Here is a 223,385-nt window from a genome sequence, read left to right on the forward strand (position 1 = left end):
CGCGTACGAACTCGCCGATTCGGAGCGGCTGGTGCGGCTCGCGGAGGAGCGCAACGTCAGTCTGGCGGTGGGCTTCAACCGGCGTTACGCGCCCGGGTACGCGCAGTGCGCCGACCACCCGAGGGAGCTGATCCTGATGCAGAAGAACCGCATCGGGCTGCCCGAGCAGACACGCGCGATGGTCCTCGACGACTTCATCCATGTCGTCGACACGCTGCGGTTCCTGGCGCCGGGGCCGATCGACGACGTGAGCGTGCGGGCGCGTGTCGAGGACGGGCTGCTGCACCACGTCGTACTGCAGCTCGCCGGGGACGGCTTCACCGCGCTCGGTGTGATGAACCGGCTGAGCGGTTCGGCGGAGGAGATCCTCGAGGTCTCGGGTCAGGACACCAAGCGGCAGGTGCTCAACCTCGCCGAGGTGATCGACCACAAGGGACAGCCCACCGTGCGGCGCCGCGGCGACTGGGTGCCGGTGGCCAGGCAGCGCGGTATCGAGCAGGTGACGCTCGCCTTCCTCGACGCCGTGCGCGCGGGCAAGGTGCTCAGTGCCCGGGATGCGCTGGCGACTCATGAACTGTGCGAGCGGGTGGTACGGGCGGTGGAGGAGCAGGCCGCCGCAGCCTGAGCGCGCGTGCGCCCTCCGTCGCGCACAGGGCTGCCAGCACCAGCAGGGCCGCGTGCACCGGCCATTCTCCGAACCGGACGTACGGCGTGACACCCCGTGCCAGCGGCACCTCGTACACCATCGTCTTGCTGGCGTCCGTGCCGAGCCGGGAGCCGACGCGCTCGCCGCTCGGGCCGTAGACGGCGGAGACGCCGGTCAGCGTTGCGTGCACCATCGAGCGGCCGGTCTCGGCGGCCCGCAGTGCGGCGAGTGAGGCGTGCTGTTCGGGCGCCCAGCTCTTCTGGAAGCTCGATGTCGAGGACTGCGCGAGGAGTACCTCGGCGCCGTCCTGGGCGAGATGGCGGCTCATGTCGGGGAACGCCGACTCGAAGCAGACCATCGGGCCCACGCGCAGCCCGTTCCCGACGTTCATCACCACCTGCTCGGTGCCCTGCCTGCGGTCCTCGCCCGCCGCCTTGCCCACCGAGGTCGCCCAGCCGAGGACACTGCGCGCGGGAACGTACTCCCCGAAGGGGACCAGCCGCATCTTGTCGTAACGGTCGCCGGTCGGGCCCCCGGGTCCCACCAGGACCGAGCTCTTGTAGATGCCGGGCCGGTCGGAGCGGCGCGCGTCGACGTTCACCAGGAGGTCGGCGCCCGTGAGCCGTGACAGTGCGGCGATCCGGTTCGCCAGGTCGGGCCGGTCGGCGAGGTCGAAGCCGACGCTGCTCTCGCCCCAGACGATCAGGTCGAGGTCCTGACCGGCGAGTGTGCGGGTGAGCGCCTCCTCGCGTGCGAAACGCTGGTCGGCGCCGTCGATGACGCCGGGCTGTACGACGGCGACGCGGACCCGGCCGTCCACGTCGGGGCGCGGCGACCACACCCAGGCCGCCGAGGTGGCGGCGGCCGTGGCGACCAGGCCGGCCACGGCGGGTATTCGGGCCTGGCGTACGGAAACGAGTACGGCGACGGCGACGTTGACCGTCACCACCAGGAAGCTGAGCAGCCACACCCCGCCGACCGAGGCGAGCCGCAGCGCGGGGTCCACCTGCCACTGGCTCGACCCGAGCAGGCCCCACGGGCCGCCCAACCCCTGCCAGGACCGGACGAGTTCGACCATCAGCCAGCCGGACGGCAGCACCACGAGGGCGGCCGCGATCTGCCCCGGCGAGGGCACACCGCCGAGGAACCGGCGCACGAGCCAGCCCCAAGGGGCCCACAGCGCGCCGAGCAACGCGGCTATGACCAGCGTGAACACATGCAGGCTCGGCAGCAGCCAGTGGTGCACCGCCAACATGAAGCCGAGCCCGCCGAGCCAGCCGTCGTACGCGGCCCGCTTTGCCGTCGGGGCCGAGCGGACCAGCAGGATCCAGGGCACGAGGGCGACGTACGCGAACCACCACAAGGAGGGGGCGGGGAAGGCGAACACGGGCAGCGCGCCCGCCAGAGCGGCGACGACGCCGCGGCGCCAGGGGGAGACGAGCCAGCGCTCACGCCTGTTCATCCTGAGCCTCCCTCCCCGGTGCGTGCCTCCAGTGTGCGCGCCGGGGACGATCTCCGACAGGGGGTATCGGCTCGGGTGGCGACTGTTCTCGGTCAGGGCGCTCGGGTGGCGGCTGTTCACATCCTTCTGCGCCGCCGAGGGCTCAGGACCCTCAGGTGGCCGCGGGCTCCTGACGTGTCTGGGAGGTGCGACGCCACTTCTCCTGGACGATCACCTCGCGCAGCCGCCAGCCGTCGTGCGTACGCACCAGCCCGAAGGCGTAACGGCCGCCGCACACGAAGTCGGGCGCGGTGGAACCGTCGTCATGTCCCGTGAACCTCATCGGATTGATGTAGTCCGCCTGGATTCGGGCGGTGTCGCCGGTGTCCTGCTCCAGCTGCCCGAACCGAACGCGCCGGTTGACGATCAGGTGCTGGCGCATGGGGAACAGTTCCATGCTCTGGGAAAGCCATACCGCGACCTGCACGGCGTCTCCCTCGATTCCGCCGGCCGAGCGGTAGTCCGCACGTCCGTCCGGCGCGAACAGCCCCCGGTACGCCTCCCAGTCTCCGTCGTCCACGGCCACCGCGTACTCGGTGACGAGTCCGTCCACGGCGAACCGGTCCATCACGGTCGCGAGCTCCACACGCTGCGTCATTTGATCAGTGTTGGCCACGGGGCCTGCCACGCCAAGGGGCTAAGCGGTGATATTCAGGAGCCGTCCACCTCTGTGTGCGTGAGACCGGTGGCTTCGCCGAGCGGCAGGACTCCGTTCTCCGACCGCTGTTGAGCGGCGTAGCGCGAACGCTCCGGCCGGTACTCGACAAGTACGGGGTGTGGCCGTGGTCGAGCGGCTGCGGAAGGGGACCCGATGGAATCGGACGACGACGATCTGCTGACGCGCTCGGCACGTGACCCGGCGGCCTTCGAGCCACTGGTCGAGCGCCACGCCGGTGTACTGCACGGCTATCTGGCCCGCCGGGCGCCCGCCGCCGCGGACGATCTGCTGGCGGAGGTCTGGTTGCAGGCCTACGCGAGCCGCTCCACCTTCGACGCCGACCGTGGCACGGCTCGTACCTGGCTGTTCGGGGTGGCGAGGAACGTACTGGCCGCGCACTGGCGGCAGAACGGGCGGGAACAGCCGGGAACGCCCGGTGATCGTGCCGACAGCGACCCGTGGCAGGGGGTCGACGAACGGCTGGACGCCGCGGCGGTCGCGCCGTTCCTGCGGCACACGATCGCCGGACTTCCGCACGTGGAGCGCGAGTTGCTGCTCCTCGTCGCCTGGGAGCGGCTCACCCCGACCGAGGCCGCGGCCGCGGTCGGAATCCCCCCGGGCACCGCAAGATCCCGCCTGCACCGTGCCCGTGCACGGCTGCGTGCGGCACTCGCACCGACCAGTGCCGGCACCCTCAACCGGACAGGAGACCTCGCATGACCACGACCGAGCCCGATGTCCTCGACTTTCCCGGCGCAGAGACCCTTGAGGCCGCCGGGCGGGTGGATCCGCCGAGCACGTCGACCGTCGCAGCCGCGCAGGCCGCGGTACGGGAGGCCGTGGCCCGTGACATGGCGGCAGTCCCCCGGCGGCGGCGTGGCGGCGTCCGGCGCCGGTCCGCAGTGGCCGCCTTGGCCGTGGCGGCGGTCACCGCCGCCGTCCTGGTGTACCCGACGGTCTCCGTCGACGGCGGCCCGCCGGCCGCGAGCGCGAACGCGGCGGCCTTCTTGCAGCACGTGGCGGACGCGGCGGCGGACGAGAGCAAGCCCGCCACCGACGTCCCGTACTGGAAGGTGCGCGTCCGCTACACCCACCCGGGCGGGAAGGCCGACATCCAGTCGACCTGGTTCAGCCGGACCGCCGTCATCCTCGAACAGGGCCCCGGCGGGCGGGACTCGGGGGCCTGCCGCGACGGCTTCTGCTACTTCCCCGAGCCCCGGGGCATGGTCTGGACGATCGGGAAGACCAAGCTGACCTGGGACGAACTCGGCAAGCTGCCCACCGACCCGGCGGCCCTGAAAACCCGCCTTCTCGGCGACTCGGCAGGCAGCACGGCCACGACCGGGAATCTCCACAACAGCATCGTGCAACTGCTCGCCACCGCACCGTCGAGCCCCCAGTTGCGCGCGGCCCTGTTCGAGATCCTGGCCGGGATGGACGGCGTACGGCTCGTCGGCCCGGCCAAGGACAGCGCGGGACGGCAGGGCACGGCCGTGGAATGGCAAGGCCCGGAGCTGCACCACCGCCTCATCGTCGACCCTGACACCAGTGACGTCCTGGAACACCAGGAGAAGGGCGCCGTCACGGGCGGGGCATGGCTCGGCACGACTTATCTGTCCGTGGGGCCGGCCTGGAAGCTTGGCTGACTGGTCTTCCCGGCCAGGGGCAGGGTCGGACAGGGCCCGGTGCACGAATCCTTGTGCACCGGGCCCTGTCCGTGCCGTCACCGGTCCGGAGCAGAACACCCGCGTGCCGTCCCGGAGTCGGACAACTCGGCTGTGTGGCAGTCCAGTTGCCCGAGGAGGGGCCGTACGTCCTCTACGGGGACGTGCTCGCGCATCTGCGATCGTGGGGCGATCCGTTCGCGCTGCGAGGAGGCACTTATGGCACGTTCTGTCACGGTGGTCACGGGCGGTGGTCGGGGGATCGGTGCCGCGACCTGTACGCGCCTCGCGGCGGACGGGCACGACATCGCGTTGGGATACGTCAGTGACGGCGCCGCCGCCGAATGGACCGCCACCGCCGTCCGGGGGGCCGGGGCGCGCTGTGTCATGGTCCGTATGGACATCTCCGACGAGGCCGATGTGGAGCGGTTGTTCGACATGGCGGCGGACCGGCTGGGGCCGGTGACGGGGCTGGTGAACAACGCCGGGGTGACCGGCCCGCCCGGCAGGCTCGCGGACGCCGACCCCGCAGATCTGCGGCGGGTGGTGGAGGTCAACCTCCTGGGCACGCTGCTGTGTTCGCGCCGCGCGGCCCGTTCGATGGCGGCCTGGGGGAGCGGAGTCATAGTGAACGTCTCGTCGGCGGCCGCCACCCTCGGCAGCCCCGGGGAGTTCGTCCACTACGCGGCCAGCAAAGCGGCTGTCGACGCACTGACCATCGGCCTCGCCAAGGAACTCGGCCCCGACGGCATCCGCGTCAACGCGGTCGCGCCGGGAATGGTCGACACCGAGATGCACGCGACGATGGGTGACCCGGGCCGGGCCGATCGCGCCGCGTCCGCCATTCCGCTCCGCAGGGTCGGCCAGGCCGAGGAAATCGCCGCCGCCATCGCCTGGTTGATGTCACCCGACGCCTCTTACACGACGGGGGCGGTGCTGCGGGTGTCCGGAGGGCGGTGAGGTCCGGAGTGTTGCGGCTCGGCGGTTCGAGCGTGTGGTTCGAGTGTGTTCCGGCTCAGCGGCTCGAGCGCCGCCGCATCGGCGACGTCACGCCGCCTCGATGACCTCGCCGCGTATCGCCTTGGCCCACTCCACGACCAACAGCTCGTACTCCGCTCGCTCCTGCGCCGAGAGGGAGCCGCCTGCGCGCATCCACAGCGCGCGAATCTGTTCGTTCACCGCGGCGGCAGACCGCACGGAACCAGAGGGCATTAAATCGGGGGACATGGGTGCAAGCCTAAGGGCATGGACTGACAGTGCGCTACCAGACGGCTACTCAGGCCGTATGTGGTTGGTCACGGCCGCCGCGTTCACTGTCGCTCGGCCCAGCTGCGGGACCAGTCAAGGAGGGGGCCCATCGCGGTCACCAAGTCGTCGCCGAGCGGGGTGAGATGCCAGGAGGAGTGGGCGGTTGACGTGGTGATACCCGCCTCGCGGAGTTCCGTGAGGCGGGTGGACAGGACGCTGGAGGACATGTCGTCGCAGCGGCGCTGGAGGTCGCGGAAGCCGATCGGGTCCCCGCCCCGGTGGAGTTCCCAGATGACGCGCAGAGTCCAGCGCCGCCCGAGGAGGTCCAACGCCGCCATGATGGGGCGGCCGCTCGTCGAGCCGCGCACCGGGCGGCCGGGTGCCGGGGTGTCGACTGGCGGGGAGTCGGTTGTCGGGATACCGGCGGCGGAGTGCTGGGGTTCGGGTGGCGTGGTCAAGTGGGCGCCTCTCGCGGGGAGTTGCTCACTTCCCACCCTTGCGCTTCGATTTCAGAAGCGCAAGGGTGCTGGGCATGAAGCAGCGCATCGACGGCGTGACGCCGCCCTACGAGCCCGAGACCGACCGCGCGTTGCACAGGTGGATGCCGCCCGGCGTCACCCGTGAACCCCTGATGCTCTTCAAGGTCCTGGAACGCCACCCCGAACTGGCCTCGCGCATGCGGGCGTTGGGCGCGGGCCTCCTCGTCCACGGCCGGCTCGCCGATGCCGACCGCGAACTCGTGATCGCCCGCGTCACCGCCCGCTCCGGATGCGCGTACGAGTGGGGCGTCCATATGGCGGCGTACGCCGAAACGGCCGGACTCGGCGAGGGGCAGGTCACCCTCACCGCGACCGGCGAAGCTGACGACCCCGCGTGGTCCGCCCGGCAGACGGCCCTGCTGCGTGCCGTGGACGAACTCCACGCCACCTCGCAGGTGAGCGACGCGGCGTGGAGCGGGTTGCGGGAGCATCTCGACGAAAGCGAAGTCCTGGAGCTGCTGGTCCTCGCGGGCTGGTACCGGACGATCGCGTACGTCGCGAACGGAGTGCGGATCGAGGGGGAACCCTGGGCGCTCGCCCTGCCGGGGAGTTGAGCCGACAGCACCGCCGACTCGACGGTGACGTGCTGGAGTTGGGCGGACAGTCAGCCGACTCTGCGGTGACGTGCTCGAACCCCGGCGACGCTTGGGGCCCGCCGGAGCCGAACCGTCAGCCCGCCGACTCCGCCGCGTGCGGGCTGAGCGCGCCCGTCGTCACCAGCACGATGATGAGGATGCCGAGCGCGATGCGGTAGTAGACGAACGGCATGAAGCTCTTGTGCGAGATGAACTTCATGAACCAGGCGATGACGGCGTACCCGACCGCGAAGGCGATGACCGTCGCGAAGGCCGTCGGGCCCCAGTCGACATGGCCGCCCTCGCTGGCGTCCTTGAGCTCGAAGAGTCCGGAGGCGAGTACGGCCGGCATGGCGAGGAGGAAGGAGTAACGGGCCGCCGCTTCACGGGTGTAGCCCATGAACAGGCCGCCGCTGATGGTCGCGCCGGACCGGGAGACACCGGGGACCAGGGCCAACGCCTGGCAGAGGCCGTAGAGCAGGCCGTCCTTGGTGTTCAGGTCCTGCAGTGTCTTGCGCTCCTTGGCGGCCCGGTGCTTCCCGCCCGCCTCGTCGCGGGCCGCGAGCCGGTCGGCGATGCCGATGACGATGCCCATCACGATCAGCATCGTCGCGGTGATCCGCAGATCGCGGAACGGCCCCTCGATCTGGTCCTTGAGCGTCACCCCGAGCACGCCGATCGGGATCGAGCCGACGATCACCAGCCAGCCCATCTGCGCGTCGTGATCGCTTCGCATCGCCTTGTTCACGAGCGAGCGGGACCACGCCGAGATGATCCGCGCGACGTCCTTGCGGAAGTAGATCAGTACCGCGGCCTCGGTGCCGAGCTGGGTGATCGCGGTGAAGGCCGCACCCGGGTCCTCCCAGCCTGCGAACGCCGCTGTCAGACGCAGATGCGCGCTGGAGGACACGGGAAGGAACTCGGTCAGCCCCTGGACGAGTCCGAGGATGAGGGATTCAAACCAAGACATGAAGTTACGTGGTCCCAGAACTGATCGTGGAAGGGGCGACGGGCATACCGTGCCGCTGATCGCGGTGATCACGGGTGGTGTTGAGGGCAGCGTAGCGTCCCCGTCCGACAGTCCCGGCACAGGGGTTTCGTAGCCGGACGGGGCGGGAGCGGCCCGGGGGCGTCCCGTGCCGCCGGAAGACAGGGTTCTCGGTGTTGACCGGCGGCTGGACCGGCGCATACGTTTCAGCAGGCGGGAAAGCGCTTGCTGCCTCCGGAGTCAGTCCGGGTGTCATCATGCGTTGGCCAACGTCTGACGACCGCGTCCGATGGAGTGCTGATCACGAACATGCCCACACCCAGCAACGACACCAGCCCCGAGACCTCCCCGAACCGCCCCGCGGCCCCGTTCGACGGCCGTCGTATCAGGGCTGCTGTCATCGGTACGGGCGCCATCGCGCGCGGGAGTCATGTCCCCGCGCTCGCCCGACTCGCCGAAGAAGGGGAGACGGAGATCGTCGCCGCGGTCGACATCGCCGAGGACGCGGTTCGGGAGTTCTGCGCGGAGGTGGGCATCCCGCACGCGTACACCGACCTCGACCGCATGTTGGAGGAGCAGCGGCCGGATCTGGTCGTCATCTGTACGCCGCCGACGCTGCACCGCGACCAGACCGTGGCGGCGTTGCGGGCCGGAGCGTGGGTGTGGTGCGAGAAGCCGCCGGTCCCGACACTCGCCGACTTCGACGCCGTCGAGGCGGAGGAGGGGCTCGGTGGGGGCCCGTACGCGGCGATCGTCTTCCAGCACCGTTTCGGGTCCGGCGCACGCCATGTGAAGCGCCTGATCGCCGAGCAGGCCATGGGGCGTCCGCTCGTCGCGCACTGCCAGACGACCTGGTACCGCAATGCCGCCTACTACGCCGTCCCCTGGCGCGGACGCTGGGAGACCGAGGGCGGCGGGCCCGCGATGGGGCACGGCATCCATCAGATGGATCTGCTGCTGGATCTGATGGGGCCGTGGAGCGAGGTGCGCGCCATGGCCGGAAGGCTCGTGCACGACGTGGAGACGGAGGACGTGTCGACCGCTCTCGTCCGCTTCGAGAACGGCGCGCTGGCGACCGTCGTCAACAGTGTCCTGAGCCCGGACGAGGTCAGCCGTATCCGCATCGACTGCGAACGCGCCACCGTCGAGCTCACGCACCTGTACGGGCACAGCAACGACAACTGGCGCATCACCCCGGTTCCGGAAGCGCCGGACGCGGACGTGGCGGCCTGGCGGGACTTCGGTGCGGACGTGCCGAGTTCGCACCTTGAGCAGCTGCGGGACCTGGTGGCGAGCATGCGTGCGGGCGAGCGGCCGCGCAGCAGCGGCGCCGACGGACGCACCAGCCTGGAACTGATCACCGCGCTGTACAAGTCGGCGTTCACGGACACGACCGTCCGTGCCGGGGAGATCGGTCCGGGGGATCCGTACTACACGGCTCTGCACGGGGGTGCGGCGGGCTGGGCGCCCGCGGGTTCCCAGGCGTCCGAGGTGTCTGAGGTGTCTCAGGGGGTGTCGGCATGACCACGCCCTCGGAGGGTGGCCTGCGTATCGTCCACGCGCACGGCGAGAGCATCACCATCAGTGAAGTCGGCACCGGTGTCGAGCTGTTGAGCTACGTCTACCGTCCCGAGGCGGCGTGGGAGGCCCCGAAGCCGTATCTGCACCCGCTCAGGACGCTGGCGAACAACGTTGTCACCGACTACCGGCCCAACGACCACCGCTGGCACAAGGGCCTCCAGATGACGGCCTCGCACCTCTCCGGCCAGAACCTGTGGGGCGGCAACACATACGTTCACGGAAACGGCTATGTCGAACTCCCAGAGCGCGTCGGGTCGATGGCGCACGTCGCCTTCGACCGGGTGGACTCGGACGACAGTCGCGCGGTCATCGTGGAGCGGCTCACATGGCATCCGTACGACGGCGAACTGTGGGCCGACGAGGAGCGCCGGATCGAGGTGCACGACGTCGATCCGGAGTCGGGTTCCTGGGCGCTGACCTGGACCACCGCGGTCACCAACCGGCGCGACGAGCCGCTGCGCTTCGGCAGCCCGACCACCGCGGGACGTGAGATGGCGGGCTACACGGGCCTGTTCTGGCGCGGACCGCGGGCCTTCCGGGACGGGCGGATCATCGGGCCCGACTCCGAAGGGCCCGGACTGATGGGGCGGCAGGCGCCGTGGCTCGCGTTCTCGGGGGAGTACGACGGCTCCGACGGACACGCGACGATGGTCTTCGCGCACGCCCCCGAGAACGACCACTCCGGGGAGGCCGGCGCCCACCCGGCCCACTGGTTCGTACGCAACGAACCCTTCGCCGCCGTCGCCCCGTCGCTCGCCTTCTACGACGAACTGGAGCTGGCACCCGGCGACACGCTCACCCGCCGCTACCGGGTCGTCGTGGCCGAGGGGGTTTGGGAGCGCGAGGAAGTCGCGAAGTACCTGGAGGAGCACCCGTGGTGAGCGGGCAGGAGGTACCGGGCACGGCGGCAGTCCAGGGCTTCGACGGGCTTCCGGGGGCCGTCGCCGTCTCGCACCTCCGCGTCTACGACTGGCCCGCGGCAGACGGCGTCTGTGGCGGAACTCCTCATATGCACCTGACCTGTTCGGAGGCGTACGTCGTCACCGGCGGGCGCGGCGCGGTACAGACGCTGACGACGTCCGGGTACGAGGTGACGCCGCTCGTGCCCGGTGCCGTCGTGTGGTTCACGCCCGGCACCATCCACCGGCTGGTCAACGAGGACGATCTGCGCATCACCGTCCTCATGCAGAACAACGGGCTGCCGGAGGCGGGGGACGCCGTCCTCACGCTGCCGCCGCGGTACCTGACCGACGCCGAGACGTACGCGGCCGCTACGGCCATCCCGGCCGACGCGCCCGAGGAGGAGCGGGAGCGGGTCGCCCGAGCCCGGCGCGACCTCGCCGTCGAGGGCTACCGGGCGCTGCGTGACGCGGACGGACCCGAGCCGCTCGCCGAGTTCCACCGGGCCGCGGCCGCGCTGGTTCGGCCCCGGCTCGCCGAGTGGCGCGAGCGGTGGCAGCGGGGTGCCGAAGCTGCCGCCGCGGCTACGGGGCACCAGCTCGACCGTCTGGAGCGGGGCGACGCGTCCCACCTCTCGGACGCTGTCGTACGGGCTGAACAGCCGTCCGCGTACGGCCGGTTCGGGATGTGCGGACGGCTCGATGTCTACGACGTCCATAAGGGGACGCACTAGACCCGCGACGTCTGCAAGGAGACGCGTGAGGCCTGTCGGTAGGGGCGCCCCTGCGTCGTAGTCGTCCGCTACGCCGCCGCAGGACCCGTCACGGTCCAGCCCGGGGCCTGCGGGTGCGCCATCAGGTCGTCGTGTTCGACTTCCTTGCCGCACTCCCGGCAGACGACCTGCGGGACCAGTTCATTGCCGCACGTGTGCTCCAGGACCATGGGCCGGAAGCCGTCCTCCTGGAGATGCCGGTCGCCCCACGCCATGAGCGTGAGCAGGACGGGCTCCAGATCCAGCCCCGCCTGCGTGGGCAGGTACTCGTAGCGCTTGGGGCGATCGCTGTATTCGACCTTCTTCAGCACGCCGGCGTCGACGAGCCGTTTCAGCCGGGCGGTCAGTACGTCGCGCGGGGCACCGATGTTGCGGACCAGCTGGTCGAAGCGCGTGGCGCCGAGCGACACCTCGCGCAGCACCAGCAGGGAGTACTTCTCGCCGACCAGGGCGAGCGTGGCGGCGATCGAGCAGGGGCGGGCGTCCTTCATGCGCCCAGTCTAGTGGGTGGGTTGGTTGTTCCAACCCACTGAGCTACTCTTGAGTCACTTAGCGGGTTTGAAAAGCAAACTCTATGGGTTTGGAGATCAGACATGCGTGACGCCGTGATCGTCGAAGCCGTACGCACCCCCGTCGGCAAGGGCAAGTCGAACGGCGCCCTCGCCCATGTCCACCCCGTGGAACTCCTCGCCCACACACTCCGCAGTCTCGTCGAGCGCTCCGGAGTGGACCCGGCGCTGATCGACGACGTCATCGGCGGCACCGTCGACCAGGTCGGCGAGCAGGCCATGAACACCACTCGGTACGCCGTGCTCTCGGCCGGCTTCCCGGACGCCGTGCCCGCGACCACGGTGGACCGTCAGTGCGGCTCGTCGCAGCAGGCCGTGCACTTCGCGGCGCAGGGCGTCATGTCGGGCGCCTACGACATGGTCGTCGCCTGCGGCGTCGAGTCGATGAGCCGCGTCCCGATGTGGTCGAACGTGCCGGCGGGCAAGGACCCCTTCGGCCCCGGGGTCGCCGAGCGCTACCCGGAGGGCCTGGTGCCGCAGGGCATCAGCGCCGAACTCATCGCCGCCAAGTGGGGCATCTCGCGTGAGCGTATGGACGCGTTCGCGGTCGGCTCGCACCAGAAGGCGGCCGCGGCCTGGGACACCGGTCTGTTCGACGCCGAGGTCGCGCCCCTGGACGGGCTGACTCGCGACGAGTGCGTCCGGCCCGCCAGCAGCACGGAGATACTCGCCGGGCTCAAGCCCGCCTACTACGACCCCGGCTTCGGCGAGCGTTTCCCGCAGATCGACTGGTCGGTCACCGCGGGCAACGCGAGCCCGATCAACGACGGCGCGTCGGCCGTGCTCATCACGTCGAGCGAGACCGCTGCCCGCCTCGGCCTGCGCCCGATCGCCCGCCTGCACAGCTTCGCCGTCACCGGCTCCGACCCACTGCTGATGCTCACCGGCGTCATCCCGGCCACCGAGAAGGTGCTCCGCAAGGCGGGTCTGACCCTCGACGACATCGATCTCTTCGAGGTGAACGAGGCCTTCGCGAGCGTCGTCCTGGCCTGGCAGCAGGAGACGGGCGCCGATCTGGCCAAGGTCAACGTGCACGGCGGAGCGATCGCGATCGGCCACCCGCTCGGCGCGAGCGGCACGCGTCTGACGACCACCCTCGTCCACGCGATGCGCGCCCGAGGAGCCCGCTACGCGCTGCAGACGATGTGCGAGGCGGGCGGACTCGCCAACGCGATGGTCCTGGAAGCCGTGTAACGCCGGGTCTGACGACCGCGGCAGTGCGCCTCGGCGGGCGCGCGTCCCACGGCAGCGCCTCAGTGACCGGCGCCGCAGCAGCGTCTCAGCGGCCGGTGCCGCAGCAATGCGTCAGTGGCCGCGCAGGTGGTGCCGCTTGCGCCAGGCCACCACAATCCCGACGAGGGTCGGTACGGCGATGAAGGCCATCGCGATCAGGAAGGCGGGCGAAGTCGGCGCCGAGGCCTGGGCACCTGCGACGACGTACGCGGCGGTGTTCGGGATCGTGCCGAGCGCCGTCGCGAGGAGGAACGGCAGCCAGCCCATGCGGGAGACGGCCGCGCAGTAGTTGGCCGCCCAGAACGGGATGCCGGGGAACAGCCGGGCCGCCATCATCGAGCGGAAGCCGTGGCGGCTGAGCTGCCCGTCCGCCGCCTTGAGCCAACGGGCGCGAAGGAGCGGTCGCAGCGCGTCCTGCCCGAGCAGCCGACCGAGCCCGAAGGCCAGTCCGCCGCCGAGCACCGTGCCTCCAATGGCGGCGGCGAGGCCCAGTTGGGAGCCGAAGAGGGCGCCCGCGGCGAGGCTGAGAAGCGGCCGGGGCACGAACGCGACCGTGACAAGCCCGTACGCCGCCGCGAAGGCGACGACCGCCGCGGCACCGTTGAGCTGTGGCGGCCAGCCGTCGGAGAGCAGTCGCTGCGGTTCGAACAGCAGCACGCTGGACGCGGCCCCCGCGAGCAGCACCACGAGCAGGGAGAGCCGCGACCAGGGCGACAGCAGGGCTCGTGTGCAGCGGGCGGCAAGGCTGGTGGGCGCGACGGCCGGACCTGTTGGTGCGGCGACGGCGATCTCCGCGGCGATGGCGAACTCCGTCGCGGCGGCGAGCTCTGAAGCGGCGGCCGGGGGAGTGGCCGTGGCGGTGCCCCCAGAGCGATTGGTGGCATCGAGCATCCGGTGACACTAACCGACCGACGTGTGTGATCGCCGTATGGTTCGTCTCATGGGCGTCACAGCTTCGGGAACGTCAGGTGCGCCGTTCGAGGTGCCGAACAGCGTCCTTGCGGACACCCTGTTGGAGCGGCTCACCGCCACCTACGCCGCGGCGGCCGATCCGGAACGGGCCGTGTCGATGCGCGCCTACATGAAGGACATCGCGCCCTTCCTCGGCCTGACCACACCCGAGCGCCGCGCCCTGTCACGGACCGTCCTCCTGAGCACGGCGCGCCCCGACGAGGCCGACTGCACGGCGCTCGCACTGCGCTGCTGGGAGCTGCCGGAACGCGAGTACCACTACTTCGCCGTCGACTACCTGCGTCGTCATGTGAAGCGCCTTTCGTCCGGCTTCCTGCCGGTGGCACGGCACCTCGTCGCCACGGTCTCCTGGTGGGACACCGTCGACGCACTCGCCTCCCACACGGTGGGGGGCCTGGTGGCAGCCGATCCGAAGCTGAAGGCCGACATGGACGCGTGGATCGAGGACGAGGACCTGTGGGTCGCGCGTACGGCCCTGCTCCACCAGCTCCGCTACAAGGACGCCACCGACACGGAACGCCTCTTCGGGTACTGCCTCCGCCAGTCCGGACACCCCGACTTCTTCATCCGCAAGGCGATCGGCTGGTGTCTGCGGGAGTACGCCAAGACGGACGCCGAGGCGGTACGGGACTTCCTCGCCAGGGAGCGTGGGAGGTTCGCGCCGCTGTCCGTGCGCGAGGCTCTGAAGAACATCGGCCCCTGAAGCCTTCTTACGCACCATCGGAAACACCCGCCTCCAGGACGCGTCCAGGACGCGAAAAACCATTCGACGTCGGCAGAGGCGTCGGCGAAGATCTCCTCATGTTCCGGTACGCCTTCTTCCTCGCAGCATCCGCAGTCGCGGATGCGCCGAAGGCTGCCGTCCCGATCATCGCGGCCGCTGTCGACGGCGCCCGAAGCTGACCCTTCCCGGATTGTCCGGCGGACCCCGCAGGGGGAGGGTCGGCAAGTCCTTGGGGGTCCCCGTTCCGGCCCGTAAAAACGCGCCGGGGCCATCACTCAGCTCCGCTGACATGAAGAGGCTTCGAGGTACAGCCATGCCCAAGACGGCTTACGTGCGCACCAAGCCGCACCTGAACATCGGCACCATGGGTCACGTCGACCACGGCAAGACCACCCTGACCGCCGCCATCACCAAGGTTCTCGCCGAGCGCGGCTCCGGCACCTTCGTTCCGTTCGACCGGATCGACCGGGCGCCGGAGGAGGCCGCGCGCGGCATCACCATCAACATCGCGCACGTCGAGTACGAGACCGACACCCGGCACTACGCGCACGTCGACATGCCGGGCCACGCCGACTACATCAAGAACATGGTCACGGGCGCGGCCCAGCTCGACGGGGCGATCCTCGTCGTCTCCGCGCTCGACGGGATCATGCCGCAGACCGCCGAGCACGTGCTGCTCGCCCGGCAGGTGGGCGTCGACCACATCGTCGTCGCCCTCAACAAGGCCGACGCGGGCGACGAGGAGCTCACCGACCTCGTGGAGCTGGAGGTCCGCGAGCTGCTCTCCGCGCACGGGTACGGGGGCGACTCCGTGCCGGTCGTACGGGTGTCCGGTCTCAAGGCCCTTGAGGGGGACCCCCGTTGGATGTCGGCTATCGACGCGCTGCTCGACGCGGTGGACACGTACGTGCCCATTCCGGAGCGGTACCTGGACGCGCCGTTCCTGTTGCCGGTCGAGAACGTGCTCACCATCACCGGGCGCGGGACGGTCGTCACCGGGGCGGTCGAGCGAGGCACGATCCGGGTCGGCGACCGTGTCGAAGTGCTCGGCGCCACCGTCGACACGGTGGTCACCGGCCTCGAGACCTTCGGCAACGCCATGGTTAGCGTATCCACCCCGTAGCGGCGGCACACTGGGGCCAGCACTCCCCTTTTCCTTTGGCCTGGTCATGGGCTAGATCACCAGCCAAATACCCGCCTGATGGTGCGTCACATGGCTTCGTCAGGCGGCATCCTCCCGCAGGACACCCCGCCTCGTCGGCACGGTGCCGCCGGACGGCCAGCCGCCGCCGTGCCCCGTTGCCACGCATCCCGCGCACTCCGTGAAGCCACCGGAGAAGTAGCGCCAACTACCGCAGCGCAAAACGCTATTGCTTGCATAACTTTCTTGTTCATGAGATAAACGTGGATTCATGCCGCACCCCTGCTGAGGGATAGGGGTGCGGTCTGGATATAGAAGCCAGGCCCAAACTGAGTGAGGGCTTGGTAATGACAGAAAAGATAAAGGTTGACTCTGAGCACCCCACGATGAGTCTCCACCATCCCGACAGTCCACGTGACGGTGACTACTCCTTCTACTCGCTGGAGGATTTCCACGAGTGTATGAGGTCGAGCCGACGGAGTGAGCCAAAGTCGTTGATGTTCGAGGCGTGTGGGTCGCTTAACGACACGGACGAGATCAACCGCTTTCCACTCCGCATTGTTCCCACCAGTCTCCGCGTTGTCTTCAGTTGGGATGTCGAGGAAGACCTGCCCTGTTACGAGTTCGAGGGATGGGTAGTCGGGAACTACCCAGAGAAAATTTGGGTCTTCGGTATCCTGTACACCGGGATTGAAGGTCAGCTCGAAGAGGGCCATATCATCCGCCTCCTCAAGGGCGAAGAGGCTGGCACTACGCCCGTCCCTCTCGGCTGGATGTAAGCAGTAATACGCTCAATATGAGGAGTCGTGGTCAAGAACTACGGCTCCTCTTTATCTAGCCACGCAACATCTAGCCACTCAACAAGTTTCCGATCTCCAGCACCTACTTCCTCATTCCATTGGACTATAACCCCAAAGGGGTAACGGGCCATCGGGTCGGGGAACGAGTAAATGCTGCGGTACTGACCCGATTCCAATGCGTTGAAAATCAGCCTACGAGGGTAGCCGACTGCACTAATCTCAACTGGTTTGGGGCTTGAAATCTTCACCAAAATCTCGCCCTTCATATCGAACGCCGGTGTCACCACCAGTCGATAGTTTTCGTCTCCGGGCCGGGCACACAGACTGCGGTCGCAACGGGGGTAATATACGTCGTAATCGTACCTGGGCAATGTCGGTGACGTACGGGGCACGATCAGAACCGGGTGAAATTCTCGATGACCACCCGAAAATTCCTCCATTTTGAAAGTGCTGAAAATTGAGGTGTATACGGCGGTATCTCCGACTGGCGTGTCAAATATGTAATTGAGGTCTCTTGCCATTTTTCCGTACCAGGGGATCAAATAGAAGCCGTCGTCCTCGAAGGCTTCAAAATTCCGAAGTATGCGCACTGTGCAGTTGACGGAGGACCTTTGGAGTCTAACTCCCAATGGTGACTCGTCATCGTCCACAAATTCATACTCGACTTCAATTTTTTCAAATGCCACCGGACTCCGGCGCGCTATTAGAGTGCGAGCTAGAATCAGCATGAGCTCTGTTTCGGGCCCCGTGCGTCGCCGCATAGTGCTGATTGTGCAATTGAGTTTCAGCAATCCGATTGCATCTTTCCTCCTTTCTTTGGCGCTTGTTTTCCATGCGATCTCCACCTCGTTGAGAAGTATGGAAATGGCTTCGCATACCTGTTCGGCCTCTCTGTCTTCCCAAACCCGTCCCTTCGTCAAGACTTTCTGTGGTCTGGTTATCGCTGCAATCGCGCGCCTAACCGTCGCGCAGACTACTTTTAACTGTTCAGCTTCATTGCTTGAGGCCTTAAGGCGAAGCTGAACTTGAGGAAGCTCCAGCAAGGGGCCCAGTCCTGTGACTGATTGGTATTGAAGGCCTCCCTCTCTGCTAACGGCATCCTGAAGCGCGGTCGCGAGTTGCCGCGCCGATGAGTCGTCATCCCAGTCCCTCATATGTCCGTGCCTCCACCAACGCTCACGCCTCTTGCCAACCACTTGCCAGCCCCAACAGACGGGAGTGGTCGACTGGTTACAGAGAGCGTCTCACTAGGGACGCCGACCAGGAAGACCAACGGAAGGAAGCACACATGAGCCAACACGAAGGCCAGCACGACGACGAGGAGTGGGAGCGGCTCCGCCGCCTCTTCCAGCAGTACATGGAGGAAGTACGCACGCACCACGAGTTCATAAAGATCGTTGGCGGTGTCGACGACGAGGCCAAGCGGATCATGCACGAAGTCGAACTCGGGTGCGCATGGCTGTACCGCCACTGTGTCACCGACCCCGCCGGGTTCGATCAAGCCGCGTAACTGACTCCACCGACGCGCCGGAGTAGGTAGCTGCCGGCGCGTCGGTGCAGGGGAAGAGAAGCGAAGAACTATCTGCGGTGAAATCGTCACCGCAACACATTTGGATCCACGTGGATCCACGAGGTTAATGGAGGCTCCCTATTGGAAGAAGACGAACTCGATGTGTCCGCAGACGACACCAGTTGGGAGGAATACCGACTAGAGCAAGAGATGAAGAAGCAAGCAAGGTTCGAGCGGTACATCGCCAGTCGCCGCAAAAAGGGTGGCGACAAGTGGCAAGACTTCCTAGAGAAAAAGAGGAAAGCGCATGGACATCGAGCGATACCAACCCGCGAACCACGACCTCATCCCGATGCGGGCGGGAGCACCACCGCAGGAGATACGAGCCCTGGAGCGGACAGCTCGGGCAGCAATCTTCATGACCCGGCTGGAGATAGCGATTAAGGCGCTTCGCCTAGACGCCCTGTACCGGCTGTACGAGGTGCAGATAGAGAAGCACATCGCCATGGGTGAGCGTATCGCTAGCGAGATAGTCAAAACCGACAACCCTCTCGTGATTGATGCCCTCACCAAGGTCTTCGACGAATGGGAGCGCAACAGTACCCGCGCCATCAGCGGGGGGATGAGCTTCTGATGCTGCTATTCGGGATCATCGGGGGCTTGTTCATGAACTTCGGCAAGCTCATCATTGGCATCGCGTTTTGGGTCATCGTCTACCTCGTGTGGGATTGGCTAGCCCAAGACGCCAGGGTCGAGAAGGAAGAGGAGCGTCGGGCTATCGAGAACATGGCCTATGCGCGCGACCTCGCAGTGAAAAGGGTAGTTGGCGACGAGCAAGCCGTCCTCCAACGTCTCTACGATCTGGAACGCGAAGCCCAAGAGAAAATAGATCGTATTATGGGTGAGTGATTCTAGTTTGGTTCGACATAGCTGTCACTTTAAGCGGCCTGCTCATTGCGGGCCTCTTCACTACACGAAGTTGGGGGCAGCACCAGTTGGACACAAGCCACGTCACATACCACCTCACCTTTCCGCGCGACCTCAAGCACGACGATGCCGCATTACTCTTCACCTCGCTCCGGGGGCTGTACCGTCCCGTGCGTCATGTCGGTGAGCCCTTCGGTCGCAACACCCTGGCGTTTGAAATCCTGGCGACGCCCACGGGCATTCACTACTTGCTCAGCTTCCCGCCGAACGTGGCGGACATCGTGCGTAGCCACCTCTCCGGCGTCATACCCGGTATCCGGGTGGAGGAAATAGCCCAGCAACCCCGGCGCTGGAACTACGCCGTTGAGCTCGAACACCACGATGTCATCGAGGAAGACGAGCACGGCACCTTCAAGGAGATCGAGCCCGACCCCAAGCTCATCCCGACATTGCTACGCAGCCTTACCGGCTTGCACGAAAATGAAGCCGTCATCGTGCAGTTCGTCATGACGCCCGTTGGCAGAGTCATCAACCCCAAGAAAGACTCTGCCTTCTGGGTGGTGGGGCGGTTGGCTGCATCCGGTCACGACATCCGGGCAAAAGCTCTTCTGCGCCATACCCTCTCGGCCTACGGCGGGTTGCAGGTCTTCAAGGCCCGCCGCCTGCGGCCGGAGTGGGTAGCACGTATTAACAACCGATCGGCCCCGACAGTACGGTGGCCGGGACTACTCAAGGCGCACACCCTGGCTGTGGTGTGTGCACTACCCATCGCCTCGCCGCAAGTACCGGGACTAACCCTCGGCCAAAGCCGTAGGTTGGCAGCCGGCCGCGACATGCCGCGGGACGGTATCCGGGTGGGAGTAAGTAACTACCCCGGCGATACTCGCGACCTGACGATGTCGGTGGATGCGCTCACACGCCATATGCACGTCCTAGGAGCCACGACTACCGGCAAGACGACCGTACTAGAGAATCTGTTTCTTCAAGCGATTCAGACGGGCTCTGGTGGCGTCTTCATCGACCCGCACGGCGATGCGGCCAACAACATAGTTGACCGCATCCCCCACCACCGACTCAGTGATGTGGTGTGGTTCAACCCGGCGGACGCTAGCCGCTCGATCTCGCTCAACGTCTTCTCCGGCGACCCGTACATCGTCATGGACCAAATCCTGGCCGTCTTCGACAAGTTGTATGACATCCACCGCTTGCCCCAGACGGCCGACGTGTTGCGGTCGAGCGTACTCACCCTCGCTCAAGCCGGAATGACCCTCATGGACATACCCGCGCTGCTGGGAGTAGATGCCGCCTCCAACACCTTCCGGCACAAACTGACGAAGGACTTGGACGACCCAGCACTAAAGAACTTCTGGCAGTGGTACGACAGCCAATCCCCAGCCCGGAAGCTCGACGTCACCGCCCCCGTGTTGCGGCGGCTGCGGGCCTTTGAAGTCCGGCCGAACCTGCGGGCCTGTCTCGGGCAAGCCGGGAGCGGCCTCGACCTTGAAGCCATCATCCGGCAGCGCAAAATCCTGATCGTCTCACTCAGTAAGGGCCAGCTCGGCGACGAGACGTCCCGACTGTTTGGCTCATTGCTCGTCACGAAGCTATGGCAAGCGGTGCAGGGCCGAAGTGCCATACCTGTACCCGAGCGCTCGCCCTTCCCCGTCTTCATTGACGAGTTCCAGAACTACATCAACATCCCCACCAACTTCGCCGATGCCTTGGCGGAGTCATGTAAGTACGGCGTTGGCTTCGTGCTGGCGCATCAGTACATGAGTCAACTCTCGCCCAATATTCGGGACTCCATCATGCCTAACACCCGCTCTAAAATCGTCTTCCCCTGCTCGGCCGCTGACGCACTCATCATTGCGCGGGAGTTGGCGTGTGAACTCACCGCCGCCGACTTCCAGACCCTCGACAAGTTCGAGGTGGTGGTGAAGCTCGACGGCGGCGCGGCAGCTACCGCCAAAACTTTCCCATCCACTCCGGCGCTGGGAACCCGGGGAGTAGTGATTGAGAAATCGGATAGCCGGTACGGCCGGAGCATTGATGAAGTACTCAGCGATCAGCAGAAAAGGCAGGGCCAGACAGCCACGGCGGCGGCCCCGGAGGTGGCTTGGTGACTGTATGCATCGCTGTATGGATCGGTGTATGGATCGCTAGACACCCCATAGGGTCGCTGGCCTGCGTGGACGGGATCGGACGCGGCCGGACTGGGGGCACCTGGTGACTCCCCATCCCCCACTCTCCCCCCGCCACCTGTCCATCGTCCAAACCGTCCTCGACTTCCACCAAGTCACCACTAGCCAAATATCTAGACTGCACTTCTACCGGGACGGCACTGACCGGTCACGCCCTACCCGGGTGCAACGCACTCTGAGAAGCCTCGTACAAAGGGGCGCGATAAAGCGGATGCCGGGGGTGCGTTGGGTTGGCGGCTTTGAAGGTGGCAGCGGCGGCTATGTCTACGTACCGCCGACGAGCGCGGCCCGTTCCCGCCGGATGCACACGCACGACATCGTTGAGCTCCGGGTACAACTCGCCATGGCCGAACACGACGGACTGTGTGGCCCGGTGGCCTTCCACTCAGAAGAGCAATCCGCCCTGACGGTTGGTATGACGCCCCTTCGGCCGGACGCCCGGGTGCAAATTCAGCTCGGCGACAACCTGCGGGACTGCTTCATTGAAGTAGACGAGGGTAGCGAGTGGGGCCAAAAGATCCCCGCAAAGCTCCGGGCCTATACCGCCGCACACCAACAGTGGACGGAAGGGAGGTTCCCCGCCGTTGTGTTCGTCGTGCCCGACAGTACGCGGGCAAGTTACATCCAGCGAAAAATTAAAGACCATGGCGGCGCGGACTTGTTCCGCCTGACTCAACTTGACGACGCCGCACAATACCTCACCACCTAGGAAGTTGGGCTAATTCGTATCTCATCCAAAGGAGTTGGACACAACTGACACAATGTCACATTTTTAGTATGCTCGAACTGCGGCCGAGAGAAGGGAAACCTTATGGCTGACTCTCCGCCTGGCCGCAGTTGGGCGCGGCTAGGTTTTGGTGTAGGAATCGTGGCCTCGATTGCCGCGAACGTCGCCCACAGTTACCTCAAGCCAGCCCACGCGACGGCAACTTGGACGCCGCAAGGTGGGGCCATAGCGGCGGCGGCATTCTGGCCCGTTGCGCTACTTATTTCCATTGAAGTAATCTCTCGCGTCAACTGGCCGGACGGTTGGATGTGGAAAGTCGTGCGGCACGGTGGCCTAACTGCCGTTGCTGGGATTGCCGCCGTGATCTCCTACCGCCACATGTCGTCGCTCCTGGCGTCGTACGGTGAAGACCCCGTGAGCGCGGCAATCGGCCCCCTGGCCGTCGACGGCTTCATGGCCGTCTGCTCTGGTGCTTTGCTCGCCATCGGGCACGTACAGGCGCGGCAGGCGGCCCAAGATCAACTGCCGCAGATTGCCGCCCCCGGGCCCCCGCCCGACCATGATCGAATGCCGCCGCCGACCGTGGCCCAAGCGGCAGTTGATCTTGAAAAAGTAGTCGAGTCCCCGCAAGATCACTTGCCGCTTGGCGCAACTGACTCCACCCAGGAGCCGGAGAGGGTACCCGTTGCCGCGCCGGAAGTGCCGCCGCCGGCTGATACTCACTCCGGCATTCGGTGGCACCGAAGTGGCCCCAAGCAGCAACGTCCACACGCCGCTGGGCGGCAAGGAGAAGCCCAACAGGCCTACCTCCGCAGCCTCGACAGTGGCAAGCCGCTCACGGGCAAAGAGCTTGGCGACCTCTTCAGCCGAGGAGAACGATGGGGCCGCGACCGCATCGCCGAGACCAAAGCGCCACCGGAACCCGAGCCCGAGAAGCAACCCGCCGCCGCCTCGTAACGAGGTTGTGGCACCGACCCCGCTCATCCAGAGCGGGGTTTCGCTTGTCCTGGTGGGGAGTGAGTAGCAGCCGGCGGGCGCTCCTACTGGCGGCCGCGGGGGTACTCACTGGGGCCGCCGACCAACGACCAGCGGTACCGTGACGGCCCAACAGTTGGCAGTACCCCAGGGGGCGGACATGGCAGAGAAGCGCGAGCGAGTGTTCAACAAGCACTTGGAGTTGCCAGACGGCCGCAAAGTCCGAGTGACCGCATACGACGATGGCTCAGTGCGCTTCGTGCTCGGGGGTGCCCCGTACGTCATCCAAGAAGCGTTCTTGGGCGGCATGGGCAATGACGGCATTGTGATGCTGTCGCCGGGCGGGCAAGGCAGTGCGGCCATGCGCGGGAAGGTATCGGCTCCCGACGAACAACTTAGTTGAGTCCGGGGCAGTGCTTGGCACAGACGCGGAGGTGTCGTTTGAATATTGCAGCGCTGGTTCTGTCGATCACGGCTGTTGTCGTCTCTGTTCTGGTTTCCATTCGACAACTAACCCTTGCTCGCCACTCCAACACTTTGCCCGTTGTCATTGATCTCTTCCGCGAGCATCGGGGCGACGACCTCACTGATGCACGAGCCTTTGTGTACCGGGAGCTTGATACCTTCGATCTGTCGCAGGGCTTAAGCGGCCTTCCAGAAGATAAACAAAACCTCGTACGCGACCTTGCATGGTTCTACGACAACGTTGGAGCCCTGGTTACTCACAGCGTTGTTGACGTGGAGCCCGTCTCTGGCTATCTGGGAGGTTCCGTTATTCTGATGTGGGAGAAGATGGAGCCACTCATTCAAGCCGAGCGAGCGAGGCGGAATCCTTCTCTAGAGAATTCTCAGCGTTGGCAGGTGTACTTCGAGAACCTTTACCATCTCGTGCGAGAGACGCCACCAACGAAAGCCAGGTCGTCCGCGAAGCGGTGGCGGCTTCCGGAGTAGCAGGTGCTTATGCGGCTCGCTTGCCTAAAAAATCCTCTTCGCTCAGACCTGCTTGCAGCACGATGGAATGAAACGTACCGAGTCGTAAATTCTTGCGCCCCATTGGCACGATGACGGTAAGGCTCGGGGTGCCATCTTTGCGGTACTTCGCATGGGAGCCCTTTTGCTTCACAAACTGGAAGTCGTGCCGCAACAGAACCTTGCAGGCAAACGCGGACGAGGGTGTCTTAGGCACCCTGTAACGTGAGCTTAGTCAGCTTAGCTTGGTGGACGGGTAAGACCTCGCGCTCGGTCTCGTCCTCGAAGTAGAGCTCTAACGCTTCACGGATGTTGTCTAGCGCCTCGCGCTCTGTTGTGCCATCGCTGGCAACGTTCACGTTGAGGCATTGAGCAACATAGCCGTCATCTTCGCGGTAGATGACTACTTCAAGTTGTAGGTCTTGAGCTGACATGGCTATACCCTATTAATATTCGCAGCATAACATGTTGGCGCTTTTGTATCGAGCTTAAGCGGGACGGCTTGTAAGGCGCTGTGTGTTGACAAAGAGCGTGGTTTATTGTCTCGCCCGTCTTCCCTTACAAGCCGTCTTGAGTTCGGGCAGGGACGGACAACGGGGAGTGGAAACCTAGACGGCCCGGGGTGCAGTCCCCTGCTCTCTCAGGCACAGCCAAGCGAAGTACTTACCCCTGTGCTTGCCGCTCTCCCTAGCCAAATCCGCCCAGCGTTCGACGTTAACGCCCTTCCAGGCTTGTTTGTAGATGAAGCCGTTTACGGCTACCCCGAGCTTGTGGGCTACCCGCTCGACGGTTTCCACCACTGTCACGAGCTTGGACAGATAATCGGTTGTACGCTCCCAGGCCTTCCTTGAGGCTGCCGTGGCAAACCAGTTGGCGGGGGATGTCTTTGTCGTGGCTATCTGTGCAAGATTGAGGAGCTTGTTCAGGTGGCCTTCGCGAATGAGCATCCGGTAGCGGTTTCGTTTGGCGGTTTGCCAGTACTCCGGGCCAGTGATGAGAGCTTCGATTTCCGCCGGTAGTTCTATAGAAGGGTTGTTGGTTTTAACAACCAGTTCTTCTATAGAACGGGGGGCCGGGTGTTGGTCGAGCTTGCTGCGTGTGGCGTTGAGGGCCGCATAGCGTTGTTGTAGGACTGCACTTGCACTATTCATGTCGTCTCCGTTTTGGGCGCACCTAAGAAGCCTGTATGCAGGCTGGTGCTGGTTGATTCGGTTACGGACGACGGCGTACCGCGCGGAGTTGCCGCCCCAAAACTCGGACCAAAAAGAGAAGGGCCCCTGATTGCTCGGGGGCCCTTCAACAGACGGCGCGACTTGTAGTTGAATCAAGTTTAACACGCCGGTTATGCAAGTCAACACCTTAAGAAGAGGTACTGGTTACGCAACACACAAAAGCCACCGAGTTTTGGTAGCTAATGCGCGAAATAACTACAAGTCGCGCGATAGCTTACTGCCAGCATAATGGTAATGATTACAACAATCAAGCTTATGTTTGGAGCGTGAAGGGCTAAGCGCCTCGCCGCGTAAGGTACTCATCGAGTGCCAGGCCAATTACATCTTGGATGTCAGCCTTGTGCGCCGACGCGAAGCTTTTTGCTCGCTCAGCAAGTTCGGGCGACTGCCTAGAATTGAGCTGCACCTTAAGCTCGGTCTGTCGTGACGGCGGCATTGCAAGGTCGGGTTCGGCGGCGGCCAGACTCTTCTTTGTCGGTTTATTCGGCTTTGCCTCCACCCTCGGACTGTTTGCGGCCTGGGCGGGTTTGGGGGCTGGAGCGAGTTCAAGCGGCTTGTCTTGCTGCTCGTCCATCGGCGTCATGAAGTCGAGGGGTTTGAGTCCCCCGGCTGGTGAGCGATCGTCAAGCATGTCTGATTTGAATTTTTGTCTAGCCACGTTCTAAGTACTCCGCTAATTTTCTATACGCCATGGCCGGCTGCGATTCAGGGGCATACGCGGTAATCGGTTGGTGGAATGCTTGAGCCTCCCGTACGCGCACAGTCTGCATCACCACTACAGGCAAGAGTAGGTCTCCATACTCGGCATTCAACTTCTTGAGCATCGCCTCGCCAAACTTCGTCCCCTGCTGGTATTTGGTCACGATGATTGCCCTTACGCGCATCTTTGGGTTGAGTCCGTCCTCTACCACCTTCCGCACGCTCGCTAGCGTGGTCTCTATCGTCTCCCAGTTAGCAATGTCCGCCTCGGTAGGCAGTATCACTTCGTCCGCGTAAACGTGTCCGAGGGTGTGCATGAAGCTCTCATGGCCTGCCGTATCAATGATGACGAAGTCGTAATCGTCTTCCACCTCGGCGAGTCGTTCCTGTAAGGCGTGTTGGCGGCGTGCCATAAGGAGGGCTGGCTCTGCATAGCCGAGATTCTCACTACCAGGGAGGATGTCGAAGTTCAGGTGGCTCAATTGGACGATTGCATCGCGAGTCTCAAGCAATTTTCGAGGGGACATTAGGACGTCGTATACGGAATGATTAAGCTCTCCGAGCCGCAGACCGACGGCCTTAGTTAGACTGGCATTGGCGTCGAGGTCTGCAACGAGTACCCGATACCCCATCCGGCCGAGCTCTTCCGCGACGCTGCCGGTTGTTGTTGACTTGCCTGCACCCCCCTTGCGGTTCAGTGTTTGAAGCCGCCGAGTGGTGCTTGTCTTCTTCGGGTGGCGCGGAGTGGGATTATTTTTGTCGTACTGCTCTTGAGCCATTTGTGCGCCAGTTAATATCCCCAGATTAACAATATTCGGCGCGTAGCTCAATAGCTACCTATATCGCTAGCCCTCTACATAGCTAGCGATATAGAAATCTAGCTAGTTAGTCACGTCGCTAGCTATCTTGCTATGTAGCTAGCTAGCAAGATAGCTAGCTAATGTGCTATTCTGGAAATGAAGTATTGAAAAGGATATACCCGCTATGCAATCCCAAGAAGAATTACTCAACGCCTGCAAAGCCTTCGTAACAGCACGCACCGGCCTCGACGTACGCACCTGCCGCGCGACGAGTGGGGGAGCGTGGCTCACGCTCGCGGCCCGCCTCATGGCCAGCGACGAGCAGGCCAGGCGCACCCGTACGACAGCCCAACGGCTCCGCCGCTACCACGCGCCCGTACGAGCCGCTAGGGAAGCCGCCGCGGCTTAACCCACTCAGACCCACGGCCCGAGAAGGAACACGCCTTCTCGGGCCGCTGTACACGCGCCGGCAGGGGACTACTCACTCACACAGAAGCACCCCCGCCGCTGGAGCAGAGCTCAGGACACCTCGGGGTAGAGCGTCCATGTACAGCGGCGGGGGTGCGTATGAGGGCGGAACTACTGCCTACTTGAGGCTGTGGTGTCGCTCGACACGTCGTCCAGGGCGTCAAGGCCATCGGTAATGCGTTGCAGCAACGCGGTATCGGCGGCGGAGTAGTGCCGGTGGCCTCGTCGGACGCGCGGCATCTCCACCCGTGGCTTTGGGAGCGGGGGAGTCTCCTCGGGTGGGATAGCAGGCGCACCCAACTCCAGTTCTGCCCAGACGACTTTGCCACTGGCTCCGGCGTTGTACGTGCCCCACCGACGACTCATGGCCTCAATCAGAACGAGCCCGCGCCCACTCTCGGCACCTGGTTGCCACTCCTGCACGACGGGTGGGTTGGGGTCGCAGTCCCAGACCTCCACGAACAACCGGCGGTCATACGTGCGGAGTTGCACCGCCACGAGGTTGAGGCTGGGTAGCTCCGGTCGAGTCGGCCGAGTACCGACAACCCCGGTCGCGGCAACGGCGTTGGTGACGAGCTCACAGGCGAGCAGCTGCGCCACGTAGGAGTAGTTGTCGAGCTGCCAGTGCCGCAGAACGTGTCTGACGAACCACCGGGAAGAGGGCACCGCCAACTCAACGGCGGCAAGGTGGAGACGGTCGGTAGCGGGCGACTTATCCATGGGCGAGTCCTTGCCGTACGCGGTGCATCGTGTGGGGGTCGTTGGAGAAGGAGACCGGGCCGCCGGTACGCGGCGGCGGTAGCTGGAGCTCGTCGGCACTGGACACGACGTCGGACGGCACCGGATGGCCGGGAAGTATGAGCTTGGCGTAGACGCTCTTTCCCGACGTTGGCGTCGGGTACTGGTAGCCCCACTCGGCGCTCAGCGCTTCTACGAGAAGCAGGCCGTGACCGCCAATGACGGTGGGGGAGGGCACACGGCGTACCGGCGGCGTGCGGTCATGGTCGTACACATAGATGAGCAAGTACTCGGGCGTACACCAGAGGGTTAATACGCAGCTCTGCGACGACCGAGTCGTCGCCCAGGGTGGCGGAGCGTCCGGCTTCTTGGTGTGCCGGACGGCGTTTGTGACCAGCTCAGAGATGACGAGTAAGGCGTCGTTTGTCGCTCCCTCTGGGATGGCCCACTTGCGGAGCACATCCCGCGCATGGGCGCGCGCCCACCTTGCCGCCGTGTCCTCGCAGGCCAGCTCAAGGCGGCTGTGCTGCGGTGAAGGGTGGTTCGACACGATCTAGCCCCCAACGTCCGGGGTCGGCTGTTACGTTGTTTGCACGAGTCTCCTCTGTTGCCACGATCCCGCGCAATAGCATCATGCCATGCAATTGCATGGGCGCTTGCTACGACGACGGATTGTGACGACACTGGTCGGTATGACGACAACTAGCCCAGTGGTGCGCCGCAGGCGTCTTGGCCTGGAGCTTCGTGCGCTCCGTGAAGCCGCTGGGCTCAAGGGAGACGAGGCCGCGAAGCGGTTGTCTTGGAGTAACTCCAAGTTGTCGCGCATCGAGCTAGGACGTACTCGGGTGACGGCGGCGGACGTCGCACAACTGGTCGAGCTGTACGGCGTGAAAGACCAGGCGCGGAAGGATGAGCTGGCCCGCCTGGTGCGCGAAGCCAACCGCAAAGGCTGGTGGCAGCTCTACAGCGACATTCCGTACTCGACGTACATCGGGCTGGAAGCTGAAGCCACCACGCTCCTGACGTATCAGCACGTCATCCCGGGGCTCTTCCAAACGGAGGAGTACGCCGAAGCGATTAACCGCGACACCATCGCGGGAGCGACCGACGACGCCCTCGACCAACAGCTAGAAGTACGGATGCAACGTCAGGCCGTACTGACGAAGCGACCCGAACCCATGGAAGTCCGCGCCGTGTTGGATGAAGCGGCACTCCGGCGGGTGGTCGGCGGCCCGGACGTGATGCGGGCTCAGTTGCTCAAGCTGTTGGAGCTGGGCGACCTACCCAACGTCATCATCCAAGTAATCCCGTTCTCTGCCGGAGCACACCCCGGTACGAGGGTGGGAACGTTCGTCATCCTCCAGTACTCCCATCCCGCTGACCCCGATGTGGTGTACGTCGAGAGCGACAGCGACCCCTACCCCGACCGCGAGGGCGACGCCCAGCGGTACGGCCTCATCTTCGACAACCTCCGGGCGAGTGCCATGAGCGTTGCCGGAACCAAAGCCATGATTCAGAAGCTGGTGGACGAGCAGTGATAGAGAGGAAGGTGCGGGCAATGAACGTTGACCTCACCCGCGCCCAGTGGCGCAAGGCCCGCGCAAGTCAGGGCAATGGAGAGTGCGTTGAGGTGGCTTTCGTGGAGGAAGCCGTAGCGATGCGCGACAGCAAGGACCCCAGTGGGCCGGTACTGCTGTTCACCCCGGCCAAGTGGAGCGCCTTCACGGGTGGCGTCCAGGCGGGGGAGTTCGACAACTGACTCGGTAGGAGCTGCAAGAGAAGCCCCCGGCCGGCGCGATCGGTCGGGGGCTTCGTTGTGGGCTCAGTTGGCGCTTCCAGACGGGACGCTGCTGCCACGCTCTGTGTGAACGTCTCAACACGGGGCGTCGTCAGACGTCTTCCGCAGCCGGGGTGTTGCACCCACACTGGGGCGACGCAGGCGTCTGGTACTACGCTGAGTAGCGACTTATACTCACTAGGTAATGGAGCGTAAAGCGAAAGTGAGGCAGTCGTGAACGACGGAGGAGAGTAGGCCGAAGCGTGAATGAAACAGCACCAAGCGCAGGCGACGATGATGACTCTGGTGATGAACGTAAGGTACGGCGATGGATCGCAAGATTCCTCGCCTACCTTCTTTTGTTGCCTGCGGTCTTCTGCTACGTCGCTGCGCACCTTTGGTTTCCATCGGGTGAGACCCACAGTGCTGCGATAGCACTTGGTGAGTCTTTCCTCGTCGCTTCTGTCCTCGGTATCGGTGGAGACTTCTACCTCAAACAGAAACTGAGCGAAGCTTCGGAACGTAGGGGCATTGCGCGAGCGCTCGCGGAGACGTTTGGCTTCCTCGACCCGAACCAGCCGCCTGAGCTTAAAAGCGCCGTAGAAGACTTCGCCAACGAGAAGCTCTACTACAAGTGGACGCGATGGAGAATGACGTTCGACTGGGTGGATCCTGAAACTAAGGAGATTCTTGCCCTGCGGCTCGACTTGTCGGGAGAAGGGGTAGCGCTTGCTAGGGCTGGGTTGCGGTTCAGAAAACCGCTGTGGATCCTTCGATCTGTGGACGGCTTCCAGTCGGCGTATACCTACTACAGCTTGCACTGCCCCCAGAGCGACGTAAACGTCGATGAAGACGAGGAGGCCATCAAGCCCTTCTCGCCTGAAACTAAGGCGGGGGACAGTCGGGTGCTCCTGGAACATGCGGATCTCATCAATGCCAAGAGTCCTGCCGGGGTTATTGCCTATCAGAATAAATTCTCGATGTTGAGACGCGCTCGCATGTATCGTCATTCTACGGACTACGTGCCACTCGCGCACGGAACATTCGCTATCGCTTTTACCCTTGAGTTCGATGGGGACGCCCTCCCAGACTTGACGGTGTCCGCTTTCACGCCCAAGAGTTCCCAGAATGACGAGGAGTGGGTGTCCCACGGGCGGGAGACTGACCCCAGGAAATTTTCCTGGTACAACGTCACGCCGAACCAGGCGACAATCGTGAGCTGGCGTCGCAAGGATGACGCTCTAGGAAGTTCGGAAGCGGATCTGGCTGGACAGAGCGAATCGCAGTAGCGCCAACTCTGCTCCGTGCGGCCCACGCCGGCCCCGGAGTACTGTCCAGCACTCCCGTCTGTCAGTACCGCCCACTATCCTTGCTGATGCCGTGTTAGGCAGACGCACTGCTCCGCCAGGACTACCGAACCGGCTTCCTACGTCGGCGCTCACAGGCGGGTGGTCACATGTCTTTTGGCGAGGTTGACGCGGCGGGCAACATCTTCGAGAAGACATGGTGGTTGCTTCAGTCGGGTTGGCGCTGGGGCAAGCAGACGGTGCAAGGCGACCACAGCACTATTGCCGGGTGCGGCGGGATGGAACGCGACTACTCCCAGCGTTTCGTAGCGCGGGTTTGTGTCGCACCTACCCGCGCGGTGAAGCCGGTACCGGCTGTCGATCTGGCCGCCCGCGCCCTAGTGGTGGCGCGCGAAGTCTTCGGCGATCTGCCGTACATGGTGGACTACTCCGGGGAAGACCTGGTGCGCTTTGTCGTCATGGACGACGGCGGCGAGTTCGGCCCGTTCCAGCGTCACCAGCTGGAGGTGTTCGGCTCCGGCCTGCTCGACCTCCACTGGGGGTTGCACATGGCCGTGGTAAACGAGGTGGCCGACCCGCTACCACTGGCCGAGGTGGTGGCCGTCATTGGGCGGGTTCACAGGGTGGTGCAGGGGAGTGTGTATCGCAATCTGTACCGGAAGCGGTGGAGTGAGAAGCGCCGCCGGCATGACTGGCGCATCGGAGTAAGTGGCCGCATCAGCACCATCAAGGGGCAAGTTGTGTGGCAGACCCTCGACGTCCCGGGCTCCGACTCCTTCGCCCGAGCCGAGAGGCGCTACGCCGACTGTCCGCGCATCGGCTTTGCCGCGGAGCGTCTTCTCTCGCGCAAGCCGGATGAAGCGGCCATCACCATCGTGCGGCCGGTGCTGGAAGAGTTGCTCATGCACGCCGGGTACCTCGACGTGAAGGGTTCTGTGGCGGCCATCGTCGCGCACCACCAGTTGGATGCCCCGCCAAGGCCAGCGCTGGCGTAGGTCGAACCTCCGGCCAACTGGTGCCGCCGGAGGTTCGAAACGGGCGTCTGGCTACTGCTGTTCCTCCAGCCATCCAATGATGGCTCGCCGACACACCTGGTGAGCTTCGCTGGCAAGCTGGTATTCGGAAGACGGCTTGGGGTGGTGCCACCCAAAACCGACTTCTTCGTCGGCGCTGAGCAGTGATGTGCCGTGGGTGAGGTCGGAGCGCTTGTCGTACAGCAGCTTTCGAGTCTTGCGCTCGTCATCGTCTTCTGTGTTCCGCATCGGGGCGTAGCGGTCAATGAAGCACCGGAAGTAGGCAGTTGGTCCGGCGAGGTGGGCATTGCACTGTGGGCACCGCTCCCGATGGGGAGCGTATTTGAGCATGGCCTCGACAGCTTGTACCAGGGACTGGAAGTGAGCTGACTTGGATACGTCCCAGACTTCCCGCGCGTGGTGAAGCCAGTAGGCGGCGCGGAGTAGACGGGCGCGATCGTCATCGCCAAGCCGCATGAAGGTGTCGAGCTTTTGCTCCAAGTCCTCGGGTAGCACTAGTACTTGGTTTTCACGGATGCCGCTTGGCATAGTCGCCACCAACTCAATAGCGGGTAGGTCTCCCTGCTGTGACAGCTCGTCGGTGTACGTCTCAAAGTTAGGGATGAAGTAGGTCTCTTGCGCCCACACGGAGCGCATGGCCCCGGGCGTAGCGTCCAGCACCCATTGATGCCGTGGATTGCGCGGGGGCACGCTGAGACCCGGCACGAGGAGAGACAGCAGCAAAGCAAGCTGTCGCGGCTCCCGTAGCGCGCGCATGTTCCTCAGCTGCCAGTCAGGGGAGCTATCGAACTTCACCTCAAAGACGAGTGGATGGTCGCCCAACTCGACTGGGGGCCGGGGTGCTTCGTCCGGGGCGCGCTGAATCACGAGCTTATCCCGGTACCGCCAGTAGCCCTCTGTGGGTACGTGCGCGAACAGAACCACGCGGCGGACAAGGGGAGTCGCCGGAGCAAGCAGTGTGGATTTAACCCTCTGCTCGATCAGCGCGAAGGTTTCCTCAGTGAGACTTGGCCCCGGCACGATGGCACGCAAGCCGCCCTTCCTGAAGTAGTGAAGCGTCAGGGCTGGCGAATCGGCGCGCGGGAAATCCACCTGTAGCTCAGACGTAAATTGCGACTGCGGCACGACGTTGGAAATAGCCCATGCCAACTCTTGTGGGTCAACAGTGCGCATACCCAGCCGTCGTTCAACCTCCGGTTTGCTCAGTTTGGTCATGGGCGGAGTGTACGTCGGTGTCCCATTTGAGCACAACGGGTTTTCTTTATCCGCGTTGTCCCAGAACCTTGTCGTAGTCGAACTTTTGGAACGGGGCGCTTGTAATCAATTTGCCAAATAGCTACTCTCTGAATAGATGGAAGATCGATCACTAGCCGAAGAGATCGAAGCGCTGAGGAAAAGGGAACACCCCGTCCGGAGAGTTGTTGTTGGTGCACTATCGATAGCGGTCTTGCTAGGTGGTGGTGTCTTCGCGTTGGCGGGTCGGCACGATGACGGGGACGTTGAATCGGCCTCTTTTACGCCTGCCCCTGCGGCTAGTTATTCACCCACTCCAGCGCCCACCACTCTGCCTACTCCAATGCCAATCAGTATGCCTCAAGCGGTAGCAGCGGCACCGACACCGGCCGGACCGAGTATGGAGGAGGTCGAGGCGAAGGAATGCATAAGCACCATCGACAACGCGCAGGCCATGGCAAAGAACTACAATGCAATGTTCTTTGACGCCTGGCACAGTTGGAACCGAGATTTTGCGGGCCGGTACGACTCCCCAGAGGCAGCAGAGAGCAAGCAATTCTATAAGAACCACATCAAGAAACTGTTCGCTGACGTCATTAGCTCCGCCGACCCGGGAATGAAGCAGGTCTGTCGCTCGTCTACTTCATTGGCCGACATTTTGATTATGCCAAACTACGACGCATGGTAGGCAGTGAGGTCGGGACAGGCGACCGCGTCGCGCAATACTTATTGGAAACCAGCGGAGTGAGTACCTGACCCGGTCACCCTGCTTGCCGTCAGCGGCGTGATGGTCGTGGCCCGTAACTGCCTTTAGATTGCTCTCTTCCACCTATGGTCGGTGCTCTTGTCGTGAGCGGGCACAGTTCGCTATCGTTGCTGATGCCGTGTCAGGAAGTGCAACACAACTGAGGGGGCAAAGACTTGGAGATGACTAGTCTTATCCAAATTGGGGCACCAAGTGCTGTTGCCATAGCTACGGCCACCGGACTGATATTCGGGCGCAGACACTTTCGGTTGAGCGGCCCAATCCCGGTAGCCACTATCTGTACTGGTAAGTGGGATGGCCGTAATCTGGAGCGGCTGCAAACGATGAATAATTGGGTCTATCTTAACCCGCAGTACCCTGACCTTGATGATGATTTCGATCTGAGCGAATCAATGATCGCTCTGACTATCCATAATGGGGGGCGAACCGCTTTTTCTATCGCGGGGTGGACTTATTCCCTGAATGGCCAGGTATGGGAAATCGGCCCCAGGACGTTCCGCGAAGGGGCCGTTTTCCCATGCAGGATCGATTCGGGGGACTCGAAGCAGTGGCTTATCGACGAGGTAAGTCTTGCTCGGGAACTTAACGGGAGCTGGTGGGATACCGTGAGGCACCCACCTTGGATGCTAAGAAGACGCACGAAATTCAAAGTTCAATTCAGGGCGGAAATCGGCCCCGATCAACACAAAGCGACGAAGCAGAAGGTATTCGCTTACCTGGAAACGGATTGACATTTTCACCGTCATTGCTTAGAATATTCTATTCGCTTCCTTCTTGTCCCTGGCGAAGTGGGGAGCAGTGCGCCTGGCCCTATCTTGGGCCCAGTGGACTGTTCGCCACTTCCGGTGAACCCGCTTGTGCGGCCAGTCCTCCAGCAGGGACAAGTAAATGCAAATGTCACACCGCGGCAACTTTCTCAAACGGCGCCGGTTGAAGTTGATGCGCACTGAAAGGCGCGTCAACATTGCTTGCATATCAGTGACGTTGCTCTGGTGCGTAATGTCACTCTTCTGGTACTGGCGTAATCCGCAGTCCCAATTGGCAATGTTCCTCATATGCGCCTTGGGCTTCCTCGTCCTCTGGTGGGCCGCGTGCTACGTCGCCCTGTCATCGCTTAACAGGGAGATTCAGGCCATCTTCGGTATGGGAGAGAAAGGCCGCGAGAAGTAGTCCTACTCGCCTCTCGGCCGCCGACCTAACCCGTTGGCGGCCTCCTCTTTTGCTCTAGCGTCGCACAATGGATCTTTTATGACCTTTGAGCTCGACCGATCAAACACCGTATAGAAACCACGAGTTTTTCTTGACGGCTTCTACTTACTGTGTCGTGACCTAGTAGCGATGTATGCCGGCATGCCCTCACTATCTCCGAGCGTCAAGAGTGAATTAGATGCCTCTTGACTATTTTTGTTAATAGTTCAAAATAAATCATGCACCAAGACCATTCCCCAAACCCCTGAGAGGGGTATCAATGGCACGGCGCGTGATAACGATTGACGACATCGACGGCAAGACTGAGGCCGCCGAAAACGTCGTTTGGGGGCTCGACGGCGAGTGGTATGAGCTCGACCTCTCCGAAGTCAACGCCGCCAAGATGCGCGGGCTTCTCGACCCCTACAAGGCCGCTTCTCGTCCCACATCTGCGCCGCGCAAGTCGCGCAATGGCGACGACACCCAGGCCATGCGCGAGTGGGGTATCCGTAACGGATTCGTCGTGAGCGACAAGGGGCCTATCCCCGGCGACCTGCGCCAGGCATACGAGAAGGCGCAAGCCACCAACGGCGGCACTGCCACCAAGTAGTGACCGCTACATAAAAAGCTGGCTGTAGGTTCCGCGAAGCGTCCGGAACCTACAGCCTTTTTACTTATTCCCGGGCAGTCGAGTAGGTGGGTAGACGCCGGCCACGCGGAAAGCCCGCCCGAACCAGAGTGCTTACTCCGGCCCGGACGGGCTGTTGCTCGGTTTTACGTCCCGAGTAGACGTTAAATCCTGTTGGCGGTGCCGGTACTCCAGATACCGCCGTTGCTGCCGTACACGACGAGGTTGCCGTCGTTCTGAAGCAGCAACTTGTGCGGGCCGGGGCCACCAAGTCCGGTAGACCAGATGGCACCGTGTGCGTAGAGCACGAGGTTGGCGTCACCCTGCTGAAGCAGGCCCTCGACGCCACTGCGGCCACCGGTACCGGTTGACCAGATGACACGCTTGCCCGGGGCCCAGAGAACGAGGTTGCCATCGCTCTGCATGAAGAGGGTGTAGCGGAAGTCGGCCGACCTCATGTACTGGCCGGGACGAAGCCACTGGTTGTCGGTGAGCTGAGCGCTCCCGATGTAGCTGCCGCCGGTGGTGCCTTGTCCGGTGCCGGTACTCCACATCGCCCCGGCGTTGGAGTTGTAGGCAACGAGGTTGCCGTCTTCCTGCATCTTCAGAGAAGCGCCCCCTGAAGAGCTCGTATTGGTGGCCCAGATGGGGCCAACGCCGTTCTTGCCGTACAGCACGACGTTGCCGTCCGCCTGAGCGAGAAGGCAGTCCACTGACCGCCCACTTGTTCCGCTCGACCAGATCGGCACGTACCCGGGGCCGTAGGCCACGAGGTTGCCATCACCCTGGAGTGCGAGTACGAAGCGTCCGTCGATGGACGTGAGGTACTGGTTGGGGTACATCTTCTGGCCGGGCGTCAGTACGTCGCGGCCGAGTGAGGCCATGGTGGAGGCGCTGCCGCCTGTTACCGGGATGGCACTTGCGGCGGTGGCCCGTGAAAGGTCGCCGCTCATGATGCCGAGGGCCGGTGAGACGGTGTCGGCCAAGCCGGAAGCGCGTTCGTTGCTGCACGACTCGAACCACACCTTGATGTCCTGCGGGGCAGCGGGTGAGGTTATTGCCGCGATGTTCAGGGCCCCTGCGTTCTGAGCGAGCCTAAGGAACTGACTCATGCGGTCGAGGAACGGGTGTGTACTGTCCGGCGGAACAGTAAGGCCGAGGCACATATCGTGCTGAAGCGCAGACTGCGCTACAGCTGAGACATTGCAATCCGTGAGGTACCTGCACAGGATGCCGCCTACAGACGCAGCGGTCACTATCCGTCCGACGGTTACGTTGGCGACTACGGCTGCGCTGATCTCGGGGGCTAGGAAAAGCCCGACAATGCCTGAGGCTAGCCCGGCGTTCTTATTGACAACCTTCCACGTGGCATCGCGGCCGTAGCGGATTTCGAGGCCGTTCGGTCCGATGTAGGACTCCATTGAGCGGTCGGCGTTGTATGCCGGTATGCCGCTGGCATTCCCCGGCAATCCGACATTGACCAACTGGTCGGCAATGCACGCGGAGTCGCACAGAGTGGCGGCGTGGGCCGAACCGACTGTCGGTACGATCATGAACAAGCTCACAAGAGCCGCCACGATGTACTTGATGACACGGCGATGCATAAGCACCTCCCGAGTGTCGGAATTCAAGAGGATTTCTCTTGAATTCGAGGGAATTTCCCTCGGGTGGGTATTATGGGCCGCTATTGCCGTTTAGTCAATAGTTTTAATTTCTCCGCATCGCTTTGTGCCCTGCATTGGGTTGCCAGTCACCTTCGATTTAACCGTGGGTCGGTTAGGTGAATCAGTGATACTAGCCCCAGCGATACGGCAAGCCACAACCACTCGGCCGCCTCGCCCCGACTCGTCCAGAGTTTCAGGGTAGAAATCACCAGTGCGCCGGATACGAACAGAGGCATGAAGATAGCTGCCGCAAGCGAAGCCGAGGATGGGCGCTTGGTGCTTTTTAGCTCTCGATATAGATCATCACTAGAACGCACGACTAATAACAGCAGCACGGCGAAACCAAGCGGATCAAGAAGATGTTTGATCTCAAAAACTATTCCGCCAAACCAGAAAAGCACAAAGAGTATGTACCACAGCACTCGATGAGTGCGGGCGTTGAATTCGACATTAGGGAGTAGGTGGAGTTTCATATAAGTACGGCTATATTAACACGAATTACCGCAAATGAAATTCCATGGCCTTTATTGAGAACCGGGGAAGTAGTAGAAACCGTGGCGGCAGTCGCCACGTTGCCAGGGACTTACCACCCACTCCCGCCGTAGTGCCGGACAGTGGAAACCATGCAGACCACCACACACCTACTCCCCAACGTCGCCGCCCAGTTCGTGGGTGGCGCTTCTGTCCGCCGACCTTGATATAGCCGCCTGGGCTCGCCGCTCCCGCACCGACCAGGGACTACCCGAGAAGGTTCAAGACCCGGACACGATTGCGGCCCTGGCTAACCTCGTCCGCATCGCACTGGATACGGAAGAAGCCCGCCAGGGCCGCGATGAAGCGTGGAGCGTTACACCTTCCACTTGATCTCTATGTACTCCGGGTTGAACTTGTAGCCGCGCCACATGCCGCGCCCGGACGTTGCGGGGTGCACTATGACGCGCTCAACTACCAGCCCCACGACGGCACTCCGCCAGGCCAAACCGGCCGTTGCCCAGGCTTCCCGCAACGTCTGATCTGCCGGGATGAGTGCCAACGTCTGAGCGTCTTGGTACTCGCTGAGTGCTTCCCGCGCTTCGTCTACGGCGGCGGTAGCAATGCCCTTGGCTAGGGCGAACTCTTCCCGCGTGAGCAGGTCGTTGGCGTAGTCGGTGACGAGCGACTTTTGTTTGGCCTTGCGCCGCTCGAACTCCGTCACCAACGCCCGTACCGTCGTCTCGTCCGCTGGTGGGGCGAGGGTGACAGCCACCCTCGGGTCGTCGAAGACGTGCAAGACGGCTTCTGTGACCAGGAGTTCGAGCGGGTCGGCGGCACGGTACAACTTGCCGCACCCAATAGTGCCGCCGTGGCCGTCCCCCGCTTGGCAGCGGTAGCGACGTTGGGCCACACGGTCTTTCTCGGCCGTCCGGCCAGCACCCGTCATCTTGCTACCGCACCGGCCGCAGTAGGCCGCCCCGGTAAGCACGTACTTGCGCGCGGGCTTCCCCTTGCGGGTACCCCGCGAAGCGGCGGCCGTCCGGCGGGCTTCCATCTGGTCGTACTGCTCACGGGTGAGGATGGCAGGCCAGACCGCCGGGTACTCCACCCCGTTGTACTCACGTACCCCGATGTAGCGCTTTTTGAGGAGTATTCGAGACAGGTTTTCCGTGCGCCAGAGCAACCCTTGGGCGCTGGGGACGCCCCGGGCGTTGAGGTCGCGCACGATGTCACTGACGGTTTCGCCGCTGATGTAGCGCTTGGCGCACTCCCGCACGATGGCGGCTTCGCACTCTCGGAGCGTCTTGCCGTCCGACTCGTAGCCATACGGTCGCTTGCCGCCGTGGTTCTTGCCTTGTTGGGCGTTCTTCTTCTGCTTGCGCTTCACCCGCTTGGAGATGCGGGCGGCTTCCAACATGGCGTTGTTCACGGCGTTGATGGCAGCGTGTACGCCCTCCTCTGTTGAGAGGTCGTAGCAGATGCCGTCCGTGGTTTGGATGCGCCGGAGTGCTGTTGTCTCCGCCATGCGGATGAGGGACAGCAACTCTTCCAGCCGCCGGTACAGGCGGGGTACCTCAGTGATGAGGATGTTGTTGACGCGGCCGGACTTGACGGCCATGAGAAGGCGCTCGTAATCCGGGCGCGGCTTCTTGCTGAACTTGGATGCACCGATGTCGTTGTCGGAGTAGGTACCGACTACCGGCCAACGGTTGTCGTTGGCGTAGTCCTGGCACTCCGCGATTTGGATGCGGACGTTTTCACTCTCACCGCTGCGATCTTCACTGAGTCGCGCATAGATGGCGGTGTTGAGGAAAGATACGGGTACTTCGGCTAGTAGGGTCGGCATGGGTGGGTGCTCCCTATTGTACGGATTCGGGAGCGTTCGCCTAGATGTGCATTTCGGTGCAAAAGCCGCGCTCTGACCTCCTGTTGAGCCTCGCACCTGCCGTGATCTGCTCCCCGCGCTGGGGTGCTTTGGCTATACGTGGCGAAGCCGATGGACGAGGCGCAGGCCGGGGACAACGTGGCGCTGCTGCTGCGTGGGGTGCCCCGCGACGCGGTTCGGCGCGGGCACATCGTCGCCGCGCCCGGCAGTGTCGTACCCAGTCGCCGGTTCTCGGCGCAGGTGTACGTGCTGTCGGCGCGGGAGGGTGGACGTACGACGCCCGTGGCCACCGGGTACCGGCCGCAGTTCTACATCCGTACCGCGGATGTGGTCGGCGACGTCGACCTCGGTGAGATCGCCGTTGCCCGGCCCGGTGACACCGTCACGATGGCGGTGGAGCTCGGGCGGGATGTTCCGCTGGAGCCCGGTTTGGGGTTCGCGATCCGTGAAGGGGGTCGGACCGTGGGGGCGGGGACGGTGACGTCGGTCGGCTGACGGGGTTCGGGTGCCTGCCCGGGAGGGCGGGCCCCCGCTCTCCCGTACCCGGGGTGGGGGGGGGCGGGGTCGTGGGTTTTCGCCCCCTCCGCCCCTGCCCGTCCCGTACCTGGGGGCTCCGCCCCCAGACCCCCGGTCGCCCGAAGGGCTCGTCCTCAAACGCCGGACCGGCTAAGAGATCTCCCCCGGCCGGAGCTGATGGAGCATGGCGGCACAATGGACCCGTGGACGACGAGCCGATACCCGTGACGCGGGACGTGGATCACGGGACCGCCAAGCTGATGCCGGATGTCGACCGGAAGCGGGCGTGGCTGCTGACGGTGGACGGGGCGCCGCAGTCGTACGTCGATCTGGACGCGCCCACGCATCTGGAGTTCGAGTACGCGCGGCGGCTCGGGCATGTGGTGGACACGGTCACGGAACCGGGGCTGGCGCTGGACGTGCTGCATCTCGGCGGAGGCGCGCTGACACTGCCCCGCTATGTGACCGCGACGCGGCCCGGGTCGAGGCAGGACGTGGTGGAGGCCGACCTCGGCCTCCTCACCCTCGTTGCCGAGCATCTGCCCGTGCCCGACGGCTCGGGAATCGCGCTGCACGGTGCGGACGCCCGCGCCTGGATCGAGGACGCCGTACCAGACTCCGTCGACATCGTGATCGCGGACGTCTTCGGCGGCTCGCGCGTCCCGGCGCATCTGACCTCCGTGGCGTACGCGCGGGCGGCCGAGCGGGTCCTACGTGCCGACGGCGTCTACCTCGCGAACCTCGCCGACGCCGCGCCCTTCGCCTTCCTGCGCTCCCAACTCGCCACGTTCGCGGCGGTGTTCGAGGAGCTGGCCCTGATCGCCGAACCGGGCGTGCTGCGCGGCCGCCGCTTCGGCAACGCGGTGCTCGTGGCCTCCCACCGTCCCCTCGACACGGCGACCCTCGCCCGCCGCACCGCCTCCGACGCCTTTCCCGCGCGTGTCGAACACGGCCCCGCACTGCGGGAGTTCATCGGCAAGGCGCAGCCCGTACGGGACGAGAACGCGGTCCCCTCACCCGAGCCGCCCGACGGCGCCTTCAGCATCGGCTGACCCCGGCACCCGGTTCGGCGTGGATGTCACCTGCGCCAGCGGCTTCGTCCGCCACGCGCAGTCGACGCACCGACGGAGTCAGCCGTCCAGCTCAACCAGCAAGCCACGAATGCGCCGTTCGATCTCGTCGCGGATCGGACGGACGGAGGCGACCCCCTGCCCGGCTGGGTCGTCGAGCTGCCAGTCGAGGTAGCGCTTACCGGGAAAGACCGGGCAGGTGTCGCCGCACCCCATGGTGATCACCACGTCGGAGGCCTGCACGGCCTCGACGGTCAGGACCTTCGGCGTCTCGGCGGAGATGTCGACGCCTACTTCCTTCATCGCCTCGACGACCGCCGGGTTGACTGTGTCGGCGGGGGCGGAGCCGGCCGAGCGGACTTCGACCTTGTCGCCGGCGAGATGGGTGAGGAATGCGGCAGCCATCTGCGACCGCCCTGCGTTGTGAACGCAGACGAACAGTACGGATGGACGCGGGGCGGGAGTGCTCATGGCGGGTGTCTTTCCGGTCAGGGTGTTCAGCGGGCGGAGGGGGCGGCGAGTTCGGTCTCACCGCGAGGAACGACGACGTCGGTTTCAGCGGGAGCCGGTCGGCCGAACACCGCCACCATCAGGCCCAGGCCGACCGCGGCCCCGACCAGTTGGGCAGCGATGAACGAGGTGACGGAGGCCGGGGCGATCCCCGCGAACGTGTCGCTGAAAGCCCGGCCGATCGTCACCGCCGGGTTGGCGAACGACGTGGACGAGGTGAACCAGTACGCGGCGCCGATGTAGGAGGCCACCGCGACCGGCGTGAAGGTGACGCGATCGGTCCGGGCCAGACCGAAGATCAGCAGGATGAGCCCAGCGGTCGCAACGATCTCGCCCAGCCACAGGTGGCCGGCGGAGCGGTCGTGCGCGGACCACTTCACCAACGGTTCGGCGAACATCGCATTGGCCAGCACAGCGCCGCTGATCGCCCCCGCGATCTGAGCAGGGACGTAGACGGCCACATCCCGCGCGCTGAGGCCGTCGCCACGTCCGCGCCCGACGAACCAAGCGGCAAGCGTGACGACCGGGTTGAAGTGGGCGCCGGAAACCGGCCCGAGCAGCGTGATCAGCACGCCCAGGCCGAAGACGGTGGCGAGCGAGTTGGCGAGCAGCTGCACTCCGACGTCCTGTGACAGCTCGGTCGCCTGGATGCCGGAGCCGACCACCACCGCGACCAGCGCGGCCGTCCCCACCGCCTCAGCCGCGGCACGCCGTCCCAGCGAGGCACTCACGCGGGCGCCCCGGCGGGCTGAGGAGCTGTCAAGAACGCACCCAAGCGGTCCAGGACACCTGGCAGCGCCCAGTAGTAGACCCAGGTCCCACGGCGCTCGCAGTCGATGATTCCGGCCTGGCGCAGCAGCTTGAGGTGATGGGAGATCGTCGGCTGAGACAGCTCGAACGCAGGCGTCAGCTCACACACGCACACCTCGCCGCCCTCCCGCGAAGCGATCATCGACAGCAGTCGCAGCCGTACGGGATCGCCCAGGGCCTTGAACACCTTCGCCAGCTCGGTGGCCTGCCCCTCATCGAGGGGCGCGGTGGCCAGCGCCTGGCAGCAGCCGCCGTCCGTGCCCTGGCCGAGCACCTCAAGTTCTTGTTTCGACATTCCTCTATGTTGACGTTTTTCGATTCAAGGCGCAAGGTTGCATCGACGAACGTCAATACAGGCCGCTCGGGCCTTGCCAGGCCCGTCATCCAGGAGTGAGTCATGAGCGAGCAGTCCACCGATCTGCGCGAGACGGTCCGCCGGCGGTACGCCGCGGCAGCAGTGCAGGTCACCGAGGGCGGTACCGCCTGTTGCGGACCGCAGCCGGTCGAGATCGACGAGAACTTCGGCTCCACCCTCTACGCCGCCGACGAGCGCGATGCCCTGCCCGCCGAGGCCGTTGCCGCCTCCCTGGGCTGCGGCAACCCCACGGCCGTCGCAGACCTCCACGAGGGCGAACGCGTGCTCGACCTCGGCTCGGGCGGCGGCATCGACGTGCTGCTCTCGGCCCGCCGCGTCGGCCCCACGGGCAAGGCCTACGGCCTCGACATGACCGAGGAGATGCTCGCCCTGGCCCTCACCAACGCGAAGAAGGCGGGCGCGACGAACGTCGAGTTCCTCAAGGGCACCATCGAGGCCATCCCGCTCCCCGGGAACACCATCGACGTCGTGATCTCCAACTGCGTGATCAACCTGTCCACCGACAAGGCCTCGGTGTTCGCCGAGACCTATCGCGTCCTGACCCCCGGCGGTCGGATCGGCGTCTCCGACGTCGTCGCCGATGACGCCCTCTCCGCTGCCCAGCGTGCGGAACGCGGCGACTACGTCGGCTGCATCGCGGGCGCCCTCTCCTTCACCGAGTACCGCGAAGGCCTCGAAGCGGCAGGGTTCACGAACATCGAGATCGCCCCCACGCACTCCGTCGCCGACGGTATGCACTCCGCCATCGTCCGCGCCACCAAGCCGGTCGAAACCCCCGCCGGTGCGGCGGAATCGGAAGCCGGCTGCTGCGGCGTCAGCGCCTACTGCACCCCCGCCGAGACCTCCGTCGATCCCACCAGCACAGTCGCCCAGGCCAAGGCCGCCTCGGGCTGCGGCTGTCAGGACTAGCGGACGCTACTGCCGTCCGGCAGTTGAGATCACGTCTCCGCGCGGCCCGCGACTCATCCCGTCGGTTCACCGTGCAGCCGTACCGTGCCGAGGATCTTCTGCACGGTCGCGTCGGAGACCTCCTCGGACACGCCCTTGGCTCCGTAGAAGGTCCAGGACACGAAGTCGTCCGCCGAGTTCTTGAAGGCGAAGGTGGTCGCCTTGCCGTCGGAGTCGCACTTGTCCTTCTTGGGGACGCCGGACGAGTACGTCGTCACGAGGCTGCCCTTGATGCCCGAAGCCGTCGTGTAGGCCTTCGGCTCGCCGATCGTGAGCAGCTTCTTCGAGGCGTCCTTCTGGTCCGTGTAGCCGCCGAAGACCCACCAGGCCGAGTCGTTGCGCGCGACGTCGTCGGTGTTCTTGGCGCCGCTCTGCCCCTTGGTGCCCACGGCTGCCAGCGCCGAGTCCTCCTCGTAGCCGTCCTTGTCGGCGTCGGAGGTGCACCACTTCTCCTGGAGGAAGGCGGGAGCGGACATGCCGATCAGTACGGAACCGTCGCCCTTCGCGTCGTCCTCGAAGCCGATGAACGTACCGGGAGTCTGGACCTCCCACTCGGCCGGAACGTCGAACGCCGTGCCCCACTTGGGGTTGACCACGACCTTCCAGCCCGCGATCGTCGCCTTCTCCTCGTCGCCGCCGCGCGGATTGTCGTCACCGCCGCTCGCGCTCGGCGACGTGGAGGCGGACGCCGTGGTGGTGGGGGACTTGGACGGGTCGCCACCGGCGTTGTCCTCCTTGTCGCCGCCGAGGACGAGGAAGCCGGTGACACCTGCGGCGATCACCACAGCGGACGCCGCGACTATCGCCGTGATCTTGGTCTTGTTCCCTCCGCCGCCCCCGGCACCCGAACCGCCGGGCGCTTGCGGCGCCCCGAGAGGCTCCGATGGAACGCCCCACTGAGGCTGCCCCGGCTGCTGTCCGTACGGGTTGGGCTGCGGATACCCCGTCTGCTGGTATCCGGGCTGTTGGTACGGATTCGGCTGCTGGTACCCCGGCTGCTGGTACGGGTTCTGGTCCTGCGGGTTCTGCTCGCCCCCGGGCGGCTGCTGTCCTGGCCACATGGGCCCTCACCTTAGTGCCGCCTGTGACTCGTTTCGGTCACTGTGTCTCGTCAGCCATGTACCGGATCAGGAGTCCGACGGGGCGTCATGGAGACGTACGGTGGCGAGAATTCTCCGTACCGTCGAGTCCGGCACCTCGGCGGACACGCCCTTGGCTCCGAAGAACTCCCACGACACGATGTCGCCGGAGGGGGCCAGGAAGGAGAACACGGCGGCCTTCCCGTCCGTGGCACACTTTTTCGATTTCTTCACACCCGCCGACGAGGCGGTGGCCAGACTGCCCGCGATACCGGACTTCGTCGTGTACGACTCCACCGCACCGGCAGTGACCAGCTTCTTGTCGGGCTGGGTGTAGGCGCCGTAGACCCACGTCGCCGCGTCGTCGCGGGCGGCCTCCGCGGGGCTCTTCGCCCCGTTGTTGCCCTTGGTGCCGACGGCCGCGAGCGCCGAGTACTCCTCGTGGCCGTCCTTGTTCTCGTCGGAGGCGCACCACTCCTCCTTCAGGAAGGCGGGGGCCGCGACGCCGATGAGGGGCTTCTCCTCGGGGTCGTCGTCCTCCGCGACGTAGGTGACCCAGCTGGTCGACTTCAGCGCCCACTCCGGGGGGACGTCGAACGCGATGCCGCGCTCGGGGTTCACCACGGTCTTCCATCCGGCGACGGTCGGCTTCTCGTCGTCGCCGGTTCCGCGTGGATCACTCGCCGGACTCGACTGTTGGGACGGGGAGTTGGTCAGTTGGGGAGCGGCTTCGTCGTCCTTGCCGCCGCCGAGTACGGCGAATCCGGTCACCCCGGCCGCGACCACGACGGCCGCCGCCGCGACGATCGCGACGACCTTCGTCCGCCCGCCGCCGTCTCCCGGCGGGGGTGGGGCCGTAGTGCTCGCGGGGACCGTCGGCGCGTTCCAGGGGGCCGGGGGCTGTTGGTACGGGTTGGGCTGCCCGTATCCGGGTTGGTGATACCCCGGCTGCTGATACGGATTCGGCTGCTCGCCGTGCTCGGGACTCCGCTGATTGTGCGGACCCCGCCCGCCCCCTGGCGGCTGTTCTTCTGGCCACATGCGGCGCAACGATACGGCGATCATCGACCGGTACTGGTCAAGAGTTGCTACTCGTGGGTAACATGCTGGTTATGAGCGCAGACCAGATGTCGATCGGCGAGATGCTCGCCGCCACCGTGCCGATGGCCCGGACGCTGAACCTCGAGTTCGTGGAGACCACGCCGGAGAAGGCCGTGGTGGCCCTTCCGGACCAGGGCGATTACCACAACCATGTCGGCGGGCCGCACGCCGGAGCGATGTTCACGCTGGGGGAGTCGGCGAGCGGGGCGATCGTCCTCGCCGCGTTCGGGGAGCAGCTGTCGCGCGCCGTGCCGCTCGCCGTCAGCGCCGAAATCGCGTACAAGAAGCTCGCGATGGGACCCGTCACGGCCACCGCGACGCTCGGCCGCCCCGCCGTCGACGTCATCGCCGAACTCGACGCCGGCCAGCGTCCCGAGTTCCCCGTCGCCATCGCCATCCGGCGCGGTGACGGAGCGGTGACCGGCGAGATGACCGTCGTCTGGACGCTGCGCCCGAACAGCTGAGCCGAGCGTCATGCGTGGAGCCCTGGCCCGGGAGTACGGCAGTACTCCCGGGCCAGGGCTCCGGTAGCGCGGGGGTTGCACCGGTCGTGTCGCCGTCCCGCGCGCGGGACGTGTTGGGTTACGCCCTCGACGGCCGCACGAACCAGCGCGGTGACGGCTGAGGTCGCGTCTCGCCGTCGTACGGGGCCGCGTCGAGTACACGCGTACGACGGACACCGGCACTTCGCTCACGCCGGTCATCGATGCCACTGAGGCGACCCCTGAGCCGTACTCCGCACGAGTCCGCCGGCGTCGCCGCGAGGCCACGGGCGGCCCACCGCCCGCCCGTCCCGTTCGCTTCTTGTCGCGCCGCCCGGCTTTTCTGTTCACTTCATTGACACGAGTCACCTCCGGTCATAGTTTTCGCGCCGTACCCGTGGTGCCTGACGGCGTGTCAAGTCGGCTCTGACGCATAGTGCGTTCAAGGGCCGAACGCGAGCGCCGTCGGCACGTGTACATGCGGTCCACAACGACGTGCCCGCGCACCGAGGGAGTGACGGCTCATGTCCCACACCTTTTCCCGGCGATCGGCCCTGCGGCTGCTGGGCGGCGCCATCGCGGTCGCCGCGGCGGCCACTACCGGGTCTGCCCCGCTCGCCCATGCGGAGAGCAGATCCGGCGCCGGCCCTCGCGTAGAGGGTTTGATCAGCAAACTCACACTTGACGAGAAGATCTCCCTGCTGCACGGAGCCACCGACCCCGCCTCCCTCGGCCAGGCCGGATACGTGCCCGGAGTCCCCCGCCTCGGCATCCCCCCGCTCCGCCTCGCCGACGGCCCTGCCGGTGTCCGCGTCGCCCGGCACGCGACAGCCCTGCCCGCCCCCGTCCTGCTCGCCTCCGCATTCGATCCCTCGCTCGCCCGCCGCTACGGCCAGGTCATCGGGCGCGAGGGCCGCGCCCTCGGCCAGGACGTGCTGCTCTCCCCGATGGTCAACCTCATCCGGACCCCGTACGCGGGCCGCAACTTCGAGACGTTCAGCGAGGACCCGCTGCTCTCCGGCGACCTGGTCGCGGCCGAGATCCGCGGCATCCAGGGCGAGGGTCTCATCGCCACGGTCAAGCACTTCGCGCTGAACAACCAGGAGAAGGACCGCATGTCCGTCGACGTGCGGGTCGACGAGCAGACCATGCACGAGGTCGAACTGCGCGGCTTCGAGGCGGCCATCGGGGCCCGCTCGGGCGCGGTGATGGGTGCGTACAACAAGGTCAACGGCACCTTCGCCTGCGAGAACAAGGCGCTGCTCACCGACGTCCTGCGCGACCGGTGGGGATTCGAGGGCTGGGTGATGACCGACTGGTTCGCCGCCCACAGCACCACGGCCGCGATCACCGCGGGCCTCGACATGGAGATGCCGGACGGCACCTACTTCGGGGACGCGTTGAAGAAGGCCGTGCAGAACGGCGCCGTCTCCGAGACCTACGTGGACCGGGCCGTACGCCGCGTCCTCGCGGTGATGGACCGCTTTGGGCTGCTCGACGGCAGCGCCCCGCCCCGCCCCGCCCGTGACGCGAAGGCGGGCGCGGCCGTCGCCCTGGAGGTCGCCAAGGCGGGAGCGACGCTCCTGCGCAACGAGCGCCGGACCCTCCCCCTGACCGGCGGCAGCATCGCGGTGATCGGCCCCACCGGCTCCCTCCCGTTCGTCAGCGGCGGCGGCAGCGCCCATGTCGTCCCCGACCGCGCCGACAGTCCCCTCGACGCCATCAAGTCCCGCGCGGGACGCGGCGCGAAGGTGTCGTACGCGCTCGGCGAGGACCTCTTCGGGAAGGCGATTCCCAGTGGCGCGCTCACTACGGGCGTCGACACCGAGGCCCAGGGCGTCGCCGCCGGGCAGACCTGGACGTACGAGGGGACGCTCACGGTCGCGGACGCCGACGACTGGACCTTCGTCATCCACTACTCGGGCGAGCGGCCCAAGGTGTTCGTCGACGGCGAGGACCTCTTCCCCGTCGCGCCCGGCTACGGCGAGTTCTTCCAGGGCGGACTCGTCACCGCCGCCCCCGACGGCCTGTCCGTGCGCCGCAAGACGCTGAACCTGGCCAAGGGCGCGCACAAGGTGGAGATCACTGCGAAGGGCGGGACCGGCGGGCAGCTCTTCCGGCTGCGGCGCAGCACCGGCGCGACCCGCGCGCAGGACGTCGCCGAGGCGGTCCGAGCCGCGCGAGCCGCGCACAGCGTCGTCCTCTTCGTCTACGAGGACGCGACGGAGGGCCAGGACCGTACGACCCTCGCGCTCCCGGGCCACCAGTCCGAGCTGATCGAGGCGGTGACGGCGGCGAACCCCCGTACGACCGTCGTCCTGAACACCTCCTCCTCGACCTCCATGCCCTGGCTGCGGCGCACGGCCGCTGTGCTCCAGATGTACTACCCGGGCCAGGAGGGCGCGGCCGCCACCGCCGCCGTCCTGTTCGGCGACTGCGACCCCGGCGGACGCCTCACTCAGTCCTTCGCGGTGGACGACGACCACCATCCGGTCGCCGGCGATCCGCTCCGCTATCCGGGCGTCGACGGCACGGAGGAGTACTCGGAGGGCATCCACGCCGGCTACCGCTGGTACGACGCCGAGGGTGTGCGCCCGCTGTTCCCCTTCGGGCACGGACTCTCGTACACCTCCTTCGCATACGACGACCTGCGCGTACGCCGGTCCCGTCGCGGCCTCGAAGTGAGCTTCACCGTGCGCAACACCGGGCGGCGCGAGGGCGTCGAGGTCCCACAGGTCTACGTCGGCCCGTCTTCGGGTCTGCAACTCGACCAGGCGGTGCGGGTGTTGGGCGGATACCAGCGGCTCAGGCTGCGGGCGGGGGAGCGGCGCCGGGTCACCGTGGTCGTCGAGCGGCGCACGCTCTCCTCCTGGGACACGAAGCGGCACGACTGGGTGCTCGGCACCGGGCGCCGCACCCTGTGGGTGGGGGCGTCGTCGCGGGATCTGCGGCTGCGGACGACCGCGGAGGTGAGCGCGTGATGCGTCGACTGCTCGTCGGGCTCACCGCCCTCGCGGCCGTTCTCGCCGTCCCCGTGCCCGCCCAGGCAGGGGGCAGGCCGCACGCTCTCGTGCGAACGGACGCGGGCTGGGTCCGTGGCGAAACCACCGCCGAGGGGCGGCAGTTCCTCGGCATTCCGTACGCGCAGCCGCCCGTCGGGGGCCTCCGCTGGAAGAACCCGAAGCCCGTCGAGCCGTGGAAAGGTGTGCGTACCGCACGGGACTTCGGCAACCGGTGTGTCCAGACGGCGAGTTGGGACCCCGGCTACGAACAGCCCAGCCACACCGAGGACTGCCTCGACCTCAATGTGTACGTCCCCGAAGGCGCCGGACGGCGTCCGGTGATGGTCTGGCTGCACGGCGGCGGGCTCACCGCGGGCGCCGGTGAGGACATCGTGCCCGACACCTTCGCCCGGCAGACCGGCGCGGTCGTCGTCACCGTCAACTACCGCCTCGGCGCGATGGGTTTCCTCGCCACGACAGGGCTCGACGGCGAGGCGCGCGACGGGGTCTCCGGCAACTTCGGCATGCTCGACCAGCAGGCCGCGCTGCGCTGGGTTCGCTCCAACATCGGCCGCTTCGGGGGCGATCCGGGCCGTGTCACCATCGCGGGCGAGTCGGCGGGCGGCCGCTCTGTCTGTACGCAGATGGCCTCGCCGACCTCAAAGGGCCTGTACCGCGCGGGAATTGTCGAGAGCGGCGCCTACGCGAACTGCGCGGCGCGCGCCCACGGGCCGGCGGTCGAAGCCGGTGCGGCCTTCGCGAAGAAGGTGGGCTGCGCCGATCTCTCGCTCGCGTGCCTGCGCGGCAAGTCCTCCGCCGAGATCCTCGCGGCGCAGGCCGGCTTCGACTGGGGTCCCGTCGTCGGCGGCGACTTCCTGCCCGTGCAGCCCTTCGAGGCGTACGCGAAAGGCGCGGCCTCCGGGGTTCCCGTACTGAACGGGGCGAACAAGGACGAGGGCCGGATGTTCGCCTTCGCCCAGTTCGACGCGGGCGGGACGCCTCTCACGGCCGAGCGGTATCCGGCCGTGGTGACGGACGCCTGGGGCGCTGAGCTGGGCGAACGGGTGATCCAGCGCTACCCCCTCGCCAACTACCCCTCTCCGACCACCGCCTACGGCACCGCCTTCGGCGACTACCTGATGGCGTGCCCGGCGCTCCGGCTGAACGGCGCCCTCGCGACCCGCGGCCCGGTCTACTCGTACGAGTTCGCCGACCGCACCTCCCCGCCCTTCGCCTCCCTCCGCGAACTGGACACGGACTTCGACTTCGGGGCGACCCATGTCAACGAGGTGCAGTACCTCTTCAAGCACTTCGGGCTCCAGACGCCGCTGAACGCCGAGCAGCGGGTGCTGTCGCGGCAGATGGTGCAGTACTGGGGGTCCTTCATCCGCGGAGGCGTGCCGCGTGCGGACGGACAGCCCGCGATGCCCGACCGCTCCGAGCTGGTGCTCTCGCTGCGGACCGCGTCCGGGGGCGGGAACTCCCTGAGCGCGACCGTCCATCAGGAACACCAGTGCGACCTGTGGGACGCGGCCGTACTCCGCTGACGGGTAGGCTTCCCGGCGTGCGCGCGGCTTGCTTCGCGCGCACGCCGGGAATGCAGGTACGCGAACGGGAGGATCCGGCGTTGCACGTCCAGGAATGGCTCGAGACGGTGCCCGCGGTCGCCATCTACGCACTGGTGGGGCTGGTCATCGGCCTGGAGAGCCTGGGCATCCCGTTGCCAGGCGAGATCATCCTGGTCTCCGCGGCGCTGCTCTCCTCGCAGCACGGCGGGATCAACCCGGTCATCCTCGGTGCGTGCGCCACCGTGGGCGCGATCGTCGGTGACTCCATCGGCTACGCCATCGGCCGCAAGGGCGGACGACCACTGCTCGCCTGGCTGGGCGCCAAGTTCCCCAAGCACTTCGGCGAAGCGCACATCGCGACGGCCGAGCGGTCCTTCGAGAAGTGGGGCATGTGGGCCGTCTTCTTCGGCCGCTTCGTCGCCCTGCTGCGGATCTTCGCGGGCCCGCTCGCGGGCGTGCTGAAGATGCCGTACTGGAAGTTCCTGATCGCCAACGTCCTCGGCGGGATCATCTGGGCCGGCGGCACCACCGCGGTCATCTACTACGTGGGCGTGGTCGCCGAGGACTGGCTCAAGCGCTTCTCGTACCTCGGTCTGGTCGCCGCGGTGCTCATCGGGCTCGCCTCGATGCTGGTCGTGCGCCGCAAGGCGAAGAAGGCGGCGGCCCAGCACGAGGCGGCCGAACGCGAGGCGGCCGAGCCGGGCGCCGTCCCGGCACCCGCCGCCGACTGATTCGAACCGGACCAGACCAGCAGACCGGCCCGGTTCACGCCGGGCCGGACCCGGTCACTTCTCCTCGTGCACCGCGCGGTGCGTCTTCGCCCGCTCCACGTACCAGGCGCCGTTCAGCGAGATGCCCTCGCGCTCCTCGTCGGTCAGCTCCCGCTTGACCTTGGCGGGTACACCCGCGACCAGCGAGCCAGGGGGCACCCGCATGCCCTGCGGCACCAGCGCCTGCGCGGCCACCAGTGAACCGGCGCCGATCACCGCGCCGTTGAGGACCGTCGCGCCCATCCCGATCAGGCAGTCGTCCTCGACGGTGGCGCCGTGGATCACGGCGTTGTGCCCGACGGAAACGCGCTCGCCGACCGTGAGGGGGAAGCCCGGGTCGACGTGGAGCGTGCAGTTGTCCTGGATGTTGCTGTCGGCGCCGACGACGATCGGACCACCGTCGGCGCGCAGCACCGCGCCGTACCAGACGCTTGACCCCGCGTGCAGGGTCACCTCGCCGATCACCACGGACATCGGGGCCACGAAGGCATCCTGGTCCACCTTCGGATCCTTGCCGCCGATCCCCGCGATCAGCGCCTGCTGCGTCATCACCGTCTCCTCCTCGTCGGTACTCCGGCACCGTATGCCATCGGTGCCGGGCCGGGTGGGGCGAAGATCACAGCCGTACGACCTCATCGGCGCACGAGGTGCTGAGTACCGTGAGCGGGTGCCCACGAGCAAGAACACGTTCTCATCATGGCGGCGCCACCTCGCTCAGCGTGCCGTCCACGCGGGCTGGGCCTGGGTGCAGCGCACGGGCGCGGTGACGGCCGAACACCCGGGACGGCTCCGCTTCGGCGCGATAGGAACGAGTACCAGGCTGGCCTTCCCGCTCGGCACGGTCTTCGGCGAACCCTGGATCCACCTCGGCTCCCACTGCATCGTCGGCGAACAGGTCACGCTGACCGCCGGTCTGATGCCCGACCTCGACCTCGGACCCGACCCGATCCTGCGCATCGGCGACGGTGTGGTGCTGGGCCGCGGCAGTCACGTCATCGCCGACACGACGGTCACCATCGGCAGCGACTGCTACTTCGGGCCGTACGTGTACGTCACGTCCACGAACCACTCGTACGACGATCCGCAGGTGCCCATCGGGAAGCAGTGGCCGCGGATGGAACCGGTGGAGATCGGGCCGGGCTGCTGGATCGGGACCGGGGCGGTGATCCTGCCGGGCGCGCGGATCGGGCGGAACGTGGTGGTGGCGGCCGGTGCGGTGGTACGAGGTGAGGTGCCGGACCACGCGGTCGTGGCGGGCGCTCCCGCACGGGTCGTACGGCGCTGGGACCCGGTGAACGGGTGGCAGCCGCCGCTGCGGACCCCGGCGCCGGTGCCGATCCCCGACGGGGTGACGCCGGAGCAGTTGTCGGCGCTGTCGGGGCTCGACGAGGAGACGGCGGCGCGCCTGGCGGAGCTGGACCTGGAGTCTCAGGGCGCGCCCGGGGACGTACGCACCGAGACCTGACTCAGCCCGTCGCCAGCAGGACCGTGCCGACCAGGGCGAGGCCCGCGCCCGCTGCCTGGACGCCGCGCAGCCGTTCGCTGAGGATGCCGCGGGCGGCCAGGGCCGTGACCACCGGATACAGCGAGGCGAGGACGGCGGCGACGGTGACCGGGCCGTGCTGGGCGGCGATGGAGTACGTGCCGTTGGCCGCGACATCGGCGAGGCCTACGAAGGCGAGCGCGGGGAGCAGGGCCCAGGGGAAACCGCCCTCGGGGAGGGCCCGGGCGCCGCGCTTCACGGAGACGAAGAGGGCGGTGCCGCCCGCCGCCACATTGGTCACGCGCTGCACGAACAGGGCGAGGAAGAGGCCGGTGAGGCTCGTCGACGCCTCCGCGATCAGCGACATCACCGCGCCGAAGCCGAAGGCGGCGAGGAGAGTGAGCAGTACCGCCTGCCGCTGCACCGGGGCGCCCCTGAGCTGCGGACCGCCCGCCAGCAGGACGCCCACGACGGCGACCGCGATGCCCGCGAACTGGAGCAGCCCCGGGCGCTCGCCGAGGACCAGGCCCACGCCGACCGGTACGGCGACGCCCAGGGAGCCGAGCGGCGAGACGACGCCCATCGGGCCGAGGGCCAGCGCCTTGTAGAAGGCGAGCATCGCGACCGGACCGACCAGGCCCGCGGCCACCGCGAACCACAGCTGCGGGCCGAACTCGCTCCAGCCGCCGGTGGCGAGCACGACCGTGCCGAGGACGGTGGCCGCGATCGTCTGCGAGGCGACGACCACCGTGAGGGCGGGCATACGTCGGGTCAGCAGCCCTCCGCCGAAGTCGGCCATGCCCCACAGGAGGCTGGTGGCCAGGGCGAAGAGTGCTGTCACGGGGTGCCTCGCAGTACAGTTCGGTGAACGATCCGGTGCACTACACAATAGTTCACTGTATTGAACTCTGTCATTCAAAATATTGGACGGAATGTGTCGGACCTCGACCTCCTGACCCAGTCCCTGGCGCGCAACGTCAAGCGCTGGCGCACCGAGCGCGGCTTCACCCTGGACACGCTCGCCGCCCGCGCCGGAGTCAGCCGCGGCATGCTGATCCAGATCGAGCAGGCCAGGACCAACCCCAGCCTCGGCACCGTCGTCAAGATCGGCGACGCGCTCGGCATCAGCATCACGACCCTCCTGGACTACGAGCAGGGCCCCAAGGTCCGGATCGTCCCGGCGGACCAGGCCGTACGGCTGTGGCACACCGACGCCGGCAGCTACAACCGGCTGCTCGCGGGCACCGAGGCGCCGGGACCGCTGGAGATGTGGGACTGGCGGCTGATGCCGGGCGAGAGCAGCCCCTCCGACCCGCATCCCACCGGCACCGTCGAACTCATCCATGTCACGGAGGGCGAGCTGACCCTCACCGTCGACGGCGCCGAACACCGCGTCCCGGCGGGCGCCAGCGCCTCGTTCGAGGCCAACACCCCTCACACGTACGGCAATGACGGCGATGTGCCGATGGAAATGATCATGACGGTGTCGGTACCGGGCGTGCACTGAGACACCCGACCGGGCGCTCGGGCACGGCTGTTAGCGTGCCGTCATGCGCGCACCCATCGGAGACTTCGACCACGCCACACCCGCCCCCGACTGCCTCGGCGAACTCATCGGCCCGGTCGCCGACGCCGTACGCGACTGGCGCGGAGACATTTCCGCCGACCAGATCGTCTATGTGGACACGGACCCCGACTGGGCCGACACCGCGACCTTCGTCGAGCACTACGGCAAGGAACTGCTCGACCAGTCCGCCAACTGCGTGGTCGTCGCCGGCAAGCGCGGCGGCGAGACCACGCTCGCCGCGTGTGTCGTCCTCTCCGCGACCCGCGTCGACGTCAACGGTGTCGTCCGCCGCCAACTCGGCGCCCGCAAAGCCTCGTTCGCACCGATGGACATCGCGACCGGGGAGACCGGCATGGAGTACGGCGGCATCACACCCATCGGACTCCCCGGCGACTGGCCGGTGTTGGTCGACTCGGCGGTAGTCGACCTGCCGTACGTGCTGGTCGGAAGCGGACGGCGACGCGGGAAACTCCTGGTACCGGGCAAGGCGTTCGCGGAACTGCCCAATGTGGTGGTGCTGGAGGGGCTCGGCGTCGCCTGACGGTGGGTCAGGCGGTGGTGTGATGTGCCAGCGTCAGGTGGGGGTCGCTCTCGCCCGGTGCCGGGGTCGGATCGGCGTGGACCAGGGCCGCGGTGAGCTTGGGTACGGCGTGCAGCAGGGCGTGTTCGGCCTCGACGGCGATGTCGTGGGCCCGGCGCACGCTCACCTCGCCGTCGACCACGACCGCGACCTCGGCACGCAGCCGGTGCCCGATCCAGCGAAGCCGCAGCTCACCCACCCCGCGCACGCCCGGCACCTCCCGCAGCGCCGCCTCGGCCCGGTCGACCATCGCCGGGTCGACCGCGTCCATCACGCGCCGGAACACCTCGCGCGCGGCGTCGCGCAGCACCAGCAGAATCGCGGCCGTGATCGCCAACCCCACGAGAGGGTCGGCGAGTTGCCAGCCGAGTGCCGCGCCGCCCGCGCCCACCAGGACGGCCAGTGAGGTGAATCCGTCCGTACGGGCGTGGAGTCCGTCCGCCACCAGCGCGGCGGAGCCGATCTCGCGGCCGACACGGATGCGGTGGCGGGCGACCCACTCGTTGCCGATAAAGCCGATGACCGCGGCGACGGCGACGACCGGGATGTGGTGCAGCGGCCGGGGGTTCAGCAGCCGGTCGACCGCCGTCCAGGCCGCGAAGGCGGCGGACGCGGCGATCGTCAGCACGATCACGATCCCCGCGAGGTCCTCCGCCCGGCCGTAGCCGTAAGTGAAGCGCCGCGTCGCCGCGCGGCGGCCCAGCACGAAGGCGATCCCGAGCGGTACGGCGGTGAGGGCGTCGGCGGCGTTGTGCACCGTGTCGCCGAGCAGGGCGACCGACCCCGAGAGCACGACAACGACCGCCTGCGCGGCGGCAGTTGCCCCGAGAACGACCAGCGAGACCCAGAGGGCACGCATGCCTCGGGCCGACGACTCCAGGGCGGGGTCGAGTTTGTCGGCGGTTTCGTGGGAGTGGGGGGTGAGGAGGTGGCGTAGGCGGTGCCAGGGGCGGTGGCGGTGGGGGTGATCGTGCTTGTGGCCCTGCGGCGAGTTGTGGTCGTGGTCGCGACTGCGGCCGGGCGGCGAATGGTGTTCGTGGGAGTGGCCGTGGGTGTGCTCGTCGCTCACGTGGGTCCCCTTCGGGCGCGCGGGAGTGGACGCGGCGGTGTCCACGGGACCATTATGTGCGTATGAGCGCACGCATGCACCTATCACCTGCACATGATGCGCATCCGCGCACCCCTGACGAGGACCAGTTCGCGCTCGCGGCGGAACTCCTCGCCCTCCTGGGCGACCGGACCCGCCTCGCGCTGCTCCATGCCCTGACCGGCGGAGAAGCGGACGTCACGACACTCACGGAAGCGTGTGGAGCCGCTCGGCCCGCGGTCAGCCAGCACCTGGCCCGGCTCCGTCTCGCCGGGCTCGTGAACACCCGCAAAGAAGGCCGCCGAGTGATCTACTCACTCGGCGACGGCCATCTGCGCCGGGTTGTCGACGAGGCGTTGAGCCTCGCCGACCACCGCATCAACGACCGCCCGGCTCACGACTGAGCGCTACGACCGGGTCGGCGTCGGCGTCAGAAGACGTGGGCCGTGTCGTCCTCGCCCTCCTCCAGCAGGTTCGCCGCCTCGCCCACGACGCTCGGGTCGGGGCTGCCGACGACCTCCTCGTCCTTGTCGGTGTAGTCGAAGCGGGCGAGGACGCTGCGCATGGCCTCGACGCGGGCCCGCTTCTTGTCGTTGCTCTTCACCACGGTCCAGGGCGCCTGCTCGGTGTCCGTCTCGCGGAACATCGCGACCTTGGCGGCGGTGTAGTCGTCCCAGCGGTCCAGCGAGGCCAGGTCCATCGGGCTGAGCTTCCACTGCCGTACGGGATCCACCTGGCGGATCGTGAATCGCGTGCGCTGCTCGCCCTGCGAGACCGAGAACCAGAACTTGATCAGGTCCACGCCGTCGTCGACCAGCATCCGCTCGAAAGCGGGCGCCTGCCGCATGAAGCGCCGGTACTCGTCGTCCGTGGCGAAGCCCATGACACGTTCGACACCGGCGCGGTTGTACCAGGACCGGTCGAACATCACGATCTCGCCCGCGGTCGGCAGATGCTCCACGTACCGCTGGAAGTACCACTGGCCGCGCTCGCGCTCGGTCGGCTTCTCAAGGGCCACCACCCGCGCACCACGCGGATTGAGGTGCTCGGTGAACCGCTTGATCGTGCCGCCCTTCCCTGCCGCGTCCCGTCCCTCGAAGACGATGACGAGCCGTCGCCCGGACTCCTTTATCCAGCTCTGCAGCTTCAGCAGTTCTATCTGCTGGAGCCGCTTGTGCCAGTCGTACTCCTTGCGCTCCATGCGCTGCGGGTACGGGTAGTTCTCCCGCCAGGTGTCGACCGGGCTGCCGTCAGGGCGGATCAGTACGGGGTCGTCGTGGTCGCTGTAGTCGACCCGCATCCCCGCCATCAGTGGCGTCATGTCAGCCTTCCCTTCTCCCGGTGCGTCAGTGTCGGTGCCCGGCTTCAGTGCCGGGCGACAGTTCCGTGCGTCAGTTCCGGTGTCAGTGGAACTGCGGCACGATCAGGTAGATTCCGTACGCCACCACAGCCGCGCAGGCCAGGAAGCAGAGCCCGGCCTGGGCGAACCCCAGGGTGTCGGTGCCGCCGTCGCCATCGCGCGCGGACTCGACCCGGGCGAGGCCCAGCACGCCGAGGGCGAAGACGACGACCACTCCGACGGTAACTCCCGTGCTCACCGCGGCAACCTCGCCGAGTGCGCTCCAGTCGACATTCATGTCCAGAAATCTCCGTGGTTAGGCGGCCGCGCCGACATCGGCCGGCGTCGCGCTGCGGATGGTGACCTCGTGGGCGTCGTTGACGTTGTTCGCGCTCACCGGGTTGCGGCGCGAGGCGATCACGATGGCGGCCGCGACGGCCAGGGCGACGAGGGCGATCACCACGGTGCCGACGGTCCCGCCGTTCGTCACCACGCTCGCCGAGACCCCGCCGACCAGCGCAGCGGCCGGCAGGGTGACCAGCCAGGCGATCACCATGCGGCCCGCGGTGCCCCAGCGGACCTCGGCCAGGCGCCTGCCCAGACCGGCGCCGAGGATGCCGCCCGAGCAGACCTGCGTGGTGGAGAGCGCGAAACCCAGGTGGGCGGAGGTGAGGATCACAGTCGTGGAGGCCGCCTCGGCCGCGAAGCCCTGAGGCGACTGGATGTCGGTGAGCCCCTTGCCCATGGTGCGGATGATCCGCCAGCCGCCCAGGTAGGTGCCGAGCCCGATGGCCAGACCGGCCGACGCGATCACCCATACCGGGGGACCGGCGTCGTGGCCCAGCGCCCCCGCCGAGATCAGCGTCAGCGTGATCACGCCCATCGTCTTCTGGGCGTCATTGGTGCCGTGCGCCAGCGAGACCAGTGAGGCGGAGGCGATCTGGCCGAGGCGGAACCCCTTGGTCACCGACTTCTCGCGGGCTCGTGCGGTGATCCGGTAGGCGAGGTAGGTGGCCAGCAGAGCGGCGATGCCCGCCACGAGGGGGGAGGCCACGGCCGGGATCAGGATCTTCTGGACCACCATGTCGAAGTGCACGCCGTTTTCGCCCGCGCCGACCCACACCGCCCCGATCAGTCCGCCGAACAGGGCGTGCGAGGAACTGGAGGGAAGCCCGACGAGCCAGGTCATCAGATTCCACAGAATCGCTCCGACCAGCCCCGCGAAGATCATGCCCGGTGTGACCAGTGTGTCGTCGACGATGCCGCCGGAGATCGTCTTGGCGACCTCGGTGGAGAGGAAGGCCCCGACGACGTTCAGAACTCCGCTGATCAGGACCGCTGTTCTCGGTTTGAGCGCACCTGTGGCGATGGACGTGGCCATCGCGTTCGCCGTGTCGTGGAACCCATTGGTGAAGTCGAATGCCAGCGCCGTGACGATGACGACCGCCACGAGGAACGTGATGTGGTCCATTCCTTGATGGAAGCAATCGCAGCTGTACACATGGCGAACCGGAGGCAAAGGCTACGTATGGCGGTGTAAAGGTGAGCGTGTGTTTGCGGTCGGGTCGGACCAGGTCGCGCTGTCGCAGGCCAATCGCTTGCCGTGATCGTCAACTGGTCGTCAGGATGGGGGCATGCCTGCCTTCACCGCTCCCGACGGGACCGAACTCGCCTATCACGTCCTGGGCGAGGGCGAACCGTTGCTCTGCATACCCGGTGGCCCGATGCGCGCCTCCGCCTACCTCGGCGATCTCGGCGGACTGTCGAGGCACCGTCGGCTGATCGTGCTCGACCTGCGGGGCACCGGCGCCTCCGGCATCCCGGCCGACCCGGCGACGTACCGCTGCGACCGGCAGGTCACCGATGTCGAGGCCCTCCGCGCGCACCTCGGACTGGAGCGCGTCGATCTTCTCGCGCACTCGGCGGGCGGCGACCTCGCCCTTCTCTACGCGGCCCGGTATCCGCGGCGCGTGCGCACCCTGACGCTCGTCACCGCCCGTGCGCGCGCCCTGGGTGTCGACTTCACCGAGGAGCACCGCCGGGAGGCGGCCGCGCTGCGCAAGGCCGAGCCCTGGTTCGCGGATGCGAACGAGTCGTACGAACGGATCTGGGCCGGTTCCGGGACCGACGCCGACTGGGATGCGGTCGCCCCGTTCTTCTACGGCCGTTGGGACACGGCGGCCCAGGCGCACGCGGCGAGCGACGTCGAGCAGTCCAACGAAGAGGCCGCGGAGCTGTACGCGTCCCCTGCTGCCTTCGACCCGGCCGGGGCCCGGGCCGTCGTCGCGGGGTGGGACGCGCGGGTCCTGCTCCTCGCGGGCGAACTGGACAGTGGCCCGCTTCCCCGCGTCGCGGACGCGATCGCCGAGTTGTTCCGTGCGGCCGAGACGGTCGTGCTGCCGGGCGCGGGTCACTTTCCGTGGCTCGACGACGCCGGCCGTTTCGCGGAGACCGTCAACGCGTTCCTCGACCAGGGGCACTGACCCCTCAGGTCAGCCGCAGGTCGATCCATTGGACCGTCTCGCCCGGCAGCGAGTACCGCTCGATCTCGACGAACCCGTGCTTCTCGGCGAACCGCAGTCCGTCCTCGTTGGACGCCAGAATGCACGTCTCGATCACCTCGGCACCCAGCTCGCGCGCCTGACTGAGGCCGCGTCCGTAGAGCTCCTCGCCGAAGCCCTGCCCGCGGTGCTCGGCGAGCACACGGGCGATCACCGTGACGGTGGCGGTGTCGTCCGCGGGCGGACGCACCGTCGTACAGCCCACTAGGACATCACCGAGATACGCGACCTCGAGGCGGTAGCGCTGGGCGCGCTCCCACGCGTCGTCGAGGGACATCGCGGCGGGCGGGACGATCACATTGTGGACGTACTGCCAGTCCTTGAGACGGGCCTCGTCGTCCGGCTGCTCGATACGAAGAGTGGGCACCGGAGCAGGAGACCCGGGAGCGGCGACCGGTGTCAACTGGGTTCGCCGCTCACGGCAGTTGAGGGTCCGCGCAGTCGGAGCAGTCGTTGCATCCCGCGAGCCGGGCCGGTCAGCCGAGCCTCGGTATCTCGATTGCGGGGCAGCGGTCCATGACCATGTCGAGACCGGCGGCGCGGGTGCGCTCGTACGCGGCTTCGTCGATGACGTCGAGCTGGTACCAGACGGCCTTGGCGCCGATGGCGGCGGCTTCGTCGGCGACGGAACCGGCGAGTGCGCTGTTGACGAAGACGTCCACGACGTCGACTTGGAAGGGGATCGCTTCCAGAGAGGGGTATCCCTTTTCACCGAGGACCGTCTCGGCCTTCGGGTGGACGGGCACGATGCGCTTGCCGAAGCGCTGGAGGACGTCGGCGACGCCGTATGCCGCGCGCCGCTGGTTCGTGGACAGGCCCACGATCGCCCAGGTGTCGCCGAGCTCGGTGAGGATCTTGCGGATCGTTGCTGAGTCGCCGTACACGCTTGGCCTCCGTGGGATTCATGCAAGGGCTGCTGTGCCCGACAACAGCGGGCGGAGCGCGGTGATTCCTCGGTCGCCGTTGATCACGAACTGACGCCGCGTCCTCACATCGCCGTGCGCCTTCCATGTATGCGCACTTCGCCTCGCGGGCGGAGGTCGTCGACGCGGCGATGAGCCGTGCCATCGACCGGGGCAACGAGGTACTGGGCGCGGTCGGCCTGACCGGTGACCCGCTGCTCGCCCTGGCGCGGTACGTCGAGGCCGGCTGGCACCTGGTGGACCAGGCGCGGGCGCTGCTCGTCGCTGCTCAGCGGGAACTCTCCGCCGGACGCATCCGTGAGCTGCATGCCGGCCCCGCCGCCCGGGTCGAGGCGCCGGTCGCCCGGGGCCGCGCCGAGGGGGCCTTCCGGACGGACCTGCCGATCGCGTGGATGATCAATGTCCTGCACGCGGTCATGCACAGTGCGGCGGACGAGATCCGCGCCGGCCGTCTCACTTCCGAGCGTGCCGCCGACCACATCACGGCCACGGTGCTCGCCGCCTTCACACCGCCGGGGAAGCCGGTACCCGAGACCGGCGGCGGAGCGTAGCCCCATCGTCCCTCGCTGAGAGCCGCCCCCCGGGTCCTCCGGCGGCCTGTCGGACCGACTGAGCCGCGGTCGGCGTACGAGCGCCCCGAACTCGCATGTCCGGGCGGACCGTCAGAGCACGCCCGGCGGCGCCTACGAGGTCGACCCGAACTCCTGCTCGTTCTCGAAGCGGTCGGCGGTCCGCTCAGTGCGCCGGGGGCGGGCGAGAGCGCGCCGGCCCAGGGCCACGCCGATCAGACCCAACGGAATGGCCGCGATGGCTCCCACCATCCCGTTGCCTGTGCCGGGGCCGCCACTGGAGGTGGCCAGGTGCAGCGCCGCGAGGGCCGTGCCGACCAGGCCCGCCGCCATGGCCGACATGGCGGCGGTACGTGCGTTGCCGACGCTGATACGGCCGGCGACGCGGGTCAGGGCCAGCCAACCGATGGCCACGCCGATCAGCCCCACCCCGAGGGCCAGGTTGGCCCCGGTCCGCCCGTCGCCGATGACTCCGCCCTCGGCGGCCACCGTCAGGACATCTGTTGCGCTCACGCCGCTCTCCTCCTTCTTGCGTGCCAAGTTCCGTGGTTCCGCTGTCCCTTGAGCGTGCCTGCCGACGGCACGGCCGGTCGTCCGGCAGGCGCGGTCTCTTCGGACTGCCGTCGACGCGGCAGTCGACTACCGCACACGCGGCAGGCGGCGGGCAGGTACCGCGGGCGCGGTAGCCGGCCGCTCCTCCGCGGGCCGGACTCGCCCGCAGCGGCGTCCGGTTAGGGTGCGCGCATGGACACAGGGCGTTTTCGTGTCCCGGCCGGTGTCATGGACTGGGTGATTGCCGTCGGCGTGGCGGCACTGCTGCTGGGAACCGGGTTGTCCGAGCGGCAACCGGCCGGGGAGCGCGAACTGTTCGGCGCCGTGCTGCTGGCGGCGGGCGGTCTGGCGCTGATCGCGCGTCGCAGGGCTCCGATTGCCGTGCTGGCTGTCACCGGCCTGTGCGCGGTGGGGTACGAGGCGGCCGGTTTCGAACTGCTGGCCGTCCCGTACCTGGTCGCGGTGTACGGCGCCGTGCGGGCCGGACACCGTGCCCTGACGGTGGCGGCATCCGTGTCTCTCCTCGTCGTCCTCCCTCTCACTGCGCTGGTCTTCCGCGACGGTCCGGCGCGCGAGGCGTTCGCGCAGGCCCGGAACGTCCTGGAGATCGCCTGGCTGATCGCCGCCTTCGCCGCCGGGGAGGCGCTGCGGCAGGCCGAGCGGCGGGCGGACGAAGCCGAGCGCACTCGCGAGGAGACCGCTCGGCGCCGCGCCGACGAGGAGCGGCTGCACATCGCGCGGGAGCTGCACGACTCCCTCACCCACCAGATTTCGATCATCAAGGTGCAGTCCGAGGTCGCCGTCCATGTGGCCCGCAGACGCGGCGAGCAGGTGCCCGAGGCGCTACTGGCGATCCAGACGGCCGGACGGGAGGCGACCCGGGAACTGCGCGCGACTCTGGAGGCCCTGCGCGACGACGACACCACCCCGCCGCAGAGCCTCGAGCACGTACCGATACTGGTGGAGCGCGCCCGTTCGATGGGCCTGGACGCAACGCTGACGATCGAAGGGCCCCGGCAGGACGTGCCGGCCGCCGTGGGCAGGACCGCCTACCGCATAGTCCAGGAGGCGCTGACCAACACCGCCCGGCACGCCTGCGCCACCACCGCGGCGGTCCGGATCGAGTACCGGCCCGACGGGCTGTCCGTCCAGGTGGACGACGACGGCAGGGCCGCCCCCGATGACGCCCCCGCCCACGGCCTCGGGCTGCTCGGCATGCGCGAACGCGTCACCGCCCTGGGCGGCCGGCTGCGCGCGCAGCCGCGCACCGGGCACGGGTTCACCGTCCAGGCCGAACTCCCCGTGGAGCGAGCATCATGATCCGTGTCCTGCTGGTCGACGACCAGCCGCTCATCCGCAGCGGCTTCCGCGCGCTGCTCGACCTCGAGGACGACATCGAGGTGGTGGCCGAAGCCGCCGATGGCGACGAGGGGTTGTCGCTCATCAAGGAGCATCTGCCCGACGTCGCGCTCATCGACATCCGGATGCCGGTCATGGACGGCATCCAGGCGACCCGGCGCATCGCCGCGGACCCGGCCCTGGCCGGCGTGCACGTCGTCATACTGACCAACTACGGCATGGACGAGTACGTCTTCGAAGCGCTGCGCGCCGGCGCCGCCGGGTTCCTGGTCAAGGACATCGTGCCGGAGGACCTCCTGCACGCCGTACGAGTGGCCGCCCGCGGCGACGCTCTCCTCGCCCCGTCCATCACCCGCAAGCTGATCCACCGGTACGTCACCCAGCCGCTCCCCGCCACCAGTGCCGCGCTGGAGGAGCTGACGAGCCGCGAACGCGAAGCGGTCGCCCTGGCAGCACGGGGCCTGTCCAACGGCCAGATCGCCGAGCACATGGTGATCAGCCCGATGACCGCGAAGACCCACATCAACCGGGCCATGACCAAACTCCGCACCCGCGACCGTGCCCAACTCGTGGTCCTCGCCTACGAATCCGGGCTGGTCACCCCGCGCAACCCCTGAAGGCAGGGCGCCGGCCCAGGCCGCCCTGCGATTCCCGCCGGGCCCCTCGGTGCGGTGCGGCCGCGCCCCGGCGCTGTCCGGAATGGGTCCCACCTCCCTGCGTGCGACGTCCCGCACGCCTAGGCTCACGCTGTGCTGCGTATCACCGATGTTCGAACGGGCGAGCCCACTGATGCCGTCCGCGCCCGACGGGCCCTGGCCCGTGTACGGGTGCATGTGCCGACGGCCGACACATCCGCGCTGCGGGTGCTGCTGGTCGCCGACGTACTGGCCCGGGCCCTGGAAATCGGCGGGACCCCCGCCGTCACCGCGGCCGACCCACCCGAGGAACTCCGGGTGCGCGCCGACGCACTCGGCATCCGCCGCGCCGAAGCCGGTACGGCCGGCGCGGGCCCGGCCCTGCACGTGCTCGTGCAGGGCGACACCGCGCCTGAGGACGACATCCGGATCGAGGTCGCCCCGGTCACCGGCACGGCCGATCCGGCACTCCTGCGCATGATCCTGCTCGCGACCCCGCGCCGGGAGCCCGTCGACCTCGCCACCGCCGACCTCGAAGGCGCCCGGGAGACGCTCGCGCGCTGGCGGAAGGCGGTCGCCACCTGGGCGACCCGGCCGTCCAAACCCGTTCCCGAAGCCGTACGGCAGGAACTGCGGGCCGCATGGGAGGACGACCTCGACGTGCCCGCCGTACTCGAGGTGCTGCGGCGCGTGGAGAGCGACGAGGGCATCCCGGACGGCGCCCGCTTCGAGACGTACGCCTACGCGGACCGTCTCCTCGGGCTCGAACTCACCCGCGACATCGGGTCGGTGCGGTGATCACGCGCGCGGGAGCCGGCCCGCTGCGCAGGCTCGTCGTCCTGCGGCACGCCAAGTCCGCCTGGCCGGTGGGCGTGGCCGACCACGAGCGGCCCCTCGCACCGCGCGGCCGCCGCGACGCCCCGGCCGCCGGACGCGCCCTCGCCGAAGCGGACTGCCTGCCGGACCTCGCGCTGTGCTCCACCGCCGTACGGGCCCGGCAGACCTGGGAGTTGGCCGCCGCGCAGTGGGGCACCCCGCCGCCCGTGCGACTGGACGGGCGGCTGTACGGGGCCGACGTACCGGAGTTGCTGGAAGCCGTGCGTGAAGTCCCGGATCAGGTGGCCACGTTGCTGCTGATCGGGCACAACCCCGGCCTGGAGGAGCTGGTCCTCGAACTGGCCGGTGACAGCCTCGACGGCGCGCTGGACGACGTACGGACGAAGTTCCCGACCTCGGCCGTGGCCATCCTCGCCTGGCACGGCGCCAACTGGGAGGAACTCGCCCCCGGCGCAGCCCTGTTGACGGACATGGCCGTGCCGAGAGGCAAGAAGAAGGCCTGAGGTTCAGCCCACGTGGATCCGGGGCCTGCGCTCCGGATCCGGCTCGGCGCGGCGGAGCACCTCGCGGGTGACCGGGGCGACCTCGCCGTCGCCGAAGACGAGGAAGCGTACGAGGTGACTCAACGGGTTGCCCTCGGTCCAGTTGAAGTACGCGTTGGGAACCTCGCCGGTGCGCTCGCGCAGTTGCATCAGGACGGCCGCGATGGTGTTGGGCACGGTGGCGCCCTCGACGCGCAGCCTGCGTACGCCGTGCTTCTCCTCGCCGTGCACGGTGAGGTCGGCGGTGAAGTCCGAGGAGTCCGTGACGAAGACCTCCAGGAACAGCACCGGACGCCCGTCGGGGATGTGGGTGTGCTCGCGCTGGCTGTACTCCTTGGCGCGGTACTCCCGGGTGGTGTGCTCCTGCGGCTCGTTGGCGATCAGCTGGAGCGGCCCGCTCGCCGCGGCCTCGTCGATGAAGTGGGCCGCAGCCTCGTCGAACGTGACGTCGGCGGCGCGCAGTTCGAAGGCGCGACGCACCCGGGACGCGAACGAGGTGAGCAGGATCGCGAGAATGAAGATCCCCGCGATCTTGATGCCGTCGGGCCGCTCGATGACATTGGTGACCAGGGTGTACGCGAAGACCGCGGTGATCGCGCCGAAGCCGATCGTGGCGCCCCGGTGGCCCCGCTGGTGCACGGCGACCGTCGAGGCGAAGGACGCGGACAGCATCAGGACGAGCACACCGGTCGCGTACGCGCCGCTCTGGTCGTCGACGTTGGCGTTGAACCACAGCGTGATGAAGACCGCGGCCGCCATGAAGACCAGGACCAGTGGGCGCACGGCCCGGCTCCACTCGGGAGCCATGCCGTAGCGCGGCAGATAGCGCGGTACGAGGTTGAGGAGCCCGGCGAGCGCGGAGGCGCCGGCGAACCAGAGGATCGCGATGGTCGAGATGTCGTAGACCGTGCCGAAGGCCTCACCGAGGTGCTCGTGCGCGAGAAACGCGAGCGCACGGCCGTTCGCCGAGCCGCCGCTCTCGAACTCGTCCTGGGGGATCAGGATGGTCGTCGCCAGGCTGGAAAGGAGCAGGAAGCCGCTCATGATCACGGCGGCCGTGGTGAGCAGCTTGCGGGTTTCGCGGATCCGGCCGACCGGCTTCTCGTACGTGTCCGTCGAGTCGCCCTTGACCTGCGGCATCACCGCCACGCCCGTCTCGAAGCCGGACATGCCGAGTGCCAGCTTCGGGAAGACGAGCAGTGCCACGCCGACCATCGCGAGCGGCGAGGAGTGCTCGGCCGTCATCATGTCCGTCCAGTCGCCGATCTTGACCGGGTTGCTCAGCACCTCCCACGCGGAGGTGGCCAGAACGACGACATTAAGTGCGAGATACGCCGTCACGAGGACCACGGCGATACCGATGGCCTCCTTGAAGCCCTTCAGGAAGACCGCACCCAGACCGGCGACCAGGACGAGGGTGATCCAGACGTTCCCGCCGTGCATCCAGTGCGGAGCGAAAGGATTCTCCACGACGTGCGCGGAGGCGTCCGCAGCCGACAGCGTGATCGTGATCATGAAGTCGGTCGCGGCGAACCCGAGCAGCACGAGGACGAAGATCTTCCCCGACCACCAGGGCAGCAGCCGCTCCAGCATCGCGATCGAACCCTCGCCGTGCGGGCTCTCGTGCGCGACACGGCGGTACACCGGCAGCGCGCCCAGCAGGGTCAGCGCGATCAGCACGAGCGTCGCGAGCGGGGAGAGCAGTCCGGCCGCGAGGGCGGCGATACCCGGCTGGTAGCCGAGCGTGGAGAAGTAGTCCACGCCGGTCAGACACATCACGCGCCACCAGGTGTGGCCCTGGTGCTCGGCGTCCGGGGTGGCGTGCGGGCCCGGGTGACGGGCCGACCGCTCGCTCAGGCCCTCCAGGAGCCACGCCCGCCAGCGGGGCGTGGCGGCGGAGGGTCCGGGATGGCCGGGCGCGTCCGAGTCGGAACTCTCCACCTGAGTGCCGGTCATGCTGCGATCTCCCTGCGATCGGTAGGGCCGGCGATCCGGCATCGGTCGAACCGTTCCCCGGCCTGGGCCTTGTGGGCAACGACGAGCGAGTATCCACCACCTCCTTGTGCACACGTCGGCCGGGGCGACCGTGCGCGGATCCGGCGTGCTCCACGCGCGCGTGCAGCACATACGCTGGCGTGATGCAGGACGAGTACCGCACAGTGGCCCGCGTGGGCGTGCACGAGACCGAGGTCAACCGCTCCCGTTTCCTGTGCGCCCTCGCCCCGGCCGCCACCGAGCGGGAGGCCCAGGACTTCATCGCCGGCATCCGCAAGGAGCACGCCGACGCCACCCACAACTGCTACGCCTACGTCATCGGAGCCGACGCCGCCGTCCAGCGGGCGAGCGACGACGGCGAACCCGGCGGCACCGCGGGCGTCCCCATGCTCCAGATGCTGCTGCGCCGCGACATGCGGTACGTCGTCGCCGTCGTCACCCGCTACTACGGCGGCGTCAAGCTCGGCGCGGGCGGACTGATCAGGGCGTACGGCGGTTCGGTCGGAGAGGCCCTGGACACCCTGGGGACCCTCACGCGCCGCAGGTTCCGGCTGGCGACGCTGACCGTCGACCACCAGCGTGCGGGCAAGGTGCAGAACGATCTGCGCTCCACCGGGCGCGAGGTACGTGACGTGCGTTACGGCGAGGCGGTCACGATCCAGATCGGGCTGCCGGACGCGGATGTCGAGTCGTTCAAGGCGTGGCTGGCCGATGCCACCGCAGGGACGGCCGGGTTCGAACTGGGCGGAGAGGCGTACGGGGACGCGTAGGCGGGGCACACGGGCCGATACGGGAGTAGCCGCCCGTGATGTCTGACGCGGCCGTCGGTGGAGCGCGTGCCGGAGAGGTCTTCTTCCCGGACGCATGGAGGCTGTGGGCCACGCGTCACTCGAAGAGCCGTCGTCTCTGCGCGCGGGCCGTCAGACGGTGGCGGCCGGCGGGATCCACCGGTGGGTGCGGGGTGCAGCGCTGGAGAGGCCGTAGTCCTTCTTGAGGGTTTCGGGGATCGCGTAGTGCATGACGCGTCCACGGGTGAGGGATGACAGCTCGAGGACCGTGGTGAGGTGGCCGAGGCGGTCCAGGGCCCAGGCGCCGAGCGGGGAGCGGTCCTCAATGGTCTCCAGGACGCCGAGGACGTGGGGTACGGCCCTGACGACGGTGTCCCACGATGTGCGCGGGACGTGTAGCCAGTCGGCGCAGGTGTCGCCGATGAGGTGGCGGATGAGGGTGGAGACGATCGGGTCGAAGAAGGTGCCGGGTACCACCTCCTCGTAGAGGTCGATCAGCTGCCGGGTCAGATGCGTGCCCTCCTCGGAGGGCCCCATGTGCCGGACCATGTACAGGTCGAGGAACCCGCGCGCCTCGTCGAGAGTTCGGGGGACGGCGTCCTGGTCGACGCCCAGCATGGCGCCGACGACGCGCCACGCGTAGTAGTACGCTTCCGCGCCCTCGGCCGACATGTGAATCCCGAGGCGGTGCAGGCTGTCCAGGACGAGCAGAGAGAAGAACATCTGCCCGCCGATCATGTCCTCCTGGCAGATCGGCGTTCCGTGGGTCGCGGCGTCCCAGCGGTTTTCGCGGGTGAGGTGGTGGCGGATGGAGGCGTGCAGGAGGCGGACCTTCTGGGCGGCGGGGATGAAGCGGCTGCCGGCCTCGAAGGCGTCGGGCTGCATCAGATGGACGGTGAACTGGCCGGTCTCCGCCATCCGTTTGGACGGGTACTTCAGGCCATGGGTGGCCGACAGCAGCTTCGCCACGTGCGGGACGAGGTAGCAGGCGGGCATGGCGGCGAAGGACAGCGCGGTGGAGATGTGCACGTTGTTGTCGATGAAGAACAGCCGGGCCTTCTCCATCTCCGCCCAGTCCACCCAGGCCGGCGGCGTGCCGGTGGCTTCCAGGTACTCGCGCGCGACATCGGGCAGTCCGTCCGGGAGGGGAGCGCCGGCGGTGGAGACGTAGCGCATCAGGGTGTTGAACTTTCCCACCTCCCCCCGTTCGAAAAGCTCGGCGACGGTGGCATCGGCGAGTTCGTCGCCGGCCTGCCGCAGGGCGTCCATCGATGCGTCGGTGTAGGTCATGGCAGGGTTCCTCGTCTTCCTCGGGATCGTCCACGACAGGCGGGAGGGGCGGCGGACCGGAACGACACGAGCCCGTGCCACTCCGATGCGAGGGTCAGGACAGGCGTACCGCCGCGGAATGCGCCAGCGCGGTCAGTCCGCCGGCGGCGTGCGCCGGGAGATCCAACTCATGGAGGGCGTCAAGAGCCTCCTCGACCCGCGCTCCGATCATGTCCTCGATGCGGTCGGGCGCCCTCAGCCGACGCATCACCTCGCGGACCGCGTCCAGCCCCTCCCCGACCAGGTCGTCCCGGCCCAGCAGGGAGTTCAACAGTTCGCGCTCCGCGTCGTCGGCGAGACGCCAAGTCTCTGCCAGCAGGGCCGTGGGCCGGCGACCGCGCACATCGTCGGCATTGGCCTTGCCGGTGTGCTCCGGGTCTCCGAACAGCCCGAGTAGATCGTCCCGGAGCTGGAACGCCTCGCCCAGTGGCAGCCCGTACGCGGAGTAGCCCTCGCGCAGCCGCGCGCCCGCCCCGGCCAGCGCACCACCGATCAACAGAGGCTGTTCGACGGTGTACTTGGCGGTCTTGTACCGGATCACCTTCAACGACGCCTCGGTGTCCGGGCCGACTCCGGTCCGCAGGATCTCCAGACACTCGCCCGCGATCAGCTCACGGGCCATCACCGCCCACAACGGGCGGGCCCGGGCGAGATACGCGGCGGGCAGACCGCTGGTGGCGAACAACTGCCCGGCCAGCGCCATCAGCAGATCCCCCACCAGCATCGCCAACGACCGCGCGGCGGCATCGGCGTCCGGACGAGCCCCTACGGTCCCGCGCAGGGCGACGTGGGTCGTGGGTCGCCCATGCCGCAGCGGACTGTCGTCGATGAGGTCGTCGTGCACAACCGCCGCGGCGTGCACCAGCTCCATGGAGGCCGCCGCCCGCACCAGCGCGTCGCTGTCCGGTTGTCCCACCGCACGCCAGCCCCAGTAGCAGAACGCCGCCCGCAGCCGCTTGCCGTCCGCGACCGCCGCCTCCAGCCTCTCGGCCACCGTGCCGAGCATCGGATCGATTGCCGCGAACTCGTCGGCCTCCCGGGCGACGAACCGACACAGCACCTCGTCCACGCGGGCCTTGAACGCGGCCCACTCCCACCGGTCAGACGTCACCGGCGGCCTTCCGAGCCAGGGCGCGCCGGGCGAGGATCTCCAAGTGGGCCGGGGGCACGTCCGCGTACCGGTCCAGCACCAGACGCCCACGCGCCACGAGCTCGTTCTCGGCCTCCGCCGCCAACTCCGCGGCGTCCGACCGGCGTAGCAGCCCACGCACCGTCCCCAAGGCCGAACCCACCGTGCTCACCGCCAGATCGGCCAGCCCGACAGCCACCAACAGCGTCTGTCCGTCCAAGCCCCCGCGCCGTCCCGCTTCTTGCGTCAAGCCATCTCCCCCACCCGTCGTACATCCAAATAGCCCTGGGCACACAGCGTCCTTCCGAGCATCGCGTCCCATCGGGTGCGAGAGCCGAAGAACTCACGATCGAGTGATCTACCCGCTCGACCGTACGGATCACTGCCGGAGAGCACCCGTACGTCGTCCCGCGCGTCGTGAGCCCGCTCCTGACGCACCAACTGGGCCTGTCCCTGCCGTTCCTGGACTGCCCGCCCCGCCAGGATTACAAGCCGTATGTCCCCAAGGCCCCCTGCGCGTACCGCAATCCGGGCCGCCTGGGGTGCGCCTTGCCGATGCGGGGGTGAAGCGTCCGCCACCCGGCATGAACTCGGCGCGCCGGCGGAGCTGCTGACCGACTACCAACTGAAGGTCGACCTGGGCGAGTTCCTCGGCCGACGTTCGGCGATGAGGTGGGGCCCCGTGGACGATACGGTCCACCGAGGTGCGCGGATCAGCTGATGCAGACCAGCCCGAGCAGGCAGAGCCCTGACGGCGAGGACGAGTCGGACGGTGAGGAGGTCGCCGACGAGGTGTCCGTGCTTGAGGTGCCGGTGCTGTCGGTGGCCGAGGGCGTGGGCGAGGCAGCCGTCCCGGTAGCGGTGTCGGTGGCATCGGACACCGTGGAGTCGGCCTGCGACTCGGCAGCGGACGCCGCCGTCGCCAGGGGAGTCGTGCCGCCGGCCTGTTGGGTCGTCGGCGTGGCCTGGGGCGCTGCGGCGGACTGCTCGTGCGGTGCGTTCGCCGTGGTCGCCGTGGAGGAGGGCGTGGCGGACGACGTGCGCTGGGATGGGCGCGTCTCGGTCGGCGTCGACGAGGCCGGAGTGGGCTCCGTGACCTGCTCCTCCGCGATCCCCATGGCTTCCCTGTCGGGCGCGGATGCAGCCTGCGCCCGATCCGTGGACTGCTGGTCCGTCAAGGAGACGGTCAGGCCGCCGCCGACCAGGGCGACCGCGGTGGCCACCAGGGCCCTGCGCTGGGTCTTCCTCCAGCGCTCCCGCTGGCGACGCCGTGCCGCCCGGCCCGTCGGCGTCGGGAAGGGGGAGTCCGGGCCGTTGTACGGGTGCTCCTGCGGTGCCTCGTCGAATTCCTCGGCGTCGGGCTCCGCGTTGTGCCACAGCTGGGACGGGGCCTGCCACCCTGCTGTGACCGTCGCGGGCGTTCCGTCGGCGAGGGGAGCGATGCTCGGGGCGTAGGCGCCGCAGCCGGGGCACGCCAGGGCGCCGTTGAGGTGCCGACGGCAATCGGAGCAGTAGTCCATCTGCGATCTTCCTGAGTTCATTTCGCACGGGGGAGCGAGCCGCGAGTAAAGGTAACGAGGCTTCAGAAAGGGTGTGTGCAGCCTGTGTGACACTCCTGCGCAGATGTGTCCGGGGCGTGGCCGCCGGAACGACGCATCCACGCGCCATATCCGTTGGTTGCACGACTTTGGTCCGCTTCTCGGTTCGGACCGGTGCCGTTCGCGGCTACGTCCAGGGCCTGGATGAGGAGCTCACCGACCACGACCACGTTCTTCTCGTCCGGCACGGTCACTCGGCGCCCGAGGCCACGCAGAAGATCCTCCCGCTCACCGAGGCCCTCCTCGGCTCTTCGCGCAGGAAGCCGCCCGACGCCTGGGGCTTCCGCCCCTGGAGCGCTTCGTCGACGTCGGGCGGCGCGCGCCCGAGGACGTGGCCGTGATCGGCTTCGACGAGGCCCAGCACTCCTCGGACGGCTCGGCGCCCGCAGCGCCACCGTTTGCCTACGCCGGGCCCGGTTCTGTCCTGGCCACGTAGACGGTGTTGGTCGAGGTGCCGCCTTGCAGGGGATTGTCGAAGTCGACGACATGGGCTGCTGATTGCGGGAAGACCTCCGTGAGTGCGGAGGCGAACTGTTTGTCCGGCGGGTCGTTCGACCACAGGGCGAAGACCCCGTTGGGGTGAAGGTGCTCGGTGAGAGCGCGGAGCCCGGCAGGCTGGTAGAGCGCCGCGTGGCGCGGGTGGAGCACATGGCGCGGAGAATGGTCGACGTCCAGCAGGATGGCGTGGAAGCGGCGGCCCGGTTCACTCGGGTCCAGACCGCACGAATCGGCCGCCATCGCGAAGAAGTCGCCCTGAACCAGGCGGCAGCGGGGGTCCGAAGTCAGCCGGGCGCCGAGAGGGACCAGGCCCCGCTGATGCCAGTCGATGACTTCGGCGAGTGTGTCGATCACGGTCAGCGAGCGCACCCGGGGGTCGTCCAGCACGGCCTCGGCGGTGTACCCGAGTCCGAGTCCGCCGACGGCGACGTCCAGTTCGGTGCCCGGCAGTTCCGCCAGTCCGAGTTCCGCAAGCGCGATCTCGCCGGCTGTGAACAGGCTGGACATCAAGAACTCGTCGCCGAGCTTCACCTCGTACACATCAGTGCCCGACGCCGGGTCGCGTCGGCGTCGCAGGCTGATGTCGCCCATCGCGGTCGGGCGCCAGTCGATCTCCTCGAAACGCGCGCTCATCCGTTTACCTTTCTGACGCACCGCCGGTGCCCGAAGCCGGTGCCTCGAACGCCGCTCTGCGCGGGTCTGGACGCAGGCGTGAAACCGTTCCTGCTGCCGGCAGGGCAGGCGCGGCGAAGGGGGCCGCCGGTCAGGCGTCGATGATGACGGGGATGATGAGGGGCCTGCGGCGGTGGGTACGGAAGGCCCAGTTCGCCACGGCACGGGCGATGAGCTGTTCCAGCTGGTGTGCGTCGCCGACGCCTTCCTGGGCTGCGGTCGCCAGAGTCTTCTCGATGACAGGGATGACCGGTTCGAACGTGGTGTCGTCGTGGACGAACCCGCGGGCCAGGAAGTCGGGGGTCTCGGCAAGGGCGCCCGTGTCGGCGTCGACGATCGCTACCACGGTGACCACGCCTTCCTCCGCGAGGGTGACGCGGTCCTTCAGGGACGCCTCGGTGGCGCCGCCGACCTCCATGCCGTCCACGTAGACGTTGCCCGCGGGCACCTTGCCGGTGATCGACGCACGCCCGTCCACGAGGTCGACGACGACGCCGTCCTCGGCGATGACCACCCGCTCGGGATCGACCCCCGTACGGATGGCCAGGTCGGCGTTGGCCCGCAGGTGGCGCCATTCGCCGTGCACGGGCATGACATTGCGGGGCTTGACGATGTTGTAGCAGTACACGAGTTCACCGGCGCTGGCGTGCCCGGAGACGTGCACCTTGGCGTTGCCCTTGTGGACGACATGGGCGCCCCAGCGGGTCAGCCCGTTGATCACCCGGTAGATGGCGTTCTCGTTGCCGGGGATCAGGGAGCTGGCGAGCAGGACGGTGTCGCCCTTGCCGATGCGGATCACATGGTCGCGGTTGGCCATCCGGGACAGCGCCGCCATCGGCTCGCCCTGGGATCCGGTGCACACCAGGGTGATCTTGTGGTCCGGCAGCTTCTCCATTTCCTTGGTACTCACGACCAGGCCGCTGGGAACCTTCAGATACCCGAGGTCTCGGGCGATGCCCATGTTGCGGACCATCGAGCGGCCCACGAAGGCGACCTTGCGACCGTGCTGGTGCGCGGCGTCCAGGACCTGCTGGATGCGGTGCACATGGCTGGCGAAACTGGAGACGATCACCCGGCGCGGGGCGGTACGCATCACCTGCTCGATCGCCGGGTTCAGGTCGCGCTCGGAGGTGGTGAAGCCAGGGACCTCGGCGTTGGTGGAGTCGGTGAGGAAGAGATCGACGCCTTCCTCGCCGAGGCGGGCGAAGGCGCGCAGGTCGGTGATGCGGTCGTCCAGCGGGAACTGGTCCATCTTGAAGTCGCCGGTGTGCAGCACCAGCCCGGCCGCGGTGCGGATCGCGACCGCGAGACCGTCCGGGATGGAGTGGTTGACCGCGATGAATTCGCACTCGAAGGGGCCGAAACTGCGGCGGTCGCCCTCACGTACCCGCACCGCGCGCGGCCGGATTCCGTGCTCCTTGAGCTTGGCCTCCAGGAACGCCAGTGTCAGCTTCGAGCCCACGACAGGGATGTCGGAGCGCTCTCGCAGCAGATATGGCACGCCACCGATGTGGTCCTCGTGGCCGTGCGTGAGCACCACGGCCACGATGTCGTCCAGGCGATCACGGATCGAGGTGAAGTCCGGCAGGATCACGTCCACGCCGGGCTGGGTCTCTTCGGGGAACAGCACGCCGCAGTCGACGATGAGCAGCTTGCCGGCATGCTCGAAGACGGTCATGTTGCGGCCGATCTCACCCAGACCGCCCAGGGCGACGACCCTCAGCCCTCCTTCGGGCAGGGGAGGGGCGGCTTTCAGGTCGGGATGCGGATGGCTCATATTCTGACGTTACCGGAGAGTCCGCCGAGGTGATCCACTGGCTGCCCGGCGCGTGGATTGTGCTATTTGCCTGGGTGATTTGAGGTCAGTGATGGATCGGGAGGTCAAAGGCGTTAGCGTGGTGGGTGTTGGCGGCGAGCCCGTGCTGGCTTTGTGTTCGTTGTAGATGCCTGGTGGGGGTAATCGTGCAGGTCAGAGCGATTTCATGAAATTGCTGCACACTTCCGACTGGCATCTCGGCCGGGCGTTCCACCGGGTGAACATGCTCGGCGCCCAGTCCGAGTTCATCGGCCACCTCGTCGTGACCGTGCGTGAGCGCGAGGTGGACGCGGTGGTCGTGTCGGGGGACGTGTACGACCGGGCGGTGCCGCCGCTGGCCGCGGTCGAACTCTTCGACGACGCCCTGCACCGGCTGGCCGACCTCGGTGTGCCCACGGTGATGATCTCCGGGAACCATGATTCGGCGCGCCGGCTGGGTGTCGGGGCGGGTCTCATCGGGCGGGCGGGCGTTCATTTGCGGACCGAGGCATCGGCGTGCGGTACGCCCGTGGTGCTGGCCGACGCGCACGGTGAGGTGGCCTTCTACGGACTGCCCTACCTCGAACCGGCCCTGGTGAAGGACGAGTTCGGGGTGGAGAAGCCGGGCCACGAGGCGGTGCTCGCCGCTGCCATGGACCGGGTCCGCGCCGATCTTGCCGCGCGGGCGCCCGGCACCCGTTCCGTGGTCCTCGCCCATGCCTTCGTCACCGGGGGCGAGGCCAGCGACAGCGAGCGGGACATCACGGTCGGCGGGGTCGCCTCCGTGCCCGCCGGGGTCTTCGACGGCGTCGACTACACCGCGCTCGGGCATCTGCACGGCAGCCAGACCATCACCGAGCGCGTGCGCTACTCCGGCTCCCCGCTGCCGTACTCCTTCTCGGAGGCCGACCACCGCAAGAGCATGTGGCTCGTGGACCTGGGCCCCGAGGGTCTGCTCGACGCGGAGCGGATCGACTGCCCCGTCCCTCGGGCGCTCGCCCGGATCCGAGGGCGGCTGGAGGAGCTGCTCGTCGATCCGGAGCTGGCGCGCCACGAGGAGGCGTGGGTCGAGGCGACGCTCACCGACCCGGTGCGCCCGGCCGACCCCATGGCCCGGCTGACCGAGCGCTTCCCGCACACACTCAGCCTCGCCTTCGACCCGGAGAGGGCGCCGGAGGACCCGGACCTCTCCTATGCCCGGCGGCTGGCGGGCCGGGGCGAACAGCAGATCGCGGAGGACTTCGTCGCCCATGTGCGCGGCGCCGGACCCGACGCACGCGAGCAGGCGGTGCTACGGGACGCGTTCGACGCGGTCCGCGCCGACGAAGCCGTACGGGAGGTGGCCCGGTGACGACACGCCTGCTGGACCTCTTGGGGGTCGCCCGATGAGGCTGCACCGCCTGGACATCACCGCCTTCGGGCCCTTCGGCGACGCCCAGCGGGTCGACTTCGACGAGCTGTCGGCCGCCGGGCTCTTCCTGCTGCACGGGCCGACGGGCGCGGGCAAGACATCCGTGCTCGACGCCGTCTGCTTCGCGCTGTACGGAGCGGTGCCGGGCGCCCGCCAGGGCGGTTCGCTGCGCAGCGACCACGCGACGCCCGCCACCCGCACCGAGGTGAGCCTCGAACTCACCGTCGCCGGACGCCGGTTGGAGATCACCCGGCAGCCGCCCTTCGAGCGGGCCAAGAGACGCGGCACGGGCACCACGACCGAGAAGGCGCAGAGCTGGCTCCGCGAGTACGACGCGTCGGCGGGTTCCTGGAAGGACCTCAGCCGCTCCCACCAGGAGATCGGCGAGGAGATCACCCAGCTGCTCGGCATGAGCCGGGAGCAGTTCTGCCAGGTCGTGCTGCTGCCCCAGGGCGACTTCGCACGCTTTCTGCGGGCGGACGCCGAGGCCCGCGGCAAGCTGCTCGGCCGCCTCTTCGACACCCACCGCTTCGCCGAGGTCGAGAAGCGTCTCGCCGAGCGGCGGCGTGCGGCCGAGACCGAAGTGCGCGACGGGGACACGGCGTTGCTCGCCGACGCGCACCGTATGCAGCAGGCCGCGGGCGACGCCATGGAGCTGCCCGGCCTCGCGCCGGGAGACCCCGGTCTCGCCGATGCCATCCTGAGCGCCGCCGCCGTCGCCCGCAGCACCGCCCGCGAACGGCTCACCATCGCCCACTGCGCACGGACGGCCGCCGAATCAGCGCAGGCCGCGGCCGATCGCGTACTCGACGACGTGCGTGAAGTGGCGCGGCTGCAGCGCCGGTTCGCGGAGGCGAGAGAGCGGGCCGCCCGCCTGGAGGAGCGCGCCGACGCCCATCGCGAGGCCCAGACGCGGATGGAGCGTGCCCGCAAGGCCGAGGCGGTGGCCCCCGCACTCGACCTGCGCGACGCCGCCGAGGCCGAGCACCGGAGCGCGTCGGCCGAGGAAGTACGCGCGCGTGCCGCCCTGCCGGAGACGTTCGCCGGAGCCGGCGCGCCCGGGCTCGCCTCCGCCGCGCGCAAGGCGGCGGAGGAGCTGGGCGGACTGGAGTCGGCACGCCGCGCCGAACGGAAACTGGCCGAACTCGCCGCCGAGAGCGCCGACTTGGACAGCCAGGAGCGTGCCGACGAGGAAGTGCTCCAGGACGCCGAGAACTGGCTCGCCACCTGGGAGGCGACCCGCACGGCCGACGAGGCACGCATCGAGTCCGCGCAGGAAGCGGCGACACATGCCGAGCAGCTCGCCGTGCAGCGCGACCCCGCGCAGGCCCGGCTCAGGGCCGCCCGCCAGCGCGACGCGTTCGCCCGCGACACGGACGACACCCAGGCGCGCGCCCTCGCCTCCCGCGAACGCGCCACGAACGCGCGCGCCCACTGGCTCGACCTGAAGGAACAGCGCCTCCAGGGCATCGCCGCGGAACTCGCCGCGGGCCTTGTCGACGGCGAACCCTGCGCCGTGTGCGGCGGCACCGAACACCCCGCGCCCGCACGGAAGATCGCCGGGCATGTCGACCGGGAGGCAGAGGAGCACGCCCTCGCCGCCTACCAGCGCGCCGACGAGGAGCGCGCCGAGGCCGAGCGGCGACTCGGCGTCGTACGGGAGGCACTGGCCGCCGCCACCGCGGAGGCGGGGGACGCGCCCACCGAGCAACTCGCTGAGCAGGCCGAGGAGTTGGAGCGGGAGTACGCCGAGGCGCGCGCCGCCGCATCCGGGCTGCACACCGCGCGTGAGCGACTCGCACAGGCCGGGCTCGAGCACGAACGGCGGGTGGCCGCCCAGCAGCAGGCCGCACTCCGCGCCGCCGCCCGGGTCTCGCACCGCGACCGGAACGACCTGGAAAGAGCATCCCTGGAGGAGGAGTTGGAACAGGCGCGGGGCGCGGCCGGCAGCGTAGCCGCGCGGGCCGCGCAACTGGAGCGGCAGGTCGCGCTGCTCACCGAGGCCGCGGACGCCGTGCGCGCGGCCGACGACACCGCGCAGCGGCTCAAGGACGCCGACGCGCGACTCTCCGACGCTGCCTTCCGCGCAGGCTTCGACACACCGCGGGCAGCCGCTGCCGCACTGCTCGACGACGCGGCCCACCGGGAGCTCCAACGGCGGCTCGACACCTGGCAGTCGGAGGAAGCGGCAGTGCGGGCCGTCCTCGCCGAGACCGACACGGCGGCCGCCGCCCAGCAGCCGCCCGCCGACCTGTGGACCGCCGAACAGGCCGCCGAGTCCGCCGCCCGCCGGCTGCGGGACACCGCCTCCGCGCAGGACGCCGCCGCCCGGCGCTGCGGTGAGCTCGACCGGCTGTCCGCGCACGCCACCGCGTCCGCACGCCGCCTGGCGCCACTGCGTGAGGCGTACGACCGGGTGGCCCGCATGGCCGGTCTCGCGGCCGGCACGTCGGCGGACAACGAACGCAAGATGCGCCTGGAGTCCTACGTCCTCGCCGCCCGCCTGGAACAGGTCGCCGCCGCCGCGACCGTCCGGCTGCTGCGCATGTCCTCGGGGCGCTACACCCTTGTCCACTCCGACGACCGCGCCGGGCGTGGGCGCAGCGGGCTCGGACTGCATGTCGTGGACGCCTGGACCGGCCGCGAGCGCGACACGGCGACACTCTCCGGCGGCGAGACGTTCTTCGCCTCCCTCGCACTCGCGCTCGGCCTCGCGGACGTCGTCACCGACGAGGCCGGCGGGGTGCGGCTCGACACGCTCTTCATCGACGAGGGCTTCGGCAGCCTCGACGACCAGACCCTCGACGAGGTCCTCGACGTACTCGACTCACTGCGCGAGCGGGACCGCAGCGTCGGCATCGTCAGCCATGTCGCGGACCTGCGGCGCCGCATCCACGCCCAGCTGGAGGTCGTGAAGGGGCGGACGGGCTCGGTCGTAAGGCAGCGGGGCGACCAGATGTGAGTCAGTGGCCCAGCGGGCGCCGGGGGAGCGGCGAGGAGTAGACGACGCTCGTGGTCACGGAGCCCAGGGTGCCGATCTTGCCGGACACCTCCTCCAGGTGGCGCATGGAGCGTGCCGTGACCTTGATGACGAAGCAGTCGTCGCCCGTGACGTGGTGCGCCTCCAGGATCTCGGGCGTCACCTCGACCAGGTCGTGGAAGGGTTTGTAGTTGCCGTTCGGGTACCTGAGCCGCACGAACGCCAGGATCGGCAGGCCCAGGCTCTCCGGGTCGACGACGGCCGCGTACCCCTGGATGACGCCCGCCTCCTCCAGCCGGCGGACCCGTTCGGTGACCGCGCTCGCGGACATGGAGACGGCACGGGCCAGGTCGGTGAAACTGGCCCTGCCCTCGCGCTGCAGGACATCGAGGATGCGCCAGTCGGTGGCGTCCGGGGAATACGCGGTCATGTGTGATGGATAGCAGGGAAATCCCCGGCGGATCAAGAGCGATGCCGTGGATGGCCACTTCAAGGCCGAGGTCACCGGACATAGATTTCTGGCCAGGAAGTCCCGCGGGCGGGTGCAGGTCCCCGCGCGGCCGGTGCGCAGAAGCCACTGGTCAGGTGGGACAGGGAGGGAAGGCCACACCATGACAGCGACCACCGAGGCCGGCGTGACCGGCACCTCGACCACCGTGAACCCCGTTCTGCGCGTCGCGCCCGCGTCTCCGGCAGCTGCCGCCGCCTACTTCGGCGCGAGCCTCGCCTTCCACGCCGACGTGTCCGATGTCGCCGCCGCCCTCGGCGCCGGCGGCGACCCCGGTTTCGTCGTCCTCGACTCCCGCTCGACCGAGTCCTGGGACCAGGGTCATGTCCCTGGCGCCGTCCACCTGCCGACCGCGCTCATCCCCGAGCAGGCCGAACAGCTCCTCGACAAGTCGGTGCCGGTCGTCACGTACTGCTGGGGCCCCGGCTGCAACGGCGCGACCCGCGCCGCCCTCGCCCTCGCCGAACTCGGCTTCCAGGTCAAGGAGATGCTCGGCGGCTTCGAGTACTGGGCGCGCGAGGGCTTCGAGTTCGAGACCTGGGAGGGGCGGGAGCGGCGCGCCGCGGACCCGCTGACGGCACCGCTGGACGCGGCGGACTGCGGCTGCTGAGCCGGGCCCGTCCTGCCCTGTGCTGTCGCGGTAACGCATGCGGAGGGAAAGGGAGTTCGGGTGGTCATGGGTGTCGAGGGTGGCGTATCGGACAGCGGAGGGGACACCGGATCTCCACCGGGTCCCCGCCGTGTAGCTTCTGCCGCATGGCGAGATACGCGGAACCAGGTGCGGTCGAGTGGGTGGAGTCGGGCGGCGGGCCGCTCATAGTGATCCCGGAGGTCGTGCTGCCGTTCTGGTCGGGCGCGGACGGCGACGAGACGTCCTCCGACTACGACCGGGCGTGCGACGTGGACGGCTACATAGGTCTCGTGCCGGTCGGCGACACCAGGGCCCTGGTCCTCGGCGACGAACCCGCCTCGACCGCCTTCCTCCCCGAGCACGGCACCTTCGTACGGTGGTGCGCCGCCGACTCCGAGGACGAACTGCTCGCCATCGTCCCCGCGGCGCTCGAAGCGGCGGTCTGGGAGCCGGAAGTGCACTGGAACGTGCCCGGTCCCGTGGTCCTGTTCGACGCGGCCTGGCCGGGGAGCGAATCGAAGCGGACGGATCACCTCAAGCTCGCGCTGGAGCCGGGCCGGTACGCGGTGCGCGCGACGTACGCGGAGCCGGGCCCCGAGACGTGGGTGGGCCTCGTACAGCTCCGGCGGCTGCCGAACTGAGCGACGACCCACGGGACTTCACGTTCCCCGCGCGCACCTGCCGCGCGGGGCGCGGATGCCGACGTCGGCCGGACTCGTGTCGCCGGTCCGAGCCCGGCCGCCGTCGGTGAGCGTCAGAGCTGGGACAGTTCGTCCACCAGGTCGTCCAGGCCCAGCGAGCCCTGAGAGAGGGCCGCCATGTGCCAGGCCTTCGCGTCGAAGGCGTCTCCGTGGCGCTTCTTCGCGTTCTCGCGGCCCAGCAGCCAGGCGCGCTCGCCGAGCTTGTAGCCGATGGCCTGGCCCGGGATCGAGAGGTAGCGGGTCAGCTCGCTCTCCACGAAGTCGGCGGGCCGGCTGCTGTGCGCGCCGAAGAACTCCTCCGCCAGCTCGGGCGTCCAGCGCTCACCCGGGTGGAACGGCGAATCGGCCGGAATCTCCAGTTCCAGATGCATGCCGATGTCGACGATGACGCGGGCCGCACGCATCATCTGCGCGTCGAGGTAGCCCAGGCGCTGCTCCGCGTCGGTGAGGAAGCCGAGTTCGTCCATGAGCCGCTCCGCGTACAGCGCCCAGCCCTCGGCGTTGGCGCTGACCCCGCCGACCGTGGCCTGGTAGCGGGAGAGGTCTCCCGCGACGTGCGCCCACTGCGCGAGCTGGAGGTGATGGCCGGGGACACCCTCGTGGTACCAGGTCGAGACGAGGTCGTACACGGGGAAGCGGGTCTGGCCCATCGTCGGCAGCCACGTACGGCCGGGGCGCGAGAAGTCCTCGGACGGTGCCGTGTAGTAGGGGGCCGCCGCGCTGCCGGGCGGTGCGATGTGGGACTCCACCTTCCGTACCCGCTCGGCGAGTTCGAAGTGTGTCCCGTCCAGCGCCTCGATCGCCTGGTCCATCAGGTTCTGCAGCCAGGCCTGCACCTCGTCGACGCCGTCGATGTGCGTGCCGTGCTCGTCGAGGTGCGCGAGCGCCACCCAGGGGGTCTCGGCGCCGGGCAGGACCTTCTCGGCCTCCTGCTTCATCTCGGCGAGGAGGCGGTGGTACTCCGCCCAGCCGTACGCGTACGCCTCGTCGAGGTCGAGATCCGTACCGTTGAAGTAGCGCGACCAGCGGGCGTACCGCTCGCGGCCGACCGTGTTCGGCGCGCCTTCGATGGCGGGCGCGTACACGTCGCGCATCCAGTCCCGCAGGGACACCAGGGCCTCGGTCGCGGTACGGGCGGCGGTGTCCAGCTCCGCGCGCAGCGTCTCGGGGCCAGGCGTCACGAAGTCCTCGAACCAGCCGCGGCCCTGCCCGTCGGTGTCGGACCACTCGGTGAGCTGCCCGATGAACGTCGCGGTGGGGCGGGGGCCCGCGTACAGCTTGCGATCCAGGCCGAGGGCGAGGGACTCGCGATAGCCCTCCAGCGCGCCCGGCACCGCGCGCAGCCGCTCCGCGACCGCCGCCCAGTCCTCGTCCGTCTCCGTGGGAGTGAGGGTGAAGACCTCGCGCACCGAGTGCGCGGGCGAATGCATGTTGCCGACCATGCGCAGATGGTCGTCGGCGTCGTGGACGGCGAGCTCGGCGGTGAGCCGCTCGCGCAGCAGCCGGCCGCAGCGGCGCTCGATGTCACTGTCCGCGCCCAGCTGCCGTTCCGCCTCGTCGAGCCGCTCCAGGGTCCTGCGCGCCAGGTCGGCCAGGGCGGCCTGACCTGCGGGCGAGGCATCCGGCAGCTTGCCGGCACTCGCCTTGTCGCCGAGGTAGGTACCAGTGACCGGGTCGAGGGCGATGAGGTCGTCGACATACGCGTCGGCGACCTCGCGGGGCAGCGGGATCTTCGTCTCAGGCATGCGGACATCCTCGTACGGGGACGCGGTCCCCGTCAGCAAGATTTGCTCAGGGCGTGACCCTTCCGTCAGCCCTCGCGCTGCGGTGGCAGCAGCGGGCCGCAGTCCCACTGCTGGAAGATCAACCGGGTCTCGACGCGCGCCACTTCACGCCGGGACGTGAACCCGTCGAGAACCAGCCGCTGCAGATCAGCCATGTCGGCGACCGCGACATGGACGAGATAGTCGTCGGGTCCCGTGAGATGGAAGACGGTCCGCGACTCGGGCAACGCCCTGATGCGCTCCACGAACGGTCCCACCAGCTCCCGCCGATGCGGTCTGACCTGCACGGACAGCAGGGCTTCCAGGCCCCGCCCCAGCCTCGCCGGGTCCAGCCGCAGCTGGTGGCCGAGAATGACTCCCGCACGGCGCAGCCTGGTCACCCGGTCCAGGCAGGTCGAGGGTGCGACACCGACCTGCGCCGCCAGATCGCGGTACGTCGTCCGGGCGTCGTTCTGCAGAAGCCGCAGCAGATGGAGATCCACCGGATCGAGTACGACAGAATCGGCCATGGCGCGAACGTAGCACGGGGTTCGACACTCTCTTCCCGGCCCTTGTTCAGGCTTGTGGGCATGGATTCCGTCAGCTACGACATACGCGAACCGGACACGACGAGACACGGCGCCGGCCGTACCCGCGCACTTGCCACCGAGGCCGTGCACGCGGGGCGGGAGGATCTCGCCCGGCAGGGACTGCACGCGGCGCCGATCGACCTGTCCACGACCTACCCGTCGTACGACAGCCGCGGCGAGGCCGCCCGCATCGACGCGTTCGCCGCGGACGGCGCCGAACCGCAGGGCCCGCCCGTCTACGGCCGGCTCGGCAACCCGACCGTCGCCCGCTTCGAGACCGCCCTCGCGCGCCTCGAAGGCACCGAGAGCGCGGTCGCGTTCGCCAGCGGCATGGCCGCACTGAGCGCCGTACTGCTCGTACGGAACGCGCTCGGCCTGCGCCATGTCGTCGCCGTACGGCCCCTGTACGGCTGCAGCGACCACCTGCTCACCGCCGGACTGCTGGGCTCCGAGGTGACCTGGGTCGACCCGGCGGGGGTGGCGGACGCGCTGCGCCCCGACACGGGCCTGGTGATGGTGGAGTCCCCGGCCAACCCGACGCTCGCCGAACTCGACCTGAAGGCCCTCGCGTACGACTGCGGTTCCGTTCCCCTGCTCGCCGACAACACCTTTGCCACGCCGGTGCTGCAACGCCCCGCCGAGCAGGGGGCGCGGCTGGTCCTGCACAGTGCCACCAAGTACCTGGGCGGACACGGCGACGTGATGGCCGGGGTGGTGGCCTGCGACGAGGAGTTCGCCGGGCGGCTGCGCCAAGTGCGGTTCGCCACGGGGGGTGTCCTGCATCCGCTCGCCGGTTATCTGCTGCTGCGTGGTCTGTCGACCTTGCCCGTACGGGTCCGGGCCGCGTCCTCGAACGCGGCGGAACTGGCCCGCCGCCTCGCCGCCGATCCGCGCGTCGCCCGCGTCCACTATCCGCGGATCGGCGGCGCCATGATCGCCTTCGAGGTGCACGGCGACCCGCACGCCGTCATCGCCGGGGTCCGTCTGATCACCCCCGCCGTGAGCCTCGGCAGCGTGGACAGTCTTATCCAGCATCCGGCCTCCATCAGCCACCGCGTCGTGGACCCGGCGGACCGCCGCGACGCCGGGGTCGGCGACCGGCTGCTGCGGCTGTCGGTGGGGCTGGAGGACGTCGACGACCTTTGGGCCGACCTGGACGGGGCGTTGGGGCGGACCGGGGTCCTGGCCTGACGTGCCCGGTGAAGCCGGGTGCGCAACCGCGCCCCGCAAGGGGCGCGGGGAACTGCGCGACCAGCCCCCACCGGCCCGCGGCAGAACGAGCCGCATGTCCGGCGGAGCGCTGGCGGAGCGCCGGTGGAGCGCTAGTCCCGCACGACCCGCTCCCCACGCTGCCCCTCGTCGTACGGCAGCCGTGACGTCACCGGAGTCGCGTCCAGACGGGCCGTGATGACCAGGGTGCCCCCCTCGATCTGGTAGTCGAGGGGAAGGCCGAGGCCGCGCATGGCGGCGACCATGCCGGTGTTGGAGGACTGCGTGACGGCGTACACGCTCTCGCAGCTCGCCTCGACGGCCATCGTCACCAGGCGGCCGAGCAGTTCGCCGCCGATACCGCGCCGCTGCCAGTCGTCCTCGACGAGGAGCGCGATCTCCGTCTCGTCGCCGTCCCAGAGGAGGTGGCCGAGCCCGACGATGCGCCCGGATGCCGTCTGCACGGCGAGGGTGCGTCCGAAACGCGGGCTGAGCAGGTGGTTGAGATAGCGGTCCGCGTCGCCGACCGGACCGTGGTAGCGCATGCTCAGCGTGCGGGGCGAGCAGCGCTCGTGCATCGCCTTGGCGGCCTCGAGGTCGCCGACGTCGGCGCGCCGCAGGCTGATGGCGTTGCCTTCCGGCAGCGTCAGCACGTCCTGACTGCGCGGGATCCGCGGACCGAGCCGCGCGTCCAGCTCCACCAGCGCCCGCGCCCGCGCGAACTCCGTGGGCGTGAACGGCAGATACGGCCGCTCCACCGTGATCACCCCGCCCTCAGGCGCCCGCAGCCGCATCACCGTTCCTTCGAGCGCCCCCTCGACGGGAGCACTTTCCACCGCGCGACCGGATCCGGGCGACTTGGCGGGCAGTGAGCGGATGGTGCACCGGCCGAGCAACTGCCGGAGCGCGAGCGGCAGTTCCGCCGCGTCCAGTGCCGTACGAGTGGCCAGACCCAGCACCCGGGTCGGCGCGTCTACGAGGTCGTGGGCGTCGGCCCGCTCCGTCCAGGTCTCCGTGCCACCCGCCAGCGAGACGGCGCGGGTCATCTCGGAAGCCGCCAGCTCTGCCGGCGCGCGCAGCAGGAACTCGTCCACGGTGCCCTCTGCCAGCGGATGTGTCTGCAGGCTCAGGATGTCGACCCGCTGCTGGGCCAGCGCCGAGCACAGCGCGGCCAGGGATCCCGGGGCGTCCTTCACCGTCGTCCGCATCCGCCACAGCGTGGTCGCTCCGGCGAGGGAATCCGGGACTGCCGCGGATTCCTCGGAGGTCTCGGCCGGGCGCCCGCCGGCGAGCGGCCGGGCGCCGGTATGGTCCGCCGGCGGCGCATGACCGTGGCGGCGTGCCCACCATGTGTGGAAGCCGGCCGTGGCGACCAGGACGACGGCCGAGATGATCAGCAGGGCCGTGCCGTCGGGTCCGTGCCCGATCAGGTTGGCCACGGCGTCCGCGACCGCAACGGCCGTGAACAGTGCGGCGAGTTCGACGACGTCCCGCCGCCAGTGGTGAACGGGGCGTCCGTGCTTCGCACGCGTCACATCAGACATGTCTGGAGTCATACAGCCACTGTGAAGGAACCGTGTTGCGTGATCACGAACGGTCTGTGACTGATGGGTAAAGTATCGTTCTGTACCTTTTGATGTTCTTTTTGCGGTTGTTTTGCTTCCGTCGTCTGAACGAGCCGTGCCGTCCGGCCGTCTGCGCGGAGAGGAGACCGCGCACCGGGGGATGACTCCGGTGCGCGGCCCAGCAGTTCGAGAATACGGGAGTTGGTCACGCGCCCCGGCTGCTACTGCCCCACGCGCCCGGGCTGAAGCACCTGCGTGAACAGCACGGTGCCGTCCTGCTCGCGCAGCCGCACCGTCAGCTCGCCGCTGTCGCCGTCGATGTCGACCTCGCCGAAGAACTGGTAGCCACCGGCGGGCGAGACGTTCGAGGCGGTCGGCGCCTTCACGAAAACCCGCTCCGGACCGAAGGTGTTGTCCAGCGCGCTGGCCGGGAAGGCGCCGGCGTTGAGCGGCCCTGAGATGAACTCCCAGAAGGGCTCGAAGTCGGTGAACGCGGCCCTCGACGGCTGGTAGTGCTGCGCCGAGGTGTGGTGCACATCGGCCGTCAGCCACACCGTGCCGGTGATCCGCCGGTGCTTGACGAACCGCAGCAGCTCCGCGATCTGCAGCTCGCGCCCGAGCGGCGCGCCCGGGTCGCCCTGGGCCACAGCCTCGATGTTCGGCTTCCCCTCGGTGGCATCCGGCACGACCAGGCCGAGCGGCATGTCCGCGGCTATCACCTTCCACACCGCACGCGACCGCGACAACTCCCGCTTGAGCCATTCCAGTTGCTCGGCGCCGAGAATGCCCTGCGGGTCCGTGGTCTGCGTGTCGGGGGAGTTGGCGTTGCGGTAGGTCCGCATGTCGAGCACGAACACGTCCAGGAGCGGGCCCTGGCGCAGGACCCGGTACACGCGGCCGTCCTGGTTGTCCGGTTGCAGCGTCGAGAGGGGGAAGTACTCGCTGAACGCGCGGCGGCCCCGGGCGGCCAGGACATCGACGTTCTTCTCGGTGTAGCGGGTGTCCGAGGCCGCGATCACCTCACCGGGGTACCAGTTGTTGCGCACCTCGTGGTCGTCCCACTGGATGATGGACGGCACCTGGGCGTTGAAGCGCTTCAGGTTCTCGTCCAGCAGGTTGTAGCGGAAGTTGCCGCGGAACTCGGCCAGCGTCTCGGCGACCTTGGACTTCTCCTCGGTGGTGATGTTGCGCCAGGTGCTGCCGTCGGGGAGCGCCGCCGTTGCCGTGATCGGGCCGTCGGCGTAGATGTTGTCGCCGCTGCACAGGAAGAAGTCCGGGTCGAGCTCGGCCATGGCGTCGTAGATCCGGTAGCCGCCGAGGTCCGGGTTGATGCCCCAGCCCTGCCCGGCGAGGTCACCCGACCACAGGAAGCGCACCCCGTCGCGCCGCCCGCGGGGTGTCGTACGGAAGGTGCCGGTCACGGGTTCGCCCGTGCGGCGCGGGTCGTCGGGGTCCGCGAGCAGCACGCGGTAGTGGATCTGCTCGCCCGCGGGCAGCCCGCGCAGCCGCGTCGTCCCCGTGAAGTCGGTGTCGGACCCGAGCAGCGGACCCTGCCACCTGCGGGGGTTGCGGAACGACTCGGTCGCGGACGTCTCGACGATCATCCGGGCCGGGCGGTCGGACCGTACCCACACCAGTCCGGAGTTGGCCGTCACGTCTCCGGTCTGGACGCCCCACCCCGCCTTCGGCCGCCCGGAGAGGGCGAACGCCGGTGCCGCGCCGAGCGCGGTGGGCAGGGCCAGTGCGGCGGAGGCGGCGAGGGAGCCGCGCAGAACGCTGCGGCGACCGGGGAACGGATGCTGCGGACGGTGTGACATGAATGCGCCTCCAGGGACGGATTCGGCCAATGGGCAATGCCACAACTACTGGTGCGTCGCAGCGCGCACGGAAACCACGAGTGAACAGCGGACCGCGGGGACGAGGGAACCGGTGTGCGACTTCTCACGGATGTCCCGTGGGCACGCGACGCGTATGACAGAAGCGGACGGCGTCCTCCGTCATCAGCCGTATGCCGTCCCGCCTGTCATCACTCGTGTGCCGTCGCGTCCGCCATCAGCCGTACGCCGTCCCGGATCCGTGCGGGGGACAGGTGCGCGTACCCCAGCACCAGCCGTACGCCGTCGTCGACCGTCTCCCCGTAGTGCGCCAGCGGACGTACGGCAACTCCGGCCGCGGTGGCTCGTTCGAGGAAGTGGTCCCGTGGCCCGTACCGTTCGGGCAGCGCGGCGATGACGTGCAGACCCGCCGCGATCCCGGACACCTCCGTGCCGGGAAAGTGCTCCTCAAGGGCGGATACGAGGGTGTCGCGCCGTTCCCGGTAGGCGCGTTGGCAGCGGCGCAGCTGCCGGTCGTAGTCGCCCCGCTCGATGAAACGGGCAAGGAGTGCCTGGTCGACGACAGGGTTTCCGAGATCCATGGTGCGCTTGCGCTCGACCGCCTCCTCGGCCAGTGACGCGGGCACGAGCAGCCAGCCCAGCCGCAGCCCCGGAGCGAGGGACTTGCTGACCGACCCCGTGTAGGCGACGTGCTCCGGGTCGAGGCCTTGCAGCGCGCCCACGGGGGCACGGTCGTAGCGGAAATCCCCGTCGTAGTCGTCCTCGATCACCAAGCCGTCCACCGACCGTGCCCAGTCGAGGAGTTCGGCCCGACGCCGCGCGGAGTACGCGATCCCCAACGGGAACTGATGGGCGGGCGTCGTCATCACCGCTCGTACGCCCGAAGCCCCCAGCGGTCCGGTGGCCAGCCCCTCCTCGTCCAGGGGCAGCGGTACGGCGCCGACGCCGGCCGAGGCGTACAGCGAGGCGTGCTCGGGGCTGCCGGGGTCCTCGACCCCGACATCACGCACCCCGCGCGCGTGGAGCACGAATCCGAGCAGCGTCATCGCCTGCGCGACCCCGGAGACCACGACGATCCGCTCCGGATCGGCGACCACACCACGGCGCCGGGAGAGAAGCTCGGCGAGGGCAGTGCGCAGCCGGGGCAGCCCGCGCGGATCCGGGTAGCCCAGTGCGTGGTGCGGGAGTTCGGCGAGAACCCCGCGCTGCGCGGCGGCCCACGCGGCACGCGGGAACAGCGACAGGTCCGGTGTCCCGGGAACGAAGTCGGCCCGGGCGTCGGCTGCTCGCGGCGCGAGATCACGTACGCCTGGCCGGGCCGCCCGCACGGCATCGCCGACCCAGGTCCCGGCACCCCGGCCGCTGCGCAGATACCCCTCCGCGGTCAGCTGCTCGTACGCCTCCGTGACCAGCCCCCTGGACACCCCGAGATCGGCGGCGAGTTCGCGGCTGGCGGGCAGCCGGGTGCCCGGTGCGAGCCGGCCCGAACGGACCGACTCGCGCAACGCCTCCTGGAGCGTGCGGCCACGCGCGCGTGCCGGTGCCGACGCGGCGGGCAGGAGCAGCTCCCAGGCGGCGGCCCAGGGGGCGGACCCCGATGACCCGGATCCAGGGGACGGGGATCCGGCCGGCGTGCCCCTCGCATTGGTCCCCGATGACGTCATGGAAGTGGACCTTAAACCGGACCGCGTCCCTTCATAGCGTCACTGCCATGAACGTCACCCCCGCCCGAGGCGCACTGCTCGCCGCCCTCGCCTGTGTCCTCGTCGGAGCCTCCTTCACCGCAAACAGCGTCCTGGACGACTACCCGTACGCGGGCGGCCAGTTCCTGCGCTACGGCCTCGCCTGCTTGCTGCTGCTGCCGCTGGTCGGCCGGGGCGGCGCCGCACCGCTGCGGCAGCTCACGCCGCGCCGGTGGGGGCGCCTCGGACTGCTCGCGGCGGTCGGCATGGTCGGCTTCAACATCGCGGTGATCGCCGCCGAACGGACGGCGGAGCCCGCGGTTCCGGGAGTCTTCGTGGGCTGTGCCCCGATACTCGTGGCCGTGATCGTCCCCCTCCGGGAGGGCCGTCGGCCACAACGTCTCGTGCTGTACGGGTCGTTGCTCGTCGCGGTGGGCGCCTTCACCGTCCAGGGGTGGGGCCGTACGGACGGCGCGGGGATCGCGTACTCCGTGTGCGCGCTCGTCGGAGAGGTGGGCTTCGCGGTCCTGGCCGTACCCCTGGTGCGGCCGCTCGGTCCACGGCTGCTGACGGTCACCGTCTGCGGGATCGCCGCGGTCGAGTCGGCGGTGGCCGGTGTGCTCACCGGCGGCGGCGCCTGGCTTCGGATGCCGGACGCGACCGAGGCCACCGCGCTGCTGTGGCAGGCGGCGGTCGTCACGGTCGTCGGCTTCGTGTGCTGGTACACGGGAATGCGGCGCATCGGCGCGGAACGCGCCACGCTCTTCTCCGGCCTCATCCCCGTCGCGGCGGCCGCCACCGCCCCGCTCGTCGGCACGGGCGCGTACGGCGCCGCGCAGGCCGTGGGGAGCGCGCTGGTCGGCGCCGGAGTCGCCCTGGGTTCCGGTGCGTTGGCACGCGCCGGGCGTCGCTCAGCGGCTGCCGTCGAGAATGACGCGGGCGACGAGCGCCGGATCGTCGTTCATCGGGACGTGCCCGCAGCCGGGCAGCCTGACCAGCCGGGCGCGCGGAATGATGTGCTTCGCGCGGATCCCCTGGCGGCGCACCAGCAACCGGTCCCGAGTGCCCCAGGCCACCGTGACCGGAAGCCCGGGGACGTCGTCGGTGAACTGGACGGAGCCGCCCGCCCGGAGGGTCGGCGTGAAGCCCTCGGCGCGGGCCAGCGCGAGGGTCTCCGCGACGACGGCCTCGGGTGAACGGCGGCCGGGGCGGGCGTAGATGGTGCTCGTCAGCACCGCCCGCCCGGCCGCCGTGCGCGAGAGCCGCTCGACCAGCGGGACGGGCATGCGCCGCGCGGCCTGCCGCATCGCGAGCAGCACACCGAACGCGTACCGCCGTTCGGCCTGCGACCAGAACCCGGCGGGCGAGAGCGCGGTGACGGACCGTACGAGCTTCTCGCGGCCCAACTCCAGGGCCAGCAGCCCGCCCAGGGAGTTGCCCGCCACATGCGGTCGTTCGATCTCCAGCGCCTCGCACAGCGCGCCGAGCGCGGGCACCACCGTCTCGAGGTCGTGCGTGAGGCCCTCGGGCAGCGCCGGCGACTCGCCGAAACCGGGCAGGTCGACGGCTATGACGTCACGCTCGGCCGCCAGGAGGTGGACGACCGGGTCCCAGGCCTGCCGGTGGTGGCCGATGCCGTGCAGCAGGAGCAGCGGCTCACCGGTGCCCACGCGCGCGTAGGACAGCGTCACGGTCCTGGGGCCGCGCGGAGAGGGGAGGCTGAAGGAGACCGTGGCGGACATGATGCTGCTCCTCGTCTGGGACACGCCGGACATGCGGACAGGCTGACGGACCGTCTCGTAGACAGCTTGTCAGCAACTACTACTGACGGGTAGCCCCCGGTTGCCGCGAACCACAGGCGGGTACGTTCAGTCCGACCGATTCCACCTGGACAGGGACGTGACGAGTCGGATGGGATGGAACCGTGGCCACCGACATCGCGATTGACGACTTCGAAGAGCACCGTCCCGTCCTGATGGGCGTCGCCTACCGCATGCTCGGGCGGGTGGCCGACGCGGAGGACGTGGTCCAGGAAGCGTGGCTGCGCTGGTCCGGCGCCGACCGGGCCGAGGTGCGACAACCGCGCGCCTACCTGGTGCGGGTCACCACCCGGCTCGCCATCGACCGGCTGCGCCAAGTCCAGTCGCGCAACGAGGCGTACGTGGGTCAGTGGCTTCCCGAGCCGTACGTCACCGACTTCGGGGACACCGTCCCCGACACCGCGGAGCAGGCCGTCCTCGCCGACTCCGTCTCGGTCGCCGTCCTCGTCGTCCTTGAGTCCCTCTCGCCCCTGGAACGGGCGGTGTTCGTCCTCAGAGAGGCGTTCGGTTTCCCGTACGCGGACATCGCCGTCGTCCTCGACCGGGGCGAACCCGCGGTACGCCAGCTCGCAGGGCGGGCCCGCAAGCACGTGGACGAACGGCGCCCGCGCTACGAGGTCGACCCGGCCGAACGCCGCGCGCTGACCGAACGTTTCCTCGCCGCGGCGGCCGAGGGCGACCTGCAAGGGCTGCTGTCCCTGCTGGCCCCGGACGCGCGTCTGGTCGCCGACAGCGGCGGGCTGTCCCAGGCCCCGCTGCGGGTCATCGAGTCCGCCGACAAGGTGGCGCGCTTCCTCCAGGGTGCGGCCCGCAAGAGCATCGCCGACCCGTCGTTCCGCTTCCTGGAACTCAACGGCGGCATCGCGCTGCTGGCCCTGTCCGGCGACAAGCCCGACAGCGTCTTCCAGTTCGACGTCGCGGACGGCCGCATCCAGTGCGTCTACATCATGCGCAACCCGGAGAAGCTGGTGTCGCTCGCCAAGGAGTAGCCGAGGAGTAGCCGGGGGGAAACCCGCCCCGGCCCGTGCGGACCGCCGAAAGCCCCCGTCCTCTGGACGGGGGCTTTCGGCGTTGTGTCACGAACATCACCCAGCACGAACGCCCTGTGAACGCTCTGCGGCAGCACCCCTGTGCAATCCGTAAGGGATTGAGGATTGGTCTTGACCAAGGGTGGGGGCGGACTTATGGTCACAGGGATAGTGCAGGAACCTTTAATAAACAAGGGCGCTAAAACGCCGCCGGGCCACGGCGATTGCGGAGGACAGGGTGGGGACCCAGCAGTTGGAAACGGTGCCGGAGCCTAAGTACTGGCATCTCAAGACCGTGCTCAGTGAGGCATTGGACTCCGACTTCACCGTGGGCGAGATCCTGCCCAACGAGCGCGACCTGGCGGCTCGGTTCGGGGTCGCCCGGGCCACGCTCCGCCAGGCTCTGGAACAGCTCGAACTGGAAGGCCGTCTGCAGCGCCGCCGCGGGGTGGGCACCACTGTCGCCCCGCCGCGCGTGGGTGTGGCCGTCGGTTCCGAGCAGCACACGTGGCCGGGCGCGGTCGGCGACGCCTGGCAGCCCGCGGACTGCACGGTGGCGGTCCCGCCCGCGGGGGTGGCCGGAATCCTGGAGTCGGGCCACGACGAGCAGGTGCACACGGTGCGCCGCTCCCGCGTGACGCACGGCCAGCCGGTCGCCGCCGAACTGCTCTACATCCCGGCGTCCTCGGTGCCCGACCTGTCCGCGATCGACGCGCCCTCGGGCACTGCACGCGCGCGCGCCGTACTGCGCGAGCTGCAGCGCCTGGACCTGGAGGGTCAGGACAGCGCCGTGGAGCTCGGTTCGGCCCGTGCGGACGACGCCAAGGAGCTCGACCGGCTTCCGGGAGCGCCCGTCCTCGTCGTCACGACCCGCTTCTTCGCGCAGGGACGCACCGCGGCGGTCTCCGTCGCCACCTACCGCGCCGACACCTGCCGGCTGACCTTCGGCGACTCCGGCGGCGTGGAGATCCACCACGACCCGGAACGCAAGGCTTCCTGAGCCGCGAGCCGGGCGGTCTGCCACCGAGCAGCAGCCCAACGTACGAGCGTCCCGCCCCGGAAGACTCCGGGGCGGGACGTTTTCGCATGCGTTGCACGTCGGTTCCGCTCAGCGCCGCGCGGTGACCGTTCCCTCCACCGCGAACAGCTCCTCCTCCACATGGTCGAGAGCGAGCCGCAGGGCGCCCGTCGCCACGGCGGCCTCGCCCAGGAGGGAGAGCGCCACCTTCGGCGGGCGCAGGCAGTAGCGCGCCAACTCGCGCCGCAGCGGCTCCAGTACGCCGTCCAGACCGGCCGCCCAGCCCCCGACGACGACCAGCTCGGGGTCGAGCGCCAGGACGAGCGCCGCGACGTCGTGGACGAGACGCTGGATGAAGCGGTCGACCGCCGCGATGGCCCGCTGGTCGCCGCTCCGGGCGTACGCGAAGACCTCGGCGACCGCCTGCTCGTCGAGCGGGTGCAGCGGCTCGCCCGTGGTCGACAGCAGCGTCTCGGGCGTCACCTCGCGCCCCAGCAGGTGTAGCGCGCCGATCTCCCCGGCCGCGCCCCCGTACCCCCGGTGCAGCCGTCCGCCGATCAGCGAACCGGCACCGGGGCTGAGCCCGGCCAGCACGAACACCACGTCGTCCGACTCGGTGGCCGCACCTTTCCAATGCTCGGCGACCGCCGCCGCGTTGGCGTCGTTCTCGACCAGCACGGGGCACTTGAAGGAACGGCTCAGCCGCTCGCCGAGACGCAGGCCCGTCCACTCCGGCAGCGCCGTGCCCAGGCGTACGGTGCCGTCCGCCTCGACGATCCCGGGGCTGCCGACGCCCACCGCGCGCAGGGAGCTCCGGGCGACGCCCGCCCGGCGCAGCAGCTCGGCGACCGCCGTACGCAGCCGATCGAGCCGCTCGTCCGCCGACGCCGTCTCCTCCACGTCCTTGGACATGGCACCGAGCACCCGGCCGTCCAGGTCCGAGAGGAGTGCGGCGACCCGGTGCGGGCCGATCTCCAGGCCCAGCAGATGGCCCGCCTCGGCCCGGAAGCGGAACCTGCGTGCCGGACGGCCCTGGCGCCGGGCAGCGCCCTCCTCGGCCGCCTTCTCGACCACGAGCCCGGCTTCCATCAAGCCCTCGACGACTCCCTCGACCGTCGGCCGGGACAATCCGGTCACCCGGGTGATCTCGGTGAGGGTCGCGCAGTCCGTGGTGCGCAGCGCGTGCAGCACCACCGCGGAATTGATCCTTCGCAGCAGAGAGGGGTCCCCGCCGGTCAACTGCCCCAACGTCCGTCCTCCCAGCTCGTGCGCGTGTTGGCCGGATCGTACTCGGCGCGGGGGACCCCGGCGAGTGCCGGGGACCAGTTACCTACTGACGGGTCGGACTCACCCGGGCGCCACGAACCCCGACTCGTACGCCGCGATGACCGCCTGCGTACGATCCCGGGCCCCCAGCTTCGCCAGTACGGCGCTGACATGGGACTTGACCGTCTCGGTCCCGACGATCATCCGAGCGGCGATCTCGGCGTTCGACATCCCCCGCGCCATCAGCCGCAGCACCTCCGCCTCCCGCTCGGTCAGGGCCGCCCGCTCCATGGCCGCCCGTGCCGCGGGATTCCCGGCACTGTCCCCGTACTCGGCGGCCAACTGCCGTACAGAAGCGGGGAACAGCAGCGACTCGCCCTCGGCGACGAGCCGCACCGCGTGCACGATCTCGGCCGGCCGCGCCCGCTTCAGCAGAAACCCGTCGGCGCCCGCTCGCAGTGCCTCGTAGACGTACTCGTCGTTCTCGAACGTCGTGACCACCAGGATCTTCGGGGGATCGGCCACGGTCCGCAGCACCGCGCGTGTGGCCTCGATGCCGTCCATCAGGGGCATCCGTACGTCCATCGCGACGACGTCGGGCCGCAGTTGCCGTACCAGCGGGATCACCGCGGCACCGTCGGCGGCCTCCCCGACGACCTCGATGTCGGGCTGGGCCTCCAGGACGGCGCGCAGACCAGCGCGTACGAGAGGTTCGTCGTCGACGAGGAGAACGGTGACCGGCATCCGGCCAGCGTAGATCAGCGCAGCGGCAGCTCTACATGCACCTGCCAGTCACCCTCGTCCGGCCCCGTCCGCGCCCGGCCGCCGAGCAGCGCCGCGCGCTCCCGTATCCCGCGCAGCCCGCTGCCCCGGCCGGGCCCCGATATCTCCGCGGTGAGCGGATTGCGGACCTCCAGGACCAGCCCGCCGTCCTGGACCTCGATACGGACCCGGGCCGGGACGCTTCCCGCATGCCGCAGGACATTGGTGAGGGATTCCTGGAGGATGCGGTACCCCTCGCGGGACACCGGACCCGGCACGGTCTCCACGGGACCGGTCACCTCGGCGTCGACCTTGGCCCCGGAGGCACGCGCCGACTCCAGGAGCCGGTCGGCCTCGGTCAGGGTGGGGCGGCTGCTCACCGGACGCTCCGCCTCCCGCAGCACGCCGAGCACCCGTTCCAGGTCCTCCAGGGCGGCCCGGCCGGTGTCCTCGATGGCGCCCAGGGCCCGGTCGGTGAACGCGGGGTCGCCGGCCGCCCGGGCCGCGCCCGCCTGCACCACGGCGACGGTCAGCGCGTGACCGATGGAGTCGTGGAGCTCACGGGCGATGCGGTTGCGCTCCAGGAGCTGATCCGTGCGCTCCTCCAGGGCGGCGAGCCGCTCGCCGGCGGAGGGGCCGAGGAGGCGGCGCGCTATCGCCGTGATCAGCTCGCCGAGGCCGATGACCGCGCCGTACAGGGCGAGCAGAGGGAACGGGAAGAGCAGCCCGTAGGCCCAGTGCGCATGCGAGAGCGGCACGAAGGGGTTGTCGGTCGTGTCGTGGCCGGTCGCCGCGAAGACGAGATCGAAGGCGATCAGCGGCAACCAGACGGAGAGCCCGCAAGCCACCCACCCGCTCACCAACCGGATTTCCAGCCAGAGCACGGTCCGCCAGCGGTCCCGCCACGTGGCCGCTGGAGCGACCGAGAACGCCGCCTCCCCGCCGCCCCGCGCCAGCATGAACTGCGCCTGCACACCCTCGCCCCGCCGGACGGCCGGAATCAGCCCCAGCGGAACCAGCAGCACGGCGGGCACCCACGGCTTCGACATGTCGATGAACAGCCACACACTGGTGAACAGCATCGGCACCCACAGGTGCAACCAACGCGTGTACGTCGTCCCCCGAAGCAGCGGGCGCAGAAAACGGGCCATTGCGTCATCGTGACAGGCCGCACCGACAACAGGCTTCCCCCGGGCGGGGGAGACGGTGTCCCCCCGCGGGGGAGGTGACGACCCCTCACCGGCGGCCAGGCTGGGCCCATGACCAGCATCGACGTCCAAGACCTCACCAAGGAGTACGGCAGCACCCGCGCCGTGGACCAGCTCACCTTCAGCGTCCTCCCCGGCCGCGTCACCGGCTTCCTCGGTCCCAACGGCGCCGGAAAGTCCACCACCATGCGGCTCGTGCTCGGCCTGGACCGGCCCACGTCCGGCACCGCCACCGTCGGCGGCCGCGCCTACGCCACCATCCACGAGCCGCTGCGCCACGTCGGCGCCCTGCTCGACGCGCAGGCCCCGCACGGATCGCGGACCGCCCGCAACCATCTGCGGGCGCTCGCCGCGAGCAACCGCATCCCGGAGCGCCGCGTGGACGCGGTCCTCGAGCAGGTGGGGCTCGCTTCCGTCGCGCGGCGCCGGGTGAAGACGTACTCCCTGGGGATGCGCCAGCGGCTGGGCGTCGCGGGCGCGCTCCTCGGGGACCCGCCCGTGGTGCTGCTCGACGAACCGTCGAACGGGCTCGACCCCGAAGGGATCATCTGGATGCGGGAGTTGATGCGCGAGCTGGCCCGAGAGGGCCGCACCGTGCTCGTCTCCAGCCACCTCATGAACGAGACCGCGTCCTTCGCCGACCACCTCGTCGTCCTCGGCCGGGGCCGACTGCTCGCCGACACACCCATGCGGGGTTTCATCGACGCGCGCGTGCAGCCCCGCGTACGGGTGCGCACCACGGACGGCGGCGCTCTGGGCGGCCTGTTCAAGGATCACGGCATCGAGGCCGTCGAGGGCGAGGACGGACGCTGGACCGTGCTCGACGCGCGGGTGGAGGACATCGGACGCCTCACCTCGGCCGCGGGCGTGACCGTCCTCGAACTCGCGGCGGAGGAAGGCACGTTGGAGCAGGCCTACCTGGATCTGACGGCCACCGAGACCGAGTTCGCCGCCACGCCGTCCCCGACGCAGCCTCAGGAGGCCTGACCATGACGTTCGCACCCGCACTCCACGCGGAGTGGATCAAGATCCGGACCCTGCGGTCGCTGGTCGGAGGACTGTGCGGCGTTCTCCTCGCCACCGCGCTCTTCTCGGCCATCGCCGGGCTCGACGGCGAAGGCGAGGATTTCGACCCGCTGTTCTCGGCGTTCTTCGGTGTCAGCTTCGGACAGATCGCGGCGATCACGTTCGGCGCGCAGGCGGTCTCGGCCGAGTTCCAGGGCGGTGCGCTGCGGGTGTCGTTGGCCGCGGTGCCCGACCGGCTGCGGTGGTTCGCGGCCAAGGCCGTGGCGATCGCCATTCCAGCGCTGACTGTCGGCCTGGTCACGGGAGTTGTGAGCCTGGTGGTGGGGAAAGCGGCTCTGGGTACGAAGGCGAGCGGGCTGACCTGGAGCGAGGAACTGCGCGGAGTCGTCGGCTGCGGTATCTACCTGATGCTCATGGCCCTGTTCGCGGCCGGCCTCACCGCCGTCCTGCGCAGCGGCGTCGCCACGCTGAGCATCCTGATCCCGTTCCTCCTGATCGTCTCCTTCGTCGTCGGGACCGCGTCGGCCGGAGTCGCCGACTTCCTGCCCGACAAGGCGGGCCAGGTGGTCTTCCACGAGACGTGGGACGGAGCCCTCGGCGCCTGGACGGGACTCGCCGTGACCGCGGCCTGGACGGCGACAGCCCTGGCGGCCGGCGCGTGGAGCATCCGGCGCCGCGACGCCTGACCAACTCGCCACGATCGTTCGGCTGTGCTCCGCGGAACTCTCCGAGGAGCACAGCCTGTTACGTCTCGGCGGCAGCCGTCCGCAACCGCCCGAACTCCTCCGCCATCGTCGCCGCCGTCCAATGCGCGTTGAGCCCACTGGGATTGGGCAGCACCCACACCCTGCTGACCCCGATCAGCCGCTCCTGCGGACCGATGACGGCCTTGCGCTCACCGAACGCCGCCCGGTACGCGGTCACGCCCACGACGGCCAGCCAGCGCGGCCGCAGTCGCTCCACCTTGGCGGTCAGCAGCCGCCCGCCCTCGCGGTACTCCTCGGCGGACAGCTCGTCGGCGCGAGCCGTGGCGCGCGCCACGACGTTCGTGATGCCGAGTCCGTACGACGGCAACTCGCCCTGCTCCGAAGGCTTCAGCAGCCGCGGCGTGAACCCGGAGAGGTGCAGCACCGGCCAGAACCGGTTGCCGGGACGCGCGAAGTGGTGACCCGTGGCGGCCGTCATCAGACCCGGATTGATGCCGCAGAAAAGCACCCGGAGGCCGCCGTCGGCGTTGTCCGCGACGACGTCCGGCACGAGCCGGTCGCGGGCGGCCTCCAGGTCCGCGGGAGTGAGCCGCGTCAGAGGATCGCCCCCGGCGTGTATCCAGCGGCCTCCGGGTGCTGCTTAACGATCTCGTCGATACGGCCGACCACCGCGGCGACCTGGTCGGCGGCGGCGCCCGTGAAGGACAGCTTGTCGGCCATCAGCTCGTCGAGCTGTGCGCGGTCCAGCGGGATGCGCTCGTCCGCGGCGAGCTTGTCGAGCAGCTCGTTGCGCTCGGTGCCCTGCTCGCGCATGGCGAGGGCGGACGCGACCGCGTTCTCCTTGATGGCCTCGTGCGCGACCTCCCGGCCGACACCCGCGCGCACCGCGCCCATCAGGACCTTGGTCGTCGCCAGGAACGGCAGGTAGCGGTCCAGCTCACGCGCCACGACGGCCGGGAACGCGCCGAACTCGTCGAGGACGGTGAGGAAGGTCTCCAGCAGGCCGTCAAGCGCGAAGAACGCGTCGGGCAGCGCCACCCGGCGTACGACCGAGCACGACACGTCGCCCTCGTTCCACTGGTCGCCCGCCAGCTCACCGGTCATCGAGGCGTAGCCGCGCAGGATCACCATCAGGCCGTTGACGCGCTCGCAGGAGCGGGTGTTCATCTTGTGCGGCATCGCGGAGGAGCCGACCTGGCCCGGCTTGAAGCCCTCGGTCACCAGCTCGTGCCCGGCCATCAGCCGGATCGTCTTGGCGGTCGAGGACGGGGCCGCCGCCAGCTGCACCAGCGCGGTCACCACCTCGTAGTCGAGCGAGCGCGGATAGACCTGGCCGACGGAGGTGAACGCCTGCGAGAAGCCGAGGTGCCGGGCGATCCGCTGCTCCAGGTCGGCGAGCTTCGCCGCGTCGCCACCGAGCAGGTCGAGCATGTCCTGAGCCGTGCCGACCGGACCCTTGATGCCACGCAGCGGGTAACGGCCGAGCAGCTCCTCGACCCGGCCGTACGCCACGAGCAGCTCGTCGGCGGCGGTCGCGAAGCGCTTGCCGAGGGTGGTGGCCTGCGCCGCCACGTTGTGCGAGCGGCCGGCCATGACCAGCTCGCCGTACTCACCCGCGAGCTTGCCCAGGCGCGCCAGGACGGCGACGCTACGGTCCCGCACCAGCTCCAGCGAAAGCCGGATCTGCAGCTGCTCGACGTTCTCCGTGAGGTCCCGCGACGTCATGCCCTTGTGGACGTGCTCATGCCCGGCGAGGTCGTTGAACTCCTCGATCCGCGCCTTCACGTCGTGCCGCGTGACCTTCTCGCGCTCGGCGATCGAGGCCAGGTCGACCTGGTCGAGCACCCGCTCGTAGTCGGCGATCGCGGCGTCCGGCACCTCGATCCCGAGGTCCTTCTGGGCCCGCAGCACGGCGACCCAGAGCTGACGCTCCAGCCTCACCTTCTGCTCGGGGGACCAGAGCGTGGCGAGCTCGGCGGAGGCGTAGCGTCCGGCGAGGACGTTGGGGATACGGGGCTTTGCAGGCGCGGCAGTCACGTGTACGGATTCTACTGGCGATTCCTGCAGGCCAGCGCCGCGGGGTTCTTCGGCGGAACCTACGAGGCCGGGGCGGAGCCGTCCGCGATCGCAGCCAGGATGTCGGCGTGGCAGAGTTCGGGGGCGCACCAGCAGGCCAGGGTCTTGCCTCGTAGTGCGGGCACCTGGGCGAGCAGGTCGGGGCGTTCGAGCAGGTACGCCCGGTACTTGTCCATGATCTCGGCGCGGGTGCCGTCGCGCTTCTTGGTGGGGGTGTCGTAGGCGAACGGGTTGTACAGCGGGTGCTGGGGGAGGTCCCAGTGGCCCATGGTCCAGCGGCGGCCGACGTAGACGAGGTCCGCGGGGGCGTTCTCGAGCCGAGGGCCGAAGTCGTGGATACGGCCCTTGAGATTGATGACGGTGGCGCTCACGCACGGCTCCGTTCGGCCAGTTGGGATCCCGAGAGGTGCCCCCGATGATCCGGCGCCGCAGCGGCCTACGCCAGCGGACCCTCGTACGGCCGCAGCTCGGGCCGCTTCGCCGGGAGTCCGTCACCCGACGAGCGTCCCGTCAGCCGGCGTCCGATCCAGGGCAGCAGGTGCTGCCTGGCGAAGCGGGCGTCGGTGGTGCGGCGGGAGATCCAGCCGGGCGAGGCCGTGGGCGGCATCGGGGTCTGCCAGTCCGTGTCCTCGGGGTCGTACCCGAGCGTCTGCCACACCGCCTCGGCGACGCGGCGGTGCCCCTCACCCGTCAGGTGCAGCCGGTCGAAGTCCCACATGCGGGGGTCGCCGAGCGAGGGCGCTCCGTACAGGTCGACCACGAGCGCGCCGTGCCGCTTCGCGAGGTCGTCGATGTGGGTGAAGAGCTCCTCCACGCGGGGCCGGAACCGCTCGAAAACCGGACCGTTGCGGCCCGGGCTGCGCATCAGGACGAGTTGCTCGCAAGCGGGGGCCAGACGCTCGACGGCCTCCTCCAGGAGCCCGCGGACGCGCCCCATGTCGACCTTGGGACGCAGCGTGTCGTTGAGCCCGCCGACCAGCGTGATCACGTCGGGCGCCATCGCGGCCGCCACGTCCACCTGCTCATCGACGATCTGGCCGATCAGCTTCCCGCGCACCGCGAGGTTGGCGTACCGGAACCCGGGCGTCCGTGCGGCCATCCGGGCCGCGAGGAGGTCGGCCCAGCCCCGGTAGGAGCCGTCGGGCAACAGGTCCGACATGCCCTCGGTGAAGGAGTCGCCGATCGCGACAAGACTGGTGTAAGTGGCATTCGTCTGCATGGCGAAAAAGATGTTAACCCGCCCGCGTACCCATCGGTAGCTTGGGCTGTCGGATCAGGCGAGTGTCCCGGTCCCTGTCACCGCGGACTCACCCTCACACCGGCTGCCCGAACAGTTCCCGAAGCACGTCCTCCATCGTCACCAGACCGGCGAGCCGGCCGTCGCTGCCCAGTACGGCCGCCAGGTGGGTGCGACTGCGCCGCATCGCCGTGAGCACGTCGTCCAGCGGGGTACTCTCGCGGACGCGTGCGATGGGCCGCATGTCCCGCACCTGGAACGGAAGGTCGCGCGGAGTCACGTCCAGCGCGTCCTTGACGTGCAGATAGCCGACGATGCGGCGCCCCTCGTCCACGACGGGGAAGCGTGAGAAGCCGGTTTCGGCGGACAGCTGCTCCAGCCGCTCGGGAGTGACGCCCACGCGCGCGTAGACCACGCTTTCCAGCGGGAGGACGACATCGCGGACGGGCCGGCGGCCCAGCTCCAGGGCGTCGTGCAGCCGCTCCTGGGCGCGGGCGTCGATGAGTCCCGCGGCACTGGAGTCCTTGACGAGGCGGGCCAGTTCGTCGTCCGTGAAGGTCGCAGCGACCTCGTTCTTCACATCGACCTTGAGGAGCTTGAGCAGCGCGTTCGCGAAGGCGTTGATCGTGAAGATCACCGGGCGCAGTGCCCGGGAGAGGCCCACAAGGGGCGGGCCGAGCAGCAGCGCGGTGCGCACCGGCTCCGCGAGCGCAATGTTCTTCGGCACCATCTCGCCGAGCAGCATGTGCAGATACGTCGCCAGGGCGAGCGCGATCACGAAGGAGACCGCGTGGCCCGCGCTTGTCGGCACCCCCACCGCGTGGAACACCGGCTCCAGCAGGTGCGCGATCGCGGGCTCGGCCACGATGCCGAGGACGAGAGTGCACAGGGTGATGCCCAGCTGTGCGGCCGCAAGGAGCGCGGACACATGTTCCAACCCCCACAGCACGCTGCGCGCCCGCCGGTCGCCCTCCTCGGCGTGCGGTTCGATCTGGCTGCGGCGCACCGAGATCAGCGCGAACTCGGCGCCCACGAAGAAGGCGTTCACGACGAGCGTCGCGAGGCCGATCAGCAGTTGTACGACGGTCATCGTTCCCCCTCCTTCTCCTCGGTGCGCGGCGCGTGCAGCAGTACGCGCGCGGCGCGCCGTCCCGAGGCGTCCGCCACGTCCAGCCGCCAGCCGACGACCTCGACGCTGTCCCCGGGGGCCGGAATGCGGCCCAGTTCGGTCGCGACGAGGCCCGCGAGGGTCTCGTACGGTCCGTCGGGCACCCTGAGCCCGACCCGTGCCAGCTGGTCGGTGCGGACGGACCCCTCGGCCGAGTACAGCGCGCGGCCGTCGTCGTCCGTGCCGGCCGGGGACAGGTCGGAGGTCTCGTGCGGGTCGTGCTCGTCGCGTACCTCGCCGACGACCTCCTCGACGATGTCCTCCAGCGTGGCGACCCCTGCGGTGCCGCCGTACTCGTCGATGACCACGGCCATCGTGCGCTTGCCGGCCAGCCGGTCGAGCAGCCGGTCCACGGTCAGCGACTCCGGTACGAACAGCGGTTCACGCATGATCTGGGAGACGGGGGTGCGGGCCCGGTGTTCCGCGGTCACTGCCAGTACGTCCTTGATGTGCACGACGGCGACCACCGAGTCGAGATTGCCGCGGTAGACGGGGAACCGCGACAGGCCGGTCGCCCGGGTCGCGTTCGCCACGTCCTCGCAGGTCGCCTGCAGGTCAAGCGCCATGACCTGGACGCGCGGGGTCATCACGTTCTCCGCGGTCAGGTCGGCGAGGTTGAGCGTGCGCACGAACAGCTCGGCGGTGTCCGCCTCCAGGGCACCCTCCTTGGCGGAGTGCCGGGCGAGGGCCACCAGCTCCTGGGGTCCGCGCGCGGAGGCCAGCTCCTCGGCGGGTTCGAGGCCGAAGCGTCGTACGACACGGTTCGCCGTGTTGTTGAGATGGGTGATGAACGGGCCGAACGCGGCGCTGAACCAGCGCTGCGGGGTCGCCACCCGTTTGGCCACCGCCAGCGGCGAGGAGATCGCCCAGTTCTTGGGCACCAGCTCGCCGACGACCATCAGGAAGACCGTCGACAGGCCGGTGCCGATGACCAGCGCGACCGAGTGGGACGCGGAAGCGGAGACGCCGGCCGACTCGAGCGGGCCCGCGATCAGCTTGGCGATGGACGCCTCGGAGAGCATGCCGACCACCAGGTTGGTGACGGTGATGCCGAGCTGGGCGCCGGACAGCTGGAAGGTCAGATTCCGTACGGCCTTCAGGGCGCCGGCGGCGCCGACCTCGCCGCGTTCGACGGCCCGCTCCAGCTCGCTGCGCTCGACCGTGGTCAGCGAGAACTCCGCCGCGACGAACGCGCCACAGGCCAGGGAGAGCAGAATCGCCACCAGGAGGAGGAGCACTTCGGTCATCGGGTCACCTCCGTCCCATGATCGGCCAGGGCTGGGGGGATCGCGCGATGTCGGCCGACGCGGTGAGGACCACGGCGTCGGCGTCGGGGAGGCTCGCCCATGGGCGGACGCTCACGCACCTTTCAGAGGGCCGGCTGATCAGGCCATGGTAAAGGGTCGGTAAAGCGGGTTCAGTCGCCGAGAGGCTTCACCCAACGGCGCCAGTGTTCCTCGGGTGCGTACCCCGCCGCCCGCCACGCATGTTGAGCGGTCTCGTTCCGCTGGAGCACCATTGCGTCCCCGCGGCGCCCCCCGAGTCGTACGAACCTCTCCTCGGCGGCCGCCAGCAAGGCCGAGCCGATCCCCAGCCGCCGCCGCTCGGGATGCACCGCGAGCCGGTACAGATGGCACCGCCAGCCGTCGAAGCCGGCGATCACCGTGCCGACCACTTCGCCGTCGCGCTCGGCCAGGATCAGCGCCTCGGGGTCGCGGGCGACCAGCCGCTCCACGCCGTCGCGGTCGTCGCTGATGCTCGTCCCCTCGGCGGCCACCTTCCAGAAGGCCAAAACGGTGTCGAGGTCGTCGGCCGTCGCGGCCCGTATCCGCAGTTCAGTCATGCCGCGATCTCATCACGCACAGCTGTGGCACCTCGCGGAATTCCATTATCCGGACGGCGCTTTCACTCCCCGCGCAGCGCCTCGATCACCTCTCCGAACGCCTCCATGTACGGCTCCAGGACGGTCATGTACGAGAAGCCGTACCGCTCGCGCTGTGCCCGCACCTGCGCGCTGATCTGCTCCACCGTGCCGACCAGCACGATGGGAAGGGCCAGGACCTGTTCCAGCGTCAGACGGGGCACGCGGGAGTGCAGTGCCCGCACCGCGGCCTCGCGGTCGTCGGTGACGGCGACGATCTGGATGAGCACATTCAGCTCGGCGGGTTCCTTCCGGTCCACCGCCAGGCGCTGGTACGCCGCCACCCGCTCGTCCAGTTCCTCCGCCGTGAGCGGGTCCAGCTTCCCCGTCGTACTGCCGGGCACCAACCGCATCCCCGTGAACGCCGCGATGTCGGCGTGCCCGGCGGTGAGCCGCAGCATCCGGTCGCCGTTGCCTCCGATCAGCAGCGGAACCCGGGAGCCGGGGAGGCCGGCCGAGTCGAGCAGCCGCTCCAACTCCTCGACCGTGCGCACGAGATGGTCCACCCGCTCACGCGGGGAGCCGAAGGGAAGGCCCGCGGTGTCGTGCTCCGCCTGTATGTAGCCGGTGCCGAGGCCGAGTTCGAGGCGGCCGCCCGTCAGCGCGTCCGTGGTGGCCACCTCGCGGGCCAGCAGCGTGGGATTCCAGAAGCCCGCGTTGAGCACGAACGTGCCGAGGCGGAGCCGCTCGGTCGCCTCGGCCGCGGCCACCAGGGCCGGGAACGGTGCGGGCATGCCGAGGTGGTCGGGGACCAGGATCACGTCGTAGCCGAGCTGTTCGGCCCGGCGGCACTTCTCGCGCCACTCGTCGGCAGGTGCGGGGCTCATCATGCTGACGCCGAAACGGAAGGGACGCGGCATGAACTCTCCTCAGCCATGGGTGACTTGACGGGAGTAGATCACTCGTGCGCGATCGCCGCCAGCACATTCATGCGGGAGGCACGCAACGCCGGCAGCAGCGCCGCCACGATGCCCACGAGTGCCGCACCGACCACGACCGCGATGAGCGTCGTCCACGGAACGGCGAACGCCTTCATGCCCTGAAGCGCGAGCACCTGCTGCACGCAGACCCCCCAGATCAGGCCGAGTGCCAGACCGAGGACCGCGCCGAACACGGCGATCACCACCGACTCGAGGCGGATCATCCGGCGCAGCTGACGCCGGGAGAGCCCGATGGCGCGCAGCAGTCCGATCTCGCGGGTGCGCTCGACGACCGACAGGGCAAGGGTGTTGACCACGCCGAGCACCGCGATGACGATCGCGAGTCCGAGCAGCGCGTACACGAGGTAGAGCAGCACGGCGATCTGATCGTGGACCAGTTTCTTGTAGTCGGCCAGGTCGCGCACCTGCACCTGCGGATAGGGCTCGAGCGTCTTGTCCAGGTTCGAGCGGAGCGTGTCGGGGCTGGTGCCCGAGGCCGCGTTCACGTACAGCGCGGAGTCCTGACCGCCCGGCACGTACTTCTCGATCGTGGCGAAGCCGAAGAACAGCCCGCCCGTCATCCCGAACCCGTCGGAGCCGTCCTGGTCGGTGAGCGCCCCCACCGTCAGCTCGGTGTTCCGTCCGGCGGGGAACTCGACGGGGATCGTGCTGCCGACGGTTACGCCATGATCCTTCGCGAAGTCCGCGTCCATGGCGATCTTCCCGTCGCCGAGCGCCGCCGCACTGTCCCCCTGTGTGTACGTGACGCGGGCGACGTCGTCGAGTTGCGGATCGTAGGCCGTGGCGGTCGTCTCGATCCGCTTGCCGTCCGGCAGCCGCACCGCGACCGGCGAGAACCGCTGGCGGACCACGAGCCCGGTGCCCTCCGTTTGGCGCACCTTGTCGGTGACCTCCTGAGAGAACGGCACGAAGTTGCTGTTCTGGATGACGAAGTCGGCGCCCAGCGTCTTGTCGATCTGCTCGTCGAAGGACTTGGACATGGACGCGCTCGCCACGGACATCCCGCCGACCAGGGCGAGCCCCACCATCAGGGCGGCCGCGGTGGCGCCCGTGCGGCGCGGATTGCGCAGGGCGTTGCGCTGGCTCATCCGGCCGACCGAGCCGAACAGGGCGGGGAAGGCCCCGCCGAGGACCCGGATCACCGGCCGCACCAGCAGCGGACCCGCGATGACTGTGGCGATGAGCGTCAGGACGATGCCAAGTCCCAGCAGGGAGGCGGACGATGAGGTGCTCGACGACGCGGCGCACCCAGCGAGCGCGGCGGCGCCGGCCGCTCCTACGACCGAGCCGACGATCGCGCGCACCCGCAACGGCCTTCCCACACCGGCGACTTCGGCGTCCGCGAGGGCCGCCATGGGGGAGACGCCGGAAGCGCGCCGCGCCGGGAGATACGCCGCCACGAACGTGACGCCGACCCCGACGACGTACGCCGAGACGGGAGTCGCCACACCGATCACCATCTCGGTGGACTTGAGGTTCATGCCGAACACGCCCATGAGCTCGATCAGCCCCGCCGCCAGCCCGATTCCCACCGCCAGGCCCACGGTCGATCCGACGAGGCCCAGCAGCAGCGCCTCGGTCAGCACCGACCGGCGCACCTGACGCCGGTCGGCGCCGAGGGCGCGCAACAGGCCCAGTTCGCGGGTGCGTTGGGCGATGAGCATCGAGAAGGTGTTGACGATCAGGAAGACGCCGACCAGCACGGCGATTCCGGCGAAGCCGAGCATGACGTACTTGATGATGTCCAGGAATCCGCCGAGTTGGGCGGCGGCGTCCTCTGCCTGTTCGTCGGCAGTCTTCAAGTCGTAGGTGGTCGTGCCGAGTTCGGCGGCGATGCGCTGCTTCAGTACGTCGTCGGTGACACCGGGGGTCGCGTTCACCGAGATGCTGGTGGCGGCCTCGGGCGACCCGAGCAGCTGGTCCGGCGCGGTCCGGCTGTCGAGGAACACCAGCGCGGCACCGGGGTTGGTGGTGGTGAAGGTGGCGATGCCGACGATCTTCACCTTGAACGTGCCCGGCTGTGCGAGCACGGTCAGGGTGTCGCCGATGCCCACGTCCTTGCTCTTGGCGGTGTCCGCGTCGAGCAGCGCCTCGCTGGCCCCTTCCGGCGCGTGGCCGGAGGTCAGCTTCACCGGGCTGCGGTCGGTGAGGTACCAGTCGGTGGCGATGGTGGGCGCGCCCGTGGTCGGCCCGACCGACTCGTTCTCGCTGTCGACGACCGTGATGTTCTCGACGGACGCGTCCGCGTGGGTGGACTCGACCCCGTCGATCCCCGCGATACGGGTGGCCAGCGAGGCCGGCACGGTCTCGGCGGCCCCGGACGGGATCTGCGAGTTGAGATCGTCCTTGGGGCCCACCGTCACATCGGCGGAGGTGGACGCGAAGAGCCGGTCGAAGGTGCGGGTGACCGTGTCCGAGAAGATGAGGCTGCCCGCGACGAACGCCACGGACAGCACGACAGCCAGCGCCGACAGGAGCAGCCGCCCCTTGTGCGCGAGAAAACTCCGCAGTGTCGCCTTGAGCACGACCGCCTCAGTCCTTGTCGAGGGTTACGTCGCGGGAGTCGCCGTCGGTGCTTACGGCACGGACCTCGCCGTCAGGGGTTGTGGCACGCGCGTCGCCGTCCGGGGCTTTGGCGCGAGCGTCGAGGTCAGGGGTTGCGGCACCGTCGAAACCGATGGCCTGCTGGTGTCCGTGTCCCCCCGTGAAGCGGCGCATCCGCTCCAGCACCGCGTCCGCCGTCGGCCGCTCCATCTCGTCCACGATCCGCCCGTCCCCGAGGAAGAGCACCAGGTCGGAGTGGGCGGCGGCGCTCGGATCGTGCGTGACCATGACGACGGTCTGGCCCAGTTCGTCGACCGCCTCGCGCAGGAAGCCGAGGACTTCGAGCCCCGCGCGGGAGTCGAGGTTGCCGGTCGGCTCGTCCGCGAAGATCAGCTCGGGTCGGGAGGCGAGCGCCCGGGCGCAGGCCACGCGCTGCTGCTGCCCGCCCGACAGCTGGGAGGGGCGGTGCTTGAGCCGGTCCCGCAGACCGAGCGTGTCGATGACCTGGTCCAGCCACTTCTGGTCGGGCTTCTGGCCCGCGATGTCCATGGGCAGGGTGATGTTCTCGGCCGCGTTCAGCGTCGGGATCAGGTTGAACGACTGGAACATGAAGCCGATCCGGTCACGCCGCAGCCGGGTCAGCTCGCGGTCCTTCAGCCCGGTGATCTCGGTGTCCCCGAGCCACACCTGTCCGGCCGAAACGGTGTCGAGTCCCGCCAGGCAGTGCATGAGCGTGGATTTCCCGGAGCCCGAGGGACCCATGACCGCGGTGAAGCGGCCACGCGAGATGTCGACATCGACCGAGTCGAGGGCCAGCACGGCCGTCTCGCCCGATCCGTACGCCTTGGTCAGGCCGCGGGCGCGAGCGGCTGTCCCCTCGGCCTCCGCCCGGCCGACGACGTGCTCCGCAGCAGGTGTGGACAAGGCCGCCTCCTCAGTGATGGACGTCCCGACTCCCTTGTCGCGGCCGAGCCTAGTGTGATCCCGGGCACACTCGGTATCCCCCCGAGGTGCCAGGCCATCTCCGCCCCAGGTCGTGCCCCTGATTCCCGTGTAAGGGGCAATCTCCACCCTCAGGCGCACGGATACCCCCTTGCCGGTGCTAGCGGTTCGGCGCTAGCTTCGAGGTATGGCGAAGACTCAGCTGAACGTGAGGGTGGACGAGGGCACGGCCCGAGCCGCCCGCGAAAAAGCCCTGGAGCGAGGGATGAGCGTGAACCGCTACATCGAAGAGCTGGTCAGACAGGACACCGGGGAAGTCGGCCACACCTTCGTCGACGCCGCCGCCGATTTCATGAAGCAGTACGAGAGCGTCTTCGCCGAGGAATTCGGTTCGGACCGAGAAGGCGCGCGCGAAGGTCGTCGTTGATCCCTTGAGCAGTCTCAGAGTCGACCTTGCCTGGCTCCTCATGATCGCCGAACAGAAGACGCCCGGAGACCCCCAGATCACCGACTGGGGAGCCCTCGTCGCCGCCGTGAGCCGGCACGAGGCAGAGATATTCGGCATTCCCGTATACGACAGCCCGCACGCCCGCGCCGCCGCGCTGCTCCAGCTCCTCCTGCACGTACCGGCACTCGAACGCTCCAACGCGATGTTCGCCTCGGCCGTCGCGTACGGCTACCTCGTCGCCAGCGGCCTCAAGGTCGTCACCTCGCCCGAGCAGGTACGCGAACTCGCCCGCCTGGTGAAGGCCGGTGACGCGACCGTCCACGACATCACGCAGGAGCTGCGCCAGTGGAGCCTATGAGGCTTCGTTCTCCCTGACGGCGGGGCGGCGGGCGGTGCCGAGGACGCAGTACGAGGTGGGCAGCCGCGGCCCCTTCTCGGGCATCAACATGCGCCTGTACGGGCCCAGTTCGAATCCGGCGTCCCGCAGCGCGGCGATCGGGTCGCGGGCCAGATGGCAGCCGCCGTTGAGCCGCGGCCACACCGTGCGGTCCAGGCCGCGCTGGGTGTACGTCATCGCGCGCCCGCCGCCCGTGCCGTGCTCGAAGAACCGCAGGGTGCCCCCGGGCCGCAGTACGCGTCGCAGTTCGGCCAGGGCTCGCGGCGCGTCGCGCACACTGCACAGCACCAGCGAGACCACCGCCGCGTCGAAGGCCTCGCTCTTGACCGGCAGTGCCTCCGCCGCGCCCGGCACCACGTCGACGGGTACCTCGGAGCGCAGGGCCGCCTCGACCGCCAACTGCCGCAGCAGCCGCTCGGGTTCGATGGCGACGACCTCGGAGACGGTGCTCGGATAGTGCGCGAAGTTCAGTCCGTTGCCCGCGCCGATCTCGATGACCCGCCCCGAAAGCCCGGCGAGCAGCCGGTCGCGTACGCCGCCCATGCCCATCCTGGTCTCGGCGGCCACGCCGATACGGGCGTAGTAGCGGGCGAAGAGGGGATGGTGCACGGTGTCCCGTGACACCTTGCCGGAGCTGGCGGAACGGAGCGGCATGACGGACCTCCCGGGAGGACGGGCCTTACCGCGATTGTCCCCCGTACGGGTCCGTCGCACCCCCGCTGCGTGGTCCCGGCGGCGCCGGGACCACGCAGCGGGCGCTCCGGCGGGTCAGGCGATGAAGTCGCGCACCTGGGTGTAGACGCCGTAGTCGTTGTTCATGTCGGTGTGTGAGACGCAGCCGACCTCGACGTTCGTGGCACCACTGAGGATCGCGGTGGTGTCCGGGGTGAGGAGGTCGTCGCAGTTGGACCAGTAGCTGGCGTAGGACACGCTGCCCGGTGTCTCGTCACCGGAGTTGAGGGACGTCAGGAACGAGCTGCCGGTGTACATCTCCGCGCAGGAGGTGTAGAGCCAGGTGCACCAACTGGCGGTCGTGGTCCCGTGGTTCACCCCGGCGACCGACACGAAGTCGTCCACGTACGAGGTTCCCGAGAGGTTCTTGAGGTAGTAGCGCGAGCTGAGCGGGCCCATGGAGTGGGCGACCAGGTCCACCTTGGACGCGCCGGTGGCCGAGAGCACGCTCTGGATCTTGGCGGAGAGCTGCTGGGCGGTGGTGGCGTTCGACTGGCTCCAGCTGTACGACCACGCGTACAGCTCGGAAGAGGTGTAGCCGTCGGCCTTGAAGTCGGCGATCCAGTCGTCCCAGCTGCTCGCCGAACTGCTCAGTCCGTGCACGAAGATCACGGGGTTGTGGGTGGCGGCGTGAGCGGGAACCGCGGAGAGGGAGAGCGACAGAAGGAGCGCTGCGGCCACGGCGGAGAAGAACGTGGCGACGCGACGCATGCGGGGCTGCATGGTGCCTCCTGATACGGGTGGGGTTTTCAGGAGTGTCAGCCGGGGTCTACGCGCGCCGCATCGGTGTAATCGCCGGTCTTTACTTGCCAGTTAACTCGCCAGTAACGTCATTCATGTGGTGACTCCGGTGAACCCCCCACCTATCCCGCCCGCTTCGCCACCGTCGCTCACACACGCGTGGCAGCGCGCCGACCCAGCACAGCCCGGACTTCCCCCACAGTCCGGGCTGGGCCCCTCGCTCTCCGAAGGCGTACGCGTACGGGTGCTGCGCGCCGCGCACGGCGACCGGCGCGCTGCCACGGAACTCGCCTCGGTACTGACCGAGCGTCAACTGACCGGCCTCGACCCGCTACCGGCCCAGCCGCCCGTACTTCTACGCGCGTACCGCCAGGAAGTCCGCGCCCTGCCCGACAGCACCCGCTTCCTCCTGCTCCTCGCGGCGGCCGACCAGCACCCGGTGGCCACCCACGCCTACCTGCGCGCCGTCACCGCGGCCGGGATCGACACCCGGCCTCTCGACGCCGCCGAGGCGGCCGGGCTCGCCCATGCCACCGCCGACGGGATCGTCTTCCGGGACCCGTGGACCCGGATCGCCGCGTACGAGACGGTCCGCCCGTCGGACCGGCGCGAGGTCCACCAGCTCCTTGCGCGCGTCCTGCGCGGTGAGGGTGAGGAGCCGCGCCGCGCCTGGCACCACGGCGCCGCCGCGCTCGGCCCCAGCCGCAGGCTGGCGGCGCGGCTCCGAGTGGCCGCGGACCGGGCACGCGACACGGGCGAACACGCCCTCGCCTGCGCCCTCGTGGAACGCGCCGCCGCACTCGCACCCGACCCGCACGACCGCGCACTCCTGCTCGCCCGCGCCGCCACCGACGCCTGGCACTCCGGCGACACCGACCGCGCCCGCCGCCTCGCCGCGGCCACCCCCGACGACGCCCTCAGCGGCCTCCTGGCCCTGCGTGCGGGCAACGCGACCGACGCGTTCGACGCGCTGCTCACGGCGGCGGTTCGCTGCGCGGGGGGCGCGCGGGGGGCCGACGGCACGGTCGACCGCGGTCCCGGTGCCCGGGGCGCTGCCGGTGCGTTGCTGGCGACCGAGGCCGAGGCCGGTCCGATCTCCGTCGGCGAGTTGCAGGCGGCCTCGGCTCGCCCGGAGACCGGCGCCGCCGTCCACCTGCTCGCCCGGGTCACCGAAGCCGCCATCTACACCGGCGACCTGCGGCGGTGCCGGGAGGCGGCGGCGGTCGCCGACCGGCTCGGGATTGTGCCGCCCGGCACGCTGGGCGGGCTGGCCGCTGCCTTCGAGGGGCGCTACGAGGATGCGCGGGACGTGCTCGAGGCGGCGGCCGGGCGGTGCGGACCCGGTGGCGACCCCACTCTCCTCATCCACGCCGGAATCGCGGCGCTGATGCTCGGCGACCACACACGAGCGGCCTCCGCCACCGTGCGGGCCGCCGCCTCGGCCCGCGCCAGGGGCGAGACCGTGACCGTGCCGCAGGCGATGGAGTTCAGGGTGTACGCCGAGTTCTGGACCGGCCGTACCCGAGCCGCGGAGGCCGACACCCTCGACGCCCTGCGCCAGGCGTACGCCACGGGTCAGGACAACGGGGCCTGCCATCTCCAGGCCGCCCTGGCCATGTTCGCCGCCCTCACCGGTGACGAGGAGGTGTGCCTGGAGCGCGCCGAGGCCGCCCGTACCTACGCCCTGGCCCGCGGGCTCGGACTCCCCGCCGCGCTGGCCCTGTTCGCGCTCGCCTTCCTGGACCTCGGCGCCGGCCGCTTCGCCGCCTCCGCGGCCCGGCTGCGTGCCCTGGCCGGATTCGGCCCCGGGCACGGGCACCGCGCCATCCGCCACCTCGCCACCCCGCTCTACGTCGAGGCGGCCGTCCGCAGTGGCGACACCCGCGTCGCCCGGGCCGCCCACGCCGACTACGACCGCTGGGCGCGCACGATCCGCAGCGCCGACGATCTGGCCCTCAGCGCCCGCTGCCAAGCCCTCCTCGCCTCCGGCCCCGAAGCCGTCGAGCACTACCGCACCGCCCTGGACCTGCACGCCTCCGGCACCCGTGACTTCGAACGCGCCCGCACGGAGCTGCTGTTCGGCGGTGCGCTACGGCGGTTGCGGCGCCGCACGGAAGCGCGTGACCGGCTGCACAGTGCGCTCGAAGCGTTCGAGCACTTCGGGTCGCCGAAGTGCGCTGCGCAAGCTCGTGCCGAGCTCCGCGTCCTGGGGGAACCTGCCTCACCCGCGCGGGGAGTCGACGATCTCGCCGCTCGCCTCACCGCTCAGCAGCTCATGGTGGCTCGCATGGCTGCGGAGGGGGCGACCAACCGGGAGATCGCTGCGCGGCTGCTGCTCAGTCCGCGCACGATCGATCACCATCTGCGGGGTGTCTTCGCGCGGTTGGGTATCCGGTCGCGGATCGAGTTGGTGCGGATGCTGGGGGAGGGGTGACTGGTGTGGTTCCTTGGCTGCGGGCTCGTCGTGGCTGGTCGCGCAGTTCCCCGCGCCCCTTAGGGGGCGCACTCGGCGTTGAAAGTGGCGGCGTCCCAGCTTCCGCCCAGCCTTGGTGCCAGCCAACTCTGTGCCCCTGTACGGAAGTCAGCGGGATCAAGTACACCCGAGCCCTCTGGCACGGCCCCGAGCAGCGGAGCCCCCGCCGCCACCGGAAGGTCGGCGAGGTTGCAACGGGATGCCAGGTCGGGCTTGTTGGGCCAGCTTCCGATGAGGACTCCGGCGAAGTCCAGGCCCCGGGCGCGTAGTTCACGTGCCGTCAGTTCTGTCGTGTTCAGGGTGCCCAGGCCTGCCGGAGCGACCACCAGCACCGGCGCGTTCAACAGCCGTGCCGCGTCTGCCAGTGTTCCGCCCTCGTCGTCGAACCGGACGAGCAGCCCGCCCGCCCCCTCGACGAGGACCACATCGTGCTCGGTGGCCAGCTTGGCCGCCGCCTCCGCCACCTCGTGGGGCCGTACCGGTGCGAGAGAGGCCCGCCGAGCCGCCGTAGCGGGCGCCAACGGCTCGGGATACCGGGCGAGTTCGAGCGTGGTCACGGCGCCCGCGAGCCGGGCCACCTCGTCGGCGTCGCCGCGCTCGTCCGGACGTACGCCGGTCTGCGCGGGCTTGAGCACGGCCACGGACCGCCCGGCCGCGAGGGCCGTGGCGGCGACGGCGGCCGTGGCGATCGTCTTGCCGACCTCCGTGCCCGTCCCCGTGATCACCAGGATCTCCATGTCACCCTTCCTGTGCCGCAGCGCACACGGCGCGCGTGATCCGTACCAGGTCCGCGTCACCGGTCACGTACGGCGGCATCGTGTAGACGAGGTCGCGGAAGGGCCGCAGCCAGACCCCCTCGCGTACGGCGGCTCGTGTCGCCGCCCGCATGTCCACCTCGTGGTCGAGCTGGACGACGCCGATCGCCCCCAGGACACGTACGTCCCGGACGCCAGGCAGCTCAAGGGCGGGCTCCAGGCCCTCGCGCAGCCCCGCCTCGATCCGCTTCACCTCGGTCCGCCAGTCCTGCCCGAGCAGCAGGTCGATCGAGGCGCAGGCGACGGCGGCCGCCAGCGGATTGCCCATGAAAGTGGGCCCGTGGGCGAGCACCGGGACCTCGCCCCGCGAGATCCCGTCGGCGACCCGCGAGGTACACAGCGTCGCCGCCATCGTCATATAGCCGCCGGTCAGCGCCTTGCCGACGCACATCACGTCGGGCGTCACGCCCGCGTGCTCCGCCGCGAACAGCGTGCCCGTGCGCCCGAAGCCGGTCGCGATCTCGTCGAAGACGAGCAGCACGTCGTGCGCGTCGCACGCCTCGCGCAGCACCCGCAGATACGTGGGGGAGTGGAACCGCATCCCGCCCGCGCCCTGCACCACCGGCTCGACGATCACCGCGGCCAGTTCATCGGCGTGCCGCTCGATGAGCGAGCGCAGCTGATCCGCGTACGACTCCTCGTACCCGTCGGGCGGAGCCTCCGCGAAGATCTGCCGCGGCAGCACGCCCTGCCACAGCTCGTGCATCCCGCCCTCGGGGTCGCACACCGACATCGGCTGCCAGGTGTCCCCGTGGTACCCGCCGCGCCAGGTCAGCAGGCGCTGCTTGGCGGGGCGGCCGAGCGAGCGCCAGTGCTGGAGGCACATCTTGACGGCGACCTCGACCGAGACCGAACCGGAGTCGGCGAGGAAGACGTGCTCAAGACCCTCGGGTGAGATGTCGACAAGGCGCTTCGCCAGCCGTACGGCGGGCTCGTGGGTGAGCCCGCCGAACATGACATGGCTCATGCGTTCCAGCTGGCCGCGCACCGCGTCGTTGAGCACCGGGTGGTTGTAGCCGTGAATGGCCGACCACCAGGACGACATGCCGTCGACCAGCTCGCCCGAACCGTCCGCCATCCGCAGCCGCACCCCGCTCGCCGACTCCACGACGAGCGGTTCCTGCCGGCCGGGCATCGGCCCGTACGGATGCCACACATGCCGCCGGTCGAGATCGAGCAGCTCGCGCATGGACCCGGGCACGGGCAGGTCAGGCATTGGGCGCGAGATCCGTTCCGGCACCCCGGCGGCGTACGGTCACCAGGTCCGTACGAGCCTCAGCAGGCGTTTCCACGGAAGCCGAACCTGCAGCGGCAACGGGAGTGGAAGCGGAACCGCACCCGCCGCCGCCCTCGTGCGAGCCGCAGCCCCCGCCCTCCGGCACCCGGTGCTCCGGGAGCGTCACCTCGCCCGCGCCCTCCACCTCGAACCCCGCGTCCGCGATCATGTCCAGGTCTGCCTTGCCTGCCTGGCCCTCGCTGGTGAGGTAGTCGCCGAGGAAGATCGAGTTGGCGAGGTGCAGGGCGAGGGGCTGCATCGTGCGGAGATGGACCTCGCGGCCGCCCGCGATGCGGACCTCGGCGTCCGGGCAGACGAACCGGACCATCGCCAGGATCCGCAGACACCGCTGAGGCGTCAGATTCCACTCCTTGGCGAGCGGGGTGCCCTCGAAGGGGATCAGGAAGTTCACCGGAACGGAGTCGGGGTCGAGCGCGCGGAGCGCGAAGACGACGTCGATCAGGTCCTCGTCGCTCTCGCCCATGCCGGCGATCAGACCGGAGCAGGCGGACAGGCCGGCCGCGTGCGCCTTCTGGACGGTGTCCACCCGGTCGGCGTACGTGTGCGTGGTCGTGATGTCCCCGTACGTCCCCTCGGACGTGTTCAGGTTGTGGTTGTACGCGTCCGCGCCCGCCTCGCGCAGCCGCTCCGCCTGGCCGTCGTTGAGCAGGCCGAGGCAGGCGCACACCTCGACGTTCTCGTTCTCGTCCTTGATCGCCTTGATGGTGTCGGAGACCCGGTCCACGTCACGGTCCGTCGGACCACGTCCGCTGGCCACCAGGCAGACCCGCTTGGCGCCCCCGGCCAGGCCCGCCGCCGCTGCCTTGGAAGCCTCCTCAGGCTTGAGCCAGGTGTACTTGAGGATCCCGGCCTTCGACCCCAGCCGCTGCGAGCAGTACGAGCAGTCCTCGGGACACAGGCCCGACTTGAGATTGACGAGATAGTTGAGTTTCACCCGTCGGCCGAACCAGTGGCGCCGCACCTTTCCGGCCGCGGCCACCACGTCGACCACATCGTCGTCGGAGGTGGCCAGCACGGCCAGAGCTTCTTCGCGGGTCGGCAGCTCGCGCCGAAGCCCCTTGTCCACCAGCGTGTTCAGCAGGTCCATGAGGTCCGATCCTGGCGTATACGACCGCTTGCGGCCAAGGAGAGTTTGTACAAGAGAGACGGTTCGACGTGTGGGTATTGCCACATCCTGGGTGGCTGGGCCGCCCGCTAGGGTCTGTGCACTGCCTACAAAAACCAGTGCTTGCGCCGGCGGCGGAAACCAGTGCCGCACGAGCACCGCCCGCCCCACACTAGTAACTACGGTCTGGAGGACCCATGGCGTTCGGCTGGATCGACGAGCAGGCGCAGGCGCGCCGCCGGGCCGGACTCGTACGCACCCTGCGCCCGCGCCCCGCCGACTCCCCGCTCCTCGATCTCGCGAGCAACGACTACCTCGGTCTCGCCCGCCATCCGGAGATCACCGAGGCCGCCGCGGCAGCCGCGAGAACGTGGGGCGGCGGTGCCACCGGTTCCCGGCTCGTCACCGGCACCACCGAACTGCACGGCGAACTCGAACGCGAGCTGGCAGGCTTCTGCGGCTTCGAGTCCGCGCTCGTCTTCTCCTCCGGGTACGCGGCCAACCTCGCCGCCGTCACCGCGCTCGCGCCGCACGGCTCCCTCGTCGTCTCGGACGCGGGCAACCACGCCTCGCTGATCGACGGCTGCCGGCTGGCCCGGGGCACCACACAGGTCGTGGCGCACGCCGACCCCGACGCCGTGCGTAAGGCGCTCAGCACCCACCGGGGGCCCGCCGTCGCCGTCTCCGACACGGTGTTCTCGGTGGACGGGGACGCGGCGCCGCTGGCCGGCCTCGCCACCGCCTGCCGGGAGTTCGGCGCCGGGATCGTCGTCGACGACGCCCATGGGCTCGGCGTCCTCGGCGACGGCGGCCGGGGCGCTCCGCACGCTGCGGGCCTCGCGGGCGCCCCGGACGTCGTGGTGACGGTCACGCTGTCCAAGTCGCTGGGCAGCCAGGGTGGTGCCGTCCTCGGGCCCGCTCCGGTCATCGACCACCTGGTCAACGCGGCGCGCACGTTCATCTTCGACACCGGTCTCGCGCCCGCGGCGGCGGGCGCGGCCCTCGCGGCGCTGCGGCTGTTGCGCCGCGAACCGGAGCGTGCCGCACGGGCCCGCGCGGTGGCCACGGCGCTGCACAGCCGTCTGACGGCCGAGGGCCTGGAGGCGGTACGGCCGGACGCCGCCGTCGTCTCCGTGCGCGCGCCGTCCCCCGAACGGGCCGTGCGGTGGGCCGCCGACTGCCGAGAGGCGGGACTCGCCGTCGGCTGCTTCCGCCCGCCGTCCGTGCCCGACGGCATCTCCCGGCTGAGGCTGACCGCTCGCGCGGACCTCACCGACGCGCAGATCGAGCACGCGGTGCGGGTGATCAGCGCAACCCGGTGATGCTCAGTCCCGTCCGATGACGCTCAGCTCAGTCCGGCGATAAAACCCTCCCAGGTGGCAGGGGCGAACAGCAGGGCGGGGCCTGCGGTGTTCTTGGAATCGCGGACGGCCACGAGTCCGGACCAGGGTCCTGGACCCGGCCGGGCCGTCTCGACGCAATTGTTCATTCCCGTACTCCGGCTGCTGCGCAGCCAGCGCGCGTCGTGCAGCGAAGTACTGGAAGGTACGTACCGAGGCAGTGCAGACATGGTGCCTCCTTACGCGCCGTCACCTATCCCGGCGATGTAATCCAATGAGTCCTCGGGCGAAAGGGCTTGGATCTGAAGGGCGTTGAAGGCCTCGCTGTAGGCCTGAAGGTCTTCTTTCCGTTCGAGATAGAGGCTACTCGTCAAGTGGTCGAGAACAACCACATCCAGATCAGATGTGCTCGGAAATGAGAAGATAACGAAAGGCCCGGTCACTCCGATGTGAGCCCCGGCGGTGAACGGCAGGACCTGAAGCCGCACTTGAGGCAGGGTGGCGGCCGTCCGCAGGCGGTGCAGCTGGCGTGCCATCACCTCCGGGCCGCCCACGTCCCGTCGCAGCACCGCCTCGTCCAGGACCGCGCTCAGTTCCAGGGGCGGATTCGAACGCAGCACGTCCTGTCGGGCCAGGCGCACCTCGACGAGCGCGTCGAGCTTGCTGTCCTCAAGTCCCCCCACGGCGGCCCGCGTCACCGCACGGGCGTACTCGGGTGTCTGCAGCAACCCCGGCACCACGGACGTCTCCAGCGTGCGCATTCCGCTGGCCTGCGACTCCAGGCTGATGAAGTCGCGGTACGTCGGCGGGAGCACACCGCGGTAGGCGTGCCACCAGTGGTGCCGCCCGTTGCCCTCCGCGCCCGCCAGGACGACCAGGAGGTCCCGTAAATCCGGTTCCTCGACGGCGTACGCGTCCAGGAGCCGCTCCACGTCCGAGGGCTTGACCCCACTCGTGCCGGTCTCGATCCGGCTCACCTTCGACTGGTGCCAGCCGAGGAGACGGGCCGCCTCCCCGCTCGTGAGGCCCGCACCCACGCGCAGAGCACGCAGTTCTGCACCGAGCTTGCGGCGGCGTACTGCGGGACCGTACTGCATGGCCGTACTCCTTACTCCTTCCGAGCCGCCCAAATACGGTCCTCCGTCGCAGAGTTCACCGCTTCGAGCGACAGATATATGCATATCTCGGTGGATCGCACCCGTGACCGGCCAGGTAATGGCAGTCTGGCGCGAAGCACCAGTCCGGGACCGTACTCGAACCATCCGCTCCGTGTCGGACCCCGGTCCCGTGGGAAAGGGACGACCGCGCCATGGCAGACCATCAGGAAGCATCCGTCACTCTGCCGAGCGATCCAGCCTCGGTCTCCGCGGCCCGGAAATTCGTCGCCGAAGTGCTGGCCGAATGGGGCCTGCCGGGTGACTCCGAAGTCGCCGACACCGTACGCCTGATCGTGTCCGAACTAGCCACCAACGCCGTCCAGCACACTTTCGGGCAGTCGCCCACCTTCAGAGTGGACGTCCGCCTCGAGCGGGACGAACACCTGCGCCTCGGCGTCACCGACAGCCACCCACGCTTTCCCAAACGACTGCCCGCAGCCGTCCAGCAGGACAACGGACGCGGCATGGTGATCATCCGCTGGCTGACCGCCGAGTGCGGCGGCAGACTAACCGTCCGGCCCACCCGCGAAGGCGGCAAGACCATCTCCATCGAACTGCCCTGGACGGCACCGGTCGAGCCGGTGACGGCAGGGGGTCCGCAAGAGCCCTGAAACCCGGTCCAGTTGTGCTGCGCGGCGGCGCGTCCGAAGGCGCCGCGCAGCGAACTCACGCCGCTGGGTCCGATTCCTCTCCTCGACCCTGTGTGGACGTGATGTAGCGCCCCACCAGCCGGGGCAGAACGGTCCACAGCGCCAGGCAGACGGCCAGAGTGCCCGCTCCCGCGGCGATCCCGGCGCCGCGCCCCAGCGTCACGTCCACGACGAGGAGCACCGCTCCGGTGAACGCCAGCATCAGCACGTAAAGGCCGACGTGGGTCAGCCAGGAGGAGACCCGCACGATGGCGGGTTTGACGTTCTGCTGGAACAGCGACCGGTGCAGGGCGGCCGGCGCCGTGAACAGGGCGGCGGCCAGGAACGCGAGCAGGAGGGTGGTGACGTACGTGGCGCGCTGTGCCGTGTCCAGCGAAGGAAAGCGCTGGGTGAAGGCCAGGGTCAGCAGAAAGGCGAAGAGGATCTGCACGCCGGTCTGGGTGACCCGCAGCTCCTGGAGGAGCTCGGCGAAATTGCGGTCGGCGCGCTCAAGAGGTTTCTCGTCGCGTTCCGTGCGGGGACGTTGTTCCACCATGGTGGACGAGTAACCGGTTCGACCGTGTTTCACGCCCTGCCGCACGTCCCGTGGGGGCGACGGCGCGTGCCGTCGCCCCCACGGACGGGTCAGCTGACCCGTCCGTACCAGACGCTCTTCGTCCAGATCTTCTGGAGCTTCACTACCTCCCCGGTCTTCGGGGAGTGCCAGATCTTTCCCTTCCCGGCGTAGATGCCGACGTGGTACACGCTCCGGCCCGAGTGGAAGAACACGAGGTCTCCGGCCTTGCGTTTCGAGGCGGAGACATGGTTGGTCTTGTTGTACTGCGCCGCGGCCGTACGAGGCAGCTTCTTGCCTGCCTTCTTGTACGAGTAGAGCGTGAGCCCGGAGCAGTCGAAGCGGCGCGGCCCAGCGGCGCCGTACTTGTACGGGGAGCCCTTCTTGGAAGCCGCGACCTGAAGTGCCTTCGTCGCCAGGGTGGCCGCTTCGGCGTCGGATGCGACGCCTGGGACCACGAGGCTGCCGCCCACGGCGGCGATGGTGAGAGCCGAGGCCGTACCGGCCCTCGTCCACAGCGACGGGACACGATTGAGCGCAGTCATGCGCAACCCTTCGTCAGCCGCCTGTGAAGGATGACCTGTCGGATTCGGGCTGGCGAAGTAGCCCGGCCGCGTACTGCGGCTTCACCCCAAGGACCGCCCGGATCTCTCCGGCGGCCCGTCGTGCTGGGTCCTCCACTCCTGCCGATGCACATCTGTCGACCGGTCATCCGGGAGGCGGCAGGACTCGGCGTCCGACCCGGACCGCCCCGCCGGTGTGGCGGGGGCTTGTCGTCGGAAGGGATCTTCACGCATCGACGTCGGAAAATCCGAGCGGAATCGGCGGTTTGTGGGGTTACTCACCACTCACCCGTTCGGGTGGACACCCCGCCGTTCGAGCGAGTGTCCAGTAGGCCGACGACGCCCGTACCAGCGACGGAGGGCTTCAAGTACGCATCCGCGCTACGCGCGTTGCGCAACTTCTGCGCGCTCTTGGAAGGACGGGTGTCTACGCCATCCGGGGGTACACCATCTGGTCCGTTTGAAACCCGGGCCGGACGCTCCGACGGGTCGGTGCGTGCGGTGGCCCGGGTAGGGGTGCGTCAGCTGTCGGAACCAGGCGGCAGGGTGACGCGGGCCGCCCGCCGCTCGCCGTCGAGGACACGCAGGGCCTGCGCCAGGGTCGGGGCGTGCACCTCGCTCTCGCCCCGCTGATGCATCAGCGCGAGGGCGTCCCGCAGCGCCGTCGCCTTGGCGACCAGCGCCTGAGCGGCCCTCAGACCTCGGTAGGTGTCCCCGGGGCGGGCCGGGTTGATACGGCCGAGCAGGTCGACCACGTCCAGGTAACGGTCGATCAACTCGGCTTCCGCGCGCGTCAGTGCGGGCAGCGGGGGCAGTTCGGGTGGGAGCATCGGCGGCTCACCTCGCGCCGGGTGTGGGGCGGGAAGCCTTGCGGCTCGGGATGATGCCGTCAATCAGTCCGTACGCCAGTGCCGCCGGCGCGTCGAGGATCTTGTCCCGCTCGATGTCCGCGGCGACCCGCTCCGGACTCTGGCCTGTGTGCCGCACGAGCATCTCCTCCAGCATCCTCCGAGTACGCGTCAACTCCTCGGCCTGGATGGCCAGATCAGAAGCCTGCCCGTGGATCGGCTCGGGAAACGACGGCTGGTGGATCAGCACGCGGGCACCCGGCAGCGCGAACCGCTTGCCCGGCGTACCGCCCGCAAGCAGCACGGCGGCGGCCGAAGCGGCCTGGCCGAGACAGACGGTCTCCACCTCGCAGGTGACGAACTGCATCGTGTCGTAGACGGCGGTCATCGCGCTGAGTGAGCCGCCGGGGGAGTTGATGTACAGCGAGATGTCCCGGTCCGGCGCCAGGAACTCCAGGTGCATGAGCTGAGCCATCACGTCGTTCGCCGATGTGTCGTCGACCGGCGTCCCGAGGAACACGATCCGCTCGTCGAGCAGCTTCGAATACGGGTCCAGGGTCCGGTGGCCCGCGCTGGTGCGTTCGGTGAACTCGGGCAGGACATGGCGGGCGGACGGGCGGTTCATGGCTTACGCCTCCTCGGCATCGCTTCTGTAAAAAATGTACAGGACGTACGTATGCCTTCGGAGGGTGCTCGCTGACAGCGAAAATCCCCGTGGAGCCAGGTGCTCCACGGGGATTCGGTGTACGGCGAGGATCAGGTGAGGGGGGCCGGGGCGGGTGTGCCGTAGAACGTGATCGCGGGCCAACCGCGGGACGCGGTCAGTTCGTTGAGGGCGTTCGCCACTTCGAGGGGGGTGATGGTGTTCGTCGTCGGAGCTTCGGAGAACGCGATGCTGAAGCTCAGGCTGATCTGGGCGGCGTAGTCGTCGACCGGCATCAGCGTCTTTCCGCTGAACTCCGTGCCGCTGGGGAAGGTGACCGTCGTGGCGTCGGCGGTCTCCGTTGCTTCAGTCGCCGTGGCCTGTGCCGTCCCGCTGGAGGCAAGCACGGCTCCCGCCGCCGCGGTCCCCGAGTACCCCAGCAGTGAACGTCTGGAAAGTTCGGACAAGGTCCCCTCCTCATTGTCATGCACGCCTCCCCCGGAGGCGGCGACTTGATCGTAGGGACGAATCCTTTTCGGCGGAGCTGAATGAGATCGTCCGCTCCGAGTGGGTTGTCGCAGGCCCGGTCTAAGCTGGATGACATGGCCTACGAGATTCCGGTGACGCAAGCCAGGGCTGAGCTCGCCGATCTGATCAACCGCGTGGTGTACGGCGGTGAGCGCGTCGTCGTGACGCGTCACGGGAAGCCTCTCGTCGCCCTGGTCTCCGCCGCCGACCTGGAACGCCTCGAGGAACTCCAGAACCCCGCGGAGGAGCAGGTCGTCAGCTCCTACTCCACCGTCCGCGAGGTCGCGCCCGCCCCGCGCGAGCGCCAGAGGTTCGGCATCGCGGCGGAGCACCGGGGACCCAACGTGTCGTAGCCGTGCGGTGGTTCGGCGGGGAACGGCAGGCAGAGGGCGGGGGCGGTGTGCCAACTACGTGGCACACCGCCCCCGCTGCCCCGGTAGGTGCGTGAAGGTCCGTCCCCATAGTGGGCGCAACCGCGAGGCACCCCGCGTCAGTTCACCAGCGCGGGCTGCCGCGCGGTGACCGTCTCGGGGGTGGTCGTCCGGCGTCGCTTGAGCGCGTCGCCCAGCAGTACCGCTCCCAGGCCGAGCGTGGCCCACCAGGCCAGGGTCAGCGTGGGCCCGATCGCGGCGGCGCCGTCGAAGAACGACACCGAGCGGAGCAGCGAAGCGCCCGCGCCCGGCGGCAGCCACTGGCCGATCGTGCCGACCGGCTCGGGCAGCATCTCCGGAGCGGAGGACGCGCCGGAGAAGGGGTTGCCGAGCAGGATGATCAGGAACCCTCCGAGTCCGATACCGGGAGGTCCGGCGAGCGCCGCCAGCCCTGCAACGGCGCCGCTCACCGCCAGCGTCGACAGGCTCAGCGCGCCGGCCTCGGCCCACCAGTCGCCGGAGAGAACACCCAGCCAGCTGTGCGCGATCGCGGCGGACACCACGCCGACGAGGACGGCGGCGCCGGTCAGCGCGCCGACGGCGCGGACACCGCGCAGACCGAGCAGCGTGGCGACGACGCCCGCGGCCACCCCGGCCAGCGCCATCGGGAGCACGCTCGAGGTGAGGGCGGCGCCGCGCGGGTCCTCGGTGGGGGCGGGGACGACATCGGTGGTCGTCACGGTCGTGCCCTGCGGAGCCTGGCCGGCCACCGCCTGCTGGAGCAGCTGGGCGACGAGCGGGCTCGCCGCGGACGCGGTGAGCAGCTTGGGGCCCTGCCCGGTGACGACGATCGCGCCGTATACGTTCCGGTCCTCGATGGCCTCCCGGGCGGCGGCCTCGTCGGCGTAGCGGTGGATCTCGAAGGCGCCGTCCTGCCGGGCGAGTTGCTTCTCGACCGGGGCGGTCGCGGAAACGGAACCCGCCACGCCCAGTGGCAGGTCGCGGGGCGCGGTACGGGCGGCGGGCCAGGCGAAGGCCCACAGGGCGAGAGCCACCAGTACGGGGACCAGCACGACCACGGCGGCCATGTTGCGGCGGTGCCGCAGCGGGGGCGATGCCACGTCGGAAGGGGGAACGGAGGTGGAGGACAAGGTCGGGCTCCCTCGATACAAGTAAAAAGAAGGATCGTTCGTTTTAGCGATGCCTTCACCATCCTGCGAGCCTGCCGCCTTGTCAAGAAAGAATGTTCGTTCTACGTTGAACGGCATGGCCCGCGTATCCCAGGAACACCTCGACGCCCGTCGCCGCCAGATCCTCGACGGCGCGGCCCTCTGCTTCGCCCGTAACGGGTTCCATGCCACGTCGATGCAGGACGTGCTGAAGGAGGTCGACCTCTCCGCGGGAGCCGTGTACCGCTACTTCAGCGGCAAGGAGGAGCTGATCGGTGCCATCGTCACCGAGGTCCTCGACGAGATCCGCGACACATTCGAGGCGGCAGCCCGGCAGCGCCCGATCCCACCCCCCGACGTGCTCATGGGATCGGTCATGAACAACATCCTGAACATGAAGCCGGGGCTCATGCACGAGGGGCAGTCGGTCTTCCCCCGGCTGGTGGTCCAGGTGTGGACCGAGACCCTGCGCAACGAGGACCTGTCGAGGGTCATCAACGAGGGCTACGCCAAGGTCCGCGCGGCCTGGGTCAAGGTGGTCGAGGGCTACCAGGACGCGGGCATGATGCGTGCCGACGTACCGCCCGAAAGCGTCGCCCGGATCATGATCGCCCTGGCTCAGGGGTTCGCCGCGCAGATGGCGCTGTTCGGTGCCGTGCCCGTCGAGGTGTTGCGGGAGGGACTGAGGGGTCTGATGAGCATGGGGGAGCCCGGCTCGCGGTCATGAGTGGATCAAAGGCTGGTTAACGTCGTTGAAACTCCGTCCAACTAGCCTGCGCATCCACGCCACCAGGGGTTTTGGTGGCTACGGCCACCGGACCCCGCACGGTCCGGAGCGAGGACTGTGAGGTGGGACGCCGTGCAACTGACACCGCACGAGCAAGAGAGGCTGCTGATTCATGTGGCCGCCGACGTGGCCGAGAAGCGGCGGGCCCGCGGGCTGAAACTGAACCACCCCGAGGCCATCGCCCTCATCACGTCGCACATCCTCGAAGGCGCGCGTGACGGCCGGACCGTCGCGGAACTGATGTCCTCCGGCCGCAAGATCCTCAACCGGGACGACGTCATGGAGGGCATCCCCGAGATGATCCACGACGTCCAGGTCGAGGCGACCTTCCCGGACGGCACCAAGCTCGTCACCGTCCACGATCCGATCGTCTGACGGGGGAGCGAGAGCCATGATTCCCGGAGAGATCCTGTTCGCCGACGGGCCCGTCGCCTTCAACGAAGGCCGTGAGGTCACCCGGCTGACCGTCCTCAACGCCGCCGACCGGCCCGTCCAGGTCGGCTCCCACTACCACTTCGCCGAGGCCAATCCCGGTCTGGAATTCGACCGTGCCGCCGCGCGCGGCAAGCGGCTCAACGTCGCCGCCGGCACCGCTGTGCGCTTCGAGCCCGGGATCCCCGTAGACGTCGAACTCGTTCCGCTCGCCGGTGCCCGCGTGGTGCCCGGACTGCGCGGGGAGACCGGAGGTGCCCTCGATGCCTGAGATCTCGCGTGCCGCGTACGCCGATCTGTTCGGCCCCACCACCGGCGACCGTATCCGGCTCGCCGACACCGACCTGTTGATCGAGATCGAGGAGGATCGTTCCGGCGGTCCCGGGCTCGCGGGTGACGAGGCGGTGTTCGGCGGTGGCAAGGTCATCCGCGAATCCATGGGGCAGGCGCGCGCTACGCGCGCAGACGGCACCCCGGACACGGTCATCACGGGCGCGGTGATCGTCGACCACTGGGGGATCATCAAGGCCGACGTGGGTATGCGCGACGGCCGGGTCACCGGCATCGGCAAGGCGGGCAACCCGGACACCATGGACGGGGTGCACCCCGATCTGGTCATCGGTCCGGAGACCGAGATCATCGCGGGCAACGGGCGGATCCTGACCGCGGGCGCCATCGACGCGCACGTCCACCTGATCTGTCCGCAGATCGCCGACGAGGCGCTGTCCGCCGGAATCACCACGCTGATCGGCGGTGGCACCGGTCCTGCCGAGGGCTCGAAGGCGACGACGGTCACGCCCGGCCCCTGGCATCTGGCGCGGATGCTGGAGGCGATGGAGGAGTACCCGCTCAACTTCGGTCTGCTCGGCAAGGGCAACACCGTCTCGCGCGACGCCATGATGTCCCAGATCCGCGGCGGCGCCCTCGGCCTCAAGATCCACGAGGACTGGGGGTCCACGCCCGCCGCCATCGACGCCGCGCTGACCGTCGCCGACCGGACCGGCATCCAGGTCGCCATCCACACGGACACGCTGAACGAGTCCGGCTTCGTCGGCGACACCCTCGCCGCCATCGCCGGACGCGGCATCCACGCGTACCACACCGAGGGCGCGGGCGGCGGGCACGCACCCGACATCATGACCGTGGTCTCCGAACCGCACGTGCTGCCCAGCTCCACCAACCCGACCCGGCCCTACACCGTCAACACCGCCGAGGAACACCTCGACATGCTGATGGTGTGCCACCACCTGAACCCGGCGGTGCCCGAGGACCTGGCCTTCGCCGAGTCCCGGATCCGGCCGTCGACGATCGGGGCCGAGGACATCCTGCACGACCTCGGCGCCATCTCGATCATCTCCTCGGACGCCCAGGCCATGGGCCGGGTCGGCGAGGTCATCATGCGGACCTGGCAGACCGCGCACGTGATGAAGCGGCGCCGAGGGGCGCTCCCCGGTGACGGCCGTGCGGACAACCACCGTGTACGTCGCTATGTCGCCAAGTACACGATCAACCCGGCGCTCGCGCAGGGCCTCGCCCGCGAGGTCGGCTCCGTCGAGACCGGCAAGCTCGCCGACCTCGTGCTGTGGGAGCCCGCGTTCTTCGGGGTCAAGCCGCACCTCGTCATCAAGGGCGGGCAGATCGCGTACGCGCAGATGGGCGACGCCAACGCGTCCATCCCGACACCGCAGCCGGTGCTGCCGCGGCCGATGTTCGGGGCGATCGGGCGGGCGCCGGCGTCCAACTCGTTCAACTTCGTCGCCCCGCTCGCCATCGAGGACGGACTGCCCGAGCGCCTCTCGCTCGGCAAGCGCTTCGTCGCCATCGAGTCGACTCGCGCGGTCACCAAGGCGGACATGCGTGAGAACGACGCGCGTCCACACGTCCGGATCGACCCCGACAGCTTCGCCGTGCACATCGACGGGGAGCTGGTCGAGGCGACTCCGGCCGCCGAACTGCCCATGGCCCAGCGTTACTTCCTCTTCTGATGTCCAGGGCAGCGCTTCTCGTCCTGGCCGACGGCCGCTTTCCCGCCGGAGGGCACGCGCACTCCGGCGGGGCCGAGGCGGCCGTCAAGGCCGGGCGCATCACGGGTGCGGCGAGTCTTGAGGACTTCTGCCGGGGGCGGCTGCACACGGCGGGGCTCGTGTCGGCCTCGCTGGCCGCGGCCGCTGCGATCGGGGTCGATCCGGTGGCGCTGGACGTGGCGGCGGATGCGCGTACGCCGTCGCCCGCGTTGCGGGTTGCCGCGCGGCGTCTTGGTCGGCAGTTGATGCGGGCGGCTCGGGCGACGTGGCCCTCCGCCGAACTCGACTTGCTGGCGCGGGAGTTTCCCAAGGGGGCGCATCAGCCGGTGGTGCTTGGGCTGGCCGCGCGGGCTGCGGGGCTCGGGCCGGAGGATGCCGCGTACTGCTCCGCGTACGAGGCGGTCAGTGGGCCGGCTACGGCGTCGGTGCGGTTGCTCAGTCTGGATCCGTTCGATGCCACCGGGGCGTTGGCTCGGCTTGCGCCGGAGCTGGATCTCGTGGCGCGGGCTGCTGCCGACGCTGCTCGCCTTGCGATCGACTTCGGGGTGGACGCGCTGCCTGCGGCTTCCGCGCCGTTGCTGGAGATTGGTGCGGAGGCGCATGCGGCCTGGCCTGTACGTCTGTTCGCGTCGTAGCGTTTTTTCGCCCCCTCCGCCCCTACCCGTCCCTTGTTCCTGGGGGCTCCGCCCCCAGACCCCCGTATCGGCCTGAACGACCTCGTCCTCAAACGCCGGACGGGCTGAAAGATCTCTCCCCGGCCGGAGCTGAAGAGCGCTACCCCTGACCGGAGCTGAAAAGCACCACCCCTGGCCGAGGCTGAAATCACCCCCTGGCCAGAGCTGAAAAGCCACCATCTGGAGCCGCCACCATGCACCTCGACCACTCCCACGACGGGCCCTCCGCTCTCAGCGCCGACGCCCACCGTCCCGATGGCACCCGCCGGGCCCTCCGTATAGGGCTCGGTGGGCCGGTCGGCTCGGGCAAGACCGCCACCGTCGCCGCGCTCTGCCGGGCTCTGCGCGAGGAGTTGTCCCTTGCCGTTGTCACGAACGACATTTACACGCGTGAGGACGCCGAGTTCCTGTTGCGTGAGGCGGTGCTGCCGCCCGAGCGGATCACTGCAGTGGAGACGGGGGCCTGCCCGCACACGGCGATCCGGGACGACATCTCCGCCAACCTCGAAGCGGTCGAGGATCTGGAGGACGAGGTCGGTCCGCTGGACCTCATCCTCGTCGAGTCCGGGGGCGACAACCTCACCGCGACCTTCTCCAAGGGGCTGGTCGACGCACAGATCTTCGTGATCGACGTGGCGGGCGGGGACGACATCCCGCGCAAGGGCGGGCCCGGGGTGACCACGGCCGACCTGCTGGTGGTCAACAAGACCGACCTTGCGCCGTACGTCGGGTCCGATCTGGGGCGGATGGCCGCCGACGCGAAGACGCAGCGGGCCGAACTGCCTGTGGTGTTCCAGTCGTTGCGGGCCGAGGGCGGGGTCGCGGACGTCGCCGCGTGGGTGCGGGAGCGGCTCGCCGCGTGGACGGCATGACGACGGGGGTACGGGCCACCGCGCGGATCGGGGCGCAGGACGACGGCCGGGGCGGTACCTCCCTGCCGGTGCTCGAGGGGGACGGGCCGCTCGCCCTGCGGCGCACCCGGGGCGTGGGATCCGAGGCGCGGGTCATGCTCGTCGGCGCGATGAGCGGCCCGCTCGGCGGTGACCACTTCACCGTGGAGGCGGAGGCCGCGGAAGGAGCCCGGCTGCACATCGGGTCGGCGGCCGCCACCATCGCCCTGCCGGGACAGGCCAAGGGCGAGTCGCGCTACGACGTGCGCCTGAAGGTGGCCGACGGGGGTGAGCTGCGTTGGCTGCCCGAGCAGTTGATCTCCGCCAACGGGAGCGATCTGTACGTCTCCTCGCGGATCGAGCTGGCGGCCGGAGCCCGGCTCGTCTTCCGGGAGGAGCAGGTACTAGGTCGGGCGGGTGAGGAACCCGGTCGGCTCAGCAGCCGTCTCACTGTGCGGCTCGACGGACGGCCGTTGCTGGACCAGGAGCTGTCCTGCGGACCGGGCGCCCCCGGCGGCTGGGACGGTCCCGCGGTCCTGGCAGGGCATCGTGCGCTGGGTCAACTGCTCGTCGTACGGCCGGAGTTCGCAGACGTACCAGTGCAGGCGCGGCTCCTTGGCGACTACGCCTCGCTCATGCCGCTCGCCGGTCCCGCCGTGCTCGTGACCGCGCTGGCGTCGGACGCGCTGCGGCTGCGGCGGGTGCTGGACGAGGCGCTGAGTTCGCTCGACTGAGGCCCATGATGCGGCTGTCTCCGCTCAACGGGGCAGCTCTCACCGGTTATCGGATTAGTAAAGAACCCACGCGGCATCTGTTCTCAGGTACCTCACAGCCGAAAGGATCCCCGTACCAATCGCAACGATGTACGGGGAGGTCCCACTTGAGGGGCATCAGACCGACGAAACGGGTGACAGCGCTCGGTTCGGCCGGAGCGCTCGTCACGGCGACCCTGATAGCCGGAGCCGTGGCGGCTCCGTCGGCCACCGCCGACGCAGGCCACGGGCAGGACCGCGAGGCCCGCGGAGCGGCGATCGCTGCGGACCGGGCCGCCAAGGCCGGGATCGACTGGCAGGACTGTCCGGCCGACTGGGGCTTCGTGAAGCCGATCCAGTGCGGCTGGGTGACCGTCCCGCTCGACTACGCCCACCCGAACGGCAAGAAGATCAAGCTCGCCGTCGACCGCATCGGGAACACGGGCACGCAGGCGGAGCGCCAGGGCGCCCTCGTCTACAACCCGGGCGGCCCCGGCGGCTCCGGCATGCGTTTCCCGACCCGGGTGACCAACAAGAACCCGATCTGGGCGAACACGGCGAAGGCGTACGACTTCGTGGGCTTCGACCCGCGCGGTGTCGGCCACTCGGCGCCCATCTCCTGCATCGACCCGCAGGAGTTCGTGAAGGCGCCCAAGGCCGACCCCGTGCCGGACTCCGAGGCGGACAAGCGTGCCCAGCGCAAGCTTGCCGCCGAGTACGCGGACGGCTGCGCCGAGCGCAGCGGCGACATGCTGCCGCAGATGACCACGCCGAACACCGTGCGCGACCTGGACGTCATCCGGGCCGCACTCGGCGAGAAGAAGCTCAACTTCCTGGGCGTCTCCTACGGCACGTACATCGGCGCCGTCTACGGCACGATGTACCCGACGCACGTCCGGCGCATGGTCGTCGACAGTGTCGTCAACCCGTCGCGCGAGAAGATCTGGTACGAGGCCAACCTCGACCAGGACGTCGCCTTCGAGGGCCGCTGGAAGGACTGGGAGGACTGGGTCGCCAAGAACGACGCGACCTTCCACCTCGGCGACACCCGGGCCGAGGTGCAGGACCAGTGGCTGAAGCTGCGGGCCACCGCGAAGGCGAACCCGATCGGCGGGGTCGTCGGTCCCGCCGAGCTCATCGGCTTCTTCCAGAGCGCCCCGTACTACGACTCCTCGTGGGTGCCGGTCGCCACCGTGTTCAGCCAGTACGTCGCCGGTGACACGCAGGCGATCGTCGACGCCGCCGCACCCGACCTGTCGGACACCGCGGGCAACGCCTCCGCGGAGAACGGCAACGCCGTCTACACGGCCGTCGAGTGCACCGACGCCAAGTGGCCCACCAGCTGGAAGAAGTGGGACCGGGACAACACGCGGCTCAACAAGGACTACCCGTTCATGACCTGGGCCAACGCGTGGCTGAACCTGCCGTGCGCCACCTGGCCGGCCAAGCAGCAGACCCCGGTCAACGTGAAGACCGGCAAGGGCCTGCCTGCTGTCCTGATCGTGCAGTCCACGAATGACGCCGCCACCCCGTACGAGGGCGCCGTCGAACTGCACCAGCGTTTCAAGGGCTCCCGCCTGATCACCGAGAAGGACGCGGGCTCGCACGGCGTGACCGGCCTGGTCAACCCGTGCATCAACACGCGGGTGGACACCTACCTGCTCACCGGGAAGACGGACGCGGCCGATGTGACGTGCGCGCCGCACGCCACGCCCAAGCCGTAACCACGCACGAAGGCAGGGGCGGCCGGATCTCCGGCCGCCCCTCGCTCATGTCGCCGACCAGGCGTCCTCGGCGGCGTAGTCGAAGAGATCCCCGTACGCCTGGAACATCTTGGGATACGCCTCCCGCCAGTCCCGTCCGGCCAGTTGGCGCTCGATCGACGCGACCGTCTCCGGCAGCGACTCGGCGTACTCCACCACCGGGCGGTAGCCCAACTCCCGTTCGGCCGCCGACATGTCGCAGACCATGGGAGCCGGAACGGTCCACGGGGTGTCACCCACGGTCGGAGCGGGCGGCGGGCCGTCCACCAGAACGCTCTCCGTCTCGACGCCCATCACGGCGTCGATCGCCGCGCAGATCTCGGCCACCGTGGGCGCCTCGGGATCGCAGGCGTTGAGGACACGCGGCCCCGGCCGCGCGGCAGCCAGGCGGATCAGCTCGGCGATGTTGTGGACGCTCGCCGGATGGAAGCGGCTCGTGCCGCCGAACGCGAGGATCCGTCTGCGCCGGCTGTCGAGGTTGCGCTTGACGACATACAGCTCGCGGGGTGTGCGGCAGTACGGGCCGTGGATGGCGCCCGCGCGCAGCAGGGTCGTCGGCAACTGGTCGGCGGCCGCGAGGAGTTCGTGCTCCAGCGCGGCCTTTCGGCTGCTGTACGTGTCGTCACCGGGCCGCACGGTGCGCAGGCTCTCGGGGATCGGCACCGGGTACTCGGGGAACCCGTCCGGCTCGGACTGGGTGTCGAAACCGCGGCCCTTGTCGTCCTCGTACACCGACACGCTGGAGATCACCACTGCCGAGCCGACGCGATCGGCGAGCCCTGCCAACTGCCGTGCGTGTTCCGCCCCGTAGGCGACCATGTCGACGAGCACGTCGCAGCCGTCGCCGATCACCTCGGCCAGCGCCGCGTCGTCCGCCCGGTCGAGCCGCGCGGAGCGCACTTCCTCCGGCCAGGTTCCGTCCCGGCCGCCGCCGAGCGAGGCGGCCGTCACCTCCCAGCCGTCCCGCGCGAGCGCGCCCACGGCCGCGCGTCCGATCTGCCCTGTCGCTCCGATCACTACAGCACGTCTCATACGTATAAAATGTACAGGACGTACGGCTAGTGCTGCCGGGCTTTCAACTCAGCGGCAGCCGTGGGAACTTGCGGGCGTTCTCCGCGCGCTCCGCTGCCTCCTCGGCCTTGACGACGGCCGCGTACTGGTCGACGTACTCCTGCTCGGAGAGGGTGAGGATGGCGTACATGATCTCGTCGGTGATGGCGCGCAGGATGGCCTTCTCGTTCTCCATCCCGGCGTAGCGGGAGAAGTCGAGGGGCTTGCCGAAGCGGATGGCGACGGGGTGGATCTTCGGGATCTTCCGGCCCGGCGGCTGGGCCTCGAAGGTGCCGATCATCGCGCAGGGGATGACGGGTGCCTGGGCCTTCAGGGCCATCACCGCGACGCCGACCTTGCCCTTGTAGAGGCGGCCGTCGTGGGAGCGGGTGCCCTCCGGGTAGATGCCCAGCAGTTCGTCCTTGGCCAGGACGCCGAGCCCCTCGCGGATCGCGGCCTGGCCCGCGTCCTTGCCCGAGCGGTCCACCGGGATCTGCCCGGCGCTGCGGAAGAAGGCGGCGATCAGCCGGCCCCTGATGCCGGGGCCCGTGAAGTACTCGGCCTTCGCGAGGAAGGTGATGCGGCGCTTGAGGATCGCGGGCATCAGGAAGTGGTCCGAGAAGGACAGATGGTTGCCGGCGACGATGGCCGCCCCCGACGACGGGATGTGCTCAAGGCCCTCGATCCGAGGCCGGAAGACCAGTCTCAACAGCGGACCCAGAAGCACGTATTTGAGCACGTAGTAGAACATGTGGTTGCTCCTCGCCCCGGCGGATCGGCTCAACCGCCGCGTTCTAGCAGGTCAGCGGCGCGCGGTGGGGTGTCAGTGTATGGGCAGGTGTGGTCCGTTGGAACGGTGCCTTACCGGCCTCCTGCTGAACCTCTGCCGATCATGCCGGACCGGCCACTTCCTTGGCGCCTCGGCTGACCGAGGTGGGGACGCCGCTGGGGCGACACACCGGCCGGTGTGTCGCCCCAGCGGCGTCTCGCCGCACGTGCCGCGGGTGGTCGCCCACCCCCGTTCTGCGTCCGGGCCGGGTCCTCGCTCCCCGGGTCCGCCGCGCCGTTTTCAGGCGCCTCGCGTCAGAACTTTCTCCAACGCCCCGAGAGCCGACCGCAGTTCGTCGCCGGTGATGGTCAGCGGAGGGGCCAGCCGGATCGTCGAACCGTGCGTGTCCTTGACCAGGACGCCCTCGCGCATCAGGCCCTCGCTGATCTCGCGGCCCGTGCCGATGGCGGGATCGATGTCCACGCCCGCCCACAGGCCGCGCGCGCGGAAGCCCTCGACACCCCGGCCCACGAGCGCGGCCAGACCGTCCCGCAGGACCACGCCCAACTCGGCCGCCCTGCGCTGGAATTCACCGGTCTCAAGGAGTTCGACGACGGCCGAACCGACCGCCGCGGCGAGCGGGTTGCCGCCGAAGGTCGAACCGTGCTCGCCGGGACGCAGTACTTCGAGCACGTCACGCCGCCCGACCACCGCGGAGACCGGCACGATGCCGCCGCCGAGCGCCTTGCCGAGGAGGAGAAGGTCCGGGACGACCGCCTCGTGCTCGACGGCGAGGGTGGTGCCCGTGCGGCCCAGACCCGACTGGATCTCGTCCGCGATGAACAGGCAGCCCTTGCGGCGGGTCAGCTCGCGGACGCCGGCGAGGTAGCCGTCGGCCGGGATGACGACCCCCGCCTCGCCCTGGATGGGCTCGATCAGCACGGCCGCAGTCGTCTCGTCGACGGCCGCTTCGAGCGCGGCGAGGTCGTTGTACGGGACGATCCGGAAACCCGGCGTGAAGGGCCCGAAGCCCGCACGGGCCGTCTCGTCCGTGGAGAAGCTGACGATGGTGGTCGTACGGCCGTGGAAGTTGTCGGCGGCCACGACGATCGTCGCCTGGTCGGGTGCGACGCCCTTCACCTCGTACGCCCACTTGCGGGCCACCTTGACGGCGCTCTCCACCGCCTCCGCGCCCGTGTTCATCGGCAGCACCATGTCCAGGCCCGTCAACTCGGCCAGCGACTGGGCGAACTGGGCGAGCCGGTCGTTGTGGAAGGCGCGCGAGGTGAGCGTCAGCCGGTCGAGCTGGCGGTGCGCGGCCTCGATCAGCACCGGGTTGCGGTGACCGAAGTTGAGGGCCGAGTAGCCCGCCAGCATGTCGAGATAGCGACGGCCCTCGACGTCCTCGACCCAGGTGCCCTCGGCGCGGGCGACGACCACGGGCAGCGGGTGGTAGTTGTGCGCGAGGACGGGCGCCTCGGCGCGGATCAGTTCCTCGGACGTACGCGTGAGCGCGGGAGCGGTCATGAGCGGATCTCCTGAGTGCAGCACTTGATTCCGCCGCCGGCCTTGTGGAACTCCGAGAGGTCGACGGGGACAGGGACGTAACCGTGGTCCGCGAGCCGGCCGGCGAGCGCCTCGGCGCCCGGCGAGACGAAGACGTGCCGGCCGTCGGAGACGGAGTTGAGGCCGAAGGCCATGGCGTCCTCGCGGGTGGCGAGCACCGCGTCCGGGAAGAGCCGCGCGAGCACCTCGCGGCTGCCGGGCGAGAACGCCTCCGGGTAGTAGCAGATGTTCTCGTCGTCGAGCACGAACAGCGCGGTGTCCAGGTGGTAGAAGAGCGGGTCCACCAGCTGGAGGCTGATCACCGGGACGCCGAAGAACTCCTGCACCTCGCGATGGGCCTCGCGGGTCGTACGGAATCCGGTGCCGGCCAGGACGTACCTGCCCACGGGGATCAGATCGCCCTCGCCCTCGCACACCGACTCCGGGCGGTAGACGTCGAAGCCGGCCGACTTGAACCAGGTCTCGTACGCCGTGGACTCGGGGCGCCGCTGGGGGGCATGGAAGTACGAGCCGAAGACGCGGCCCGCCAGGACGAGCGCGGAGTTCGCCGCGAACACCATGTCCGGGAGGTCGGCGACCGGCTCGACGGAGTCGACGGTGTGGCCGTGGGTGCGGTAGGCGCGGATCAGCGCCTGCCACTGGTCGCGGGCGAGGTCCACGTCCACGGGTGTGTCCGGGTGCATCCAGGGATTGATCGCGTACTGCACGGCGAAGTGTCTGGGTTCGCAGACGAGAAAACGCCGGGGGCGTTGCACACGGCTGTCGGGCACAGAGAGGTTCCTCCGCTTCCTGCGGTGTTGGCTGACGGTGCCTACACGGTAAGAAACGGGGGATACGTGCGACAAGCGACGAGAGCTGCGTGTCTGCGCAGGATTGCTGCGTCTTCAGACGTCTCAGCGCATGTTTGATGCGTCACCCGGGGCGGGGTGGGTCGCCCCCGCCTCCGGAGCCTCCGGCAGCAGATGGGACAGCACCATGTAGCTGATCGTCTTCCGGATGAACGGCTCGTCCCTGATCCGCTCAAGCACCTCCTCGAAGTGCTCCACATCGGTGGCCCGTACGTGCAGCAGCGCGTCCGCGCCGCCGGTCACGGTCATGGCCGCGGCGATTTCGGGGTAGTTGCGCACGACCTCCGCGATCCGCCGGGGCGGGGCCGCGCCCTCGCAGTACACCTCCACGTACGCCTCCGTACGCCAGCCGAGCGCCGCCGGCTTCACCGTGGCCGTGAACCCGGTGATCACGCCGGTCTCGCGCAGCCGGTCCACACGGCGCTTGACCGCCGTGGCCGAGAGCCCGACCGCCGCGCCGATCTCCGCGAAACTGGTCCGCGCGTTCGCCATCAAGGCTGTGATGATCTTGCGGTCGATGTCGTCGAACATCGCGGGCTTGCTGCTCATGGCGGCACTGTATCCAGCGACACCCGCCAGGCCCGTGCGGCGGCGACTTCCACGCCGCTCCCCGGCGGCATCCACGCCCGTCCAGCGGCAGCCTCCACGTCCCGCACATGTCCAGACGTGGGAATTCCTCCTACACTCCACCTTCATGCTGCGCGCCCTCGCCGTCGACGACGAACAACCGTCCCTCGAGGAACTCCTGTATCTGCTGAACGCCGATCCCCGGGTCGCCGGCGCCGAGGGCGCGAGCGACGCGACCGAGGCGCTGCGCCGGATCAACCGGGCGCTGGAGTCCGGCCCGGACGGCCCGGAGGCGATCGACGTCGTCTTCCTCGACATCAACATGCCCGGACTCGACGGCCTCGACCTGGCCCGGCTGCTCACCGGATTCGCCAAGCCGCCGCTCGTCGTGTTCGTCACCGCCCACGAGGGCTTCGCCGTCCAGGCCTTCGACCTCAAGGCCGTCGACTACGTCCTGAAGCCGGTACGCAGAGAGCGCCTCGCCGAGGCCGTACGCCGCGCCGCCCAGCTCATGGACGCCGCCCCGCTGATACCCGTGCACGAACCCGACCCGGACCACATATCCGTCGAGCTCGGCGGGGTGACCCGCTTCGTGGCCGTCGAGGACATCACCCACGTCGAGGCACACGGCGACTACGCACGCCTGCACACCGCCCAGGGCACCCACCTCGTACGCATCCCGCTGTCCACCCTCGAAGAGCGCTGGCGCTCCCGGGGCTTCGTCCGCATCCACCGCCGCCACCTCGTCGCCCTGCGCCACATCGGCGAACTCCGGCTTGACGCGGGCACGGTGAGCGTCCTCGTGGACTCCGTCGAACTCCAGGTCAGCCGCCGTCACGCCCGCGAACTGCGCGACCTGCTGCTGCGCCGGACCACGAGCTGAGGGGGGCGGCGTGCCACAGGATCCGACCGAACGCCGCGTCACGGTCACCGGTGTGCCCCGGCGCACCCGCAGGACGACCGGCTACTACCGGCCGAGAACCGAGATCGACGAGCAGACCACCCTCGGCCACACCTATGTCCGCTCGCTCATGCGCAGCCAACTCCGGGTGGCACTCGTGGTGTTGGCGGTCCTGGTGCTGCTCGTCGCACCGCTGCCCCTGGTGTTCGCCGCGATGCCGGACGGCGCGACCCTGGAGTGGGCCGTGCTCGGATTCTGCGTGTACCCGCCGCTGGTGCTGCTCGCCCGCTGGTACGTGCGCCGCGCCGAACGCAACGAGAGGGACTTCGTGCGCCTGGTCGAGGACCGCTGAACGTGGACCAGAACTACGCCGTCCCCGCGGTCGCCCTGGTGGTCGTGGCGACCGTCCTGGTCGGCGCGTTCGGCCTGCGCATCTCCAGAACCACCTCCGACTTCTACGTCGCCTCGCGCACCGTCGGTCCACGGCTCAACGCGGCCGCGATCAGCGGCGAATACCTCTCCGCCGCCTCCTTCCTGGGCATCGCGGGCCTGGTGCTCGTCCAGGGCCCCGACATGCTCTGGTACCCCGTCGGCTACACGGCCGGCTATCTCGTCCTGCTCCTGTTCGTCGCCGCCCCCCTGCGCCGCTCCGGCGCGTACACCCTGCCCGACTTCGCGGAGGCCCGGCTCGGCTCACAGGCCGTGCGACGCCTCGCCGGTGCCTTCGTCGTCGGCGTCGGCTGGCTGTATCTGCTGCCCCAACTACAGGGCGCGGGACTGACGTTGGCCGTGCTGACCGACGCGCCCGACTGGTTCGGCGGGGTGCTCGTCGCGGTCGTCGTGGTCGCCACCGTCGCCGCGGGCGGCATGCGCAGCATCACCTTCGTGCAGGCCTTCCAGTACTGGCTCAAACTCACCGCCCTGCTGGTCCCCGCGCTCTTCCTGGTCCTCGCCTGGCAGAGCGACGGCGCCCCGCGCGACGCCTTCGACGAACCCGCCGCCTTCCGCGAGCAGAGCGTCGTCCGCGTCGACGACAGCCTCGACCTGAAGCTCTCCCAGCCGCTGGGCGTCACCGCGACGGGCACCGTCGACGGTCGACGGTACGAGGACGAGCGGGTCGAACTCCCGGCAGGCGTCCACCACATCCAGCGCGGCACCCGGCTGACCTTCACCAAGGGCGACCCGGTCCCGGCGGCCGACCGCGGCAGCAACGGCGGCATGTCCACCTCGCTGGCGTCGGGCCGCGAGGAACGCCCCCTGTACGCCACGTACGGACTGATCCTCGCCACCTTCCTCGGCACGATGGGACTGCCCCACGTGGTCGTCCGCTTCTACACCAGCCCGCACGGCGTTGCCGCCCGCCGCACCACGGTCGCCGTACTCGGCCTGATCGGCGCCTTCTACCTCCTCCCGCCTGTCTACGGCGCGCTGGGCAGGCTGTACGCCCCCGAGCTCACCCTCACCGGGCAGGCGGACGCGGCCGTACTGCTGCTGCCCGACCGGATGATCGGCGGAGTCGGCGGCGACCTCCTGGGCGCGCTGGTCGCGGGCGGGGCCTTCGCGGCGTTCCTGTCGACCGCGTCCGGACTGACCATGGCGGTGGCCGGCGTGCTCACCCAGGACGTGCTGCCCTCGCGCGGAGTACGGCACTTCAGGCTGGGCACCGTGCTCGCCATGGCGGTGCCGGCCGCGGCGAGCATGCTCGTGGGCGGGCTGCCGGTCGCCGACGCCGTCGGGCTCGCCTTCGCCGTGTCCGCGTCCTCGTTCTGCCCGCTGCTCGTCCTCGGCATCTGGTGGCGGCGGCTGACCCCGCCGGGCGCGGCCGCCGGAATGCTGATCGGCGGCGGCTCCGCGCTCGTCGCCGTCGGTGCGACCATGGCGGGCTTTCCGGGCACCGGTCCGCTGCACGCCCTGCTCGCCTGGCCCGCACTGTGGTCGGTGCCGCTCGGGTTCGTGACGATGATCGTGGTGTCCCTCGCCACGCCGGGGCGGGTGCCGGTGGGCACCGCGGCGATCCTGGCGCGCTTCCATCTGCCGGAGGAGCTGGCCCGGGGCCAGGTGCGGGCGGAGGCCAAGGCATGAGGCGGCACGGCGGGGGGAGGTCGGGTCTTGGGGTGATACGTGCCCGAGGAGGCCACGTATTGAGGTGGCACGGCGCGTGGAGGCCGCGTCATGGGGTGGCATGCGCGCGGTGGCCGAGCCATGAGGCGACAGGCGCTCGCGGAGGTCACGTCATGAGGCGACACGTGCGCACGGAGGTCACGTCATGAGCGGCTTCATCGCGGGGCTCTGCGTCGCCGTACTCCCGCTCCTCGCCGCCGGTTTCTGGCTCGGCAGGCGCACCGCGCGGCCCGGGAGCCTCGGGGGGCTCGGCACCCCCGTCGAGCACGCCACCTTCCAGACCCTGCACACCGCCTCGCTCGCCGCGCCTCCGTTGCGCGCGGGCCTCACCGAGGAGACGGCGGGCCGGTCCGCCCGCCGCCTGCGCACTCTCCTCGGCACCGACGCGCTGTGCCTGACCGACCAGGAGACCGTCCTCGCCTGGGACGGAGTGGGGGAGCACCACCGCACCGAGATCATGGCGCGGCTCGCAGGACCGCTGGAAACCGGCCGAGGCGAGGCCTTCCGTCTCACCTGCGAGGAACCCGACTGCCCGCTGCGCTGGGCCGTCGTCGCCCCGCTCACCGTCGACGAGCGGGTACACGGAGCGCTCGTCGCCTGCGCGCCCCGCGAGTCCGCCGTCCTGGTCCGGGCCGCGGGCGAGGTCGCCCGCTGGGTCTCGGTGCAACTGGAACTCGCCGACCTCGACCAGTCCCGTACCCGCCTGATCGAGGCCGAGATCAAGGCGCTTCGCGCCCAGATATCCCCGCACTTCATCTTCAACTCGCTCGCGGTGATCGCCTCGTTCGTCCGCACCGACCCGGAGCGCGCCCGCGAACTGCTCCTGGAATTCGCCGACTTCACCCGCTACTCGTTCCGCAGGCACGGCGACTTCACCACCCTCGCAGACGAACTGCACGCCATCGACCACTACTTGGCGCTGGTCAGGGCCCGCTTCGGGGACCGCCTCTCGGTCACGCTGCAGATCGCGCCCGAGGTGCTGCCGGTGGCGCTGCCCTTCCTCTGCCTCCAGCCGCTCGTGGAGAACGCCGTCAAGCACGGACTCGAGGGCAAGACCGACAAGAGCCACATCAGCATCACCGCGCAGGACGCGGGCGCCGAGGCACTCGTCGTCATCGAGGACAACGGCACAGGCATGGACCCCGACCGGCTGCGCCGCATCCTGGCCGGAGAGGTCAGCCCCTCGGACGGCATCGGACTGTCCAACGTCGACGACCGGCTGCGCCAGGTGTACGGGGACGACTACGGCCTTGTCATCGAGACCGCGGTGGGAGCGGGCATGAAGATCACCGCCCGGCTGCCGAAATACCAGCCGGGCGTACATTCGGCCGCGCCGCTCCCGCGCCAGTGAGCCTCAGGTGCTGCGCGAGGCCACCATCCCCAGCGTGATCAGGCCGAGCACGACCCAGCCGAACCACAGCCAGCCGTTGCTGCCGAGCGCCACCGTGTAGGCCGTCACGACGACGAGCCCGCCCACGGTGAGCACTCCCATCGTCTTCGTCGAACCAGGCGTAGAACCGGGCATCGAACCGGGCATCTCAGCACCCTCCTCGGGGCGGGTCCGCGACGTGGGCCGTGGCCTTGGGCCCATTTTCACCCGGCAGGGCGTGATTCGCCAGGGCCGGGCCGCCTACTCGCCTCCGCGCATCAGGGTCTTGTCGAGGTGCTCGACGGCGCAGACCACGAGGTAGTACTTCTTGGCCCACAGCCCTGTGCTGCGCAGACCATGACTCCAGTACTGGTCGGAGCTGTAGTCGAACTCCTCCGGCGGGGCGTCCTTCGCGCACTGCTTGTCCGCCTCTTTGTCGGGGTCCTGGCCGGACGAGACGCTCTTGAGGTGGGTGATCTGCACGACCCGCCCCATGTGCTCCTTGTCGCAGGCGACCAGGTCGTAGTGCGTGTTCGCACGCGCGTCCCCGTCCACATGGCCGAGGCAGTCCTCCCGCTGTATCTGGGTCGCGTCCTCGAAGGTCATCCCGTACGGGCGCAGCTCGCCCAGCGGGCCGTACACCGGCCCGTGCTTCCCGACCAGCAGGCAGGCGACATTGCCGCCGGCGGCGTCGAAGCCCTCGCGCGTGGGCACCACCGCCATGCTCCGTACGTTCCACGCGAGTTTCCCCGCGGTCTTCTCCGTCAGCTCCTCGCACCGGGCCGCTCCCCGCTTGCTCGCCTCCTCGTACGAGGCGGTCTTGTACAGCGCCATCACCTGCCCGTCCGGGACCATGTCCTTGCAGCTCGGATCGAGCGTGAGCGGCGGCACCCCGGCCACGGAGGAGGGCGGCGGATCGCCCCGGACGCAGTCGCCCTTCCGGAGTGGTTCGGAGAGTCCGACCGTGCCGCCGTACGGTTTCACGGGCTTGTTCGCCATGGCGTACCAGACCCCGCCCGCGGCGAGGCCCAGCGCGAGGAGCAGCGCCGCAAGGCCTTGCAGCAGGAGGGGGCGTTTGCGGCGCCGCCTGCCCGAGGGGCCGGATACCGGAGTGGGCGGGCCTCCGGACCAGGGCGGGCCGTAGCCGTGACCGGGCTGCGGGGTGCTCGGGTTGCTGGGCGGCGGTGGGCCGAAGACCTGGCCCGGCCGTGAGCCGTACGTGGCCGGGGCGGCGGGTGCCTGGGACGTGGGGGCGTACGCGGGGTGGGCGGTGGGGGAAGGAGTAGGGGACGGAGTGGCGTGGGCGGGCGGGGTGTAGGGGCGGGGTGCGGCGAGGCCCTGGTCCTGGGCCGGGCCGCCGGAACTGCGGCCCGGTGGTGCCGCACCCGGCGGAAGCAGGCTCGCCGGAGTCCCGTCTGAGGTGACGAGCCCCGCCCAGGGCGGTTGCGACCCTCCGTCCACCTGGGTACTCGGGTGCGGCTGGGGCGTGATGATCCGCGCGAGCGCCGCCGCCGTGTCCTCCGCCGAGATCCGCTGCGCGGGATCCTTGGTCAGCAGTGCCTCGATGACGGGCCCCAGGGCACCGGCCCGCCGTGGCGGCGGCGGCTCCTCCAGGACCACGGCGGTGACCGCGGCGAGATCGGTGTCGCGGTCGAACGGACCGAAGCCCTCCACACCGAAGTACAGGGTGCAGCCCAGTGAGAAGAGATCGGCCGCCGCGGTCGGTGGCCCGCCCGTGGCACGCTCCGGCGCCAGATACCCGGCCGTGCCCACCAGGATGGACGTCAGGGTCCAGCGCGTCTCGGCGGAGTCCGGCTGGACGGAGATGCCGTAGTCGGTGAGCAGGACCCTGGAGCCGGGCGCGCCCGTGCGGTCCGGCGCGAGCAGGATGTTGGCGGGTTTGACGTCCCGGTGCATGATGCCGCGTTCATGACCGGCGGTCAGCGCGTCCAGGACCGCGAGGCCGATCCGGGCGCACTCGTCGGGGGCCAGCGGGCCGCGCCGGGCCAGCCGGTCGCGCAGGTCCTCCGCTCCCGCCACGTACTCCATCACGATCCACGGCAGACCCTCGTGCTCCAGGACGTCGTGCACGGTCACCACATGCGGGTGTCCCCGCAGCACCGCCGCGTGCCGGGCCTCGGCGCGGGCCCGCGCGATCCGGGACTCGTGTTCCTCACCGGCCCCCGGCGCCGAGCGGAACCTGATCTCCTTGAGCGCGACGTCACAGTCGAGCCGCCGGTCGTGGGCGAGCCAGACATGGCCCATCCCGCCGGAACCCACCTGGTCCGTGAGCTCGTACCGGCCGGCGATGATCCGGCCCACTCCCGACTGTGGTGATCCTTGTGCCATCCGGTCGCTCCCCGGGTTCTGCGCTGGTTCGTACGCGGGTCAGGACGGTGCACTCGACGCCGGTGCGCTGCCGGACGTCGGCTCGGCCGATGACGGTGCGGTCGCCGTCGGCCCGGTAGCTGTCGGGCCGGCCGAGGCGGACTCCGTTTTCGTGGGGGCGGCCGACGCGCTGGTCGGCATGCTGGGCGGAGGCGTACTCGGCGGCGTCTGACTGCTCGGCGGCGGTAACGAGCTCGTCCCACCGCCCGACCCCGACCCCGGAGGCGGCGACGTCCCCGGCGAGTCGGAGCCGCCGCCGGACGGTGATCCGCCGCCCGGCGACGAGGGGCCGGACGACCCGTTGGAAGGCACCGGTGACGTCGTACCGGGAGTGGGGCCGGATCCGCCCGGCCCGCTGCTGGATTCCCCCGGGCCGGTGCTGGACCCGCCGGGTCCGCTGCCGGACTCCCCGGGCTCGGTGCTCGATCCGCCCGGGCCCGTGGTGGCTCCTCCGGAGTCCGGGGGAGTGGTCGTGCCGCCGCCACTGTCGTCGGGTCCGCCCTGCACGGACAGCGTCACGGGCGCGCCCCACTCGAGCGTGCTGCCCTCGGTGGGCCGGGACGCGGTGACGAGGGCGTCGTCGGCGGGCAGGGAGTCGCCGTCGTACGTCATCACCAAGCCCGCGTCGGCCAGGCGCTGGGCCGCCGCGGCGAACGTCATCCCCGTGACGGCCGGAACCCTGAGTTCCGCGTGGGTGTCGAAGGACTTGTCCGCCTCGCCCTCGGTGCCGATCGGGCGGTTGATCCCGTGGTCGGGGTCATCGACGTCGACGAGCTGGAGCCGCTCGATCTTCTGGTCTCCGGGCGGCGGCTTGACGACCACGATGCGGTCCTGCTGATAGCCGGCCCACTTCTTGTTTCCGTCCTTGAACTGCACCGACGTCTTCTCGACGTTTCCCTCGTAGGGAAGGAGCGGATTACCGCAGGAGCACTTCACCGCGGGCAGTCCCTGCGGGTCGACCAGGATCGCGATTCCTGTCTGCAGCAAGGCGTCGAAGGGGACGGCCTTGCCGTCCTTGTACTCGTGATTCGTCACGAGAGTGTCGTGGCGCAGCACGACGGGTGTGAGATGATCGATATGCCCCGGGATCTCGTCCGTGCTGATATTCCGCACCCGCGCCCATTCCTGCGCCTTCGCGGAGTTCTTGCTGTCGGTGAGGAAGTTCTTGAGCTTCTCCGCATCGCAGGTGCCGGGTTTCGTCGAGCCGCCGAATTCACCGGTGGCCCCATCGTCATCACCCTGCCCCGACGAACCGTCGTCCCCGCCCGTCGCGCCGTCGTCCGCGCCGTCAGCCCCGCCGTCGTCTCCGCCGGTCGCGCCGCCGTACAGCCCCGGGCTGTTGCTGGCCTGTATGCCGCCGCTCGGGCGGGACTCGGGGAGGCTCATGTCCTTGCCGAGGCTGCCGTCCTCCGTGAAGAAGGGATTGGCCTGCGATATTCCAGCGGCAATGGCCCGTACCGCGGACAACTGTTCGGATTTGCTGCATCCGCTGACCATCAGCACGCCGACCAGCAGTAAAGCGATCCTGTGGGCCGCCGTTAATCCGGCCCTTTGCATGGACACGCGAAATGTCATGACCGCTCCCCCTGCGGTTTCCCCCGTGGACCCCGCGGGCCGGACAAGAGACCGGACGCGAGGCTTCGCCCCCATGCTACTGAATAGAAATGCGTTTCACGCAAGCTGAAAAAAGAAGGGAATTCAGCGACGGGAAGAACTGAAAGGATCAGTAGGGGATTCAGCGACTACGTGCGTTGAGTGAGGCCAGATAGGCGTTGTACGCCTCGAGTTCCTTGTCGCCGTCGCGGTCCGCGGCCCGGTCCGTGCGGCGGGCCTGCCTGCTCTCGGAGGCGTACCACTGGAAGAGCAGCGCGAGCAGCACGAGGACGGAGGGGATCTCGCTGAACGCCCAGGCGATGCCGCCCGCCGCGTTCTGGTCGGCGAGCGCGTCGATGCCGAGCGAGGCGGGCGGGTTCTTGTACGTCTCGACCATCGGCCCGGACGCCATCATCAGCGCGATGCCGAAGAAGGCGTGGAACGGCATGCCCGCGAACAGCTCCAGCATCCGGATCAGATAGCCGGGCCGCTGCGGCCCCGGGTCCACGCCCATGATCGGCCAGAAGAAGACCAGGCCGACGGCGAGGAAGTGGCACATCATCGTGATGTGCCCCACCTTGGAGCCCATCAGGAAGTCGAAGATCGGTGAGAAGTACAGCCCGTAGAGGCTCGCGATGAACAGCGGGATCGTGAATGCGGGGTGCGTGATGATCCGCATGTACCGGCTGTGCAGGAACATCAGCAGCAGCTCACGGGGCCCCTTGTCGCCACGCTTCGACGCGACCGGCAGCGCGCGCAGCGCCAGCGTGATCGGCGCCCCGAGCAGGATCAGGATGGGCGACAGCATGCTGATCACCATGTGCTGCACCATGTGCACGCTGAACATGACCATGCCGTAGTCGTTCAGCCTGGTGCACATCACGAGCATCACGGTCAGCACACCGATGACGAAGGAGACGGTGCGGCCGACCGACCACTTGTCGCCCCGCCGCGTCAGCCGCACGACCCCCCAGCCGTACAGCGCGAGCCCCACCAGGCAGGCGACGAGAAAGAACGGGTCCGCGGACCACTCGAGCCCCCGCCCCAGCGTGAACGGCGGCAGATCCATGGTCGTGCCGTGCCCGCTGTGATCCATCCGCCGGCTCCTGTTTCGTACTGGTTGTGCGCAGTCTGTCCGGACCAGAGTAGAACTGCCTCCGCAGCCGACAGTGACCGGGGCGCCCCTTTAGGGGCGCGGGGAACTGCGCGACAAGCCACGACGAACCCGCGGCCGCCAGAATCCTTAGAGCACGCACTCTGCTTCGGCGTACCGCTCATCCGGAACCGTCTTCAGCGTCTCCACGGCCTCCGCGAGCGACACCATCACGATGTCGGTCCCCCGCAGTGCCGTCATCTTGCCGAAGTCGCCCCGGTGCGCGGCCTCCACGGCATGCCAACCGAACCGGGTGGCGAGGACACGGTCGTACGCAGTCGGGGTACCGCCCCGCTGGACGTGCCCGAGGATCACCGGCCGGGCCTCCTTGCCGAGGCGCTCCTCCAGCTCCAGGGAGAGCTGGCGGGCGATGCCCGCGAACCGCTCGTGCCCGTAGACGTCCTTGCCGCCCTCGTCGTATTCCATCGTGCCCTCGCGAGGCTTCGCCCCCTCCGCGGCCACGACGATGGCGAACCGCTTGCCCGCCTCGAAGCGTTCGCCGACCTTGGCGGCCAACTCCTCGATGTCGAAGGGGCGTTCCGGTACGACGATGGCGTGGGCGCCCGCCGCCATGCCGGAGTGCAGCGCGATCCAGCCGGTGTGGCGACCCATGACCTCCACGATCAGCACACGCTGGTGGGACTCGGCGGTGGTCTTCAGCCGGTCTAGGGCCTCGGTCGCGACGCCGACGGCCGTGTCGAAGCCGAAGGTCACGTCCGTGACGGCGATGTCGTTGTCGATGGTCTTCGGCACGCCGACGATCGGCAGGCCGCTGTCCGAGAGGAGGCGGGCCGCCTTGAGGGTGCCCTCGCCGCCGATCGGGATGATCGCGTCGAGGCCGAGCTCCTCGACATGGCCCCTGGCCCGCTCCACGCCGTCACGCAGATGCGCGGGCTGGACCCGGGAGGAGCCGAGCATGGTGCCGCCGCGAGCCAGGATTCCGCTGACCGCGTCGAGGTCGAGCTTGAGGTAGTCGCACTCCAGGAGGCCTTTCCAGCCGTCCCGGAAGCCGATGACCTCGTCGCCGTGGTCGACGACGGCACGGTGCACGACGGACCGGATGACGGCGTTCAGACCGGGGCAGTCGCCGCCGGACGTGAGGACACCAATGCGCATAGCCCGAAATACCTTCTCAACGTGGGCCGGGAACCGGACCACGCTGTCCGGCTGGACCCCGCCACCCTAACGGCAGGAGGGGGCGGGGCAGCACTGTGCGTCCGCCTGCTGGACGACCCCGCTCACCTGTGCGGAAGGGCCGTCAGACGGGCTGGTTACGGCAGGTCGGACAGGAGGTGTACGACGGTCAGGCGGGCTGCTGGGCCGACGCGATGCGCTCGCTGCGCAGCGCCTCGTACCAGCGGTCGTCGATCGGAGGCAGTGCGTTCACGTCCAGCGCCAGCTTCAGCAGCAGATCCGCGATCTGCGGGTTCCGGGCGAGCACGGGCCCGTGCATGTACGTACCGAAGACGGTGTCGTTGTACGCGCCCTCGGTGCCGTCGCCCGTGCCGTTGCCCTTGCCGAGCCGCACGTTCGCGAACGGGCGCGCGGTGGGGCCGAGATGGGTGATGCCCTGGTGATTCTCGAAGCCCGTCAGCGGGGGCAGGCCCAGGCGCGGGTCGATGTCGCCCAGCACGTCACCGACGCACCGCTCGCCCTCGCCGCGCACGGAGGTCACGTCGAGCAGGCCGAGGCCCGGCTCGCGCTGCCCGAGGTCGTTGATGAACTCGTGGCCGAGGATCTGGTAGCCGGCACACACCGAGAAGACGATCGCGCCGTTGCCGACCGCGCGGTGCAGACCGCCGTCGCGGCGCAGCCGCTCCGCCGCGAGCCGCTGCGGCCGGTCCTCGCCGCCGCCGATCAGGTAGATGTCGCCGGAGGTGGGGATCGGCTGGTCGCTGCGTACGTCGAGACGGGCGACGTCGAGGCCCCGCTGGCGGGCCCGGCGCTCCACGACGAGGGCGTTGCCCTGGTCGCCGTAGGTGCTCAGCAGGTCCGGGTAGATCCACACGAGACGCAGGCTGTTGTCACTCATCTTCTTCGTCCTTCGTGGCTCAGTTGCCGACACGACGCCTCAGGTCCTGGAAAGCGGTGTAGTTCGCGACGACCTCGATGCGTCCGGGCGGCGCCAGTTGCACGGCCTGGTCGAGGGTCTCGCAGACCTGGAACTGCTGGTTCGCCACCTCCAGGCGCACCGCGAGGTCCAGTTTGCGGTCGCCGAGAACGAAGATCGGGTGCCCGGTGAGCTGGGTGTAGTCGACGTCCCACAGCCAGGAGGTGTCGGTGCCGTCGGCGCCGCGCGCGTTCACCGACAGGATGACCGGGGTCGGCGGCGGGTCGATCAGCGAGAACGTCTCCAGCCAGCCGGCGGGGTTCTTGGCGAGCAGCAGACGCAGGTCGCGCTGCATGAACTGCACCACGTCGTAGCGCCCGGCCACCGCCTGCACCTGGTACATGCGTTCCAGGGCGACCTGCGGTGGCACGCCGAAGACGGCGGCGACGGCGGCCGAGGAGGCGGCGTTCGCCTTGTTGGCGCGGCCCGGCAGCTGGAGGTGGATCGGCCAGGCGGAGCCGTGCGGGTCGAGGACGTGGTCGCCGGAGAGCGCCCAGCTCGGCGTCGGACGGCGGAAGCCGCACTCGCCGCAGAACCAGTCGTCACCGGGGCGCTGCATCACACCGCCGCAGGACGGGCAGGACCAGGCGTCGTCCTTCCACATCTGACCGGCGGCGACCCACACCACGTTGGGCGAGGAGGACGCGGCCCACACGACCAGCGGGTCGTCGGCGTTGGCGATCACGACGGCCTTGGAACCGGCCAGGCCCTCGCGCCAGTGCTCGGCCATCATCCGCGTCTCGGCGGCCCGGTCGAGCTGGTCGCGGGAGAGGTTGAGCAGCGCGATGCACTTGGGGTCGGTGTCGCGCGCGACACCGGAGAGGTACTTCTCGTCGACCTCGATGACCGCGTACTTGGCGTCCGAACCCCCGGCGAGCGCCGAGGTGATACCTGCGGGCATGTTGGCGCCCAGCGCGTTGGACACGACCGGTCCCGCGGCGCGCAGCGCCTCCGCGATCAGCCGGGTCGTGGTGGTCTTGCCGTTGGTGGCCGACACCAGGATGACGTCCAGGTGTGTGGCGAGCCGTGCGAGCAGGTCGGGGTCGAGCTTGAGTGCCACCCGGCCGCCGATCACCGATCCGCTTCCGCGTCCGGCGGCCCGCGAGACGGCCGCGGCCGCCTTGCCCGCCGTCACGGCCAGCTTGGCCCGCGGCGTCAGCGGGTCCGAGTTGCCTGACATCGTGTCCGATCCTCCTTGCGTACGCGCCGCGCCTCTGCCCCCGGCATCGTGTGGGCCTCAGCCTATCGAGATCCACTCACGTGCCCGAATCGCGGCACCTCTACGGTGCCCGCGCGACATTCGCGCGCCTCCCAGGACCGTACCCTTGCGGCCATGCGACACGGCTCCATCCCGGGCTCCCGAGGGCGCGTCCGGCCCATCACCCTGCTCGGCGACCCCGTTCTGCACGCGAAGTGCGCGGAGGTCACCGACTTCGGTCCCCAACTCGCCCGTCTCGTCGAGGACATGTTCGCGACGATGTACGCCGCCCAGGGCGTCGGCCTCGCCGCCAACCAAGTCGGCGAGTCCCTCAGTGTCTTCGTATACGACTGCCCGGACGACGAGGACATCCGTCACGTCGGCCATGTGGTGAACCCACGTCTCGTCGAGGCGGACGGCGTGGTCCTGCGCGGGCCGGAGGGTTGTCTGTCCCTGCCGGGCCTCGAGGCGGGGACCGAGCGGTACGACCACGCGGTCGTCGAGGGCTTCACCGTGGACGGCGACCGGTTGCGGGTGCACGGCACCGGCTGGTTCGCACGGTGCCTGCAACACGAGTGCGATCACCTTGACGGTGGGGTGTACGTGGACCGGCTCACCGGTTGGCGCCACCGCCGGGTGATGAGGCAGGCGGCGCGGGCGTCTTGGGGGCGGTGAGCTTTGGCGGTCGGCTGCGGGCAAGTGGGGGCCGGTCGCGCAGTTCCCCGCGCCCCTGAAGACGCCGGGTGCCGACAGCGCCCCTTCAGGGCGCGGGGAACTGCGCGACCAGCCACATACGGCCCGCAGCCGAAAGACGGCCGTCAGAACCCCGGCCCGCCAACCCTGTCCCCGGCGGCAGCCAACCGCCCCCACAGCAGATCAGCCAGACTCCGTACCAACTCGGCCCGGGAGCAAGGCCGTTCACCCAGCCACCAGTCTCCGGCCGCATGCATCATGCCGACGATCCCGTGCCCCCACACCCGCGCGAGCTGCTGGCTGTCGGGTCCGAGGTCCACCCGCTCCTCGATGACCTCCGCCAACTCCTCGCCCATGCGTCGGAGCAGCGGAGCGGAGTGCTTGCCCACGTCGAAGCCGGGGTCGCCCGGCTGGCCGCCCTCCGTGGGATGCATCAGGAACCGGTAGACCTGAGGGTGTGACTCGATGGCCGCCAAGTACGTGTCGAGCGTGGCCTCGACGCGCTCGCGGCGCTCGGCCGGCGCGTCGAGCGCGGCGCGCAGCGATCCGAGGAGGGCGTCGGTGTGCCGCTTGGCGAGAGCGGCGTAGAGTCCGCCCTTGTCGCCGAAGTGGCGGTACAGGATCGGCTTGGTGATGCCCGCCTCTGCGGCGATGGCATTCATCGAGGCTCCGGGACCGTCACGGAGCACCACTCTGTCTGCGGCCTCCAGCAGCTCGCGCCGTCGGCGTTCGGCGGACCTCTGCTGATCGGTCCGCTGTGTGGTGTCCATGGTCTCTCCCCACCCGTGCTGATTCGGTGACGCCTGCGCAAACTAACACTCAATGGCGCATGTGTATCGAACGGGCTGCCGAGCGCGGTTCGGGAGTTGACTTTTCCTACTGGTCAGTAACAGACTCCAGTTACCGCAAGTAACACTTTAGTGCATTGCTGGAGGGGTCATGGCCGAGTTCACGATGGAGCTCAACGACGATCAGAAGGAGGTCCGGGACTGGCTCCACGGTTTCGCCTCCGATGTGATCCGCCCCGCGGCCGCCGAGTGGGACGAGCGTGAAGAGACGCCGTGGCCGGTCATCCAGGAGGCCGCGAAGGTCGGCATCTACTCCCTGGACTTCTACGCGCAGCAGTACTTCGACCCCACCGGACTCGGCATACCGATGGCCATGGAGGAGCTGTTCTGGGGCGACGCGGGCATAGCCCTGTCGATCGTCGGCACCGGCCTCGCCGCTGTGGGCGTCCTCGCCAACGGCACCGAGGAGCAGATCGGCACCTGGATCCCCCAGATGTACGGCGATGCCAACGATGTCAAGGTCGCGGCCTTCTGCTCCTCCGAGCCCGACGCTGGCTCCGACGTGGCCTCCATGCGCACACGCGCCGTCTACGACGAGGCCAAGGAGGAGTGGGTCCTCAACGGCACCAAGACCTGGGCGACCAACGGCGGCATAGCCAACGTCCACGTCGTGGTCGCGGTCGTGGACTCCGAGCTCGGCTCCAAGGGGCACGCCTCCTTCATCGTCCCCGCGGGTACGCCGGGCCTGTCCCAGGGCCAGAAGTTCAAGAAGCACGGCATCCGCGCCTCGCACACCGCCGAGGTCGTCCTGGAGAACGCTCGTGTCCCCGGCTCCTGCCTCCTCGGCGGCAAGGAGAAGCTGGACGAGCGCCTCGCCCGGGCCCGTGAGCGTGCCAAGTCGGGCGGCGAGCGCGTGAAGAACGCGGCGATGGCCACGTTCGAGGCGTCCCGTCCGGCGGTCGCCGCGATGGCGGTCGGCACCGCGCGGGCCGCGTACGAGGTGGCCCTCGAGTACGCGATGACGCGTGAGCAGTTCGGGCGCCCGATCATCGACAACCAGGGGGTCGCCTTCCAGCTCGCCGACATGCGGACGTCGATCGACGCGGCACGCCTGCTGACCTGGCGCGCCTCCTGGATGGCGGTCAACGGCAAGCCGTTCACCGCGGCCGAGGGGTCCATGTCGAAGCTGTTCGCCAGTGAGACCGCGAAGAAGGTCACCGGGCAGGCGATCCAGATCCTCGGTGGCAACGGCTACACCCGGGAGTACCCGGTCGAGCGGATGCACCGCGACGCCGCGATCTACACCATCTTCGAGGGCACGAGCGAGATCCAGCGGCTCGTGATCGCGCGCACGCTGTCGGGGATGCCGATCCGCTAGGCGGCGCTCAGCGGTGCTTCAGAGGCGTGAGCTGCTCGATGTCGTACCGCGCCCGGAGCGCCTCGATCGCCGCGACGTCCGGCGGGCCGCCCGTGCCCAGGATCTCCAGGAGTTCCTCGAAGTACCGCTCGTGGTCCGGCGGCGGTGACGCCTGGAAGAACATCTTCGCGGGCGTCTCGGTCGGGTTGGAGAAGGCGTGCGGGCATCCCGGTGGTACGACGATGACCGTGCCCGGGGTCGCCCGCACCACCCGGGTGCCCGAACCCGACTCCCAGCGCTGCCAGTTGTCGGGTGTGCGCACCCGCGGCTCGAAGGCGAGGACGTCCAGCTCGCCCTCGAGGACGTAGAACAACTCCTCGCTGCGCGTGTGCACATGGGCGCCCACGTCGAAGCCGGGGGGCACCAGGACCTCGAAGGTGGACGCCATGCGCGAGTGCGAGCCGGTGACCTTGAACGTCACGTGCTGGGCCGGCGTCTGCACGACCCGGCCGTGACCGGGCGGTACGAGCAGCCCCTCGGACGCGGTCATCCGACGCTCACCACGTCACGGGCAGGGCCTCGGGCCCACGGATCAACGCGCCCTTCCTGAAGGGGACCTGCTCCGGCGGTACGGCGAGTCGCAGCCCCGGCACCCGGTCCAGGAGCGCGTCGACCATCAGCTCGGACTCCAGCCTGGCGAGCATCCCGCCCGGGCAGTAGTGCGGGCCGAAGCCGAACGACACATGCGGGTTCGGGTTGCGCGAGAAGTCGATCATCTCGGGGTCCGGGAAGACGTCCGGGTCGCGGTTGGCGGCCAGGTACGACACGTACACCGCGTCGCCCTTCCGGATCCGCACGCCATGGACGTCGACGTCCTCCATGGCGATCCGGGAGAGGCCGACGGCGCTGCGGTGCGGGATGTAGCGCAGCAGCTCGTCGATGGCCTGGGGCCGGATCGCCGGATCGGCGCGGAGCTGTTCGGCCAGCTTGGGGCGGGTCATCAGGATGAAGAACATCTGCCCGCTGTTGTTGGTGACCGCCTCGCCGCCGATCTGGAGGAGCACGGCGAGGCCGACGGCCTCCTCCATCGTGATCTCGTCCCGGCCCACGGCCGCGCCGAGCAGTGAACCGACGTCCTCGCCCGTGCTTCCGGCACGCTCGCCGATGAGCTTCGTGAAGTACGCGCCCATCTCGTTCTTGGCCTTCTCGCTGACATCGGCGCCGTGCGAGGAGGACAGGATCAGCTGGGTCCAGGTGTGCATGCTGTGCCGGTCGGCGGCCGGGACGCCCATCAGCTCGCAGATGACGGCGATGGGGAAGGGGCTCAGGATCGCCTCGGTGAGATCGGCGGGCGAACCGGTGTCGAGCATCTCGTCGACGAGTTCGTCGAGCATCCGCCGTGCGCTGTCGCGCAGCCGCTCGACCCCGCGCGCCGTGAAGGCCGCGGCCACCGAGCGGCGCAGCCGCGTGTGGTCGGGCGGGTCGAGGAAGCCGACCGCGCCCGCCGAGGGGATGAAGTGCGGGGCGAGCCGGGTGACCTGCCGCCCCATGACGGCCTCACGGCTGAAGCGGGAGTCGTTCGTCACCATGCGGACGTCGTCGTACCGCGTCACCAGCCATGCCCAGCCGTCGCCGTTGGGCAGCTGGATCCGGGTGACCGGGCCCTCGCGCATCAGCTCGGTCAGAACCGGGTCGAAGTCCACGCCGGTCAGGTTGAGCGCGGGCCAGTGGCGGACCGGCGGCAGGGCCTCGGTGATCGTCTTCTCGGTCATCCAGGTCACGTCGTTTCGTTGGTTGCGTTGCTCCAGCGGCCCAGGGACATCTCCGCGGTGATGCCGGGGCCGAAGCCCGCGAGCATGCCGCGCGCGGCATGCTCCGCGCCGCCCTCGTCGAACAGCCGGCGCAGCGCGTCCAGGACGACGGCGCTGGCGATGTTCCCGTACTCGGTGAGGGTGGCCCGGCTGAACCGGAATGCCTCCGGCGGGACCTCGAGGAACTTGCTGAGGTCGTCCAGGATTCGCGGGCCACCGGCGTGGATGATGTAGAAGTCCAGGTCGGAGGCGTTCCAGCCGTGTTGGCGCGCGAGGTTGTGGAGCGCCGGGGCGAGCGGCTCCATGGTGGCCGGCACCCGCTTGTCCAGCAGGAAGTGGAATCCCGTGGCGCGGACGTCGTACATGATCCAGTCCTCGGTCTTGGGGATCAGGTACGAGGCGTTGCGCTCCAGCTTGATGCCCGTGCCGCCCTTTCCGCGGACGACTGCGGCGGCGATGCCGTCGCCGAACAGGCCGTTGCACAGCAGCGAGCCGACGCCGAGGTCGGTGGGCTGGTAGCAGAGCGAGCAGAACTCGCAGGCCACGATGAGTGCGTTGGCCTCGGGGTAGGCCGAGCAGAAGTCGTGCGCCCGGTTGACCGCGGCGCCGCCGGCCGCACAGCCCAGCTGGGCTATGGGTATCTGGCGGGTGTCGCTGCTGAAGTCCATCGCGTTGATCAGCCAGGCCGTGAGCGAGGGCATCATGAACCCGGTGCACGACACGTAGATGATCACGTCGATGTCGGTGGTGAGGAGCTCGGCGTCGTCCAGCGCCCGCTGCACGACGGCGGGGACGCGGGCCTTCGCCTCGTTCCCGTAGACCCTGTTGCGGTCCTCGAAGCCCGGGTGCTTGAGGGTCTCCTCGATGGGCTGCACGATGTGCCGGGTACGAACCCCGGTGTTCTCGATCAGCCGCAGGGCCAGGGGGAGTTGGGGGTGGTCGGCGTGACGGGAGCGTGCCAGCTCCAGCGTCTCCTCCATTGTGATCACGTACTCGGGGACTGAGACCGCGGGTCTGCACAAAGTCGCCATGAGGAAGCGCCTACTTTCGCCTTCCGGGGAACCGTTCGTCCCCCGGCGGAAGGGTGGTTCCCCCACGATCACCCGGCAGGGCGCGGATATCTCGTCGGATTACGCCAGATCGGGGACATGGCACGACAAGTGGGATCCTGATCCAAGGAGCTCGGCGACCGCCGCACCGAAGGGGTACGCGATGACACGGACGGCCAGTGACCTGCGGGGGAGCATCACCGGGAAGCTCGCCCCCGACCCCCATGCCAACCGGCTTCTGCCCCTGATCGCCCGGGGCGCGGCGCAGCGCTCCACACTCGCCGCGCTCGCCCTCGAACAGCGCCATGTGATCGCCGGGGACCGCCGCGCGTTCCTGCATCTGGCGCAGCGGCCGGACGCCGGGCCCGAGAGTGCGGCCTTCTTCGCCATGCTCGCTGAGGGTGAGGCTCTGGCCGAGGACCGGCTGGGCGCGTACACCGCCGCGTGCGGGGCCGATGAGGCACTGGCGGCCGCGTACGAGCCGCTCGCGGACTGCCTGAGCTATCCCGCGTACGTCGCCTGGCTGGCCCTGAACGGTTCACCCGCCGACGTGGTGCTCGCGCTGAGCGCCAACTTCGCGGCGTGGGGCGGCTATTGCGCGACGATCGCGGAGGCCCTGCGCCGCCACTACGGCTTCGAGGACGAGGCCTGCGGCTTCTTCGACTTCTTCGCCGAGCCCGCGCCGGAGTTGGAGCGGAAGGCACTGGCGGCCGTGCAGGCGGGGCTGGACGGCGGGCGGGTCGACGAGGACGAGGCGTACCGGTACGGCCGCCTGCTGCAGGGCTGCGAGGCGAAGTTCTGGCACGCGTTGTGGGAACTCGACGGGCGACCGGGCTGACACGGCGTCGACTGACGCCGTGTCGATTGGGCGGGGTCAGTCGGACGTCGTCCCGCTGCTGTGCGCGATGCAGGCCACGTCGATGCGGTCGGCGAGCTTGGCGAGTTCGATCGTGAGCGCCGCCACTGTGTCCTCGTCGAGCCCGTCCTGGCCGGCCTCCACCAGATGCAGCCACCGGCCGCCCACCGTGCGCAGCAGTTTGCTGACGTCGGCGGCCGCGACCTGCAACGTGCCGCGGTCGTCGACGATCAGAGGCAGGGTCACTTCGCGGTTCACAGGGGGGATCGTAACCGCGGAACGCTCACGCTCCGTGCCATACGGTGGTGATGTTGCAGAACTCGCGGATTCCGTGCCCCGACAGTTCACGCCCGTAGCCGGATCGCTTCACCCCGCCGAACGGGAACGCGGGGTGGGACGCCGTCATCCCGTTGACGAACACGCCACCCGCCTCCAGATCACGGACGAACCGGTCCACCTCGGCCCCGTCGCGCGTCCACACGTTCGAACTGAGTCCGAACGGTGTGTCGTTGGCGAGAGCCACCGCTTCATCCAGGTCAGCCACCCGGTAGAGGGTCGCGACGGGCCCGAAGGCCTCCTCCTGGTGGATGCGCATCTCGGGTGTGACGTCGGCGAGGATCGTCGGCGCGTAGTACCAGCCGGGCCCGTCAGGACGTTCCGCGCCGCAGAGGACCGTCGCACCGGCCTCGACCGCGTCGTCGACCAGTTCCTCCAGGTCACCGCGGCCCTGTTCGGTGGAGAGCGGCCCGACGTCCGTGTCCTCGTCGAGCGGGTCGCCGACCTTCAGAGCCTTCATGCCGGCCGTGAAACGTTCGGCGAAGGCGTCGAACACGTCCGTGTGCACGATGAACCGCTTGGCGGCGATGCACGACTGCCCGTTGTTCTGGACACGCGCCGTCACCGCGGTCCTCGCGGCCCGGTCGAGGTCGGCGGACGGCATGACGACGTACGGGTCGCTGCCGCCCAGCTCCAGCACCGTCTTCTTGACCTCGTCCCCGGCGACGGAGGCCACCGCACGTCCCGCCGGTTCACTCCCGGTGAGCGTGGCCGCCTTGACGCGCGGGTCGCGCAGGATGTCCTCGACGGCGCCGGAGCCGATGAGCAGCGTCTGGAAACAGCCCTCGGGGAAGCCCGCGCGGCGGAAGAGGTCCTCCAGGTAGAGGGCGGTCTGCGGCACGTTCGAGGCGTGCTTGAGCAGGCCCACGTTGCCCGCCATCAGCGCGGGCGCGGCGAACCGGATCACCTGCCACAGCGGGAAGTTCCACGGCATGACGGCGAGGACCGGGCCCAGCGGGCGGTAGCGCACGAGTACCCGGGAGGCGCCGGAGTCCTTGACATCGGCCTCGGCCGGCTCCTCGTCGGCGAGGAGTCCCTCCGCGTGGTCGGCGTACCAGTGCATCGCCTTCGCGCACTTCGCGGCCTCCGCGCGGGCCTGCTTGACCGGCTTGCCCATCTCGGTGGTCATCACCCGGCCGATCTCCTGCTGGTCCTCTTCGAGAAGGTCGGCGGCCTTGTGGAGCAGCCGCGCCCGCTCGGCGAAGGAGGTGCTGCGATGGGTGCGGAACGCGGCCTCGGCGGTCGCGAGCCTGCGCTCGATCTCCTCGGCGCCCAGGGCGTCGTACGTCTTGAGCGTCTCGCCGTTCGCAGGGTTCACCGTCGCGATGGGCATGGCCGACCTCCTGAAGCTGGCTGTTCCTCGACCCTCCCGCGCGCCGGGGTGCGGCGCAACGTGGAGGGCGTGCTTGCGAACCGGAGTCGCACCGGCTCTCACCCCGTGTGCTCCATCAGCCGGTCCAGAAACCCCGCCTGCGCCTTCACGATCAGCTCCCGGGCCCGTTCCAGGCCGAGCCACTCCACCCGGTCCAGCTCGGGGAACGCCTGCCGGCGGTCCGACTTCGGTGGCCACTCCATCTCGAAGGTGCCGGGGACCACGGTCGCCGGATCGAGATCGGCCTCGATCGCCCAGGCCGTGACGATCTTGCCGCTGCTCTGCCGGACCTCGCCCAGGGGCAGGGCCTCGCCGTCGGGCGGCGGCAGCCCCAGCTCCTCCTGGAACTCGCGGCGCGCGGCCTCCCAGGCGGTCTCGTCCGGCTCGTACTCGCCCTTGGGCAGGGTCCAGGCCCCGGCGCCGCGTCGCGCGAAGAAGGGGCCGCCCATATGGCCGAGCAACACCTCAAGGCCGTTGTCCGTGTGCCGGAACAACAGCAGTCCGGCGCTGCGTTTGGCGGTCGTCACGGGGTCACCTCCGGGTGCGCGGCGAGCAGGGTCGCGACCGTGTCGGCCTCGGCAGGGGTCTTGTCCTCGCGGTAGCGCACGACGCGGGCGAAGCGGAGGGTGACGCCGGCCGGGTAGCGGGTGGACTTCTGGAGGCCGTCGTACGCGATCTCGACGACGAGTTCGGGTCGTACGGTCACGACGTGGCCGTTGTCCTCGACGGCCAGCTCCCTCAGCCGCTCGGTCTGCCAGGTCAGCATCGCGTCCGTCATGCCCTTGAACGTCTTGCCCAACATCGCGAAGGACCCGTCCTCGTTCCGCGCGCCCAGATGCAGGTTGGACAGCTTCCCGGTGCGCCGCCCGTGCCCCCACTCGGCCGCGAGAACCACCAGGTCCAGAGTGTGCACGGGCTTGACCTTCAGCCAGGAGGCACCGCGCCGGCCCGCGCTGTAGGGGGCGTCCAGGGCCTTGACGACAACTCCCTCGTGTCCGCGAGCGAGCGTGTCCGCGAGGAACTTCTCCGCCGCGGCGAGGTCTCCGGGACCTGCCACGAGCGTGCGCCGCACCCGCAGCGGCTCCGGCACCAGCCGCGCCAGTTCCGCGTGCCGCTCGGTGAACGGCAGGTCCAGCAGGTCCTGCCCGTCGACGGACAGCGCGTCGAAGAAGACGGAGGAGACGGGCACCGCTTCGGCGGCCGTGGCCACGTCCACGCGAGAGCCCACGCGCCCGGCGATCTCCTGGAAGGAGCGCGGGCGCCCGTCCGCGTCCAGGGCGATGACCTCGCCGTCCAGGATGAACCGCTCGCCCTTCAACTCCAGTGCGGTGGTGGTGAGTTCGGGCAGCCGGTCGGTGATGTCGTCGAGGGTGCGGGTGTAGATCCGGACGTCGTCGCCGTCGCGGTGGACCTGTACGCGGATGCCGTCGAGCTTCTCCTCGACCGCGCAGGAGCCGAGCTTGTCGACCGCCTCGGACACTGAAGCGGCGGTGTGCGCCAGCATCGGCAGCACCGGTCGGCCGACGGTGAGCCGGAAGCCGTCCAGCGCCGCCGGGCCGTGCGAAAGCAGCGCCTGCGCCACTGTCTGCAGCGATCCGGCGAGCATCACCGCCCGTCGTACGTCCCCGGCGGGCGCGCCGGTCGCCTGGGCGAGCCCCTCGACCGCGACCGCGTCCAGCGCGCCCTGCCGGACCTCACCGGTGAGCAGCCCGTACAGGAAGCGCTGCTCGCCCTCGGTGGCCGCCGCCATCAACTCACCCACCAGGCGCGCTCGTTCGGCCTGCGATCCGGTGCCGGAGACCTCGCCGAGTGCGGTGAGCCGGGCGTCCACCTCGCGGACGGTCAGCGTCGGTTCCGACGCGGGGGAGACGGGCGTACTGAGGATCTTCCAGCCGATGCCGAGGCGCCCCTGTGGGAGGCGGCCCGCCAGATACGGGATCACGATCGGCACGTCGTCCGCGTCGGCGTCCCGGAAGAGCTCGGCGAGCAGAGCGGTCTTCCGGGAGCGCGCCGAGGTGGCGGCGACCTCCTGGGACACATGGGCGAGCCGGCTCAGCAGCATGCAGCCATGGTGCTACGGAGCCGGCCGCTCTACACGCGCACGGCCGCGTCGAGGTCCGCGAAGAGCAGGTCCGCGTTGATCATGGCACCCGCCCGGTAGCCGCCGCTCGCCGCGTTGACGACCTGTTCCGAGAACCCCATCGCGTTGCCCGCCGCCCACACGCCGGGCACGGTCGTCCGGCCGGTCTCGTCGACCACGGGATACGAGCCGAACGGAGTCTCCCGCAGCTCGGCGCCCAGCCGCTCGAGGAGACCGGTGCGCGGCACCGCGCGGGGCGCGACGAACAGCACCGAGCGGTCGTGCACCGTGCCGTCGCCGAGCCGTACGCCCGTGAGGCGGTCGTCGTCGACGACCAGCCCCGCGACCTCGCCGGGCACCACGGTGACCCCGGCCGCGGCGAGCCGGCGCAGGTCGTCATCGGTCAGCTCGTCTTCGGCGACCGTGTGCAGGAACAGCGTCACGTCCTTCGACCACTGGCTGACCATCAGCGCCTGGTGCACGCTCATGGAGGTGGTGGCCAGCACGCCGAAGGCCTCGTCGCGGACCTCCCAGCCATGGCAGTACGGGCAGTGCAGCACGTCCCGCCCGAAGCGCTCGGCGACACCGGGAACCGACGGCAGTTCGTCGGCAAGCCCGGTGGCGACGACCAGCCGCCGCGCGTGCACGGTGCGCCCTTCCGCCAGCGTCACGTCGAACTCCCCGATGCCGTCCGGGACCACGTCCACCGCACGGTCCCGGACCAGGTCGACGCCGTACCGCTCGATCTCCCGGCGCCCCTCGGCGAGGAACTCGGCGGGCGGCATGCCGTCCCTCGTCAGATAGCCCTGCATGTGCGCGGCGGGCGCGTTGCGCGGCTCGCCCCCGTCGACGACCAGGGTGGAGCGCCGGGCGCGCCCCAGGACGAGTGCGGCCGACAGTCCTGCCGCGCCGCCGCCGATGACGATCGCTTCGTACCTCTCGGTCATGGTGACCACCTCCATGACGAAGGTCCCTCGAAGGTGGCAAGATTGACAAATGGCTTTGCCGATTCTGCAATATGGAGATGGTCGGGATGAGCGGCATGAGCGGGATGAGTGATGCGGGCATGAGCGAGGATTCCCATACGGACTCCCAGGAGGGCACGCGGCCGGACGACGTCCTGGCCGAGGTCGGGCCGCGGCTGCGGCGGATCAGGAAGGAGCGGGGGGCGACGCTCGCGGGCCTGTCCGAGGCGACCGGCATCTCCGTGAGCACGCTCTCGCGCCTGGAGTCCGGTTTGCGCAAGCCCAGCCTGGAGCTGCTGCTGCCGATCGCCCGAGCCCACCAGGTGGCGCTCGACGAGCTGGTCGGGGCGCCGCCGGTGGGCGATCCGCGCGTCCGCTCCAAGCCGATCGTCCGGCACGGTCGGACGTACTGGCCGCTGACTCGGCAGCCCGGCGGGCTCCAGGCGTTCAAGGTGCTCGAACCCGTGCGCAGGATGGAGCCGGAGCCGCGGACCCATGAGGGCTACGAATGGCTGTACGTGCTCTCCGGGCGGCTGCGGCTGGTGCTCGGCGACCATGACGTCGTACTCGGTCCGGGGGAGGCGGCGGAGTTCGACACCCGGGTACCGCACTGGTTCGGGTCGACGGGCGAGGGGCCCGCGGAGTTCCTGAGCCTCTTCGGTCCGCAGGGGGAGCGGATGCACGTCAGGGCGCGGCCCACCCGGGCGTGACGGACGCGACTGTTCCCTGATCGGCAAGCGACCGCTTAGTATGCCTGTGAGCCCGGTCAGACGAAGAAGTCCCGTGGAGGCCCCGCATGCAGGCATGGCAAGTGCACCAGAACGGCGAGCCGGGCGAGGTGATGCGCCTCGACGACGTGGAGCGGCCGGTGCCCGCCGAGGGCCAGGTCCTGCTCAAGGTGCGCGCGGCGAACATCAACTTCCCGGACGCGCTGATGTGCCGTGGGCACTACCAGGTCAGGCCGCCGCTGCCGTTCACGCCCGGCGTGGAGATCTGCGGCGAGACCGAGGACGGCCGCCGCGTGCTCGCCAACCCCGCGCTGCCGTACGGCGGTTTCGCCGAGTACGCCGTCGCGGACGGAGCCGCCCTGCTGCCCGCGCCGGACGCCCTCGACGACGCCGAGGCGGCAGCCCTGCACATCGGCTACCAGACGGGCTGGTTCGGTCTGCACCGGCGCGCGGCACTCGAGGCCGGCGAGACCCTGCTCGTGCACGCGGCGGCCGGCGGCGTCGGCAGCGCCGCCGTGCAGCTCGGCAAGGCCGCGGGCGCCACGGTCATCGGCGTCGTGGGCGGGGCCGACAAGGCCGCCGTCGCCCGCGAACTGGGCTGCGACGTCGTCATCGACCGGCGCGCCGAGGACGTCATCGGCGCCGTGAAGGAAGCCACCGGCGGCCGGGGCGCCGACGTGATCTACGACCCCGTCGGCGGTGAGGCCTACACACAGTCCACCAAGGTCGTCGCCTTCGAGGGCCGGATCGTCGTGGTGGGCTTCGCGAGCGGGTCCATTCCGAGCCCGGCGCTGAACCACGCCCTCGTGAAGAACTACTCGATCCTCGGCCTGCATTGGGGCCTCTACAACACCAAGAACCCGAAGCTGGTCCAGCACTGCCACGAGCGGCTCACCGAGCTGGCCGCGCGGGGCGCGATCAAGCCGTTGGTGAGCGAGCGGGTGCCGCTCGGCGGTGCGGCTGCCGCAGTGCAGCGGGTCGCCGACGGTGTCACGACGGGCCGCGTCGTCGTGGTCCCCGCGCTCGGGAACGGAGAAGCCGTATGACTGACGCCGCCGAACTGCGCCGCCTCACACAGGACTTGCTGGCGGCGTACCCGCCGCTTTCGACCGACCGGCTGGACTTCCTCAAGGCCCGCTTCGACGCCGGACTCGCCTGGGTGCACTACCCCGAAGGCCTCGGCGGACTCGGCGCCCCGCGCTCCCTCCAGGCCGTCGTGGACGCCGAGTTGGAGGCCGCGGGAGCGCCCGACAACGACCCGCGGCGCATCGGCATCGGCCTCGGCATGGCCGCACCGACGATCCTCGGCTTCGGCACGGAGGAGCAGAAGCGCCGCTTCCTGCGCCCGCTCTGGGTCGGCGAAGAGGTCTGGTGCCAGCTCTTCAGCGAGCCCGGTGCCGGTTCCGACCTCGCGGCACTCGGCACGCGCGCCGTCCGTGACGGCGACAACTGGGTGGTCAACGGCCAGAAGGTGTGGACGTCCAGCGCCCACCTCGCCCGCTGGGCCATCCTCATCGCCCGCACCGACCCGGACGTACCCAAGCACCGCGGCATCACGTACTTCATCTGCGACATGACCGACCCCGGCGTCGAGGTGCGGCCACTGCGCCAGATCACCGGCGAGGCCGAGTTCAACGAGGTCTTCCTCACCGACGTGCGCATCCCGGACGCGCACCGCCTCGGGGAGATCGGCGACGGCTGGCGGGTCGCGCAGACCACGCTCATGAACGAGCGCGTGTCCATCGGCGGCATGCGCATCCCGCGTGAGGGCGGCATGATCGGCCCGGTCTCCAAGACCTGGCGCGAGCGCCCCGAACTGCGCACCCACGACCTGCATCAGCGGCTGCTGAAGCTGTGGGTCGAGGCCGAGGTCGCCCGGCTCACCGGCGAGCGGGTGCGCCAGCAGCTCGTGGCGGGCCAGCCCGGCCCCGAGGGCTCCGGACTGAAGCTCGCCTTCGCCCACCTCAACCAGGAGATCAGCGGCCTGGAGGTCGAACTCCTCGGCGAGGAGGGCCTGTTGTACGAGGACTGGACCATGCGCCGACCGGAGCTGGTCGACTTCACCGGCCGCGACGCCGGCTACCGCTACCTCCGCTCCAAGGGCAACAGCATCGAGGGCGGGACCAGCGAGGTACTGCTGAACATCGTTGCCGAACGCGTGCTGGGCTTGCCCTCCGAGCCACGCACCGACAAGGACGTCGCATGGAAGGACCTGGCGCGATGAGCGACCTGCTGTATTCGGAGGAGGAAGAGGCGCTGCGGGCAGCCGTTCGCGACCTTCTCACGGACCATTGCGACGCGGCGGGCGTCATCGTGCGGACCGAGTCGGACGCGCCGCTCGACCGCGAACTGTGGAAGGCGCTCTCCGACGGGATGGGCCTCGCCGGTCTCCTCGTGCCCGAGTCGCAGGGCGGCCAGGGCGCCACGCACCGCGAAGTCGCCGTGGTTCTGGAGGAGTTGGGCCGAGCGGTCGCGCCCGTGCCGTATCTGACGAGCGCTGTCGTCGCGACCGAGGCACTGCTCGCCTGCGAGGGCGAGGAGTCCGCGGAGCTGCTGGGCGCGCTGGCGTCCGGACGGACGGTGGGTGCGCTCGCCGTCTCCCTGTCCGTCGCACCGGGCGGCGCCTACAAGGACGTACGGCATGAAGACGGGTCCCTGTACGGGGAGTTGACCGGCATCGCCGACGCGGTGGCGGCCGATGTGTTCCTGGTTCCGGCAGCGGACGGCGGTCTCTACGCGGTGGACGCGGACGCCGTCACCGTCACGCCGCAGGTGTCCCTGGACCTCACCCGGCCGGTCGCCATGGTCGCCTTCGAAGGGGCGCGGGCCCGTCGTGTGGGCGCTGCCGAACCTGCCGTACGGCGGGCTCTGCGCGCCGGTGCCGGCCTGCTCGTCTCCGAGCAACTCGGCCTGGCCGACTGGTGTCTGACGGAGACCGTCCGCTATCTGAAGGAGCGGAAGCAGTTCAACCGGCCCGTCGGCGGCTTCCAGGCGCTCAAGCACCGGCTCGCACAACTGTGGCTGGAAGTCGTGCACGCGCGCGCCGCCGCCCGGAACGCAGCCGACGCGCTCGCCACCGGCAGTGAGGACACCGACGTGGCGGTCGCACTCGCCCAGGCGTACGCGGCGCCCGTCGCCGTCCACGCCGCCGAGGAGGCCGTCCAGCTGCACGGCGGCCTGGGCATGACGTGGGAGCACCCCGCCCACCTCTACCTCAAGCGCGCCAAGGCGGACTCGATCGCGTACGGCACGGCGGGCGCGCATCGCGAGGCGCTGGCGGGGCTCGTCGACCTCCAGATGCCCTGACGTAGGCCGTAGTTCCCAACAGGCCCGCCCCCAATTCCGGGGGCGGGCCTTCGTGTACCCCGTCGTGCGGCCTGCGTCTGAACGTACGGCCGACGAGGTGAACGTACGGAGGCAGTCCAGCCAACTCCCCGCACGGGCCTGCTCCTTGGGCGCCGATGGATCGCATACTCGCTGAGGTCCTGTACGGCATTCCAGGGAGGCAGAGCATGGCCCTTACCACCCGACGCAGAGCCCTCACCACCCTCGGCGCCGCCTTCGCGGGCGCCGTCGCGCTGCCCGCAACGTCCGCACTGGCGGGGGAGCAGAAGCACCGCCCGCGCCCGCTGTGGCGCGCCCACGCGCACAACGACTACGACCACCCGCGGCCCCTCTTCGACGCCCTCGACCACCGCTTCGGCAGCGTCGAGGTCGACATCTACCTCGTCGGAGACCAGCTTCTCGTCGCCCACGACCCCGTCGACCTCGACCCGACCCGGACCATCGAATCCCTCTACCTCGACCCCCTCGCCGCCCGCGTGAAGGCCAACCACGGCTCGGTGTACCGGGGTTACCGCACACCCCTGCAACTCCTCATCGACATCAAGACTGAGGGCTCCTCGACGTACCTCGAACTCGACCGCCACCTGCGCCGGTACAAGAACCTCTTCACCACGTACAAGCACGGTCGTGTGTACCCCGGCGCGGTCACGGCCGTGATCTCCGGTGACCGCGCCGCCCGTACGCCCATGGAGGCCCAGACGGTGCGGCGCGCCTTCTACGACGGCCGGCTCGCCGACCTCGGGAGCGCGGCCACCGCCTCCTTCATTCCGCTGATCAGCGACAACTGGACGCTCAACTTCACCTGGCTGGGCACCGGCCCGTTCCCTGCCGCCGAGCGCGAGAAGCTGCGTGGCATCATCGCCGCGGCGCACGCGCGCCGGCAGAAGGTGAGGTTCTGGGCGACGCCGGATCTGGCGGGCCCGGCCCGTGACGCCCTGTGGAGCGAACTCCTCGCCGCCGACGTCGACTACTTCAACACCGACGACCTCGCGGGCCTCGAAGCGTTCCTGGACGCGCACTGACCCGCAGCACACACGCACGAGCGACCGCATGACTGGTCGCATTATTGGTCGTAGACACCACACGTTCGGAGGACACGTCAGCCGCCCGGACGAACCCTCCGCTACGCGACACTTGCGGCCGAAAGCCGCGGTGTCGACGTGGCGGAGGAGGTTGACGATGGCCATTTCCATCTCTGTGGTGGTACTGCTCCTGATCCTCGCGGTGATCTTCGTGCGCAACGGCGCACTGAAGCTCTCGCACGCCGTGGTCTGTGTTCTGCTCGGCTTCTATCTGTCGAGCACGAGCATGGCGCCGACCATCCACGACGGGCTCACGGCAACGGCGGACATTGTGAGCAGCCTCAAACCGTGAGCCCCCGCGAGGTCGGTCGAAGCCCCTGCGGCTCTATGGCGTCAGGGGCTTGAGAACACGCCGATGCCGTTCGGGACCGGGCGTTCGGCTCCTCCGCTGGGGTGGTTGAGGACGCTCACCACGTCGGTCCCCGGCTGCTCGGCGACCATCGTGGTGGAGCCGCCGCCGTCGAGACTGAAGGCGTCGACCGAGCCCAACTTCCGCATGGTGTCCGCGACTTCGGCGATGGTGAGCCCACTGCGGTAAGCGGGCGCGCCGTCGAGGGCGAGAAGCAGTAGACGTCGTCCGCCGTCCGCGATGCCCACGGCGGTCCGTACGGCCGCGGTGGTGTTGTCGAGGCCCGGCAGCGGCAGACCGTCGTCGAGCACCGGATAGCCGCCGAGCGCGAAGCGGTACGGGATTCGGGAGGTTTCCGCCACCAGACGGTGCCGTAGCCGCACCGGCTCGCCCGTCGACAACTTCCGCAACTGCTGGGCGCCCGCCTCGCGGCCCACCAGGACGGTTGTGCCGGAGGCGATGGGACCGCTGCCGGGTGTGTTGGCCGACGAGACGACCTGCCCCTTCTTGATCGTCACCTCATAGGTGTCCGTACTGCAGGGCGCGGCCCGGTTGGTGTCCGTGCCACATGTGGAGCGCACCCGGGAGACACTTCCCCAGTCCGAGGTGAACGCACCGATCGAACCCACCGGCAGCGCGTACTGGTTGAGCCCGCCGAGCGGCCACTTGCCCTCGGCGCTGCGTACCGAGCCGTCGAGGGTCAGGCTGTCCAGCCGGGCCTTGCGGTCGGCGCCCACGCCGAGCACGTCCTCGGTGGTCGTCCCCGGCGGCAGGGCCGGCCCGAAGCGCTGGCCGTTCGGGACCGCCGCCTTCAGCGCGTGCCCGCTCGCGATCGCCGGGCCCACGGTGGCGCCCGTCGCCGCGACCCCTGGATGCTGGGTTTCCGTGATGTTGAAGAAGTCGCCGTTGACGCCCGCGACGGCACCCCGGGCGCCGGCCAGCTGGGACACGGGAGCCCGGGATGCGACGGCTCCGGGGTAGAGGAGGTCGACCCGCACATGTGGGTTGCGCATATCGATGGTCAGCACATGTGCGTGCGCCACACCGTTGGCGGCCGGGATGTCCAACTCCTTGTACTGGACGCCGGCTGCGATGCGCGTGACTCTCGGCGCGCCGCTGGCCGGTGCCGCCCCCACAAGGGCGGTACCGGCCAGCGCACTCCATGCCGCGACAACCGTCAGTGCCGTTCTGAACCGTCGGTTACGACGTGCCACCGTGCCCCCTGATGCCTCGTCAACTGTCGGAGAACTCAAGGGGAGTTCATCAGACGGCGGGTGGCCGTGGCAGTGGCTACCCGCCGACCAGACGGGAACGGGTCAGAAAACGCACTCCTTCGGGTGCTTCCAGTGAGAAGCCGCTGCCGCGGCCCGCCACGACATCGACGATCAGCCGCGTGTGGCTCCAGAGCTCGTACTGGTTCTTCGCCATCCAGAACGTCACCGGCTCGTCGACGCCGTCGACGTCCAGCTCGGCCAGCAGGACGTCCGAGCCACCGGTACGGAACTCGCCCTCCGGGTAGCACATGGGCGCGCTGCCGTCACAGCAGCCGCCGGACTGGTGGAACATCAGCGGGCCGTGGACGTCCCGCAGCCGCCGCACCAGTTCGGCGGCCGCGGGGGTCAGCTCCACGCGAGGGGTGGCATCCACCGCGGCGGCTAGAAGAAGCCGAGCTTCTGCGGGGAGTAACTGACCAGGAGATTCTTGGTCTGCTGATAGTGGTCCAGCATCATCTTGTGGTTCTCGCGGCCGATGCCCGACTGCTTGTAGCCGCCGAACGCCGCGTGCGCCGGGTAGGCGTGGTAACAGTTCGTCCAGACGCGGCCCGCCTGGATGGCACGGCCCGCTCGGTAGGCGGTGTTGATGTCCCGCGTCCACACGCCGGCCCCGAGCCCGTACAGCGTGTCGTTGGCGATCTTGATGGCGTCGTCGAAGTCGTCGAACGACGTGACCGAGACGACCGGACCGAAGATCTCCTCCTGGAAGATCCGCATCCGGTTGTCACCCTCGAAGATCGTCGGCTGGACGTAGTAGCCGCCCTTCTGCTCTCCGTCGTACTCGACGCGCTCGCCGCCGGTGAGCACCTTGGCGCCTTCCTGCCGGCCGATGTCGAGATAGGAGAGGATCTTCTCCAGCTGGTCGTTGGAGGCCTGCGCACCGATCATCGTGTCGGTGTCGAGCGGATGCCCCGGCTTGATGAGTTCGGTGCGGGCGACTGCCGCCTCCAGGAACTCCCGGTAGTTTCCGCGCTGGATCAGAGCCCGGGACGGACAGGTGCACACCTCGCCCTGGTTGAGCGCGAACATCGTGAAGCCTTCGAGGGCCTTGTCGCGGAAGTCGTCGTCCCTTGCCCAGACGTCGTCGAAGAAGATGTTTGGCGACTTGCCGCCCAGCTCCAGCGTGACCGGCTTGATGTTCTCCGAGGCGTACTGCATGATCAGCCGCCCCGTCGTGGTCTCGCCGGTGAACGCGACCTTCGCCACGCGCGAACTGGACGCGAGCGGCTTGCCCGCCTCCACGCCGAAGCCGTTGACGATGTTCACCACACCGGGCGGCAGCAGGTCGGAGATCAGGCTCATCCAGTAGTGGATGGACGCGGGGGTCTGCTCAGCGGGCTTGATGACGACCGCGTTGCCGGCGGCGAGGGCAGGTGCGAGCTTCCAGACCGCCATCAGGATTGGGAAGTTCCACGGGATGATCTGCGCGACGACGCCGAGCGGCTCGTGGAAGTGGTACGCGACGGTGTCGTCGTCCAACTCGCCGACCGAACCCTCCTGGGCGCGGATCGCCCCCGCGAAGTAGCGGAAGTGGTCGATGGCGAGCGGGATGTCGGCGGCCAGGGTCTCGCGTACGGGCTTGCCGTTCTCCCAGCTCTCGGCAACCGCCAGCTTCTCCAGGTTCGCCTCCATCCGGTCGGCGATCTTCAGCAGGATGTCACTGCGCGCGGTGGTCGAGGTGCGCCCCCAGGCGGGTGCGGCCGCGTGTGCCGCGTCGAGGGCGCGCTCCACGTCCTCCGCGGTGCCCCGCGCGATCTCGGTGAACGGCTGCCCGTTCACCGGACTCGGGTTCTCGAAGTACTGCCCGCGGGCCGGCGGAACGTACTCTCCGCCGATGAAGTGGTCGTAGCGAGCCTGGTAGGAGACGATCGCGCCATCAGTGCCGGGCGCCGTGTAACGGGTCATGCGGGTCTGCCTCCCGGAGAAGCGCTGCCCGCCGTTGGGCAGCTCTCGCCGCGAGGCTAGGAGCGGGGACGTTGCAAGGACGTTGCGGACGTTCGCGGCTCCCTCTGGGCTGCCCGTCGCGTCCATGGCGGGTGCGCCATGCGTGTCAGGGGTGCCGACAGCTCGGACTCCAGCGCGCTCAGGCGTGCTCGCACGACCGCTGTGGGTCGTACGGCCGCCAGCGCCCGCCATACGTCGAGGTCGTCCTCGCCCCACGGCGCGCGGGCCCACTCCGCCAAGAGATCGGGATCGCGGCGGGCGATGAGCGCCGCACGCAGCCCGTCGGCGAGCCTGCGCCGCAACCGCACCACCGCCGGGGCCTGCGACCCCGGCAGCAACGGACCCGCGTACGCCGACGCGGCAGCCGTCACCGCGCCGGTACCGAGCCGCCGCTCGACGACCGCGACATCGGACTCGACCGGCGCCGTGAGCCGGTACGGGCGCGAATCCAGCAGCCCCGGGCCCAGCAGCCGGCGCAGCCGGGTGAGTTCGGCGCGCAGGGTCACCGGCGTCACCGACTCGTCCTCGTACAACGCGCACAGCAACTCGTCGCCAGTCAGCCCTTCCGGGTGCCGGGCCAGCAGCACCAGGATCTCGCTGTGCCTGCGGCTGAGCCTGATCTTCCGGCCGCCCGCGACCAGTTGAGCCTCGTCGCGCCCCAGCGCGGACAGTTCGATGGTGTCGCCGGTGGCCTTCGGCGGTGCGAGCAGCGCCAACTGGGACTCCGCCGCCCGCGCCACCGCCTGGACGAAACCGAGACTGTGCGGATGGGCGAGCCCGTCCCCGCCGGTGATGTCGACCGCTCCGAGCACTCGCCCGGTGCGCGGATCGTGCACCGGCGCCGCCGCGCATGTCCAAGGCTGGACGCGGCGGATGAAATGCTCGGCCGCGAACACCTGCACCGGCCGGTCCAACGCGACCGCCGTGCCGGGCGCGTTCGTCCCGACCGAGGTCTCCGACCAGCGCGCACCCGGCACGAAGTTCATCCGCCCCGCCTGCCGCCGCGTCGCCGGATGGCCCTCGACCCACAGCAGCCGGCCCTGGGCGTCACACACCGCCAGCAGATGCTCCCCGTCCGCCGCGAACGTCCCCATGAGCTCACGGAACAGCGGCATCACCCGGGCCAGCGGATGTTCCGCCCGGTACGAACCGAGATCACCGTCCGTGAGCTCCACGCTCGCGGTGCCGTCCGGTATGACCCCGGCCCGCGCCGAACGCCGCCACGAATCGGCCACCACCGAGCGGACCGGCCGCGGCACCGTGCCCGCCTCGGTGAACGCCTTGTGGGCGCGGCGCAGGATCCGCACCCGCTCGACGGGATCGGCGCCCGGTTCCAGGGCCACCCATGGATCGGTCAACTCGGCCTCCCGGAAGGCGATGCGGCTGGGACCCATCGTCACTCCCGGTGCGGGCCCGGACAAGCGCTCAGGCGAAGTTGACGAGCCTGATGAAGCGCGTCCAGTCCCAGTTCGGCCCCGGATCGGTGTGGTCGGTGCCCGGCACCTCGTAGTGGCCGATGATGTGCGCGCGGTCCTTGGAGATGCCGTATCTGGTGCAGATCGCTGCGGTGAGCTTGGCCGACTCCTCGTAAAGGGCGTTGGTGAAGTAGGCGGGCTGGTCCACCCAGCCCTCGTGCTCGATACCGATGCTGCGCGTGTTGTAGTCCCAGTTCCCCGCGTGCCAGGCGACGTCGCGCTCTCTCACGCACTGCGCCACATGCCCGTCGGCCGATCGCACGAGGTAGTGGGCGGACACCTTCTTCTGCGGGTTCTGGAAGATGGACAGGGTGTCGGAGTAGTTCTCCTGTGTGACGTGGATGATCACGTAGTCGAGCGGATAACTCGTCGGCCGGCTGGACGCCGTGTAGTTGGACGTGGTCGCCGGAGTCCACTCGGCGAGCGGGTAGTCGACGGCCGCGGCCTGTGCCGTGGCCCGTGCGTCGGGGAGTAACGCGTAGGGGAGGGCGGCGAGGGCGGCGCCCTTCAGGAGACGTCGTCGACTGGGGAACGATCTGGCCCGTTCCATGGGGGATCTGCCTTTCGGTGGTGGCGGGGCGAATGCCAGGGGTCCGTCGGCTCACAACCCGAGTGCCGCGGCCCTTCCGCGGAGCTCTGTGTGCAGCCCGCGGTGTGTCTCACGTGCGGGCAGCCATTCCTTGCGGAGCTTGGCGACGCATGTGTAGTTGGTGTCGCAGACGTTGGCGAGCGGCGACTCGACCGCCTGGGTCGCGAACTGGTACGCGTCCAGCTCGCTGAATCCGTAGTCGCGCACCAGCCATCGCACCAGGTCGAGCTGGGATATCCGGAACGCGTCCTCCAGCGGGCGTGCCGAACCGGTCGAGATGATGTGAGTGTCGGATTCGATGCGCGGCCAGGGGGTGGCGATCCCCTTGAGCAGTTCGACGATCACCACCGTGTTCATCGCGCACTCGACGGCGACTCCGCAGGTCTCGCCCTCGCCCTGCCGCGCGTGCCCGTCTCCGAGGCTCAACAGGGCGCCCTCGACGTTCACTCCGAGATAGCAGGTGACGCCGGCCCGCATCTCCGGAGTGTCCATGTTCCCGCCGTGCGCGTCGGGCACCAGCGCGGAGCGCACCTCCAGGTTCGCGGGCGCCACGCCGACGGTTCCGTGCATCGGGTCCATGGGCAGCTCGATCTGGATGTCACTCTCACGCGCGCGGAACAACGCCGTGCGGCGCTCCCGGTCGAGCTGCCAGATCCACACGGTCTCAGGCAGCGGCGGCTGCAGAGTGGCCGTGGTGTGTGTGGAGGTGAGCGCGCCGAAGAGGGGGACCGTCGTCGACGCCGCCCAGTCGCGGGCCGGTTCGATCGACACGAAGTGCACCGCGACCGTGTCGCCCGGTTCCGCTCCCTCCACATGGAAGGGTCCCGTCTGCGGGTTGAGGAAGGGGAACTCGCAGACCTCGGACACCAGGTCCTTCTCGGACCGCACCCGGCCGGCGAAGCAGTCCTCCGTGTACAGGTCGAGGATGGTGCCGGGCGTGATGCGCGCGACGGGCGGCGCGCCGCCGAACGTCCACGCGTACTCGCCCGGTTCGGGCCGCACGGTCAGGATTCGGGGGTCGCTCATGTCTGCACAGCTCCGCTCTGCCAAGGGTGCGTTGGTGCCGGACACACTGCCATCGGTCCGACGGCCGTGCCTCGCGTGAATCACGGTACGGCGCTTGTCGGTTGAGCAGGGAAGACGCGCATGAATCAGTGGACGGGTGCGGGGTTGTGGACAACTCGGTCACCCGAAAGGGGGAACTGGCGTTCTGTGGCGCAGGTCCTGACGTATGCCGACCACGGCAGCGCCTACGCCGAGCACTGTTGCCCGCGCCACGACGACTGCCCTGCCACCGGCCCACCGTCCGTGATGCGACGGCTCGCGTCACGACCGCGACTGCCCCCGCTGTGACTGCCCGCGCAACAACCGCCCCCGCCACGCGACCGCCCCTGCTACGGTCGCCCCCGCTGCGACTGCCCGCGTGACGACCGCGACCGCCCCCGCCCCGCTACGACCGCCCCGCCACCGCCGCGGGATCGTCGAGCACCGCCCGCACCACTGAGTGCGCCGCGCCCAGCAGCGGTCCCTCCGGCCCCAGCCGCGAGACCGACACGGCACAGGCGGGGCCCGCCGTGCGCCGCGCCAACTCGCGCTCCAGCGTCGGCAGCAGCCACGGCGCGAGGCCGGAGAGTGCTCCGCCCAGCACGACAGTCTCCGGATCCAGCAGGTTGACCGCCCCGGTCAGCGCGATGCCGAGTGCGGTCCCGGCTCCGCGCAGCGCGCGTCTTACGTCCGCGTCGCCCTGGGCGGCAAGCGCGGCGAGGAGACCCACCCGGTCCGCGCCCGGTTCCAGGCCGGCGGCACGCATGACGGCCTCCTCACCCGCGTACTGCTCGAGGCAGCCGCGTCCACCGCACGGGCACTGCGGCCCCTCCGGCCGGACCGGCACATGCCCCAACTCGCCCGCGAAACCGCGCGTTCCGCGCAGCAGCCGCCCGTCCACGAGCACCGCCGCGCCGATGCCGATCTCCGCCGACACATGCAGGAAGTCGCGCGGAGTCGCGTCGCCCAGCCAGAGTTCCGCGAGGCCGCCGAAGTTGGCCTCGTTGTCGACGGTCAGTGGCAGGTCCCCGGGCAGCAGCGCGCCGAGGTCCGTGTCGTGCCAGTCGAGGTTGGGGGCGCGGACCACGGTTCGGGCGTCCCGCGCCACCAGACCGGGCACGGCGACAGCGAGGCCGGCGGGCCACAGACCCTCCCGCTCAGCCTCGGCTATGACCTGGCGGATCAGCGAGGTCAGTTCCGCGATCACGGGCTCGGGCGCCCGGCCGCGGTTCGTCCCATGCCGTACGGCCCGTGCCCGTACCTCACCGCGCAGATCGACCGCGCACACCGCGAGATGGTCGACGCCCACCTCCGCGCCGATCCCCGCGGGACCGTGGCCGCTGACGGCGAGCGCCGAGCCGGGTCGCCCCACCCGCCCCGGCCGCTCGGGTCCCAGCTCATCGAGGAGCCCCGAGCGGATCAGCTCGTCCACCAGCGTCGAGACGGCCGCTCGCGTCAGCCCGATGCGTGAGGCGACCGCTGCACGCGACAGTGGCCCCTCGGCGTTGACCGTGTGCATGACCCGGGAGAGGTTGCGGCGGCGCATGCCCTGCTGGGTGTCGGGCAGGCGGCCGGAACCGGTCGGATGAGCCTCGTGCAGCGGTGCGGTCATGCCTCCGTCAGTCCTCGTCCGGCCGTTCCCCAGCCATGTCGTCGGGGCGGTCCTCGTCAGTGCTTGTCCGGCTCCCGCTCCAGCAGCGGGGCCGCGTCGGAGAGTACCCCGGCGATCCTCGCGAGCGTCTCCTCGTCCCGCTCCACGGTGTCGAACACGGGCCCACGGGCCGTGTTCCAGCGGCGGGCGACCGCGGCCGGGTCCTCACCGGTCAACAGGCCGGCCGCCTGAGCGGCGGCGCCAAGGGCGACCAGTTCCTTGGCCTCCGGTACTTGAACGGGCCGCCCCGACAGACGGCGTACGGTCTGCTGCCAGGCCGCGCCCTTGGCGCCACCTCCGATGAGCAGCAGCGGCACGGAGCGGTCGGCGTCCGCGTCGAGCACCAGGTCGAGGGCGCCCAGCAAGGAGTGGACCGCGCCGTCGTACGCCGCCTGGAGCAGCTGTCCGCCGGTCGTGTCGTGCCGGAGGCCGTGCAGCAGCCCCGAGGCGTGCGGCAGGTTCGGGGTGCGCTCACCGTCCAGGTAGGGGAGCAGCGTCACGCCGTTACTGGGTTCGACGGCCTCGCGGTCGAGGCCGAGCAGCGCGGCGACGCGGTCCACGGCGAGCGTGCAGTTCAGCGTGCAGGCCAGCGGGAGCCAGTCGCCGCGCGCGTCGGCGAAGCCCGCCACGGTGCCGGTCGGATCGGCGGGGTGCCTCGTCGAGACGGCATACACCGTGCCGGAGGTGCCGAGGCTCAGCACCGGAGTGCCGGGGCGCAGCCCGAGCCCGAGCGCGGCGGCCGCGTTGTCACCGGTGCCGGCGGCGACCAGCGTGCCCTTGGAGAAGGGCAGCCCACCCCTGGAGTGCACGGTTCCGGCCACCTCGCCGGGCCGGACGACGCGGGGGAGCAGGGCAGGGTCGAGGCCGACGTGGGCGAGGATCTCGTCGTCGTACGCCTCTGTCCCGGATGCCCACCAGCCCGTACCGGAGGCGTCGCCGCGGTCGGTGGTGCCCTGTCCCGTGAGGCGTTCGGTGAGGTAGTCGTGGGGCAGGCGCACGGCCGCGGTCGCGTGGACGGCGGCGGGTTCGTTCTCGGCCAGCCAGGCCCATTTCGTGACCGTGAAGGAGGCACCCGGCACGCTGCCGGTGCGCTCGGCCCAGGTCTTCGGGCCGCCCAGCTCCGCGACCAGCCGGCGGGCCTGCGGCGCCGACCGTACGTCGTTCCACAGCAGGGCCGGGCGTACGGGCTCGCCCTGGGCGTCGAGCGTGACCAGCCCGTGCTGCTGGCCGCCGATCGACACCGCCGCGGCTTCGCGCGCCGCGTCGCCGCACTGGTGCAGCGCCTCACAGAGCGCGTCCCACCATTGCCGTGGGTCACTCTCGCGGCCCGATCCGGTGGTGACGGTGTGCGGCGCCTGTCCGCTCGCCACCACCTGTCCGGTCGACGCGTCGACGACCAGGGCCTTGGTGGACTGGGTGGACGAGTCCACCCCGACGACGAGCGGACCCTCGGCTGCTGACATCGGGTTCTCCCTCTTCCGCGGCTCCGCGGGATCGGCCTGTTTTCGGGTGCTCCGGACCACTGTGGCCCGGGTTTCGCACCTTGAGCTTGTGCTGAGACACCTTGTCTCTTCCCAGAGACGCCTCCGCATACTAATTTGTTAAGCGCCATGACGAAATAGTCGGCGCAAGCTGAGGAGCCGCGATATGAACTACCAGCCCACCCCCGAGGACAGGTTCACCTTCGGCCTGTGGACCGTCGGCTGGCAGGGAAGGGACCCGTTCGGCGACGCCACCCGGCGCGCCCTGGACCCGGTCGAGTCGGTGCAGCGCCTGGCCGAGCTCGGCGCCTACGGAGTGACCTTCCACGACGACGACCTGATCCCCTTCGGGTCCTCGGACAGCGAGCGCGAGTCCCACATCAAGCGGTTCAGGCAGGCCCTCGACGCGAGCGGCATGAAGGTGCCGATGGCCACCACGAACCTCTTCACGCACCCCGTCTTCAAGGACGGAGCGTTCACCGCCAACGACCGCGACGTACGCCGCTACGCCCTGCGCAAGACGATCCGCAACATCGACCTGGCCGTCGAACTGGGCGCCCAGACGTATGTTGCCTGGGGCGGCCGTGAGGGCGCCGAGTCCGGCGCGGCCAAGGACGTACGCGTGGCCCTTGACCGCATGAAGGAGGCCTTCGACCTTCTCGGCGAGTACGTGATCGACCAGGGGTACGACCTGAAGTTCGCGATCGAGCCGAAGCCGAACGAGCCGCGCGGCGACATCCTGCTGCCCACGGTCGGCCATGCCCTGGCGTTCATCGAGCGCCTGGCGCGTCCTGAGCTGTACGGCGTCAACCCCGAGGTCGGGCACGAGCAGATGGCCGGGCTGAACTTCACCCACGGCATCGCGCAGGCACTGTGGGCGGGCAAGCTCTTCCACATCGACCTCAACGGCCAGTCCGGCATCAAGTACGACCAGGACCTGCGCTTCGGGGCGGGTGATCTGCGCTCCGCGTTCTGGCTGGTCGACCTCCTGGAGAGTGCCGGTTACGCGGGGCCGAAGCACTTCGACTTCAAGCCGCCGCGGACCGAGGACCTCGACGGCGTATGGGCGTCGGCTACGGGTTGCATGCGCAACTACCTGATCCTGCGCGAGCGCACGGCCGCCTTCCGTGCCGACCCCGAGGTCCAGGACGCGCTGCGCGCCTCGCGCCTGGACGAGCTGGCGCAGCCCACCGCCGCGGACGGCATCAAGGGGCTGCTCGCGGACCGCGCGTCCTTCGAGGACTTCGACGTGGAGGCGGCCGCCGCGCGCGGGATGGCCTTCGAGCATCTGGACCAGCTGGCCATGGACCATCTGCTGGGTGCGCGAGGCTGAACCGGGGGGAGAGCGGGGCCGCATCCTGGTGGGTGCGAGCCCCCGCTTCCTTCTGCTGATCTCCGCGCGTGCTGATCTCTGCGCGTGATCTCTGCGCGCAATTCTCCGGAATCGTGTGATCCATGGCATGGGTCCGTATCAACTTCCGCACAGGGGTCGCCTCATGACCGGTTCGAGGCGACTCTTGACGGTATGGCCATGCCGCCCTTACCGCCCCAGCCTCCTCGGCCGCCGGGAGAAACACCGCCCTCCGGAGGCGGTGGTTTCGGCCCACCGTCGTCAGGAGGCTACGGGCCTCCACCCGCCGGCTCCGGCGGCTATGGCCCGCCTCCAGGTGACTCCGGCGGCTACGGTCCGCCTTCGGAGGGTGGCAGTTGGCCGCCCGGACAGGGCGGGAGCGGCTGGCAGCCACCACAACCCCCCGGGTCACCAGGTGGGCCCGGCGGTCATCGTGGAGGGCGCCGCCGCAACTTGCTGTTCCTCCTGCTCGCCGTAATCGTGGGCGTCGGAATCATCGTCGCCGTGGCGTTGGTGGCCACCAACGGTGATGGCGATCAGGACAAGAAGTCACCCACCGAGAGCAGCGGGAGCACGGGGTCGCCCACTCCGTCGTTCAGCATCCCGTCCGAACTGCCCAGCGAACTGCCGTCGCTGCCCTCAGAGTTGCCGAGCGAACTGCCGTCCCTGCCCTCGGAGCTGCCGAGCGGCCTGGAGTCGCTCATTCCGAGCCTGGCGGACGACGAAGTGCCGTTCTACTTGCTGAGGACAGGCGATTGTTTCGACACGAACGACAGCCTGCCCGGGCAGGCCGCCAAGCGCTCCTGCGGCACACCGCATGACGCCGAGGTCGTGAAGGTGGCCGAGCTCAACGGCAGTTACACGACGGAGGCCGCGCTCAAGAAGGCCGCGTCGGCCCTGTGCGAAGCCCCTCTGGAACGCAAGGCGGCCCAGCAGCCCACGGGCACCGTACGCGGCACCCTCGTGCAGTACCCGGACCCCGGCGGCTACGAGATCGGCATAGACAACGTCGCCTGCAGCCTGGCCGCCGACATCGGCAGCGGCACCCACAAACTCACCAAGCCGCTGGCGTGAGCGGCACGCGTGCGTGGCCGTTGTTCATGGCTCACGCGCGCGTGCCGCACGAAAACGGCTCTCCGGAGGTCAGATACCGCGAGGCAGCCGCACGTAGGTGACGGTCGTCTCGATTCCGCTGTCCACCAGTCGGCCCTGCGCGTCGAACGCGCCCGTCCCGTCCGTCATCCCGAAGTCGTTGTCGTTGATGAGGGCGAGCGTGTTGTCGTCCACGCGCGCGACGCCCTCGATCTTGCCGGGCACTCCGGTGACCGTGCCGAGGTCCACGACCAGGCTCTTGCGCAGTACCGGGACGCCGGAGGCCGCCGGGTCGTCGAGCTGCTCCAGGGAGGGGGACGTCGTGTCGCTGTCCCACGGGCCGCCGAGGATGTTCGCGCTGCTGGTGAGTTTGACCGTCTGCAGGCGCGCCGCCTTGTCGGTGCGCTCCTCGACGAGCAGCTTGTCGCGGCCGACGGCCACCACGGAGGAGATCTTCAGCTCGGAGGTGTCGTCCTCGCTCGGGTCGACCACGTTCACCGGGTCGAAGCGGTACGCGTACTCGGCGGTGACGGCCCGCTTCTTCGGCGAGAAGCGCAGCAGCCGCGTCGTGAGCGAGGCGTCCCCCGCGTCGCCGTCCGGCAGGGAGAGCGGGCTCTGGACGGCCACCACCAGGTCACCGCCGGGGAGCAGGGCGAGCCCCTCGAAGCCGCGGTTGATCTTCCGGTGCAGCAGAACGGACGGGAGCGCTTCGACCACCGGGTAGTCCGTGCCGGTCAGGTTCAGCCCCTTGGGCACGTAACGCGTGAGCACCTTCCCGCGCGCGGAGACATGGATCAGCGAGGGGCCGTACTCGTCGACGAGCCAGAACGTGCCGTCCTCGGCCCGCACGATGCCCTCGGTGTCGACACCGTTCGGGTTGTACGAGAGCGGGGTCTGCGCGTCATAGGAGTACGGCGCTTCGTCGCGCCCCGCCTGGTTGGGCAACCCGGTGACCGGCTTCCCGCCGGACGTGGTGATCGGGATCGCGTCGAGCACCTTCACGGTGTCACCCGAGACCCGGATCTTCACGATGGCAGGGTCGAAGCCGGGCACCGGGAACGTGCGGCGCTTCGTGCCGGCCACCTTGATCTGGCCGTTGGGCCCGCGGTCGGTGACCGTCCAGAACTCGCCCTTGCGCCCGGCAGGGTAGATGTCGCTGCCGATGCCACCGAGGTCCACACCTCGGTCGTCGGTCACGGTGCCGGGCAGTAGCGCGTTGCTGAACGTGCCCAGCGGGATGTCACCGAGCGTCGCGGTACGCGTCACCCTCGGCTGCGACGGGTAGCCCTCCGCGCTCGCCGTACCGGCCACCACGAGGGCGGCCACCACAGCGAGCGGCAGGCCCGTGGCGACGGATCGGTGGACGCGGCGCCGGCCGACGGCGTGCGGGGACATCTGGCCTCCTGGGGCACAAGTTCGGTGACAGCGGCCACAGTTCGCCCCGGCACCGAACGCCGCATGACCCCAGGATGAACGTGGCGCGTCAACCAGTCATCGGGTCGCCGCTCGGGTCCCCTTCCATCAGGGCAAGAGCCGTCGCGGGATCCCCGGCAGCCGGTCCCGCGGGGCTCCACCGACCCCGCTCCTTGCGGTAGGGCCACCACCGTCCGTCGCGCCCCAGCCGCAACTGCGTCGCCGCCGCGACCGTGGTCCAGCGGTTGCGCGTGGCACGCAACCGCGGCCGCTCGCCCTCGTCCCAGGCCGACTCCAGGGCGGCACGCGCGCGTGCCAGCGATTCCGCCTCCACGGTCCAGTCGTCCTCAAGGACGGACAGTGCGGCGACACCCCCGTACCGCCAGGCCCGTACCGCGAGTTCCAGCTCCTCGCGGTCGCGACCCGAGCCGTCGGCGAGCCGCTGGGCGATCGCTCTCTCCGGGCGGCCGGCGGCCAGCCGCACCGCATCCTGGGCGAGCGTCGGTTCCGCCTCGACAGCCTGCTGTCCGTGCCCGGAACGGAGCGCCTCGGCGAGCAGCAGATACGCCTCGCCCGCGGTCGCGGCTGCCAGGAACTCCAAGGCAGCCGGGTCGACTTCGGCCGGCGGAGCGGCCTCCGTGTCCAGGGAAGGCGACTGCCCCGGCCTCTCGGGCAACACCGGAAGGGGCGGCAGCGGCGGAAGGATACCTCCGACCGCGTACGCCTCGGTGGCGTCCACGCCCTCCAGAGGGAGGTCCGGCGCTTCCGTCGGCTCCTGTGCGAGGGCGCTGCCGCGCGACTGAAGCTCGTCCAGCAGGGTGCGTTCGTCCCGCCCCCGCATCAGCAACAGAACGAACGGATCCTGGTCCAGCAGCCGCGCCGTCTGGTAGCAGAGCGCGGCCGTGTGCCCGCAGTGGTCCCAGGCGCCGCAGCCGCACTCCGCCTCCAGATCGCCGAGTCCCGGCAGGAGTTCGACACCGGCGGCCGCCGCGTCCTCGACCAGGTGCGGCGGCATGTCGCGGTCGAGGAGCGCGGCGATGTGCCCGGCGCGTTCGACGGCCATGCCGAGGAAGCGGTCCCACTGATCCTCGGACAGCTCCTGAAGCAGCACGTCCGCCCGGTGCGCAGTGCCGTCGCGGTCCTGTACGACGGCCGTGATGCGCCCCGGACGCACCGAGACGGCGCCCACCGCACCCCCGCGCGCGAGCCTGCGTCCCGTCTTCACCGGCTCTGAGTCCAACGCCGCGTCCTCCAGGGCCTGCAGCCAGGCCCGGCCCCACCAGGTCTGCGCGAAACCCCGCCCGGGCGCGGGCGGCAGCGCGGCAAACGTGCGCTCCTTGTTCCGATCCGTCATCGTGTGCCCCCTCGCAGCTCCACCAGGTCGGCCAGTTCGGCATCGGTCAGCTCCGTGAGCGCCGCCTCCCCGGCCCCGAGCACCGCGTCCGCCAACTGCTGCTTGCGCCGCAGCATGTCGGCGATCCGGTCCTCGATGGTCCCCTCCGTGATGAACCGGTGCACCTGCACGGGCCGGCTCTGCCCGATGCGGTACGCGCGGTCCGTGGCCTGCGCCTCGACGGCTGGGTTCCACCAGCGGTCGTAGTGCACGACATGCTCGGCCCGCGTCAGGTTCAGCCCCGTCCCCGCCGCCTTCAACGACAACAAGAAGACAGGGATTTCGCCCGCCTGGAAGCGGTCCACCATCGCCTCACGCTCGTTGATGGGAGTCCCTCCGTGCAGGAACTGGGTCGACACTCCGCGCGCCGCCAAGTGACTCTCGATGAGACGCGCCATCCGCACGTACTGCGTGAAGACCAGAACGCTCGCCCCCTCGGAGAGGATGGTGTCCAGCAGTTCGTCGAGCAGCTCCAGCTTCCCGGACCTGCCCGGGATCTTCGGCCGGTCCTCCTTGAGGAACTGCGCCGGGTGGTTGCAGATCTGCTTCAGTCCGGTCAGCAGCTTCACGATCAGTCCGCGCCGCGCCATGCTGTCCGCGCCCGAGATCTCCGCGAGCGTCTCGCGCACCATGGCCTCGTACAGCCCCGCCTGCTCCTTGGTGAGCGACACGGCACGGTCGGTCTCGGTCTTCGGCGGCAACTCGGGCGCGATGCCCGGGTCCGACTTGCGACGGCGCAGCAGGAACGGTCGTACGAGCTGGGCGAGCCGCTCTGCCGCCGCGGGGTCCTGGCCGCCCTCGACGGCCTGCGCGTACCGCGTACGGAACGTGCCGAGCCTGCCGAGCAGTCCGGGAGTCGTCCAGTCGAGGATCGCCCACAGCTCCGAGAGGTTGTTCTCCACCGGGGTGCCGGTGAGCGCCACACGCGCGCGTGCGCCGATCGTGCGCAGTGCCCGTGCCGTCGCCGAGTAGGGGTTCTTCACGTGCTGGGCCTCGTCGGCGACGACCATGCCCCACGTCACCTCGGTGAGCCGTGGCGCGTCGAGCCGCATCGTGCCGTACGTCGTGAGGACGAACTCCCCGCCAGCCAGGGCCTCCAGGCTGCGCCGAGAGCCGTGGAAACGCCGTACGGGGATGCCGGGGGCGAACTTCTCGATCTCCCGCTGCCAGTTGCCCATCAGGGAGGCCGGGCAGACCACGAGTGTGGGGCCCGCGGCCGAATCGTCGCTCTGCCGGTGCAGATGCAGGGCGATCAGCGTGATCGTCTTGCCCAGGCCCATGTCGTCGGCGAGGCAGCCGCCCAGTCCCAAAGAGGTCATCCGGGCGAGCCAGTTGAGCCCCCGCAGCTGATAGTCCCGCAGCGTCGCGGCGAGCGCCGCGGGCTGCCCGACCGGCTCCTGCGCCTCCGGGTCCGCGAGCCGCTCACGCAGCGTCGCCAGCCACCCCGTGGGCCTTACGTCGACCCGGAGGCCGTCGACCTCTGTCGAGCCCGTCAGGGCGGCACTCAGCGCGTCGATGGGTGTGACCTTGCGGTCCTGCTGGGCCTGGGCGCGGCGCACCTCCTGCGGGTCGACCAGCACCCACTGGTCGCGCAGCCGCACCATGGGCCGGTTCGCTTCGGCGAGCCGGTCCAGTTCCTGCCGGGTGAGCTGCTGATCGCCCAGCGCGAACCACCAGTTGAAGGCGAGCAGCGCGTCTGCCGAAAGGAACGAGGGCGTGTCCGACGAGGCCTTGACCGGGCCCTTGTCCTCGTCCGGCGGACCGATGACCGCGCGTGCGGTCAACTTCTGTGCCAGCTCCTTCGGCCAGTGCACGTCGACGCCCGCGAACGCCAGCATGCGGGCGCCTTCGCCGAGTAGTTCAGTGACCTCCTCGTCGGCGAGTTCGACGGCGTCCGGCACGGCTGCCGAGAGCAGGGGAGTCAGCGGGGCCCAGGCCCGGACCGCGCGGCGCAGTGCGAGCAAGGCGTCCATCCGCGCGCGCGGGCCGAAGGCCGAGGACCCGGCCCAGACGGCGGATGCGTCCGCGACGAGGGTCGGATCGCTCACGCTGTGCACCTGCAGCACCACGTGGAACTGCAGGCGGGTCTCGTCCGACACGGCCGACGCGAGTCCCGGTACCTCGACGCGCAGGGAGATCCGTACGTCCGCGTCGTGCCCCGCGGCGATGTCCGCGGCCCAGGCGCGCTTTTCGGGCACGTGCTGCGGCTCCGGCGCGGCGAAGGCCCGACCGCCCGCCACGAGCGCCGCCGCGGGCGAGCGGGGCAGTGCGTCGGCGACCGCGTCGAGGAAGGCCCGCAACAGCCGCTCCGGATCGGGCAGCCTCAGCGGTCCGGCACCGTCCAACGGCACCGCGTGCGCCTGGGGCGGCATCGCGGCGGCCAGCTCACGGATCCGCTCCGGGTCGTCCGCCGACAGCGGGCCTGCGCGCCACGCGTCGTGGTCGTCGGGGGTCAGTCCGGGCAACAGCAGTCCGCGCGCGGCGAGCTGGAGGGCCAGCACGGCGGCCGCGCCCCAGAACGAGGTCGCCCGGTGAGCCTGCGCGGCGGCACGCGCGCGTGTGAGCACCGGGAGCGCGGCGCGCACGGGAAGGAGCACGGCGGGTACGGTCACGAGGTCGACGCCCTCACCCGCGGGCAGGACGACGGCCAGATCCTCGGCGGAGCCGGACGCCACCACAGGAGGAGCGTCGCCGTCCGGGTGCCAGAAGGCGACGCAGCCGGTGCGGGACGGATCGGCGGGCACGAACACGGCACAGCAGCGGGCCAGTTCAGCGATCTCGGTGGGAGTTGCAGCAGGAATCCTCTGCACAGCGATGATGCATTCCTCAAATTTGACTACCGGGGGGCCGGTCGCCGAGGGTACAGCACTCCGGGCGACGGGCGAGCACGGTGGAGTCGTGGCGTGGGTCACTACATGCCAGGGGGTGTAGGCAACCCCCCTGACGTGCGAGGGAGACCCCCGCACCAACCCGGGTGGTGGCGCCATGGTCGCCGAGGGTCACCCATTCGTACGTTTCATCAGGTCAACCCGTTTCTCCAGAGACCGGAGACCCGCCATGCCCCAGCTTGCCGCAGCCGTCGCGGAACATCCGCCCGGGACGGCCCCGGGAAGTGACTTCGCGCCCCTCCTGCGAGCCGTCAAGGGCGAGGGCCTACTGAAGCGGCGCCATGGCTGGTATGCGCTCACGATCACCGTCAACGCGCTGTCCCTGGCCACCGTCGTCACCGCCGTCGTCCTGACCGGCAACTCCTGGTGGACGTTGCTCCTCGCTCCGCTCCTGGCCGTCCTCTCGGCCCGGACGGCGTTCATAGGCCACGACGCGGGCCACTCCCAGATCACCGGCAACAAGCCCGCCGGACGTCTGATCGGCCTGCTCCACGGCAATCTGCTGCTGGGGATGAGCTACTCCTGGTGGAACGACAAGCACAACCGCCACCACGCCAACCCGAACCACATCGACAAGGACCCGGACGTCGTCGCCGACATCCTGGTCTTCACGAGCGAGCAGGCCCGGGGGAGGGCCGGTTTCCGCCGCTGGCTGACTCGTAACCAGGCCTGGCTCTTCTTTCCGCTCACCCTTCTCGAAGGCGTCGCGCTGAAGGTGCACGGTTTCCAGGACCTTCGTCGGCAGCCGCCACGTGAGCGGACCGTGGAAGCACTGCTGCTGGTGATCCACGTCGTCGCGTACGCGGCCCTGCTGCTCACCTCCATGTCCCTGGGCAAGGCGCTCGCCTTCGCCGCCCTCCACCAAGCACTGTTCGGTCTGCACCTGGGCATGGCCTTCGCGCCCAACCACAAGGGCATGGAGATGCCCGACCCGGAGGGCGATCGCTGGGGACATCTGCACCGTCAGGTGCTCACCTCGCGCAATGTCCGCGGTGCCGTCCTGACGGACTGGTTTCTCGGTGGCCTCAACTATCAGATCGAGCACCATCTGTTCCCCAGCATGCCCCGCCCCCATCTGCGACTCGCGCAGCCGCTGGTGCGCGCACACTGCCGAGACTTGGGTATCCCCTATGTGGAGACCGGGCTCGTCGACTCCTACCGGCAGGCCCTGAGCCACATGCACGAGGTCGGAGAACCTCTCAGGGTTGGCTAGGGGTCAGGCCTCAGGGTCGTATCAGGGTCTCGTTCCGGAACCGTGGGAGGCACGGACCCGTTCTCAGGACAGAGAGCGGCAGTAGCCGCAAAGGAGGCGACACATGTCGAAGAACGCGAAGATCGCCGCAGGGGGTGTGGCGGTCGGGCTCATCCTGCTGATCTGGCTGCCCTGGTGGGCCGCTTTCCTGATCGTGCTGGGAGTCCCGGCGGCCGCATACCTGGCGCTGGACCCCTCGCAGCGGCGCAGGCTGCGCCGAGTCACACGCAAGGAGATCGGCCGCTGAGGCGCCACCGACCTGGTACGTCTCCGCCCAGCGCGCCGGAGTCGAGCGCATCGCCACTCGTGGGCCTGCCATCGGCATGATCCGCGAGCGGTGATGCGTGCTCGGCTTACCGACGGGGTGAGCCGAGCGCACTTCCTGGCGGGCCGACCTCGACGCTCAGCGCGCGCGAGGGCCATGACATCGCGATGGGCGCCTTTCCCGTCAACTTGAACGAGAGCCGCTGACAAGGCCCACTGACAAAGGGCCGCGCAAACGGGGCATCGCTCGGCGCGGCCGCTCAGCTGGGGCGTACCGCCAGCTTGTCGAGGGCCTCCAGGAGGCCGGGCAGCTCCGGCCCGCGGCCGACGGGCAGGACTTCTCCGGGCTCCTCGTCGAGGAGGACGAAGGCGATGTCGTCGGTCCTGGCGACCAAGGACCAGCCGGGGCCGTCGGCGCGCAGGGTCCGTGCGTCGGTCGTGGCGAAGGACGAGCGGACGCGGCCGAGCGGGGGTGGCGTGTCCACGTAGGAGCGCGCCTCCGCCAGCACCCGGCGAATGCCGCTGGGTGCCTCGCCGTCGGCGCTCTCGGGGTGCTCCTGAGCATCCTCAGAGGCGTTTTCGGTCTGCGCCCCGGCGTCCGGTTCGGTCCCTGTCCTGGCGTCCGACTTCGCGAAATCCGCGTCGTTGATCTGCTCCCGCCAGATCGCCCACTGCAGCGCGATCTCGTCGGCGCCGAGACGCCGTTGAGCCGGGCCCCAGATGGTGGTGTCCGGCGGGCGCAGCGGGGGCCGTTCCGTGAGCTCGGGCCCGGGGTCGTGCGGGGCCGGCACTCCCGGAGCCGAGACGGCGACATCAAGGGGCCAGCCGGGCAGTGCGGAGACGACCGTGCGCTCGTCCGGCGACAGATCGTGCTCCATTCCGCAGTCCCAGGAGGCGATGGCGACGGCGACCAGCGAGACGTCGTCGATGACGACCGTCCACCGGGCGCCCTCGCTGTCCTGGCCGAGTACCAGGCCGTATCCGTCGGCGAGCGGTGCCAGGTCGAGTGCCGCGCAGGCCGCCGGGTAGTCGTCCCCCAGCACACTGGGGAACTTCGCCGGTGTCAGCAGCACGGCAGTCAGCACGTACAGCGCGTCGTCGTCCACGGTGGCGATGGCGTCATCGTCCGTCCCGGCCATCCCAGCCTCCCCATTGCTACATCCGTCGGCGCACCCTAATGCGACCGGAAGGCCCTTGTCACGAGGCCCAAGTACACGCGGAGCTGCAGCTATCCGGCTGGACAGGGGCGAATCGACCTTCCGGGGCGGTCGCGGGTCACACGGCGGGTAGTCCGAGCAGCGTCCGCGCCACTGTCTGCGGCGACTCGTCACGTTCCCGCGCCAGGGCGATGACGGCCCGGCAGGCCAGCTCGTTCACACCGAACGACAGCGCCTCCGGCGACACCCAGGCCGCGGCCTCGTCGATCTGGTCCTGATCGTCCTCCGCGCACGCCGACACATACACAGCGGCCGCCTCGAACAAGTTGTGCGTACCTTTCTCCGGCCGTCGTATCGCGGGCTGCCCTTCCTCGGGCCGCTCGGCCGTCTTCTTGCGCCACGTCTTGCGGAGTCTGCCGAACATACCGGACATCTGGCCGCCTTCCCCCTGTGGAGCCCGTACGGGCCGTAGCTCATCGGTCAACTAATGCTACTCAACGTATTTACCGACTTGTCTGTTGCCAAGGGCCCCTGAACAGCGAATGTGCAGTTCAGGGGGTCTTTGCCAAAGATCGACGGGCTTCGCCGGACCCCGGTCCGCACCGGTTCAAACCGGACCGCGCGGCTACGTAAGTAGCCGCGAACGTAGCCACGAATAGTGGGGCCGGACATTGGTGGCGCCATGGCTTGAGCTGGTGCAGGCCGCCTCTGGCCTGGGTCATCTGGTTGGTCCCGTCGCGATGCCTGGGCATGCAGCGCGGCCGCCCCTGGCGTGTACCTCTCTGATAATCCTGCTGAGTGAAGGAGCACTCTTCTTGTGATCGGCACTGGTCTGGCTGAACCGACTGAGATGCGCCGGTGAGCGCGGAGGTGACGGCCACGGTCCGGCGGCGAGACGAAGGGGGCCGGGGATAGAGGCAGCGGGGCTGAGACCGGTTGCTGGCCTCAGCCCCGCTGAGGTCCGCCCTTTGCCGCTCCGCCGGCGAAGGGGGTCAGCGAGGAAGGCGTGGGGCCATCACGCCGCGTCGCGCACGGGGGACAGTTTCGGCCGCGCGGACAGGCCGGCAGCCTTTGCTCCGTGCGTGTCGGCGTGGTTCTTCAGGAGGTGGCTGTACGTGCGCTGGAGTTCCACGACGGAGGTGCCCACCCACGCGGCCACGGTGTGCTCGGGTATGCCGCTCTGGAGGCATGTGGAGACGAAGGTGTGCCTGAGGTCGTGGAAGGTCGGAAGGTTTCCTTCCAAGTCCTTGATGCCCAGCTTCAGCAGCACGGGCTTCCATAGGGACTCGTTGAAGTAGCTGCAGCACATGAGGTTGTTGTGCGGTGTCCAGAAGAGAGCTCGCGCCGAGCCGCGTTTACAGTCGTCGATCTTTTTCCTGTGCTCCCACACCACGGTCTCCGTGGCCTGAGGTGGGAAGCGCTCCGTGTGCTCCTCCACGGCGTCCAGGAGGTACGGAGGCATCGGCGTGTCCTTCGAGCTGAGGCGTGGGCTCGTCTTCAACCGCTCTACTAGGAGGCGCTTGTGGTGAGTCTCTTTGGTCCTGAGTACCTGCCGACGCACGGTGAGCAGGCTTCGGGTCGAGTCGATCACGTCTTCGCACACGCCGAACGCCTCGGCTTGCCGGTTGCCACAGGCGAAGCCGAACATGGGGATGAGGCGGTAGCGTGCTGGGAACGTGTCGTATATTGCCCAGCACTCGTCCGGGCTGAAGACGTATGACGTCGTCTCGCCTACGTAGGGCCCGTCAACTTCGTAGGTCGGGTTGGATGTGATCTTCCCGTTCTGCAGGGCGTCCTTCATGATCATCTGGAAGACCTTCCAGTGAAGTGCCCCCGTAGAGTTGGCGACGCTCTCGTTGTCCTCGATCTCCTGGATCCATGCTTCGACCTGAGCCTTCTTGATGGCTCTGAGGCGGTGCCTTCCCCAGCGCGGATTGAGGTGCACGCGGATGGCTATCTCGTAATTCTCAAGGCTGCGCTCCTTGATTCGGCGTCTGCTGAGCCAGTCGGCAGCCCACTGGCGGAATGTGAGGTTTGCCTCGACGGGCTCCGGGACCGCTCCTGGAGTCAATCCGTCCAGAACTGCCTGAGCCTGAGCCTGAGTCAGGCCGACTGACTCGGGAATCGTCGCTCGTGTGCGGTTGCCTTCGTCGTTCGTGCGGTTGTAGGACCAGCTATGGGCGCATCCGCCCCTCTTGGGCCTGTTCTGGTCGGGACAGTCGCACCGCTTGTAGACAGTGGGCTTGCGTGCCACGGGACGCCTCTCGCGATCTTGGTTGATTCTCAGGTGACTCCCTGGCCAGGGGGGTTGGACTCTACGTAGGCGCAGCCGTGGCCGGTCAAGTCGTCGAGCAGAGGGCGGCGCGGACGGTGGTGCACCCTTTATTCGCAGTCATATCTCCCGAGCCGGTGTCCCGAATTCATTCCGTACGTGCGTCGAGCCATGCTTCGAAATCCCGCTCCCGGACGCGAAGGATGCGATCGCTGACGCGCACGACGGGGATATCCCAACTCCTGTAGTTGTCGAGCAAGGTGCGCTTTGAGAGTTCCATCCGCTCGGCAATCGTCTCGAAACTCAGCAATACGTTTGAACCACCGCGAGGCATAGTCACCCTTGTTCATTCGTAGGTGCCCCCGGCGGACCGATCCGGCCGGATGGAGCCGGTTCTGAACGGCCCGGCACCGACAAGTACGTGGATCGGCGGAATCTGTTACACCCGGGAGAAGTTCAACGTGGCTGCCGCACGGTGAAGTTGCTCCGGGGTGTGGCGGAAGAGTTGGAGGGCGTCGGTCGGGCCGGTAGCGGAGACCTCGGAGGCTGTCGGGTTCGACGGCGATTTTTGGCCAACTCTGGCTGGTGCGGCGCTCGATGAGGGGATCAGCGGCGGGCTGGCGGTCCTCGTGCACGGGAATCGCCTAAGTGCTGTCCGCTACATGTGCGGCCGGCTGAACGGCGACTCGGGAGGCGTGGGCTGGGGCAGAGGCGCATGACCTGCTGGTCCGCTCTTTCACCACGCGTACACAGGGTGCCGCGGTGACGGCCTTCGCGCACGACAATCAGGGCGGCGTCCACGTCGATCTTGGTGCGTCTCGCCGCTGTGTCGATGGACAGCCACTTCTCGAACGGCCGGAGTGTCACTGTGCGGTTGGTGAGTGGCGGGTTGCTATTTTCGCTAACCCGTTCGACGTCTTACGTTACTCACCGGTTATGCTGCCTCGGCGTCGCTCCGGAAGATGATCCTCCTCCTGTGGGGAGCAGTGGGGGACAGCCCGAGGGCGGCGCTGTAGCGGATCAGTGCAGCACCGTCCTTGGGGGGACATCACGCCGTGACTGACATTCTGGAATCGCTGGTCGTACGTGCCGCCGCAGGCGGGGCGGACGGGGCCGACGCCATCGCGGCGTTATACGACGAGCTCAACGACACCGTGTACCGCTGGGTGCGTTTCTACATCCGCGACGGCCACGTTGCGGAGGACCTGAGCCAGGAGGTTTGGCTGAAGGTCGCCCAGAACGTCAGCAAGTACCGAGCAGGCACGAATCTGCTGGGCTGGCTGCGCACGATCACGAAGAACACCGCGCTCGACTACCTGCGCTCCGTGCAACGGCGCCCATCGGAAGCGCTATACGCCGATCACCTCGAACTCGACCGGCCGCGCTTCGACCAGAGCCCGGAAGAGTACGCCGAGAGGCGCGTACTGGCGCAAGCTGTTGCATCCCGCCTGCAGAAACTGCGGCCCGAGCAGCGGCAGGTCCTCATCCTGCGGTTCTTCGACGGACTGAGCCCGGGTCATACTGCACAGATCATGGGGAAATCGGACGGCGCTGTCCGTACATTGACGGTACGGTCGCTGCGCAAGCTCGCCGAGGTCATGCCAGCCGGGGAGTCGTCTGCCCAGTTGGTCGAGGAGCTGCTGACGGCGGCGGTGGGCAGAAATAGAGTCGTTGGAACACGGGTTGAGAACCGAGAGGCGAGGGCGCATGTCGCGACGCGCTGACCAGGGCGAGAGCTTGGAGCGGGCGCTCGACGGCGGGCCAGTACCTCACGATGAGGACACCCGCCAGATGCTGGCAGGCGCGGGCGCGCTGCAGCCAGGCCACCAACGCAGCCCTGCGCGGGTGCAAGCCACCAAGGACGCGATGCTCCGCGAGTACGCGCGCGCCCAGAACCCACCGGAGGCCCGCGAGGACGCCGGATCAGGTGACGGCTTGGACGAGCCCGTGATCCATCGCGAGGAGGTCGAACTGCCGGACGGCGGTCAACTGTTCCTCGCGGACATCGAGGAAATCACGCCCGAGCGTGCCGAGACGACGGCTGCCCACATCGCCCGCATCCTGGAGAGCAAGGAAAGGGACCGGCAGAGGTGAGCAGCGCAATGCCCGGCGGCCCCAACATCGAGGAACGGCCGTGACCGAGTCGCAGCCGCCCGTCCAGATCCACATCGTGCGCCCGGAGGACGAGGGCTATGGCGATCTCACCGACGTGGGCTTCGCCAACATCAGAGGCGAGCGCCACCTGTTCTTGAAGCCTCAGACCTTCGACTCGGCCGTAAGGCAGGTGAGTTCGACGATGCCGGGTCTCCCGCTGGAACACGTCGAGCGCCTGCTGCGCGAGTACTGCCCAGAGTTCAGAGACTTTGACGAGTTGCTGGGCCCGGTCGGCTCCCATCCGCTCCTGGACATCACTCCGGCGCGGGCCGAACCTGACCGGCTCGCGCGTCCGCGCGGTCGTGCGAAGCGGTGGGTGATCGCCACTGCGCTGGTGCCTGCGCTCGCAGGGAGTTGGGCGCTGGGCTACGTCACCGGCAGCAGTCCGGTCGACACTGTGGCGAGTACCCCGGACGCGAGCCCCAACGACGCTGTGGGTGCGCAGGTCGCGACGAAGCCTTTCACCGGCCCGGAGTTCCTCGACTTCTCCACGGCCGGGCGGATCGACTGCAAGCCGATCGCCGACCTGGAGGCGGAGTGCACCGATGCGGACGGCAGGGTGATGTCGAGTACGGCGGCCGCCGGTCCGGACAGCACGATCTTCACGTTCTCGTACGGTTCCGAGCGCATCGGACTGAGGATCTTCGGTGACGCCGAGTACGCCGAGACATGGGCCCGGCAGGACGGCACGACCGAGTTGTACCCCAACCTTGCCCGCTCGGGCCGGTATGTGCTGTGGGGCACGGACGAACAGCGGTTGTCGGCGTACGCGGATTTACTCCGTGCCCAGGGGCCCCGTCCGTCGTCGACCACGAGCACAGTGGGTGCCTCGACGCCGCTCCCGCCTCGTCTGGCCGCGCTTACGTTGGGCACGTTGGGGCTGAACGAACGTGACGTGGAGATCATCCTGCACTCGCCGCACAGCGCGCTTGTAGACGAGCCCGTTCTCCTGGCCGCGCAAGCAGTGCTCGGTGTCCGAAGAACCGTTCTGCGATTTACGGGTAGCGACGACATCGTGGCGATCGCCGCCGGTCTCGATCGGACACCTGTGGCGTCCCCGCCCGAGCACGCTACGGACATGGCTGTGGCGGTGCTCATCGTGGAGGAGAGCACTCGGTCCACACCGCCTGTGACCATCGATGGGACGCAGCCGACGACGTCGTCGGCTCCTGCGCCGGAGCCGGTCGGGGCGAGCCCCCAGGCCGAGGAGCCGATGCCGGTACCTGCCCCGGTTGAGTCAACAGCGCCGGAGCAGTCCACGCCTGCGCCTGTGGAGAACGAGGAGGAGCAGCCGGAGGAGGTGAGTCAGCCCCCTACGGAGGAGTCGTCGGTACCGTCGGATGCGCCGGAGCAGAGTGACGCTTCCCCCTCCGAGACCGAAGCCACTGTCGAGGAGACGCCGGCTTCGCCAGAACCGTCGGAAGAGGACTCGATGGCCAGCGAGCCGGCGGCGGCTGGTCAGGACGATGTCTTGGTCATCCATGACTCCGCGTGGACCGTTTCGTCCTGACCTTGCCAGGTGTCGTCTCGGAACAGTCCGTCATGGGAGCGCTCTACCGCAGGTCAGTCGAGCAACGGGGGCCCCGGCTGCCAATGCGGCCGGGGCCCCTACCCTGTGTGGGTCGGTCGGATTAGAACGGCGGTTCTTCGGCCGCCCATTGGCCGTTGGCGATCGGCTGCCCGGCATCAGTGGGCGCACGCTGGCCGCCGTTCTTGGTGACCTTCGCTGTCGCGTTCTTCAGACTGACGCCTACGTCGTCCACGTCCAACTCAAACACGGTGCGCTTGGCGCCCTCGCGGTCTTCGTACGACCGTTGTTTGAGGCGGCCTTGCACGATCACGCGCACGCCCCGGGTCAGGGTTTCGGCGACGTTCTCTGCTGCTTGTCGCCACACAGCGCAGGTCAGGAACAGGCTCTCGCCGTCTCTCCACTCGTTCGTCTGGCGGTCGAGAGTCCTCGGAGTAGAGGCGATCCGGAACTTCGCGACCGGAGCACCGGACGGCGTGAAGCGAAGATCAGGGTCGTCGACGAGGTTGCCGACGATGGTGATGGTGGTCTCGCCCGCCACAGCGGGATCCTTCCGTGAGGGACCAGTCCAGGGCATCCGGGCCGGCCGGGAGCGGGGTCAGGAGAAGAGGATCTTCCAGGTCAGCGGTCCGGGCAGGCCGTCCGCGTCGCCCTTGAGCTGGGCGTGGGAGAGCTGGAACGCCCTTACGTTCAGACGGTCGGCTTCACTCCACTTCGGGCCGGGGCCTGAGGCATAGTGCTTGCCGTAGCCCTTCTTCACCAGTTGCTTGCCGAGGGTGGTTACGTGGGCGTTGTTCTTGCCCGGCCCGAAGTGCTTGGCACCGGGGAACGGCGGAGCGGGCTTGGGCGGGGACGTGCTGCCACCCGCCGAGGCGTCGGTGGCCGGCTTCATCGTCTTCGCGATGGCCTTCGCCTTGGCGATGATCTTCGAGAAGGCGATGTTTCCCGGATCCCCGTGCACGTTCTCCGGGACGTGCATGTGACCGAGGACGCCCTTGAAAGCGGTCCACTCCGCGAGGCTGAGGCGTGCCGACGTCGCGCCGTACGAGGACGGGTAGGTCGGCCACTCGGACGGGCCTGACAGAGGGATGCCGTTCTTGACGTTTTGCCAGGCCAGGAACTCGGCGAGGCCGTCGAGAGCCCAGTCCGGCGCCTCTGGCCAGTAGATGTAATGAACGCCCGCCTGCAGCTTGCCCCAGGTCTTCTTGCGCTTGGGGTCGCACGTGCCGATCAGTTCGACCTGCACGACGTCGTCGGTGTTGGTCTCGACGCCGCCGGTCTTGTTGACCAGGGCGCGCGCACTGCGGTTGAAGGCGTAGTGCTGGTACCAATCCAGCTTCTTCGTTGTGAAGTTGGGCTTGGCGGTGATGTTCGGCGCCGAAGCGCCCTTGGAGTAGTCGACGAGGGTGGTGCCCTCGGTCGTGTGCAGGCCGATCTTGTCCGGGGTGAACAAGTCGCCCTTGTAGGTGCTGGTGAAGTCGTAGGCGCGGCTGGCGCCCGGGTAGTACTCGGTGGTCACGGCGTTTCCTCCGGTGCTGGTGAGCAGTGAGGGGGCACCGTGCAGGGCCGCGGTGGTTAATGTCGCGTGGTGACCGATCAGGGCTGGCTGGGCGTCTCGGTGCGCGCCCACCTTCCGTTCCAAGGGAGTTCGCAACTCAGGCGCCACGGCTTGTGATCGGATGCTTCGCAAGTGGCCCACACTCGCATGGGGGCGTTGCGGTACTGCTCACGCCACCGCGTCTCGCCCGAGGCGCCGTCGAACCAGGTAGGTCTTAGGGTGGGGTCGATCGCCACCCGGTGCAGATCGTCCGGTTCGAGTGTGAACGGTTTGACGGCCCGCCCTAGATCGTCTGCGTGGTCGATACCGGGGCGGAATCGGTAGGGGCCCCAGACGACTTCGGCGCGCATCTGGGCCGTGACGCTGCCTGCTAGTTCCGGATCTTGGGAGCGGTCGCGGTCGTCCCGCACGCGAAGGCTCACCTGGATTCGCCCGAGCGCTGCGGGCCTGACGAACCGGATGTAGAGGAAGTGGTTGTTCGGATCGATCTTGAGCTTAAGTTGGGGACTCAGCTCTCGGTGCCACCGGTCACGTTCGATCTGCGCGACTGATCCGGCAGTCTTGTTGGCCTCCCGCGACGCCTGCCAAGCCGCGACGGCCGCTCCGCCGCTGAGAGCCGCCGAGAGGGCGGCGATAGAGGTGTCTGCAATACCCATGCCGGACTGTAACCCGCCTACATCAGGCGTCAGTCCAGTATCTCGGCGTCCACTACACCGGCTTCTTCCAGTTCGGGAGGGTACTCGACGGAGAAAAGGGTCTTGTCGAGTCGCTCGGCGAGCGCGGCCAGGTCGACGGCCTGGTCTTCCTGGCCAGCCGGCGCACCGAGGTCCGTGATCTCGACCGCTATCACTGCGTCCTTGCCGTAGTGCTCGCGGTGCTGCCGCTCGAGGTACCAGGCGTCGGCGCGCCAGTCCGGCGACGTGCGGTCCTCGACGGTTTCCTCGACGATCTCGCCGGTGACCGAGTCGCGGAACCTGCGTGTGGTGACCTTGGTGACGATCCCGCCGTCCGCGACGCGCCGGATGTTCGCCATGGCGCGCGCGGCTGCGGTGGCACGCGCGGTGCGGACCTTCGCGTACAGCGCCGCGTACTCCTCCTCGTCCGGCCGTGGCGGCTCGCCTGACTCGCGTGATTCGGCCTCCTCTCGGCCGCGGGCCATCCACGCGAGGAAGCTCGAGCGGGACACCCCGGCCATTTCCGCGGCCAGTTCGACGGCGACGCCGGTGCGGGAGGCTGCGACGAGGCGCGCCTCGACCTCCTCGGAGAGTAGGCGCGGGCGGCCACTGCGGCTCTCGGGCCGGCGTGTCTTACGGCGGGTGGACATGGGCGGACCTCAGCGCAGAGTCAGCGGCCGGTAGTGAACATGTGCCCGCAGGCCGGGCAGGTCGAATGCGGGGCGCGGCCGTCGTCATCGGGGTTGAGTCCATCTCCGTGGCCGTCGGCGGGGAGGTGAAGGCGGGGCGGCTCGCCTTCGCGTCCGCCTCCGGGCAGGGTCTCGGGGTCGATCTGGCCGAACAGCTTGTCCATCTCGTCGGCGGAGATGGCGAGGGAGTCGAACAGTTCCGTTGCGTTCGTGGCCAGGTCCTCGAGGACAGCGGTGAACTCGCGGGGGTCCCAGCCGCCTTCACCTGGGAGTCGGTTGAGCTTGATGGCCAGGGCCTCGGCTTCGGCGTCGGACTTGGAGGACCAGCCGCGCAGGACCGGGACGAGCCAGCCGCCGTCCTCATCGAGGACCACGCCGCCCGGGACGGACATTCCGCGGGCCTGCATCTCGATCAGCGCCTCGCGGCGGCCGTGGCCGTGCAGGATGCACTGAGTGCGCTCGTCGGCGACCGGGACCTCGACCAGGCTGTGCATGCGGATCGAGCCGATGAGGAGCTCGAGTTCGTGCCGTTTGGGGTTGCGGGGCGCCGGCGTCAGGTCGGTGAGCGGCACGTATGTGAGGTAGCGCGGCGCGGAGATCGTCTCGGTGGTCACGGCTGGTGCGGTCCTCTCGCATGTGTCGGTGTCGGTGACGGGCGAGGACTGCGAGCCCGCGGACTCCTACCGCGGCGCCCCGCCTCGCAAGCGGGACATGCCGTCATGGCCGGTCCTCGCCCGCCGCCGAGCCGGTGCCGTCGTCAGTTCCGGATGGGGCGGCGCCGGGGCCCAACCGGCGTCCGGTGACGTCACCGGAAGTGGCAGAGCCAGTGAGGACCGTAGGAAGACACGTCTCTAACGTCGCCTTCTCCAAACGATGTTCCCTTTGCTGTACTGTTCCGAACGGTTGGGAGAGCAACCCAGCCACCTGGGCCTAGGTGTAACAAAATTCGGCGGCTGTCGTACCTCCACGCGACGCCCCCCGAGACACCCCGCCCGGGAGAACCCAAACCCTGGGCTGTGGCGTCCGGGGAAGGAAGGACACCGCCCATGTCGAATGACGCCGCTGACGGCACCCGGGGAGAGCAGCCGGCCGAGTTTCCCCTGACATCTCTCGGGCTGATCGGTGCGCTTGCCCGCGCCCTGGATGAGCACCAGACAAGCGTCATCACCCCGCAGAAGGATGCGCCAAAGGCGCCCCTGATCAAGGGGTTTGCCGAGAACCGGCAGTCCGACCTCGTCGTACAGGTCGCCGGTCAGGACGTGGGCAAGTACAAGGTGAACCTCACCCGCGACCGGTTCGTCGTCGACGACGAAGCGGCGTTCGACCAGTACGCGGAGGAGAAGGGCGAGATCGACGTCGTCATCGTCCGGAGAGAAGCCTGGGAGAAGACCGTTCTGGCTCACGCCGAGGTGGCCCCGGAGACGGGCCTCATCTTTGACCCGCGGACGGGTGAGGCCATTCCGGGCGTCAAGTTCCTGCCGGGTGGCAAGCCCACCGGCACCGTCACTTGGACCTGGAAGACCCGCAAGGGGCAGGCAAGCGGCAAGGCGGCGCTGCTGGCGGCATGGCGGCGCGGTGACCTCAACGACCTGCTGCGGGAGACGCCGGAGCTGATGGCCGGGTCCATGCCCGCTGCCGAGGACGCCTGACCCGACCGCCACGGGCCCGGTTGCCGTACCGGCCGGGCCCGCTCCCAAGGGACTTCATCGATGACCGCGTTACGCACTCCGCTGGACCAAGTACTTGCCAGTGACATATCCGACCGCGCGTTCCGCTTGTATGCCGCTCTCGTCCTGAACACCTCGGGCGGGTGGGTCGCCCTCGCCGACATCGCCGACAGGGCCGCCCTGAACTCGCACGAGGCCCGCGGCCCGCTGGCCGAACTCAGCAGCGCGGGCCTGGCCGAGAAGAACCGCCGTTGGATATCCCACCTCAAGACGCACCGCGCGTACGTCCGCCTGTTCGACGCCACCAGCGGAACCGGCGTCGTGGGTGAGGACGCTGCATGAGCCGAGCGACCAACCGCGCCGGCGTTCGCGTCAACCGGCGCGCGCACTACGTCCATGTCGAGTCGGCGACCGTCCGAGACGCCCGCATCACGTTTCGCGCGCTCGGGTTGCTGACCTATCTCCTGGACCAGAGCGAAGACTGGAAGGTCCGATCCGAGCAGCTCTCCAAAGGTGAGGGGCGCGAGGGGCGTGACGCGGTCCGCAAGGCACTCCACGAGCTGGCCGCACACGGCTACTACCGCCTCGAGCGCCGCCAGTTCCGCAACGGCCAGCGCGCCATGGGCACGGCCATTTCCGAGTTCCCCGTCGAGCAGTGGGCCGCCGACTACCAGACGTTCGACAAGAAGCTCGACATCCCTGTGGTCGAGCAGGGAGACAGCACGTACCTCGTCGCGTACCCCGACGGCACCTTCGGGGCCGACGGCTTCGAACTCGCCCCCCGCGACGGCGCTTCCGAGAAATCTGAGGCGCCCGAGGAAGGCGAGCGAATCGACGAGAAGGAGGCCCCTGCGAAGGTGCGCGCGGCGAGGACGGCCACGCCGGGCCGCGTCACCGTACAGGCGGCCGCGGCCGCAGAGCAGAAGACCGCGGAGAGAAGGGCCACCGCCGCGGACAAAGCCGCGGAGAAGACGGCGCTCGACGAGGCGGCCGCTCAAGTTGCGACCTGGTGGTGGGATCACGCGAAGCAGCATCTCGGCGCATACGTCGGCGCCAAGGGCGGTTTCGTTGCCATGCGCGGGCAGGTCCGTTCCGCGCTCGTCGCGGGCTACAGCCAGAAGGAATGTGCCCGTGCCTTGCAGCACGCCCGCAGGCACTGGCCCAGCGCGCAGCAATGGCAAGACGCGCTCGGCGTCGCTACCAACCACATCCAGCCTCATCAGCGCAACGGCCGGGTCGCCTACAGCGATTCCGCCACCTGGGGCTCGCAGGAGATCCCGGGTGAAGCGCCCGCCGCCACCGCCTCTGACGACGCCGCGTTCGGCGTCCTTGAGACCTGACCATGAGGAGTGTGCCTTTGATGTCGGTCGCCACGGACACCACGGCCATCGCCCAAGGCCGTGAGCCAAAGCGCCTATTTGAGGTCACTGACGGAGTCCTCGAGGCTCTCCGACGTGGTGGGGCAGACCTGAGCCAGCTGGGCGTCCCCGAACAGGCGGGGTCGGAGAACGGCTTGTGGGAGGACGTGTCCGTTCCCCAAGCCCGTGCTCTCAAAGCCATCTGGATGAACAGCATGCGGGAGGCCGCCCACGATGAGTATCTGCGGTGGCGCCTTGACCAACTTGCCCCGGAGCAGATGCCGAACACGCTGCGGAACTGGATGAATTCCCTGATCCAGGCAAAGCGGAGCAAGGCCCGCCCGGAGACTCTGAACCTGATCGTGCCCGGCAACATCGGCAGCGGGAAGACGACCGCGCTTGCCGCGCTCGGCAACGAGGCCAGCGAGCACGGCCTCGTCGTCAGGTTCGTGAAGCACACCACCTACTTGACGTGGCGTCGGCCCGATGGCGGTCCCAACGGCCTGACGTCGTACGCCGTGAGGAAGCGGCACGTCGAGGCGGATCTGCTCATCCTCGACGAGCTGTGCGGCGAGATGGACGGCATCGCCACGGAGTTCGCACGCCGGGAGACCATCGACCTCGTCGACTCCCGGCTCGCGGCCGGCCGCGCCACGGCGTTCACAACCAACCTCAAGAGCCGCAGTACGTCCAACAGCCCGGCCCCCGGCATTGCCGACATCCTCGGCGAGCGTCTCCTGTCCCGTATCGAGGCCCGCGCGTACCTGATGAGGATCCAGGGGCCGGACCGCCGGAAGCCGAAGCAGCCGCTCGACTGGTAGACCCGTCCAGCGAATCACTCATACACAGCCGAAAACTGACGTGGCGTGAGCGACGCCAGAGCGCGGGTGTGAAAGACGCTATATCGTTTGGTCGACTCGGAAGGTGATGAGCATAAGCCGACCGGGAAGACCCGAATGAAGGGATGGTGTCTTGCCGACGCTGTCGAATTTCCGCACCCCCAAGGGCGGCAAGCCGAAGCCGCCCAACGAATCTGGTGTGCCCCCACTGACCTGGCCGGAGAAGATTCTCGCCGGATCCGCCGCTCTCGGTGCGGCCGGCGTTGGCGGGCTGGGCCTGGCAGCATCCTTTGACACCGTGGCGGTTGCCGCCGAGCGGTGGGGGTTCTCAGAGCCGTGGATGCTGCCTGGGGCTATCGACTCCGCGATCCCCGTCTTCACCGTCGCCAACCTGATGCTGATCCGGATGGACATGGCGCTGGGGTGGGTGCGGCTCGTGCCCTGGGTGCTCACCCTCGTCACGTGCGCGCTGAACGTCGCGGCGGGAGCGTCCCTCTGGGCGAAGGTGGCGCACGGCACGATGCCGCTGCTGTGGGTGGCGTCCTCCGAGATCGCCGGGCACATATACGCCGTCCGCATAGGAGCCGCCACCAACCGCCGTATGGAGAAGGTCCGTCGGGCCCGATGGGCTCTGTCCCCGGTACCCACTTTCCTACTCTGGCGTCGCATGCAGCTGTGGGAGCTGACGTCGTACAACGAGGTCCTCCAGCTCGAGCAGGAGCGACTCGTCTACCAAGCGCAGCTCCGCAGCAGGTTCGGGCGGGCGTGGCGCAGGAAGGCGCCCGTGGCGTCACTCCTGCCGTTGCGGCTCGTCGGCGCTGGCGTCCCGCTCGCTGAGTCGGCCCCCGCAGGTCTCCGCGCGGCAGCCATCGATCCCACTGGCGTCTTCGCTGAGTCGGTCGAGGAGCTGCCAGCGCTGCCGGCGCCGGCCACGCCTCCGGCGCCGGCCGCAGTACCCGCCACGGCTCCGGCCTCCACAGCTCCGGCGGCGGTCAACAAACCGAGCCCGATCACGGCCACCGTGCAGCCGCAGTCGCAGCCGCAGAGGGGTATCCCTCACTGGAGCAGCGAAGACGGGCTGTACGAGATCATCAAGGACGTCATCGACAACGGGCACCGGGAGGTATTCGAGCCTGGCGGCCCGCTGACCGGCGGCGAGATCGCGAGCGTCCTCGGGCACAGCGAGGGCAATGGGCGAAAAGTGCGCCAGCGGCTCATCAAGATCTACGCGGCCGAGCGCGGTGTCACCCTGCCGCCGAGGGCAACCATCGACGACGTGTTCACCGCGTTCGCCCATCCGCTGACGGCAGTTAGCCCGTAAGGCATCCTGCCCCTACCCGTACCGATGCGGGGGCCCCCACCCCGGGGTAGGTGCCCGCCGCCTGCATGATCGGACCCGCCATGACACCGGAGATCCTGGCCCGGATCACCGCCGCACGCGCACAGCGCGACTTGTCTGACCTCGCTCGCCAAGCGGTGGGCACCACCGCCGCGGACACCACCCCCGCCGAGCGCATCCGCGCGGCGCGCCGCCTGCGGCAGATGGCTCACGAGATCGTCGACCTCGTAGTCCTGGCGGAAGCCCTGTCGGGCGCGCCTTGGGAAGAGATCACAGACGCGCTGAGCCGCCGTGACCCCCGCACGGTGGAAGGTGAATACTCCGACGCGGTCGCCGACTGGAAAGCCATGACCGAGGACGACATGACGGCTGCGGCCGTCGGCTCCGAGGGCCTGGATTCCTGGTACGCCCGGCACCGCGAGGACCACGACCCGGACGCACGAAATGCCGTCTCTGATCTGGTGAATAGACATTGAACGGGCCTTCGGCCACGTAGAATAGTACAGCGACGGAAACGGTGAGAGGTTAACGCCTTCGCCGTCGCATCCTCCGCGGGAGAGCAACCCGGGGAACCCGAACGAAGGAACACCGATGCCTGGTACCACTACGCCCCTGCGCGAACGCAGATCCCGGATGCCGACCGGTCTCCCCAACCCGCCGATGATCCTGCTCGCCGGGCAAGAGAAAACCGGCAAGAGCCACGAAGCGGTTTTAGGCACCAGCTCCGACCTGGTCGGCATGACGTACTGGATCGAGATCGGTGGTCTTGAGGGGACCGCGGACTACTACGGCCGCATCAAGGGCGCCCGGTACGAGATCGTTGAGCACGACGGCACCTATCAGGACATCCTCGACGCGGTCCGCTGGGCCGTTGCTCAGCCACCCGTCGACGGCAAGGCGAACATGATCGTCGTCGACAACGTGAGCAATCTGTGGGACATGCTCAGCGACGAGCAAGCCCTGTACGCGCGGAGACGCGCTATGTGGAAGGCGCAGGAGAACCGTAGACGCGTCCCCACGCTGGACGACCCCGTCGTCGTCGACCCGGACCTGTGGAACCGCGCCAAGGACCGGTGGGGCGAGATCCTTTGGCTGCTCCGACGGCACTCAGGCCCGACGTTGCTGCTCGCCCGCCAGGAGATCGTCACCGCGTTCGAGAACGACAAGCCCACTCGGAACAGGACCCGCAAGATCAAGGCGGAGAAGAACCTCCCGGCCGCGGTCGACGCCATCGTGGAACTTCACAGCCTCGGCGAGGCGTACCTGACCGGCGTTCGCACCCTGCACTGGGAGATCAAGCCCGGCGAGAGCACTCGGTTCGACGACTTCAGCATCGACGAACTCTTGCGACGCCTCGGATTCGAGGAGGCCGCCACCGCCCGGCAGGTTACCGAGTCCCGGCCGGAGGCGTACCTCGACGAGCAGCAGAACCAGCATCCTCAGCAGCAGAGCCCGCAAGGACAGCCGCAGCCTGCCCCGCAGGCAGGCAAGCACCCGAGGCTGGCCGACGAGCAGGCGGCCAAGCTGGTCCGCCAAGCCCTCGAAGACGGGAACGACCCGGAGGCGTGCCTCCACGCCATCCGCCAGGAATGGGGGGTCCGCACGCTCCAGCAGGTCGTCATCACGACGCCGTGGGGCGAGATGAGCGCGGACGCGGCGATCACCCGATCCCTCGCGTACATCAAGGAGCGCGCCGACCAGAAGCAGCAGGGCGCCCCCCACGGGCAGGGGAACACTTCGGAACAGCAGGGGCAGCGCGCAAGCAACGGCCCACCGCTGGAGCAGACCGGGCAGGAGCAGGCCCGCGCGCACGTGGCGCCCGCCGAGCAGTCGCCCCCGGGCGAGACCGATGCGCCTCCGCTGCCGCCGGACCCGCAGGCCGACGAGGCGCCCCCCAACGAGTCCGCGGAGGAGACCAGCGCGGCCGAGGAGCCGCAGGACGTCGTCCCTCCCGTCACCGCCCGACCGCGGCGCTCCCGGACCAAGAACGAGGGGATCGCCTACCAGGCGCTGATGGACGAGGCCGAGGTCCAGGCCCGGGTGAAGTGCATAACGGTGGGTGAGCACCTGGGGGCGATCTCCGAGGATGGAGAGCCTGGCCTCGCCACACTGCGGGACTTCGTCCGGGCACACCGCGACGGGGTGGCCGCTGCTCTGGCGGAGGCAGGAGAAACAGAGCTCGCTGACGCCTACCGCGCCGCGCCGATGCCGGACGTACAGATCACGAAGAAGTTCGCGGCGTACTTCGGTGCCGCGCTTGTCACGCATTGAGGTGACGTGAGGTGACGCGCGCCCGGAGCCCTCTGGGCGCGCCCTCCGCGCCTTCACAGTGTTCCCTCGCGTCACCTCACCTCACCTCCGCAGCGCGCCCACGATCCTTCGCCGGCGCGCTACGTGATCATGCGCGCGCCCTCCCAGCCCTCCCAGCCCTTCAATGCGGACCCGCGCCGCGCGCACTGGCGCGCCCATTTCGATGGCGCGCCCACCCTGCCGCGCCGCGCGCTGGATTGAGGCGCGCCCTTCGCGCGCGGACAGGCGCTCCTTCCTGCTGACCGCGCGCGCCCCGGATCGGCGCGCGGCGCGCCGGCCGGACAGCAGCGCGCGCCATGATCGGCGCGCGGCGCGCGCTGCGGGAAGACAGGCCGATCGAGGGCGCGCCCAGCCCGCGCGCGCCTTCCGGATTCCAGGCCCGCAGCGGTTGACCTGCGAATTCTCGGTAGCCGCGCCGCGCGTGGTCGTGTAGCGCGCGCTGTCATCTCAGCGGCGCGGGTGGGTCAGGAGCTGGCGCGCGCAGCCCGTGAGCGCGCCCTCGACCGCGCGGGAACGGCGCGCTGCAGGCGCGGGAACCTCCCCGAGCGGCGCGCGCCCGGGGAGGTGAGTGCGCCTACCCACGCGCGCGGCCGCGCCGTCCAAGCGCGCCCGAAGACGACGAAGGGCGCGCCATCGGGCGCGCCCTTCATCATGCTTCGAACATCGCGGCGCGCCTCTACGGCGCGCGCCTCTGGGACGTCCGGCGGACCGCGCGTTCGTCCTTGCGCGCCTCTGCCCGCCCTGCCCGCCTGCCGTCGCGGACCTGGTGCAAGAGCTTGGACAGCTCCTCAGGGTGGGCCTCACCGAGAAGACGGAGCGCCTGCAGGCGGACGTTCGGCTCGCTCGGCATCCGACCGTGGCGCGCGTCCGCGTACTGGACGGCGTAGCGCAGATAGCGCGCCTCGGACTCCACCCGTTGACGGAACTCGGCAATGCGGGCGTCGTCTGCCTTCTGGCTCTTTCCGAGCGCCGATGCCGGCAGGAAGCGGGTCGGTTCTTCCATCATCAGGCGGCAGATCGCTTCAGCCCTGGCCGCTACTCTCGGTGATCGAAAGCCGAGTGCGCGTACTCGCGGCGGAATCGGGGCACCGGTGGGGTCCTCGAGGATGTGCGCGGTCCAGCGGCGTTCGAAGGCTTGGTCATCGAGAGCCGCAAGATACTTGGCTTCCTTGTGCGCCAGGTCGTCGACGGCGTCCTGGAAGGGTGGCATCGCGGCTTGGAGGCTGGTCCGGAACGGGGCGATGCGTGCCTGCTGCTCGCGCTTACTCTCCCCGTCAAGACGGGGGTGGAACGACTTCGCTTGACGGATCGCACTCTCCAGCGCGTCGAGAGTCTGTGTGGCCAACGTCGGAGAAGCCAATGCCGCGGCCTGGACGTCGCGGGGGATGCGCCGGCCGGAGCCGCCGGTGATGTAGTCGACCACCGCGTGCATGAAGGCGTCGTCATCGAGCGAAGCCATGCGCTCAATCTCAGCGTCGACGTCCTGCGCATCGGCCATGCGGTGAACTCTCCTCTTCGGGTCGTGGTGGCCCGTTGCTCCGGGGCCGGTGAGCCCAGTACCGGGACACAGGCGAGGTGACCGCACCATTGACGCGTGTGCCGGATCCTCGCAGGAGCATCCGCTCCCCGGCCCCGAGCGCTCTACGCGCGCCCGGTTGTCTCGATGCTGACGTCGGGCATACACCGGCCGAAGCCGGCGCCCAGGCGAAGGAAGACACCGCAGTGTCCTGTAACCAACCCGACGGGAATCTCAACGCGGTAGCGGTGCGGCCACCTCTTCGGCAGATGGTACCCGCCGGCCGGGGCCGGACGGGCGCCGTGGGCCCTATTCGGCCTGCTGAGGCGACTTCTTGGTCGTCAGGGCCTCGATCACCGGTGCGAGCGTGCTCGGCTTCCACACGAGGTCGTAGCTCGTCTGGGAGGCCGCCAGCACGCCGAGAATGGTCGCGGCCGTCAGTGAGCCGTGCTGCAACTGATCCAGGCCTCCGTCCGCCGCCACGGTGAGCACGCCGGCCACCACCGCGGCGACGACCGCCACGATCTTCTTCGCCTTCGCCGACCAGGCGGGCCTCTGCACCACCGCGGTGAGCAGCGGGAGTACCGCGCCCACCTGGGCGCCGGTTGTCAGGGAGTCGAGCGCTGTCATGCGAGTCCAGCCCTTCATACGTGGTTGTGTGTCGGGCGGACTGTGCGCGGCGCCGGAGGCTTGCGTCGTGTGCTGGCTCAGTCGCCGAGGTCTTCGGCGATCTCGCGCGGCGCAGTGGGAGCGGGGCCCTGGTGGAGGTTGGCGAGCATGGCCCGGAGTTGGTGGATGTAGTCGACGGCCGCGGCCTTCCAGCGGCGCCACTGCCGCTGTTCTTCCTCGAGCGTTTCCACCTTCCGCTCGAGCACGGTCTGCTTGGTCTCCAACGTTGCTACGCGCTCGAGGGTCTGGGCGGTGGCGGCGCGCTGCTGTTCCAGGAGGCCGGTGAAGCCCTCGGTCACGGTGGTGACCGCGGCGATGAAGGTCTTCGATTCGGCCAAGTTCGCGTCTTGGTCGTTCTTGCGCTTGTGCTGGCGGTGCACGAGCCATGCGCCGCCGAGGACACCCGTCATGCCGCACAGCGGAGTCAGGACGGGCGCCAGCGACAGGAGCCAGTCCACTGGCGCCTCCTCGTCGGTCCGGTGGTCGGAGTGGGGTGCGCGGGAACCGGGGCCCGAGTCAGGCCCACGGTTCCCCGCAACCGTGACGATGGAGGTCCGCGGGGGCTAGCGTCGCCCGCTCAAGCCGCGGTATCGGTGACGGCGGGCCCGCCGAAGCCGCACAGGTTGTTCCACAGGGATCGCACTGCCTCGATGAGAAGGTCGTCGGTCACCGCGGCTGCGGCCGCCGACGGATTGCTCTCGTCGTATGCGGCGACGGCTGCGGCGGAGACGTTGGGGCAGGTGGCGACGGCAGGCGCGTACCCGATCGACGACAGATCGGGAGCGAACAGGGAGCGGGCTAAAGAAGCGCGGAGAGGATGGCCTGCAGTCTCGGCGGGTTCGCCAGTCACCTCCAGGGCCGTGTGAAGGAACGCCAGGTGCACGCGTGCGCGAAAGAAGGGATCACTGGCCAAGACGTGCTCGATCTGGAAAGACACGACAGGGTCCTCGTCTCGTCGGTCGCCTCAAGGCCGGTCTTGCACAATTGGGCAAGAATGATCTTGGGGTGGGGTGGTCGGGGTCTACCAGCCGTCGATCAGGCGCACTGCGAGATAGGGCGAGAACGTTCCGGCGGGGGTGTCTGCGGGGGCGACGCCGCACTGGCCGTCGGAATCGCCGGGGAACTTGAGCCACAGCAGGTACTCGGCTCCGCCGACACCGATCGAGGAGGGGACGCCGAGGCGACGGCCGGCGGGGTTGCAGTAGTCGACGTGCTGTCCGTTGTCGTCCATGGCCCCGTTGCCGTTGCGGGCAGTGTCGATGACGAACTTGGCGCCGGTGACGCCTTGGTTGGCGAGCGCGGCGACGACCTGGTTGCCGTACCCGAGGCTGATGTCGGTGGCGTCGAAGTTCGCGATGCCGACCGCGAACGACTTCACCGCGGCGATACCGCCCTTGATGAGACGGGCCGCCATCTCGGCGGGCTGGACCCAAGTGGCGTTCGCGCCGTCGAGGTAGGCACGTACGAGGGGGCGGGCGGCGAAGGCCTGCGCGGCATAGGTCACCAGTGCGTACCGGTCGGCGCGGGCGGTCTCCGTCGGCAGGTACTCGGCTTGGGCGAGGGAGTCGGGTTCGACAATGACGATGGCCGGGCGGTTCCCGATCCCTGCGGCGAACGCGTCGATCCACGTCCGGTAGGCGGCGGGATCGATTGCACCGCCGCTGGACTCGCCGCCGTTGTCTCGCCAATACATGTTGTAGGCGGCGAGGATCGGCATCTTGCCGACGGCGGTGGCCGCGGTCACGTACGCGTTGACGTCTGCCTGGACGTCGGTGTTCCAGTTTCCGAACCAGCGGGCTCCGGGGCGGCTCGCGATGGACTTCAGAATCCTCGGGGCGCGTTCGTCGGTGGGGTTGTTGTTCACCCACTTCTGCGCGTTGGAGTCCGGGTCGACGTAGAAGCCCTCGCGAATCGTGGAGCAGGTCAGGCGGACTTCGGTCAGGTAGACGGTGACCTCGGTGGCCTGACCCATCTGGAAACTGAGCTGCCCGGCCGTGGTGGCGAGACTGCTGGTGAACTGGAGCACGAAATGGGTGTCGACGGTGTCAAGGACGACGGTCTTGTCGATCGCTGCCGTCCACGGGTCGACGCCGAGCCCGACCTGTGCGCGGAGGGACGTACCGGCCTGCGAGGCTCGGGCAGTGAACGAGAGGGTGTAGAGGACTCCTTGGCGCAGCACGATGTTGTCCTGGCCGAACGGGGCGTCCCACAGGTTCGCGGCGTCGGTGGTGGCGGAGGCCTCCAGGCCGGTGCCGGGCGCGACAAGGGTGATCATCGCGGGGTCGCCGGACCACCAACTGGTGGTGCCGTTGGTGAACGAGCCGTTGGCGGCGAGGTCGCCGTAGGTTCCGGCCACGCTGCTGCTCTCCTTCTACTTGGTGTAAGTGACCCGCAGCTTCGGCGAGTAGGTCTGGCCGGCGCCCCGGAAGATGCCGTAGTACGTGCGGTCCGTTGTGTTCGGGTCGAGCGCGATGCCGCGCCACTTCGTGGAGTCGAAGACGGATGTGATGTCGACCCACTTGCCTTGATTCCGCGACCAGTTGACTGTCTTGGCCTCGCTGTCGCTGGAGAACTTCGCGGGCCTGGCCGTGTGCGAGTGGGCCTTGATGACGGCCTTCCCGCCGCTGGCCGCGTACCAGTGCTCGGCGTACAGGTAGACCTCGGCCTTCTGGATCGTCGCGCCGGACAGGTCGGTGCCGAGGGCGGCGGGGAAGCCGATCAGGGCGGCTTGGGTGCCGCTGGTCGACGAGTAGTAGCCCTGCACGCACTTCGCGCCGTAGTAGCTGTTGTAGCCGGAGCGTCTGGCGTATGAGCCGGACCAGCTCGCGGTGTAGGTCTTGGTGTAGGTGCGTACGGGGTCGGGCGCGGTGCCGCCGCCGTCGTTGTAGCCGCCGGTCTCCGCAAGGTGCGGGCCGACGTCCTCGACGTAGAAGAAGCCGGGGCTGGTGCCGCTGCCGAACAGGCTGACGGTCTGCCCATCGGGCCCGTACTGGCACTTGAACGTGATCAGCAGCCGGTGCGTGCCGACCCCGAGGATGCGGCTGGATCGTACGAACTCCAGGCGTACCCGCTTGGCGTCGTTGATCGCCAGATGGTGGATTGCGGCATGCAGTTGGGGGGAGCTGATCGTGGGTTTCGCGGTCTCGCCGTCGCGGAGCCGGAGCTGGAGCTCGCCGCCCGCAATCGACGGGTTCGTGTGCGCGTCGAAAATGATCCTGTACATGCGGTCGGTCTGGGCCTCGAAGGCGAGCTCAACGAATCCCAACTCGGAGGTACCGCCGGTGACGGAAGTGACCTGGTAATCGATCGCGACGAGGCCGCGGGCGCGGTCGCCGAGGAGGGTGGAGACGGGGTCGCCGTCCACGGTGAGTTCGCCGGCGACGTTGAGGTCCGCGAAGGAGCCGTTGCCCGCGGTGTCGATCGTGGCGACCGCGCTCCCGTCCGAGCGGAGGGTTAGGTATTGGGGGGAGCCGGTTACCAGGGAGACCGCTTCCTGCCCGGTATCGTCGAACAGGCGGAGCCCCTGCGGGCCGACCTCAGCGCGGGCGCCGCCTATTGCGCGGCCGAAGACGGTGTGCGCCTCCGCGTTGTCGAAGACGACCCATCCGGCCGTGGCCGCGGAGACCTCCAGGCACAGCACGGCTTGCGTGGTGCCCTGAGGGGCGGTGACCTGCCCGGTGATGCGCTGCCACTGCTCGGCAATTGTGGCGGTGGACTCAGTGACGCCGTAGCCGAGGATCGTGCCCCCTGCGGTCTCCCAGCGGGCGAGGATCTTCACACCCTGCGCGACGAGGTTGCCGGAGACGAGGATGTCCACGCCCAGCCAGAGCTGCGCGGCAGACAGCACCGGCACGGTGGTCAGCGGCAGCGTGTAGTACGCGGCGGCGGCCGCGGCGCAGTCGACGCGGATGCCGACGCCGGTCCGGTTGCCGGGGGCCAGGGACCAGGGGGCGCCGCCGGCCGCGATGATGTTCGCGGTGGGGGCGTTCTCGAAACTGGGGTCTGGGATGAGGTTGGTGCCCGATCCGACGGAGAGTTGGTCGGGGGTGACGGCGCCGACGGACAGGTGGGTGCTCTCGATGGCTCCTGCGGCGACCTTTCCCGCGGTCACACTGTTCGCAGCGAGCTGGTCGGCCTTGATGGACAGGGCCTTGATCTCGCGGCCGGTGATCGAAGCGGCGACGATGCGGTCCGCTTCCACAGTGTTCGCGGTCAGCCGGTCGCCCAGCAGACTGCCGACGAGCACCTTCGGGGTGGTGATCGCGCCGTCGGCGATCTGCACGCCGGGGACGACGGGGCGCACTGCGGCGTTGTCGAACCACATGGATCCGGCTGTGGCGGATCCGGACTCGACGCGGATACGGGCCTGTGTGGCGGCTGCTGGGGCGGTGACTGTGGCGGTGATCCGCCCCCATGCGCCCTTGCTTGGGGTGGTGGTGACGGCCTTGCCGTAGCTGAGGATGGTGCCGGCGGCCGTCTCCCACCGCGCCTGAAAGTTGACTTCCGTGCCGACCCAGTTGGTGGACGCGAAGTAGTCGGTGGCGAGGTAGAGCTGATCTCCGGGCGTGACGGGCACGAGGGTGAGCTCCACGGCCCGGTCGGCGGCCGTGGCCGATGTGGCGTCGATCTTCAGCGAGGACGGGGATCCGTTGCCGAACGTCGTGTCCTGCGTGGCGTAGGTGGTCTTCGCCGCTGCGGCCGCCGTGTAGGCGCCCTCGAACGAGGGGTCGGAAAGGATGTTGGCGCTGCCGACGATGGTGAGCTTCTCCGCCGTGAGGGAACCGGCGGCGACGGCGTTCGCGGTGACGGAGTTGGCGGCCAGTTCGTTCGCGGTGACGGAGTTGGCCTGCAGCTCCCGCGCGCTGATTGCGTCGGCGGCGACCTTCCCCGCGGTGACGGAGTCGGTGGCGAGTGCTGCGGTGGTCACCGATCCGGCGACGAAATTTGTTGAGTCGACGAGCCCGGTCTTCAGGGCCTCGACGGTGACGGCGTCGACCTGCATGACCGCGGGCGAGTTGACGATGCTCGTCGAGTTGAAGCCGAGCCAGAGGTACGGCGTGATGTAGCGGACGGCGTCGTGGACGAGTCCGGCCGCCCGCGGGTCGTTGTTCGGACCTGCGGAACCGGAGACGCCTGTCGCGGCTCGGTCTTTGAGGTAGCCGACTACCGTGACCCATCCGTCGGTCGTCGGCAGAAGGCGGCCGGAGCTGGCCACGTAGTAGTGGGTGCTCGGGGAGTTCGCGCCGAGGCGGTTGACGAGGGTCGTCTTGTCGGCGCCGATACCGAGGACGCCGACGTAGAAGGAATCTGGGCCGGTCGTGAGTTGCGCGGTGGCGCGGACACGAGCGCTGACCCGGTACAGGACGCCGGGCTCGTACGGGATGAGCGTGGTGCCGCGGATGCGGATGTAGCCCCGGGCTTCGCCGACGGTCTGGCCCGTTGGCGCGTCGGTGATGCCGGAGAGGTGATTCCAGGTGGCGCCGGTGCCCTGGGCGTTGATCTGCCAGGCGGCCGGGTCGCCCATCGCGTCGACGTAGCGCTGGGCGGCGGAGTCGGACAGTGCGCCGCCGAGCGCGTTGAGCGTGACCGCTCCGGCGTTGATCTTGCCGAGCTTGACCGCGTTGTCGGCGAGCTTCTCGGTGAGGACCGCGCCGTCGGCGAGCGCTGCGGTGTTGACCGCGCCGAGTGCAATGTTCGCGGCCTTGACCGCGTTCTCGGCCAACTTGGTGTCGTTGATGATGCCGTTGACGAGGTCGGAGGTGACCGCCTGCCGCGGGGCCCCCGAGGCGGCGGTCGAGGCCTCGCCGGTGATCTGGGCGGAGTTGACGGCGACCAGGCGCGCGAAGACGGTGGTGTAGCCCTCGACGGCGACCGTGACCGCGGCTCCGCCGGTGTTGGTGATCGTGGCGACGAGGGTCGCCAGGCCGGGCGTGAAGTCGGCGCCGCTCGTGCTGGCGTGGACCTGGACGAGGGAGAAGTCCGACGGCGCGGTGTCGGCGTCGGCCCATGTGCCGTCCCAGGAGATGACCAGTCCGGCGAGCATCGGCTCGACGGTGGGCGCGGCCGGCGTGGGGGGCGGGTCGGAGTTGACGGTGACGACGGCGACGGCACCGTCCTCCTGGACGCCGAAGGAGGCGCGGAGGGTGCCGTCGTCTGTGTAGACATCGAGGCTTCCGCCCTCGATGGACGCGTTGGTGAGCTGGTTGGTCGTCTCCAGCGCCGCGAGGCGGTCCTCAAGTCCTTTGAAGTACTCCGCGAAGCGCCTGTTCTGCTCGCGCTCGTCCAGCCCGAAGGACACCGCGCCCCCTCTTCTCTGCCGATCGCCCGGAGGTCCGGGAGCGGGCAGAGTGGGCGGTGCGGGGTGTTAGCGTCGCGGGCTGATCAGCCGTAGAAGTCGTGGCGGGTCAGGGTGAGAATGGCCGTGCCGGCCGCCGGGTCGATCTCCTCGGCGGTGATGCGGTGCCATATGGCCAGTTCCCCGACCCACGGCACGTTGACCTGGACGAGGATGCGGTCGCCGAGCGTCCACGAGCCGAACGGCGCGTTGGCGTGCTGCTTGATCGCGATGGACGGGATAGTCAACTGCTGGGAGTGTTTCGCCCTCTCCGTCTTGCCGTACGACGTGAGGGTCTTCGCGTTCGCGGTGCCCTTCCGGCTGATGATCCGGGCGCGGCGAAGCCGCTTGTCGTCGACGACAACGCGCACGCGGGCGGTCTTCTGCCCGCTGCCTTTGCCCAGCACGTACACGTTGTTCGCGTAGAAGTCGCCCTGTCCGGTGGGCGTAGCGATCTCGATGATGTTCTCGCCGGACGCGAACCGCAGATCGTGCCGGATCTTGCCCAAATGGCGTGTGCCTAGGTCGATGTGATGGAGGATCTTCTCCTTGTCACCGTCCCAGTAGTGCCGCTCGAGGAAGTCCGCGCTCGCGAGCTTCATGACGTCGGTGATCGTCTGGCCGCAGTCAGGGCTGTCCCACCACAGCAGTTCCCACGGGTCATCGCCGGACGCGGCGCCCAGCTTGTACCCGGAGTCGTGGGTATCGAGCGTCACGCCGAGCTTGCCGCGCTGGTAGTCCTGCAGGTGAGACCAGATGTGCCGGACGACGTCGTACGCATCCCACCGCGTTGTGATCTTGTCCTTCGGCTTCGCCGGCATCTTCCGCTTCGGGCTTGATCCGTCCACGTATCCGTCGTTGTTCTTGTCTTTGCCCTCGTAGTTGACGCCCCCGACGATGTATTTCTGGGCGATCTTTGCGCCGGAGCGAATCACCGACCCCAGGTACGGCATTCCGCTGGGGTAGGCGGCGTAGCCTGCGCACTCCACCTTCATGGCCTGGCCCTGGTAGGACACGTTGGTCACCAGGCCGCCCCACCGGATCCGACCCTCGAACTCGGCGTACAGCGTCGTCGCCCACTCGGATATGACGGGCAGCCCGTCGGGCTTCGCCATCAGCCGCATGTACTCCGGCGCGATCGTCCCCGAGAGCGAGCCGGGCCCGTTCAGCTCGCGCTTCGGCGGGCCGTCCGGCACGAACGGCACGTCCCAGTCCAGGAAGTCCTGAGTGGTCGACCGCTGGGCGATGTACCGCCAGCCCATCAGGCGCTCACCGGCGCCTGGGAGTAGGTGACTTCCACCGACAGCACGGTGCTCGCGTCCGCGCGCAGCACGCCGGTGACGCCGCTCGTCCCGATGCCTTCGAGGAGCAGCGTCAGCACTTCACCGCGGTCGTCGGGATCAAGGACGAAGCGGTGCCCGGTCTGTACGGCGATCCGGCCGGCCTGCGCAGCGGTATACGGCATCCCCACGCCGTGCTGATCACCGATCGATACCCGCAACTGGCCACGCGCTTCGGTCGCGTCCGGGTGCAGTAGGCCGGTGATCTGAGTGTGGACGGTGACGTGCGTGGCCCACTCCGGAACGGTCTCCGCCCACGTGGCACCGAGGGGGAACACCTCCCACACGTCCGTGATCGCGCCGACGTCGTCCGGCGTCGTCCATGCCCCGAACAGGTAGCGGCGCGAGGCCTGCGTGCGCGGGCGTGCCATCTGCCGCAGGTCGGTGACCATGGCCGCGGTTACAGCAGTCGTGGAGGCGGTCAGGTCGACGCGGGCCAGGGTGATGGCCGTGGAATCCGGGTCGATGTCGAGGATGCTCGTGGTGCCTGGCGGCACATCGGAGATGACCCGGGTGTAGATGTACGGGCCGATGGTGGGGTCTTCGGGCTCCGGCCACGTCTCGCCGCCGTACGGGTCCTCGACTCGGGCGATGACCAGGTCAGTGCGGGGCCCGTCGGCTCCGGTCGGTTCGATTACCACCTGCTCGGCCGTCGGCATCCGCGCCGCGTAGGACTGAGCGCCACCGCCCGCGGCCGCGCGCCGCTTGGCGACCATCCCACCCGGGGCCACCTGAACTGCGCCGGCCGGAGAGCCCAGCGCAGTCACCAGAAGGTCCGCCGGACTGATGATGCCCTCGCCGCCGCCTACCGCAGCGTCAATGATCAGGCGGAGCGTCTCCTCGCTCGCCATCGTGCCCTCTATGAACCAGGGAATGCCGTCCCACGCCATCTCTCACCGCTCCTCACTCCGTACAGGAGTGGAGAGGCTGGACGGCGTGGGCGCATAGTGTCGACCGCTCACCACCAGGCGTACGCGTCACGCCACTTGATCTCTACGCGCGGCCCGTCCAAATACTTCGAGGAGGAGCGGGTGTACGACAACTGTGCCGTCCAGTTTCCCGGCGGGACGGCCATCTCTCCCAGCCTCGGGCTCGCACGCGTGAGCTGGTTGGCCACCGACAACGTGGTCGCGCCCTTGGTGTGAATCACCGTGCGCGCCCACGGGCGCGGGTCGATCGTCACGTAGTCGGAGGCCGCGATCGTCATCGTCAGTTGCACTGCCCACAGAGACGGGTGGAGCGTGACCTTCGGGTTCTTGCACGGGCCGTTGATCACGATCACCGGATAGGTCGGAAGCCGGCCGAGGTGCTTCACCAGCTTCGTCTTCTGAGACGTCGTGAAGTAGAGCTGACCGTCATTCGTGACCGGCCGCCACGGAACCGGCGGCCGACCCGCGATGTAGAAGTCCCACAGTTCCTCGGACTTCTCCGTCTCGTCGTAGAACCGGTCATCGATCGCCGTGAAATCGGCGACGACCGGCGTGTACCCCTGCTTCGTCAGCCGGGAGTGGGACACACCGATATTTCGCGGCCGCCCATACATGCGCCGGGTCCGACCCGCCTTCCTGTGCAGCAGCCACGCGACCCGCGACGGCTTCAGGCGGATCGCGTCGGCACGCCATGCCTGGCGCAGCATGTCGACGCCCTCGCTCACCCACGCTTCCGGGCCGTCAAGTTTGTGCGCGTACGCCATCACTTTCTCGGCGTCGGTCCACGCGCCTATGCGGGAGCCCTGCGACCACGGGCGCATCGGATAGTGGCGGTCCACGGGGCCGTTCACGCCGTCGACACCGAGCTCGAAGGTCACGGTGGCCGACCGCTGGTAGTCGCGGCCGAGCCGGATTCCGTCCTCGCCGGGCATTCCCGCGTCGCCCACCTCCGGATCGGCGTACGTCAGGTCGGGTTCTCTCAGGCAGTAGATGCCCGACGCCTCCCGGCCGAACGTCAACGCTGCACCCGGCAGGTTGTCGTACGAGTTGTACCCGAGGTACCAGTCGCCGTCACGCAACGCTTCCCCCCAACCTGATCCGACGCAGCTCGAACATGGCGTCCCCCAATGCGTTGCCGGTGCTCGCGACGGCACCGACGTTGATGTTCAGGTCTCCACCCACGAGGGCAGCCGCGGCCTGTGAGACGGTCGACCGTTGCCGGACGGTGGTGGCGCGCGACGAGGTCCGCACGCCGCCATTGGCGAACGTGGACAGCGCGCTCTGCGGGTAGACGACAGTTCCGCCGAAGAACTTCGCAACCGTGTCGAGGATCGCCTCGGAGCGCTTCCGTTTGGAGGGCGCGAGTGGGATGTACGCCTCGCCCGGGTACGTCTCCGGCTCCGCCCATAGCCGCATTTCACCGGCCTTGGCGATCTGTGCGATGTGCCTCTCCGCGCCGTTCGCGAAGGCCTTCACCCGGCCGGTCATGCTGCGGATGCCGCCGTTGGCGTATTGCACGATCCCGCCGTCCGCCTGCTGAGAGACGTACGGCTGGCCCAGCGTCGAGTACTTGACGGTGACGGTGACGGTCTTACCCGTGAGGCCGTTGATCTTCCCCTGAATCGCCTGCACCTGAGCGAGGGGCGTCTTGTTCGGGGCGGTGATCTTGACGACCTTGCCGCCCTTGCCGTCCACGTTCTTGATCGTGTAGCCGAGGTCTTTCAGTGCCTGCTGGGCGGTCTTCGTCGGCGTCTTGATCTCGATCGACTTGCCCTTCATCCCGGCGACCTTGTCCTGCACCCCCTTGAGTTCGCCGGCCGCCTGTTTCACGATCGCCTCGACAGTGACCTTCTTCTTACTCGGCGCATTCTTGATGTCGGCCGCCAGAGCGCTGATCGCCGCGCGTGCTCCGCTCGTGGGGGCTGTGACGGCGACCTGCTTCCCCTCGGGGAGTCCCTGGACGGTGAAGCCGAGGGCTTGAAGTTGCCGTACGGCCTCGCCGGTCGGGGCGTCGATGCGGATCGTCTCGCCGCCCTTGAGGCCGTCGAGCTTTGTACGCAGCCCCAGGAAGGCCGCCGTCGCCGCATCGACACCATCGGTCTTCATGATCGTGGTGATGGTGTCGGGAACAAGTCCCATCTGGTCAGCGAGCGCCGCGGCCTGTTCCTTGGGGATGCCCATGTCCGTGGCGAGCTGGATGGCCTTGGCGCGCGCCCGGTCCATGGCGGCCTGGCTCTTGTCCATGGCCTCGGTCATGGGTATGACGCCCTGCTCTGCGGCCTCTTGCGCGCGGGTGGCGACGCCGAGCATGCCGTCGCGCAGCTCCGTGAGCTGCGAGTTCAGGTTCTGGCCGTTCTTGGTCGCGGTGTTGACGAGACCGTCGTTGTCGACGAGTGCCTTGCCCCAGCCCTCAGCTGTGTCGATGTTGGACTTCATCGTGTCGTCGATGGCCAGCATCACGGCGTTGAGCTGCGCTTCGGCGTCGTGGAACGACTGGTTGTTTCCGTTCAGGGCGTCCAGTGCCCGCTTGAGGGCGTCGACCCGCTCGTCGGCGGACTTCGTTTTGTCGCCGAAGACCTGTACTGCGGACTGCAAGCGGCCGTAGGCGTCCGTTCCGGTGGTGCCTGAGGAGTTGATGGCGTCGGCGAGTTCCTTCTGCTTTGTCTGGCCCGCCTCCAGCTCACCCCGCACTGCGCCGAGGGCGTCCTTCGCTCTGATCGCAGCGAGGCCCTCGTCATCCCAGCCTTGCGCGCCGGTTTTGAAATCTATGAGTTCGTGGGCGTCGGCCGTCGCCTGGAGTTCCTTCTGCAGTTCTCCAAGGGTCGTGTCCTGGCTGAGGTAGGCGTTCGTCAGCTTCCCGAGGCTGACGCCCGCCTCGCCCATCATGTCGACCAACTTGCCCTTGCCGTCGGCGAGCTGCGTGTCCTGCAGGAGCTGCGCGGCTTGCGCTCTGACGTTCGCGTCGATCGTCCCGCCGGATGCGGCCAGGGCCTGCGCGAGGGCGTCCACGCGTTCCTTGTGTGCCTGCGTCGCGCGGGCCGCCTCCTCCTGTCTGGAGGCGAGCAGTCCGAGGCCGATCGTGACGCCGATCATGGCAATGCCGAGCGGGCCGCCGAGCGCGGACGTGACGCCGCCAATGGCACGGGAAGCAACCTGATTCGCAGCACCGATTCCGCGGAGGGTGCCGGTCAGGCGGTTGCCCTGCGCTGACACTCTCGAATAGACGCCCGTCATCCGTGACCAGAGGCTGAGGTGCCCTCCGCCGGCGGTGGTCGTTCCGCGCATCGTGGTGCCCAGCGTCCGCACGGACGTGCCTGCGGCAGCGACGGAGGTACCGAAGCCGCGCAGCATGTTCGCGACACCGCTGATGACCTTGAGCGCGAGCATCAACCCGAGGAAGACGGCTAGGGCCGTGTTCGCTCCGGGGATCACGCCCATGATCGTGTTGAAAATGCTCAGCAGGCCGTTGAAGGTCACGAGGAGTACGCCGAGGCCGGTTCCGGCCTCCGAGATGTTGCCGATCGCGGTGGCGATATTGGAGAGGACGCTGATCAGCGCAGGCCCAATCGTCTGGCCGAGAGCGTTGAAGAAGGTGCCTAGAGCGGGCATCAGCTCGGTGCGGATCTGCCGGACGAGGTCGGTGATTCCGCCGTCTTGCATGGATCGGCCGAGCCCCCGCATGAGGTCCCCGAAGAGGAGATTGACCTCGTGGAACGCGGGCGCCGCGTCGCTGAAGAACTGGCTCATGGCCTTCTGGCCGGCACCCGAGTTCGCCCAGCGCTCGAAGCGCAGCATGCTGCCCTCGAGCCCGTCGAGGAGTGCATTGCCGGTGTCCATGGCGGCCTTGCCGACACCGCCGAGGCCCTTGATGAGGCTGCCGGTGGTCCGGCCGAGCTGCGCCGCCTTGTCGCCCGCGTGGTCCAAGAACCTGGCGAGGCTGCCGGTTTCGCGGCCTGCCTGCACGGACGCCCGGAACCATTGGGTGAGTCGTTCACCGCCCTGGGCGACCCGTTCGGTGAATGGTCCCGAGGCCACCAGGAAATCCATGGTGGTCCGGCCGAGGTTGGCCAGGCTGTCGGTCATGTGGCCGACGACGCCGGAGTTCGTCTGCGCGATCGTCTTGAAGTCCTTGCGGAAGACGCCCGACTTCATGAACTGCGCGCCGCGCTCCGCCAGGGAACCCATCTGGGAGGCGGAGTCGCCGAGTGCGTCCTTGAGGAGCGGAAGGACTGCGTTTGACAGGGGCTTGATGTCGTCCGCGACCTGGGAGAAGAAGCGCTCCTGAACCGACTTCTTCATGTCTCGCCAGGCCCCGGACAGTGCGGTGACCGTGGTGACAGATTTTCGGGCCGACTTCGACAGTTTGCCGAGCGCCTGGTCGAGTTTCTCCTGCTGGGCCTCGGTGACCTCGCCGTCCTGGGCGAGCATCTGCTGGGCCGCCGCCGACTCCTTGACTGCGTCGCCGAAGCCGCTGAAAGCGATCTTCGTACCGATCGCCGCGGTGCCCGCTGCGGCGATCAACCCAGGTATCGCTGCAAGGACACCGACGGCAGGCGCGGCGGCCGACACCAGGGCCGTCAGACCCGCGCCGTACTGCCCGATGAGGGCGACCGCGGGCTGGAGCAGCGCGACCAGTGCGCCGATCGCGAGCATCCGCAGACTGCCGCGGCCCGGCATGCGCATCTGCATGGGGACGTTGACCGGGTTGCGGTTGGCTTCTCCCTGGGCGCCCGAGATCAGACGCCGAACTTGGTCGAGGAGTCCGCCGCTGCGCTGGCCGCCGCCGTCCGGCCTGACGGGGAGGTTGAGGTCAGCGTCGGCGAGGCGCTGCCGGATCCCGTCGAGTTCGGTACGGAACCGGTCCTCGTCGATCTTCACGCGGATGGTCGCGGTGACGCCCTTGGACGCCTCCTTGACGACTTCCTTCAAACGCCGCTTGAGGCCCTTGGAGTCAATCTCGACCTTGACCTTCGCGGCGAGGCCTTCGGCAGCCGTCTCAATCTGCGTGCGGAGTCTCTGCGCGAACCCCGAAAGGTCAGCGACGACCGGCACGTCGAGGCGGCCGGCCTGCAGGCCTTCACCCACTACGGACCATTCCTCTCTGCATGGCCGCCATGAGCATCTGCTTGTGGCCGTTCATGCGGGGTGCCTGCGGCTCCGGGGAGGGATGCGGCTGCCGTGGCGAATGGCCGTGGCGTGTCCCGGTGTTGGAGCGCGGCGGGCGAACGATGCGGGTCGGCTCCTCGCGCCGCTTGTCTGCGGCAAGGAGCCCGAGCTCGTCGACGATCAGCGCCAGGAGCTCCAGGACCTTGGTCCAGCCCCCGAGCGGAGCGGAACGGACCTGGGAGTCGTCGGGCAGTCCGTCGACGAGGGAGATCAGCCGTCGGACGCCGAGGAATCCGGGCTGTCCGGGGCGGAGCCAGACCCGTCGGGCGTCGACCCGGTGGTAGCGGGAGAGGTCGGATTCGACGTCGGAGAATCGCTCTCGGACGAGGCGGCCGACCGAAAGAGTTTTCCCAGCTCCACGCCGTAGACCTTTGTCAGGCCGGTCGTCAGGCGGACGTAGTCGCCGATCGACGGGCGGTTCTCGAGGAACGTCGCGTGCTGCTCGCCGAGGAGGATCGCGTACGTTTCGCGGACCGCCGCGAGGAACTTCCGCGGCAGGGACGGGCGTCGGAAGAGGGCGTTGACGACCTCCTTCACGCCGGCGTCGCCCTCTGCGGAGTCGATGACCTCACCGAGGAGGCCGACGAGGTCCAGTTCGTCGGACAGGATCGGGTCGAGGGCTTCGGCCGGCAGCTCCGCCGGGAAAATGAACTGGTCCCCGGCGAACTTGACCGGGATGCCGTCGGGGTACTGGACCTCGCGGCGTTCGGCGTCCAGGTCGATGACGTACGACATGCGTGTGACCTCTCAAATCTGCGTGGCTGAATCGCGGTGGTGCGGCAGCGCACGGACAGTGGCAAGCCGTGCGGGCTTGTGTCGCGCGCTGCCGCGAGAGGTCATGCCGCGGCGAACGCCGGGTCGTCGGTGAGGACGTACCAGGCGTCCAGCTCGTCGCCGCCCTGGACCGCCAGCCGCAAGGGCAAAATTGCCTCCTTGGTCTTGGCGAGGTCCTTCGCGACGCCTTCCATCTGCATGGCGCGCGGGAAGACGTACCTGTAGTGCTTGCCGCCGTCGATGACCTCGACGACGGCCATGACCTCCGTGCGGGAGCCGATACGGGGCGGCGTGAACTTGTAGTGCGTCGCGGCCGGTGGACCCGTCACCGCGACGGTGGAGATTTCACCGCCGCCGTAAACCGCCCGGAAGTTGTCGCCGGACCACTGCTGGAGGTCGACCTCGATGGTCGCCGCGTCCTGCGTCTGGAAGGTGCGGGTCGGGTAGGAGGACTGGGCGCTGCGAACCTGCTCGAAGCTCGGTTCCACGTTGAACTTGAGGCTGTCCTCGGTCGTGAGACCCACGTTCCGCAGGGCTGCGGGCATCACCGAAGTGGCGTCGGCCGGGGCGGTGGACCCGACGGGAGCCAGGAAGATCCTGGTGAGGGACGGGATGACGATTTCGTTGTTGTTGGCGCTCTCGCCTGCCATGACGGGTTCTCCAAGGTGTCCGGTGCTGGGGCGCGGACACCTTGGAGAGGCGAAGGGGTTAGCGTCGCGTCGTCACGGGTGGATGGTCACCGAGAGGTTCATCAGCCAGCGGGGTTGACCGTCGACGAGCGGCGCCCAGACCAGGAGACCGGACGGCTTGATGCCGCTGATGACAGGCCGGCCGGGCACGTGGGGCGCCTCCACAATGTCCTGGGCGGCCCTCGCGCAGCGCAGCAGGATCCGACGGAGCTCCGCCTTGCCGGGCCATCCGCCCGGGTCGCCGTACACCTCGAGCGTCACCTCGGGCTCGATGGCCCAGGTGAGAGTCCGCAGGTCTCCGCCGGGGCCGTGGCCGACGACGAGATGCGGCCAGGGTGCTTCGGCGATTCCGGACACGCGGCCGGGGCCGCCGGGGCCGCCGAGGGCGTCGACGGCCGCGTCGCTCTGCTGGAGCCAGGTCAGGATCTCGGAGACCGGATCGGCGTCCGCGAGTGTCAACTCGGTCATCAGGTACGGGCGACGAAGCCCTGCCCGCGCAGGCGGCGGGCGTAGTCCGAGGAGACGCTGATCTCTGTTCCGGGTGCGTAGTCGGTGCCGTCGATGCCAAGGTGGTGGGACAGCGTGACGGTGGACGGCTCCTCGCCCTCGCGGAGCGGCGGGCCGACGACGGGCACGGCGCGGGACGGCGCGTTGCGCTCGGAGCGGGTCTCGGCGGTGTCGACGGCGGCCTCATCGGGCGCGTCCGCGGTCCTTCTGGTGGTGTTCGTAGCCATGGCGGGCACTGTGCGGATCGGGACTGTTTGTGTCGCGTCGTCCGGACGGGTCAGCGGCGGGCGGCGACGATCGCGGCTCCGCCAGCCATGAAGTGCGCGCCGCCAGCGACGAGGTTGCCCGGGTAGACCGTGCCGACTTCGGCCTCGACGACCATCGGGCCCTGAGCGGAGACGGTCACGGTCACCGTCTTGCCCGTGACGACGGGCTGGCCGGAGTTGATGGTGCGGGCGATCCCGTCCGGGTCCTTGTGCGTGGTGCAGCGGCAGTTCCGGAGGTTGGCGACCGCTCGGGAGGTCCGGTCGCGGGGCTCGATCATGTAGGTGAATTTGCCGAGGCCGCGGTGCTCGCGGTCCCACTGCATGGAGTTGATGGAGAACCGCAGGTTCTCGGGGACTTCCTGGCCTTGGGCCTTGACGTGGGTGGGACGTACTTTGTCGTCGCCCATGGTCACCCACCGCTTTGTGGGCGGGGCCAGCCGCTTGGCCTCGATCTCCACTTGCACGGCGATGCGGTGGACCGCAGGGGCCAGCATGCGGGCGAGGGCTTCCTCAAGGCCCCGGGCGGGCGTGAACTTCGCCATCAGGAGACTTCGGGCGGGTTGAGCGTGGCAGTGGCCTGAACGTAGTCGACGGCCGGGCAGTCCGGCACGGTGTGGTTGC

223 protein-coding genes, 3 pseudogenes and 1 riboswitch (2 of these 227 only partly in view) are annotated in these 223,385 nt (G+C 69.1%); of the genes and pseudogenes, 97 read left to right on the plus strand and 129 right to left on the minus strand.

What is annotated here, in order from left to right; genetic code table 11:
• Positions 1 to 625, plus strand: the 3' portion of a protein-coding gene (locus OG246_RS25450) for a Gfo/Idh/MocA family protein (RefSeq protein WP_266468088.1). It extends 287 nt beyond the left edge of the window; only the last 625 of its 912 coding nucleotides appear in the window; its start codon lies beyond the left edge, outside the window; its stop codon occupies positions 623 to 625.
• Here the strand turns inward: OG246_RS25450 and lnt are convergent.
• Both lnt and OG246_RS25460 read right to left on the minus strand, forming a co-directional pair.
• Positions 543 to 2,108 carry an apolipoprotein N-acyltransferase gene (lnt, locus tag OG246_RS25455; protein ID WP_266468091.1) on the minus strand — a complete coding sequence of 522 codons (1,566 nt, stop codon included), beginning with the start codon at positions 2,106 to 2,108 and terminating at the stop codon, positions 543 to 545. The two genes, OG246_RS25450 and lnt, sit on opposite strands and share 83 nt — an antisense overlap.
• A gap of 151 nt (positions 2,109 to 2,259) precedes the next feature.
• On the minus strand, positions 2,260 to 2,745 hold the full coding sequence (locus OG246_RS25460; protein WP_266468094.1) for a nuclear transport factor 2 family protein: 486 nt from the start codon (positions 2,743 to 2,745) through the stop codon (positions 2,260 to 2,262).
• Between the two features lie 213 nt (positions 2,746 to 2,958).
• Here OG246_RS25460 and OG246_RS25465 point away from each other — a divergent pair, with 213 nt between their 5' ends.
• The 3 genes from OG246_RS25465 to OG246_RS25475 all read left to right on the plus strand — a co-directional run bounded on the left by OG246_RS25465 (position 2,959) and on the right by OG246_RS25475 (position 5,429).
• Entirely contained in the window at positions 2,959 to 3,525 is a 567-nt protein-coding gene (locus OG246_RS25465) for an RNA polymerase sigma factor (protein ID WP_266468096.1), read from the plus strand.
• Positions 3,522 to 4,451 (plus strand): CU044_5270 family protein, encoded by a 930-nt coding sequence (locus OG246_RS25470; RefSeq protein ID WP_266468098.1) that lies wholly within the window; start codon positions 3,522 to 3,524, stop codon positions 4,449 to 4,451. Before OG246_RS25465 ends, OG246_RS25470 begins: the two co-directional genes overlap by 4 nt.
• 237 nt (positions 4,452 to 4,688) lie before the next feature.
• Positions 4,689 to 5,429: an SDR family NAD(P)-dependent oxidoreductase gene (locus OG246_RS25475; RefSeq protein WP_266468100.1), complete on the plus strand. Its 741-nt coding sequence runs from the start codon at positions 4,689 to 4,691 to the stop codon at positions 5,427 to 5,429.
• An 87-nt stretch (positions 5,430 to 5,516) separates the two neighbouring features.
• Here the strand turns inward: OG246_RS25475 and OG246_RS25480 are convergent, their stop codons facing one another.
• Together OG246_RS25480 and OG246_RS25485 are read right to left on the minus strand one after the other, a co-directional pair.
• The gene (locus OG246_RS25480) at positions 5,517 to 5,696 is read right to left on the minus strand and encodes a hypothetical protein (protein WP_266468103.1); all 180 of its coding nucleotides are present in this window, start codon (positions 5,694 to 5,696) and stop codon (positions 5,517 to 5,519) included.
• 83 nt (positions 5,697 to 5,779) lie between these two features.
• Complete coding sequence (locus OG246_RS25485; protein ID WP_266470904.1) at positions 5,780 to 6,055, minus strand: helix-turn-helix domain-containing protein; 276 nt, start codon at positions 6,053 to 6,055, stop codon at positions 5,780 to 5,782.
• 194 nt (positions 6,056 to 6,249) lie between these two features.
• Here OG246_RS25485 and OG246_RS25490 point away from each other — a divergent pair, with 194 nt between their 5' ends.
• Positions 6,250 to 6,810 carry a carboxymuconolactone decarboxylase family protein gene (locus OG246_RS25490; protein WP_266468106.1) on the plus strand — a complete coding sequence of 187 codons (561 nt, stop codon included), beginning with the start codon at positions 6,250 to 6,252 and terminating at the stop codon, positions 6,808 to 6,810.
• A gap of 115 nt (positions 6,811 to 6,925) precedes the next feature.
• Here OG246_RS25490 and OG246_RS25495 read toward each other — a convergent pair whose 3' ends face one another.
• Positions 6,926 to 7,801, minus strand: a complete 876-nt coding sequence (locus tag OG246_RS25495; protein ID WP_266468108.1) for an undecaprenyl-diphosphate phosphatase — start codon at positions 7,799 to 7,801, stop codon at positions 6,926 to 6,928.
• Between the two features lie 327 nt (positions 7,802 to 8,128).
• Here OG246_RS25495 and OG246_RS25500 point away from each other — a divergent pair, with 327 nt between their 5' ends.
• From OG246_RS25500 to OG246_RS25510, 3 genes are read left to right on the plus strand one after another with little or no spacing between them, the layout of a single operon-like run.
• Positions 8,129 to 9,343, plus strand: a complete 1,215-nt coding sequence (locus OG246_RS25500) for a Gfo/Idh/MocA family protein (RefSeq protein WP_266468111.1) — start codon at positions 8,129 to 8,131, stop codon at positions 9,341 to 9,343.
• Complete coding sequence (locus tag OG246_RS25505) at positions 9,340 to 10,281, plus strand: PmoA family protein (RefSeq protein ID WP_266468114.1); 942 nt, start codon at positions 9,340 to 9,342, stop codon at positions 10,279 to 10,281. The genes OG246_RS25500 and OG246_RS25505 overlap by 4 nt, the downstream gene beginning before the upstream one ends.
• A complete protein-coding gene (locus OG246_RS25510; protein WP_266468117.1) occupies positions 10,278 to 11,033 on the plus strand; it encodes a cupin in 756 nt (251 codons plus the stop codon). Before OG246_RS25505 ends, OG246_RS25510 begins: the two co-directional genes overlap by 4 nt.
• A 68-nt stretch (positions 11,034 to 11,101) precedes the next feature.
• On the opposite strand, the gene OG246_RS25515 is transcribed toward OG246_RS25510, so the two are convergent.
• Positions 11,102 to 11,563, minus strand: coding sequence for a helix-turn-helix domain-containing protein (locus tag OG246_RS25515; protein ID WP_266468120.1), 462 nt, complete (start codon positions 11,561 to 11,563; stop codon positions 11,102 to 11,104).
• Positions 11,564 to 11,665: 102 nt separating this feature from the next.
• On the opposite strand from OG246_RS25515, the gene OG246_RS25520 reads away from it, so the two are divergent.
• Positions 11,666 to 12,835, plus strand: a complete 1,170-nt coding sequence (locus tag OG246_RS25520) for a thiolase family protein (protein WP_266468126.1) — start codon at positions 11,666 to 11,668, stop codon at positions 12,833 to 12,835.
• Positions 12,836 to 12,946: 111 nt separating this feature from the next.
• On the opposite strand, the gene OG246_RS25525 is transcribed toward OG246_RS25520, so the two are convergent.
• The gene (locus tag OG246_RS25525) at positions 12,947 to 13,765 is read right to left on the minus strand and encodes a TVP38/TMEM64 family protein (RefSeq protein ID WP_266468129.1); all 819 of its coding nucleotides are present in this window, start codon (positions 13,763 to 13,765) and stop codon (positions 12,947 to 12,949) included.
• A gap of 49 nt (positions 13,766 to 13,814) precedes the next feature.
• Here OG246_RS25525 and OG246_RS25530 point away from each other — a divergent pair, with 49 nt between their 5' ends.
• The 3 genes and pseudogenes from OG246_RS25530 to OG246_RS25540 all read left to right on the plus strand — a co-directional run bounded on the left by OG246_RS25530 (position 13,815) and on the right by OG246_RS25540 (position 16,490).
• Positions 13,815 to 14,549: a DNA alkylation repair protein gene (locus OG246_RS25530; protein WP_266468132.1), complete on the plus strand. Its 735-nt coding sequence runs from the start codon at positions 13,815 to 13,817 to the stop codon at positions 14,547 to 14,549.
• A 334-nt stretch (positions 14,550 to 14,883) separates the two neighbouring features.
• Positions 14,884 to 15,663 (plus strand): annotated as a pseudogene (locus OG246_RS25535) (GTP-binding protein); the annotation flags it as partial.
• 395 nt (positions 15,664 to 16,058) lie between these two features.
• Positions 16,059 to 16,490 carry a hypothetical protein gene (locus tag OG246_RS25540; RefSeq protein ID WP_266468135.1) on the plus strand — a complete coding sequence of 144 codons (432 nt, stop codon included), beginning with the start codon at positions 16,059 to 16,061 and terminating at the stop codon, positions 16,488 to 16,490.
• A 38-nt stretch (positions 16,491 to 16,528) separates the two neighbouring features.
• On the opposite strand, the gene OG246_RS25545 is transcribed toward OG246_RS25540, so the two are convergent.
• On the minus strand, positions 16,529 to 17,665 hold the full coding sequence (locus tag OG246_RS25545) for a hypothetical protein (protein ID WP_266468138.1): 1,137 nt from the start codon (positions 17,663 to 17,665) through the stop codon (positions 16,529 to 16,531).
• A 134-nt stretch (positions 17,666 to 17,799) separates the two neighbouring features.
• Here OG246_RS25545 and OG246_RS25550 point away from each other — a divergent pair, with 134 nt between their 5' ends.
• The 8 genes from OG246_RS25550 (at position 17,800) to OG246_RS25585 (ending at position 23,802) form a co-directional block, all read left to right on the plus strand.
• Positions 17,800 to 18,021, plus strand: a complete 222-nt coding sequence (locus OG246_RS25550; RefSeq protein ID WP_266468141.1) for a hypothetical protein — start codon at positions 17,800 to 17,802, stop codon at positions 18,019 to 18,021.
• A gap of 307 nt (positions 18,022 to 18,328) precedes the next feature.
• Positions 18,329 to 18,655 (plus strand): hypothetical protein, encoded by a 327-nt coding sequence (locus OG246_RS25555; RefSeq protein ID WP_266468145.1) that lies wholly within the window; start codon positions 18,329 to 18,331, stop codon positions 18,653 to 18,655.
• Between the two features lie 32 nt (positions 18,656 to 18,687).
• Positions 18,688 to 18,930, plus strand: coding sequence for a hypothetical protein (locus tag OG246_RS25560; RefSeq protein ID WP_266468148.1), 243 nt, complete (start codon positions 18,688 to 18,690; stop codon positions 18,928 to 18,930).
• A gap of 86 nt (positions 18,931 to 19,016) precedes the next feature.
• A complete protein-coding gene (locus tag OG246_RS25565; protein WP_266468151.1) occupies positions 19,017 to 21,071 on the plus strand; it encodes a type IV secretory system conjugative DNA transfer family protein in 2,055 nt (684 codons plus the stop codon).
• Positions 21,072 to 21,360: 289 nt separating this feature from the next.
• Complete coding sequence (locus OG246_RS25570) at positions 21,361 to 21,858, plus strand: replication-relaxation family protein (RefSeq protein ID WP_266468154.1); 498 nt, start codon at positions 21,361 to 21,363, stop codon at positions 21,856 to 21,858.
• Positions 21,859 to 22,017: 159 nt separating this feature from the next.
• A complete protein-coding gene (locus tag OG246_RS25575) occupies positions 22,018 to 22,833 on the plus strand; it encodes a hypothetical protein (RefSeq protein WP_266468159.1) in 816 nt (271 codons plus the stop codon).
• Positions 22,834 to 23,011: 178 nt separating this feature from the next.
• A complete protein-coding gene (locus tag OG246_RS25580; RefSeq protein WP_266468162.1) occupies positions 23,012 to 23,254 on the plus strand; it encodes a hypothetical protein in 243 nt (80 codons plus the stop codon).
• Positions 23,255 to 23,292: 38 nt separating this feature from the next.
• The gene (locus tag OG246_RS25585; protein WP_266468165.1) at positions 23,293 to 23,802 is read left to right on the plus strand and encodes a hypothetical protein; all 510 of its coding nucleotides are present in this window, start codon (positions 23,293 to 23,295) and stop codon (positions 23,800 to 23,802) included.
• Positions 23,803 to 23,809: 7 nt separating this feature from the next.
• Here the strand turns inward: OG246_RS25585 and OG246_RS25590 are convergent, their stop codons facing one another.
• The 5 genes from OG246_RS25590 to OG246_RS25610 all read right to left on the minus strand — a co-directional run bounded on the left by OG246_RS25590 (position 23,810) and on the right by OG246_RS25610 (position 26,581).
• Positions 23,810 to 24,037 carry a type II toxin-antitoxin system HicA family toxin gene (locus OG246_RS25590; RefSeq protein WP_266468168.1) on the minus strand — a complete coding sequence of 76 codons (228 nt, stop codon included), beginning with the start codon at positions 24,035 to 24,037 and terminating at the stop codon, positions 23,810 to 23,812.
• Complete coding sequence (locus tag OG246_RS25595) at positions 24,030 to 24,254, minus strand: type II toxin-antitoxin system HicB family antitoxin (RefSeq protein WP_266468171.1); 225 nt, start codon at positions 24,252 to 24,254, stop codon at positions 24,030 to 24,032. The genes OG246_RS25590 and OG246_RS25595 overlap by 8 nt, the downstream gene beginning before the upstream one ends.
• A 174-nt stretch (positions 24,255 to 24,428) precedes the next feature.
• Positions 24,429 to 24,971, minus strand: a complete 543-nt coding sequence (locus OG246_RS25600; RefSeq protein ID WP_266468180.1) for a hypothetical protein — start codon at positions 24,969 to 24,971, stop codon at positions 24,429 to 24,431.
• A 355-nt stretch (positions 24,972 to 25,326) separates the two neighbouring features.
• Positions 25,327 to 25,683: a hypothetical protein gene (locus OG246_RS25605; RefSeq protein WP_266468185.1), complete on the minus strand. Its 357-nt coding sequence runs from the start codon at positions 25,681 to 25,683 to the stop codon at positions 25,327 to 25,329.
• A 19-nt stretch (positions 25,684 to 25,702) separates the two neighbouring features.
• On the minus strand, positions 25,703 to 26,581 hold the full coding sequence (locus OG246_RS25610; protein ID WP_266468188.1) for a ParA family protein: 879 nt from the start codon (positions 26,579 to 26,581) through the stop codon (positions 25,703 to 25,705).
• Between the two features lie 154 nt (positions 26,582 to 26,735).
• Between OG246_RS25610 and OG246_RS25615 the strand changes: the two genes are divergently transcribed.
• The gene (locus OG246_RS25615) at positions 26,736 to 26,960 is read left to right on the plus strand and encodes a hypothetical protein (RefSeq protein WP_266468192.1); all 225 of its coding nucleotides are present in this window, start codon (positions 26,736 to 26,738) and stop codon (positions 26,958 to 26,960) included.
• A gap of 170 nt (positions 26,961 to 27,130) precedes the next feature.
• Here the strand turns inward: OG246_RS25615 and OG246_RS25620 are convergent, their stop codons facing one another.
• Complete coding sequence (locus OG246_RS25620; RefSeq protein WP_266468195.1) at positions 27,131 to 27,739, minus strand: ATP-binding protein; 609 nt, start codon at positions 27,737 to 27,739, stop codon at positions 27,131 to 27,133.
• The gene (locus tag OG246_RS25625) at positions 27,732 to 28,307 is read right to left on the minus strand and encodes an ATP-binding protein (RefSeq protein WP_266468199.1); all 576 of its coding nucleotides are present in this window, start codon (positions 28,305 to 28,307) and stop codon (positions 27,732 to 27,734) included. The genes OG246_RS25620 and OG246_RS25625 overlap by 8 nt, the downstream gene beginning before the upstream one ends.
• 142 nt (positions 28,308 to 28,449) lie before the next feature.
• On the opposite strand from OG246_RS25625, the gene OG246_RS25630 reads away from it, so the two are divergent.
• From OG246_RS25630 to OG246_RS25645, 4 genes are all read left to right on the plus strand, one after another.
• Positions 28,450 to 29,295 (plus strand): helix-turn-helix transcriptional regulator, encoded by an 846-nt coding sequence (locus OG246_RS25630; protein WP_266468203.1) that lies wholly within the window; start codon positions 28,450 to 28,452, stop codon positions 29,293 to 29,295.
• 20 nt (positions 29,296 to 29,315) lie between these two features.
• Positions 29,316 to 29,516, plus strand: a complete 201-nt coding sequence (locus OG246_RS25635; protein ID WP_266468205.1) for a DUF397 domain-containing protein — start codon at positions 29,316 to 29,318, stop codon at positions 29,514 to 29,516.
• A 281-nt stretch (positions 29,517 to 29,797) separates the two neighbouring features.
• Positions 29,798 to 30,823 (plus strand): hypothetical protein, encoded by a 1,026-nt coding sequence (locus tag OG246_RS25640; protein ID WP_266468209.1) that lies wholly within the window; start codon positions 29,798 to 29,800, stop codon positions 30,821 to 30,823.
• A 167-nt stretch (positions 30,824 to 30,990) separates the two neighbouring features.
• On the plus strand, positions 30,991 to 31,836 hold the full coding sequence (locus OG246_RS25645) for a hypothetical protein (protein WP_266468212.1): 846 nt from the start codon (positions 30,991 to 30,993) through the stop codon (positions 31,834 to 31,836).
• A 51-nt stretch (positions 31,837 to 31,887) separates the two neighbouring features.
• Here the strand turns inward: OG246_RS25645 and OG246_RS25650 are convergent, their stop codons facing one another.
• Entirely contained in the window at positions 31,888 to 33,090 is a 1,203-nt protein-coding gene (locus OG246_RS25650) for a hypothetical protein (RefSeq protein ID WP_266468216.1), read from the minus strand.
• A 418-nt stretch (positions 33,091 to 33,508) separates the two neighbouring features.
• Between OG246_RS25650 and OG246_RS25655 the strand changes: the two genes are divergently transcribed.
• Entirely contained in the window at positions 33,509 to 33,796 is a 288-nt protein-coding gene (locus OG246_RS25655) for a hypothetical protein (protein WP_266468219.1), read from the plus strand.
• A 1,546-nt stretch (positions 33,797 to 35,342) separates the two neighbouring features.
• The gene (locus tag OG246_RS25660) at positions 35,343 to 35,672 is read left to right on the plus strand and encodes an Lsr2 family protein (RefSeq protein ID WP_266468222.1); all 330 of its coding nucleotides are present in this window, start codon (positions 35,343 to 35,345) and stop codon (positions 35,670 to 35,672) included.
• A 182-nt stretch (positions 35,673 to 35,854) separates the two neighbouring features.
• On the opposite strand, the gene OG246_RS25665 is transcribed toward OG246_RS25660, so the two are convergent.
• The 3 genes from OG246_RS25665 to OG246_RS25675 all read right to left on the minus strand — a co-directional run bounded on the left by OG246_RS25665 (position 35,855) and on the right by OG246_RS25675 (position 39,674).
• Positions 35,855 to 37,294 (minus strand): hypothetical protein, encoded by a 1,440-nt coding sequence (locus OG246_RS25665; protein WP_266468225.1) that lies wholly within the window; start codon positions 37,292 to 37,294, stop codon positions 35,855 to 35,857.
• A gap of 146 nt (positions 37,295 to 37,440) precedes the next feature.
• A complete protein-coding gene (locus OG246_RS25670; protein ID WP_266468227.1) occupies positions 37,441 to 37,827 on the minus strand; it encodes a hypothetical protein in 387 nt (128 codons plus the stop codon).
• 374 nt (positions 37,828 to 38,201) lie between these two features.
• A complete protein-coding gene (locus OG246_RS25675; RefSeq protein WP_266468230.1) occupies positions 38,202 to 39,674 on the minus strand; it encodes a recombinase family protein in 1,473 nt (490 codons plus the stop codon).
• A 144-nt stretch (positions 39,675 to 39,818) separates the two neighbouring features.
• Between OG246_RS25675 and OG246_RS25680 the strand changes: the two are divergent.
• Positions 39,819 to 40,208, plus strand: a pseudogene (locus OG246_RS25680) (elongation factor Tu); the annotation flags it as partial.
• Positions 40,209 to 40,489: 281 nt separating this feature from the next.
• The gene (locus tag OG246_RS25685) at positions 40,490 to 41,281 is read left to right on the plus strand and encodes a spermidine synthase (RefSeq protein ID WP_266470906.1); all 792 of its coding nucleotides are present in this window, start codon (positions 40,490 to 40,492) and stop codon (positions 41,279 to 41,281) included.
• A 78-nt stretch (positions 41,282 to 41,359) separates the two neighbouring features.
• On the opposite strand, the gene OG246_RS25690 is transcribed toward OG246_RS25685, so the two are convergent.
• From OG246_RS25690 to OG246_RS25700, 3 genes are read right to left on the minus strand one after another with little or no spacing between them, the layout of a single operon-like run.
• Positions 41,360 to 41,770, minus strand: coding sequence for an arsenate reductase ArsC (locus tag OG246_RS25690; RefSeq protein WP_266468232.1), 411 nt, complete (start codon positions 41,768 to 41,770; stop codon positions 41,360 to 41,362).
• A gap of 26 nt (positions 41,771 to 41,796) precedes the next feature.
• Positions 41,797 to 42,540, minus strand: a complete 744-nt coding sequence (locus OG246_RS25695; RefSeq protein ID WP_266468234.1) for an MIP/aquaporin family protein — start codon at positions 42,538 to 42,540, stop codon at positions 41,797 to 41,799.
• Positions 42,537 to 42,914 carry a helix-turn-helix transcriptional regulator gene (locus OG246_RS25700; RefSeq protein ID WP_266468237.1) on the minus strand — a complete coding sequence of 126 codons (378 nt, stop codon included), beginning with the start codon at positions 42,912 to 42,914 and terminating at the stop codon, positions 42,537 to 42,539. Before OG246_RS25700 ends, OG246_RS25695 begins: the two co-directional genes overlap by 4 nt.
• Positions 42,915 to 43,016: 102 nt before the next feature.
• On the opposite strand from OG246_RS25700, the gene arsM reads away from it, so the two are divergent.
• Positions 43,017 to 43,904, plus strand: a complete 888-nt coding sequence (gene arsM, locus OG246_RS25705; protein ID WP_266468240.1) for an arsenite methyltransferase — start codon at positions 43,017 to 43,019, stop codon at positions 43,902 to 43,904.
• A 53-nt stretch (positions 43,905 to 43,957) separates the two neighbouring features.
• On the opposite strand, the gene OG246_RS25710 is transcribed toward arsM, so the two are convergent.
• Positions 43,958 to 45,004 (minus strand): hypothetical protein, encoded by a 1,047-nt coding sequence (locus OG246_RS25710; protein WP_266468244.1) that lies wholly within the window; start codon positions 45,002 to 45,004, stop codon positions 43,958 to 43,960.
• Positions 45,005 to 45,070: 66 nt separating this feature from the next.
• Complete coding sequence (locus OG246_RS25715) at positions 45,071 to 46,063, minus strand: hypothetical protein (protein ID WP_266468248.1); 993 nt, start codon at positions 46,061 to 46,063, stop codon at positions 45,071 to 45,073.
• Positions 46,064 to 46,134: 71 nt separating this feature from the next.
• Here OG246_RS25715 and OG246_RS25720 point away from each other — a divergent pair, with 71 nt between their 5' ends.
• The 4 genes from OG246_RS25720 to OG246_RS25735 all read left to right on the plus strand — a co-directional run bounded on the left by OG246_RS25720 (position 46,135) and on the right by OG246_RS25735 (position 51,906).
• Positions 46,135 to 46,587 (plus strand): DUF4442 domain-containing protein, encoded by a 453-nt coding sequence (locus OG246_RS25720; protein WP_266468250.1) that lies wholly within the window; start codon positions 46,135 to 46,137, stop codon positions 46,585 to 46,587.
• 542 nt (positions 46,588 to 47,129) lie between these two features.
• Positions 47,130 to 49,586: a beta-glucosidase gene (locus tag OG246_RS25725; protein WP_266468252.1), complete on the plus strand. Its 2,457-nt coding sequence runs from the start codon at positions 47,130 to 47,132 to the stop codon at positions 49,584 to 49,586.
• The gene (locus OG246_RS25730) at positions 49,586 to 51,154 is read left to right on the plus strand and encodes a carboxylesterase/lipase family protein (RefSeq protein WP_266470908.1); all 1,569 of its coding nucleotides are present in this window, start codon (positions 49,586 to 49,588) and stop codon (positions 51,152 to 51,154) included. Before OG246_RS25725 ends, OG246_RS25730 begins: the two co-directional genes overlap by 1 nt.
• A gap of 80 nt (positions 51,155 to 51,234) precedes the next feature.
• Positions 51,235 to 51,906 carry a DedA family protein gene (locus tag OG246_RS25735; RefSeq protein WP_266470910.1) on the plus strand — a complete coding sequence of 224 codons (672 nt, stop codon included), beginning with the start codon at positions 51,235 to 51,237 and terminating at the stop codon, positions 51,904 to 51,906.
• A 54-nt stretch (positions 51,907 to 51,960) separates the two neighbouring features.
• Here the strand turns inward: OG246_RS25735 and OG246_RS25740 are convergent, their stop codons facing one another.
• Positions 51,961 to 52,494: a gamma carbonic anhydrase family protein gene (locus OG246_RS25740; protein WP_266468254.1), complete on the minus strand. Its 534-nt coding sequence runs from the start codon at positions 52,492 to 52,494 to the stop codon at positions 51,961 to 51,963.
• 118 nt (positions 52,495 to 52,612) lie between these two features.
• On the opposite strand from OG246_RS25740, the gene OG246_RS25745 reads away from it, so the two are divergent.
• On the plus strand, positions 52,613 to 53,410 hold the full coding sequence (locus tag OG246_RS25745; protein WP_266468255.1) for an acyltransferase: 798 nt from the start codon (positions 52,613 to 52,615) through the stop codon (positions 53,408 to 53,410).
• 1 nt (position 53,411) lies between these two features.
• On the opposite strand, the gene OG246_RS25750 is transcribed toward OG246_RS25745, so the two are convergent.
• Positions 53,412 to 54,269 carry a DMT family transporter gene (locus OG246_RS25750; protein ID WP_266468256.1) on the minus strand — a complete coding sequence of 286 codons (858 nt, stop codon included), beginning with the start codon at positions 54,267 to 54,269 and terminating at the stop codon, positions 53,412 to 53,414.
• A gap of 93 nt (positions 54,270 to 54,362) precedes the next feature.
• Between OG246_RS25750 and OG246_RS25755 the strand changes: the two genes are divergently transcribed.
• On the plus strand, positions 54,363 to 54,935 hold the full coding sequence (locus OG246_RS25755) for an XRE family transcriptional regulator (RefSeq protein WP_266468259.1): 573 nt from the start codon (positions 54,363 to 54,365) through the stop codon (positions 54,933 to 54,935).
• Between the two features lie 43 nt (positions 54,936 to 54,978).
• Positions 54,979 to 55,536 carry a YbaK/EbsC family protein gene (locus OG246_RS25760; protein WP_266468260.1) on the plus strand — a complete coding sequence of 186 codons (558 nt, stop codon included), beginning with the start codon at positions 54,979 to 54,981 and terminating at the stop codon, positions 55,534 to 55,536.
• 7 nt (positions 55,537 to 55,543) lie between these two features.
• Here the strand turns inward: OG246_RS25760 and OG246_RS25765 are convergent, their stop codons facing one another.
• Positions 55,544 to 56,644 carry a cation diffusion facilitator family transporter gene (locus tag OG246_RS25765; protein WP_266468263.1) on the minus strand — a complete coding sequence of 367 codons (1,101 nt, stop codon included), beginning with the start codon at positions 56,642 to 56,644 and terminating at the stop codon, positions 55,544 to 55,546.
• Positions 56,645 to 56,706: 62 nt separating this feature from the next.
• Here OG246_RS25765 and OG246_RS25770 point away from each other — a divergent pair, with 62 nt between their 5' ends.
• A complete protein-coding gene (locus OG246_RS25770) occupies positions 56,707 to 57,066 on the plus strand; it encodes a metalloregulator ArsR/SmtB family transcription factor (protein ID WP_266468265.1) in 360 nt (119 codons plus the stop codon).
• Between the two features lie 26 nt (positions 57,067 to 57,092).
• Here the strand turns inward: OG246_RS25770 and ppk2 are convergent, their stop codons facing one another.
• The 3 genes from ppk2 to OG246_RS25785 form a co-directional block, all read right to left on the minus strand.
• Positions 57,093 to 57,983, minus strand: coding sequence for a polyphosphate kinase 2 (gene ppk2, locus OG246_RS25775; RefSeq protein ID WP_266468267.1), 891 nt, complete (start codon positions 57,981 to 57,983; stop codon positions 57,093 to 57,095).
• Positions 57,984 to 58,065: 82 nt separating this feature from the next.
• Positions 58,066 to 58,299, minus strand: a complete 234-nt coding sequence (locus OG246_RS25780) for a hypothetical protein (protein WP_266468269.1) — start codon at positions 58,297 to 58,299, stop codon at positions 58,066 to 58,068.
• 18 nt (positions 58,300 to 58,317) lie between these two features.
• The gene (locus OG246_RS25785; protein WP_266468271.1) at positions 58,318 to 59,472 is read right to left on the minus strand and encodes an inorganic phosphate transporter; all 1,155 of its coding nucleotides are present in this window, start codon (positions 59,470 to 59,472) and stop codon (positions 58,318 to 58,320) included.
• 163 nt (positions 59,473 to 59,635) lie between these two features.
• Here OG246_RS25785 and OG246_RS25790 point away from each other — a divergent pair, with 163 nt between their 5' ends.
• Complete coding sequence (locus OG246_RS25790; RefSeq protein ID WP_266468274.1) at positions 59,636 to 60,484, plus strand: alpha/beta fold hydrolase; 849 nt, start codon at positions 59,636 to 59,638, stop codon at positions 60,482 to 60,484.
• 4 nt (positions 60,485 to 60,488) lie between these two features.
• On the opposite strand, the gene OG246_RS25795 is transcribed toward OG246_RS25790, so the two are convergent.
• Together OG246_RS25795 and OG246_RS25800 are read right to left on the minus strand one after the other, a co-directional pair.
• The gene (locus tag OG246_RS25795; protein ID WP_266468277.1) at positions 60,489 to 60,929 is read right to left on the minus strand and encodes a GNAT family N-acetyltransferase; all 441 of its coding nucleotides are present in this window, start codon (positions 60,927 to 60,929) and stop codon (positions 60,489 to 60,491) included.
• A gap of 109 nt (positions 60,930 to 61,038) precedes the next feature.
• Positions 61,039 to 61,446: a CoA-binding protein gene (locus OG246_RS25800; protein WP_266468280.1), complete on the minus strand. Its 408-nt coding sequence runs from the start codon at positions 61,444 to 61,446 to the stop codon at positions 61,039 to 61,041.
• 125 nt (positions 61,447 to 61,571) lie between these two features.
• Here OG246_RS25800 and OG246_RS25805 point away from each other — a divergent pair, with 125 nt between their 5' ends.
• Complete coding sequence (locus OG246_RS25805; protein WP_266468284.1) at positions 61,572 to 62,036, plus strand: TetR/AcrR family transcriptional regulator; 465 nt, start codon at positions 61,572 to 61,574, stop codon at positions 62,034 to 62,036.
• Positions 62,037 to 62,168: 132 nt separating this feature from the next.
• Here the strand turns inward: OG246_RS25805 and OG246_RS25810 are convergent, their stop codons facing one another.
• Positions 62,169 to 62,567, minus strand: coding sequence for a DUF6223 family protein (locus OG246_RS25810; RefSeq protein ID WP_266468285.1), 399 nt, complete (start codon positions 62,565 to 62,567; stop codon positions 62,169 to 62,171).
• A gap of 231 nt (positions 62,568 to 62,798) precedes the next feature.
• Here OG246_RS25810 and OG246_RS25815 point away from each other — a divergent pair, with 231 nt between their 5' ends.
• The 4 genes from OG246_RS25815 (at position 62,799) to OG246_RS25830 (ending at position 65,940) form a co-directional block, all read left to right on the plus strand.
• Positions 62,799 to 63,926, plus strand: coding sequence for a sensor histidine kinase (locus OG246_RS25815; RefSeq protein ID WP_266468287.1), 1,128 nt, complete (start codon positions 62,799 to 62,801; stop codon positions 63,924 to 63,926).
• Entirely contained in the window at positions 63,923 to 64,582 is a 660-nt protein-coding gene (locus OG246_RS25820) for a response regulator transcription factor (RefSeq protein ID WP_266468289.1), read from the plus strand. Before OG246_RS25815 ends, OG246_RS25820 begins: the two co-directional genes overlap by 4 nt.
• A 132-nt stretch (positions 64,583 to 64,714) precedes the next feature.
• On the plus strand, positions 64,715 to 65,398 hold the full coding sequence (locus OG246_RS25825) for a hypothetical protein (RefSeq protein ID WP_266468291.1): 684 nt from the start codon (positions 64,715 to 64,717) through the stop codon (positions 65,396 to 65,398).
• A complete protein-coding gene (locus OG246_RS25830) occupies positions 65,395 to 65,940 on the plus strand; it encodes a histidine phosphatase family protein (protein WP_266468294.1) in 546 nt (181 codons plus the stop codon). The genes OG246_RS25825 and OG246_RS25830 overlap by 4 nt, the downstream gene beginning before the upstream one ends.
• A 3-nt stretch (positions 65,941 to 65,943) precedes the next feature.
• Here OG246_RS25830 and OG246_RS25835 read toward each other — a convergent pair whose 3' ends face one another.
• Complete coding sequence (locus OG246_RS25835) at positions 65,944 to 67,935, minus strand: amino acid transporter (protein WP_266468299.1); 1,992 nt, start codon at positions 67,933 to 67,935, stop codon at positions 65,944 to 65,946.
• A 182-nt stretch (positions 67,936 to 68,117) separates the two neighbouring features.
• Between OG246_RS25835 and OG246_RS25840 the strand changes: the two genes are divergently transcribed.
• Positions 68,118 to 68,744 carry a YigZ family protein gene (locus OG246_RS25840; RefSeq protein ID WP_266468301.1) on the plus strand — a complete coding sequence of 209 codons (627 nt, stop codon included), beginning with the start codon at positions 68,118 to 68,120 and terminating at the stop codon, positions 68,742 to 68,744.
• Positions 68,745 to 68,894: 150 nt separating this feature from the next.
• Here the strand turns inward: OG246_RS25840 and OG246_RS25845 are convergent, their stop codons facing one another.
• The 4 genes from OG246_RS25845 to OG246_RS25860 all read right to left on the minus strand — a co-directional run bounded on the left by OG246_RS25845 (position 68,895) and on the right by OG246_RS25860 (position 72,740).
• Positions 68,895 to 70,052, minus strand: coding sequence for an oxygenase MpaB family protein (locus tag OG246_RS25845; protein ID WP_266468304.1), 1,158 nt, complete (start codon positions 70,050 to 70,052; stop codon positions 68,895 to 68,897).
• Positions 70,053 to 70,146: 94 nt separating this feature from the next.
• Positions 70,147 to 71,202: a polyprenyl synthetase family protein gene (locus OG246_RS25850; RefSeq protein ID WP_266468307.1), complete on the minus strand. Its 1,056-nt coding sequence runs from the start codon at positions 71,200 to 71,202 to the stop codon at positions 70,147 to 70,149.
• Positions 71,192 to 71,470 carry a polyprenyl synthetase gene (locus OG246_RS25855; RefSeq protein WP_266468310.1) on the minus strand — a complete coding sequence of 93 codons (279 nt, stop codon included), beginning with the start codon at positions 71,468 to 71,470 and terminating at the stop codon, positions 71,192 to 71,194. The genes OG246_RS25850 and OG246_RS25855 overlap by 11 nt, the downstream gene beginning before the upstream one ends.
• 463 nt (positions 71,471 to 71,933) lie before the next feature.
• The gene (locus OG246_RS25860) at positions 71,934 to 72,740 is read right to left on the minus strand and encodes a hypothetical protein (protein ID WP_266468313.1); all 807 of its coding nucleotides are present in this window, start codon (positions 72,738 to 72,740) and stop codon (positions 71,934 to 71,936) included.
• A 116-nt stretch (positions 72,741 to 72,856) separates the two neighbouring features.
• Between OG246_RS25860 and OG246_RS25865 the strand changes: the two genes are divergently transcribed.
• Entirely contained in the window at positions 72,857 to 73,159 is a 303-nt protein-coding gene (locus tag OG246_RS25865) for a hypothetical protein (protein WP_266468316.1), read from the plus strand.
• Between the two features lie 61 nt (positions 73,160 to 73,220).
• Here OG246_RS25865 and OG246_RS25870 read toward each other — a convergent pair whose 3' ends face one another.
• Positions 73,221 to 73,949 (minus strand): spermidine synthase, encoded by a 729-nt coding sequence (locus OG246_RS25870; protein WP_266468319.1) that lies wholly within the window; start codon positions 73,947 to 73,949, stop codon positions 73,221 to 73,223.
• Positions 73,950 to 74,079: 130 nt separating this feature from the next.
• Complete coding sequence (locus OG246_RS25875) at positions 74,080 to 75,765, minus strand: ribonuclease J (protein ID WP_266468322.1); 1,686 nt, start codon at positions 75,763 to 75,765, stop codon at positions 74,080 to 74,082.
• Between the two features lie 205 nt (positions 75,766 to 75,970).
• On the opposite strand from OG246_RS25875, the gene OG246_RS25880 reads away from it, so the two are divergent.
• On the plus strand, positions 75,971 to 77,134 hold the full coding sequence (locus OG246_RS25880; RefSeq protein ID WP_266468325.1) for an exonuclease SbcCD subunit D: 1,164 nt from the start codon (positions 75,971 to 75,973) through the stop codon (positions 77,132 to 77,134).
• A 34-nt stretch (positions 77,135 to 77,168) separates the two neighbouring features.
• Entirely contained in the window at positions 77,169 to 80,156 is a 2,988-nt protein-coding gene (locus tag OG246_RS25885; protein WP_266468327.1) for an SMC family ATPase, read from the plus strand.
• A gap of 1 nt (position 80,157) precedes the next feature.
• Here the strand turns inward: OG246_RS25885 and OG246_RS25890 are convergent, their stop codons facing one another.
• Positions 80,158 to 80,604, minus strand: coding sequence for an Lrp/AsnC family transcriptional regulator (locus tag OG246_RS25890; RefSeq protein WP_266468330.1), 447 nt, complete (start codon positions 80,602 to 80,604; stop codon positions 80,158 to 80,160).
• A 181-nt stretch (positions 80,605 to 80,785) separates the two neighbouring features.
• Between OG246_RS25890 and OG246_RS25895 the strand changes: the two genes are divergently transcribed.
• Together OG246_RS25895 and OG246_RS25900 are read left to right on the plus strand one after the other, a co-directional pair.
• Positions 80,786 to 81,292 carry a rhodanese-like domain-containing protein gene (locus OG246_RS25895; protein WP_266468333.1) on the plus strand — a complete coding sequence of 169 codons (507 nt, stop codon included), beginning with the start codon at positions 80,786 to 80,788 and terminating at the stop codon, positions 81,290 to 81,292.
• Positions 81,293 to 81,438: 146 nt separating this feature from the next.
• Entirely contained in the window at positions 81,439 to 81,954 is a 516-nt protein-coding gene (locus OG246_RS25900; RefSeq protein ID WP_266468336.1) for an immunity 21 family protein, read from the plus strand.
• 113 nt (positions 81,955 to 82,067) lie between these two features.
• Here OG246_RS25900 and OG246_RS25905 read toward each other — a convergent pair whose 3' ends face one another.
• Positions 82,068 to 83,759, minus strand: a complete 1,692-nt coding sequence (locus OG246_RS25905; protein WP_266468339.1) for a DUF885 domain-containing protein — start codon at positions 83,757 to 83,759, stop codon at positions 82,068 to 82,070.
• Positions 83,760 to 83,824: 65 nt separating this feature from the next.
• Complete coding sequence (locus tag OG246_RS25910) at positions 83,825 to 84,307, minus strand: Lrp/AsnC family transcriptional regulator (RefSeq protein WP_266468342.1); 483 nt, start codon at positions 84,305 to 84,307, stop codon at positions 83,825 to 83,827.
• Between the two features lie 60 nt (positions 84,308 to 84,367).
• Between OG246_RS25910 and OG246_RS25915 the strand changes: the two genes are divergently transcribed.
• Positions 84,368 to 85,558 carry a PLP-dependent aspartate aminotransferase family protein gene (locus tag OG246_RS25915; protein ID WP_266468344.1) on the plus strand — a complete coding sequence of 397 codons (1,191 nt, stop codon included), beginning with the start codon at positions 84,368 to 84,370 and terminating at the stop codon, positions 85,556 to 85,558.
• A gap of 131 nt (positions 85,559 to 85,689) precedes the next feature.
• On the opposite strand, the gene OG246_RS25920 is transcribed toward OG246_RS25915, so the two are convergent.
• The 3 genes from OG246_RS25920 to OG246_RS25930 form a co-directional block, all read right to left on the minus strand.
• Positions 85,690 to 87,120, minus strand: a complete 1,431-nt coding sequence (locus OG246_RS25920) for a GNAT family N-acetyltransferase (protein ID WP_266468347.1) — start codon at positions 87,118 to 87,120, stop codon at positions 85,690 to 85,692.
• Between the two features lie 242 nt (positions 87,121 to 87,362).
• Positions 87,363 to 88,958 (minus strand): alkaline phosphatase, encoded by a 1,596-nt coding sequence (locus tag OG246_RS25925; protein WP_266468350.1) that lies wholly within the window; start codon positions 88,956 to 88,958, stop codon positions 87,363 to 87,365.
• 209 nt (positions 88,959 to 89,167) lie between these two features.
• Positions 89,168 to 90,640 (minus strand): PLP-dependent aminotransferase family protein, encoded by a 1,473-nt coding sequence (locus tag OG246_RS25930; protein ID WP_266468353.1) that lies wholly within the window; start codon positions 90,638 to 90,640, stop codon positions 89,168 to 89,170.
• Positions 90,641 to 90,687: 47 nt separating this feature from the next.
• Between OG246_RS25930 and OG246_RS25935 the strand changes: the two are divergent.
• Positions 90,688 to 91,092 (plus strand): annotated as a pseudogene (locus OG246_RS25935) (EamA family transporter); the annotation flags it as partial.
• A 477-nt stretch (positions 91,093 to 91,569) separates the two neighbouring features.
• Here the strand turns inward: OG246_RS25935 and OG246_RS25940 are convergent.
• The gene (locus tag OG246_RS25940; RefSeq protein ID WP_266468356.1) at positions 91,570 to 92,400 is read right to left on the minus strand and encodes an alpha/beta fold hydrolase; all 831 of its coding nucleotides are present in this window, start codon (positions 92,398 to 92,400) and stop codon (positions 91,570 to 91,572) included.
• Between the two features lie 182 nt (positions 92,401 to 92,582).
• On the opposite strand from OG246_RS25940, the gene OG246_RS25945 reads away from it, so the two are divergent.
• On the plus strand, positions 92,583 to 93,467 hold the full coding sequence (locus OG246_RS25945; RefSeq protein WP_266468359.1) for an RNA polymerase sigma-70 factor: 885 nt from the start codon (positions 92,583 to 92,585) through the stop codon (positions 93,465 to 93,467).
• A gap of 277 nt (positions 93,468 to 93,744) precedes the next feature.
• Positions 93,745 to 94,506 (plus strand): GntR family transcriptional regulator, encoded by a 762-nt coding sequence (locus tag OG246_RS25950; protein ID WP_266468362.1) that lies wholly within the window; start codon positions 93,745 to 93,747, stop codon positions 94,504 to 94,506.
• A 108-nt stretch (positions 94,507 to 94,614) separates the two neighbouring features.
• Here the strand turns inward: OG246_RS25950 and OG246_RS25955 are convergent, their stop codons facing one another.
• The 3 genes from OG246_RS25955 to OG246_RS25965 all read right to left on the minus strand — a co-directional run bounded on the left by OG246_RS25955 (position 94,615) and on the right by OG246_RS25965 (position 97,703).
• On the minus strand, positions 94,615 to 95,772 hold the full coding sequence (locus OG246_RS25955) for an ROK family transcriptional regulator (protein WP_266468365.1): 1,158 nt from the start codon (positions 95,770 to 95,772) through the stop codon (positions 94,615 to 94,617).
• 99 nt (positions 95,773 to 95,871) lie between these two features.
• A complete protein-coding gene (locus OG246_RS25960; protein WP_266468368.1) occupies positions 95,872 to 96,534 on the minus strand; it encodes a response regulator transcription factor in 663 nt (220 codons plus the stop codon).
• A gap of 14 nt (positions 96,535 to 96,548) precedes the next feature.
• Positions 96,549 to 97,703, minus strand: a complete 1,155-nt coding sequence (locus OG246_RS25965) for a sensor histidine kinase (RefSeq protein WP_266468371.1) — start codon at positions 97,701 to 97,703, stop codon at positions 96,549 to 96,551.
• A 108-nt stretch (positions 97,704 to 97,811) separates the two neighbouring features.
• Between OG246_RS25965 and OG246_RS25970 the strand changes: the two genes are divergently transcribed.
• Both OG246_RS25970 and OG246_RS25975 read left to right on the plus strand, forming a co-directional pair.
• On the plus strand, positions 97,812 to 98,747 hold the full coding sequence (locus OG246_RS25970; protein ID WP_266468374.1) for an ABC transporter ATP-binding protein: 936 nt from the start codon (positions 97,812 to 97,814) through the stop codon (positions 98,745 to 98,747).
• 2 nt (positions 98,748 to 98,749) lie between these two features.
• Positions 98,750 to 99,472, plus strand: coding sequence for an ABC transporter permease (locus OG246_RS25975; protein WP_266468376.1), 723 nt, complete (start codon positions 98,750 to 98,752; stop codon positions 99,470 to 99,472).
• Positions 99,473 to 99,530: 58 nt separating this feature from the next.
• Here the strand turns inward: OG246_RS25975 and mug are convergent, their stop codons facing one another.
• The 10 genes from mug to OG246_RS26025 all read right to left on the minus strand — a co-directional run bounded on the left by mug (position 99,531) and on the right by OG246_RS26025 (position 110,304).
• Entirely contained in the window at positions 99,531 to 100,043 is a 513-nt protein-coding gene (mug, locus tag OG246_RS25980) for a G/U mismatch-specific DNA glycosylase (protein ID WP_266468379.1), read from the minus strand.
• A gap of 44 nt (positions 100,044 to 100,087) precedes the next feature.
• Entirely contained in the window at positions 100,088 to 101,530 is a 1,443-nt protein-coding gene (purB, locus tag OG246_RS25985) for an adenylosuccinate lyase (protein ID WP_266468382.1), read from the minus strand.
• Positions 101,531 to 101,589: 59 nt separating this feature from the next.
• A complete protein-coding gene (locus OG246_RS25990) occupies positions 101,590 to 101,940 on the minus strand; it encodes a DUF4326 domain-containing protein (protein ID WP_266468385.1) in 351 nt (116 codons plus the stop codon).
• A gap of 65 nt (positions 101,941 to 102,005) precedes the next feature.
• On the minus strand, positions 102,006 to 102,788 hold the full coding sequence (locus tag OG246_RS25995; protein ID WP_266468388.1) for an SGNH/GDSL hydrolase family protein: 783 nt from the start codon (positions 102,786 to 102,788) through the stop codon (positions 102,006 to 102,008).
• A 94-nt stretch (positions 102,789 to 102,882) separates the two neighbouring features.
• A complete protein-coding gene (locus OG246_RS26000) occupies positions 102,883 to 103,896 on the minus strand; it encodes a hemolysin family protein (protein ID WP_266468391.1) in 1,014 nt (337 codons plus the stop codon).
• The gene (locus OG246_RS26005; protein ID WP_266468394.1) at positions 103,893 to 105,221 is read right to left on the minus strand and encodes a hemolysin family protein; all 1,329 of its coding nucleotides are present in this window, start codon (positions 105,219 to 105,221) and stop codon (positions 103,893 to 103,895) included. The genes OG246_RS26000 and OG246_RS26005 overlap by 4 nt, the downstream gene beginning before the upstream one ends.
• Positions 105,222 to 105,391: 170 nt before the next feature.
• Positions 105,392 to 105,817: a GNAT family N-acetyltransferase gene (locus OG246_RS26010; protein WP_266468395.1), complete on the minus strand. Its 426-nt coding sequence runs from the start codon at positions 105,815 to 105,817 to the stop codon at positions 105,392 to 105,394.
• Between the two features lie 62 nt (positions 105,818 to 105,879).
• Entirely contained in the window at positions 105,880 to 106,755 is an 876-nt protein-coding gene (locus OG246_RS26015; RefSeq protein ID WP_266468397.1) for an LLM class F420-dependent oxidoreductase, read from the minus strand.
• A 38-nt stretch (positions 106,756 to 106,793) separates the two neighbouring features.
• A complete protein-coding gene (locus tag OG246_RS26020; RefSeq protein WP_266468398.1) occupies positions 106,794 to 109,361 on the minus strand; it encodes an ABC transporter permease in 2,568 nt (855 codons plus the stop codon).
• Between the two features lie 7 nt (positions 109,362 to 109,368).
• Positions 109,369 to 110,304 carry an ABC transporter ATP-binding protein gene (locus OG246_RS26025; RefSeq protein ID WP_266468400.1) on the minus strand — a complete coding sequence of 312 codons (936 nt, stop codon included), beginning with the start codon at positions 110,302 to 110,304 and terminating at the stop codon, positions 109,369 to 109,371.
• A gap of 205 nt (positions 110,305 to 110,509) precedes the next feature.
• On the opposite strand from OG246_RS26025, the gene OG246_RS26030 reads away from it, so the two are divergent.
• Both OG246_RS26030 and OG246_RS26035 read left to right on the plus strand, forming a co-directional pair.
• Positions 110,510 to 110,749: a toxin-antitoxin system HicB family antitoxin gene (locus OG246_RS26030; protein WP_266468403.1), complete on the plus strand. Its 240-nt coding sequence runs from the start codon at positions 110,510 to 110,512 to the stop codon at positions 110,747 to 110,749.
• A 4-nt stretch (positions 110,750 to 110,753) separates the two neighbouring features.
• A complete protein-coding gene (locus OG246_RS26035) occupies positions 110,754 to 111,128 on the plus strand; it encodes a fic family toxin-antitoxin system, toxin component (protein ID WP_266468406.1) in 375 nt (124 codons plus the stop codon).
• On the opposite strand, the gene OG246_RS26040 is transcribed toward OG246_RS26035, so the two are convergent.
• Both OG246_RS26040 and OG246_RS26045 read right to left on the minus strand, forming a co-directional pair.
• Entirely contained in the window at positions 111,123 to 111,821 is a 699-nt protein-coding gene (locus tag OG246_RS26040; protein ID WP_266468408.1) for a class I SAM-dependent methyltransferase, read from the minus strand. The two genes, OG246_RS26035 and OG246_RS26040, sit on opposite strands and share 6 nt — an antisense overlap.
• 114 nt (positions 111,822 to 111,935) lie before the next feature.
• The gene (locus tag OG246_RS26045; RefSeq protein WP_266468411.1) at positions 111,936 to 112,622 is read right to left on the minus strand and encodes a triacylglycerol lipase; all 687 of its coding nucleotides are present in this window, start codon (positions 112,620 to 112,622) and stop codon (positions 111,936 to 111,938) included.
• A 115-nt stretch (positions 112,623 to 112,737) separates the two neighbouring features.
• Between OG246_RS26045 and OG246_RS26050 the strand changes: the two genes are divergently transcribed.
• Positions 112,738 to 115,074, plus strand: a complete 2,337-nt coding sequence (locus OG246_RS26050; protein ID WP_266468414.1) for a LuxR family transcriptional regulator — start codon at positions 112,738 to 112,740, stop codon at positions 115,072 to 115,074.
• A 59-nt stretch (positions 115,075 to 115,133) separates the two neighbouring features.
• Here OG246_RS26050 and bioD read toward each other — a convergent pair whose 3' ends face one another.
• Genes bioD through bioB form a run of 3 tightly spaced genes read right to left on the minus strand, consistent with a single transcriptional unit; the run spans position 115,134 to position 118,312 of the window.
• Positions 115,134 to 115,850, minus strand: coding sequence for a dethiobiotin synthase (gene bioD / locus OG246_RS26055; protein WP_266468417.1), 717 nt, complete (start codon positions 115,848 to 115,850; stop codon positions 115,134 to 115,136).
• Position 115,851: 1 nt separating this feature from the next.
• Complete coding sequence (locus OG246_RS26060) at positions 115,852 to 117,144, minus strand: adenosylmethionine--8-amino-7-oxononanoate transaminase (RefSeq protein WP_266468420.1); 1,293 nt, start codon at positions 117,142 to 117,144, stop codon at positions 115,852 to 115,854.
• On the minus strand, positions 117,137 to 118,312 hold the full coding sequence (gene bioB / locus OG246_RS26065) for a biotin synthase BioB (RefSeq protein ID WP_266468423.1): 1,176 nt from the start codon (positions 118,310 to 118,312) through the stop codon (positions 117,137 to 117,139). Before bioB ends, OG246_RS26060 begins: the two co-directional genes overlap by 8 nt.
• Before the next feature lie 215 nt (positions 118,313 to 118,527).
• Between bioB and OG246_RS26070 the strand changes: the two genes are divergently transcribed.
• A complete protein-coding gene (locus OG246_RS26070; RefSeq protein WP_266468431.1) occupies positions 118,528 to 119,652 on the plus strand; it encodes an 8-amino-7-oxononanoate synthase in 1,125 nt (374 codons plus the stop codon).
• 23 nt (positions 119,653 to 119,675) lie between these two features.
• Here the strand turns inward: OG246_RS26070 and OG246_RS26075 are convergent, their stop codons facing one another.
• Together OG246_RS26075 and OG246_RS26080 are read right to left on the minus strand one after the other, a co-directional pair.
• Positions 119,676 to 119,900 carry a DUF397 domain-containing protein gene (locus OG246_RS26075; RefSeq protein ID WP_266468434.1) on the minus strand — a complete coding sequence of 75 codons (225 nt, stop codon included), beginning with the start codon at positions 119,898 to 119,900 and terminating at the stop codon, positions 119,676 to 119,678.
• A 9-nt stretch (positions 119,901 to 119,909) separates the two neighbouring features.
• On the minus strand, positions 119,910 to 120,767 hold the full coding sequence (locus OG246_RS26080) for a helix-turn-helix transcriptional regulator (RefSeq protein WP_266468437.1): 858 nt from the start codon (positions 120,765 to 120,767) through the stop codon (positions 119,910 to 119,912).
• Between the two features lie 212 nt (positions 120,768 to 120,979).
• On the opposite strand from OG246_RS26080, the gene OG246_RS26085 reads away from it, so the two are divergent.
• Entirely contained in the window at positions 120,980 to 121,438 is a 459-nt protein-coding gene (locus tag OG246_RS26085; RefSeq protein ID WP_266468440.1) for an ATP-binding protein, read from the plus strand.
• Positions 121,439 to 121,493: 55 nt separating this feature from the next.
• Here OG246_RS26085 and OG246_RS26090 read toward each other — a convergent pair whose 3' ends face one another.
• The 5 genes from OG246_RS26090 to OG246_RS26110 all read right to left on the minus strand — a co-directional run bounded on the left by OG246_RS26090 (position 121,494) and on the right by OG246_RS26110 (position 124,551).
• Complete coding sequence (locus OG246_RS26090) at positions 121,494 to 122,012, minus strand: DUF6328 family protein (protein ID WP_266468443.1); 519 nt, start codon at positions 122,010 to 122,012, stop codon at positions 121,494 to 121,496.
• Positions 122,013 to 122,101: 89 nt separating this feature from the next.
• Entirely contained in the window at positions 122,102 to 122,575 is a 474-nt protein-coding gene (locus OG246_RS26095; RefSeq protein ID WP_266468446.1) for a C40 family peptidase, read from the minus strand.
• Between the two features lie 3 nt (positions 122,576 to 122,578).
• A riboswitch (cyclic di-AMP (ydaO/yuaA leader) is annotated at positions 122,579 to 122,765 on the minus strand.
• Between the two features lie 349 nt (positions 122,766 to 123,114).
• Positions 123,115 to 123,423 (minus strand): hypothetical protein, encoded by a 309-nt coding sequence (locus tag OG246_RS26100; protein ID WP_266468448.1) that lies wholly within the window; start codon positions 123,421 to 123,423, stop codon positions 123,115 to 123,117.
• Between the two features lie 7 nt (positions 123,424 to 123,430).
• A complete protein-coding gene (locus OG246_RS26105; protein ID WP_266468451.1) occupies positions 123,431 to 124,066 on the minus strand; it encodes an ATP-dependent Clp protease proteolytic subunit in 636 nt (211 codons plus the stop codon).
• A gap of 131 nt (positions 124,067 to 124,197) precedes the next feature.
• Complete coding sequence (locus OG246_RS26110) at positions 124,198 to 124,551, minus strand: hypothetical protein (protein WP_266468454.1); 354 nt, start codon at positions 124,549 to 124,551, stop codon at positions 124,198 to 124,200.
• Between the two features lie 135 nt (positions 124,552 to 124,686).
• Here OG246_RS26110 and OG246_RS26115 point away from each other — a divergent pair, with 135 nt between their 5' ends.
• A complete protein-coding gene (locus OG246_RS26115; RefSeq protein WP_266468459.1) occupies positions 124,687 to 124,965 on the plus strand; it encodes a type II toxin-antitoxin system Phd/YefM family antitoxin in 279 nt (92 codons plus the stop codon).
• 137 nt (positions 124,966 to 125,102) lie between these two features.
• Here OG246_RS26115 and OG246_RS26120 read toward each other — a convergent pair whose 3' ends face one another.
• A complete protein-coding gene (locus tag OG246_RS26120) occupies positions 125,103 to 126,071 on the minus strand; it encodes an ABC transporter permease (protein ID WP_266470911.1) in 969 nt (322 codons plus the stop codon).
• Positions 126,072 to 126,249: 178 nt separating this feature from the next.
• Between OG246_RS26120 and OG246_RS26125 the strand changes: the two genes are divergently transcribed.
• The 8 genes from OG246_RS26125 (at position 126,250) to OG246_RS26160 (ending at position 133,435) form a co-directional block, all read left to right on the plus strand.
• Entirely contained in the window at positions 126,250 to 126,879 is a 630-nt protein-coding gene (locus tag OG246_RS26125) for a TetR/AcrR family transcriptional regulator (protein ID WP_266468461.1), read from the plus strand.
• Between the two features lie 132 nt (positions 126,880 to 127,011).
• On the plus strand, positions 127,012 to 127,314 hold the full coding sequence (locus OG246_RS26130) for an urease subunit gamma (protein WP_266468462.1): 303 nt from the start codon (positions 127,012 to 127,014) through the stop codon (positions 127,312 to 127,314).
• A 16-nt stretch (positions 127,315 to 127,330) separates the two neighbouring features.
• Positions 127,331 to 127,642: an urease subunit beta gene (locus OG246_RS26135; RefSeq protein WP_266468464.1), complete on the plus strand. Its 312-nt coding sequence runs from the start codon at positions 127,331 to 127,333 to the stop codon at positions 127,640 to 127,642.
• The gene (locus OG246_RS26140; RefSeq protein ID WP_266468466.1) at positions 127,635 to 129,356 is read left to right on the plus strand and encodes an urease subunit alpha; all 1,722 of its coding nucleotides are present in this window, start codon (positions 127,635 to 127,637) and stop codon (positions 129,354 to 129,356) included. The genes OG246_RS26135 and OG246_RS26140 overlap by 8 nt, the downstream gene beginning before the upstream one ends.
• Positions 129,356 to 130,030: an urease accessory protein UreF gene (locus OG246_RS26145; RefSeq protein ID WP_266468469.1), complete on the plus strand. Its 675-nt coding sequence runs from the start codon at positions 129,356 to 129,358 to the stop codon at positions 130,028 to 130,030. Before OG246_RS26140 ends, OG246_RS26145 begins: the two co-directional genes overlap by 1 nt.
• 233 nt (positions 130,031 to 130,263) lie before the next feature.
• On the plus strand, positions 130,264 to 130,941 hold the full coding sequence (gene ureG, locus OG246_RS26150) for an urease accessory protein UreG (protein WP_266468471.1): 678 nt from the start codon (positions 130,264 to 130,266) through the stop codon (positions 130,939 to 130,941).
• Entirely contained in the window at positions 130,938 to 131,693 is a 756-nt protein-coding gene (locus OG246_RS26155; protein WP_266470913.1) for an urease accessory protein UreD, read from the plus strand. Before ureG ends, OG246_RS26155 begins: the two co-directional genes overlap by 4 nt.
• Before the next feature lie 146 nt (positions 131,694 to 131,839).
• A complete protein-coding gene (locus tag OG246_RS26160) occupies positions 131,840 to 133,435 on the plus strand; it encodes an alpha/beta hydrolase (RefSeq protein ID WP_266468473.1) in 1,596 nt (531 codons plus the stop codon).
• A gap of 45 nt (positions 133,436 to 133,480) precedes the next feature.
• Here the strand turns inward: OG246_RS26160 and OG246_RS26165 are convergent, their stop codons facing one another.
• The 5 genes from OG246_RS26165 to OG246_RS26185 all read right to left on the minus strand — a co-directional run bounded on the left by OG246_RS26165 (position 133,481) and on the right by OG246_RS26185 (position 138,256).
• Positions 133,481 to 134,506, minus strand: coding sequence for an NAD(P)-dependent oxidoreductase (locus tag OG246_RS26165; RefSeq protein WP_266468476.1), 1,026 nt, complete (start codon positions 134,504 to 134,506; stop codon positions 133,481 to 133,483).
• A gap of 43 nt (positions 134,507 to 134,549) precedes the next feature.
• Complete coding sequence (locus OG246_RS26170) at positions 134,550 to 135,275, minus strand: 1-acyl-sn-glycerol-3-phosphate acyltransferase (RefSeq protein WP_266468480.1); 726 nt, start codon at positions 135,273 to 135,275, stop codon at positions 134,550 to 134,552.
• A gap of 318 nt (positions 135,276 to 135,593) precedes the next feature.
• Positions 135,594 to 136,820, minus strand: a complete 1,227-nt coding sequence (rocD, locus tag OG246_RS26175) for an ornithine--oxo-acid transaminase (protein ID WP_266468483.1) — start codon at positions 136,818 to 136,820, stop codon at positions 135,594 to 135,596.
• Complete coding sequence (gene ddaH, locus OG246_RS26180) at positions 136,817 to 137,629, minus strand: dimethylargininase (RefSeq protein WP_266468486.1); 813 nt, start codon at positions 137,627 to 137,629, stop codon at positions 136,817 to 136,819. The genes rocD and ddaH overlap by 4 nt, the downstream gene beginning before the upstream one ends.
• 123 nt (positions 137,630 to 137,752) lie before the next feature.
• Positions 137,753 to 138,256, minus strand: a complete 504-nt coding sequence (locus tag OG246_RS26185) for an Lrp/AsnC family transcriptional regulator (RefSeq protein ID WP_266468490.1) — start codon at positions 138,254 to 138,256, stop codon at positions 137,753 to 137,755.
• Between the two features lie 145 nt (positions 138,257 to 138,401).
• Between OG246_RS26185 and OG246_RS26190 the strand changes: the two genes are divergently transcribed.
• The 4 genes from OG246_RS26190 to OG246_RS26205 all read left to right on the plus strand — a co-directional run bounded on the left by OG246_RS26190 (position 138,402) and on the right by OG246_RS26205 (position 142,647).
• Complete coding sequence (locus OG246_RS26190) at positions 138,402 to 139,157, plus strand: LytTR family DNA-binding domain-containing protein (RefSeq protein ID WP_266468494.1); 756 nt, start codon at positions 138,402 to 138,404, stop codon at positions 139,155 to 139,157.
• Between the two features lie 10 nt (positions 139,158 to 139,167).
• Complete coding sequence (locus OG246_RS26195; RefSeq protein ID WP_266468497.1) at positions 139,168 to 139,527, plus strand: hypothetical protein; 360 nt, start codon at positions 139,168 to 139,170, stop codon at positions 139,525 to 139,527.
• Positions 139,528 to 139,529: 2 nt separating this feature from the next.
• Complete coding sequence (locus OG246_RS26200) at positions 139,530 to 141,257, plus strand: cation acetate symporter (RefSeq protein ID WP_266468500.1); 1,728 nt, start codon at positions 139,530 to 139,532, stop codon at positions 141,255 to 141,257.
• 184 nt (positions 141,258 to 141,441) lie between these two features.
• Positions 141,442 to 142,647 (plus strand): sensor histidine kinase, encoded by a 1,206-nt coding sequence (locus tag OG246_RS26205; RefSeq protein WP_266468502.1) that lies wholly within the window; start codon positions 141,442 to 141,444, stop codon positions 142,645 to 142,647.
• A gap of 3 nt (positions 142,648 to 142,650) precedes the next feature.
• Here OG246_RS26205 and OG246_RS26210 read toward each other — a convergent pair whose 3' ends face one another.
• The 7 genes from OG246_RS26210 to OG246_RS26240 all read right to left on the minus strand — a co-directional run bounded on the left by OG246_RS26210 (position 142,651) and on the right by OG246_RS26240 (position 151,089).
• Positions 142,651 to 142,833, minus strand: a complete 183-nt coding sequence (locus OG246_RS26210; RefSeq protein ID WP_266471043.1) for a hypothetical protein — start codon at positions 142,831 to 142,833, stop codon at positions 142,651 to 142,653.
• Between the two features lie 93 nt (positions 142,834 to 142,926).
• Positions 142,927 to 145,014 (minus strand): serine/threonine-protein kinase, encoded by a 2,088-nt coding sequence (locus OG246_RS26215; protein WP_266468506.1) that lies wholly within the window; start codon positions 145,012 to 145,014, stop codon positions 142,927 to 142,929.
• A 39-nt stretch (positions 145,015 to 145,053) separates the two neighbouring features.
• Complete coding sequence (locus tag OG246_RS26220) at positions 145,054 to 146,628, minus strand: DUF6777 domain-containing protein (protein ID WP_266468510.1); 1,575 nt, start codon at positions 146,626 to 146,628, stop codon at positions 145,054 to 145,056.
• A 160-nt stretch (positions 146,629 to 146,788) separates the two neighbouring features.
• Positions 146,789 to 147,742, minus strand: a complete 954-nt coding sequence (locus OG246_RS26225; RefSeq protein WP_266468513.1) for a cytochrome c oxidase assembly protein — start codon at positions 147,740 to 147,742, stop codon at positions 146,789 to 146,791.
• A 147-nt stretch (positions 147,743 to 147,889) separates the two neighbouring features.
• Positions 147,890 to 148,915 carry a 6-phosphofructokinase gene (locus OG246_RS26230; protein ID WP_266468516.1) on the minus strand — a complete coding sequence of 342 codons (1,026 nt, stop codon included), beginning with the start codon at positions 148,913 to 148,915 and terminating at the stop codon, positions 147,890 to 147,892.
• Positions 148,916 to 149,102: 187 nt separating this feature from the next.
• Positions 149,103 to 149,831 carry a type 1 glutamine amidotransferase gene (locus tag OG246_RS26235; RefSeq protein ID WP_266468522.1) on the minus strand — a complete coding sequence of 243 codons (729 nt, stop codon included), beginning with the start codon at positions 149,829 to 149,831 and terminating at the stop codon, positions 149,103 to 149,105.
• Positions 149,832 to 149,850: 19 nt separating this feature from the next.
• Positions 149,851 to 151,089, minus strand: a complete 1,239-nt coding sequence (locus OG246_RS26240) for a MurT ligase domain-containing protein (protein ID WP_266468526.1) — start codon at positions 151,087 to 151,089, stop codon at positions 149,851 to 149,853.
• A 153-nt stretch (positions 151,090 to 151,242) separates the two neighbouring features.
• Here OG246_RS26240 and def point away from each other — a divergent pair, with 153 nt between their 5' ends.
• Positions 151,243 to 151,782, plus strand: a complete 540-nt coding sequence (gene def, locus OG246_RS26245; RefSeq protein ID WP_266468530.1) for a peptide deformylase — start codon at positions 151,243 to 151,245, stop codon at positions 151,780 to 151,782.
• 143 nt (positions 151,783 to 151,925) lie between these two features.
• On the opposite strand, the gene OG246_RS26250 is transcribed toward def, so the two are convergent.
• Positions 151,926 to 152,570, minus strand: a complete 645-nt coding sequence (locus OG246_RS26250) for a TetR family transcriptional regulator (protein ID WP_266468534.1) — start codon at positions 152,568 to 152,570, stop codon at positions 151,926 to 151,928.
• Positions 152,571 to 152,739: 169 nt separating this feature from the next.
• Here OG246_RS26250 and OG246_RS26255 point away from each other — a divergent pair, with 169 nt between their 5' ends.
• Positions 152,740 to 153,966: an acyl-CoA dehydrogenase family protein gene (locus OG246_RS26255; protein ID WP_266468537.1), complete on the plus strand. Its 1,227-nt coding sequence runs from the start codon at positions 152,740 to 152,742 to the stop codon at positions 153,964 to 153,966.
• A 7-nt stretch (positions 153,967 to 153,973) separates the two neighbouring features.
• On the opposite strand, the gene OG246_RS26260 is transcribed toward OG246_RS26255, so the two are convergent.
• The 3 genes from OG246_RS26260 to OG246_RS26270 are packed head-to-tail and all read right to left on the minus strand — an operon-like array spanning position 153,974 to position 156,787.
• Positions 153,974 to 154,495, minus strand: a complete 522-nt coding sequence (locus OG246_RS26260) for a cupin domain-containing protein (RefSeq protein ID WP_266468540.1) — start codon at positions 154,493 to 154,495, stop codon at positions 153,974 to 153,976.
• Positions 154,496 to 154,502: 7 nt separating this feature from the next.
• Positions 154,503 to 155,717, minus strand: a complete 1,215-nt coding sequence (locus OG246_RS26265) for a cytochrome P450 (protein ID WP_266468544.1) — start codon at positions 155,715 to 155,717, stop codon at positions 154,503 to 154,505.
• A gap of 5 nt (positions 155,718 to 155,722) precedes the next feature.
• On the minus strand, positions 155,723 to 156,787 hold the full coding sequence (locus OG246_RS26270; RefSeq protein WP_266468549.1) for a type III polyketide synthase: 1,065 nt from the start codon (positions 156,785 to 156,787) through the stop codon (positions 155,723 to 155,725).
• A 181-nt stretch (positions 156,788 to 156,968) separates the two neighbouring features.
• Here OG246_RS26270 and OG246_RS26275 point away from each other — a divergent pair, with 181 nt between their 5' ends.
• On the plus strand, positions 156,969 to 157,643 hold the full coding sequence (locus OG246_RS26275) for a transcriptional regulator (protein WP_266468552.1): 675 nt from the start codon (positions 156,969 to 156,971) through the stop codon (positions 157,641 to 157,643).
• A 36-nt stretch (positions 157,644 to 157,679) separates the two neighbouring features.
• On the opposite strand, the gene OG246_RS26280 is transcribed toward OG246_RS26275, so the two are convergent.
• From OG246_RS26280 to OG246_RS26300, 5 genes are all read right to left on the minus strand, one after another.
• Positions 157,680 to 157,919: a DUF6213 family protein gene (locus OG246_RS26280; RefSeq protein ID WP_266468554.1), complete on the minus strand. Its 240-nt coding sequence runs from the start codon at positions 157,917 to 157,919 to the stop codon at positions 157,680 to 157,682.
• 25 nt (positions 157,920 to 157,944) lie between these two features.
• Positions 157,945 to 159,330, minus strand: a complete 1,386-nt coding sequence (locus OG246_RS26285; RefSeq protein ID WP_266468557.1) for an NADP-dependent succinic semialdehyde dehydrogenase — start codon at positions 159,328 to 159,330, stop codon at positions 157,945 to 157,947.
• Positions 159,331 to 159,428: 98 nt separating this feature from the next.
• On the minus strand, positions 159,429 to 159,896 hold the full coding sequence (locus OG246_RS26290) for an NUDIX domain-containing protein (protein ID WP_266468561.1): 468 nt from the start codon (positions 159,894 to 159,896) through the stop codon (positions 159,429 to 159,431).
• Positions 159,893 to 161,431, minus strand: coding sequence for an ATP-dependent DNA ligase (locus OG246_RS26295; protein WP_266468564.1), 1,539 nt, complete (start codon positions 161,429 to 161,431; stop codon positions 159,893 to 159,895). Before OG246_RS26295 ends, OG246_RS26290 begins: the two co-directional genes overlap by 4 nt.
• Positions 161,432 to 161,460: 29 nt before the next feature.
• Complete coding sequence (locus OG246_RS26300) at positions 161,461 to 162,396, minus strand: NAD(P)/FAD-dependent oxidoreductase (RefSeq protein ID WP_266468568.1); 936 nt, start codon at positions 162,394 to 162,396, stop codon at positions 161,461 to 161,463.
• A gap of 119 nt (positions 162,397 to 162,515) precedes the next feature.
• On the opposite strand from OG246_RS26300, the gene OG246_RS26305 reads away from it, so the two are divergent.
• The 6 genes from OG246_RS26305 to OG246_RS26330 all read left to right on the plus strand — a co-directional run bounded on the left by OG246_RS26305 (position 162,516) and on the right by OG246_RS26330 (position 167,861).
• Positions 162,516 to 163,124: a helix-turn-helix domain-containing protein gene (locus OG246_RS26305; RefSeq protein ID WP_266468571.1), complete on the plus strand. Its 609-nt coding sequence runs from the start codon at positions 162,516 to 162,518 to the stop codon at positions 163,122 to 163,124.
• A gap of 86 nt (positions 163,125 to 163,210) precedes the next feature.
• The gene (locus tag OG246_RS26310; RefSeq protein ID WP_266468574.1) at positions 163,211 to 164,188 is read left to right on the plus strand and encodes an NADPH:quinone oxidoreductase family protein; all 978 of its coding nucleotides are present in this window, start codon (positions 163,211 to 163,213) and stop codon (positions 164,186 to 164,188) included.
• Complete coding sequence (locus OG246_RS26315; protein WP_266468577.1) at positions 164,185 to 165,366, plus strand: acyl-CoA dehydrogenase family protein; 1,182 nt, start codon at positions 164,185 to 164,187, stop codon at positions 165,364 to 165,366. Before OG246_RS26310 ends, OG246_RS26315 begins: the two co-directional genes overlap by 4 nt.
• Positions 165,363 to 166,448 carry an acyl-CoA dehydrogenase family protein gene (locus OG246_RS26320; RefSeq protein ID WP_266468580.1) on the plus strand — a complete coding sequence of 362 codons (1,086 nt, stop codon included), beginning with the start codon at positions 165,363 to 165,365 and terminating at the stop codon, positions 166,446 to 166,448. Before OG246_RS26315 ends, OG246_RS26320 begins: the two co-directional genes overlap by 4 nt.
• 206 nt (positions 166,449 to 166,654) lie before the next feature.
• Positions 166,655 to 167,509, plus strand: a complete 855-nt coding sequence (locus OG246_RS26325; RefSeq protein ID WP_266468582.1) for a phosphatidylinositol-specific phospholipase C/glycerophosphodiester phosphodiesterase family protein — start codon at positions 166,655 to 166,657, stop codon at positions 167,507 to 167,509.
• A gap of 157 nt (positions 167,510 to 167,666) precedes the next feature.
• A complete protein-coding gene (locus OG246_RS26330) occupies positions 167,667 to 167,861 on the plus strand; it encodes a hypothetical protein (protein ID WP_266468584.1) in 195 nt (64 codons plus the stop codon).
• Positions 167,862 to 167,902: 41 nt separating this feature from the next.
• On the opposite strand, the gene OG246_RS26335 is transcribed toward OG246_RS26330, so the two are convergent.
• The 8 genes from OG246_RS26335 to xylB form a co-directional block, all read right to left on the minus strand.
• A complete protein-coding gene (locus OG246_RS26335) occupies positions 167,903 to 169,132 on the minus strand; it encodes a phosphodiester glycosidase family protein (RefSeq protein ID WP_266468586.1) in 1,230 nt (409 codons plus the stop codon).
• Between the two features lie 76 nt (positions 169,133 to 169,208).
• Positions 169,209 to 169,565 carry a DUF779 domain-containing protein gene (locus tag OG246_RS26340; RefSeq protein ID WP_266468589.1) on the minus strand — a complete coding sequence of 119 codons (357 nt, stop codon included), beginning with the start codon at positions 169,563 to 169,565 and terminating at the stop codon, positions 169,209 to 169,211.
• A gap of 8 nt (positions 169,566 to 169,573) precedes the next feature.
• Positions 169,574 to 171,097 (minus strand): aldehyde dehydrogenase family protein, encoded by a 1,524-nt coding sequence (locus OG246_RS26345; protein WP_266468593.1) that lies wholly within the window; start codon positions 171,095 to 171,097, stop codon positions 169,574 to 169,576.
• A 56-nt stretch (positions 171,098 to 171,153) separates the two neighbouring features.
• On the minus strand, positions 171,154 to 172,494 hold the full coding sequence (locus OG246_RS26350; protein WP_266470915.1) for a helix-turn-helix domain-containing protein: 1,341 nt from the start codon (positions 172,492 to 172,494) through the stop codon (positions 171,154 to 171,156).
• 67 nt (positions 172,495 to 172,561) lie between these two features.
• Positions 172,562 to 173,161 carry an N-acetylmuramoyl-L-alanine amidase gene (locus OG246_RS26355; RefSeq protein ID WP_266468596.1) on the minus strand — a complete coding sequence of 200 codons (600 nt, stop codon included), beginning with the start codon at positions 173,159 to 173,161 and terminating at the stop codon, positions 172,562 to 172,564.
• A gap of 51 nt (positions 173,162 to 173,212) precedes the next feature.
• Positions 173,213 to 174,226 carry an acetamidase/formamidase family protein gene (locus OG246_RS26360; protein ID WP_266468599.1) on the minus strand — a complete coding sequence of 338 codons (1,014 nt, stop codon included), beginning with the start codon at positions 174,224 to 174,226 and terminating at the stop codon, positions 173,213 to 173,215.
• A gap of 424 nt (positions 174,227 to 174,650) precedes the next feature.
• Positions 174,651 to 175,856, minus strand: coding sequence for an ROK family transcriptional regulator (locus OG246_RS26365; RefSeq protein ID WP_266468602.1), 1,206 nt, complete (start codon positions 175,854 to 175,856; stop codon positions 174,651 to 174,653).
• A gap of 56 nt (positions 175,857 to 175,912) precedes the next feature.
• Complete coding sequence (gene xylB, locus OG246_RS26370) at positions 175,913 to 177,358, minus strand: xylulokinase (protein WP_266468606.1); 1,446 nt, start codon at positions 177,356 to 177,358, stop codon at positions 175,913 to 175,915.
• Positions 177,359 to 177,542: 184 nt separating this feature from the next.
• Between xylB and xylA the strand changes: the two genes are divergently transcribed.
• Both xylA and OG246_RS26380 read left to right on the plus strand, forming a co-directional pair.
• Complete coding sequence (gene xylA / locus OG246_RS26375) at positions 177,543 to 178,709, plus strand: xylose isomerase (protein WP_266468609.1); 1,167 nt, start codon at positions 177,543 to 177,545, stop codon at positions 178,707 to 178,709.
• Between the two features lie 471 nt (positions 178,710 to 179,180).
• Positions 179,181 to 179,801, plus strand: a complete 621-nt coding sequence (locus OG246_RS26380) for a hypothetical protein (RefSeq protein ID WP_266468614.1) — start codon at positions 179,181 to 179,183, stop codon at positions 179,799 to 179,801.
• A 69-nt stretch (positions 179,802 to 179,870) separates the two neighbouring features.
• Here OG246_RS26380 and OG246_RS26385 read toward each other — a convergent pair whose 3' ends face one another.
• The 3 genes from OG246_RS26385 to OG246_RS26395 form a co-directional block, all read right to left on the minus strand.
• Positions 179,871 to 181,214: an esterase-like activity of phytase family protein gene (locus tag OG246_RS26385; protein ID WP_266468617.1), complete on the minus strand. Its 1,344-nt coding sequence runs from the start codon at positions 181,212 to 181,214 to the stop codon at positions 179,871 to 179,873.
• Positions 181,215 to 181,302: 88 nt separating this feature from the next.
• On the minus strand, positions 181,303 to 182,586 hold the full coding sequence (locus OG246_RS26390) for an SWF or SNF family helicase (RefSeq protein WP_266468621.1): 1,284 nt from the start codon (positions 182,584 to 182,586) through the stop codon (positions 181,303 to 181,305).
• The gene (locus OG246_RS26395) at positions 182,583 to 185,435 is read right to left on the minus strand and encodes a DEAD/DEAH box helicase (protein WP_266468625.1); all 2,853 of its coding nucleotides are present in this window, start codon (positions 185,433 to 185,435) and stop codon (positions 182,583 to 182,585) included. The genes OG246_RS26390 and OG246_RS26395 overlap by 4 nt, the downstream gene beginning before the upstream one ends.
• A 247-nt stretch (positions 185,436 to 185,682) precedes the next feature.
• On the opposite strand from OG246_RS26395, the gene OG246_RS26400 reads away from it, so the two are divergent.
• Both OG246_RS26400 and OG246_RS26405 read left to right on the plus strand, forming a co-directional pair.
• Positions 185,683 to 186,726 (plus strand): acyl-CoA desaturase, encoded by a 1,044-nt coding sequence (locus tag OG246_RS26400; protein ID WP_266468628.1) that lies wholly within the window; start codon positions 185,683 to 185,685, stop codon positions 186,724 to 186,726.
• Positions 186,727 to 186,829: 103 nt separating this feature from the next.
• Positions 186,830 to 187,012, plus strand: a complete 183-nt coding sequence (locus OG246_RS26405; RefSeq protein WP_081223009.1) for a hypothetical protein — start codon at positions 186,830 to 186,832, stop codon at positions 187,010 to 187,012.
• A 277-nt stretch (positions 187,013 to 187,289) separates the two neighbouring features.
• Here OG246_RS26405 and OG246_RS26410 read toward each other — a convergent pair whose 3' ends face one another.
• From OG246_RS26410 to OG246_RS26420, 3 genes are all read right to left on the minus strand, one after another.
• Positions 187,290 to 188,168 carry a hypothetical protein gene (locus tag OG246_RS26410; RefSeq protein ID WP_266468636.1) on the minus strand — a complete coding sequence of 293 codons (879 nt, stop codon included), beginning with the start codon at positions 188,166 to 188,168 and terminating at the stop codon, positions 187,290 to 187,292.
• Positions 188,169 to 188,304: 136 nt separating this feature from the next.
• Entirely contained in the window at positions 188,305 to 188,610 is a 306-nt protein-coding gene (locus OG246_RS26415; protein WP_266470918.1) for a hypothetical protein, read from the minus strand.
• 591 nt (positions 188,611 to 189,201) lie between these two features.
• The gene (locus OG246_RS26420; RefSeq protein ID WP_266468638.1) at positions 189,202 to 190,440 is read right to left on the minus strand and encodes a tyrosine-type recombinase/integrase; all 1,239 of its coding nucleotides are present in this window, start codon (positions 190,438 to 190,440) and stop codon (positions 189,202 to 189,204) included.
• A 1,073-nt stretch (positions 190,441 to 191,513) separates the two neighbouring features.
• On the opposite strand from OG246_RS26420, the gene OG246_RS26425 reads away from it, so the two are divergent.
• From OG246_RS26425 to OG246_RS26435, 3 genes are read left to right on the plus strand one after another with little or no spacing between them, the layout of a single operon-like run.
• Positions 191,514 to 192,182 carry an RNA polymerase sigma factor gene (locus OG246_RS26425; RefSeq protein WP_266468641.1) on the plus strand — a complete coding sequence of 223 codons (669 nt, stop codon included), beginning with the start codon at positions 191,514 to 191,516 and terminating at the stop codon, positions 192,180 to 192,182.
• Positions 192,166 to 192,552 carry a hypothetical protein gene (locus OG246_RS26430; RefSeq protein ID WP_266468644.1) on the plus strand — a complete coding sequence of 129 codons (387 nt, stop codon included), beginning with the start codon at positions 192,166 to 192,168 and terminating at the stop codon, positions 192,550 to 192,552. The genes OG246_RS26425 and OG246_RS26430 overlap by 17 nt, the downstream gene beginning before the upstream one ends.
• Before the next feature lie 40 nt (positions 192,553 to 192,592).
• Entirely contained in the window at positions 192,593 to 194,122 is a 1,530-nt protein-coding gene (locus OG246_RS26435; protein WP_266468647.1) for a hypothetical protein, read from the plus strand.
• Positions 194,123 to 194,243: 121 nt separating this feature from the next.
• Here OG246_RS26435 and OG246_RS26440 read toward each other — a convergent pair whose 3' ends face one another.
• The 5 genes from OG246_RS26440 to OG246_RS26460 are packed head-to-tail and all read right to left on the minus strand — an operon-like array spanning position 194,244 to position 197,675.
• A complete protein-coding gene (locus OG246_RS26440) occupies positions 194,244 to 194,681 on the minus strand; it encodes a single-stranded DNA-binding protein (RefSeq protein WP_266468649.1) in 438 nt (145 codons plus the stop codon).
• Between the two features lie 57 nt (positions 194,682 to 194,738).
• On the minus strand, positions 194,739 to 195,770 hold the full coding sequence (locus OG246_RS26445) for a peptidoglycan-binding protein (protein ID WP_266468651.1): 1,032 nt from the start codon (positions 195,768 to 195,770) through the stop codon (positions 194,739 to 194,741).
• Positions 195,737 to 196,354, minus strand: coding sequence for a hypothetical protein (locus OG246_RS26450; RefSeq protein WP_266468654.1), 618 nt, complete (start codon positions 196,352 to 196,354; stop codon positions 195,737 to 195,739). The genes OG246_RS26445 and OG246_RS26450 overlap by 34 nt, the downstream gene beginning before the upstream one ends.
• Before the next feature lie 29 nt (positions 196,355 to 196,383).
• Complete coding sequence (locus tag OG246_RS26455; RefSeq protein ID WP_266468657.1) at positions 196,384 to 197,022, minus strand: hypothetical protein; 639 nt, start codon at positions 197,020 to 197,022, stop codon at positions 196,384 to 196,386.
• 20 nt (positions 197,023 to 197,042) lie between these two features.
• Positions 197,043 to 197,675: a hypothetical protein gene (locus OG246_RS26460; protein ID WP_266468660.1), complete on the minus strand. Its 633-nt coding sequence runs from the start codon at positions 197,673 to 197,675 to the stop codon at positions 197,043 to 197,045.
• A gap of 432 nt (positions 197,676 to 198,107) precedes the next feature.
• On the opposite strand from OG246_RS26460, the gene OG246_RS26465 reads away from it, so the two are divergent.
• The 7 genes from OG246_RS26465 to OG246_RS26495 all read left to right on the plus strand — a co-directional run bounded on the left by OG246_RS26465 (position 198,108) and on the right by OG246_RS26495 (position 204,535).
• Positions 198,108 to 198,710, plus strand: coding sequence for a hypothetical protein (locus OG246_RS26465; protein ID WP_266468663.1), 603 nt, complete (start codon positions 198,108 to 198,110; stop codon positions 198,708 to 198,710).
• Positions 198,711 to 198,770: 60 nt separating this feature from the next.
• Entirely contained in the window at positions 198,771 to 199,070 is a 300-nt protein-coding gene (locus OG246_RS26470; RefSeq protein WP_266468667.1) for a hypothetical protein, read from the plus strand.
• Entirely contained in the window at positions 199,067 to 200,068 is a 1,002-nt protein-coding gene (locus tag OG246_RS26475) for a hypothetical protein (RefSeq protein WP_266468670.1), read from the plus strand. Before OG246_RS26470 ends, OG246_RS26475 begins: the two co-directional genes overlap by 4 nt.
• 224 nt (positions 200,069 to 200,292) lie before the next feature.
• Complete coding sequence (locus OG246_RS26480; RefSeq protein ID WP_266468672.1) at positions 200,293 to 200,907, plus strand: hypothetical protein; 615 nt, start codon at positions 200,293 to 200,295, stop codon at positions 200,905 to 200,907.
• Between the two features lie 151 nt (positions 200,908 to 201,058).
• Positions 201,059 to 202,246 (plus strand): DUF2637 domain-containing protein, encoded by a 1,188-nt coding sequence (locus tag OG246_RS26485; RefSeq protein WP_323178330.1) that lies wholly within the window; start codon positions 201,059 to 201,061, stop codon positions 202,244 to 202,246.
• A 65-nt stretch (positions 202,247 to 202,311) separates the two neighbouring features.
• Entirely contained in the window at positions 202,312 to 202,740 is a 429-nt protein-coding gene (locus tag OG246_RS26490) for a hypothetical protein (protein ID WP_266468675.1), read from the plus strand.
• Between the two features lie 115 nt (positions 202,741 to 202,855).
• Positions 202,856 to 204,535 (plus strand): hypothetical protein, encoded by a 1,680-nt coding sequence (locus OG246_RS26495; RefSeq protein WP_266468678.1) that lies wholly within the window; start codon positions 202,856 to 202,858, stop codon positions 204,533 to 204,535.
• 715 nt (positions 204,536 to 205,250) lie between these two features.
• Here the strand turns inward: OG246_RS26495 and OG246_RS26500 are convergent.
• From OG246_RS26500 to OG246_RS26575, 16 genes are all read right to left on the minus strand, one after another.
• The gene (locus OG246_RS26500) at positions 205,251 to 206,072 is read right to left on the minus strand and encodes a hypothetical protein (protein ID WP_266468681.1); all 822 of its coding nucleotides are present in this window, start codon (positions 206,070 to 206,072) and stop codon (positions 205,251 to 205,253) included.
• Positions 206,073 to 206,399: 327 nt separating this feature from the next.
• Entirely contained in the window at positions 206,400 to 206,720 is a 321-nt protein-coding gene (locus OG246_RS26505) for a hypothetical protein (RefSeq protein WP_266468684.1), read from the minus strand.
• Between the two features lie 77 nt (positions 206,721 to 206,797).
• Positions 206,798 to 207,217 (minus strand): hypothetical protein, encoded by a 420-nt coding sequence (locus tag OG246_RS26510; protein ID WP_266468687.1) that lies wholly within the window; start codon positions 207,215 to 207,217, stop codon positions 206,798 to 206,800.
• Positions 207,218 to 207,336: 119 nt separating this feature from the next.
• The gene (locus tag OG246_RS26515) at positions 207,337 to 207,696 is read right to left on the minus strand and encodes a hypothetical protein (RefSeq protein WP_266468690.1); all 360 of its coding nucleotides are present in this window, start codon (positions 207,694 to 207,696) and stop codon (positions 207,337 to 207,339) included.
• Between the two features lie 84 nt (positions 207,697 to 207,780).
• Entirely contained in the window at positions 207,781 to 209,115 is a 1,335-nt protein-coding gene (locus OG246_RS26520) for a glycoside hydrolase family 6 protein (protein ID WP_266468693.1), read from the minus strand.
• A 15-nt stretch (positions 209,116 to 209,130) separates the two neighbouring features.
• Positions 209,131 to 213,057 carry a hypothetical protein gene (locus tag OG246_RS26525; RefSeq protein ID WP_266468696.1) on the minus strand — a complete coding sequence of 1,309 codons (3,927 nt, stop codon included), beginning with the start codon at positions 213,055 to 213,057 and terminating at the stop codon, positions 209,131 to 209,133.
• Between the two features lie 83 nt (positions 213,058 to 213,140).
• Positions 213,141 to 214,355 carry a hypothetical protein gene (locus OG246_RS26530; protein ID WP_266468698.1) on the minus strand — a complete coding sequence of 405 codons (1,215 nt, stop codon included), beginning with the start codon at positions 214,353 to 214,355 and terminating at the stop codon, positions 213,141 to 213,143.
• The gene (locus OG246_RS26535; RefSeq protein WP_266468700.1) at positions 214,355 to 215,323 is read right to left on the minus strand and encodes a hypothetical protein; all 969 of its coding nucleotides are present in this window, start codon (positions 215,321 to 215,323) and stop codon (positions 214,355 to 214,357) included. Before OG246_RS26535 ends, OG246_RS26530 begins: the two co-directional genes overlap by 1 nt.
• Before the next feature lie 68 nt (positions 215,324 to 215,391).
• A complete protein-coding gene (locus OG246_RS26540) occupies positions 215,392 to 216,441 on the minus strand; it encodes a hypothetical protein (protein ID WP_266468701.1) in 1,050 nt (349 codons plus the stop codon).
• A complete protein-coding gene (locus OG246_RS26545) occupies positions 216,434 to 220,447 on the minus strand; it encodes a hypothetical protein (protein WP_266468703.1) in 4,014 nt (1,337 codons plus the stop codon). The genes OG246_RS26540 and OG246_RS26545 overlap by 8 nt, the downstream gene beginning before the upstream one ends.
• Positions 220,448 to 220,738: 291 nt before the next feature.
• Positions 220,739 to 221,263: a hypothetical protein gene (locus tag OG246_RS26550; RefSeq protein WP_266468706.1), complete on the minus strand. Its 525-nt coding sequence runs from the start codon at positions 221,261 to 221,263 to the stop codon at positions 220,739 to 220,741.
• Between the two features lie 101 nt (positions 221,264 to 221,364).
• Positions 221,365 to 221,952 (minus strand): hypothetical protein, encoded by a 588-nt coding sequence (locus tag OG246_RS26555; RefSeq protein WP_266468709.1) that lies wholly within the window; start codon positions 221,950 to 221,952, stop codon positions 221,365 to 221,367.
• Between the two features lie 72 nt (positions 221,953 to 222,024).
• On the minus strand, positions 222,025 to 222,459 hold the full coding sequence (locus OG246_RS26560; protein WP_266468712.1) for a hypothetical protein: 435 nt from the start codon (positions 222,457 to 222,459) through the stop codon (positions 222,025 to 222,027).
• Entirely contained in the window at positions 222,459 to 222,725 is a 267-nt protein-coding gene (locus OG246_RS26565; RefSeq protein WP_266468715.1) for a hypothetical protein, read from the minus strand. The genes OG246_RS26560 and OG246_RS26565 overlap by 1 nt, the downstream gene beginning before the upstream one ends.
• A 50-nt stretch (positions 222,726 to 222,775) precedes the next feature.
• The gene (locus OG246_RS26570; RefSeq protein WP_266468718.1) at positions 222,776 to 223,306 is read right to left on the minus strand and encodes a hypothetical protein; all 531 of its coding nucleotides are present in this window, start codon (positions 223,304 to 223,306) and stop codon (positions 222,776 to 222,778) included.
• Positions 223,306 to 223,385 carry the 3' portion of a hypothetical protein gene (locus OG246_RS26575; RefSeq protein WP_266468721.1) on the minus strand. It continues 253 nt past the right edge of the window, so the window shows 80 of its 333 coding nt (coding positions 254–333); the start codon falls outside the window, past its right edge; its stop codon occupies positions 223,306 to 223,308. Before OG246_RS26575 ends, OG246_RS26570 begins: the two co-directional genes overlap by 1 nt.

Origin of the sequence: Streptomyces sp. NBC_00620 (assembly GCF_026341825.1) — a bacterium.
Classification (GTDB): domain Bacteria; phylum Actinomycetota; class Actinomycetes; order Streptomycetales; family Streptomycetaceae; genus Streptomyces.

Coding starts and splice junctions, on each gene's coding strand:
- lnt (WP_266468091.1), bottom strand. CDS start 2,108: ATGAACAGGCGTGAGCGCTGGCTCGTCTCCCCCTGGCGCCGCGGCGTC.
- OG246_RS25460 (WP_266468094.1), bottom strand. CDS start 2,745: ATGACGCAGCGTGTGGAGCTCGCGACCGTGATGGACCGGTTCGCCGTG.
- OG246_RS25465 (WP_266468096.1), top strand. CDS start 2,959: ATGGAATCGGACGACGACGATCTGCTGACGCGCTCGGCACGTGACCCG.
- OG246_RS25470 (WP_266468098.1), top strand. CDS start 3,522: ATGACCACGACCGAGCCCGATGTCCTCGACTTTCCCGGCGCAGAGACC.
- OG246_RS25475 (WP_266468100.1), top strand. CDS start 4,689: ATGGCACGTTCTGTCACGGTGGTCACGGGCGGTGGTCGGGGGATCGGT.
- OG246_RS25480 (WP_266468103.1), bottom strand. CDS start 5,696: ATGTCCCCCGATTTAATGCCCTCTGGTTCCGTGCGGTCTGCCGCCGCG.
- OG246_RS25485 (WP_266470904.1), bottom strand. CDS start 6,055: ATGGCGGCGTTGGACCTCCTCGGGCGGCGCTGGACTCTGCGCGTCATC.
- OG246_RS25490 (WP_266468106.1), top strand. CDS start 6,250: ATGAAGCAGCGCATCGACGGCGTGACGCCGCCCTACGAGCCCGAGACC.
- OG246_RS25495 (WP_266468108.1), bottom strand. CDS start 7,801: ATGTCTTGGTTTGAATCCCTCATCCTCGGACTCGTCCAGGGGCTGACC.
- OG246_RS25500 (WP_266468111.1), top strand. CDS start 8,129: ATGCCCACACCCAGCAACGACACCAGCCCCGAGACCTCCCCGAACCGC.
- OG246_RS25505 (WP_266468114.1), top strand. CDS start 9,340: ATGACCACGCCCTCGGAGGGTGGCCTGCGTATCGTCCACGCGCACGGC.
- OG246_RS25515 (WP_266468120.1), bottom strand. CDS start 11,563: ATGAAGGACGCCCGCCCCTGCTCGATCGCCGCCACGCTCGCCCTGGTC.
- OG246_RS25520 (WP_266468126.1), top strand. CDS start 11,666: ATGCGTGACGCCGTGATCGTCGAAGCCGTACGCACCCCCGTCGGCAAG.
- OG246_RS25525 (WP_266468129.1), bottom strand. CDS start 13,765: ATGCTCGATGCCACCAATCGCTCTGGGGGCACCGCCACGGCCACTCCC.
- OG246_RS25530 (WP_266468132.1), top strand. CDS start 13,815: ATGGGCGTCACAGCTTCGGGAACGTCAGGTGCGCCGTTCGAGGTGCCG.
- OG246_RS25540 (WP_266468135.1), top strand. CDS start 16,059: ATGACAGAAAAGATAAAGGTTGACTCTGAGCACCCCACGATGAGTCTC.
- OG246_RS25545 (WP_266468138.1), bottom strand. CDS start 17,665: ATGAGGGACTGGGATGACGACTCATCGGCGCGGCAACTCGCGACCGCG.
- OG246_RS25550 (WP_266468141.1), top strand. CDS start 17,800: ATGAGCCAACACGAAGGCCAGCACGACGACGAGGAGTGGGAGCGGCTC.
- OG246_RS25555 (WP_266468145.1), top strand. CDS start 18,329: ATGGACATCGAGCGATACCAACCCGCGAACCACGACCTCATCCCGATG.
- OG246_RS25560 (WP_266468148.1), top strand. CDS start 18,688: ATGAACTTCGGCAAGCTCATCATTGGCATCGCGTTTTGGGTCATCGTC.
- OG246_RS25570 (WP_266468154.1), top strand. CDS start 21,361: ATGCCGGGGGTGCGTTGGGTTGGCGGCTTTGAAGGTGGCAGCGGCGGC.
- OG246_RS25580 (WP_266468162.1), top strand. CDS start 23,012: ATGGCAGAGAAGCGCGAGCGAGTGTTCAACAAGCACTTGGAGTTGCCA.
- OG246_RS25595 (WP_266468171.1), bottom strand. CDS start 24,254: ATGTCAGCTCAAGACCTACAACTTGAAGTAGTCATCTACCGCGAAGAT.
- OG246_RS25600 (WP_266468180.1), bottom strand. CDS start 24,971: ATGAATAGTGCAAGTGCAGTCCTACAACAACGCTATGCGGCCCTCAAC.
- OG246_RS25605 (WP_266468185.1), bottom strand. CDS start 25,683: ATGCTTGACGATCGCTCACCAGCCGGGGGACTCAAACCCCTCGACTTC.
- OG246_RS25615 (WP_266468192.1), top strand. CDS start 26,736: ATGCAATCCCAAGAAGAATTACTCAACGCCTGCAAAGCCTTCGTAACA.
- OG246_RS25620 (WP_266468195.1), bottom strand. CDS start 27,739: ATGGATAAGTCGCCCGCTACCGACCGTCTCCACCTTGCCGCCGTTGAG.
- OG246_RS25630 (WP_266468203.1), top strand. CDS start 28,450: ATGACGACAACTAGCCCAGTGGTGCGCCGCAGGCGTCTTGGCCTGGAG.
- OG246_RS25635 (WP_266468205.1), top strand. CDS start 29,316: ATGAACGTTGACCTCACCCGCGCCCAGTGGCGCAAGGCCCGCGCAAGT.
- OG246_RS25645 (WP_266468212.1), top strand. CDS start 30,991: ATGTCTTTTGGCGAGGTTGACGCGGCGGGCAACATCTTCGAGAAGACA.
- OG246_RS25650 (WP_266468216.1), bottom strand. CDS start 33,090: ATGACCAAACTGAGCAAACCGGAGGTTGAACGACGGCTGGGTATGCGC.
- OG246_RS25655 (WP_266468219.1), top strand. CDS start 33,509: ATGGAGGAGGTCGAGGCGAAGGAATGCATAAGCACCATCGACAACGCG.
- OG246_RS25660 (WP_266468222.1), top strand. CDS start 35,343: ATGGCACGGCGCGTGATAACGATTGACGACATCGACGGCAAGACTGAG.
- OG246_RS25665 (WP_266468225.1), bottom strand. CDS start 37,294: ATGCATCGCCGTGTCATCAAGTACATCGTGGCGGCTCTTGTGAGCTTG.
- OG246_RS25670 (WP_266468227.1), bottom strand. CDS start 37,827: ATGAAACTCCACCTACTCCCTAATGTCGAATTCAACGCCCGCACTCAT.
- OG246_RS25675 (WP_266468230.1), bottom strand. CDS start 39,674: ATGCCGACCCTACTAGCCGAAGTACCCGTATCTTTCCTCAACACCGCC.
- OG246_RS25685 (WP_266470906.1), top strand. CDS start 40,490: ATGCCGGATGTCGACCGGAAGCGGGCGTGGCTGCTGACGGTGGACGGG.
- OG246_RS25690 (WP_266468232.1), bottom strand. CDS start 41,770: ATGAGCACTCCCGCCCCGCGTCCATCCGTACTGTTCGTCTGCGTTCAC.
- OG246_RS25700 (WP_266468237.1), bottom strand. CDS start 42,914: ATGTCGAAACAAGAACTTGAGGTGCTCGGCCAGGGCACGGACGGCGGC.
- arsM (WP_266468240.1), top strand. CDS start 43,017: ATGAGCGAGCAGTCCACCGATCTGCGCGAGACGGTCCGCCGGCGGTAC.
- OG246_RS25710 (WP_266468244.1), bottom strand. CDS start 45,004: ATGTGGCCAGGACAGCAGCCGCCCGGGGGCGAGCAGAACCCGCAGGAC.
- OG246_RS25715 (WP_266468248.1), bottom strand. CDS start 46,063: ATGTGGCCAGAAGAACAGCCGCCAGGGGGCGGGCGGGGTCCGCACAAT.
- OG246_RS25720 (WP_266468250.1), top strand. CDS start 46,135: ATGAGCGCAGACCAGATGTCGATCGGCGAGATGCTCGCCGCCACCGTG.
- OG246_RS25725 (WP_266468252.1), top strand. CDS start 47,130: ATGTCCCACACCTTTTCCCGGCGATCGGCCCTGCGGCTGCTGGGCGGC.
- OG246_RS25730 (WP_266470908.1), top strand. CDS start 49,586: ATGCGTCGACTGCTCGTCGGGCTCACCGCCCTCGCGGCCGTTCTCGCC.
- OG246_RS25740 (WP_266468254.1), bottom strand. CDS start 52,494: ATGACGCAGCAGGCGCTGATCGCGGGGATCGGCGGCAAGGATCCGAAG.
- OG246_RS25760 (WP_266468260.1), top strand. CDS start 54,979: ATGCGCGCACCCATCGGAGACTTCGACCACGCCACACCCGCCCCCGAC.
- OG246_RS25770 (WP_266468265.1), top strand. CDS start 56,707: ATGAGCGCACGCATGCACCTATCACCTGCACATGATGCGCATCCGCGC.
- ppk2 (WP_266468267.1), bottom strand. CDS start 57,983: ATGACGCCACTGATGGCGGGGATGCGGGTCGACTACAGCGACCACGAC.
- OG246_RS25780 (WP_266468269.1), bottom strand. CDS start 58,299: ATGAATGTCGACTGGAGCGCACTCGGCGAGGTTGCCGCGGTGAGCACG.
- OG246_RS25785 (WP_266468271.1), bottom strand. CDS start 59,472: ATGGACCACATCACGTTCCTCGTGGCGGTCGTCATCGTCACGGCGCTG.
- OG246_RS25790 (WP_266468274.1), top strand. CDS start 59,636: ATGCCTGCCTTCACCGCTCCCGACGGGACCGAACTCGCCTATCACGTC.
- OG246_RS25805 (WP_266468284.1), top strand. CDS start 61,572: ATGTATGCGCACTTCGCCTCGCGGGCGGAGGTCGTCGACGCGGCGATG.
- OG246_RS25815 (WP_266468287.1), top strand. CDS start 62,799: ATGGACACAGGGCGTTTTCGTGTCCCGGCCGGTGTCATGGACTGGGTG.
- OG246_RS25820 (WP_266468289.1), top strand. CDS start 63,923: ATGATCCGTGTCCTGCTGGTCGACGACCAGCCGCTCATCCGCAGCGGC.
- OG246_RS25835 (WP_266468299.1), bottom strand. CDS start 67,935: ATGACCGGCACTCAGGTGGAGAGTTCCGACTCGGACGCGCCCGGCCAT.
- OG246_RS25840 (WP_266468301.1), top strand. CDS start 68,118: ATGCAGGACGAGTACCGCACAGTGGCCCGCGTGGGCGTGCACGAGACC.
- OG246_RS25845 (WP_266468304.1), bottom strand. CDS start 70,052: ATGACCTACACCGACGCATCGATGGACGCCCTGCGGCAGGCCGGCGAC.
- OG246_RS25860 (WP_266468313.1), bottom strand. CDS start 72,740: ATGGACTACTGCTCCGATTGCCGTCGGCACCTCAACGGCGCCCTGGCG.
- OG246_RS25870 (WP_266468319.1), bottom strand. CDS start 73,949: ATGAGCGCGCGTTTCGAGGAGATCGACTGGCGCCCGACCGCGATGGGC.
- OG246_RS25875 (WP_266468322.1), bottom strand. CDS start 75,765: ATGAGCCATCCGCATCCCGACCTGAAAGCCGCCCCTCCCCTGCCCGAA.
- OG246_RS25880 (WP_266468325.1), top strand. CDS start 75,971: ATGAAATTGCTGCACACTTCCGACTGGCATCTCGGCCGGGCGTTCCAC.
- OG246_RS25885 (WP_266468327.1), top strand. CDS start 77,169: ATGAGGCTGCACCGCCTGGACATCACCGCCTTCGGGCCCTTCGGCGAC.
- OG246_RS25890 (WP_266468330.1), bottom strand. CDS start 80,604: ATGACCGCGTATTCCCCGGACGCCACCGACTGGCGCATCCTCGATGTC.
- OG246_RS25895 (WP_266468333.1), top strand. CDS start 80,786: ATGACAGCGACCACCGAGGCCGGCGTGACCGGCACCTCGACCACCGTG.
- OG246_RS25900 (WP_266468336.1), top strand. CDS start 81,439: ATGGCGAGATACGCGGAACCAGGTGCGGTCGAGTGGGTGGAGTCGGGC.
- OG246_RS25905 (WP_266468339.1), bottom strand. CDS start 83,759: ATGCCTGAGACGAAGATCCCGCTGCCCCGCGAGGTCGCCGACGCGTAT.
- OG246_RS25910 (WP_266468342.1), bottom strand. CDS start 84,307: ATGGCCGATTCTGTCGTACTCGATCCGGTGGATCTCCATCTGCTGCGG.
- OG246_RS25915 (WP_266468344.1), top strand. CDS start 84,368: ATGGATTCCGTCAGCTACGACATACGCGAACCGGACACGACGAGACAC.
- OG246_RS25920 (WP_266468347.1), bottom strand. CDS start 87,120: ATGTCTGATGTGACGCGTGCGAAGCACGGACGCCCCGTTCACCACTGG.
- OG246_RS25925 (WP_266468350.1), bottom strand. CDS start 88,958: ATGTCACACCGTCCGCAGCATCCGTTCCCCGGTCGCCGCAGCGTTCTG.
- OG246_RS25930 (WP_266468353.1), bottom strand. CDS start 90,640: ATGACGTCATCGGGGACCAATGCGAGGGGCACGCCGGCCGGATCCCCG.
- OG246_RS25940 (WP_266468356.1), bottom strand. CDS start 92,400: ATGTCCGCCACGGTCTCCTTCAGCCTCCCCTCTCCGCGCGGCCCCAGG.
- OG246_RS25960 (WP_266468368.1), bottom strand. CDS start 96,534: ATGCCGGTCACCGTTCTCCTCGTCGACGACGAACCTCTCGTACGCGCT.
- OG246_RS25965 (WP_266468371.1), bottom strand. CDS start 97,703: ATGGCCCGTTTTCTGCGCCCGCTGCTTCGGGGGACGACGTACACGCGT.
- OG246_RS25970 (WP_266468374.1), top strand. CDS start 97,812: ATGACCAGCATCGACGTCCAAGACCTCACCAAGGAGTACGGCAGCACC.
- OG246_RS25975 (WP_266468376.1), top strand. CDS start 98,750: ATGACGTTCGCACCCGCACTCCACGCGGAGTGGATCAAGATCCGGACC.
- OG246_RS25995 (WP_266468388.1), bottom strand. CDS start 102,788: ATGCAGACGAATGCCACTTACACCAGTCTTGTCGCGATCGGCGACTCC.
- OG246_RS26000 (WP_266468391.1), bottom strand. CDS start 103,896: ATGACCGTCGTACAACTGCTGATCGGCCTCGCGACGCTCGTCGTGAAC.
- OG246_RS26005 (WP_266468394.1), bottom strand. CDS start 105,221: ATGACCGAAGTGCTCCTCCTCCTGGTGGCGATTCTGCTCTCCCTGGCC.
- OG246_RS26010 (WP_266468395.1), bottom strand. CDS start 105,817: ATGACTGAACTGCGGATACGGGCCGCGACGGCCGACGACCTCGACACC.
- OG246_RS26015 (WP_266468397.1), bottom strand. CDS start 106,755: ATGCCGCGTCCCTTCCGTTTCGGCGTCAGCATGATGAGCCCCGCACCT.
- OG246_RS26030 (WP_266468403.1), top strand. CDS start 110,510: ATGGCGAAGACTCAGCTGAACGTGAGGGTGGACGAGGGCACGGCCCGA.
- OG246_RS26040 (WP_266468408.1), bottom strand. CDS start 111,821: ATGCCGCTCCGTTCCGCCAGCTCCGGCAAGGTGTCACGGGACACCGTG.
- OG246_RS26045 (WP_266468411.1), bottom strand. CDS start 112,622: ATGCAGCCCCGCATGCGTCGCGTCGCCACGTTCTTCTCCGCCGTGGCC.
- bioD (WP_266468417.1), bottom strand. CDS start 115,850: ATGGAGATCCTGGTGATCACGGGGACGGGCACGGAGGTCGGCAAGACG.
- OG246_RS26060 (WP_266468420.1), bottom strand. CDS start 117,144: ATGCCTGACCTGCCCGTGCCCGGGTCCATGCGCGAGCTGCTCGATCTC.
- bioB (WP_266468423.1), bottom strand. CDS start 118,312: ATGGACCTGCTGAACACGCTGGTGGACAAGGGGCTTCGGCGCGAGCTG.
- OG246_RS26070 (WP_266468431.1), top strand. CDS start 118,528: ATGGCGTTCGGCTGGATCGACGAGCAGGCGCAGGCGCGCCGCCGGGCC.
- OG246_RS26075 (WP_266468434.1), bottom strand. CDS start 119,900: ATGTCTGCACTGCCTCGGTACGTACCTTCCAGTACTTCGCTGCACGAC.
- OG246_RS26080 (WP_266468437.1), bottom strand. CDS start 120,767: ATGCAGTACGGTCCCGCAGTACGCCGCCGCAAGCTCGGTGCAGAACTG.
- OG246_RS26085 (WP_266468440.1), top strand. CDS start 120,980: ATGGCAGACCATCAGGAAGCATCCGTCACTCTGCCGAGCGATCCAGCC.
- OG246_RS26090 (WP_266468443.1), bottom strand. CDS start 122,012: ATGGTGGAACAACGTCCCCGCACGGAACGCGACGAGAAACCTCTTGAG.
- OG246_RS26095 (WP_266468446.1), bottom strand. CDS start 122,575: ATGACTGCGCTCAATCGTGTCCCGTCGCTGTGGACGAGGGCCGGTACG.
- OG246_RS26100 (WP_266468448.1), bottom strand. CDS start 123,423: ATGCTCCCACCCGAACTGCCCCCGCTGCCCGCACTGACGCGCGCGGAA.
- OG246_RS26105 (WP_266468451.1), bottom strand. CDS start 124,066: ATGAACCGCCCGTCCGCCCGCCATGTCCTGCCCGAGTTCACCGAACGC.
- OG246_RS26115 (WP_266468459.1), top strand. CDS start 124,687: ATGGCCTACGAGATTCCGGTGACGCAAGCCAGGGCTGAGCTCGCCGAT.
- OG246_RS26120 (WP_266470911.1), bottom strand. CDS start 126,071: ATGGCCGCCGTGGTCGTGCTGGTCCCCGTACTGGTGGCTCTCGCCCTG.
- OG246_RS26125 (WP_266468461.1), top strand. CDS start 126,250: ATGGCCCGCGTATCCCAGGAACACCTCGACGCCCGTCGCCGCCAGATC.
- OG246_RS26135 (WP_266468464.1), top strand. CDS start 127,331: ATGATTCCCGGAGAGATCCTGTTCGCCGACGGGCCCGTCGCCTTCAAC.
- OG246_RS26140 (WP_266468466.1), top strand. CDS start 127,635: ATGCCTGAGATCTCGCGTGCCGCGTACGCCGATCTGTTCGGCCCCACC.
- OG246_RS26145 (WP_266468469.1), top strand. CDS start 129,356: ATGTCCAGGGCAGCGCTTCTCGTCCTGGCCGACGGCCGCTTTCCCGCC.
- ureG (WP_266468471.1), top strand. CDS start 130,264: ATGCACCTCGACCACTCCCACGACGGGCCCTCCGCTCTCAGCGCCGAC.
- OG246_RS26155 (WP_266470913.1), top strand. CDS start 130,938: ATGACGACGGGGGTACGGGCCACCGCGCGGATCGGGGCGCAGGACGAC.
- OG246_RS26165 (WP_266468476.1), bottom strand. CDS start 134,506: ATGAGACGTGCTGTAGTGATCGGAGCGACAGGGCAGATCGGACGCGCG.
- OG246_RS26170 (WP_266468480.1), bottom strand. CDS start 135,275: ATGTTCTACTACGTGCTCAAATACGTGCTTCTGGGTCCGCTGTTGAGA.
- rocD (WP_266468483.1), bottom strand. CDS start 136,820: ATGACCGCTCCCGCGCTCACGCGTACGTCCGAGGAACTGATCCGCGCC.
- OG246_RS26185 (WP_266468490.1), bottom strand. CDS start 138,256: ATGAGCAGCAAGCCCGCGATGTTCGACGACATCGACCGCAAGATCATC.
- OG246_RS26190 (WP_266468494.1), top strand. CDS start 138,402: ATGCTGCGCGCCCTCGCCGTCGACGACGAACAACCGTCCCTCGAGGAA.
- OG246_RS26205 (WP_266468502.1), top strand. CDS start 141,442: ATGAGCGGCTTCATCGCGGGGCTCTGCGTCGCCGTACTCCCGCTCCTC.
- OG246_RS26210 (WP_266471043.1), bottom strand. CDS start 142,833: ATGCCCGGTTCGATGCCCGGTTCTACGCCTGGTTCGACGAAGACGATG.
- OG246_RS26215 (WP_266468506.1), bottom strand. CDS start 145,014: ATGGCACAAGGATCACCACAGTCGGGAGTGGGCCGGATCATCGCCGGC.
- OG246_RS26220 (WP_266468510.1), bottom strand. CDS start 146,628: ATGACATTTCGCGTGTCCATGCAAAGGGCCGGATTAACGGCGGCCCAC.
- OG246_RS26225 (WP_266468513.1), bottom strand. CDS start 147,742: ATGGATCACAGCGGGCACGGCACGACCATGGATCTGCCGCCGTTCACG.
- OG246_RS26230 (WP_266468516.1), bottom strand. CDS start 148,915: ATGCGCATTGGTGTCCTCACGTCCGGCGGCGACTGCCCCGGTCTGAAC.
- OG246_RS26235 (WP_266468522.1), bottom strand. CDS start 149,831: ATGAGTGACAACAGCCTGCGTCTCGTGTGGATCTACCCGGACCTGCTG.
- OG246_RS26240 (WP_266468526.1), bottom strand. CDS start 151,089: ATGTCAGGCAACTCGGACCCGCTGACGCCGCGGGCCAAGCTGGCCGTG.
- def (WP_266468530.1), top strand. CDS start 151,243: ATGCGACACGGCTCCATCCCGGGCTCCCGAGGGCGCGTCCGGCCCATC.
- OG246_RS26250 (WP_266468534.1), bottom strand. CDS start 152,570: ATGGACACCACACAGCGGACCGATCAGCAGAGGTCCGCCGAACGCCGA.
- OG246_RS26255 (WP_266468537.1), top strand. CDS start 152,740: ATGGCCGAGTTCACGATGGAGCTCAACGACGATCAGAAGGAGGTCCGG.
- OG246_RS26260 (WP_266468540.1), bottom strand. CDS start 154,495: ATGACCGCGTCCGAGGGGCTGCTCGTACCGCCCGGTCACGGCCGGGTC.
- OG246_RS26265 (WP_266468544.1), bottom strand. CDS start 155,717: ATGACCGAGAAGACGATCACCGAGGCCCTGCCGCCGGTCCGCCACTGG.
- OG246_RS26270 (WP_266468549.1), bottom strand. CDS start 156,787: ATGGCGACTTTGTGCAGACCCGCGGTCTCAGTCCCCGAGTACGTGATC.
- OG246_RS26275 (WP_266468552.1), top strand. CDS start 156,969: ATGACACGGACGGCCAGTGACCTGCGGGGGAGCATCACCGGGAAGCTC.
- OG246_RS26285 (WP_266468557.1), bottom strand. CDS start 159,330: ATGCCCATCGCGACGGTGAACCCTGCGAACGGCGAGACGCTCAAGACG.
- OG246_RS26295 (WP_266468564.1), bottom strand. CDS start 161,431: ATGCTGCTGAGCCGGCTCGCCCATGTGTCCCAGGAGGTCGCCGCCACC.
- OG246_RS26300 (WP_266468568.1), bottom strand. CDS start 162,396: ATGACCGAGAGGTACGAAGCGATCGTCATCGGCGGCGGCGCGGCAGGA.
- OG246_RS26305 (WP_266468571.1), top strand. CDS start 162,516: ATGAGCGAGGATTCCCATACGGACTCCCAGGAGGGCACGCGGCCGGAC.
- OG246_RS26310 (WP_266468574.1), top strand. CDS start 163,211: ATGCAGGCATGGCAAGTGCACCAGAACGGCGAGCCGGGCGAGGTGATG.
- OG246_RS26315 (WP_266468577.1), top strand. CDS start 164,185: ATGACTGACGCCGCCGAACTGCGCCGCCTCACACAGGACTTGCTGGCG.
- OG246_RS26320 (WP_266468580.1), top strand. CDS start 165,363: ATGAGCGACCTGCTGTATTCGGAGGAGGAAGAGGCGCTGCGGGCAGCC.
- OG246_RS26325 (WP_266468582.1), top strand. CDS start 166,655: ATGGCCCTTACCACCCGACGCAGAGCCCTCACCACCCTCGGCGCCGCC.
- OG246_RS26330 (WP_266468584.1), top strand. CDS start 167,667: ATGGCCATTTCCATCTCTGTGGTGGTACTGCTCCTGATCCTCGCGGTG.
- OG246_RS26345 (WP_266468593.1), bottom strand. CDS start 171,097: ATGACCCGTTACACGGCGCCCGGCACTGATGGCGCGATCGTCTCCTAC.
- OG246_RS26355 (WP_266468596.1), bottom strand. CDS start 173,161: ATGGAACGGGCCAGATCGTTCCCCAGTCGACGACGTCTCCTGAAGGGC.
- OG246_RS26360 (WP_266468599.1), bottom strand. CDS start 174,226: ATGAGCGACCCCCGAATCCTGACCGTGCGGCCCGAACCGGGCGAGTAC.
- OG246_RS26365 (WP_266468602.1), bottom strand. CDS start 175,856: ATGACCGCACCGCTGCACGAGGCTCATCCGACCGGTTCCGGCCGCCTG.
- xylB (WP_266468606.1), bottom strand. CDS start 177,358: ATGTCAGCAGCCGAGGGTCCGCTCGTCGTCGGGGTGGACTCGTCCACC.
- xylA (WP_266468609.1), top strand. CDS start 177,543: ATGAACTACCAGCCCACCCCCGAGGACAGGTTCACCTTCGGCCTGTGG.
- OG246_RS26385 (WP_266468617.1), bottom strand. CDS start 181,214: ATGTCCCCGCACGCCGTCGGCCGGCGCCGCGTCCACCGATCCGTCGCC.
- OG246_RS26390 (WP_266468621.1), bottom strand. CDS start 182,586: ATGACGGATCGGAACAAGGAGCGCACGTTTGCCGCGCTGCCGCCCGCG.
- OG246_RS26400 (WP_266468628.1), top strand. CDS start 185,683: ATGCCCCAGCTTGCCGCAGCCGTCGCGGAACATCCGCCCGGGACGGCC.
- OG246_RS26405 (WP_081223009.1), top strand. CDS start 186,830: ATGTCGAAGAACGCGAAGATCGCCGCAGGGGGTGTGGCGGTCGGGCTC.
- OG246_RS26410 (WP_266468636.1), bottom strand. CDS start 188,168: ATGGCCGGGACGGACGATGACGCCATCGCCACCGTGGACGACGACGCG.
- OG246_RS26415 (WP_266470918.1), bottom strand. CDS start 188,610: ATGTTCGGCAGACTCCGCAAGACGTGGCGCAAGAAGACGGCCGAGCGG.
- OG246_RS26430 (WP_266468644.1), top strand. CDS start 192,166: ATGTCGCGACGCGCTGACCAGGGCGAGAGCTTGGAGCGGGCGCTCGAC.
- OG246_RS26450 (WP_266468654.1), bottom strand. CDS start 196,354: ATGGGTATTGCAGACACCTCTATCGCCGCCCTCTCGGCGGCTCTCAGC.
- OG246_RS26455 (WP_266468657.1), bottom strand. CDS start 197,022: ATGTCCACCCGCCGTAAGACACGCCGGCCCGAGAGCCGCAGTGGCCGC.
- OG246_RS26465 (WP_266468663.1), top strand. CDS start 198,108: ATGTCGAATGACGCCGCTGACGGCACCCGGGGAGAGCAGCCGGCCGAG.
- OG246_RS26470 (WP_266468667.1), top strand. CDS start 198,771: ATGACCGCGTTACGCACTCCGCTGGACCAAGTACTTGCCAGTGACATA.
- OG246_RS26475 (WP_266468670.1), top strand. CDS start 199,067: ATGAGCCGAGCGACCAACCGCGCCGGCGTTCGCGTCAACCGGCGCGCG.
- OG246_RS26480 (WP_266468672.1), top strand. CDS start 200,293: ATGAACAGCATGCGGGAGGCCGCCCACGATGAGTATCTGCGGTGGCGC.
- OG246_RS26490 (WP_266468675.1), top strand. CDS start 202,312: ATGATCGGACCCGCCATGACACCGGAGATCCTGGCCCGGATCACCGCC.
- OG246_RS26495 (WP_266468678.1), top strand. CDS start 202,856: ATGCCTGGTACCACTACGCCCCTGCGCGAACGCAGATCCCGGATGCCG.
- OG246_RS26500 (WP_266468681.1), bottom strand. CDS start 206,072: ATGGCCGATGCGCAGGACGTCGACGCTGAGATTGAGCGCATGGCTTCG.
- OG246_RS26505 (WP_266468684.1), bottom strand. CDS start 206,720: ATGACAGCGCTCGACTCCCTGACAACCGGCGCCCAGGTGGGCGCGGTA.
- OG246_RS26530 (WP_266468698.1), bottom strand. CDS start 214,355: ATGGGCTGGCGGTACATCGCCCAGCGGTCGACCACTCAGGACTTCCTG.
- OG246_RS26535 (WP_266468700.1), bottom strand. CDS start 215,323: ATGGCGTGGGACGGCATTCCCTGGTTCATAGAGGGCACGATGGCGAGC.
- OG246_RS26550 (WP_266468706.1), bottom strand. CDS start 221,263: ATGTCGTACGTCATCGACCTGGACGCCGAACGCCGCGAGGTCCAGTAC.
- OG246_RS26555 (WP_266468709.1), bottom strand. CDS start 221,952: ATGGCAGGCGAGAGCGCCAACAACAACGAAATCGTCATCCCGTCCCTC.
- OG246_RS26560 (WP_266468712.1), bottom strand. CDS start 222,459: ATGACCGAGTTGACACTCGCGGACGCCGATCCGGTCTCCGAGATCCTG.
- OG246_RS26565 (WP_266468715.1), bottom strand. CDS start 222,725: ATGGCTACGAACACCACCAGAAGGACCGCGGACGCGCCCGATGAGGCC.
- OG246_RS26570 (WP_266468718.1), bottom strand. CDS start 223,306: ATGGCGAAGTTCACGCCCGCCCGGGGCCTTGAGGAAGCCCTCGCCCGC.